General features: G+C 68.0%; 201 protein-coding genes and 1 pseudogene. 90 read left to right on the top strand and 112 right to left on the bottom strand.

The window, feature by feature from the left end:
- The coding region (locus ACYVKL_RS25595; RefSeq protein WP_460773044.1) for an HNH endonuclease signature motif containing protein at window positions 1-1,031 on the top strand (1,031 nt) is incomplete at its 5' end.
- A gap of 340 nt (window positions 1,032-1,371) precedes the next feature.
- Here the strand turns inward: ACYVKL_RS25595 and hflX are convergent.
- Both hflX and ACYVKL_RS25585 read right to left on the bottom strand, forming a co-directional pair.
- Window positions 1,372-2,895, bottom strand: a complete 1,524-nt coding sequence (gene hflX / locus ACYVKL_RS25590; RefSeq protein WP_379174057.1) for a GTPase HflX — start codon at window positions 2,893-2,895, stop codon at window positions 1,372-1,374.
- An 82-nt stretch (window positions 2,896-2,977) separates the two neighbouring features.
- A complete protein-coding gene (locus tag ACYVKL_RS25585) occupies window positions 2,978-3,352 on the bottom strand; it encodes a MerR family transcriptional regulator (RefSeq protein ID WP_379174058.1) in 375 nt (124 codons plus the stop codon).
- 60 nt (window positions 3,353-3,412) lie between these two features.
- On the opposite strand from ACYVKL_RS25585, the gene ACYVKL_RS25580 reads away from it, so the two are divergent.
- Window positions 3,413-4,645, top strand: coding sequence for an alkene reductase (locus ACYVKL_RS25580; protein ID WP_379174059.1), 1,233 nt, complete (start codon window positions 3,413-3,415; stop codon window positions 4,643-4,645).
- 9 nt (window positions 4,646-4,654) lie between these two features.
- Here the strand turns inward: ACYVKL_RS25580 and dapF are convergent, their stop codons facing one another.
- From dapF to ACYVKL_RS25560, 4 genes are read right to left on the bottom strand one after another with little or no spacing between them, the layout of a single operon-like run.
- Complete coding sequence (dapF, locus tag ACYVKL_RS25575; RefSeq protein WP_379174061.1) at window positions 4,655-5,575, bottom strand: diaminopimelate epimerase; 921 nt, start codon at window positions 5,573-5,575, stop codon at window positions 4,655-4,657.
- A gap of 2 nt (window positions 5,576-5,577) precedes the next feature.
- Window positions 5,578-6,402, bottom strand: coding sequence for a TrmH family RNA methyltransferase (locus ACYVKL_RS25570; RefSeq protein WP_379174062.1), 825 nt, complete (start codon window positions 6,400-6,402; stop codon window positions 5,578-5,580).
- A complete protein-coding gene (gene miaA, locus ACYVKL_RS25565; protein WP_379174063.1) occupies window positions 6,399-7,361 on the bottom strand; it encodes a tRNA (adenosine(37)-N6)-dimethylallyltransferase MiaA in 963 nt (320 codons plus the stop codon). Before miaA ends, ACYVKL_RS25570 begins: the two co-directional genes overlap by 4 nt.
- Window positions 7,358-8,170 carry a class III extradiol ring-cleavage dioxygenase family protein gene (locus tag ACYVKL_RS25560; RefSeq protein ID WP_379174064.1) on the bottom strand — a complete coding sequence of 271 codons (813 nt, stop codon included), beginning with the start codon at window positions 8,168-8,170 and terminating at the stop codon, window positions 7,358-7,360. Before ACYVKL_RS25560 ends, miaA begins: the two co-directional genes overlap by 4 nt.
- A gap of 174 nt (window positions 8,171-8,344) precedes the next feature.
- Here ACYVKL_RS25560 and ACYVKL_RS25555 point away from each other — a divergent pair, with 174 nt between their 5' ends.
- Window positions 8,345-9,781 (top strand): DUF349 domain-containing protein, encoded by a 1,437-nt coding sequence (locus tag ACYVKL_RS25555; RefSeq protein WP_379174065.1) that lies wholly within the window; start codon window positions 8,345-8,347, stop codon window positions 9,779-9,781.
- A gap of 152 nt (window positions 9,782-9,933) precedes the next feature.
- On the opposite strand, the gene ACYVKL_RS25550 is transcribed toward ACYVKL_RS25555, so the two are convergent.
- Both ACYVKL_RS25550 and miaB read right to left on the bottom strand, forming a co-directional pair.
- On the bottom strand, window positions 9,934-10,515 hold the full coding sequence (locus tag ACYVKL_RS25550; RefSeq protein WP_379174146.1) for an Rv2732c family membrane protein: 582 nt from the start codon (window positions 10,513-10,515) through the stop codon (window positions 9,934-9,936).
- 351 nt (window positions 10,516-10,866) lie between these two features.
- Window positions 10,867-12,393, bottom strand: coding sequence for a tRNA (N6-isopentenyl adenosine(37)-C2)-methylthiotransferase MiaB (miaB, locus tag ACYVKL_RS25545; protein WP_379174067.1), 1,527 nt, complete (start codon window positions 12,391-12,393; stop codon window positions 10,867-10,869).
- 278 nt (window positions 12,394-12,671) lie between these two features.
- On the opposite strand from miaB, the gene ACYVKL_RS25540 reads away from it, so the two are divergent.
- The 6 genes from ACYVKL_RS25540 (at window position 12,672) to ACYVKL_RS25515 (ending at window position 16,873) form a co-directional block, all read left to right on the top strand.
- Window positions 12,672-13,400, top strand: coding sequence for an amino acid ABC transporter ATP-binding protein (locus tag ACYVKL_RS25540; protein ID WP_379174148.1), 729 nt, complete (start codon window positions 12,672-12,674; stop codon window positions 13,398-13,400).
- A 22-nt stretch (window positions 13,401-13,422) separates the two neighbouring features.
- Window positions 13,423-14,262 (top strand): glutamate ABC transporter substrate-binding protein, encoded by an 840-nt coding sequence (locus tag ACYVKL_RS25535; protein ID WP_357194582.1) that lies wholly within the window; start codon window positions 13,423-13,425, stop codon window positions 14,260-14,262.
- Between the two features lie 91 nt (window positions 14,263-14,353).
- A complete protein-coding gene (locus ACYVKL_RS25530) occupies window positions 14,354-15,034 on the top strand; it encodes an amino acid ABC transporter permease (protein ID WP_379174068.1) in 681 nt (226 codons plus the stop codon).
- Entirely contained in the window at window positions 15,031-15,942 is a 912-nt protein-coding gene (locus tag ACYVKL_RS25525; RefSeq protein WP_379174069.1) for an amino acid ABC transporter permease, read from the top strand. The genes ACYVKL_RS25530 and ACYVKL_RS25525 overlap by 4 nt, the downstream gene beginning before the upstream one ends.
- A 59-nt stretch (window positions 15,943-16,001) precedes the next feature.
- On the top strand, window positions 16,002-16,280 hold the full coding sequence (locus tag ACYVKL_RS25520) for a hypothetical protein (protein WP_379174070.1): 279 nt from the start codon (window positions 16,002-16,004) through the stop codon (window positions 16,278-16,280).
- Window positions 16,281-16,315: 35 nt separating this feature from the next.
- Window positions 16,316-16,873: a DUF1990 family protein gene (locus ACYVKL_RS25515; RefSeq protein WP_379174071.1), complete on the top strand. Its 558-nt coding sequence runs from the start codon at window positions 16,316-16,318 to the stop codon at window positions 16,871-16,873.
- Window positions 16,874-16,882: 9 nt separating this feature from the next.
- On the opposite strand, the gene ACYVKL_RS25510 is transcribed toward ACYVKL_RS25515, so the two are convergent.
- The 7 genes and pseudogenes from ACYVKL_RS25510 to ACYVKL_RS25480 all read right to left on the bottom strand — a co-directional run bounded on the left by ACYVKL_RS25510 (window position 16,883) and on the right by ACYVKL_RS25480 (window position 23,150).
- Entirely contained in the window at window positions 16,883-17,542 is a 660-nt protein-coding gene (locus tag ACYVKL_RS25510; RefSeq protein WP_379174072.1) for a hypothetical protein, read from the bottom strand.
- A 12-nt stretch (window positions 17,543-17,554) separates the two neighbouring features.
- Window positions 17,555-17,869, bottom strand: coding sequence for a hypothetical protein (locus tag ACYVKL_RS25505; RefSeq protein WP_379174149.1), 315 nt, complete (start codon window positions 17,867-17,869; stop codon window positions 17,555-17,557).
- Between the two features lie 303 nt (window positions 17,870-18,172).
- Window positions 18,173-18,709: pseudogene (gene recX / locus ACYVKL_RS25500) on the bottom strand (recombination regulator RecX); the annotation flags it as partial.
- A gap of 1,304 nt (window positions 18,710-20,013) precedes the next feature.
- Complete coding sequence (recA, locus tag ACYVKL_RS25495) at window positions 20,014-21,048, bottom strand: recombinase RecA (protein WP_379174074.1); 1,035 nt, start codon at window positions 21,046-21,048, stop codon at window positions 20,014-20,016.
- Window positions 21,049-21,220: 172 nt separating this feature from the next.
- Window positions 21,221-21,673, bottom strand: coding sequence for a nuclear transport factor 2 family protein (locus tag ACYVKL_RS25490; protein WP_379174075.1), 453 nt, complete (start codon window positions 21,671-21,673; stop codon window positions 21,221-21,223).
- 33 nt (window positions 21,674-21,706) lie between these two features.
- The gene (locus ACYVKL_RS25485) at window positions 21,707-22,624 is read right to left on the bottom strand and encodes a pyridoxamine 5'-phosphate oxidase family protein (protein ID WP_379174076.1); all 918 of its coding nucleotides are present in this window, start codon (window positions 22,622-22,624) and stop codon (window positions 21,707-21,709) included.
- A 73-nt stretch (window positions 22,625-22,697) separates the two neighbouring features.
- The gene (locus tag ACYVKL_RS25480) at window positions 22,698-23,150 is read right to left on the bottom strand and encodes a VOC family protein (RefSeq protein WP_379174077.1); all 453 of its coding nucleotides are present in this window, start codon (window positions 23,148-23,150) and stop codon (window positions 22,698-22,700) included.
- A 178-nt stretch (window positions 23,151-23,328) separates the two neighbouring features.
- On the opposite strand from ACYVKL_RS25480, the gene ACYVKL_RS25475 reads away from it, so the two are divergent.
- A complete protein-coding gene (locus tag ACYVKL_RS25475; protein ID WP_379174079.1) occupies window positions 23,329-23,859 on the top strand; it encodes a CGNR zinc finger domain-containing protein in 531 nt (176 codons plus the stop codon).
- A 51-nt stretch (window positions 23,860-23,910) separates the two neighbouring features.
- Here ACYVKL_RS25475 and ACYVKL_RS25470 read toward each other — a convergent pair whose 3' ends face one another.
- The 14 genes from ACYVKL_RS25470 to pgsA form a co-directional block, all read right to left on the bottom strand.
- Window positions 23,911-24,102 carry a DUF3046 domain-containing protein gene (locus tag ACYVKL_RS25470; RefSeq protein ID WP_213556724.1) on the bottom strand — a complete coding sequence of 64 codons (192 nt, stop codon included), beginning with the start codon at window positions 24,100-24,102 and terminating at the stop codon, window positions 23,911-23,913.
- A gap of 182 nt (window positions 24,103-24,284) precedes the next feature.
- Entirely contained in the window at window positions 24,285-25,433 is a 1,149-nt protein-coding gene (locus ACYVKL_RS25465) for a glycosyltransferase (RefSeq protein ID WP_379174080.1), read from the bottom strand.
- A 356-nt stretch (window positions 25,434-25,789) separates the two neighbouring features.
- Window positions 25,790-26,503 carry a PIG-L deacetylase family protein gene (locus tag ACYVKL_RS25460; protein ID WP_379174081.1) on the bottom strand — a complete coding sequence of 238 codons (714 nt, stop codon included), beginning with the start codon at window positions 26,501-26,503 and terminating at the stop codon, window positions 25,790-25,792.
- A gap of 100 nt (window positions 26,504-26,603) precedes the next feature.
- Entirely contained in the window at window positions 26,604-27,755 is a 1,152-nt protein-coding gene (locus ACYVKL_RS25455; protein ID WP_379174082.1) for an ROK family protein, read from the bottom strand.
- Between the two features lie 25 nt (window positions 27,756-27,780).
- Window positions 27,781-29,205: a sugar ABC transporter permease gene (locus ACYVKL_RS25450; RefSeq protein WP_379174083.1), complete on the bottom strand. Its 1,425-nt coding sequence runs from the start codon at window positions 29,203-29,205 to the stop codon at window positions 27,781-27,783.
- 36 nt (window positions 29,206-29,241) lie between these two features.
- The gene (locus ACYVKL_RS25445) at window positions 29,242-30,015 is read right to left on the bottom strand and encodes an ATP-binding cassette domain-containing protein (protein WP_213556729.1); all 774 of its coding nucleotides are present in this window, start codon (window positions 30,013-30,015) and stop codon (window positions 29,242-29,244) included.
- 10 nt (window positions 30,016-30,025) lie between these two features.
- Entirely contained in the window at window positions 30,026-31,180 is a 1,155-nt protein-coding gene (locus tag ACYVKL_RS25440; RefSeq protein ID WP_379174085.1) for a sugar ABC transporter substrate-binding protein, read from the bottom strand.
- 139 nt (window positions 31,181-31,319) lie between these two features.
- On the bottom strand, window positions 31,320-32,264 hold the full coding sequence (locus ACYVKL_RS25435; RefSeq protein WP_379174086.1) for an NADP-dependent oxidoreductase: 945 nt from the start codon (window positions 32,262-32,264) through the stop codon (window positions 31,320-31,322).
- Between the two features lie 70 nt (window positions 32,265-32,334).
- The gene (locus ACYVKL_RS25430) at window positions 32,335-32,511 is read right to left on the bottom strand and encodes a hypothetical protein (RefSeq protein WP_213556731.1); all 177 of its coding nucleotides are present in this window, start codon (window positions 32,509-32,511) and stop codon (window positions 32,335-32,337) included.
- Between the two features lie 308 nt (window positions 32,512-32,819).
- The gene (pspM, locus tag ACYVKL_RS25425) at window positions 32,820-33,626 is read right to left on the bottom strand and encodes a phage shock envelope stress response protein PspM (protein WP_379174087.1); all 807 of its coding nucleotides are present in this window, start codon (window positions 33,624-33,626) and stop codon (window positions 32,820-32,822) included.
- Between the two features lie 471 nt (window positions 33,627-34,097).
- On the bottom strand, window positions 34,098-34,922 hold the full coding sequence (gene pspA / locus ACYVKL_RS25420) for a phage shock protein PspA (protein ID WP_213556732.1): 825 nt from the start codon (window positions 34,920-34,922) through the stop codon (window positions 34,098-34,100).
- A gap of 188 nt (window positions 34,923-35,110) precedes the next feature.
- A complete protein-coding gene (locus tag ACYVKL_RS25415; RefSeq protein ID WP_213556733.1) occupies window positions 35,111-35,476 on the bottom strand; it encodes a helix-turn-helix domain-containing protein in 366 nt (121 codons plus the stop codon).
- 81 nt (window positions 35,477-35,557) lie between these two features.
- The gene (locus ACYVKL_RS25410) at window positions 35,558-36,052 is read right to left on the bottom strand and encodes a CinA family protein (protein WP_379174150.1); all 495 of its coding nucleotides are present in this window, start codon (window positions 36,050-36,052) and stop codon (window positions 35,558-35,560) included.
- Window positions 36,053-36,104: 52 nt separating this feature from the next.
- Window positions 36,105-36,719 (bottom strand): CDP-diacylglycerol--glycerol-3-phosphate 3-phosphatidyltransferase, encoded by a 615-nt coding sequence (gene pgsA / locus ACYVKL_RS25405; protein ID WP_379174151.1) that lies wholly within the window; start codon window positions 36,717-36,719, stop codon window positions 36,105-36,107.
- Window positions 36,720-36,932: 213 nt separating this feature from the next.
- Here pgsA and ACYVKL_RS25400 point away from each other — a divergent pair, with 213 nt between their 5' ends.
- Window positions 36,933-37,475 (top strand): amino-acid N-acetyltransferase, encoded by a 543-nt coding sequence (locus ACYVKL_RS25400; protein WP_213556734.1) that lies wholly within the window; start codon window positions 36,933-36,935, stop codon window positions 37,473-37,475.
- 60 nt (window positions 37,476-37,535) lie between these two features.
- Complete coding sequence (locus ACYVKL_RS25395; RefSeq protein ID WP_379174088.1) at window positions 37,536-37,820, top strand: YciI family protein; 285 nt, start codon at window positions 37,536-37,538, stop codon at window positions 37,818-37,820.
- Here ACYVKL_RS25395 and ACYVKL_RS25390 read toward each other — a convergent pair.
- The 3 genes from ACYVKL_RS25390 to ACYVKL_RS25380 all read right to left on the bottom strand — a co-directional run bounded on the left by ACYVKL_RS25390 (window position 37,780) and on the right by ACYVKL_RS25380 (window position 41,426).
- Window positions 37,780-39,084 carry a glycosyltransferase 87 family protein gene (locus ACYVKL_RS25390; RefSeq protein WP_379174089.1) on the bottom strand — a complete coding sequence of 435 codons (1,305 nt, stop codon included), beginning with the start codon at window positions 39,082-39,084 and terminating at the stop codon, window positions 37,780-37,782. The two genes, ACYVKL_RS25395 and ACYVKL_RS25390, sit on opposite strands and share 41 nt — an antisense overlap.
- A gap of 540 nt (window positions 39,085-39,624) precedes the next feature.
- A complete protein-coding gene (locus ACYVKL_RS25385) occupies window positions 39,625-40,392 on the bottom strand; it encodes a pyrimidine reductase family protein (protein ID WP_379174091.1) in 768 nt (255 codons plus the stop codon).
- Complete coding sequence (locus tag ACYVKL_RS25380) at window positions 40,389-41,426, bottom strand: asparagine synthase-related protein (RefSeq protein ID WP_379174092.1); 1,038 nt, start codon at window positions 41,424-41,426, stop codon at window positions 40,389-40,391. The genes ACYVKL_RS25385 and ACYVKL_RS25380 overlap by 4 nt, the downstream gene beginning before the upstream one ends.
- Window positions 41,427-41,686: 260 nt before the next feature.
- Here ACYVKL_RS25380 and ACYVKL_RS25375 point away from each other — a divergent pair, with 260 nt between their 5' ends.
- Window positions 41,687-42,193 carry a hypothetical protein gene (locus ACYVKL_RS25375; protein ID WP_379174093.1) on the top strand — a complete coding sequence of 169 codons (507 nt, stop codon included), beginning with the start codon at window positions 41,687-41,689 and terminating at the stop codon, window positions 42,191-42,193.
- A gap of 36 nt (window positions 42,194-42,229) precedes the next feature.
- Here ACYVKL_RS25375 and ACYVKL_RS25370 read toward each other — a convergent pair whose 3' ends face one another.
- On the bottom strand, window positions 42,230-42,985 hold the full coding sequence (locus tag ACYVKL_RS25370) for an IclR family transcriptional regulator (RefSeq protein ID WP_379174094.1): 756 nt from the start codon (window positions 42,983-42,985) through the stop codon (window positions 42,230-42,232).
- A 286-nt stretch (window positions 42,986-43,271) separates the two neighbouring features.
- On the opposite strand from ACYVKL_RS25370, the gene ACYVKL_RS25365 reads away from it, so the two are divergent.
- From ACYVKL_RS25365 to ACYVKL_RS25320, 10 genes are all read left to right on the top strand, one after another.
- On the top strand, window positions 43,272-44,309 hold the full coding sequence (locus ACYVKL_RS25365) for an NrtA/SsuA/CpmA family ABC transporter substrate-binding protein (RefSeq protein ID WP_379174095.1): 1,038 nt from the start codon (window positions 43,272-43,274) through the stop codon (window positions 44,307-44,309).
- A gap of 1 nt (window position 44,310) precedes the next feature.
- The gene (locus ACYVKL_RS25360) at window positions 44,311-45,174 is read left to right on the top strand and encodes an ABC transporter permease (protein WP_379174096.1); all 864 of its coding nucleotides are present in this window, start codon (window positions 44,311-44,313) and stop codon (window positions 45,172-45,174) included.
- Window positions 45,171-45,923 carry an ABC transporter ATP-binding protein gene (locus ACYVKL_RS25355; protein WP_379174097.1) on the top strand — a complete coding sequence of 251 codons (753 nt, stop codon included), beginning with the start codon at window positions 45,171-45,173 and terminating at the stop codon, window positions 45,921-45,923. Before ACYVKL_RS25360 ends, ACYVKL_RS25355 begins: the two co-directional genes overlap by 4 nt.
- Window positions 45,920-46,945: an ABC transporter substrate-binding protein gene (locus ACYVKL_RS25350; RefSeq protein ID WP_379174099.1), complete on the top strand. Its 1,026-nt coding sequence runs from the start codon at window positions 45,920-45,922 to the stop codon at window positions 46,943-46,945. The genes ACYVKL_RS25355 and ACYVKL_RS25350 overlap by 4 nt, the downstream gene beginning before the upstream one ends.
- Window positions 46,942-48,036 carry an LLM class flavin-dependent oxidoreductase gene (locus ACYVKL_RS25345; protein ID WP_379174101.1) on the top strand — a complete coding sequence of 365 codons (1,095 nt, stop codon included), beginning with the start codon at window positions 46,942-46,944 and terminating at the stop codon, window positions 48,034-48,036. Before ACYVKL_RS25350 ends, ACYVKL_RS25345 begins: the two co-directional genes overlap by 4 nt.
- Window positions 48,033-49,202, top strand: a complete 1,170-nt coding sequence (locus ACYVKL_RS25340) for an LLM class flavin-dependent oxidoreductase (RefSeq protein ID WP_379174102.1) — start codon at window positions 48,033-48,035, stop codon at window positions 49,200-49,202. The genes ACYVKL_RS25345 and ACYVKL_RS25340 overlap by 4 nt, the downstream gene beginning before the upstream one ends.
- A gap of 39 nt (window positions 49,203-49,241) precedes the next feature.
- Window positions 49,242-49,949 carry a class II aldolase/adducin family protein gene (locus ACYVKL_RS25335; protein ID WP_379174103.1) on the top strand — a complete coding sequence of 236 codons (708 nt, stop codon included), beginning with the start codon at window positions 49,242-49,244 and terminating at the stop codon, window positions 49,947-49,949.
- A 29-nt stretch (window positions 49,950-49,978) separates the two neighbouring features.
- Entirely contained in the window at window positions 49,979-50,926 is a 948-nt protein-coding gene (locus tag ACYVKL_RS25330) for an ABC transporter substrate-binding protein (protein ID WP_379174104.1), read from the top strand.
- A 241-nt stretch (window positions 50,927-51,167) separates the two neighbouring features.
- Window positions 51,168-51,629, top strand: a complete 462-nt coding sequence (locus tag ACYVKL_RS25325) for a nuclear transport factor 2 family protein (protein WP_379174105.1) — start codon at window positions 51,168-51,170, stop codon at window positions 51,627-51,629.
- A 71-nt stretch (window positions 51,630-51,700) separates the two neighbouring features.
- On the top strand, window positions 51,701-51,937 hold the full coding sequence (locus ACYVKL_RS25320; RefSeq protein ID WP_379174107.1) for a hypothetical protein: 237 nt from the start codon (window positions 51,701-51,703) through the stop codon (window positions 51,935-51,937).
- A 148-nt stretch (window positions 51,938-52,085) separates the two neighbouring features.
- Here the strand turns inward: ACYVKL_RS25320 and ACYVKL_RS25315 are convergent, their stop codons facing one another.
- Both ACYVKL_RS25315 and ACYVKL_RS25310 read right to left on the bottom strand, forming a co-directional pair.
- Entirely contained in the window at window positions 52,086-52,871 is a 786-nt protein-coding gene (locus ACYVKL_RS25315) for a CPBP family intramembrane glutamic endopeptidase (RefSeq protein WP_379174109.1), read from the bottom strand.
- A gap of 159 nt (window positions 52,872-53,030) precedes the next feature.
- Window positions 53,031-53,663, bottom strand: coding sequence for a CGNR zinc finger domain-containing protein (locus tag ACYVKL_RS25310; RefSeq protein WP_379174110.1), 633 nt, complete (start codon window positions 53,661-53,663; stop codon window positions 53,031-53,033).
- 84 nt (window positions 53,664-53,747) lie between these two features.
- On the opposite strand from ACYVKL_RS25310, the gene ACYVKL_RS25305 reads away from it, so the two are divergent.
- The 3 genes from ACYVKL_RS25305 (at window position 53,748) to ACYVKL_RS25295 (ending at window position 55,334) form a co-directional block, all read left to right on the top strand.
- Window positions 53,748-54,083: a VOC family protein gene (locus ACYVKL_RS25305; protein ID WP_379174111.1), complete on the top strand. Its 336-nt coding sequence runs from the start codon at window positions 53,748-53,750 to the stop codon at window positions 54,081-54,083.
- A gap of 54 nt (window positions 54,084-54,137) precedes the next feature.
- On the top strand, window positions 54,138-54,557 hold the full coding sequence (locus ACYVKL_RS25300; RefSeq protein WP_379174112.1) for an SRPBCC family protein: 420 nt from the start codon (window positions 54,138-54,140) through the stop codon (window positions 54,555-54,557).
- A 93-nt stretch (window positions 54,558-54,650) separates the two neighbouring features.
- Entirely contained in the window at window positions 54,651-55,334 is a 684-nt protein-coding gene (locus ACYVKL_RS25295) for an alpha/beta fold hydrolase (protein WP_379174113.1), read from the top strand.
- A gap of 153 nt (window positions 55,335-55,487) precedes the next feature.
- Here ACYVKL_RS25295 and ACYVKL_RS25290 read toward each other — a convergent pair whose 3' ends face one another.
- A complete protein-coding gene (locus ACYVKL_RS25290) occupies window positions 55,488-56,321 on the bottom strand; it encodes a DMT family transporter (protein WP_379174115.1) in 834 nt (277 codons plus the stop codon).
- 179 nt (window positions 56,322-56,500) lie between these two features.
- Here ACYVKL_RS25290 and ACYVKL_RS25285 point away from each other — a divergent pair, with 179 nt between their 5' ends.
- Window positions 56,501-57,421: a LysR family transcriptional regulator gene (locus tag ACYVKL_RS25285; protein ID WP_379174116.1), complete on the top strand. Its 921-nt coding sequence runs from the start codon at window positions 56,501-56,503 to the stop codon at window positions 57,419-57,421.
- A gap of 370 nt (window positions 57,422-57,791) precedes the next feature.
- Here ACYVKL_RS25285 and ACYVKL_RS25280 read toward each other — a convergent pair whose 3' ends face one another.
- From ACYVKL_RS25280 to ACYVKL_RS25265, 4 genes are all read right to left on the bottom strand, one after another.
- Window positions 57,792-58,016, bottom strand: a complete 225-nt coding sequence (locus ACYVKL_RS25280; RefSeq protein ID WP_379174117.1) for a hypothetical protein — start codon at window positions 58,014-58,016, stop codon at window positions 57,792-57,794.
- Between the two features lie 606 nt (window positions 58,017-58,622).
- Window positions 58,623-59,216, bottom strand: coding sequence for a hypothetical protein (locus ACYVKL_RS25275; RefSeq protein WP_379174118.1), 594 nt, complete (start codon window positions 59,214-59,216; stop codon window positions 58,623-58,625).
- A 35-nt stretch (window positions 59,217-59,251) separates the two neighbouring features.
- Window positions 59,252-60,010, bottom strand: a complete 759-nt coding sequence (locus ACYVKL_RS25270) for a class I SAM-dependent methyltransferase (RefSeq protein ID WP_379174119.1) — start codon at window positions 60,008-60,010, stop codon at window positions 59,252-59,254.
- 203 nt (window positions 60,011-60,213) lie between these two features.
- Complete coding sequence (locus tag ACYVKL_RS25265) at window positions 60,214-60,744, bottom strand: hypothetical protein (RefSeq protein WP_379174120.1); 531 nt, start codon at window positions 60,742-60,744, stop codon at window positions 60,214-60,216.
- A 481-nt stretch (window positions 60,745-61,225) separates the two neighbouring features.
- Between ACYVKL_RS25265 and ACYVKL_RS25260 the strand changes: the two genes are divergently transcribed.
- Complete coding sequence (locus tag ACYVKL_RS25260) at window positions 61,226-62,116, top strand: DUF5995 family protein (protein WP_379174121.1); 891 nt, start codon at window positions 61,226-61,228, stop codon at window positions 62,114-62,116.
- A 24-nt stretch (window positions 62,117-62,140) separates the two neighbouring features.
- On the opposite strand, the gene ACYVKL_RS25255 is transcribed toward ACYVKL_RS25260, so the two are convergent.
- Window positions 62,141-63,736, bottom strand: coding sequence for a GMC family oxidoreductase (locus tag ACYVKL_RS25255; RefSeq protein ID WP_379174123.1), 1,596 nt, complete (start codon window positions 63,734-63,736; stop codon window positions 62,141-62,143).
- Window positions 63,737-63,991: 255 nt separating this feature from the next.
- Between ACYVKL_RS25255 and ACYVKL_RS25250 the strand changes: the two genes are divergently transcribed.
- The 5 genes from ACYVKL_RS25250 to ACYVKL_RS25230 all read left to right on the top strand — a co-directional run bounded on the left by ACYVKL_RS25250 (window position 63,992) and on the right by ACYVKL_RS25230 (window position 69,979).
- Window positions 63,992-65,050, top strand: coding sequence for a fatty acid desaturase family protein (locus tag ACYVKL_RS25250; RefSeq protein ID WP_379174124.1), 1,059 nt, complete (start codon window positions 63,992-63,994; stop codon window positions 65,048-65,050).
- A 10-nt stretch (window positions 65,051-65,060) separates the two neighbouring features.
- Window positions 65,061-67,760, top strand: a complete 2,700-nt coding sequence (locus ACYVKL_RS25245; protein ID WP_379174125.1) for a helix-turn-helix transcriptional regulator — start codon at window positions 65,061-65,063, stop codon at window positions 67,758-67,760.
- A 101-nt stretch (window positions 67,761-67,861) separates the two neighbouring features.
- A complete protein-coding gene (locus tag ACYVKL_RS25240; protein WP_357194457.1) occupies window positions 67,862-68,080 on the top strand; it encodes a hypothetical protein in 219 nt (72 codons plus the stop codon).
- A 75-nt stretch (window positions 68,081-68,155) separates the two neighbouring features.
- Window positions 68,156-68,794 carry an LppP/LprE family lipoprotein gene (locus ACYVKL_RS25235; protein WP_379174126.1) on the top strand — a complete coding sequence of 213 codons (639 nt, stop codon included), beginning with the start codon at window positions 68,156-68,158 and terminating at the stop codon, window positions 68,792-68,794.
- A 438-nt stretch (window positions 68,795-69,232) separates the two neighbouring features.
- The gene (locus ACYVKL_RS25230) at window positions 69,233-69,979 is read left to right on the top strand and encodes an AraC family transcriptional regulator ligand-binding domain-containing protein (RefSeq protein WP_379174127.1); all 747 of its coding nucleotides are present in this window, start codon (window positions 69,233-69,235) and stop codon (window positions 69,977-69,979) included.
- A 336-nt stretch (window positions 69,980-70,315) separates the two neighbouring features.
- Here ACYVKL_RS25230 and ACYVKL_RS25225 read toward each other — a convergent pair whose 3' ends face one another.
- Entirely contained in the window at window positions 70,316-70,801 is a 486-nt protein-coding gene (locus ACYVKL_RS25225; RefSeq protein ID WP_379174128.1) for an FKBP-type peptidyl-prolyl cis-trans isomerase, read from the bottom strand.
- Window positions 70,802-70,922: 121 nt separating this feature from the next.
- Here ACYVKL_RS25225 and ACYVKL_RS25220 point away from each other — a divergent pair, with 121 nt between their 5' ends.
- Complete coding sequence (locus ACYVKL_RS25220; protein WP_379174129.1) at window positions 70,923-71,936, top strand: TIGR03617 family F420-dependent LLM class oxidoreductase; 1,014 nt, start codon at window positions 70,923-70,925, stop codon at window positions 71,934-71,936.
- Between the two features lie 15 nt (window positions 71,937-71,951).
- Here the strand turns inward: ACYVKL_RS25220 and ACYVKL_RS25215 are convergent, their stop codons facing one another.
- Together ACYVKL_RS25215 and ACYVKL_RS25210 are read right to left on the bottom strand one after the other, a co-directional pair.
- Entirely contained in the window at window positions 71,952-72,515 is a 564-nt protein-coding gene (locus ACYVKL_RS25215) for a PadR family transcriptional regulator (RefSeq protein WP_379174130.1), read from the bottom strand.
- A gap of 94 nt (window positions 72,516-72,609) precedes the next feature.
- Window positions 72,610-73,035, bottom strand: coding sequence for a hypothetical protein (locus ACYVKL_RS25210; protein WP_379174131.1), 426 nt, complete (start codon window positions 73,033-73,035; stop codon window positions 72,610-72,612).
- A 249-nt stretch (window positions 73,036-73,284) separates the two neighbouring features.
- Between ACYVKL_RS25210 and ACYVKL_RS25205 the strand changes: the two genes are divergently transcribed.
- The 9 genes from ACYVKL_RS25205 to ACYVKL_RS25165 are packed head-to-tail and all read left to right on the top strand — an operon-like array spanning window position 73,285 to window position 82,054.
- A complete protein-coding gene (locus ACYVKL_RS25205) occupies window positions 73,285-74,322 on the top strand; it encodes a polyprenyl synthetase family protein (RefSeq protein ID WP_379174132.1) in 1,038 nt (345 codons plus the stop codon).
- Window positions 74,322-75,413, top strand: coding sequence for a mevalonate kinase (mvk, locus tag ACYVKL_RS25200; RefSeq protein WP_379174134.1), 1,092 nt, complete (start codon window positions 74,322-74,324; stop codon window positions 75,411-75,413). Before ACYVKL_RS25205 ends, mvk begins: the two co-directional genes overlap by 1 nt.
- A complete protein-coding gene (gene mvaD / locus ACYVKL_RS25195) occupies window positions 75,410-76,435 on the top strand; it encodes a diphosphomevalonate decarboxylase (RefSeq protein ID WP_379174135.1) in 1,026 nt (341 codons plus the stop codon). The genes mvk and mvaD overlap by 4 nt, the downstream gene beginning before the upstream one ends.
- Window positions 76,432-77,562, top strand: a complete 1,131-nt coding sequence (locus tag ACYVKL_RS25190; protein ID WP_379174136.1) for a phosphomevalonate kinase — start codon at window positions 76,432-76,434, stop codon at window positions 77,560-77,562. The genes mvaD and ACYVKL_RS25190 overlap by 4 nt, the downstream gene beginning before the upstream one ends.
- Entirely contained in the window at window positions 77,559-78,632 is a 1,074-nt protein-coding gene (locus ACYVKL_RS25185) for a hydroxymethylglutaryl-CoA reductase (RefSeq protein ID WP_379174137.1), read from the top strand. Before ACYVKL_RS25190 ends, ACYVKL_RS25185 begins: the two co-directional genes overlap by 4 nt.
- Window positions 78,632-79,831, top strand: a complete 1,200-nt coding sequence (locus tag ACYVKL_RS25180) for a hydroxymethylglutaryl-CoA synthase (protein ID WP_379174138.1) — start codon at window positions 78,632-78,634, stop codon at window positions 79,829-79,831. The genes ACYVKL_RS25185 and ACYVKL_RS25180 overlap by 1 nt, the downstream gene beginning before the upstream one ends.
- Window positions 79,831-80,442, top strand: coding sequence for an isopentenyl-diphosphate Delta-isomerase (gene idi / locus ACYVKL_RS25175; protein ID WP_379174139.1), 612 nt, complete (start codon window positions 79,831-79,833; stop codon window positions 80,440-80,442). The genes ACYVKL_RS25180 and idi overlap by 1 nt, the downstream gene beginning before the upstream one ends.
- 14 nt (window positions 80,443-80,456) lie before the next feature.
- Window positions 80,457-81,407 (top strand): terpene synthase family protein, encoded by a 951-nt coding sequence (locus ACYVKL_RS25170; protein WP_379174140.1) that lies wholly within the window; start codon window positions 80,457-80,459, stop codon window positions 81,405-81,407.
- An 8-nt stretch (window positions 81,408-81,415) separates the two neighbouring features.
- Window positions 81,416-82,054, top strand: a complete 639-nt coding sequence (locus ACYVKL_RS25165) for an SMI1/KNR4 family protein (RefSeq protein WP_379174141.1) — start codon at window positions 81,416-81,418, stop codon at window positions 82,052-82,054.
- Between the two features lie 29 nt (window positions 82,055-82,083).
- On the opposite strand, the gene ACYVKL_RS25160 is transcribed toward ACYVKL_RS25165, so the two are convergent.
- On the bottom strand, window positions 82,084-83,304 hold the full coding sequence (locus ACYVKL_RS25160) for an acyl-CoA dehydrogenase family protein (protein ID WP_213556757.1): 1,221 nt from the start codon (window positions 83,302-83,304) through the stop codon (window positions 82,084-82,086).
- A gap of 135 nt (window positions 83,305-83,439) precedes the next feature.
- Here ACYVKL_RS25160 and ACYVKL_RS25155 point away from each other — a divergent pair, with 135 nt between their 5' ends.
- Complete coding sequence (locus tag ACYVKL_RS25155) at window positions 83,440-83,826, top strand: hypothetical protein (RefSeq protein WP_379174142.1); 387 nt, start codon at window positions 83,440-83,442, stop codon at window positions 83,824-83,826.
- Here the strand turns inward: ACYVKL_RS25155 and ACYVKL_RS25150 are convergent.
- The gene (locus ACYVKL_RS25150; protein WP_379174143.1) at window positions 83,823-85,235 is read right to left on the bottom strand and encodes a DUF1254 domain-containing protein; all 1,413 of its coding nucleotides are present in this window, start codon (window positions 85,233-85,235) and stop codon (window positions 83,823-83,825) included. The two genes, ACYVKL_RS25155 and ACYVKL_RS25150, sit on opposite strands and share 4 nt — an antisense overlap.
- A 322-nt stretch (window positions 85,236-85,557) precedes the next feature.
- Here ACYVKL_RS25150 and ACYVKL_RS25145 point away from each other — a divergent pair, with 322 nt between their 5' ends.
- Together ACYVKL_RS25145 and ACYVKL_RS25140 are read left to right on the top strand one after the other, a co-directional pair.
- The gene (locus ACYVKL_RS25145) at window positions 85,558-85,953 is read left to right on the top strand and encodes a hypothetical protein (protein ID WP_379174144.1); all 396 of its coding nucleotides are present in this window, start codon (window positions 85,558-85,560) and stop codon (window positions 85,951-85,953) included.
- A 444-nt stretch (window positions 85,954-86,397) separates the two neighbouring features.
- The gene (locus ACYVKL_RS25140; protein WP_379174145.1) at window positions 86,398-86,913 is read left to right on the top strand and encodes a hypothetical protein; all 516 of its coding nucleotides are present in this window, start codon (window positions 86,398-86,400) and stop codon (window positions 86,911-86,913) included.
- Window positions 86,914-87,035: 122 nt separating this feature from the next.
- Here ACYVKL_RS25140 and ACYVKL_RS25135 read toward each other — a convergent pair whose 3' ends face one another.
- The 8 genes from ACYVKL_RS25135 to ACYVKL_RS25100 form a co-directional block, all read right to left on the bottom strand.
- The gene (locus ACYVKL_RS25135) at window positions 87,036-87,410 is read right to left on the bottom strand and encodes a GFA family protein (protein ID WP_460773000.1); all 375 of its coding nucleotides are present in this window, start codon (window positions 87,408-87,410) and stop codon (window positions 87,036-87,038) included.
- A gap of 231 nt (window positions 87,411-87,641) precedes the next feature.
- A complete protein-coding gene (locus ACYVKL_RS25130) occupies window positions 87,642-89,099 on the bottom strand; it encodes a flavin-containing monooxygenase (protein WP_460772997.1) in 1,458 nt (485 codons plus the stop codon).
- On the bottom strand, window positions 89,096-90,718 hold the full coding sequence (locus tag ACYVKL_RS25125) for a GMC family oxidoreductase (RefSeq protein ID WP_379173646.1): 1,623 nt from the start codon (window positions 90,716-90,718) through the stop codon (window positions 89,096-89,098). Before ACYVKL_RS25125 ends, ACYVKL_RS25130 begins: the two co-directional genes overlap by 4 nt.
- 3 nt (window positions 90,719-90,721) lie before the next feature.
- On the bottom strand, window positions 90,722-91,363 hold the full coding sequence (locus ACYVKL_RS25120) for a TetR/AcrR family transcriptional regulator (RefSeq protein ID WP_379173649.1): 642 nt from the start codon (window positions 91,361-91,363) through the stop codon (window positions 90,722-90,724).
- Between the two features lie 512 nt (window positions 91,364-91,875).
- Window positions 91,876-92,553 carry a hypothetical protein gene (locus tag ACYVKL_RS25115; RefSeq protein ID WP_379173651.1) on the bottom strand — a complete coding sequence of 226 codons (678 nt, stop codon included), beginning with the start codon at window positions 92,551-92,553 and terminating at the stop codon, window positions 91,876-91,878.
- A gap of 30 nt (window positions 92,554-92,583) precedes the next feature.
- Window positions 92,584-93,030 carry a hypothetical protein gene (locus tag ACYVKL_RS25110; protein ID WP_379173653.1) on the bottom strand — a complete coding sequence of 149 codons (447 nt, stop codon included), beginning with the start codon at window positions 93,028-93,030 and terminating at the stop codon, window positions 92,584-92,586.
- A gap of 218 nt (window positions 93,031-93,248) precedes the next feature.
- Entirely contained in the window at window positions 93,249-93,533 is a 285-nt protein-coding gene (locus ACYVKL_RS25105) for a putative quinol monooxygenase (RefSeq protein WP_379173655.1), read from the bottom strand.
- Between the two features lie 101 nt (window positions 93,534-93,634).
- Window positions 93,635-94,615 (bottom strand): zinc-binding dehydrogenase, encoded by a 981-nt coding sequence (locus ACYVKL_RS25100; protein WP_379173657.1) that lies wholly within the window; start codon window positions 94,613-94,615, stop codon window positions 93,635-93,637.
- Between the two features lie 343 nt (window positions 94,616-94,958).
- On the opposite strand from ACYVKL_RS25100, the gene ACYVKL_RS25095 reads away from it, so the two are divergent.
- A complete protein-coding gene (locus ACYVKL_RS25095; protein WP_379173659.1) occupies window positions 94,959-97,715 on the top strand; it encodes an ATP-binding protein in 2,757 nt (918 codons plus the stop codon).
- Between the two features lie 7 nt (window positions 97,716-97,722).
- Here the strand turns inward: ACYVKL_RS25095 and ACYVKL_RS25090 are convergent, their stop codons facing one another.
- Complete coding sequence (locus tag ACYVKL_RS25090; protein WP_379173661.1) at window positions 97,723-97,848, bottom strand: hypothetical protein; 126 nt, start codon at window positions 97,846-97,848, stop codon at window positions 97,723-97,725.
- A 324-nt stretch (window positions 97,849-98,172) separates the two neighbouring features.
- Here ACYVKL_RS25090 and ACYVKL_RS25085 point away from each other — a divergent pair, with 324 nt between their 5' ends.
- The 3 genes from ACYVKL_RS25085 to ACYVKL_RS25075 all read left to right on the top strand — a co-directional run bounded on the left by ACYVKL_RS25085 (window position 98,173) and on the right by ACYVKL_RS25075 (window position 104,433).
- Window positions 98,173-100,830, top strand: coding sequence for an AAA family ATPase (locus tag ACYVKL_RS25085; RefSeq protein ID WP_379173663.1), 2,658 nt, complete (start codon window positions 98,173-98,175; stop codon window positions 100,828-100,830).
- 8 nt (window positions 100,831-100,838) lie between these two features.
- A complete protein-coding gene (locus ACYVKL_RS25080; RefSeq protein WP_379173666.1) occupies window positions 100,839-103,619 on the top strand; it encodes a helix-turn-helix transcriptional regulator in 2,781 nt (926 codons plus the stop codon).
- A gap of 559 nt (window positions 103,620-104,178) precedes the next feature.
- Complete coding sequence (locus tag ACYVKL_RS25075) at window positions 104,179-104,433, top strand: hexameric tyrosine-coordinated heme protein (protein ID WP_379173668.1); 255 nt, start codon at window positions 104,179-104,181, stop codon at window positions 104,431-104,433.
- Window positions 104,434-104,547: 114 nt separating this feature from the next.
- On the opposite strand, the gene ACYVKL_RS25070 is transcribed toward ACYVKL_RS25075, so the two are convergent.
- The 3 genes from ACYVKL_RS25070 to ACYVKL_RS25060 form a co-directional block, all read right to left on the bottom strand.
- Window positions 104,548-104,892, bottom strand: coding sequence for a DUF1622 domain-containing protein (locus ACYVKL_RS25070; RefSeq protein WP_379173670.1), 345 nt, complete (start codon window positions 104,890-104,892; stop codon window positions 104,548-104,550).
- A gap of 27 nt (window positions 104,893-104,919) precedes the next feature.
- Window positions 104,920-105,111, bottom strand: a complete 192-nt coding sequence (locus ACYVKL_RS25065; protein WP_379173672.1) for a hypothetical protein — start codon at window positions 105,109-105,111, stop codon at window positions 104,920-104,922.
- A gap of 298 nt (window positions 105,112-105,409) precedes the next feature.
- Window positions 105,410-106,252 carry a LysR family transcriptional regulator gene (locus tag ACYVKL_RS25060; protein ID WP_379173674.1) on the bottom strand — a complete coding sequence of 281 codons (843 nt, stop codon included), beginning with the start codon at window positions 106,250-106,252 and terminating at the stop codon, window positions 105,410-105,412.
- Window positions 106,253-106,354: 102 nt separating this feature from the next.
- Between ACYVKL_RS25060 and ACYVKL_RS25055 the strand changes: the two genes are divergently transcribed.
- Entirely contained in the window at window positions 106,355-107,080 is a 726-nt protein-coding gene (locus ACYVKL_RS25055; RefSeq protein WP_379173676.1) for an SDR family NAD(P)-dependent oxidoreductase, read from the top strand.
- Between the two features lie 28 nt (window positions 107,081-107,108).
- Window positions 107,109-108,032, top strand: coding sequence for an NADP-dependent oxidoreductase (locus ACYVKL_RS25050; protein WP_379173678.1), 924 nt, complete (start codon window positions 107,109-107,111; stop codon window positions 108,030-108,032).
- Window positions 108,033-108,286: 254 nt separating this feature from the next.
- On the opposite strand, the gene ACYVKL_RS25045 is transcribed toward ACYVKL_RS25050, so the two are convergent.
- The 3 genes from ACYVKL_RS25045 to ACYVKL_RS25035 all read right to left on the bottom strand — a co-directional run bounded on the left by ACYVKL_RS25045 (window position 108,287) and on the right by ACYVKL_RS25035 (window position 111,375).
- Window positions 108,287-110,149: a glycoside hydrolase family 5 protein gene (locus ACYVKL_RS25045; protein ID WP_379173680.1), complete on the bottom strand. Its 1,863-nt coding sequence runs from the start codon at window positions 110,147-110,149 to the stop codon at window positions 108,287-108,289.
- Between the two features lie 229 nt (window positions 110,150-110,378).
- Window positions 110,379-110,681 carry a hypothetical protein gene (locus tag ACYVKL_RS25040; RefSeq protein ID WP_379173682.1) on the bottom strand — a complete coding sequence of 101 codons (303 nt, stop codon included), beginning with the start codon at window positions 110,679-110,681 and terminating at the stop codon, window positions 110,379-110,381.
- 166 nt (window positions 110,682-110,847) lie between these two features.
- On the bottom strand, window positions 110,848-111,375 hold the full coding sequence (locus ACYVKL_RS25035) for an AAA family ATPase (RefSeq protein ID WP_379173684.1): 528 nt from the start codon (window positions 111,373-111,375) through the stop codon (window positions 110,848-110,850).
- Window positions 111,376-111,724: 349 nt separating this feature from the next.
- On the opposite strand from ACYVKL_RS25035, the gene ACYVKL_RS25030 reads away from it, so the two are divergent.
- Together ACYVKL_RS25030 and ligA are read left to right on the top strand one after the other, a co-directional pair.
- The gene (locus ACYVKL_RS25030; RefSeq protein WP_379173687.1) at window positions 111,725-112,237 is read left to right on the top strand and encodes a hypothetical protein; all 513 of its coding nucleotides are present in this window, start codon (window positions 111,725-111,727) and stop codon (window positions 112,235-112,237) included.
- A gap of 426 nt (window positions 112,238-112,663) precedes the next feature.
- The gene (ligA, locus tag ACYVKL_RS25025) at window positions 112,664-114,655 is read left to right on the top strand and encodes an NAD-dependent DNA ligase LigA (RefSeq protein WP_379173690.1); all 1,992 of its coding nucleotides are present in this window, start codon (window positions 112,664-112,666) and stop codon (window positions 114,653-114,655) included.
- Between the two features lie 879 nt (window positions 114,656-115,534).
- On the opposite strand, the gene ACYVKL_RS25020 is transcribed toward ligA, so the two are convergent.
- Together ACYVKL_RS25020 and ACYVKL_RS25015 are read right to left on the bottom strand one after the other, a co-directional pair.
- Window positions 115,535-115,756 carry a hypothetical protein gene (locus ACYVKL_RS25020; RefSeq protein ID WP_379173692.1) on the bottom strand — a complete coding sequence of 74 codons (222 nt, stop codon included), beginning with the start codon at window positions 115,754-115,756 and terminating at the stop codon, window positions 115,535-115,537.
- A gap of 220 nt (window positions 115,757-115,976) precedes the next feature.
- The gene (locus ACYVKL_RS25015) at window positions 115,977-116,552 is read right to left on the bottom strand and encodes a MarR family winged helix-turn-helix transcriptional regulator (protein WP_379173694.1); all 576 of its coding nucleotides are present in this window, start codon (window positions 116,550-116,552) and stop codon (window positions 115,977-115,979) included.
- A 17-nt stretch (window positions 116,553-116,569) separates the two neighbouring features.
- Here ACYVKL_RS25015 and ACYVKL_RS25010 point away from each other — a divergent pair, with 17 nt between their 5' ends.
- The 3 genes from ACYVKL_RS25010 to ACYVKL_RS25000 all read left to right on the top strand — a co-directional run bounded on the left by ACYVKL_RS25010 (window position 116,570) and on the right by ACYVKL_RS25000 (window position 118,158).
- A complete protein-coding gene (locus ACYVKL_RS25010; RefSeq protein WP_379173696.1) occupies window positions 116,570-116,977 on the top strand; it encodes a VOC family protein in 408 nt (135 codons plus the stop codon).
- On the top strand, window positions 116,974-117,546 hold the full coding sequence (locus ACYVKL_RS25005) for a YdeI/OmpD-associated family protein (protein ID WP_379173698.1): 573 nt from the start codon (window positions 116,974-116,976) through the stop codon (window positions 117,544-117,546). Before ACYVKL_RS25010 ends, ACYVKL_RS25005 begins: the two co-directional genes overlap by 4 nt.
- A gap of 153 nt (window positions 117,547-117,699) precedes the next feature.
- A complete protein-coding gene (locus ACYVKL_RS25000) occupies window positions 117,700-118,158 on the top strand; it encodes a hypothetical protein (protein WP_379173700.1) in 459 nt (152 codons plus the stop codon).
- A gap of 24 nt (window positions 118,159-118,182) precedes the next feature.
- Here ACYVKL_RS25000 and ACYVKL_RS24995 read toward each other — a convergent pair whose 3' ends face one another.
- The 7 genes from ACYVKL_RS24995 to ACYVKL_RS24965 form a co-directional block, all read right to left on the bottom strand.
- Complete coding sequence (locus ACYVKL_RS24995) at window positions 118,183-120,378, bottom strand: molybdopterin-dependent oxidoreductase (RefSeq protein WP_379173863.1); 2,196 nt, start codon at window positions 120,376-120,378, stop codon at window positions 118,183-118,185.
- Between the two features lie 43 nt (window positions 120,379-120,421).
- On the bottom strand, window positions 120,422-121,486 hold the full coding sequence (locus tag ACYVKL_RS24990) for a zinc-binding dehydrogenase (protein ID WP_379173702.1): 1,065 nt from the start codon (window positions 121,484-121,486) through the stop codon (window positions 120,422-120,424).
- A gap of 50 nt (window positions 121,487-121,536) precedes the next feature.
- Window positions 121,537-122,346, bottom strand: coding sequence for a TetR family transcriptional regulator (locus ACYVKL_RS24985; RefSeq protein ID WP_379173704.1), 810 nt, complete (start codon window positions 122,344-122,346; stop codon window positions 121,537-121,539).
- Window positions 122,347-122,566: 220 nt separating this feature from the next.
- On the bottom strand, window positions 122,567-123,397 hold the full coding sequence (locus tag ACYVKL_RS24980; protein ID WP_379173707.1) for an oxidoreductase: 831 nt from the start codon (window positions 123,395-123,397) through the stop codon (window positions 122,567-122,569).
- Window positions 123,398-123,846: 449 nt separating this feature from the next.
- Window positions 123,847-124,206: an immunity 51 family protein gene (locus ACYVKL_RS24975; RefSeq protein ID WP_379173709.1), complete on the bottom strand. Its 360-nt coding sequence runs from the start codon at window positions 124,204-124,206 to the stop codon at window positions 123,847-123,849.
- 43 nt (window positions 124,207-124,249) lie between these two features.
- A complete protein-coding gene (locus ACYVKL_RS24970; RefSeq protein WP_379173711.1) occupies window positions 124,250-124,447 on the bottom strand; it encodes a hypothetical protein in 198 nt (65 codons plus the stop codon).
- Between the two features lie 15 nt (window positions 124,448-124,462).
- On the bottom strand, window positions 124,463-124,921 hold the full coding sequence (locus ACYVKL_RS24965; RefSeq protein ID WP_379173713.1) for a hypothetical protein: 459 nt from the start codon (window positions 124,919-124,921) through the stop codon (window positions 124,463-124,465).
- A 357-nt stretch (window positions 124,922-125,278) separates the two neighbouring features.
- Here ACYVKL_RS24965 and ACYVKL_RS24960 point away from each other — a divergent pair, with 357 nt between their 5' ends.
- Both ACYVKL_RS24960 and ACYVKL_RS24955 read left to right on the top strand, forming a co-directional pair.
- Window positions 125,279-126,160, top strand: coding sequence for a helix-turn-helix domain-containing protein (locus tag ACYVKL_RS24960; protein WP_379173716.1), 882 nt, complete (start codon window positions 125,279-125,281; stop codon window positions 126,158-126,160).
- Window positions 126,157-126,369, top strand: a complete 213-nt coding sequence (locus ACYVKL_RS24955; RefSeq protein WP_379173718.1) for a DUF397 domain-containing protein — start codon at window positions 126,157-126,159, stop codon at window positions 126,367-126,369. Before ACYVKL_RS24960 ends, ACYVKL_RS24955 begins: the two co-directional genes overlap by 4 nt.
- A gap of 67 nt (window positions 126,370-126,436) precedes the next feature.
- Here ACYVKL_RS24955 and ACYVKL_RS24950 read toward each other — a convergent pair whose 3' ends face one another.
- The 3 genes from ACYVKL_RS24950 to ACYVKL_RS24940 all read right to left on the bottom strand — a co-directional run bounded on the left by ACYVKL_RS24950 (window position 126,437) and on the right by ACYVKL_RS24940 (window position 130,710).
- On the bottom strand, window positions 126,437-129,031 hold the full coding sequence (locus tag ACYVKL_RS24950; RefSeq protein ID WP_379173720.1) for a DNA translocase FtsK: 2,595 nt from the start codon (window positions 129,029-129,031) through the stop codon (window positions 126,437-126,439).
- A 127-nt stretch (window positions 129,032-129,158) separates the two neighbouring features.
- Window positions 129,159-130,004, bottom strand: a complete 846-nt coding sequence (locus ACYVKL_RS24945; protein WP_379173722.1) for an AfsR/SARP family transcriptional regulator — start codon at window positions 130,002-130,004, stop codon at window positions 129,159-129,161.
- 88 nt (window positions 130,005-130,092) lie between these two features.
- A complete protein-coding gene (locus ACYVKL_RS24940) occupies window positions 130,093-130,710 on the bottom strand; it encodes a TIGR03085 family metal-binding protein (RefSeq protein WP_379173724.1) in 618 nt (205 codons plus the stop codon).
- Window positions 130,711-130,956: 246 nt separating this feature from the next.
- Between ACYVKL_RS24940 and ACYVKL_RS24935 the strand changes: the two genes are divergently transcribed.
- Window positions 130,957-131,346: a DUF4189 domain-containing protein gene (locus tag ACYVKL_RS24935; protein WP_379173727.1), complete on the top strand. Its 390-nt coding sequence runs from the start codon at window positions 130,957-130,959 to the stop codon at window positions 131,344-131,346.
- Between the two features lie 19 nt (window positions 131,347-131,365).
- Window positions 131,366-131,929 carry a WKL family lipoprotein gene (locus ACYVKL_RS24930; protein WP_379173729.1) on the top strand — a complete coding sequence of 188 codons (564 nt, stop codon included), beginning with the start codon at window positions 131,366-131,368 and terminating at the stop codon, window positions 131,927-131,929.
- 278 nt (window positions 131,930-132,207) lie between these two features.
- Here ACYVKL_RS24930 and ACYVKL_RS24925 read toward each other — a convergent pair whose 3' ends face one another.
- Both ACYVKL_RS24925 and dapA read right to left on the bottom strand, forming a co-directional pair.
- A complete protein-coding gene (locus ACYVKL_RS24925; protein ID WP_379173730.1) occupies window positions 132,208-134,265 on the bottom strand; it encodes a ribonuclease J in 2,058 nt (685 codons plus the stop codon).
- The gene (gene dapA / locus ACYVKL_RS24920; RefSeq protein ID WP_379173732.1) at window positions 134,262-135,170 is read right to left on the bottom strand and encodes a 4-hydroxy-tetrahydrodipicolinate synthase; all 909 of its coding nucleotides are present in this window, start codon (window positions 135,168-135,170) and stop codon (window positions 134,262-134,264) included. Before dapA ends, ACYVKL_RS24925 begins: the two co-directional genes overlap by 4 nt.
- A 146-nt stretch (window positions 135,171-135,316) precedes the next feature.
- On the opposite strand from dapA, the gene ACYVKL_RS24915 reads away from it, so the two are divergent.
- Window positions 135,317-135,766 (top strand): hypothetical protein, encoded by a 450-nt coding sequence (locus ACYVKL_RS24915; RefSeq protein ID WP_379173734.1) that lies wholly within the window; start codon window positions 135,317-135,319, stop codon window positions 135,764-135,766.
- A gap of 24 nt (window positions 135,767-135,790) precedes the next feature.
- Here ACYVKL_RS24915 and ACYVKL_RS24910 read toward each other — a convergent pair whose 3' ends face one another.
- The 3 genes from ACYVKL_RS24910 to wrbA are packed head-to-tail and all read right to left on the bottom strand — an operon-like array spanning window position 135,791 to window position 138,435.
- Entirely contained in the window at window positions 135,791-136,411 is a 621-nt protein-coding gene (locus ACYVKL_RS24910; protein ID WP_379173736.1) for a DUF3558 family protein, read from the bottom strand.
- Entirely contained in the window at window positions 136,412-137,806 is a 1,395-nt protein-coding gene (locus ACYVKL_RS24905; RefSeq protein WP_379173738.1) for an MFS transporter, read from the bottom strand.
- 5 nt (window positions 137,807-137,811) lie between these two features.
- Window positions 137,812-138,435: an NAD(P)H:quinone oxidoreductase gene (wrbA, locus tag ACYVKL_RS24900; RefSeq protein WP_379173740.1), complete on the bottom strand. Its 624-nt coding sequence runs from the start codon at window positions 138,433-138,435 to the stop codon at window positions 137,812-137,814.
- A gap of 72 nt (window positions 138,436-138,507) precedes the next feature.
- On the opposite strand from wrbA, the gene ACYVKL_RS24895 reads away from it, so the two are divergent.
- Window positions 138,508-138,945 (top strand): MarR family winged helix-turn-helix transcriptional regulator, encoded by a 438-nt coding sequence (locus ACYVKL_RS24895; RefSeq protein WP_379173743.1) that lies wholly within the window; start codon window positions 138,508-138,510, stop codon window positions 138,943-138,945.
- A 61-nt stretch (window positions 138,946-139,006) separates the two neighbouring features.
- Here the strand turns inward: ACYVKL_RS24895 and ACYVKL_RS24890 are convergent, their stop codons facing one another.
- The 5 genes from ACYVKL_RS24890 to ACYVKL_RS24870 form a co-directional block, all read right to left on the bottom strand.
- Entirely contained in the window at window positions 139,007-140,053 is a 1,047-nt protein-coding gene (locus ACYVKL_RS24890) for a hypothetical protein (protein ID WP_379173745.1), read from the bottom strand.
- The gene (locus ACYVKL_RS24885) at window positions 140,040-141,326 is read right to left on the bottom strand and encodes a sensor histidine kinase (protein ID WP_379173747.1); all 1,287 of its coding nucleotides are present in this window, start codon (window positions 141,324-141,326) and stop codon (window positions 140,040-140,042) included. Before ACYVKL_RS24885 ends, ACYVKL_RS24890 begins: the two co-directional genes overlap by 14 nt.
- Entirely contained in the window at window positions 141,323-142,015 is a 693-nt protein-coding gene (locus tag ACYVKL_RS24880) for a response regulator transcription factor (RefSeq protein ID WP_246598741.1), read from the bottom strand. The genes ACYVKL_RS24885 and ACYVKL_RS24880 overlap by 4 nt, the downstream gene beginning before the upstream one ends.
- Before the next feature lie 114 nt (window positions 142,016-142,129).
- On the bottom strand, window positions 142,130-142,582 hold the full coding sequence (locus ACYVKL_RS24875) for a flavodoxin family protein (RefSeq protein WP_379173749.1): 453 nt from the start codon (window positions 142,580-142,582) through the stop codon (window positions 142,130-142,132).
- Between the two features lie 44 nt (window positions 142,583-142,626).
- The gene (locus tag ACYVKL_RS24870) at window positions 142,627-143,115 is read right to left on the bottom strand and encodes a VOC family protein (protein ID WP_379173751.1); all 489 of its coding nucleotides are present in this window, start codon (window positions 143,113-143,115) and stop codon (window positions 142,627-142,629) included.
- Window positions 143,116-143,185: 70 nt separating this feature from the next.
- On the opposite strand from ACYVKL_RS24870, the gene ACYVKL_RS24865 reads away from it, so the two are divergent.
- Genes ACYVKL_RS24865 through ACYVKL_RS24855 form a run of 3 tightly spaced genes read left to right on the top strand, consistent with a single transcriptional unit; the run spans window position 143,186 to window position 145,168 of the window.
- Entirely contained in the window at window positions 143,186-143,839 is a 654-nt protein-coding gene (locus tag ACYVKL_RS24865; protein WP_379173753.1) for a TetR/AcrR family transcriptional regulator, read from the top strand.
- Window positions 143,840-143,865: 26 nt separating this feature from the next.
- Complete coding sequence (locus tag ACYVKL_RS24860) at window positions 143,866-144,147, top strand: hypothetical protein (RefSeq protein WP_379173755.1); 282 nt, start codon at window positions 143,866-143,868, stop codon at window positions 144,145-144,147.
- Window positions 144,148-144,163: 16 nt separating this feature from the next.
- Window positions 144,164-145,168 (top strand): PHP domain-containing protein, encoded by a 1,005-nt coding sequence (locus ACYVKL_RS24855; RefSeq protein ID WP_379173758.1) that lies wholly within the window; start codon window positions 144,164-144,166, stop codon window positions 145,166-145,168.
- Window positions 145,169-145,228: 60 nt separating this feature from the next.
- On the opposite strand, the gene ACYVKL_RS24850 is transcribed toward ACYVKL_RS24855, so the two are convergent.
- Window positions 145,229-146,647 carry a DHA2 family efflux MFS transporter permease subunit gene (locus ACYVKL_RS24850; protein ID WP_379173760.1) on the bottom strand — a complete coding sequence of 473 codons (1,419 nt, stop codon included), beginning with the start codon at window positions 146,645-146,647 and terminating at the stop codon, window positions 145,229-145,231.
- 86 nt (window positions 146,648-146,733) lie between these two features.
- On the opposite strand from ACYVKL_RS24850, the gene ACYVKL_RS24845 reads away from it, so the two are divergent.
- The 6 genes from ACYVKL_RS24845 (at window position 146,734) to puuE (ending at window position 152,058) form a co-directional block, all read left to right on the top strand.
- Window positions 146,734-147,177 carry a MarR family winged helix-turn-helix transcriptional regulator gene (locus ACYVKL_RS24845; RefSeq protein ID WP_379173762.1) on the top strand — a complete coding sequence of 148 codons (444 nt, stop codon included), beginning with the start codon at window positions 146,734-146,736 and terminating at the stop codon, window positions 147,175-147,177.
- A 42-nt stretch (window positions 147,178-147,219) separates the two neighbouring features.
- Window positions 147,220-147,954 carry a GntR family transcriptional regulator gene (locus ACYVKL_RS24840; protein WP_213556816.1) on the top strand — a complete coding sequence of 245 codons (735 nt, stop codon included), beginning with the start codon at window positions 147,220-147,222 and terminating at the stop codon, window positions 147,952-147,954.
- A gap of 207 nt (window positions 147,955-148,161) precedes the next feature.
- Window positions 148,162-148,908 (top strand): aspartate/glutamate racemase family protein, encoded by a 747-nt coding sequence (locus ACYVKL_RS24835; protein WP_379173764.1) that lies wholly within the window; start codon window positions 148,162-148,164, stop codon window positions 148,906-148,908.
- Complete coding sequence (locus ACYVKL_RS24830) at window positions 148,905-150,119, top strand: DUF6986 family protein (RefSeq protein WP_379173766.1); 1,215 nt, start codon at window positions 148,905-148,907, stop codon at window positions 150,117-150,119. The genes ACYVKL_RS24835 and ACYVKL_RS24830 overlap by 4 nt, the downstream gene beginning before the upstream one ends.
- Window positions 150,116-151,144, top strand: a complete 1,029-nt coding sequence (alc, locus tag ACYVKL_RS24825) for an allantoicase (RefSeq protein WP_379173768.1) — start codon at window positions 150,116-150,118, stop codon at window positions 151,142-151,144. The genes ACYVKL_RS24830 and alc overlap by 4 nt, the downstream gene beginning before the upstream one ends.
- Window positions 151,141-152,058 carry an allantoinase PuuE gene (puuE, locus tag ACYVKL_RS24820; protein ID WP_213556819.1) on the top strand — a complete coding sequence of 306 codons (918 nt, stop codon included), beginning with the start codon at window positions 151,141-151,143 and terminating at the stop codon, window positions 152,056-152,058. Before alc ends, puuE begins: the two co-directional genes overlap by 4 nt.
- 74 nt (window positions 152,059-152,132) lie before the next feature.
- Here puuE and ACYVKL_RS24815 read toward each other — a convergent pair whose 3' ends face one another.
- The 3 genes from ACYVKL_RS24815 to dapB are packed head-to-tail and all read right to left on the bottom strand — an operon-like array spanning window position 152,133 to window position 154,082.
- Window positions 152,133-152,780, bottom strand: a complete 648-nt coding sequence (locus ACYVKL_RS24815; protein ID WP_379173770.1) for an SRPBCC family protein — start codon at window positions 152,778-152,780, stop codon at window positions 152,133-152,135.
- 55 nt (window positions 152,781-152,835) lie between these two features.
- Window positions 152,836-153,330, bottom strand: a complete 495-nt coding sequence (locus ACYVKL_RS24810) for a hypothetical protein (RefSeq protein ID WP_379173772.1) — start codon at window positions 153,328-153,330, stop codon at window positions 152,836-152,838.
- Window positions 153,327-154,082: a 4-hydroxy-tetrahydrodipicolinate reductase gene (gene dapB / locus ACYVKL_RS24805; RefSeq protein WP_379173775.1), complete on the bottom strand. Its 756-nt coding sequence runs from the start codon at window positions 154,080-154,082 to the stop codon at window positions 153,327-153,329. The genes ACYVKL_RS24810 and dapB overlap by 4 nt, the downstream gene beginning before the upstream one ends.
- A gap of 158 nt (window positions 154,083-154,240) precedes the next feature.
- On the opposite strand from dapB, the gene ACYVKL_RS24800 reads away from it, so the two are divergent.
- Window positions 154,241-155,809 (top strand): esterase-like activity of phytase family protein, encoded by a 1,569-nt coding sequence (locus ACYVKL_RS24800; protein ID WP_379173777.1) that lies wholly within the window; start codon window positions 154,241-154,243, stop codon window positions 155,807-155,809.
- A gap of 30 nt (window positions 155,810-155,839) precedes the next feature.
- On the opposite strand, the gene ACYVKL_RS24795 is transcribed toward ACYVKL_RS24800, so the two are convergent.
- Both ACYVKL_RS24795 and ACYVKL_RS24790 read right to left on the bottom strand, forming a co-directional pair.
- Entirely contained in the window at window positions 155,840-156,988 is a 1,149-nt protein-coding gene (locus ACYVKL_RS24795; RefSeq protein ID WP_379173779.1) for a serine hydrolase domain-containing protein, read from the bottom strand.
- 180 nt (window positions 156,989-157,168) lie between these two features.
- Window positions 157,169-158,284 carry an alcohol dehydrogenase catalytic domain-containing protein gene (locus tag ACYVKL_RS24790; protein WP_379173782.1) on the bottom strand — a complete coding sequence of 372 codons (1,116 nt, stop codon included), beginning with the start codon at window positions 158,282-158,284 and terminating at the stop codon, window positions 157,169-157,171.
- 75 nt (window positions 158,285-158,359) lie between these two features.
- Between ACYVKL_RS24790 and ACYVKL_RS24785 the strand changes: the two genes are divergently transcribed.
- The gene (locus ACYVKL_RS24785) at window positions 158,360-159,013 is read left to right on the top strand and encodes a class I SAM-dependent methyltransferase (RefSeq protein ID WP_379173784.1); all 654 of its coding nucleotides are present in this window, start codon (window positions 158,360-158,362) and stop codon (window positions 159,011-159,013) included.
- A gap of 3 nt (window positions 159,014-159,016) precedes the next feature.
- Here the strand turns inward: ACYVKL_RS24785 and ACYVKL_RS24780 are convergent, their stop codons facing one another.
- The 3 genes from ACYVKL_RS24780 to ACYVKL_RS24770 all read right to left on the bottom strand — a co-directional run bounded on the left by ACYVKL_RS24780 (window position 159,017) and on the right by ACYVKL_RS24770 (window position 162,745).
- A complete protein-coding gene (locus tag ACYVKL_RS24780; protein WP_379173786.1) occupies window positions 159,017-159,793 on the bottom strand; it encodes a hypothetical protein in 777 nt (258 codons plus the stop codon).
- Window positions 159,794-159,877: 84 nt separating this feature from the next.
- The gene (locus ACYVKL_RS24775; protein WP_379173788.1) at window positions 159,878-161,287 is read right to left on the bottom strand and encodes a pentapeptide repeat-containing protein; all 1,410 of its coding nucleotides are present in this window, start codon (window positions 161,285-161,287) and stop codon (window positions 159,878-159,880) included.
- Between the two features lie 213 nt (window positions 161,288-161,500).
- Window positions 161,501-162,745 (bottom strand): MFS transporter, encoded by a 1,245-nt coding sequence (locus ACYVKL_RS24770; RefSeq protein ID WP_379173790.1) that lies wholly within the window; start codon window positions 162,743-162,745, stop codon window positions 161,501-161,503.
- 92 nt (window positions 162,746-162,837) lie between these two features.
- Here ACYVKL_RS24770 and ACYVKL_RS24765 point away from each other — a divergent pair, with 92 nt between their 5' ends.
- Window positions 162,838-163,185, top strand: coding sequence for an ArsR/SmtB family transcription factor (locus ACYVKL_RS24765; RefSeq protein ID WP_379173792.1), 348 nt, complete (start codon window positions 162,838-162,840; stop codon window positions 163,183-163,185).
- Window positions 163,186-163,531: 346 nt separating this feature from the next.
- On the opposite strand, the gene ACYVKL_RS24760 is transcribed toward ACYVKL_RS24765, so the two are convergent.
- The 5 genes from ACYVKL_RS24760 to ACYVKL_RS24740 form a co-directional block, all read right to left on the bottom strand.
- Entirely contained in the window at window positions 163,532-165,706 is a 2,175-nt protein-coding gene (locus ACYVKL_RS24760) for a serine/threonine protein kinase (protein ID WP_379173794.1), read from the bottom strand.
- 84 nt (window positions 165,707-165,790) lie between these two features.
- Window positions 165,791-167,080, bottom strand: coding sequence for a M16 family metallopeptidase (locus ACYVKL_RS24755; RefSeq protein WP_379173864.1), 1,290 nt, complete (start codon window positions 167,078-167,080; stop codon window positions 165,791-165,793).
- A 157-nt stretch (window positions 167,081-167,237) separates the two neighbouring features.
- Window positions 167,238-169,499 carry a polyribonucleotide nucleotidyltransferase gene (locus ACYVKL_RS24750; protein WP_213556829.1) on the bottom strand — a complete coding sequence of 754 codons (2,262 nt, stop codon included), beginning with the start codon at window positions 169,497-169,499 and terminating at the stop codon, window positions 167,238-167,240.
- A gap of 446 nt (window positions 169,500-169,945) precedes the next feature.
- On the bottom strand, window positions 169,946-170,215 hold the full coding sequence (gene rpsO, locus ACYVKL_RS24745; protein WP_213556830.1) for a 30S ribosomal protein S15: 270 nt from the start codon (window positions 170,213-170,215) through the stop codon (window positions 169,946-169,948).
- Between the two features lie 176 nt (window positions 170,216-170,391).
- A complete protein-coding gene (locus tag ACYVKL_RS24740) occupies window positions 170,392-171,351 on the bottom strand; it encodes a bifunctional riboflavin kinase/FAD synthetase (RefSeq protein ID WP_379173797.1) in 960 nt (319 codons plus the stop codon).
- Window positions 171,352-171,525: 174 nt separating this feature from the next.
- Here ACYVKL_RS24740 and ACYVKL_RS24735 point away from each other — a divergent pair, with 174 nt between their 5' ends.
- Window positions 171,526-172,299, top strand: a complete 774-nt coding sequence (locus ACYVKL_RS24735) for a metal-dependent transcriptional regulator (protein WP_379173799.1) — start codon at window positions 171,526-171,528, stop codon at window positions 172,297-172,299.
- A 102-nt stretch (window positions 172,300-172,401) separates the two neighbouring features.
- A complete protein-coding gene (locus ACYVKL_RS24730; RefSeq protein WP_379173801.1) occupies window positions 172,402-172,665 on the top strand; it encodes a hypothetical protein in 264 nt (87 codons plus the stop codon).
- A 33-nt stretch (window positions 172,666-172,698) separates the two neighbouring features.
- Here ACYVKL_RS24730 and ACYVKL_RS24725 read toward each other — a convergent pair whose 3' ends face one another.
- From ACYVKL_RS24725 to ACYVKL_RS24695, 7 genes are all read right to left on the bottom strand, one after another.
- The gene (locus ACYVKL_RS24725; protein WP_379173803.1) at window positions 172,699-172,998 is read right to left on the bottom strand and encodes a protealysin inhibitor emfourin; all 300 of its coding nucleotides are present in this window, start codon (window positions 172,996-172,998) and stop codon (window positions 172,699-172,701) included.
- A gap of 25 nt (window positions 172,999-173,023) precedes the next feature.
- Window positions 173,024-174,070, bottom strand: coding sequence for a M4 family metallopeptidase (locus ACYVKL_RS24720; protein WP_379173805.1), 1,047 nt, complete (start codon window positions 174,068-174,070; stop codon window positions 173,024-173,026).
- Between the two features lie 20 nt (window positions 174,071-174,090).
- A complete protein-coding gene (locus ACYVKL_RS24715) occupies window positions 174,091-175,029 on the bottom strand; it encodes a trypsin-like serine peptidase (protein WP_379173807.1) in 939 nt (312 codons plus the stop codon).
- Between the two features lie 117 nt (window positions 175,030-175,146).
- On the bottom strand, window positions 175,147-175,608 hold the full coding sequence (locus tag ACYVKL_RS24710) for a phage tail protein (protein WP_379173809.1): 462 nt from the start codon (window positions 175,606-175,608) through the stop codon (window positions 175,147-175,149).
- Between the two features lie 99 nt (window positions 175,609-175,707).
- Window positions 175,708-176,613 carry an alpha/beta fold hydrolase gene (locus ACYVKL_RS24705; protein WP_379173810.1) on the bottom strand — a complete coding sequence of 302 codons (906 nt, stop codon included), beginning with the start codon at window positions 176,611-176,613 and terminating at the stop codon, window positions 175,708-175,710.
- Between the two features lie 101 nt (window positions 176,614-176,714).
- Window positions 176,715-177,449 (bottom strand): SDR family oxidoreductase, encoded by a 735-nt coding sequence (locus tag ACYVKL_RS24700; RefSeq protein WP_379173812.1) that lies wholly within the window; start codon window positions 177,447-177,449, stop codon window positions 176,715-176,717.
- A gap of 387 nt (window positions 177,450-177,836) precedes the next feature.
- A complete protein-coding gene (locus tag ACYVKL_RS24695; RefSeq protein ID WP_460772956.1) occupies window positions 177,837-178,109 on the bottom strand; it encodes a hypothetical protein in 273 nt (90 codons plus the stop codon).
- A gap of 200 nt (window positions 178,110-178,309) precedes the next feature.
- Between ACYVKL_RS24695 and ACYVKL_RS24690 the strand changes: the two genes are divergently transcribed.
- The 3 genes from ACYVKL_RS24690 to ACYVKL_RS24680 all read left to right on the top strand — a co-directional run bounded on the left by ACYVKL_RS24690 (window position 178,310) and on the right by ACYVKL_RS24680 (window position 180,958).
- Window positions 178,310-179,194, top strand: coding sequence for an aminoglycoside phosphotransferase family protein (locus tag ACYVKL_RS24690; protein ID WP_379173817.1), 885 nt, complete (start codon window positions 178,310-178,312; stop codon window positions 179,192-179,194).
- Window positions 179,195-179,402: 208 nt separating this feature from the next.
- A complete protein-coding gene (locus ACYVKL_RS24685) occupies window positions 179,403-179,810 on the top strand; it encodes a YciI family protein (protein WP_379173819.1) in 408 nt (135 codons plus the stop codon).
- A complete protein-coding gene (locus ACYVKL_RS24680; protein ID WP_379173822.1) occupies window positions 179,807-180,958 on the top strand; it encodes an RNA polymerase sigma factor in 1,152 nt (383 codons plus the stop codon). The genes ACYVKL_RS24685 and ACYVKL_RS24680 overlap by 4 nt, the downstream gene beginning before the upstream one ends.
- A gap of 10 nt (window positions 180,959-180,968) precedes the next feature.
- On the opposite strand, the gene ACYVKL_RS24675 is transcribed toward ACYVKL_RS24680, so the two are convergent.
- A complete protein-coding gene (locus tag ACYVKL_RS24675; protein WP_379173824.1) occupies window positions 180,969-181,568 on the bottom strand; it encodes a TetR/AcrR family transcriptional regulator in 600 nt (199 codons plus the stop codon).
- 49 nt (window positions 181,569-181,617) lie between these two features.
- On the opposite strand from ACYVKL_RS24675, the gene ACYVKL_RS24670 reads away from it, so the two are divergent.
- Window positions 181,618-182,367: a nuclear transport factor 2 family protein gene (locus ACYVKL_RS24670; protein WP_379173827.1), complete on the top strand. Its 750-nt coding sequence runs from the start codon at window positions 181,618-181,620 to the stop codon at window positions 182,365-182,367.
- A 125-nt stretch (window positions 182,368-182,492) separates the two neighbouring features.
- Here the strand turns inward: ACYVKL_RS24670 and ACYVKL_RS24665 are convergent, their stop codons facing one another.
- A complete protein-coding gene (locus ACYVKL_RS24665) occupies window positions 182,493-183,101 on the bottom strand; it encodes a TetR/AcrR family transcriptional regulator (RefSeq protein WP_379173830.1) in 609 nt (202 codons plus the stop codon).
- 63 nt (window positions 183,102-183,164) lie between these two features.
- Between ACYVKL_RS24665 and ACYVKL_RS24660 the strand changes: the two genes are divergently transcribed.
- The 5 genes from ACYVKL_RS24660 (at window position 183,165) to ACYVKL_RS24640 (ending at window position 187,839) form a co-directional block, all read left to right on the top strand.
- Window positions 183,165-184,241, top strand: a complete 1,077-nt coding sequence (locus tag ACYVKL_RS24660) for a saccharopine dehydrogenase NADP-binding domain-containing protein (protein ID WP_379173832.1) — start codon at window positions 183,165-183,167, stop codon at window positions 184,239-184,241.
- A complete protein-coding gene (locus ACYVKL_RS24655; RefSeq protein WP_379173834.1) occupies window positions 184,238-185,146 on the top strand; it encodes an alpha/beta hydrolase in 909 nt (302 codons plus the stop codon). Before ACYVKL_RS24660 ends, ACYVKL_RS24655 begins: the two co-directional genes overlap by 4 nt.
- Before the next feature lie 251 nt (window positions 185,147-185,397).
- The gene (locus ACYVKL_RS24650; RefSeq protein ID WP_379173837.1) at window positions 185,398-186,084 is read left to right on the top strand and encodes a hypothetical protein; all 687 of its coding nucleotides are present in this window, start codon (window positions 185,398-185,400) and stop codon (window positions 186,082-186,084) included.
- A gap of 227 nt (window positions 186,085-186,311) precedes the next feature.
- A complete protein-coding gene (locus ACYVKL_RS24645; RefSeq protein ID WP_379173839.1) occupies window positions 186,312-187,373 on the top strand; it encodes an alpha/beta hydrolase in 1,062 nt (353 codons plus the stop codon).
- A gap of 16 nt (window positions 187,374-187,389) precedes the next feature.
- Window positions 187,390-187,839, top strand: coding sequence for an FAD-binding oxidoreductase (locus ACYVKL_RS24640; protein ID WP_379173841.1), 450 nt, complete (start codon window positions 187,390-187,392; stop codon window positions 187,837-187,839).
- A gap of 207 nt (window positions 187,840-188,046) precedes the next feature.
- Here ACYVKL_RS24640 and ACYVKL_RS24635 read toward each other — a convergent pair whose 3' ends face one another.
- The 3 genes from ACYVKL_RS24635 to ACYVKL_RS24625 all read right to left on the bottom strand — a co-directional run bounded on the left by ACYVKL_RS24635 (window position 188,047) and on the right by ACYVKL_RS24625 (window position 189,640).
- Window positions 188,047-188,763, bottom strand: a complete 717-nt coding sequence (locus tag ACYVKL_RS24635; protein ID WP_379173843.1) for a cation efflux transmembrane domain-containing protein — start codon at window positions 188,761-188,763, stop codon at window positions 188,047-188,049.
- Window positions 188,763-189,092 carry an ArsR/SmtB family transcription factor gene (locus tag ACYVKL_RS24630; protein WP_379173846.1) on the bottom strand — a complete coding sequence of 110 codons (330 nt, stop codon included), beginning with the start codon at window positions 189,090-189,092 and terminating at the stop codon, window positions 188,763-188,765. The genes ACYVKL_RS24635 and ACYVKL_RS24630 overlap by 1 nt, the downstream gene beginning before the upstream one ends.
- A gap of 137 nt (window positions 189,093-189,229) precedes the next feature.
- Entirely contained in the window at window positions 189,230-189,640 is a 411-nt protein-coding gene (locus ACYVKL_RS24625) for a hypothetical protein (protein ID WP_379173849.1), read from the bottom strand.
- Between the two features lie 153 nt (window positions 189,641-189,793).
- Between ACYVKL_RS24625 and ACYVKL_RS24620 the strand changes: the two genes are divergently transcribed.
- On the top strand, window positions 189,794-190,213 hold the full coding sequence (locus tag ACYVKL_RS24620) for a TetR family transcriptional regulator C-terminal domain-containing protein (RefSeq protein ID WP_379173851.1): 420 nt from the start codon (window positions 189,794-189,796) through the stop codon (window positions 190,211-190,213).
- 262 nt (window positions 190,214-190,475) lie between these two features.
- Window positions 190,476-190,883, top strand: coding sequence for an SgcJ/EcaC family oxidoreductase (locus ACYVKL_RS24615; RefSeq protein WP_213556860.1), 408 nt, complete (start codon window positions 190,476-190,478; stop codon window positions 190,881-190,883).
- Window positions 190,884-190,943: 60 nt separating this feature from the next.
- Here ACYVKL_RS24615 and ACYVKL_RS24610 read toward each other — a convergent pair whose 3' ends face one another.
- Both ACYVKL_RS24610 and ACYVKL_RS24605 read right to left on the bottom strand, forming a co-directional pair.
- Window positions 190,944-191,954: a M48 family metalloprotease gene (locus tag ACYVKL_RS24610; protein WP_379173853.1), complete on the bottom strand. Its 1,011-nt coding sequence runs from the start codon at window positions 191,952-191,954 to the stop codon at window positions 190,944-190,946.
- A gap of 349 nt (window positions 191,955-192,303) precedes the next feature.
- Window positions 192,304-192,915, bottom strand: coding sequence for a TenA family protein (locus ACYVKL_RS24605; protein ID WP_379173856.1), 612 nt, complete (start codon window positions 192,913-192,915; stop codon window positions 192,304-192,306).
- A 369-nt stretch (window positions 192,916-193,284) separates the two neighbouring features.
- Between ACYVKL_RS24605 and ACYVKL_RS24600 the strand changes: the two genes are divergently transcribed.
- Entirely contained in the window at window positions 193,285-194,001 is a 717-nt protein-coding gene (locus ACYVKL_RS24600) for an LppP/LprE family lipoprotein (protein WP_379173858.1), read from the top strand.
- A gap of 137 nt (window positions 194,002-194,138) precedes the next feature.
- Here the strand turns inward: ACYVKL_RS24600 and ACYVKL_RS24595 are convergent, their stop codons facing one another.
- Complete coding sequence (locus ACYVKL_RS24595; RefSeq protein WP_379173860.1) at window positions 194,139-194,474, bottom strand: hypothetical protein; 336 nt, start codon at window positions 194,472-194,474, stop codon at window positions 194,139-194,141.
- Window positions 194,475-194,676: 202 nt separating this feature from the next.
- Here ACYVKL_RS24595 and ACYVKL_RS24590 point away from each other — a divergent pair, with 202 nt between their 5' ends.
- Window positions 194,677-196,083, top strand: a complete 1,407-nt coding sequence (locus ACYVKL_RS24590) for a selenium-binding protein SBP56-related protein (RefSeq protein ID WP_379173862.1) — start codon at window positions 194,677-194,679, stop codon at window positions 196,081-196,083.
- Window positions 196,084-196,260: the final 177 nt, after the last annotated feature.

The raw sequence follows: 196,260 nt of genomic DNA, 5'->3' as shown, positions 1-196,260 counted from the left end.
GCAAGGTCGACCCGGAGTTGCGGGAGCTCGCCGAATTCCAGCTGGCCAGCTTCGCCGCCCAATCCAGCCCGGACGATCTCCCGAAGGTCGGGGACCGGTTGCTGGGTTACCTCGACCCCGACGGACGGTTGACCGACGACGGTGACCGGCAGCGGCGGCGTGGGATCACGCTGAGCAAGCAGGGTGTGGACGGCATGTCGACCATGACCGCGGAGCTGACGCCTGCCGCGCGGGCGTTGTTCGATCCGATCTTCGCCAGCCTGGCCCAGCCGGGCATGTGCAACCCTGATGACGCGGAAAGCCCCTGGACGACTGATGGTCTCGATGAGGAAGCGCTCGCCGGTTTGGAGCGTGCTGCCCGTCGCGACACCCGCACCGCAGCCCAGCGCAACCACGACGCCATGGTGGCATTCCTGCGCCCGGAAATGGGTCCCACCCACGTGGGCCAGCACCGGGGCCTGCCCGTGTCCACCATCATCACCATGTCGCTGGCCGAGGTCGAAGCCGCTGCCGGTGTGGCCACCACCGCCTCCGGCGGGACGGTGCCGTTGGAGCAGGCGTTGCAGCTGGCACAGAAGTCCAAGCCGTTCCTGGCGATCTTCGACCACGCCGGACGCCCCCTGCACCTGGGCCGCACCAAGCGCCTCGCCAACTCCGCCCAGCGGATGGCGTTGATCGCCACCGAACGCGGCTGCACCCGACCCGGCTGCAGCGCACCTGCCACTCTCACTCAGGTGCATCATGTGACCGAGTGGGCCAAGGGCGGGACCACCGACATCGAAAACCTGACCCTGGCCTGCGACGCCTGCCACGCGCTCATCCACGATGGGCCCGGCGGCTGGAAAACCGTTGCCATGCCGCAGGATTCAGAACACGCTGGCCGCACCGGGTGGATCGCGCCACGCCACATCGATCCGACCGGTAAGCCCCAAGTCAACGACCGCCACCACGCGGGCGAGTTGATGGCCGCATCCCTGGCACGACTGCGTGATCGCACACGCCCACCGGTCAAATGGTGGTCACGCCCCTAATACGAGCCCGAGCCTCACCCAAGGTGGGGCCCTTCGGGCTGCGTGCGTCACGAATGCTCGTGCCACAAGCGCGTCCGCAAAACTACACAGAGTGTGGTCGCCTCGCCTGCCCTACCGCACTTGGGCTGACGCCAAGTCGAGAGCCGAATCCCGCCGATCCCGGCCCACGGACTGCACGGATCACCTACAGAAACCGCAAACCCCATCCCTTCGTTTTCCCCGGGATGCTGCGCGGCCGAACCGTGAGTGGGGCTGGTAGGTGAGGGGGCCTCGCAAGCTCGGCCACCCTCTCCCTTCTCCAGGCGTCTTTTATCTTTAGTCTTCTTTTTCTTTGGTTTTCCTACGCAGCGCCGAAGTCCGACTCGGCAGCCTCGTCCTGGCCACCACCCGCGTGAGCGTAGTCAGCCAACTGCCCCGCAAGGCTGTTCGGGACACGAGCACGAACCCGAGTTCCGGTTTCCACATGCTCGGTACTGAGGATCTTGCCGTCCGCATGAATACGAGCCAGCAAATCGCCCCGCGTGTACGGCAGCAGCACACTGACCTCGACATCCAGTCCGCCCAAAATCTGGCCGAGCCGGTCACGAAGCTGATCGAGCCCCTCACCAGTACGAGCCGAGACGAAGGCAGCATCAGGCATCCAGCCACGCAGCTGCGTAACCTCCAGCGGATCCAGCGCGTCAATCTTGTTGACCACCAGGAACTCCGGCGGAGGCGGCGTCTTGGTGTCCTTCAGAACATCCGCGATGACCTCACGGACCGCCTTGATCTGCTGATCCGGCAACGGATCGGCACCGTCGACAACATGCAGGAGCAGGTCCGCTCCCGTCACCTCTTCAAGAGTGGAACGGAAAGCCTCGACCAACTGCGTAGGCAGATGGCGGACGAAGCCGACGGTGTCGGTGAACACGACCTCACGCCCGTCCTCCAGCGCCGCCCGGCGGGTGGTCGGATCCAGGGTGGCGAACAGCGCGTCCTGCACCAGGATTCCGGCGTCGGTCAACGCGTTCATCAGCGAGGACTTGCCCGCATTGGTGTAGCCGACGATCGCGACCTGCGGGATGCCGCTGGACGTACGCTTGGCACGCTTGGTATCGCGGGCGGTCTTCATCTCGCGAATCTCGCGGCGCAGCTTGGCCATTCGCTCGCGAATCCGGCGACGATCGGTCTCGATCTTGGTCTCACCGGGACCACGCAGACCCACACCGCCGTTGCTGCCGGCGCGGCCACCGGCCTGCCGGGACATGGACTCACCCCAGCCGCGCAGTCGCGGCAGCATGTATTCCATCTGGGCCAGCGAGACCTGCGCCTTACCCTCACGTGAGGTGGCGTGCTGGGCGAAGATGTCCAGAATCAGCGCGGTGCGGTCGATGACCTTCACCTTGACGATCTTCTCCAGCGCGGTCAGCTGCGCGGGCGAGAGCTCACCGTCACAGACGACGGTGTCGGCGCCGTGCTCGAGCACCATGCCGCGTAGCTCGTCGGCCTTGCCCGAGCCGATGTAGGTGGACTTGTCCGGCTTGTCGCGGCGCTGGATCAGCGCGTCGAGCACCTCCGAACCCGCGGTCTCGGCGAGCGCGGCCAGCTCGGCCATGCTCGCGTCGGCCTGGGCGGCCGTACCCTCGGTCCAGACACCGACCAGAACGACGCGCTCCAGTCGCAGCTGCCGGTACTCGACCTCGGTGACGTCCTCGAGTTCGGTGGACAGACCCGCGACGCGACGCAGCGCGGCGCGCTCCTCGAGCTGCTGCTCACCGACGGTCGGCGCGGCCGACCAGCCATTGCGGCCGGTCTCGGGCGCGTCGTTGATCTCCTCGTCGAGGTCCTCGGCGGGAGTGAACTCATACGTTTCTGGCTTACTCATACACCTCCATAGTCCCACGTCCCAACGAACGGCCGCACTCGGTTATTTCGAGGCGACCACCACGCACCACCCGCGGCATCGCTCACGACCTGGCGACGAACCGCTCCCCTGCGCGCACGATCACATCGTCGAGCACCTCGCGGGATCGCAGCAGGTCCGCGATCGTGCGGTCGATGCGGTCGCGTTCGGCGCGCAACTCGTCCACCAACTCGGGGGTGGCGCGCTCGTTCGCGCCGCCGTCGACGTCGCGCATGCACGGGAGGATCTCGAAGATCTTCTTGCTGTTGAGCCCGGCAGCGAAGAGCTCCTGGATATGGATGACCCGATCCACGGCGAGCTCCGGATAGTCACGCTGGCCGCCCGGGGTGCGCGTGGCCACCAGCAGGCCCTGCTCCTCGTAGTAGCGCAGCGACCGATCGCTCACGCCGGTGCGTTTTGCCAGCTCACCGATTCGCATGCGGTACTCCGGAATCCGAGGCTTGCACCTCACATTGATGTCAGGTTTTACCTTACCGGCATGACGAACGCAGACCTCTTCACCACCGGCCGCGTCGGCGCACTCGAACTCCCCAACCGCCTCGTGATGGCGCCGATGACCCGCAATCGCGCCGCCGCCGACGGGACCCCGACCGATCTCATGGCCGCCTACTACACCCAGCGAGCAAGCGCCGGACTGATCATCGCCGAAGCCGCCACCCCCAATCAGGTCGGACTGACCTACCCGAATATCCCGGCCATCCACACCGATTCGCACATCGCGGGCTGGCGGCGGGTCACCGACTCGGTGCGGGCCGCGGGCGGGCGCATGGTCCTGCAACTCCAGCACGGCGGACGGGTCGGGCACCCGGACAACAGCGGCCTGACCCCCGTCGCGCCTTCGCCGATCGCGCTGCCGGACACCGTTCACACACCCACCGGGCACCAGGAGGCCGTCACTCCGCGCGAGCTCACCGTCGACGAAATCCGGGACACCGTAGCCTATTTCGCCACCGCCGCCCGCAATGCCGTCGCGGCAGGATTCGACGGCGTCGAAATCCACAGCGCCAACGGGTATCTGCTGCACCAGTTCCTGTCCGACAACACCAACCAGCGCGGCGACGGCTACGGCGGATCGATCGCGAATCGGATCCGGTTCACCCTCGAGGTCGTGGACGCGGTGATCGCGGCCATCGGCGCCGAGCGGGTCGGGGTGCGAATCGCGCCCGGGGTCAACGTCAACGGCATCGCCGAGAGCGACACCGACGAGCTGTACCCGGCGCTGGTAGCGGCCCTCGCGCAACGGCAGCCCGCGTATCTGCACGTGGTGTTCGCCGACCCGGACAGCGCCCTCTTCCAACAGATCCGCAGCCTGTGGCCGACCACACTGATCGCGAACCCGAACCTCGGCTGGGGCGTCCCGCTCCCCGCCGACGGCGGCGCCGCCGCGGCGCGGGGACTGCTCGCGGCGGGCGCGGACCTGGTGTCACTGGGCCGGTCGTTCCTGGCCAACCCGGATCTGGTGCAGCGTCTGCGGACCGGCGCGCCCCTCAATACCGTCCGCGACGCACACCTGATGTACGTCGGCGGCGAGGAGGGCTACACCGACTACCCCGTGCTCGCAGACAGCACCGCTCCCGCAGGACACGTCGCCCTCGCAGAAGGCATCGCCTTGACCGGCAACACCCGACCCGCCGAGCACAGCGTCCGCACCGACGACATCGCTCACTCAGCGGTCGGCGCGAAGCCGATGCTCAGCGCCGGCGCGGCGTGAGCGATCCGCTCAGGCGTCCTGCCACCACTTGGCCGCGATGCGGCCCGTCGCGACCAGTTCCGACGGGCCGCGCAGCCACGCCGCACCGTTCTCGATGCCGACCGTCACCACGCCGCCCGGAATGTGAACCTTCACATGCCCCACATCCGAGGCCAGGTCGAAGCCGTCACGCGCCAGGGCGGCGGCCGCCGCGGCGACGGTTCCCGTTCCACAGGATCGGGTTTCGCCGACTCCGCGCTCGTACACGCGCATGTTCACACCCTTCTCACCGTCGGAGCCGACGGCCAGCGGGGTGAGGATCTCGACGTTCACACCGTGCGGGAACAGGGTGTGGTCGAAACCGGGTGCGGTCTCGAGGTCGAGGCCGGCCAGCAGGGCCGGGGTCAGCTCCGGGTCGACGCAGGCCAGGTGCGGGTTGCCGACGTCGATGCCGAGACCGGTGAACTCACGTCCGCTCAGCGTCGCCGTCGAAGCGCCCAGGTTCTTCACACGGCCCATGGCCACGGTCACTTCGCCGTGCACGGGGTCGGCGTGATGCACCACCACGGGACGCGCGCCCGCGCGGGACCCGACCACGAATTCGTTGCGCGACTCCAGTCCGGTCGCGACCAGGTAGTGCGCGAACACCCGGACCCCGTTGCCGCACATCTCGGCGATGGACCCGTCCGCGTTGCGGTAGTCCATGAACCAGTCTTCGGCGCCGACGCCCTCCGGCAGACCGGCCAGCACGCCGGTCTCGATCAGCGCGCCAGCGCGCGCGACGCGCAGCACCCCGTCCGCGCCGAGCCCGCGCTGCCGGTCGCACAGGGCGGCGATCCGGGATTCGGTGAGCTCCAGCCAGGCGTCCGGGTCCGGCAGCACCACGAAGTCGTTCTGGGTGCCGTGGCCCTTGCTGAATTCGATATCAGCGGCGCTGTTCTCGCTCGTCATGGCTATAACGGTAGCGCCCGGCGCTGCCGGGAGATTTCGTAGAGGGCCACCGCGGCCGCGGACGGCGCGCCGAGGGTGCCATCGGTGGGGATACAGACCAGTTCGTCGCACACCTGCCGCCACGCCGGAGCCAGGGATTCGCTCTCGTCGCCGAGCACCAGAACGGTGCCGCCATCCAACTTCGCGTCATCGAGGGCGAGGCCGCCGCGATCGTCGCTGCCGACGATGCGGGTCGCGACACCGCGGGCCCGCTGCCGGTCCCGGAACGCCGCCACCTGGGCCGGCCCGGAGGTCCGCAGCACGGGAACAGCGAACAGCGCACCGTCGGAGGCGCGCACGCTCTGCGGGTCGAAATGGTCGACGCCCGAACCGGTCACGATCACCCCGCCCGCCCCGAACGCCGCGGCCGAACGGATCAGCGCGCCCAGCCGGATCGCCGAGGAGGGCCGGTCGATCACCACCACGGTCGCCGGATCCGTCGCCGTGCCGGGTGCGAAATCCTCCAGCTCGGGCCGGCGCGTCACCGCGACCGCCACCAGTTCCGGCACCGGCTCGCTCGGTTCGGCCAGTTCGGCCATCACCTCCGGCACCAGGCCGACGCTGGGCACGCCGCTGGAATCGAGCAGCTGCCGCGCCCACGGCGACGGTTCGGGGTCACCCAGCCGGTAGACCAGAGTCTCCAGCGGCCAACGGCATTCGAGGGCGCGGCTGATGGGCCGCGCACCCTGCACCAGGAATCGAGAATCCCGGGTGCGTGCGGCGCGGGTGGTCAGATATGCCTGCCACACCCCGACCGCGGCGGTGCGTGTGTTCGCGCGACGCGTCACAGTGGTTCCTGTTCGTCCCTCATCGGTGAGGAGTCAAGGAGGGCCAGCGCGGTCGCCGCCAAGGCGGGATCCGCGCCGTCCACCCATCGCACCCGCTGATCTCGGCGGAACCACGACCGCTGTCTCCGGACATAACGCCGGGTGCCGATGAAGGTGCGCTCCTGAGCTTCGTTCAGGTCGTATTCGTTGTCCAGGAAATCGAGGACTTGCGCGTAACCGATGGCGCGGCGGGCGGTTTGGCCGTGGCGCAGGCCGTGCGGGAGCAGACCCTCGACTTCCTCGACCAGACCCGAGTCGAACATCTTCGCGGTGCGCAGTTCGATGCGGGCATCCAGTTCGGCGGTGTCGCGATCGACGCCGATAATGACTGTCCCCCAACGGGGTTCACCGATCTGCGGGGCCGAGGCGGCGAACGGTTTGCCGGTGAGTTCCACCACCTCCAGCGCGCGCACCATGCGACGGCCGTCGGTCGGGAGGATGGTGCTCGCGGCCACCGGGTCGGCCTGCTTCAACGCCTCGTGCACGGCGACGGTGCCGCGATCGGCGAGCACCGTCTCCCATTTGGCGCGGATCTCCGGATCGGTCGCCGGGAAGTCCCAATCGTCCAGCAGCGCTTGGACGTACATCATCGAGCCGCCGACGATGACCGGGGTGCGGTCGCGCGCCATGATCGCCTCCACGTCGGCGCGGGCGGCGGCCTGATACGACGCGACGGTGGCGGTCTCGGTGATGTCGAGCACGTCGAGCTGGTGGTGCGGGATGCCGCGACGTTCGGCGACCGGCAGTTTCGCGGTGCCGATATCCATGCCGCGGTAGAGCTGCATGGCATCGATATTGACGATCTCGCCGTTCAGGCGCTGGGCCAGGTCCAGGGCCAGATCGGATTTGCCGGTGGCGGTGGGTCCGACGACCGCAATGGGGCGGATCGCGGCGCTCGGCGGAGTGTCGGTGCCGGTCACGGGGTGGCCCCGTTTCCGGCGCCGAGGGCACGCGGCCGCCACACGCTAACGTGGTAGGCGACGCCGAACGGGGCTGCGGCGTAGCGGGTTTCGACTTCTGGGTCGGCGGCGTCGGCGGCGAACAGGCCGGCCAGCGCCTGGAATGCGGGGCGGCCTTCCACCTCGACCTCGGCGCACAGTGCGGTGTCCAGGGCTGCGAGGGCCTGGCGGTCACCCGCGCTCAGGGCGCGATCGATGGTCTCCTGCACGCCTTCTGCGCGCTCGTCCAGGTACCGCGGGGCTTTCAGCGACATCGTCGCCGCGCCGTCGGCCACCACCAGAACACCGACCGGTTCGTTCACCGCGTCGAGTTCGGCTCGGAGCTCCCTACCGAAGGCCAGGCTCTCGTCCGCGCCGGCGTCGGCGGGGATCAGGCGGCATTCGGCGATCGCGTCCGGCGCGGCCTGCTCGCGCAGCCAGCCCGCGATCAGCGCGGGCAACGGCAGCATCGGGTCCGCGACAAGTCCTGCGGCGACACGCTCGGCCACCGCCCCCGCCAAACCAACCTGGCGGTCCACGCCGTATCCCCGGAATGTGCCCACCGCATCCGCACCGATCACGCCACCGGAATCCGCCGCGCCCGAACCCGCCCCCGATTCCGCCACGCCGAGCACGACCCACCGCGACGCGCGGGCGGCCAGTTCCCCGGCCGCCGCCAAGACCGCGGCTCGCAGTTCCGCGACAGCCCCCTCGACGGCCGCCCCGGCCGCGCCCTGGAGTTCGGGTACCAGCACGGGCGGCGAGGGGACCAGTGACGCAACACAGAACACGCCGTCAACCGTAGCGCTACCGCACCTCACCAGCCCCACCCCGGCCGATCGCCGCGCCGCCGAAGCGGGCTCAAAGACAGCATTTCGCATCTCAGCCTGGTTGAATGGGATGAGCTAGACCGATGAGCTAGGGCGTAACCAGGCAGCCGTGACGCGCGGCAGGGACGAGGAGCTATGACCGACAACAACGGAAACGAGAAGGCTACCCACCCGGAGTCGACCCCGACGCCCCAGCCCGGCGCCGCCGTGCCTGCCCCGAGCGTGAGCGCCACGCCTTCACCGGCGGCTACCGCCGCACCCCGCCCGGGCGGCCCGCGCCGCAAACCCGAATCTCCCAAACCGCACGCCATGCCCGGCCCGGCCGTCGCGCATCCGCACCCCGTCGTGGTGCCCAGCGTCAGCGACCCCAGCCAGTGGGGACGGGTCGACGAGGACGGCACCGCCTGGGTGAAGTCCGCCGACGGCGAGCGGGTGATCGGCTCCTGGCAGGCCGGTGACGCCGCCGAGGGCCTGGCCCACTTCGGCCGCCGCTACGACGATCTGGCCACCGAAGTGGCGCTGCTGGAGGCCCGACTGGCCGCCGGCACCGACGCCCGCAAGACCAAGACCGCCGCCACCGCGCTTGCCGAAACGTTGCCGACGGCCGCGGTGATCGGCGATCTGGACGGTCTGACCGCTCGGCTGCAAGCCATCATCGAACACTCCGACGAGGCGGCCGCGCACGCCAAGGAGGAGAAGGACCGCACCCGGCACGAGCAAACCGAGCGCAAAGAAGCCCTGGCCGCCGAGGCCGAGCAGATCGCCAACGAATCCACCCAGTGGAAGGTCGCCGGTGATCGGTTGCGCGAGATCCTCGACGAGTGGAAGACCATTCGCGGCGTGGACCGCAAGGTCGACGACGCGCTGTGGCGTCGCTTCTCCAAGGCCCGGGAGGCGTTCAACCGCCGCCGCGGCGCCCACTTCGCCGACCTGGATCGGGAGCGGGCCGCCGCCAAGGGCCGCAAGGAAGAGCTCTGCGTCCGCGCCGAGGAACTGTCCGGCTCGACCGACTGGTCCGGCACCGCGGCCGTCTTCCGCGACCTGCTGACCGAATGGAAGGCCGCCGGCCGCGCCCCCCGCGAGGCCGACGAGCAGCTGTGGCGCCGCTTCAAGGCCGCTCAGGACGTCTTCTTCGCCGCCCGCAACTCCGCGGCCAGCGAACGCGACCACGAGTTCGAGCAGAACGCTTCCCTCAAGGAAGAACTGCTGAAGGCCTACGAGCACATCAACCCCGACACCGGACTCGACGCCGCCCGCAACGGACTGCGCGAACTCCAGGAAAAGTGGGACGCCATCGGCAAGGTGCCCCGCGAGCGCATGCACGACCTGGAATCGCGCCTGCGCGCCATCGAGAAGAAGGTCCGCGAGGCCGTCGACGCCCAGTGGCGCCGCACCGACCCCGAGGCCATGGCCCGCGCCGCCCAGTTCCGCGAGCGCGTCGCCCAATTCGAGGAACAGGCCGCCAAGGCCCAGGCCGCGGGCAAGACCCGCGACGCGGAGAAGGCCCTGGAACAGGCCAAGCAGTGGCGCGAATGGGCCGAGGCCGCCGAAGGCGCGGTCAGCCAGCGCTGACGGACGATCGCCTGGGTTGCCTTGCAGCCCAGGCGATCCCGTGTGCCGGCCATCTCGGTCCAGCCCCATGCTATGAAAACAGCCCGGCGGCAACCTGATTCGGTTGCAGCCGGGCTGTTCGGTCTTTGCGGCGTTGCGCCGGAGAGGTCAGCTCATTCTTCGCCGAAGAGGCGGCGGCGCTGCTGTTCCTCGGCCTTGGCCTCGGCCAGGCGGCGCTGTTCCTCGGCGGCCAGCTGCACCGAGGTGCGGGCCCACACCACGCGGACCCAGTGGAAGGTCAGCACGATGATGGCGAGGGTGGCGACGATCAGGCCGACGCCCGGACCCGCGCCGTGGTAGTTGCCCAGGCCGGGGGTTTGGCGATGCCAGATGGACAGGACGCCGAAGACACTGCCGACCGCGGAACCGGCGACGGCGATCCAGGCGAGCAGCCAGCGGCGGGTGATGAGCGCCAGCACCGAGAAGCCGATGCCGAAGACCACGACGAACCAGACGAACACCCGCGACGGCAGGCCGATGTGGTCGGCCTGGGCGACGGTGTCGTACAGCAGCACGTCGAAGCCGCGGGTCTTGCCCGCGTGCGGCAGCACCAGCGAGGCCAGCAGCACGAACACCGAGCCCGCCACGACCATGGCGCGCATGCCCGGGTCGATCTCACCGGCGATCTTGCGTTCGACGGCTTCGAGGTCCGCGCGGAACTGCTCGAAGTCCTGACTGTGCTCGGCCGACTTCATGCTCTCCTCGTTCGCGTCGGGCGCCTGCTGCGACGCCGTATCCGATTGTGCTGCTTCGTCTTCCGACTGCTCCGGCCGGTCACGAGGCTCGTCGGAGCCAGTGGGCTGCTGCTCGGTCATACCGCTGCGATCCTCGCTCATGCCGTGGTTGTCGCGTTCCCGCACAGCGCTCGCGCGCGCAGTCGCGGATTGGTCGGCGGCGTGCCGGGCGGAGTCCCCGTGACGACGAATCCGCTGCACGTCCCCAAGCGATCCTGCCCTATGACGCTGCGTAGTTGTCAGTGGCCCCACGATTGAGCGCGCACCGCTGTCATCCCTGCCGGGGTGGCAGCGGCACCCGCTACCCGCCCGTCAGTCGCCGCACGCGGAGCCGCAGCCTGCGGCGGCGGTTTCCACCATGATCGGCGCGCCGATGCTGGGCAGGCCCAGGCCGACGCCGATCGGCGCGGTCTTGGGCGTGATGCCCTGCTCGTGGGCGTCGCCGGCCCGGGTGCGGCGATGGGTCAGGATCTCCCCGTCGGCGATCAGGTAGTGCGGAGCCGCGCCGGTGACATCGATGGTGACGATGTCGCCGGGCCGGATCTCGCTGCCCGCGGCCGGGTTCATGGTCGGGCGGAAGTGGACCAGGCGGCCGTCGCGGGCGCGGCCGGACATGCGGGCGGTCTTGTCGTTCTTCTTGCCCGCGCCATCGGCGACCAGCAGTTCGACCGTCGAACCGATCAGCGCCTGATTGCCTTCCAGGGAAATCTGTTCCTGCAGCTCGATCAGCCGGTCGTAGCGTTCCTGCACGACCTCCTTGGGCAGCTGATCGGGCATGGTCGCGGCGGGGGTGCCGGGGCGGATCGAGTACTGGAAGGTGAACGCGCTGGTGAACCGCGCCTGCCGCACCACGTCCAGGGTGGCCTGGAAGTCCTCCTCGGTCTCGCCGGGGAAGCCGACGATGATGTCGGTGGTGATGGCGGCGTGCGGCATGGCCGCGCGCACCTTCTCGATGATGCCGAGGAACTTGGCGCTGCGGTAGGAGCGGCGCATCACCTTGAGCACCCGATCCGAGCCGGACTGCAACGGCATGTGCAGCTGCGGGCAGACATTCGGCGTCGCGGCCATGGCCTCGATCACGTCGTCGGTGAATTCGGCCGGGTGCGGGGAGGTGAAGCGGACCCGCTCCAGGCCCTCGATATTGCCGGTGGCGCGCAGCAGTTTCGCGAAAGCGCCACGGTCGCGCGGCTCTTCGGGGTCGGCGAAGGAGACGCCGTAGGAGTTCACGTTCTGCCCCAGCAGCGTGACTTCGAGTACGCCCTGCTCGACCAGCGCCTGCACCTCGGCGAGCACGTCACCCGGACGCCGGTCGACCTCCTTGCCGCGCAGCGCCGGCACGATGCAGAACGTGCAGGTGTTGTTGCAGCCCACCGAGATCGACACCCACCCCGCGTACGCGGACTCGCGCTTGGCGGGCAGCGTCGACGGGAACGCCTCGAGCGATTCGATGATCTCGACCTGAGCCTGCTCGTTGTGGCGGGCCCGCTCCAGCAGCACCGGCAGCGAGCCGATGTTGTGGGTGCCGAACACCACATCCACCCAGGGCGCCTTCTTGACCACGGTGTCGCGGTCCTTCTGCGCCAGGCAGCCGCCGACCGCGATCTGCATGCCCTCGCGTTCGGCCTTGATCGGCGCGAGGTGGCCGAGGGTGCCGTACAGCTTGTTGTCGGCGTTCTCACGCACCGCGCAGGTATTGAATACGACCAGGTCAGCGGTATCGCCGGCCACGGCCTTGACGTAGCCGGCGTCCTCGAGCAGACCCGAGAGTCGCTCGGAGTCGTGCACGTTCATCTGGCAGCCGTAGGTGCGGACCTCGTAGGTCCGGGCCGGGGAATTCACTCAACCAGGGTAATAGCTGCTCGGCGGAGGCCCTAAACCCGTCCATGCCGCGCGACCCCGGACCCCGCGGCGGCCCCGGCGAATGGTCGTGGAATTGTCGCCGGATCAACGGCTGACCGGGCGCAGTGGTCTCGGCGGCATCAATCGCTGGTTACGCGGGGGTGTCGAGTCCCGGCTCAATGCGGGCCGGACCGGCAAAGACGAGCATTTCGGGCGCAAGGTGGTTAGGGTCACTGGTCATGACCGACGTGGCCGATTCCACCAGCACTCCCGCGCCGATGATCTCGATGCGGAATGTGGACAAGCACTTCGGCGCGCTGCACGTCTTGCGTGACATCAATCTCGAAGTGCCCAAGGGGCAGGTCGTGATCGTGGTGGGACCCTCGGGCTCCGGCAAGTCGACATTGTGCCGAACCATCAACCGGCTGGAGACCATCGACTCCGGTGAGATCGCCGTCGACGGTGTGCAGCTCCCCGAGGAAGGCAAGGCCCTCGCGAAGCTGCGCGCCGACGTGGGCATGGTGTTCCAGCAGTTCAACCTGTTCGCGCACAAGACGATTCTCGACAACGTGATGCTCGCGCCGGTGAAGGTGCGGCGCCTCGACAAGGCCAAGGCGCGCGCCCGGGCCCTCGAACTGCTCGACCGGGTCGGTATCGGCAATCAGGCCGACAAGTACCCGGCGCAGCTCTCCGGCGGACAGCAGCAGCGCGTGGCCATCGCCCGCGCGCTGGCCATGGATCCCAAGGTCATGCTGTTCGACGAGCCCACCTCCGCACTGGACCCGGAGATGGTGTCCGAGGTGCTCGACGTCATGGTGCAGCTGGCCAAGGACGGCATGACCATGCTGGTCGTCACGCACGAGATGGGCTTCGCGCGCCGCGCGGGCAATCGGGTGCTGTTCATGGCCGACGGGCAGATCGTCGAGGACACCGAACCCGAATCCTTCTTCACCGCACCGAAATCGGATCGAGCCAGGGATTTCCTGGGCAAGATCCTCTCCCACTGAAACTGAGAGAACAGGACGTTCGATGAGGATCAACCCCGCGCTCAGGATTGCCGCCGGTGTGGCTGCCCTGGCCCTGGCTGTCACCGCCTGTGGCGGCAGCAGCAACAAGACCGCCAGTCAGCACGCGGCCGACGGCAAACTCACCATCGGCATCAAGTACGACCAGCCGGGCCTGGGCCTGCACAACAAGGACGGCAGCTTCAGCGGGTTCGACGTCGACGTCGCCACCTACGTGGCCGACAAGCTGGGGGTGAAGGCGGAGAACATCACCTTCAAGGAGTCGCCGTCGGCGCAGCGCGAAACGCTGATCGAGAACGGGCAGGTCGACTTCATCGTCGCCACCTATTCGATCACCGACAAGCGCAAGGAGAAGGTCGATTTCGCGGGCCCCTACTTCCAGACCGGGCAGTCGCTGCTGGTGCGGTCGGACAACACCGACATCACCGGGCCGGAATCGCTGAACGGCAACAAGAAGCTGTGCTCGGTGAAGGGCTCCACGCCGGCGCAGAACATCAAGGACAAGTACGTCAGCGCCCATGAGGTGCAGCTGATCACGTACGACACCTACTCGCTGTGTGTCGAGGCGCTCAAGTCCGGCGCGGTCGACGCGGTCACCACCGACGACATCATCCTGCGCGGTTACGCGGCACAGTCGCCGGGCGCGCTGAAGGTGGTCGGCAATACCTTCACCGTCGAGAAGTACGGCATCGGCGTCAAGAAGGGCGACACCGAGTCGCGCGGCAAGATCAACGACGCCATCGACGCCATGATCACCTCCGGCGCATGGAAGGCGGCGCTGGAGAAGGAATTCGGCGCCACCGGCTTCCAGGTGCCGGAGCCGCCGAAGGTCGACCGGTACTGATCCACGGACTCGTGCCGGGTGATTCCACGCAGTATCTCGTCGTGAAATCACCTGGCACGCTTCGTTTTCCGATCGGAGGAATGGGGCAGTCGTGTTCGACTTGATCTCCAGCTATCACACCAAACTGCTCGACGCGTTCTGGGTGACCATCAAACTGACGGCGTATTCGGGGTTCTGGGCGCTGATTCTCGGCACCATCGTCGCCGCCATGCGGGTGTCGCCGATTCCGATCGCCCGCTGGATCGGCACGTTGTACGTCAACATCATTCGGAACACGCCGCTCACGCTGATCATCGTGTTCTGCTCGCTCGGCCTGTACTCCACGCTCGGACTGCGGCTCGCCTCGGAGGGGCCGAACAGTATCTCCGAGAACAACTTCCGCTTCGCGATCCTCGGATTGAGTTTCTACACCGCGGCTTTCGTGTGCGAGTCGCTGCGGTCGGGCATCAACACCGTGCCGTTCGGGCAGTCGGAGGCGGGGCGATCGCTCGGGTTCACCTTCGGGCAGAACCTGCGGATGGTGGTGCTGCCGCAGGCGTTTCGCGCGGTGATCGCGCCGCTGGGCAGTGTGCTCATCGCGTTGACCAAGAATTCGACCATCGCCTCGGCCATCGGTGTCGGTGAGGCCGCGCTGCTCATGGCGGAGATGAACGAGAACGAGGCGGCGGTGCTGAACATCGGCGCCATCTTCGCGCTCGGGTTCGTGATTCTGACCCTGCCGACCGGCCTGTTCTTCGGCTGGCTGGCCAAACGATTCGAGGTGGCGCGATGACCACGGCGTCCGTGCTCTACGACGCGCCCGGACCCCGGGCGCGGCTGCGGTACCGGATCTACTCGGTGTTCGCGGTGGCGGTCGCGGCCGCGGCGCTGTGGTTCGTGTACCGCGGACTCTCCGACAAGGGGCAGTTCACCGCCGCCAAATGGAAGCCGTTCACCGAGAGCCAGGTGTGGAGCACCTACCTGCTGCCGGGTCTGCGCGGCACGCTCGAGGCGGCGGCGCTGTCCATCGTGCTGGCGCTGGCGCTGGGCATGCTGTTCGGCATCCTGCGCATGTCGGACCATCGGGCGGTCCGCTGGTTCGCCGGTGTGGTGGTGGAGATCTCGCGGGCCATTCCCGTGCTGATCCTGATGATCTTCCTCTACAACCTGTTCGCCAAGCAGAACGTCTTCCCCTCCGATCAGCTGGCGCTGGCGGCCGCGGTGACGGCGCTGACCGTCTACAACGGGTCCGTCATCGCCGAGATCGTGCGCTCGGGCATCCGCGCGCTGCCCAAGGGGCAGAGCGAGGCCGCGGTCGCGCTGGGCATGCGCAAGACGCAGGTCATGGTGTCGATCCTGCTGCCGCAGGCAGTCACCGCCATGCTGCCGGCGCTGATCTCGCAGATGGTGGTGGCGCTCAAGGATTCCGCGCTGGCCTACCAGATCACCTATCTGGAAATCGTGCGCTCGGGCGCGCAACTCGGTGCGGCCGAACAGAATCCGATCCCGTCGCTGATCGTGGTCGCCATCATCATGATCATCATCAACTACACCCTGACCGTGGTCGCGACCCGCGTCGAGAAGTGGCTGCGCACCCGCAAACACGGCTCGCGAGCCGTAGTCCCCGCCGCCACCATCACCGCTCCCCCCGGCATGGACGCCCTCGTCTCCGACGTTTCCCTGCAGAAACCGCAGAACTGACCCGCGCGGCTTGCCCGACCGCCGGACAAGCCGCGCCCCCAGCTCGCATACTGAATTTCATGACCGAAGACGTCAGCGCTCGAAGAGAATTCGTCTTCGGGCTCCTCCTGGCCACCATCGCAACCGGACTCTTCGCAGGCCTCACCGCCCTCGCCGCAGTCCTCGGCTCCGTCCTGGCCTCCGACGGCCTAGCCCGCATCCTCGCAGCCCGCCACACCAAACCCGCCACCCCCGAATCCTCCCCACCCCCACCCGCTCCCCGGGCCCATCGCCACACCAACCACCGCCACGCCCGCCGCGCCCTCTCCACTCGCCGACCCGGCGGTGTCCTGCACTGACGCGAGAACCGTCGCCCCGCCGCTATGGTGGATCGATGGAACCAGACCGACCGGACGGTCACTCCCGGGGCGCAGCGGAGTTCACCTACTTCCCCATCGGCGCGACCGCACCCGCCGACCCCACCTGGACCGCCACGGCGCCCGGATTCCGGCAGTTCGAAGGCACGACGGTCATCGGCCACGGCGCAGATCATTGGGAACGCGCGAGCGAAGAACTCCTCCGCTGGGGTGTGAAGCAGCGCAGCGGCTTCCGAGTCACGCCCCTCGACACCCCCGACACCCGCGCAACGACCGGCGCGAACTTCCGCATCACAGCCGGCCGGGCTCCCTTCGCGATCCACGAACCCGTCCGAGTCGTAGCGGTCGTCGACACCCCCACCCGCCGCGGCTTCGCCTACGGCACCCTCCCCGGCCACCCCGTCTCCGGCGAAGAAGCCTTCATCCTCCACCTCACCCCCGACGGCACCATCCACCTGACCCTGCGCTCCCTCACCCGCCCCGCACCCCAGGCCCCTTGGCGCGCCGCCTTCCCGATCCTCCTACTCGCCCAACGCTATTTCCGCCGCCGATACCTGCGGGCGCTGTCAACCTGACCGAGCAGCTCAGGCGCTGGAACTAGCGGCAACAAGGTCGTAGGCGTTGGCGAACGCGGCGGACCAGGTGGGGTCGGAGAATTCGCGTTCGAAGGCGTGGAACAGTCTGGCCTGCAGGGATTCCCGGGTAATCCACTGACGGATTGCCGGGTCGAGGCGGGTCGAGAATTGGGCGCCTTCGATGAAAGTGGCCAAATGGCGGTCTGCCGACCGACCGGTGGTTTCGTCCCAGATCGCCAAGAATCGGGTCGGGGACAAAGCTGCGGCCGTCAGGGAACGAAGGAAAGACGCAGCGTCGTGGAAGGCACCTGTGCGGGGTGGGAATTCGGACAGCAGGACGCGCCACGTCTGGTTCAGGAATCTGTCGACGGCGTTCTGTTCGGCGGGCGACCAGGATCGCCAATTCAGGTTGGCGAGCTTGCCGAGGATGATGTCCGGGTCGAGTTCCTCGGTTGTGACGAGGCGTTCGAAGAGCAACGGAAGCAGCGCTTTCGCGTCGTCAGCGGTGCCGATGGTGTTGCCCAGTTTGAGGCTCAACCAGAAGAGGTCGGCATCGCCGACTCGCACCGGCGGGCCGCAATGTGGGCATCGCTCCAAAACGAGCCGCCTGGGATAGCGGGCGAACGCCTGCTCCAGGTCTTGCAGGGCGGCCGCGATGCCGTCGGTCATCGGCCGATTCTGTCAGTCGATGCCCCGGGCGGCATTCGATAATTCCGCCTTCACGACCGCGTAGGCCGTTGACGCGCTGAAGCCGCGGCGGGCCAGGAGACCGACGAGACGTTGGGTGGCCTTGGCGTGGTCCAGGTTTCGCGGGAGGGTGCGGAGTTTGGATCGGACCAGTTCGGTGGCTCGGGTGTGCTCGTCATCGACCTCGGCGGTGGGCGGAGAGGTGAGCTGCGAGCGGCGGGGCTGCGACGACGCCGCGCCTACCGGTGTTTCGTCGGCGCGATCGGGGGGGCCGGCAACGAAGTTCGCGGCGTTCAACTCCGTGGTCACGACGTTGTAGGCGATCGCGGAGGGGTAGCCGCGGCGCGCCAGCAGGCCGACCAGGCGGCGGGTGGTTGCCTCGCGGTCGAGATTCGGGGACAGGGTGCGGAGCTTGGCGCGGACCAATTCGGTTGCGCGGGCGTGGTCGTCCTCGGGTGAGGGGGCGTCAGCGGGGTCGGCGGGATCCTCGGTGGACGAGGGGGCGGGGTCGCGACGTTGGGTGGGCTTGGTTCGGTGGATCGGGAAAGGGGTGGTGGGGGTGTCGGATTCGTCGTCATGGTCGATTGGCTGGTTGGCGGCGTGGGCGGACAGGTCCGCGGAGTAGGTGGCCAATTCGGCGGTGACTACGGAATAGGCGGTGCCGGGGGTGTAGCCCTTGCGGGCCAGCAGGCCGACCAGGCGGCGGATGACCTTGTCGCGGTCGAGGTCCAGGGCGAGGGTGGGGAGTTTGCGGCGGACCAGGTCTGCGGCTCGGGAGAGTTCGGCTTCGGGGGTCACCTGTTCGAGGGCCGGTTCGGCGTGCTCGGGGGCGATTCCCTTGCGCTGCAGCTCCTGAGCGAGGACCTTCTTGCCCTTGCCGGAGTAGGTGTGGCGCGAGTGCACCCACTGCTGGGCGAAAGCCGCGTCATCGATCAGACCGACCTCGGTCAGCCGATCGAGCACCCGCTTCGCCACCTCGGCGGTGAAACCCTTGTCCGCCAGTCGGTCAGCCAGCTCGAACCGGCTCCGAGCCCGATCGGTCAGCAGTCGCAGACACACATCCCTCGCCTGCGCTTCGGTACCGCCACCCGCCGGAGCACCCGATCCAGCCGATTCCGCACCGGCCCCGTTCCGCCGCTGTCCACGCCGCCCACGTCGACCCTCACGATCCTCGGAGTCGACCCCGTCGCTCCCGGCCCGTTCCGCATACGCCCCACGGCGATGGCCACCCCGCCGCCCGTGCGAACCTTCCCGACCCGAAGTCTCGTTGTCATCGGGATACGGACCCACCGCAACCGAACTCGCGCCATCACCGGAATATGTCTCCCCCGCAACCGAGTTCCCGCCACCCCAACGCCCCCGGCGACGGGTACTGCCCTCGACACCATCCTCATCCTCGAGACCACTCGGCTCCAGCTCCACCGCGGCCGCAGCCTTCGCACGGCTCCCCCGCCGGCCACGCCGATCCGAATCCGCGGCAGCCTGGGCCGCATTTGCCGCGGCAACTGCCGTGGCCTCGGCCAACGCCGCCCGCGCCGCCGCCAGCTTGTCCACAGGAGTTTTCGAGGCCGAAGTCGACTCTCCCGCGCCGACAGCGGTTCCTATTGTCGAGTGCTCATCGCCTCGGTGAAGAATCTGACCGCTGTCTGCCTCCGAACCCACAGGGGCCGTGGTCGTCTCGTAGGCGGAGCCCGGCGTAGTTACCCCGGTCGACGCAATCGGCTCGAGGCTGTTCGATACCGGCCGGTCGGGCTCGGAGTGGTCGGACGTTCGGAAAGTGCCCGGTGACGGGATCCTGCCGGGCGCAGTGGGCGCTTCCTCTCGCCACTGCCCCGGTGAGCGGCCTCGCCCGGCGGGCGAACGGCGATGGGGGCGGGATGGATTCGTGGGCTCCGCCTCGTCGGCGAGAGGCTCTGGAGTCCGTGCGAACGGATCGTCGCTGTACGCGCGGGTCGAGGAGCGACGGCCGCGGTTCGGGGGCTCCGGGTTCGCATCCGAGGACTTGGGACTGCCGGCCGAGGATTCGCGGTCACGGGCCGAGGCCTCGTGGTTTGTGCCCTCACAGTCGCGGTCTGTGGCCTCGCCGTCCATGCCCTCGCGGGCTGCGGCCTCGCGCGCCGACGGGTGCGCAGTGGCTGGGTCGGGTGCGTCTGTGGTGCGCCACGCAGAGGCGCCCTCGGCCGGATTGGGTTCGGCGGCAGGGCGGTAGGTGTCGGCGTGGGCGGCGGGGCCGTAGTTCCAGCCGGCGGTGGAGGTGTAGGGGTCGGCTGAGTCTCGGCCGAAGAGGTCGTGGCTCGGCTCGGACCCTCCGGACCTACCGGATCGGGATCCGCGGCGCGCGGATTTGGCGTCGCGGGACTCCAGTTGGCGGCGGAGGCGTTCTACCGCGTCCAGTTGGGGGGTGGGCCCCGGCGGGGTGCGCCGGGGCCCTTCGGAATCCCGCGAGGTCATGGTCAGAAGTCGGCGGCGGTTTCTTCGACGGTGACGTCAGCGCCGATGCCGAGCTTCTCCTTGATCTTCTTCTCGATCTCGTCGCGGACGTCGGTGTTCTCGAGCAGGAACTTGCGGGCGTTCTCCTTGCCCTGGCCCAGCTGGTCGCCCTCGTAGGTGTACCAGGAGCCGGACTTGCGGATGAAGCCCTGATCGACACCCATGTCGATGATCGAGCCCTCCTTGGAGATGCCGACACCGTAGAGAATGTCGAACTCGGCCTGCTTGAACGGCGGCGAGACCTTGTTCTTGACGACCTTCACGCGGGTGCGGTTACCGACCGCGTCCGAGCCGTCCTTCAACGTCTCGATGCGGCGGACGTCCAGGCGGACCGAGGCGTAGAACTTCAGCGCCTTACCACCGGTGGTGGTCTCCGGCGAGCCGAACATGACGCCGATCTTCTCGCGCAGCTGGTTGATGAAGATGGCGGTGGTGCCCGAGTTGTTCAGGGCGCCGGTCATCTTGCGCAGCGCCTGGCTCATCAGGCGGGCCTGCAGACCGACGTGGCTGTCACCCATCTCGCCCTCGATCTCGGCGCGCGGCACCAGAGCGGCCACGGAGTCGATGACGATGATGTCGATGGCACCGGAACGCACCAGCATGTCGGCGATCTCGAGTGCCTGCTCACCGGTGTCGGGCTGGGAGACCAGCAGGGCGTCGGTGTCGACACCCAGTTTGCGGGCGTAGTCCGGATCCAGCGCGTGCTCGGCGTCGATGAACGCCGCGACACCGCCGTTGGCCTGCGCGTTGGCGACGGCGTGCAGCGCGACCGTGGTCTTACCCGAGGACTCCGGGCCGTAGACCTCGACGATGCGGCCGCGCGGCAGCCCGCCGATGCCGAGCGCGACGTCCAGCGCGATGGACCCGGTGGGGATCACCGCGATCGGCTGACGCGCCTCCTCTCCCAAGCGCATGACCGCGCCCTTGCCGAAGCCCTTCTCGATCTGCGCCAACGCCAGGTCGAGGGCCTTTTCACGATCGAAAGCCGGAGGTGCCATCGTCTGTCCCCTTCTCAACGGGTGAGTCTCATGCTGTGGTTGGCGCCCACGTTAGAGGGAGGCACCGACAACTTCCGACGACGAGCTTAGACGAACAGGTGTTCGACGCAAGCGACGCGCTGAGCGACACGCGAAACACCCGATGGCAACCCCTCCGCAACCCCCGCCCCGGTCAGCGTAGAGGAAGGCCCGCGGTGTCCTCCTCCGCGCCGCGCGGGCCGAAGATGCGGCGTTCGGACTCGGGGATCGGGACGTCGTTGATGCTGGCCTCGCGGCGGGACATGCGGCCGTCGGGGGCGAATTCCCAGAGCTCGTTGCCGTAGCTGCGGTGCCACTGGCCGGCGTCGTCGTGCCATTCGTACTGGAAGCGGACGGCGATGCGGTCCTCGGTGAAGGTCCACAGGTCCTTGCGCAGGGCGTAGCCGTTCTCGGTGGACCATTTGCGCTTCAGGAAGTCGACGATCTCGGCGTGGCCGGTGAGGAATTCGTCGCGGTTGCGCCAGACGGAATCCTCGGTGTACGCCTGCGCTACCTTTTCGGGATCGCGTGTGTTCCAGGCGTTTTCGGCGGCGCGGACCTTGAGCTTCGCGGATTCGAGGTCGAAGGGCGGCAGTGGAGGACGCATGGGGAGGGCCTTTCAGGGGTAGGGATCGCCGGGTCAGGGGTTGACCGGCGACAGTTCGGGGTCGGTCCAGCGCAGGGGTGTGGCGCCCGAGATCTCGACGACCTCGGTGATGGTGAAATCGACGGCGCATTGCGCGCCCGTGGTGAAAACGGCTTCGTCCCAGGCGATCTCGGCGGTGCCGGTGAGTTGCAGGGTAGTGCCGGTTCGCCAGTCGGGCACCAGTAGTCCGCAGCGCGGGTCGGCGGCGATATTGCCGAGGGTCATGAACATGGAGTTGCCTCGGTAGTCGGGCCAGCGCAGGTGGGTCGGGGAAAGCACTTGCAGGAAGCCGGGATTGCCGCCGCGGTGGGAGGCGTCGGCATGGCCGTCGACGTCGGCGGAGGCGACGAAGAAGGCGTCGGCGCGTGAGATGAGCTGCCGCTGAGCCGCATCCAGTTCGGTGGCGCGGCGCACCGCCGGCGTCGCACCGGCAACCCATTCCTCGACGCCGCGGCGGGAGATGTACTTCGGGCAGTTCGAATACACCTGTTCGGTATCGATGCGCAGTCCGGTCGCGGTGGGCGCGATCACCCCGTTCACCCGCATCCGGCGACGTGTTTGCGGCTGCAGCGCGATCATCCCGACATGCCGTGTGTCCCGCAGCGATTCGGCCAGCGGATCACCCGTGACCGGAACCGCGTCCACCTCGATGGCACGGGCATCGGTGGCGTGGACGAATCCCGGCGGACCGGCCAGCTGGCCCGCCCACATGCGCCCGGCGTCGTCGGCCGCGGCCAGCACGACCATCGGCTGCTCGGCCAGGAATTGCGCGGCGGCGTCCGGGATGTCGGGCCGGATCATCCGGCCGACCCGCTGCGCGATATCGGCCTGCCCCATCCGCCGCTGCACCGCTAGTTCGCCGGGGTGGTAGCCGACCCCGTCCGGCAACTCCCGGATCTGTGTGTCGTTCATGTGCTCTCCCCTCGGGCCGCCACCTAGCCGCCCTGCCGCCGCTGATCCCGCTGCGGGACTCCGATATTCCTGGTCAGAAGAAGCCGCAGGTGGGCGCGGCTCCCGAAGGCGCGGGCGCGCGCTCGGCACCGGACGGTGCGTACACCTCGAGGCGGATGCCGTCGGGGTCGATGAAGAAGATGCCGCCCGAGGCCGCGCCTTCGCCGTGGGCGACCACACCGTCGTGTGCGAACGCGACATCGAGGTCCTTCAGCGCGGTCTCCACCGCGCGCACCTGCTCGATGGTGTCCACCTGGAACGAGAGGTGGTGCAGGCCGGGCGTTTTCGCCGAGAACTCGCCGTCACTCTGCTGCCACAGCGTGACCTGCAGCTGCCCGTCACGCCCGAGGAAGGCGAAACGCTGCGCGCCTTCGCCGCCGGCGCCGAGCTGTTCGAAGCCGAGGGCGCGCCGATAGAAGGACACCGAGCGGTCGAGGTCGGTGACATTGAGGCCGATGTGCCCGGGGGCGAGGACAGGTGCGGTCATGGTGAACCCCTTCGGAATGGTCTAACCCTTATTGTTTGTTTGACAGGTTAGAACGTAACCCCGGCCGCCGACCACCGTCAACCCCTATAGTTGGTTTTGATGGTTATGACTGGTCGGAAGGGTCGATCAGAAAGGTGTGGGTGATCCGATGACGGCAGGGAGCCGGTTATCCTCGAGCGTGCCCGAACCACGTCCCCACCTCGGTGAACCGCTCGCTCTGGACCTGCTCAACACGCGCTGGATCGCGGCGTCGGGCCGGCAGGATCTGCTCACCGATGTGGCCGGGGCACGGCGGTGGCTGGCCGACAACGACCTCGATCTGCCCGCCGACGCGGCCACGCTGCGCGCGCTGGTGACCGCCCGCGAGGCGATCCTGCGCGCGGTGAAGGGCGAGACCGCCGACGATCTCAATGCCATCCTCGAGCACGGCCGCATCCGCCGCGCCCTCACCCCCGACGGCCCGGCCACGCTCCCCGAGGTCGGCGACCCGGCCTGGCTACCCGGCTGGCTCGCCGCCGACAACCTGCTACAGCTGCTGGCGAGCTCCCCCGACCGGATCAAGAAATGCGCGCATCCCCAGTGCATCCTGTGGTTCCTGGACACCTCGAAGAACGGCACTCGCCGCTGGCACTCGATGGCGGCCTGCGGCAACCGCGCCAAGGCGACGCGGCATTACGCGAAGAAGACGCAGGCCGAGCACTCGGAGTAGCTGCGGCTCAGCGCGATTCGCCGATCACGGCGTCGCGCGCCCGCGCCACGATCACCAGCGTGATTTCGGCACATCGAATTCCGCGCACAGCGCCCGCCACACGTCACGGGGATCCACCCCGGCCTCGATGGCCTGCGCGCCGGTCCGCCCCATGGACGGCAGCACGTGGTCGGTCAGCAGCGCGTCCGCCCGCGCCGTCCCGAACTCGGTATGCATCAACTCCTGAAACTCCGTCAGCCGCACGGCCGCGAGCCTACGCCACCGCGCTGAACCCGCCGAACGGCCGGTCAGCGCTGCCGTTTCCGGGCAAATCCCCGGAATGCGCCACACCGCCCATGCCGCGAAGACACGACGGATTCAGCCGACTCGCCGCGACAGATAGCGACGGGGTCAGTCGACTGTCGGCCCGACAGATAGCGCCGGGGTCAGCCGACCGCGGCGTGACAGATGGCGACGGGGTCGACCGTGACCGTCGCACCGGCGGCGGCCGTGGCGGCGGCCGCGGTGTAGGTGGGGTCGTCGAGGATGCGCTTGACGGCGTCCCGCAGGGCTTCCGGGGTCAGTGGCCGCACGAAGATCGAACTGCCTTGGCGGGCGGCGCGATTGGCGAGTTCCCACTGGTCGCCGCCGCCGGGGACGGTGACGATCGGGACTCCGGCCAGCAGGGTCTTGGCGAGCAGGCCGTGCCCGCCGCCGCCGATCACGACCGAGGCGTGGCGCAGCAGTTCGTCCTGGCGGCCCAAACCGGCTGTGGCCCAGGCGGGCAGGTCGGCGGGCGGGGTGTCGAGGGTGGAGATGGCGACGCGCACGCCCGCGCCTTGGAAGGCTTCCAGCGCAGCTTCGGCCAAACCGACCTGGCCGGTCTGCGCGGTGGAGGGGGCAACCATGACCAGCGGCTCGTCACCGGGCGGCAGGTCGAGGATGCGATCGGTGGGCTCCCACAGCAGCGGCCCGACCAGGTGGGCGTTGTCCGGCCAGTCCGGTCGCGGCACCTCGAGGGCGGGCAGGGTCGCGACCAGCCGGGCGGTGGGCCCCGGATCCTGCGCCGGCAGGCCGATGCTCTCGCGCGCCTGCTCACGCTGGAGTTCCCCGCGCCGCACGGCCCGCGAACTCAACCCGCGCAGCACCGAATCCCGGGCGCGCCCGCGCAGACCCTCGCCGACCGCGAGCCCGCTGCCGATGGGCGGCAGCCCCTTCGACTGCAGGTACAGCGGGTGCGGCGACAGCTCCACCCACGGCAACCCCAGCCGCTCGGCGGCCATCCCGCCGCCCGCGGTCAGCACATCCGACACCACGAGTTCGGGCAGCATGGCGCTCAGATCCGGCAGGATCTCCGTCGAAATGTGCGCGGCCCGTTGATGAATCCGGGCCCCGGCGTCGTTGTCGTCGTCCTCGGCCCGGGGCGCGAGGCCCTTGAGCCGCCGCACCCCGATCCCGGCGTCCCGCGCGGCATCGAACCACCGCGGGCTGGTGAACAACACCGGCTCGTCCCCGGCCGCCAGCAATCGCGTACACAACGCAATCGCCGGAAACGCATGCCCCGGATCAGGCCCGGCCACCACCGCTACTCGCACGCAGCCAGCGTCCCACACCCACCCGACACATCCGGAACCTCACCCGACTTCCGAGTTCGCGTCGCCCGAGAACCGGCGACGCCCTACTCCCGGCCTACTGCCACGAATCCGCCACCAGCGTCCGACCGGCACAGCAACAGCAGTATCGGCACGCCAGCCCTGCGCCTCCTGCCACCCAGGACCTCACCGCGCTCATCGCATCCCTCACCACGAACCTGACCGCCGCCGACCTCGCCCTCGAGGCAGAAGGCCCTCACCAGCCCGAACCGCCCGCGGACAGACTCCCGCCGCCGGACCTGCGGACGATCCTCGGGGAACGGCGCGGTAGCCGGGCGGCGGGTCGCTGAGACGTCTTCTCAGCCCGCGAAGTGGTAGAGCTCGAAGCTCAGGGCGCGGGCGGCGGAGAAGCCCTCCTTGGGGCCGGTGGTCATCTCGATGACGGCGCGAGCTTGAGCTTCGACAGGCTCGGGGCTCAGGACCTCCAGGTAGCGGCGGTGAGCGGTGAGCGATTCCACGGCCGCGTCGACGGTGTCGGTGACGTCGAGGCCGTGGCTGCCGTCCGCGACGCCGTAGACGGCGGCCCAGCGGGCGGACCAGGCGGGTAGCTCGGCGATGTCGGGGTGGATCCATTCGTTGCCGGCGTCGGAGACTGCGTCGAGGGCGGCGCGGCCGACGGCGCGGTGGTCGGCGGAGTTGACGTAGCCGCGGGCCCAGGTGTCGCCGAAGTTGAACAGCACCACCATTTCCGGGCGGTGGCGGCGGATGGCGGCGGCCAGGTCGCGGCGCAGGGCGAGGGATTCCTCGATGCGGCCGTCGGGGTAGCCGAGGAAATCGACCGTACCGACGCCGACGATCTTGGCCGAGGCCCGTTCCTCGTCCTCGCGCAGCGGCCCGGCCTCGGCGGGCGCCAGGCCCGCGATCCCGGCCTCACCGCTGCTGACCAGGACGTAGCGGATGTCCTTGCCCTGCCCGGTCCACCGTGCGACCGCGGCGGCGGCCCCGTACTCGATGTCGTCGGGATGCGCCGCGATGACGATCCCGCGCTGCCAGTCCTCGGGAAGCTGCTCCATGCCTGTATTCAACTCCGGGCGCACCCGAACGCGCCAGCATGCCACGAACTTCGCACCCCGAACCATTCATCTCGCCCGCGCCTGACACCCCGGACCACGGTCACAACATGCCGAGCACGCTCTCGAACGCCGCCTCCGCGGCGCCCAGCAACTTGAGATCCGGCCCCAGCCGCGACTTCTCGATCCGCACGCCGCCGAACGCGCGACTCACCATGCTGCGACGGTGCACCTGCTCGCGCACCCGCGCGATCCCCGGCTCCGGCAATGCGGTGAACAGGTCGCCGAGCACCACCAGTTCGGGTCCGAGGATGTTCACGACGTTCACCAGCCCGAGGGTCAGCCAGTCCAGGTATTCACCGAGCCTGGTCTCCCAATCCTCCTGCAGCGCACGCAATTCGGCGACGATCGCGCCGCGCGGCCCGTGCTCGGGCATGCCCAGGGCCCGGCACAGCGCCGCCTCCCCCACCTCGGTTTCCCAGCAGCCTTCGTTGCCGCAGTAGCACATTCGGCCGCCCGGCTTGACCGTCATGTGGCCGATCTCGCCGAGATACCCCGCCGACCCGCGCAGCGACGCGTCCTTGGCGATGAGCCCGCCCCCGACCCCGACGTCCGCGGAGACGAATACCGCGTCGGCCGCAGTCCGGCCCGCACCTCTGACATGCTCTGCGAGAGCACCGAATTCGGCGTCGTTGCCGACCCGCACCGGCAGATCCAGGACCGCCCGCAGCCGCTGCCCCAGCGCCACCTCGCCCCAGCGCAGGTTTCCGGCATTGTGCACGAGCCCATCGACGCGCCGCACCACGCCGGGCACGCACACGCCCACCGCCACCGGCCGCAGTCCCAGATCCTCGGCCAGTACCGCCGACGATTCCGCGACGTGGGTGATCACCTCGTCCGGTTCCCGTTGCCGCCCACGCAGATTCCAGCTGTTGCGGCTCAGGATCTGCCCGCCGAATCCGACCAGCGCGATGCCCACGTGCTCGACCTGCACATCGACCGCCAGCACCACCGCCGCCTCCGGTTGCGGCAACACCAACAGCGACGGCCGGCCCGCGCCGCGCGCGGCCCGCGGCACCTTCTCCTCCACCACGCCGTCCTCGGCGAGCCCGTCGACGAGCATCTTGATGGTGGATCGATTGAGCCCGAGTTCGGCTGCGAGGGCCGCGCGCGTGGCGGGGCCTCCGGTGTGTAGCAGCCGCAGGAGGGTCGACCGGTTGAACCGGCGCACCTCGTCCGGACGGGCGACGGTCATGGACTCGGTAATACCATTGCGCGGCTCACCGGCCGGACATCGCCACGCGGCGTCTCGACAGCGCGTCCACGGTCGCGGCCAGCAGCAGCACCAGCCCGGTCACGATGGACACCACCGCCGCGGGCTGCCGCAGCAGGCCCAGGCCGTTCGAGACCACCGCCAGCACCGCGCCGCCGATCACCGCGTCGGCGACCCGCCCGCGCCCGCCGAACAGCGAGGTGCCGCCGATCACGGCCGCGCCGACCGCGAACAGCAGCGTATTGAGCCCGCCCGCCTGCGGATCCACCGAACCGACCTTCGAGGAGTAGACGATCGCCCCGATCGCCGCGCAGGCGGAGCTGATGACGAAAACGCTGGCCCGCAACTGGGTCACGTTGATGCCCGCGCGCCGCGCCGCCTCCACATTGCCGCCGACCGCGTAGATGTGGCGCCCGTAGGTGGTGCGAGTCAGCACGTAGGTTCCGGCGACCAGCAGCACCAGCACGATCGGAACCACATACGGCACACCGGAAATGACGATGAACGTGCTCGGTGAACGGTTCACGGTGAGCAGCGCGGTCACCACGATCGCAAACCCGGACAGCGCCGAAACCTTCAGTGCCACCAGCGGTGTGGGCGCGGTGACCAGTCCCCGTCGCCGGCGCAGGAAGTGCCCGCCCAGCGTGACGGCGGCGTACCCGCCCGCCGCGACCACGCACAGCAGCCAGCTCCCCACCGTGGACAGGTTCCCGTTCGCCACCGCGTCGAGCACGTGCGAGGAGCTGATCCCCAGCACCCCGCCCTCCCCGATGAGCTGCAGGATCACGCCTTGCCAGGCCAGGAACAGCGCCAACGTCACCACGAACGACGGCATCCCGATCTTCGCGATCAGGAACCCGGTGATGGACCCGATGGCCGCGCCCACGCACACCGCGAGCAGCATCTCCACCCACGGATTCGCGGGCAGGCCCAGCACCGTCAACAGGATCCCGAGCAGGGAGAACGCCACCCCGGGCCAGATCCGCAGCAGTCCCGCGAGGATCGCCGCCAGCGCCAGCATGGCGTTGAACACGAAGAACACCGTGGATCCCATGCCGGTCAGCAGGTTCCCGTTGTCCACGTAGTGCATGGCCAGCACCGCGCCCGCCACCCCGGACGCCGTGCCCGCCGACAGATCGATCTCCCCGATCAACAGCACGAACACGATCCCGATGGCGATGATGGTCTGCCCCGCGCCCTGCGCCAGCAGGTTGGCGATGTTGTTGAGCGAGAAGAACACATCCGACAGCAGCGAGAAGAAGACGACCAAAGCGATCAGGCCGAGAATCGCGGGCAGCGAACCGATCTCGCCGCCCCGCAGCCGGGCCGCATAGTCGCGCAGGGCTTCCCGGGTCGACAGTGTCGTGGTGTCGATCCCGAAGTCGGTGACGGCCGTCTCCGCGACGGACTCCGATTCCGAAACATTGGTCATATCAGTGGATTCCTCGCTCACCGGCCACCACCTTGCTCACAGCGCCACGGCTTCGGGCCGCGCCAAACCGAGATCACCCGAGCGTCCCGCGGTGATCAACTCCACCACCTGACCGGTCGTGACCTCCGCGGTCCGCACCTGCGCGGCCATCCGCCCCAGGTACAGCACCGCGATCCGGTCCGCGACCTCGAACACGTCGGCCAGATTGTGGCTGATCAGCACCACGCCCAGCCCCTGTTCGGCCAGCCGCCGCACCAGATCCAGCACCTGCCGCGTCTGCGCCACGCCGAGCGCGGCGGTCGGTTCGTCGAGCAGCACCAGATTGCTGTTCCACAAAACGGCTTTCGCGATCGCCACCGTCTGGCGTTGCCCGCCGGACAGGGCCGCGACCGGGGTGCGCACCGATTTCACGGTGCGCACCCCCAACGAGGCCAGGGTGCGCCGCGCCGCCTCCTCCATGCTCGCCTCGTCCAGCAGCCACGGCTTGCCGCGCTCGCGTCCGAGGAACATGTTGGCCACGATGTCGAGATTGTCGGCCAGGGCCAGGTCCTGGTAGACGACCTCGATGCCGAGCGCCGCCGCGTCCTTGGCGCCACGCAGGTGTACGGGTTCGCCACGGAATCGCACTTCGCCCGAATCGGCGGCGTGGATTCCGGCGACACATTTCACCAGCGTGGATTTGCCCGCGCCATTGTCGCCGACGAGTGCGGTGACCTCTCCCGCCGGCACGGTGAGGTCCACGTCGTGCAGCACGTGCACCGGCCCGAAACTCTTGTTCAGGCCGGTGATTCGGAGCAGCGGCTCACTCATGTCCGAACCTTCAGGCGATGCCGAGGGCGGCGCAGGCGGACTTCACGTCACCGGAGCAGACGTCGGAGGCTTTCACGAAGCCCGAGTCCACCACCTGCTTGACCTCGGCCTTGGTGATCGACTGCGGTTGCAGCAGCACCGATTTCACGTCCCGCTTGCCCTTGGGATCCTGACTCACGCCCACCGCCAGCGCGTCCGCGGCGGCCTTGTCGCCCTTGGCCAGGGCCACGGCCAGTTTCGCCGCGTTCTCGGCCTCGTCCTTGATGGGCTTGAACACGGTCATGAACTGGTCCCCGCGCAGCACCGCCTTGAGCCCGTCGACGGTGGCGTCCTGGCCGGTCACCGGCACCTTGCCGTTGAGGCCGTTCTTCTTCAGCACCGTGATCACCGCGCCGGCCAGGCCGTCGTTGGCGGCGACCACGCCGTCGACCTTGCCGCTGTTGCCGGTGAGGATCTGCTCGAAGGTGGTGCCGCCCTTCTGGTTATTCCAGTCGTCGATGGGCTGGCTGCGCACGAGTTTCAGCGCGCCCGAATCGTAGAGCGGCTGCAAGGCCTTCTGCTGGCCCTGATGGAAGAGGGTGGCGTTGTTGTCGGTCGGCGCGCCCTCGATCTCGACGACCTGCGCGCCGGGCTTGTCCTTCAACGCGGTGGCCAGGCCCTGACCTTGCAGCTCACCGACCTTCACATTGTCGAAGGACACGTAGTAGTCGGAGGATCCGCCCAGGTTGAGGCGGTCGTAATCGATGGTGGGGATGCCCGCCTTGTTGGCCTTTGCCGCGACCGCGCTGCCGACCTCACCGTTGATGGCGGCGATGATCAGCACTTTGACGCCCTTGGCGATCATGCCGTCGGCGAGGGTGGTGAACTTCTGGACGTCACCCTGCGCGTTCTGCACGTCGGCGTCGAATCCGGCCTCGTTCAAGGCTTTTCGCAGCAGGGGTTTATCGAAGGATTCCCAGCGGGCCGAGGTCGCGGTCTCGGGGAGGATGACCCCGACCGTGCCGTTGGCGCCGCCGCCGGACGGCGCGGCCGACGAGGACGTCGTGGTGCTGGAATTGGATCCGCAGGCGGTGAGGGTGAGCAGGCCGGTCAGGGCCAGCGCCGCGGCGGCGTAACCCCGTCGGCGTCCGGACTTGTTCGGCGGGAGTGCGCTTTTCGTCCTCATCAGGGTGACCCTCTTTTCAATGACACTGCACGCGGCGGTCACTGGGTTGCGACCGTACGCAACGGCATATGTTGTGGGCAACAACATATGCCGTGCGCGTCACTCGGAGGGGACGATTCGCCAAAGTCGGCGGGGTCGATCAGGGCAGCAGAATGACCTTTCCACCGGCGTGGCCGTCCATCACGAAGGTATGCGCCGCAGCCGCTTCCGCCAACGGGAACGTCTTCGCGATGGCCAGATCCAGCTTGCCCTCCGACAGCAGCGGCAGCAGCTCCCGCCACGCATTGCCGCGGATCTCGGTGCCCGGATCCGCGCCGGGACCCATCCCGAGCACCTTGAAACCGTCGGAGGCGGCCCGGCCGAAGGCCACGATGCTCGCGAATCGGTCGCGATCGCCGACCAGTTCGAGCGAGACGTCCACCGCCTCGTCCGTGCCCACGGTGTCGATGGCGGCGTCGATTCCCTTGGGGGCCAACGCCTTGACGCGATCGGCGAGACCGGGACCGTATTCGACCGGTTCCACGCCGTAGGAGCGCAACCGCTCATGGCCGCGCGGCGAGGCCGTGCCGATCACCCGCGCGCCCCGCGCCACCGCCAACTGCGCGGCCAGCGCGCCCACGCTGCCCGCCGCGCCGTGGATGAGGACGGTGTCGCCGGGACCGACGCCGGTGGCGGCGAGCAGATGTACCGCAGTGCCGCCAACACTAAGGATGCCGGCGGCCTGCTTCCAATCCACCTCGGCCGGCTTGGGCACGACGCGCGCGGCGTTCGCGGTGACCGCGGTGGCGTAACCGCCGCTCACCGGCGCGAGCACCTCGTCCCCGATCGAGATCGGCCCGGCCGGTCCCACCGCGTCCGGGCCGACGGCGGTGACCACGCCGGCGGCCTCCAGGCCCAGCCGGAGCGGCAGTTTGCTCGGATCGGTGCCGAACGCACCGCTGTAGAACTTGTAGTCGAACGGATTCACCCCGGCGGCGCGAACCGCGAAGGTGACCTCGCCGGGCCCCGGTTCGGGCACCTCGACATCGATGAGCGACAAAACTTCCGGTCCACCGTAAGCGGTGGCAACGACAGCAGTAGCCATACGGCGATCATACGGAGAACGGACCGTCCGCCCGGGCTACCCCGGGCGAACGGTCCGTTCGGCTCGATCGTCAGTACTTGCCCAGCGGCGACTTGTCCTTGGACCCCGACACCGCCTTGTACAGCAGGTACAGGCCGAAGATCACCGCGCTCACCATCAGGATGGGGAACAGGCTCTTGATCAGCCAGCCGAGAATCATGAACGCGATCCATACGAGGACGACGACGCCGAGAATCTTCCAGAACATTCCTTGCCTCCCTAGTCTCCGAACCGCCGTCCGCGCGATCCGACACCATCCATACTGCGTCGGCAGGCTGAGAAAATCACCAGGTCAGCGCCAAAATCCGGGACAGTTCAGGGTTCACCCCGAGGTGGCCGAACCGTCGGCGAGTGTTGGGCAGGGGCGAGTGCCCGGCAGTCGGTCCGGGCGGAACAGCTGGTCCGGAGCGCGGGAGCGCCCTACGTGCGGTGGTCGCGCGGCGAGCATCGGTTTCTCGGCGGACCCTGGTTCGGGGTCCGTGGGGAACGCGGGTGGAGGCGCTGATCGGCACGGTCTCAGGGACGTGTGCGGAAACGCTGGTCGGCGAGTTCGGTGAGCGCCTGGGCCCAGCCGTCGAGGCGATCGGCGGCATCGCGCAGGCCGACCATGGCCCAGCCGAGGTCGTCGGCCACCGCGGCGCTCTCCGGCACCGCCAGCACGCGGGCCGCCGCGGCCACCATGCCCTCGTATTCGATGACGCCGCCGTCCAATCGGACCGATACGGCCCGGACATGCTCGCCCAGGGGTGAATTCACGCCCAGCGCACCGGAGGCCCGCTCCATGGCGACCACGTCCTGCGCCAGCGCGTGCAGCGCGGCCGCACCCGAGGCGGCCGTCTCGAGGGTGTCGTCGAGATCGTCGGCGGGCAGTCGGCCCGAACGCGCGATCTGCGCGTGCAATCCGTGCAGCGCCCGCTCCGCTCGAACCAGGCGGGCGATCGAAGCCCGTGCGGCCGACCGGATCGGCGGCAGCTTGCGCGGGACGAACGTCGCCTGCGGCAAGGGTTCCCGCCGCATATCCAGGTACCGGCGCGCGGTCACCGCGGTCCCGGTGACCAGCGCGACCGCGCCGCCACCGACCACCACCACCGCCCACGCCGGTGCCGAGATCAACACCAGTCCAACGGTTCCCGCCGTGGTCAACCCGGAAGCCGTCCCCAATCGGAAGCTCCGCCGCCGGGCCCGCCGCCGCTTCCGCAGCTCCCGCTCCCGCGGATCGGCCCACTTGCGCACGGCCACCAATGCCTGCTCCCCCACACCCCGCAAGGTGTCCGGCAGCCGCTGCGCCAACTCCTCGGGCTCGAACCCGGTGGGCGCCAACACCTCCCGCACCGCCTCGGTGGCCCGCTCCCGCCGCGCCCGCTTCTTCGCCCGGCGCCCACGACCGGCCCGAGGATCCTCAGCGAATCCTGGTGGCGCACTGAAATCTGCGCGACCACGCGCCGGATCAGGGGCGAACACGGGCTGTGCCGGGCCGCGAGGGTTCATGGTGTGCGGCGCCGGGCCCGAGAGGGCCACGTAAGTCTGTGCGCGATGACCAGTGGCCGCGTGATAGTCAGCGGCGCGATCCGGCGCTGGGACAGCAGCCGAGGGCGGCATGGAAGCCGTTTCGGGAATTACGGTTTCGGGTTGCGCGGGCGGCTGAGGGGTTGCCGACGGGCCGAAGGGTGAGGGGAAGCCCGGGGTGGGGTCCGGGGTTTTCGTCCGGGTTCGGCGCAGGAAACGCGCAGGGGAGGTCGCGGGACTCTGTTCGGCCCGCGATCTCCCCATCGTGTACTACTTTCCGCGCAGCAGTTACTGCTGGGCGGCCTGGCCCTTGTTGAAGGGCTGGGCGGCCGGCTGGGCGGGCTGGCCCTGCGGAATCTGCTGCTGCGCACCGCCGGAGGGCAGCGCGTCGCCGCGCATGGAGGCGCGGATCTGCTCGAGGCGGCTGTGTCCGGCCATCTGGATCGAGGCCTGCTGGACCTCCAGCATGCGGCCCTGCACCGAGTTGTTGGCCAGCTCGGCCGAACCCAGGGCGTTGGCGTAGCGGCGCTCGATCTTCTCGCGCACCGCGTCCAGGCTCGGGGTGGTGCCGGGAGCCGAGAGGGTGGAGTCCATCTGCTGCAGCGAGGCCGAGACCTGCTCCTGCATCTTGGCCTGCTCCAGCTGGGACAGCAGCTTGGTGCGCTCGGCGACCTTCTGCTGCAGCAGCATCGCGTTCTGCTCGACGGCCTTCTTGGCCTGGGCGGCGGCCTGCAGCGACTGGTCGTGCAGCACCTTCAGGTCCTCGACCGACTGCTCGGCCGTCACCAGCTGCGCGGCGAAAGCCTCGGCGGCATTGGTGTACTGGATCGTCTTCTCGGTGTCGCCCGAGGCGTTGGCCTGGTCGGCGAGCATAACCGCCTGGCGCGCATTGGCATTGAGCTTCTCGACCTCGTCCAGCTGACGATTGAGCTTCATCTCCAGCTGGCGCTGGTTGCCGATCACCGACGCGGCCTGCTGTGACAGGGCCTGATGCTGGCGCTGGGCTTCCTCGATGGCCTGCTGGATCTGGACCTTCGGATCCGCATGCTCTTCGATCTTCGAGTCGAAGAGGGCCATCAGGTACTTCCAGGCCTTCACGAACGGATTAGCCATCGATTGATCCCGCCTCCATATGACGTGCCGCGCCCCGTAGCGCGACAGTAGTGCGCGACCGTCGCGCACCCCTGTTGTCCCATATCTCCACTGTGCAACGGCCGTTTCGGAGACTTCGGCAACAGCACGACGCCTCCGGAACGAAAGCCTACAGAGAATTTATCCCTTTCGGCCCCTCAGTACAGCGATCACTTGGCGGCCACCAGCACCAGACGGTCCGACTTCGGGGCCGGAATCACGATGCGGGGGCCGAAAGTTCCATCCGCGGCCATCGCCACGTCACCGTCGCCACCCCGCACGGGCACCTTGGCGGCGGCCTTGTCGGCGTCGGCCATGGTCGAGCTCACGTCGAAGAGCACCTGTGCCAGCGGCACGTCCAGGGCCTGGCAGATGGCGGCGAGCAGCTCGCTCGACGCCTCCTTGCGACCCCGTTCCACCTCGGACAGGTACCCCAGGCTGACTCGCGCGGAGGTGGAGACCTCGCGCAAGGTCCGGCTCTGGGCGACCCGAGCGCGCCGCAGGCTTTCCCCGATGGCTTCTCGCAGCAGCGTCATCTCGTTCTCCTCACACTCGTCTCGCCGGACCCAGCGTTTGACTGGACAACGTCCGGCGTCGGCCGCGCGTTCCCGGTCTCGTCACTCGTCCCGGACCATGCGGACGAGTTCGGTGACCGCGGCGCGAACCGCGCCCACCCTGATCGTCCACCGGTCTCCCGGCAACTTCAACCGAAGCACCTCGGTGGACTCCGGACCCGCTATGCCTAGAAATACCGTGCCGACCGGTCGGCCGTCCTGTGGTTCGGGTCCGGCGACTCCGGTGAGTCCGATTCCCCAGTCCGCCCCGCAGCGCTCACGCGCACCGACGGCCAGCTGTTCGGCGGTGCTCGCGGCGACCGGACCATCCACTGCCAGCGTGTCGGCATTCACACCGGCCAGCGACCCTTTGAGGTCGGTGGCGTAGACGATCAGTCCACCCCGTAACACCGCGCTGGCGCCCGGAATTCCCGCGATGGCGGCGCTGAGCAGTCCGGCGGTCAGCGATTCCGCGGTGGCCACCGTCTGCCCGGCGGCGGTCAGGGCCGCGACCAGGTCGGCGGCGGGCACTGAGGTGACGAGCGGGTCGGGCGGAATGGGCGCTGCGGTCGCTACTCGCGACAGCAGGGCCTCGATGTCGGGCCGAACCTCACGCGGCACGACTGCCGCCCGGTGACCCGAACCAGAGCCGGGCCGCCTGCACGACGTAGTCGAGGCCCGTCACCACGGTCAGCAGCACGGCCAGATACATCAAGTCCATTCCGGCCGCGGCGAATCCGCCCGACAGCGGCAGCAACAGCACGCCGATGGCGACCGACTGGACCAGCGTCTTGAGCTTGCCGCCCCGGCCCGCGGGAATCACCCCGCGCCGGACCACGGCCAGGCGCAGCAGCGTGACGCCCAGTTCGCGGGCCACGATCACCAGGGTGATCCACCACGGCAGGTCGTGCAGCATGGACAGGCCGATGAGCGCTGCCCCGATCAGAGCCTTGTCCGCGATCGGATCGGCCAGCTTGCCGAAGTCGGTGACCAGACCGTATTTGCGGGCCAGTTGCCCGTCGATGCGGTCGGTGATGGCGGCGATGCCGAAGGCCGCCGCCGCGATCCAGCGCCACTTGGTGTCGTGCCCGCTGCCGGCGAACAGCGCGAGCAGGAACAGCGGCACGATCAGAATGCGCAGAACGGTGAGCACATTGGCGATGTTCAGCAGCGGCACCGGCTCGGTCTCGGCCAAGGCTTCCGGGCGCGCAGACACCGTCGGCATCGCCTCCGGGCGCGGAGTGTGCCCGAAGCCCGGGCTCACCGCGGGGCCGGCGTCGGCCCAGCGCCCCTCGATCTCGTCACGCTGCACCGTCACCAGCGCCCCCACCGGCCGCGGGACCGGCCATGGTTTCCGGACCATGCCGGGATACGGGGAAGCTGGATGTGCGACACACCGACAAGCCTATCGGTACGCGGGCCGACTACTGTGCACCCCATGACAACACGGGCACCAGACAGCGGTTCGATCGGCGGGCAGGCGGCGGGAACGCCGGTCGTCCGCCGAGCGCGAACCTCTGACGTGCCCGAGATCAAACGCCTCATCGACATCTACGCCGGCCGCATTCTGCTCGAGAAGAACCTGGTGACGCTGTACGAGGCGGTGCAGGAATTCTGGGTGGCCGAACTCGGCGGGCAGATCGTGGGCTGCGGCGCGCTGCACGTGCTGTGGGCCGACCTGGGTGAGGTGCGCACGGTCGCGGTGCACCCCGACATCAAGGGGACCGGCGCCGGGCGGCTGATCGTGGAGCAGCTGATCACCGTGGCGCGCGAACTCGAGTTGCGGCGGGTCTTCGTGCTCACCTTCGAGGTGGAGTTCTTCGCCCGGCACGGGTTCGCCGAGATCGAGGGCACGCCGGTGACCGCGGAGGTGTACGCCGAGATGTGCCGGTCCTACGACACCGGTGTCGCCGAATTCCTGGATCTCTCCTACGTCAAGCCGAACACCCTCGGGAATACCCGAATGCTGTTGACGCTCTGATACTTCGGTATCCATCACTACGTCGCACATCCGAATCTTCGATCAGGAGCGCTCGAGCCCATGGCCGTCTTCGCCGTCCACTACGTCTACTCCGAGGCCACCGTCCCGGCCCGCGACATCCACCGCCCCGAGCACCGGGCCTGGCTCAATGCCCTGGTCGATCAGGGCATCGTGCTCACCAGCGGCCCGTACGCGGACGGGTCGGGTGCGCTGATCCTGGTGTCGGCCGAGGACCTGGACGCGGTCACGAAGCTGTTCGAGGACGACCCGTTCAATCGGGAAGGGCTGTTGACGGACAAGCGGATCACCGAATGGTTGCCGACCATGGGCGCCTTCGTTCCCTGAGCCATCGACTGCGCCCGATCACGACGCAGCTCGTCACGATCATGAGCAGCGGATAGCACCCCGCGTAGGTCGGCACGGTGAGGTACGCCCACCACACCGTGCGGTCCGCGCGGGGCAGCATGAACAGGCCGATGCCGATCGGGTGCGGGGAGCCTTCCATGGGCGGGCGGTCCGAGAAGGTCCACCACCAGCTGAATCCGATCAGCGCCACCGCCGCGAGAGCCGTCCAGGCCCAGCGGGTGGGGTTCGTGCGCGTGTAGTGCCAGGCCAGGATCGCCAAGGGCATGAACCAGACCCAGTGATGCCCCCAGGAGAACGGTGACACGCAGGCCGCGGTCATACCCGTCACCGTGACGGCCAGTAGCTCCCGGTGTGCTCGGTGCGCCAGCGCCGCCGCGAGCAGTCCGAGCACGGCGACCAGCGCGACGATCGGCAGCCACATCCAGGCGGGCGGCTGGAAGACGGTCATGCCGAACGTGTCCACGGTGTATCGCCGTACGTCGAAGAATCGGAGCAGCTGCGCCAGCAAGCCGTTCACGGACTGGTTGGCCGGTGAATCGACCGCTCCGACCCGTTCGGGCGTGGTGATCTGTTTGCTCCAGTACGACCACGCGTCCGCCGGTCGCGCCGCGAAGCCGATCGCCACGGTGGCCGCGAAGGCGCCGGCCGCGACGCCCAGGGCCCGCCATTGCCGGGTGCAGGCGAGGTAGACGAGGAAGAACACCGGCGTGAGCTTAATTCCGGCGGCGACGCCGACACCCACACCGCGCAGCGGCGCCGTGGGCGCGCGGGTGAGGTCCCAGACGATCAGCAGGGCCAGGAAGATGTTGATCTGCCCGAGCCAGATCGTCGTGCGCACCGGTTCCAGTACCGTGCACACGAGCGCGAGAGGGAGCGCGAACATCCAGGTGCGCACGGTGTTTCGATATCCCAGGGCGAGCAGGCAGCGCCCGGCGAGCGCGATCAGCGCCGCCAGGGTCACGGTCCACCACAGCGCTTTGGCAGTGACCGTGGAGAACACGGTGAGCGGGACGAAGGCCAGCGCCGCGAACGGGGTGTAGGTGAAATCCATGCCGAAGACGACCGGTCCGTCGTAGAGGCTGCTCCCGTCGCGGATGACCGCGCCGCCCGCCCGGTAGACATCCAGGTCGACGCCATTGTTGAACAGGCCGTAGTAGGGATTGCCGAGCGGCAGTGCGTAGACGTGCCATACCAGCGCTGCGACCGCGAGCAGTGTGCCGATGACCAGCATCCGGTCGGTCACTTCGGGCTCCGCACACCGGCATCTTTCTCCGGCAATAAACTCTTTAGCCCGCGTAACCATCGGTCCACGATAACCACCAGCCCGGGAACGACAGCGAAATAACGCTGCGACACACCGGATTTCGAATCAACGCGGGCCCGTTCAACCGACCGAGCCCCGGACCGGTCTGCGTCGGTACGGGGCCCGCTCGGGGGTAATCGCCCATGATGATCGCTCAGCATGTTTGACAAAACAGGACAGTACCGGCCGCGACACGCCCCGAAACCGCCATGTGAGCCGTGACACACGCCCTGGTCAGTGGCCCCACACGGAGGTGTGAGCTTGCAAAGCGAGCCCTCGCCCGGCGAGGATCGCGTAACTCTACCCGAAACATGTTGTACTGCCAGCGATCTCGTGATCGGAAATCCACGCGAAGAACACCGCAGTCAAGGCGCGCAGGCAGTTTCCTGAAAATCGAGGGGTCGACCGAACGGCCCACGTTTCAGGGTCGCCTCCAAACCCGTTGAAGCCAGTGAGAACCCGATCGCTGCGCCGTCCGGGCTATGACTTTCGCGCCCAGCGGGCGAGTTGGAAGCCGTCGGTATCGAAGATGATGTGCTCGCAGCTCATGGTCAGCTGGACCGGGCGGTCGGTGTGGGTGATGCGGCGGGCGTCCCCGCCGACCACGACCGGTGCGGTGGTGACGCAGAGTTCGTCGAGCGCGTCATCCGCCGCCAGTTGACCGGCGAGGCTGGGGCCGCCCTCACACAGGATGCGGCGCATGCCCAGGCCGGTGAGGGTGTCGATGATGGCGGCGGTCTCGACACGATCAGGGCCGAGCTCGACGACCTGGGCGCCGGCGGCGGCGAGGTCGCGTTTGGCCGCGGCCGGAGCGGTCGTGGTCGTCAGGATGATCGGCGGGACGAGGGTATCGGTGAGCAGCCGCGACTTCGGATCGATGTCGGCGCGGCCGCTGACCACGGCGAGCGGCGGAATCGGCTGCAGGCCTTGCTCTTTGCGGCGCTCCCGACCGGATTCGGGGATGCGGATCCCGATGTAGTCCTCCACCCGGATGGTGGACGCCCCGACCAGCACGACGTCGGCGAGACTGCGCAGCAGCTTCAGGACGCGCTGGTCCAGCGGGCTGGTCAGCCCACGCGAGGAACCGCCGGTGCTGATCGCGCCATCCAGGGAGACAACGAAATTCGCGCGCACGGATGGCTCGGTGGCGGCCGGGTACGCGTACAGGGCGGCGAGGTCGTCGTCGGTGAGGTCACCGGCGCTGACGATGGCGGGTATTCCGGTCGCCGAGCTTGCGGCTGTCGTCATGGGGTGCCTTTCTGCTCTCGATCCGCGGTGAGTAGAGCCAGGAAGAGCCGGGTCGCGACCGACTCGAACGGTTCGGTCATCGGGTCGCCGTAGACCGTGGCGCCCGGCATGGCCGCGGCGCGCCGCCGGGCGGCGGTGGCCAGCGCGCCCATGATGCCCGCCGAGCGCTGGATCGCGGACTTCTTCGCCCAGGCGAGTTCGCGCTCCGGTTCGGGCAGCAGCGCCTCGCAGGCGAGCCGGAGGCACACCTTGTCGGCCGGACGGCCATCGTGGTCGCCGAAAAGCGCTGTCGGGCCGAAGGTCTCGGCGACTTCCCACAGGCGCACGGTCTGGAACACGTGCACGAAACGGTCGGCGTATGTCCCGATGATCCGCGGATAGAAGTCCGGCACCAGGCGGTCGTGGACGAAGTTGCCGGCCGATTCCTTGCGGATGGTCCGGTCGAGTTCCTCGACGGCCTCGGGCGAGTCGATCGGGTGCCGCAGTGCCTTGCCGCCCGCGACGATCGCATCGGCTCCGCTGCCGGTGAGGATCGGTCCGACCGCGTCGATGCGGTCCAGCGCGGGCAGGGCCGCGAGCAGCGGGACCGCGTAGGTGACCTCCCACAGTTCGGGCACCCCGAGCAGGTCGATCGCGCGCCGGGCCAGGTCGACGATCGCGGGCTCGTCGAGCTCGATCATCTCGTGGGTGAGACCCAGCGCCCGCGCCGCCGCGACGGCGTTGTCCTGGTCCGTACCGCCCTCGGAGACAATGGTTATCGCGTGCGGGCGGGCACCCGCCGCGACGGCCGCCGCCGCGACCAGGATCGAGTCGACGCCACCCGAGAGCAGCACCACCGGATCGGCGCCGGAAGCGCTCAGTACGGCTTCGATCCGATCCTGGACCTCGCGTCCGATCAACGCGGCCGCCACGGCCGGATCGGTCACCTGCCGCAACCCGGGGTCGGGCGTGGCGATATCGCGCAGGTCGGCGACGAACTGCATGGTCTCGCCCGTCTGGTCAGCGAGAACACGCTCGTTCCGAGCAGCCGTCATGGGTTCGACACTCCTTGGATGAACGGGCCTTCGTGCCTGGTGACAGGGGCCATCCGGCATCCGCGTAGACACTACAACACCGGGCTTTTCGGAAACTTTGCCCGCGATGGAGCAAATCGGGCACGCCGAAGCCGCACCGGCCTCGAATAGGAACGGTGGCGGTCCGTGTCCGCGATCCGGGCCGCCACTGTTCCGGATTCGCTCGTGCGCAGTGCGATTCATCCCCGTCCGTGATCTCCCGTGAAAGGACCGAACGCGTCATGTCCGCCCGTACCGTCCTCGTGATCGTGGCCACCATCCTGCTGGCCATGTTCGCGATCACCCCCGCCGACGCCGAACCCCTACGCGGGGGCCGGTATCGAATCTTCCTCGAGTCGCAACCGGCGCTGACGCTGCGCCCGGCGGTCGCGCCCGAGACGGGCGTACGCTCGATCGCCGACAACGGCGCCGACCTCAATCAATGGGAGCCGGTGCTGATCACCTACCGTCCCGCCGGGCCGGTGTTCCAGCTGCTGAACTCGTCGACCCGGTTGTGCCTGCACCCGGTCCAGCTCGACCCGCTGACCTACTCCGTCGGCCAGAACCTGTGCGGCGTCGCCGAGACCGGACTCTGGTATGTGAGCGAAACCGGCGGCAATCACCGCGTCAGCCTGGCGTCGGACCCCAGCCTGACCCTCTACGGCGACACCGCTTCCGCCGTGCCCGTGGCGCTGCTCGGCCGGGTCGGCGACGAACCCCGCGCGCGCTGGGTCTTCCGGCGACTCTGACCCGCTCCCCCACGGCCGGCTGCCGTCCGGATGCCGCTATGCGTCGGCCGCCACCTCGAACCGGGCGGCGATGTCGGCGGCGGTGACCTTGGCGAGTTCGACCAGGAACGGGACCCGTTCGGGGATCATGAGAGTGGCAGGGCCGCGCAGGCCGAGAGCGAAGCGGCAGCGGCCGGCCCGGTCGAGGATGGGCAGGCCGATGGTGCGGAAGCCGGGGTCGAGTTCCTCGTCGTTGTAGGCGTAGCCGCGCTCGCGGGTGCGGGTGAGTTCGCGGCGCAGTTCCTCCGGGCCGGAGACCGAGCGCGGGGTGCCCTCGTCGTAGGGCAGCGCGCGCAGTTCCTCGTCGGTGGTGTCGGACCAGGCCAGCAGGGCTTTGCCGAGGGCGCTGGCGTGCAGGGGAAGTCGCACGCCCTGCAGCCGGTGGCCGTCGGAGTCGCGCCAGCGGCTGGTGCCCAGCAGTACGGCGTGGATGCTGTGCCGGATGGCGACCGAGGCATTGGCCCCGGTGGTGCCGGCCAGCTGTTCCAGACAGGGTTCGGCGAGGTAGATGCGGTGCTGCCGGTAGGCGATCTGCCCGTATTCGGCGAGGGCGCCGCCCATGCGGTAGCGGCTGGATTCCTCGTTCTTCTCCAGGAATCCGCCGTCCACGAGCGCCTTCAGCAGGCGGTGAGTGGTGCTCACGGCCAGACCCTGTTGCCGCGCGATCTCCGAGACGCCGCGTTCGTCGCCGCCCCGGAAGCATTCGAGCACCGACAGGGCACGGGCGACGGTCTGCACTCCGGAGGCTTCCACGGCAGCGACGGTAACACAGCCGGACGGCGCGAAATCGCCGCGCTTTCCACTATTCGGAAAGGCTGCGCGCGAACGGATTCGCCTCACGACGAGTGAAACTCTGTCGATGAGCAGTCATTTCAGCAGATGCCGGGAATCGTCCGGGCCATAACGGCTTCGACCCATCACTGTCAAGCCTTCCGATCCTCGGAAAGCATTACCTCGCCACGCCAAGGCGGCATCCCTACTGTCCCAGGGCATCGATCGACATCGCGATCGGTTCCCGAGTTGGAAGAGGTGCCCCACGATGTTTCGCACGCGCCGGCCGAACCGTTGGCGTCTCGCCTTCGCACTGGCCCCCGTCATCGCTCTCGTCGCCGCGTGCGGGTCCGGCGCCACCACCGACGCGGCGAAACCGGAACTCGTCCTGAAGGTCGTCGATCCGGGCAATTCCGGGCCGCTCGCGGTCGGCAAACGCGACGGCACCTTCGACAAGGCGCTCGCTCCGCTGGGCGCGCGCATCGAATGGGTCACCACCACACCGGGTTTCAGCTCCATGCTGAAGCTGTTCAACACCAAGGAGCTCGACGTCTCCGGCGCGGCGTTCAGCCCGGTGGTGGGTGCGCTGTCCAAGGACGTGCCGGTCCGGATCGTGGCGGTGCAGGATCCGGCGGGCAAGGATCAGAGCGGGATCCTGGCCGGCAAGGACTCCGGCATCCGCTCGGTCGCGGATCTGGTGGGCAAGCGGGTCGCGGTGAATCCGGCCGCCAAGGGCGAGTACATCCTGCTCAAGGCTCTCGCACAGGCGGGCGTCCCGGCCGACAAGGTGACGCGGGTTCCCTTGCAGCAGAAGGACGCCGCCTCCGCCTTCGCCACCGGCAAGGTGGACGCCTGGGCCTCGTTCCTGGTCCCGTACCAGGAGGCCAAGGCCAATGGCGGCGTGGAGATCGCCACCGAGCAGAGCATCGATTCCAAGGACAACACGGTGGTGGTGTTCCGCACCGAGATCCTCGACAAGCACGCTGATGTCGCGGCCAAGTACCTGGAAGTGCTGCAGGGCCTGACCGATCGGCAGCGCGCGACTCCGGCCGAGTTCGAGAACGTTTTCGAGAAGACCGGCCCGCGCGCGCTCAGCGGCCAGCGGCTCACCGACGCCCTGCGCGTGGACGCGGAGGCGACCCAGCCGCGCTTGCCCAGGGAGTCCGACGCCGCCGACCTCGCCGACGTGGTGAACCTGTTCGCGGGCAACGGCGTCATCGCCCGCAAGATCACCGCCGCGGACATCTTCTACGACCTGAAGTCCAAGCTGACCCCCGAGCAGCTGGCCGCGTTGAAGGAGCGCTGACATGGCCGTCCTCGTCGCCGCCACCGCGGCAGCGGACTCCCCCGCCGCGGACGCGCTCAGCGCGCTCGCCCCGCCCCGCACCAGAATCGAGAAGCGCAGGCCCACCTGGATTTCCGTGCCGCTGCGGTTCCTGCTGCCCACGGTGATCTTCGCGGCCTGGTGGATCGGCTCGGCGACGGGGGCGCTCTCGCCGCAAGTGCTGGCCGGGCCGCCCAAGGTGTGGTCGGCGTTCACCGAACTGCTGGGCAGCGGGCAGCTGGCCGACTTCGCGGCGGCCTCCTTCACCCGCGCCGCCCTCGGGGTGGCACTGGGCGTGGGCGGCGGACTGCTGCTGGGCCTGGCGGCCGGATTGTCGAGTCTCGGTGAGGAACTGGTGGATTCGACCATGCAGATCGTGCGGGCGGTGCCGTTCCTGGCGCTGGTGCCGCTGTTCATCGCCTGGTTCGGCATCGACGAGCTGTACAAGGTGCTGCTCATCGCGGTGGCCACCATCGCGCCCATGTACGCCTACACCTATCTGGGCGTGCGCAATGTGGACCGCAAGGTGGTCGAGGCGGCGCGCGGGTTCGGACTGAGAGGGCCGCGGCTGGTGCTCGAGGTGATCCTGCCGTCCGCGCTGCCCGGCATTCTGATGGCGCTGCGAGTGTGCCTGTCCATCAGCATCACCGGCCTGATCGCCGCCGAGCAGGTGGGCACCACCGAGGGCGTCGGCTACCTGGTGACCCTGGCCCAGGAGTACAACCGCACCGACTACATGGTGTTGTGCGTGGTGCTGTACGCGGTGCTGGGCCTGGTCTTCGACGGGCTGGTGCGGATCGCCGAGCGGTTCGGCATGCCGTGGCGGCGACAGGTGGCGATCCGATGACCGCCGTCGAGTCGCGCAACCGGAGCCCCGTCGCCGTCTCGATCACCGGGCTGCACAAGACATTCGGGGACAAGACTGTGCTGGACGGCATCGACCTGACCATCCGGCGCGGCGAGTTCGTGGTGCTGCTCGGGCCCAGCGGTACCGGCAAGACCACGCTGCTGCGTCTGCTCACCGGTCTGGAACTGCCCGACGCGGGGCAGGTGCTGGTGCCCGCCGCCCGCACCACCGTCTATCAGGAACCCCGGCTCATCCCCTCCAAGCGCGTGCTGCCGAATGTGATTGTCGGCCAGCGTCGTTCGCGCGAGACGCGGGCGGCCGGGTTGCGGGCGCTGGCCGAGGTGCAGCTGGACGGAAAGGCCCGGCAGTGGCCGGCCACCCTGTCCGGCGGTGAGGCCCAGCGAGCGGCGCTGGCCCGCGCGCTGGTGCGTGAACCCGAATTGCTGCTGCTCGACGAGCCGTTCGCCGCCCTGGACGCGCTGACCCGGCTGCAGATGCAGGACCTGGTCGGCGATCTGGTGGCGCGGCACCGGCCCGCGGTGCTCATGGTCACCCACGACGTCGACGAGGCGGTGCGGCTGGCCGATCGCGTACTCGTGCTGGACCGCGGGCGCTTCGCCGTCGACACCGAGATCGAACTGCCGCATCCGCGCGACCGCACCGACCCGGCGGCCCTGCGCTATCAGGCGGCCTTCCTCGCCCAGCTGGGCGTCGGCCGCACCACCGAAAACCCCAGGAGCACACCATGACCGACACCCTCTGGTACACCCGCTGCCCGGTCCCCACCGCCAGCGGCCTGGCACACAGCCTCGGCTGGCTGGGCGAGGCGGCCGCGAGCGGCGGCCTGAAGTTCGGGGTATTGCAGGACGCCGGACCGGAGCTGGCGGGCTTCCACTTCTCCCATGAGCTGTCGGGGCTGATCCGCGAGGGCGGCAACGTGCCCGCGCTGGCGGCCCGCGCGCAGGGTTCGCCGACCCGGCTGATCGGATTGACCTGGATCGACGAGTCGCAGGCGATTCTGGTGGGCCCGCAGTCGCAGGTGACCTCGGCCGCGGAGCTGGCGGGCCTGCGGGTCGGGATTCCGGCGTGGGCCGCGGATCAGGCGCGCAGTTTCCCGCGGGCGATGGCGCTGCACGGGTTCGCGAACGCGCTGCGAACGGCCGGGCTCACCCTCGCCGACGTGCGGGTGGTGGAGATCGGAGTGGAGCGGGATCCTCAGGTGCGCACCGAGATTCAGGAGCGGCGGCGCAGTGTGACCTGGGGTGTCGACGAATTGCTCGCCGGAACCGTGGACGCCGTCTACGTCAAGGGCGCGCGGGCGCAGGAAGTGGCAGCCGAACACGGGCTGCGGGTGGCGATCGATCTCGACGCGCTCGGGTCCAAGCGGCTGCGCGTGAACAATGGCACGCCGCGACCGATCACGGTGCACCAGGAACTCCTCGACACCCGGCCCGATGTGGTGGTCGGCTTCCTGGCGCAGAGTCTGCGCGCCGCGGATTGGGCGGCGGGCGACCTGGACGGTGTGCGCACCGTCCTGCAGCGCGAAACGCTGTCCGGCCCCGAGGGTGTCGTGGCCGCCTACGGCGAGGAGTTCCACCGCGGCCTGCACCCGTCGCTGTCGGAGGAGCGGGTCGAACTGCTGGGCGTGCAGCAGCGGTTCCTCTACACCCACGGCTTCCTGGCCGCCGATTTCGATCTCGAATCCTGGGTCGCGCCCGAGCCGTTGGAGCAGGCCCGCGCCCTGGTCGCCGCCGGGACGGTGGCGGCATGACCGAATACCTGTGGCGACTGCCCAGCCGCGGCGACGGCCGCCGGGCGAACCCGGAGCTGCGGCGGCGCGGCGGATTCGGCGGTCCCGCGCCGGCGACCCCGGCCACCGATGTGCGACCGGGCCGGTTCGGGCCGTTCGACGACCTGCACCAGATCATCGACGCGTCCGAGTTGAACGGCCTGGACGGGGTGCTCGCGCCGTACGATCCGCTGGGCGAGGAGTCCTGGGTCGTGGCCGGTGGCGCGTTGCGCGCGACCAGGCATGCGCGGGTGATCGTCGAATTCCATCCCGCTTTCGGCACTCCCGTGTACGCGGCCAAGGTGTCGGCCACGTTGCAACGACTTTCGGCGGGGCGGCTGGCCTGGCGGCTGGTGGTGGACACCGACCCGGCCGATGAGCGGGCGCGCGGGGATCGGGTCGGCGGCGACGACCGGTACGCGCGGGCCGCGGAGTTCCTCACCGTCGCCAAGGGTGTGTGGAACGCGGAACCCGTTGCGGGCGCCGGGTTCCGGGGCACCGGGTTCGACTACGCGGGCGAGTTCTACGACGTGATCGACGGCGGATTCCGCGGCATCCTGTCCGGGCTCCCGCTCCCCGAGGTACATCTGACCGGGAATTCCGCAGCGGCGCTCGAACTTTCGGCGCGGCACGCGGATGTCCACGTCTTCACCGAGACACCCGACGGATTCGCCGACGGCCTGGCCGAGTTGCGCCGTCGCGCCGCGGGCCACGGCCGTCTCGTGCGCGCCGGGCTGGAGCTGCCCGTCATCGCCCGCGAAACCGAGGCGGAGGCGTGGGCGCGTGTCGAAAGGCAGTGGCGCGAATTGCGTCCCGGCAACGCGGACGCGTCCGCGCGGAGCTTGGGTGACGGTCGCTGGGCCGGATTCGGTGAACTCGGCTACCCACAGGACATCGGCCTGGTCGGCAGCTACGAGCAGGTCGCGGCCCGGCTCCGGGAGTACGCCGCGGCCGGTGTGGACAGCTTCGTGCTGTCCGGTCATCCGCACATCGAAGAGGTGCATCGCGCCGGTGAGCACCTGCTGCATCTCGCCGACCCGGCCGGACGCGTCCTGAAGGAGGCCATCGCATGACCATCGACATCTATTGGCGCATCGGCATGGAGGGCGATCACGCGTCCCTGCGCACGCCGCGCCGCTACAACCGCGGGCACGCCGGCGGATACGGGCCGGGCAATATCGCGCCCGCGATCCGGGGTGGCGAACTCGACGGCTACGGCTACATCGACCATGTCGCCGCGGTGGCCCGCGCCTCGGAGTCGGCCGGATTCCTCGGCGGTCTGCTGCCGTCGTTCCCGGTCACCGAGGACCCGTGGGCGGTGGCGGCCGCCCTGGCGCGAGAGACCACCACCTACCGGTTCATGGTCGCCTTCCAGCCCGGCTTCCTGCATCCGGTGCAGGCCGCCCGCATGTCGGCGAGCCTGCAGCGCGCGACCGGCGGGCGACTGGTCTACAACATCATCAGCGGTGGCGGCGGCCCGGCCCAATTGTGGTGGGGCGACAAGGTTTCGCACGACGACCGGTATGCGCGCACCAGCGAGTTCCTGGACGTGCTGCGCGGCGTATGGGACGGCGAGCCGTTCACCCACGACGGTCGCTTCTTCCGCGGCGAGCAGGCGGCGCTACCGCCGGGACTGGCCGGACAGCCGTTCCCGGAGGTCTACTTCTCCGGGTCGTCGGGCGCGGCGGTCCAGGCCGCCGGACGGCACGCCGACTACTACCTGTCCTGGCTGGAACCCTTCGCCGACCTGCGGGCCAAATTCGACGGGGTACGGGCGCACGCCGAGAAGATCGGCCGCACACCGAAATTCGCGGTCCGCATCGACATCGTCGCCCGGCACACCGAAGAGGCGGCCTGGGCGGAGATCGAGAAGGGCTGGGCCTTCGTGGACCGCGACGCCGCCAACCGGGCCGCCCAGGGCGATTCGGTCGGCGCGGCCCGGATCCAGGGCTGGGTGCCCGAAACCATCACCGGCTACCGGGATCTGGAGGTGCAGCCCAATGTGTGGTGCGGGTTCAGCCTGATTCGCGGTGGTCCCGCCTTCGGACTGGTCGGCAGCTACGAACAGGTCGCCGAACGCCTCGACCAGCTGGTCGGGCTGGGCGTCGACGCCTTCGTTCTCGCGGGCAATCCGCATCTCGAGGAGGCGTACCGGGTCGGCGAGGAGGTGCTGCCGCTGCTCGGCCGCTCCCGCCTGACCACGCCCGACTCCGTCTCCGCCCTGTCGCTCGCGCACTGAGCCGGAACTCCCATCCATCACCAAGCCTCTGGAGAAGCCATGACCACCACCGAGACCCGGCTCACCGACACCGTCGCCGATTTCGCCGCGACCGCCGCCCGCGACGCCGCGAAGGCGTTCCGGGTGCTGCGCGAGACCGGCACCGTGACCGGCAACGGCACCGTCAACTTCGTCGAGCGGGTGCCGGGCGAGGACATCGCCGTCGCCCTGAACGAGCCCGGCCCGTGGGCCGACGATCACACCGTGGCGCCGGTCGTCGCGACCTTCGACGGAGAAGTGTTGTCCGGCACCGGATCCGCTGGCTTCGTCACCGGCTACGCCAAGGTGTTCCGTGCGCATCCGGAGATCACCTCCGTGGTGCACGTGCATTCGCCGTGGCTGGGCGGGTGGGCGCAGACCCACCGCACCTTCCCCATCCGGTACGCGGCGGTGCAGCGGTTGACCCTGTCTCGTGAGATCCCGCCGCACATCGACCGCAGCATCGGCGCGGGCGATTTCATCCTCGACCGACTGTCCGCCGACCCGGACCTGATCGCCATCTTCGAGGCCAATGGCGGCGCGAACGTCATCGGCCGCGGCGGACTGCTGGAACTGGCCAAGCTCGTCGTCCTGCTCGAGGAGGGCGCGCAGTACCAGGCCATCGCCGAAACCCTGGGCGGCTCCGCCGAATTCGATCCGTCCAACCTGGCGGTGCAGTGGGGCCGCACCGGTCTGGCCGACGAGGCCCGCCGCCGCGGCCTGCTCTGAATCCCGTTCATCCACCGAAGGAGCTCTCCATGCCCATTCGTATCGGCTACTTCCCGCACAACAATTCGCTGTTCGTGCTGCGGCACCGCGGCATCGTCGAACGCGCCCTGCCCGACGTGGAGTGGGTCGACCTGCGCGCCCTGCCCGCGGCCGCACCGGTCGACGTGAAAACCGCGCTGCCGTCGCTGCATTCGGACTGGCTGTTCACCGAGGGCGGCTACGACATCATCGGCACCGGGTTCACACCGCCGGTCACCGCGCTGGCCAACGACCGCGACATCGTCTACCTGGGCATCTCCGGGCCGCGCATCGAGAACGGCCGCCTGGTCGCCAAGGCCGGCAGCGGCATCGACACCGTGGCGGATCTGAAGGGCAAGCGGGTCGGCATCGCGCACGGATCCTGGCAGACCACGCTGCTGCTGTTCGCCCTGGACCGGGCGGGCCTGGGCTGGGCCGATATCGAACCGGTCGACACCGACGTGAACGGCGGGACCGCACTGATCGACGGCGACCTCGACGCGTGGGTGGGCGCGTACCCCGGGCTGGCCGCGATCGAGGCCGTCGCCGAGCTGCACACGCTGGTCGACACCGAATCCGTGTTCAGCCATCCGTCGCTGTGGTTCACCCGCCGCGACTTCGCCGAGAACAACCGCGAGGCACTGGAGACCATCCTCGCCGCCCTCCAGGAATCCGATGCCTGGATCATCGAGAACCCGCGCGCGGCGGCCCAGTATTTCGTCGACGACATCGTCGCCCGCGGTGGCACCGCCGACCTCGACGCGTGGGAATCCGCCCTGCGCGGCCGCCCCTTCGGCGTGCACCCGGTCTCGGACGCCTTCCTCGACGAGCAGCAGCGCGCCGCCGATCTGCTGGCAGCCAATGGACTTGCGCCCAAGAGCATTCCGGTGCGGGACGCCGTGCTGCCGTGGATCGGCGACTTCGTCGCCTCCACCCGATCGGCGCCTGTCGCGGGGTGACGTGCGGCCGCGGAAGCCGCCCGCCCGGCTTCCGCGGCGGGGACGCCCTCCGCGGGGAAGTCGTGCACCGCGTCCAGGCGTCGATCCGGGCCTTCAGTTCGTCGGACAGGTTGTCACCCGCGCGACCAGCGGCAAGAAAATACGTTTCGCGGTCCTATGCGCGGGGCGGGCGGTCCCAGCGTGGTTGATCTCGTCCGTTTTCCGCCAGAGTGACAGGTGTGCACGTCTGTACCGTCGAGTCATGACTACCGACAGCAAGGCCATCGTCCAGGCGGCGTGGCGTGCGTTCGCCAGCCACGAGGCTGAGCAGATCGCAGCGTTCTTCGCCGCCGATGCCGAATGGCTTGCTCCGGCGGGCAACGCGACCGCGGTCGCGCTCGACGGTCCGAGTCACATGATCGGCAGGCAGGCCATCACACACTTTCTGGCACACGAGTTCTCGCGGTTGTTCGTCAGTGATGTCGCCGTGGACTTCCACGGCTTCTATGCCGATGGGGATCGGGTGATCGTGGAGGAGACGATGAGCGCCACGCTGGCGAACGGGAACAGGTACCGCAACGACTACTGCTTCGTCTTCGAGTTGCGGGGCGGCCTCATCCACAGGGTTCGGGAATATATGGACACCGCGCGTGGACATCGTGACATCTTCGATGGGGACGCCGCCGACAGCGTCATCGAGACCGGGGTCGCGTCGATCCGGTGAGAGGGCGTATGTCAGTCCCCTCCCGCTCCACCGTCAACCTGGCGATCGTGAGCCTGACGACCATACTCGTTGTGGCAGTTACGATTCCGATGCTCGCGACCCTGGCTTTCGCGGGCATCGGCCACCCCGAATGCGCGACCGTTCCGGAAGATGTGGGCCCCTGCGGATATTGGGCCCGAGTGGCGTATTACGGGCCGTTCATCATGCTGTGGGGAACGGTTGTCCTCGCAGTCCCGGGAGTAGCGGTGTGGCTGGTGGCCGTCGTCGTACTCGGTCTCTTCGCAGGGCTACGCCCTCGCCGCGAGTAGTACATCCAACACGGGACCAGATCCTGATCGGCGGTCCGGCTACTCGTCCGGATGAGGGCGACGCACCGCTGGAGGAAGTCCTCCAGCGGGTGCTGTGACCGGTCGATGCAGCCACGCGATATGCGCCGGCCACGCCTGCGGGAGAGGGTCAATGCGTCAACGCGTCGATTGCCCGCGGAGTCCGAGATGTGCTGTTCCACATCAGACCGGCGGTGAGCGCGGCCGTGAGGACGCCGGTGGTGATCACGCTGATCGGCCGGTCCAGCCCCGGGGTATAGGCGGCGGTGGCATTGAACGAGACGTGCATCAGGATCGCCGCACTCACTCCATGCCCTGTGCGATCGTGCAGCCACACGATCAGCACCCGAATGGCGACCGCACCGAGGAACCATCCGGCGATCCAACCCACCGGATGTCCCGCCTCGAACAACGGAATCACATGCCAGACCGCCCAATAGACGCCCAGACCGAGCGCGGCCGGCAACATGCCGAAGCGCTGCCGTAACGGCTCGATCGCATATCCGGTCCAGCCCAGCTCCTCGCAGGTCGCTGCGATCAGGAAAACCAGCACCAGCCCCGGTGCGGCGGCCGGGGACAGCGGCAGCCGCCATCCGGCCTGCCCCGTCCAGCACACGGCCGCCGCGGACCCCACCGCCAGCGCCACCGGCAGCAACACAGCAAGCACGTACCAGCGCAGCGCGGCGGCGGGACGGTCCACGGCCCGCCGCAGCAGCCCCGGCACCGCCGCAGCACCGGAATACCGCCAGGTCAGTGCCGCGGCGACGGCAACGGGAATCATGAACATGGCCGCGCTCGCGGGTAGTCGCATTGCGCCCAGCCGTATTTCGCCGGTGACTGCGCCCAACACGAAGAACGGGATCGAGGACAGCGCAACCGAAGTCAGGAACAGTAGCGGTCTGCGCTCATCGATCACGCCCCGACCATACTGCGACAGCGGTCGATATCCATGCGCTGGTGCAGGACTCGCACGACATCGACGATGTGCTCGGCGGCGAGCTGACCAGACCTGTGCGACGCCACTCCACGCCTGCCCCGGATGGCAGCGTGAGATCGCCAGGCCGACGGCGCGGACCTATCGATTGGTGGACTGGCCCGCGGTCGAGGGCGTGGTGGACTTGCGGTGGTGTGAGGCACGGGCTTTGGCGCGGTTGCCGCAGATATCCATGGAGCACCAGGTCCGGCGGCGATTGCGTGAGTGGTCGTAGTAGGCCCATCGGCAGCTCGGCTCCCGGCAGGCCTTCAGTCGCGTCCACGTACCTTCGGCCACAGCCTCGGCCACGATGGCGAGAAGCCTGGCCAGCGCCGCCTCGACCGGCGTCGGGGCGCAGGCGACCAGCCGGGGCGGGGAAACAGTCACGTCGAGCATCAACGGGAAGTCTCGGGTGAGTTCGGCGAATTCGGCACGAGCGGCGGGGTTGAGGCCGTCTGGGCGTGGGCTCGAGACCGGCTCGGTGTTGTTCTCTGCGATCAGCGCGCGTAGTCCCTCGCGGATCCGTTCGGCGCGGTCGCGCTGCTCGGCGTTCACCACCGTCTCGACTGGTGTCAGGCCGTTGGCGTGCAACCACTTCGCCAGCTGTGGCGGGGTTGCGATCTCGTCGCTGTCGCGGCGGCGGGTGTTGATGAACTGCTCGATCGTGCGCAGCGGCATCGGCGCCGTCCCGGTTGCGAGGTCCGGCACAAGATCGGCAGTCCGCTCATTCTTCACCTCTCGCACCCTACCCGGCTAGTCGCCATGGTAGGTTACCTAACTGACGTAACCGGTACGTCAGTTAGATGAGAGGGCTCGTTGGTGAGCGTCAGCATTGGCAACATCTGTATCGATACGAACGACCTGGCAGGCAGCACCGCCTTCTGGCAGGCGGTCACGGGGTACCAAGTCGCGTCCTCGGACGAAGGCACCACCTATCTGGAGGACTCGGACAAGACCGGCGCCGGCCTGTCCCTGCAGGTCGTGCCCGAAGGCCGGGAGGGCAAGAATCGGCTGCATCTGGACCTGTTCGCCGATGACCTGGCGGGCGAGGTCGACCGGATTCGGGCCCTCGGCGCGACCGAAGTGGGGCGCTTCGACGGGTGGGTCGTGCTGGCTGACCCCGAGGGCAACCAGTTCTGCGTCGTCGCCGCATAGACGCGCCCATCAACTTCACGATCCCCGTATCTCCACACCAGAGAAGAGACAGATATGGCCTCCGTGCAGAAAGAGATCATCATCGATGCCGACCCCGCGACAGTGTGGGCGATCATCAGCGACTTCACCGACGGGCCCGTCCGGATGGCGCCTGGCTTCGTCACCGACTGCCAGGTCGAGGAACCGGACATCAGGGTTGTCACATTCGCCAACGGGACCGTGTTGCGCGAGCGGCTCATCGCGCTCGACGATGAGCAGCGTCGTCTCGTCTTCTCGATCATCGGCGACACCATGCAGCCGACACACGACAACGCGTCGATGCAAGTCCTCCCGCACGAGGACGGCCGCAGCCGGTTCGTCTGGATCCACGACGTGCAACCCGATGAGCTCACCATTCAGATGGGCGCCGGGATGGACCAAGGCATGAGCATCTTCAAGCAGACCGTGGAATCCGCCAGCGCGCACCTCGGCTAGGTCAGTCGCGTCACCGCTGGTCGCGGTCCTTCCCCGGGGACTGCGGCCAGCACATCAGCAACAACGCACCGACAGCCCAATACAGGAGCAACCATGACCGCCTCGCAGACAACGCCGATACTGTTCCTCAGCGGCGCAGGACTTCCAGCTTGGATCTGGGACGATGTTCGAAATTCGCTGCAAGTCGAATCGGTCGTCGCAACCTACCCGCGTCGCGCGGACGCCACTCTGCGGGACTACGCCGACGCAGTTCTGGAGCAGGCACCCGGCCACGTATTCACCGTCGTGGCCCACTCGATCGGCGGGGTCGTGGCCAGTGAGATCGCGGCCATCGCGCCGGAGCGGCTCGACGGCATCCTCGGCGTCGCGGCGTCGATGCCCGGCATCGGGAAGTCGTTCCTCGGTGCCATGCCAATGCCGCAGAAGCTCGTCATGGGTCTGATCATGCGGTTCGCGGGAACCAGGCCTCCCGAGAACGCGATCCGCTCCGGGGTGTGCGCGGGACTCGGCGAGGCCGACACCTCGCGCATCGTCTCGCAGTTCGAGCCGGAATCGCAACACCTCTATCGGGACGGCGTGTCCGCGCGAACGTTTCCGGCGCGACGCGGGTATGTCGTGACCTCGTCGGACCGGGTTATCCCCGCGGCGGATCAACGCAGGCACGCCACCGAGCTCGGCGCGGAGTTCCGCAGCGAACTGTCGACGGGTCACCTGCCGATGCTGCAGGACCCGGTATCGCTGGCACGTATCGTTGGTGAGTTCAAGACCGAGCGTTGAACCGCCGCGGTTCAGCCAGTGCACGGTGGCCGTGATCGATTTCGGGATCTCACCGGTGACCGGCGGTGTGGCAATGGCCAGGGCCAGTAGCTCGCGCTGCATCGAGCGGCGGGTTGTGCCGCTGAACCCGGTCCCGCTTCCCCGCAATCGGATTCATTTCAGGGCAGGCCGGGAGCGTGTCACGACAATGCCAGCGACGACTGCGATCCCGCCGATAACAGCATTCCAGCGGACAGTTTCCGACAGCAGCACTGCACCCAGGATGGTGGACCAGATCGGGACGACGTAGGTGATCGTCGAGGCGATCGTCGCCCCGGCGGAGGCGATCACCTGCATGTTGAGCACAAACGCGTAGCCCGTGCCGAACACGCCCAGAACGATCAGACCGACAGCGCCAGGCCACTCCGGCACGGTCGGGACACGACCGGACAGCAGGGCAATCAGGGTCAATTCCAGTGTGGCGGCGAGCAACTGGGTCAGCGACAGGACCGCTGGCGAACTCCCCGGCTTGGTGAGGAACATGTGGGTGTAGGCGAATCCAGCGCCGTAGCAGAGGGTGGCACCCAGACAGAGGGCAATACCGCCCACCGTGTCGGCATCCATGCCCCGCCAGACTCCGAGCAGGCAAGCCACGCCTGCAAACCCGATCAGGACTCCTTCGACCCGACGTCGGGTCAGTGGCTCGCCGGGGACCAGCAGGATGGTGAAGCCCATCGTCATGATCGGGGTCGTCGCGTTGATCAGGCCGGCCAGCACCGAGCCGATGTGTTGCTCCGCCAGCGCGAACAGGGTAAAAGGAATCGCGTTGACCAGCAGGGCAACCACAGCAGCATGGCCCCATATCGACCGCGTGCGCGGTAGCGCCTCCCGACGCACCGCACACACGACGATCAGCGCGAGCGCGCCGAAGGCACACCGCCACAACGCGACCCACACCGAGGCGACACCCGCATCGACAGCGATGCTTGATGAGAGCGAAGCTGGCACCCCAAATCCCCGACAGCACAACGAACTTCGGCACCCAACTGGCCCTCGTTCGCGCTCCAGCTTCGACCAGGGTCATCGGAAGGGCCCCTTTCACACGAGTCGTTCGATCGCGTTTCAGTCTGCCGGTGAGCTATACATGAGTCCAATGACATGAACTGGTCACATCATGAGGAAGATTCATGGACATCTCACTCACACACCTCAAGACCCTGGTTGCGGTCGTGGACGCCGGCGGATTCGGCACGGCCGCAGCCGAACTCGGCGTCAGCCAGTCCGCCGTATCACACACGATCGCAGCGCTCGAGCGCCTCAGCGGACAGCCTGTGGTGACGCGAGAGTTCCCCATCACCCCCACCGCCCTGGGTCAGTGCATTCTCGAGCACGCCCGGGTCGCGGTGGCGGCCGCCTCAGCCGCCCAGGACGTGCTGCGAGGCCGGACCGGCGTCCCCTTCGGTTCGATCACACTCGCGGCGCCGCCGACCGCTTGTCACGCCCTGCTTCCCGATCTCCTCAACGCCTGGGAGGTCGAACTGCCCCGAGTGAGAGTTGTTGTGCTGGAAGGCGAAGAGGCCGAAGTGGCTGGATGGCTCGGTGATGCGACCGCGGATGCGGCGGTGCTCGTCGACCCGTCCGAAGCACCGACGCGAGCGGTACTGCTGGCGCGAGACACCTTCTGCGCGGCCATGAGAAGGGACCATCCGCTGGCCGCCGAGGCCGTCGTCGACATCGCCGACCTCACCGACGATCCGCTGCTGCTGTCGATGGGCGGCTGCGAGCCGCACATTCGGGAGTTGCACCGCCGTGCCCGTTCCGAATTCCGACCCACGCATCGGGTGCGCCAGCTGAGCACCTTGTTCTCCATGGTCAGGGCAGGAATCGGCGTGACCGTGGTACCCGAGTCCGCTGCGGGTATGGAAGGTGACGACCTGGTCTTGGTTCCGATCAAACACAATCTCGAACGGTCCCTGTACCTTTGCGGCCCCTCCGATCGGCCATGGCATCCGGCTGTCGCTCACATGGTGGACACAGCACGTTCTCGAACCAGGTCAGCGCAGCAGCCACCATCGTCTCGACACCACTCGTCAAGGTCGGTTCCATAGCGGGCGTGAACTCAGGTGAATGGTTTGCCGGTAGCCGATCCAAAGACACGGTGGAATCGATTCCGCCCCAGAACCGATAGACGGTGGGCCGCGGCCGTCGCATCGAATATCCCGGCGTCCTTGCTGGCGGCAACCGGAGGCCGGGCGATGATGCTGTCTGCACGGGAATGCTCGGCGAACGCAGCGATGGCCTCGACCTGTACGACTCGTTCAACAGCACAACGAACCAGCTCACGCGTCGGCCAAGAAATAGCCACAGCCACAACCATTTTCGTGATGCCCGGGGACTATGCCGGGGCATCACCGCGTTAGCGCCGGTACGGTTTGCCCCCGCCTGCGCCCGCCTCTCGGTAGCCCGGAACCCCAGGTTTCAGCCACGTGGGCGAGGTGGGGCTGCGGTAGTCATCGGCACTGTGCCCGTAGGTTCTGCGAGCCGGTGCCGGCCACCGGCCGAGGGTGCCACCGCGGCCGGGTGCTCGACGGTGGGTGTGTCCAGCAGAACGTGCAGGCGGGCGATGAAGACGTCGATGCTGCCGTAGCGCGCGAGGATCTGCGCGAGCAGTTCGTGCGCGGGCGATCCCATCAGATCGGTCATTTCACCCCATTAAGGTTCACCGACCGGTCGGGCCGGTTCTGACCGGCATTCTGCACGACAATCTCGATCACTTGGCTAATTTCTAGATGTCGGTGACTTTCCGTGCCTGGACACTCTCGATTCGTGCCATCAGAGCGGCATTCGGGCCGCTCCAGCCCAGGATCTCGATACGGTGCTTTGCGGGTGAGCCGATCGTGGAGCGCGGCGTGGATCCGGCGGGTTATCACGCCGCATTCTCACTTCGGATCATCCGACCGGGGTCAACCGTGGACGACTCCGGAATCGATGCCCGCTTCACCACCTCCCGAGCGGCGCATCGTGCTCGGCAGCCGGGTGGATCGGCCCGCAGACTCTTCCTATCCACCCGGCCCGAGCAGCAATTTGGACCGTCACAGCAGAAATCGTCGCTCGAAGAGGAAGTGCTCGCGTGCAGATATTCATCAGCGGTCGGGTCAGCCGCCGCGGCGGTGAGGCTCATGTCGTCATCGGTGCACCGCGCCCGGTCGCCGGGTGCGCCCGCGGTGACAAGGTCTGCCACGCAGGTGGTCTCCGTACCGAGTTCGAAAGTCACCACGCGGCGCTCAGCTGATTGTCGAAATCCCCGGTTCAGAACTTGCCGATGTGGTGTTCGATTCGGTGCCCGAGCCGGCTGGCGAATTCGATGATGAAGTCCTCGGTGAGGGGCGGCCAACTCCAGAAGTCGAAGGCGAGACTGCCAAGAGCGAAGTCGTCTGCCCACTGCCAGACGGTGATAGGGCTCGGTGTGGTGCAAGAGGGGCAGATTGCCGCGCCGGTGCCTGTTTGTTTCCAAGCGTTGATGGCGTCCGAGAATGGCTGCCATACAGCGGGATCGGCTTCCCATTCCTCCGGGTAGTCGATGATCACGGTGGTGTCCTGGCAGTGTGGGCATACCGCGGAGGCCGGTTCGATGTAACCCCGTCCGGAGTAGTGGTCGTGGCGTCCGACGATGACGGCTACGGGGCCGGGAATCCAGTCGGCGGCCCAATTCTCGGTGATCTGCGGCCAGTCCGCGCCCGGCACATAGCCTTCGTCGACCTGACTGCTGTACATCGCGTCGCGCGAAGTCTGCCGAAGCAGCCATCGCCGCGACACCATCCAGTCCACCATGTGTGCGGCCAACGTGCTCGCCTCGGCCGAGGTCACATCGAGGTCGACGATTCGTTCGAAATAGTCACCCACACCCGAATCCTGCCACCGCAGACCGACGTACGAGGTCAGTCGAGGCGAGTGGCGGTCACCGCCCACACGGGCAGGTGCACCCGGTTGTTCTGCAGCAACGGCCCGATGATCTGGAGTTGCTCGATCATCGGCTGCATCCGATCAGCCCATCCAGGGTCGTCGCTCATCTCCTTGGTCATGTGAGCGAACGTCTCCGGGCTGAAGTTGGCCTCGTAGGTGGTGGTTCCCAGGTGGTCGATGCGCCACCCGCCCGCGGAAAGCACTCGCTCGAAATTCTCCGCCGGCAAACCTTCGAGCTGAAGGCCGTTGACGTTGTGGCGGCCGAATTCGAACATGAACAGGGACGCCCCCGGTTTGGTGGCCCGATGCAGGGCCTGCGCGTACCGGGTCTGGACTTCTTCGTCATCGAGGAACACATGGTAGAAGGCGCTGTCGATGACCGTGTCGAACCGATCCTCGAAGCCCTCGAGTGTGGTGGCATCGGCCACCTGGAAGTCCACCTGCACCCCGGCGCGCTCGGCGTTGCGTTCGGCCCGCTCGATCGCCGACGGGGACGAGTCGATACCGGTTACCCAGTAGCCCTTGGATGCGTAGTAGATCGCGTGATGTCCCGGGCCGGTCCCGGGGTCGAGCACCTCGCCCCGCACGGCACCGTGGGCCACCAACTGCTGCACTACCGGCTGTGGGCCGCCGATGTCCCAGGGGATCAATGAGGCAGCGTCCTGTTCCGATGACGCGTCGCGATACAGCGCTTCGAAGTCCGGTTGAACACTGTGGTTCGGTTCCCTGCTCAAGACGCCTCCTCTGATTGCGGACGGGCAACACTTGAAGGGCCGTGCCAAACGCTGAGACCGAGCTTATTCCGCGTGCTTCCGCACCCTGCCGGAACCCTAGGATCGGGGGGTGGCTGTCGCGCGACTCGGATCCATCACCCTCGACTGTGCAGAACCGGAGCCCTTGGGGAACTGATCTCGCGAGCGGCGGGCGTGTCGAGCGATCAGCGCCGCGGGGCCGGATCGTCCGGGTCGGAGGCGCTGGGCGCCGGGTGTTCCGCGGTGGATTCGTCGGTGCCGGGGCGGATGCGGCGGGGTTTGGCGATGGGCCGGATGCCGGTGGCCGGGGCGTTGTCACCGGCTCGGCGGCGGCGGGCCGCGTCGAAATCGATGACGCTGCCGTCGCCGCGGCTCGCGGCGTCGCCGGCGGCCGGGTGGGGTGCGCGGCCGGGGTCGACGGGCAGCCAGCCGGTCTCACCCTGCAGTTCGGCCCGGGTGACCGGCCGGGTCGGCGCGGGATCGTAGATGGAGCCGCCGGGCGGATTCCAGGGCATCGGCGGCGGTCCGGGGGCCGTCTCGGTGGTGCGGCGCGGCCGGCGCGGCAGTCTGGTGAGTTTCGAGTCTTCGGCGTCGGGGGTGGCGGTCTCGCCGGCCCGCATGGCTTCCAGCTTCGCGCGCAGCCGTTCGACCGCATCGGACCTGTTCGAGCCGGGTCCCGGCAGGGATCCTCGCCCCGGACCTTCCTGGTCCGACATCGGACTATTCACCGACGAGTGCCATGACACCCGCCGGAGCTCCGTGCTGAGTTCTATACCGCATACTTCCGACGCTCACGTCCGCATTCTCCCATTCGTGACGAATCAACGATAACCGGGCGGATCGTGCCTTCGAGGCTACAGGTCGTCGAACCAATCGACGACACGATGCCAGCCGCTGGGATGCGCCCACCTCGTATGGTCGGCGATGCCTTCGCCGCGGGAGACGAAACCATCACGCTCCGATTGAACTTTCTCGAGGATCAAGAACGTCGAAGGCTTCCGCACCCCAGCCGTCCGGCCCCATGTGCAACAAGGGAATTCGGCGGTCACGGGAGGGTTGGACAGTGAACCCGGTTCGCATATGACGACCATCACAGCGCGATGGAATATGCCCGTCACCAGGGAGATTCGCCGACGCGGCGCACCGAGCGAACGGCAGGTCCCCCACCTATCGGGCAAAGCTTGCTAAAACTCCATCGTGCTCAATGCATTTGCGCGTTCCGCTGCCGCACTGTCCGTCGCCGCTGCCTCGGTCGTCACGCCGGTGGCTGCGCTGGCCATCCCGGCAGTATCGCCCGATTGCGCACCGGTCCTTTCGGCTGCCGAGGTCGACGAGATTGCGCGGCTGTCCGATATGAGTGCCCTCGCCGGGGACGATGAGCTGGCGAGGCTGGATGACGCGGTCGCGCGTGAGCACGGCATCACGGAGATCTTCGAGCGGCACGCCGATCGGCGCGGCACCTTTGCGAGTGGTCTCGATACCGTGGAAGCGGCCGCTGTCATGCCGTTGCAGCACGATTCGCGAGCGTTCGCGGACCCTCGTTATGCGCATCGGATCAGCTTCGATCTGCTGCGCAGGTTTCTCGACAATGTGCATGCCGAGTTCAGCGGCGGCACTCCGGAAGCGCACTGGCGCAACTACTTTGCGCTGGCGGCTGATTGTTCGGCCTCGCCTGCTCGCGTAGCGCTCGCTGGATACAACGCGCACCTGGTGGTGGATCTGCCCCGGGCTGTCGCGGAGGCGGGGTCCACGCCGGCCGATGCCGGGGACTACTTCACGATCGTCGCCAGTATCGCGACTACCGGCGATGCCATCACCGAGCGAACCGACCGGATCTACAGCGCGAAGATGGGTCCGCTGTGGCGGTTCTATTTCGTCGGTGAGGGTCTCGACAGTGTGCTCGGCAAGGGTGTGGCGACCAAGCCGATGCTGGTGATCGCGGACGTGGGCGCGAATACCACCATCTTCGCCAATGGCTTGGCGCTCGAGAATCCGGCGCTGGCACCGGCGGTGGAGGCCGAGATCGAGCTGGAACGCAAGACCGCGGAGGCCGTGTTCGACGAGCTGGCTCGCCTCGACGGTATCTGATCACGGCGCATCGGCCAGGCCCGCTCAGCTCAGGATGATCGAGGCGGCGTGTTCGCCGATCATCATGGTGGCTGCGTTGGTGTTGCCGCCGACGATGCTGGGCATGATCGAGGCGTCGGCCACTCGCAGGCCCTCGATGCCGCGGACTCGCAGGTGTGGGTCGACGACCGCGCGGTCGTCGACACCCATGCGGCAGGTGCCGACGGGGTGGTAGACGGTGGTGGCGCGGTTGGGGACTTCAGCAGCCAGGTCGGCGCGACTCGGGTATTGGGGGCCCGGGGAGATTTCGGTGTCGACGGCGGAGGTGATCGACTTGGCGGCCATGACTTCTCGGGTGAGTTCCATACCGTGGACCAAGGTGTCGATGTCCTGCTGTTCGGCGAGGTAGTTGGGGTCGATGGCGGGAGCCGCGGTGGGGTCGGCGGAGGTGAGCCGCAGAGTGCCCCGGCTCTGGGGGTAGATCATCGTCACCATGATGGTGAGGGACTGTCGAGGATCGGGGATGTGGCGGGTGGGGGCGTCCTGGTTGGGGCCGGGGTAGCTCCAGGGCAGGACGTGGAGCTGGAGGTCGGGGATGCCTGTCGTGTAGGGGGTGCGCAGGAAGGCGACGGCTTCGAAGACGCTGCGGGCCAGCCAGGTGCTGTTGTTGCGCAACGATTCCCGGAGGAAGGCTCGGGCGAAGTAGCCGGGTGAGGAGCGGCGCAGGGCGGTCGGCATGGCGAAGGACATCGGGACGAACAGGTGGTCGTGGAGGTTGTCGCCGACGGGGAGATCGGCGGTCACGTCGATGTCGAAGGCACGCAGGTGGTCGGCGGGGCCGATGCCGGAGAGCATGAGCAGGTGCGGGGAGCCGAAAGCGCCCGCGCTGACGATCACTTCGCGGTCGGCGCGCAATACCTCGGTCCGGTTCCCGCTGCGGTATTCGACGCCGACGGCCCGGCCGTTCTCGATCAGGATGCGCAGCACTTGGGTGTTCGCCAGCACGGTCAGGGTTTTCGGGCGGTCGTCGAGGTATCCGACCGAGGTGCTGTAGCGCAATCCGTTGTTGTTGCTCTGTTGGAGGATGGAGACGCCGTCCTGCTCGGCTCCGTTGTAGTCGGGGTTGTGGGCCACTCCGGTGGTCTCGGTCAGGGCCTGCATGAACGATTCGGAGGCGGGTGTCAGGTCGCGGGCGCGGATCACCTTGATCGGGCCGGAGTCGCCGCGGAATTGGTTGGCGCCGTCCTCGAAGGACTCGAATTTCTTGAAGCTGGGCAGCACGTCCTCGTAGGACCAGCCGGTATTGCCCGCCCCTGCCCAGTCATCGAAGTTGCGGCGGTTGCCGCGCACGAAGACCATGCCGTTGACCGAGCTCGATCCGCCGACCACCTTGCCGTGGGTCTGCGGGACGGTGCGGCCGAGGGCGTGCTTCTGTTCGACGGTGTAGTGACCCCAGTCGATCAGCTTCTTGAGCTGCGGCACGCTGTGCATCGGGCCGATCATGCCGGGCTTGCGCACCAGCCGGCTGCGGTCGGTACGGCCCGCCTCGAACAGGGTGACGGTGGCGCCGGTGTCGGCGAGCCGGCGCGCGATGATGGCTCCGGCGCTGCCGGACCCGATGACGATGTAGTCCGACGCCATGATCAGCCCTTCTACCCGCACAAGTCCCGTCGCCGGTCAGCGACGAATCTGGACTGTGTTGCGAAAGTACTCGAAACCGACCGCACAGGAACCCGTTTCGTTCATCTGATAGTGACCCTCGCGCGTCAGGCTGGTGTCGGGTGCCCGGAGCCGTTGCCGGTACTGTGCCCGAATTCGGAATCCCATGCCGCGGCGGGCACTCACGCGTGATCGCCGCGCACCTCGACAGCAGGATGTGCAAAACCCTTGGTCATCGTGACGGCACGACCCCAACCGGCGGTGCGGGAACAGACCCCGCCCCCGGTGACGCCCGAATTCGTGCGCCCGCGTGGCAGCGATTACGCGGCCCTGATGCGGCGGGTGCGGCAGGCGGGACTGCTGGAACGGCGGCTGCCGTACTACGCGTGGAAGACCGCCGCCACCGCAGCGGTTTTCGCGGCCGCCTGGGCGGCGTTGTGGGCGATCGGCGACTCCTGGTGGATGCTGGGCCCCGCGGTCGTGCTGGCCGCGGTCTTCGCGCAGTTGGCGTTCCTCGGCCATGACGCCGGGCACAAACAGATCTTCCGGACCCGCCGGGCCAACCACTGGTACGGGCTGGTCGTCGGCAATCTCGCCACCGGGGTGAGCATCGGCTGGTGGACCAGCAACCACAACCGTCATCACGCGCACCCCAATACCGAGGGCGACGACCCGGATGTCAGCGGCATCCTGGCTCATTCCGGGGCGCGCGCCGCCACCGAAAAGGGTTGGCGGCGTTTCATCTTCCGCTATCAGGCGTGGCTGTTCTTCCCGCTGCTGCTGCTCGAGGCGGGCAGCCTGCACTTCTCGAGCGTGCGCGCGGTGCTGACCTGGCCGATCCCGCACCGGGTCCGGGAGGGCGCGTTCCTGGCCGCCCACGCCGTCGGCTATCTGGCCGGGGTCTTCCTACTGTTGGAGCCCGTGAAAGCGCTCGTGTTCATCGCTGTCCAGCAGGGCCTGTTCGGTTTCTACATGGGCTGCACGTTCGCCCCGAACCACAAGGGCATGGAGGTCTTCCCCGAGGGCGACAACACCGACTTCCTCCGCCGTCAGGTCCTGTCCTCTCGCAATGTCCGCGGCAGCATGCTGACCGATCTGGCCCTGGGCGGCCTCAACTATCAGGTGGAACACCACCTGTTCCCGTCCATGCCGCGACCGGCCCTGCGCGCGGCGCAGCCGATGGTTCGCACCTTCTGCGCCGAACTCGGCGTCCCCTACGCCGAAACCTCCTTGATCACCTCCTATTCCGAAGCCCTGCGTCACCTGAACGCCGTCGGCCGCCAGGCGGCCATATAGGTTGGAGTGCATGCTGTATGGCCGCGCGCTCGAGGAAGGGCAGATCAGCGATCTGCTGAGCCGGGCCGCGGGCGGGCGCAGCGCCGCAGTCGAAATCGTCGGCGAGGCCGGTGGCGGCAAGACGGCGCTGCTGGATCGGGCGGTGGAACTGGCCGGGGAGTCCTGGCGGGTGTTGCGGTGCGCCGGGGTGGAGGGCGATTCGGAGCTGCCGTTCTCGGGGTTGCAGGAATTGCTGATCGCGGCGGGCGCGAATGCCGGTGTGCTGCCGGTGGATTCGCTGCCGCCGGCGCAGGCCGACGCGTTGCGCGCGGTGATCGGGCTGCCGGTGGCGGCGACGGTCGATCCATTCCTGGTCGGTTTGGCGACCCTGTCGCTGCTGGCGGACCTGGCCGACGGCGGGCCGGTGCTGTGCGCGGTCGATGACGTGCAGTGGCTGGATTCCGCTTCGGCGCAAGCGCTTCGGTTCGCCGCGCGACGGATCGGGGCCGAGGGAATCGTGCTCCTGTTCGCCAGCCGGGGTGAGGCGGCGCTACCGGGGATCCACGAACTTCACCTGACGCCATTGGATGACGACGCCTGCGCGCGGCTGCTCGCCGCGCACTGGCCGGGGTTGCGGCGGGACATGCGGGAGCGAATTCTGCGGGAGGCGGCGGGAAATCCGCTGGCGCTGCTGGAGTTTCCGCGCATGGACCTGGACGCGCTGCCGGTGGGGCCGCTGCCGCTACCGTCGCGGCTGTCGAGCGGGTACCAGCAGCAGATCGCGGAACGCTCGCCCGCGGCACGCACCGCACTGCTGACGGCCGCCGCGGAGACGGCCGGGGATCTGCGGCTGGTGCTGCAGGCGCTCGATGCGCTCGGCGTCGATCCGGCGGGTATCGCGGAAGCCGAAGCGGCCGGACTGATCGACGTGACGGCGCAGGCGATTCGGTTCCGCCATCCCCTGGTGCGGGCGGCGGCCTATCACGGTGCCGCCTTCGGTGAACGGCAGCCGGTCCATGCCGCGCTCGCCGCCGCCTCCGACGACGACCCCGATCGCCGGGCGTGGCATCTGGGGGCGGCGACGGTGGGCCCCGACGAGGCGATCGCGGCCCTGCTGGAGGCGGCGGCCGTGCGAGCGGTGGATCGGGCCGGGTATTCGGCGGCCTCGGCCGCCGCGGAGCGGGCCGCCGCGCTGACCCCCGATATCGAGATCCGTAGTCGCCGAATGCTGTTGGCCATCGAGTGGGCCGCCGCCGCGGGCAATTTCCGGCGCGCCTACGAACTGGGTCGGCCCGCCCAGCAGCTGCCGCTCGACGCCGAGGGGCGGGCACGGCTGGGGTGGGTGAAGGCGCTGATCGAATTCGAGCAGGGGAATCCGCGCACCGCCCGGGACCTGTTGTTCGCGGCCGCCGAGGAGGTCGCCGCCGTCGAACCCGGCAGGGCCGGGCCATTGTTCATCGACGCGGCACGAGCGTCCTGGATCCTGGGCGAACCCGCGTCCGCGCATCATGCGCGCGACCGGCTGGCCACGCTGCGACTACCGGCCGAGCAGCGCGACGCGCTGGTCCGGGCGGTCGCGGGTGCGCTACAGCTGCATTCGGGTGAACTGGCGGCCGGGGTGGCCGCGATCCGAGCCACCGTCGCCGCGGGCCACCACACCGAGGATCCCGCGCTGACGCTGGCCGCCACCGGGCAGGCGATGCTGATCGGCGATCTCGAGGACGCCCGCACGCTGGCACAGCGGATTTCGGATAACGCCCAGTGCCAGGGCATGGTCGGCAGGTTCGCCACCGGCGCCATCTACACCGGTGCGGCCGAGCTGATGCTGGGCCGGCTGTGGGAGGCCGAGGAGATCGTCACGCACGCGCTGCGGGTGGCCCGCGATATCGGGCAGGTCGGCCAGATCGCCTTCGGCGAAGGCTATCTCGCGCTCATCGCCGGGATGCGCGGCGACGAGCAGCGGTGCCGGGATCTGCTCGACGATCCACGCCGGCCGCACCCGCACGACAACTTCATCGACCACGTGCACCGCGAATGGGCCAGGGGGCTGCTCGATCTCGGGCACGGGCGGTACGAACCGGCCCTGGACCGCCTCGACACCTTGCACCGCATCCCCAACCGGCTGCGCGGCCATTGGCTGCACCTGCTGCGGGACCTGGTGGAGGCCGCGGTGCGCGCGCGGCAGCCCGAGCGGGCCGCGCCGGCGATGGCGGAGATCGAACGGTGGTCCGCGGCCCTGGGTTCGCCGTTCGCGGAGGCGATCGCGCTGCGCAGTCACGGGCTGCTGTACTCGCACGGCGACGGGTACGCTCGCGCGCTGAAACTGCAAGCGGCCGAAGGACTCTGGTACGACCACGCCCGCACCGCACTGCTCTACGGCGAGTGGCTGCGCCGCGAACGCAGCATCGGCGAGGCCCGCACCCAGCTGCGCGTCGCGGTCGACACCTTCGACCGGCTCGGCGCGCTGCCGTGGGCGGCCCACGCCCGCAACGAATTACGCGCCGCCGGGGATGCCGCGCAGCGGCCGCCGACGCCCCCGGCGGCGGAGGCCGCCGCGTTGACGCCGCAGGAGCTGCAGGTGGCCCGGCTCGCGGCGGCCGGGGCGACGAACAAGGAGATCGCGGCCAAGCTGTTCATCAGCCCGAAAACCGTCAGCCACCACCTGTACCGGGCGTTTCCGAAGCTCGGTGTCACCAACCGCGTCGAACTCGCCCGCCTCGGCCCGCTCTGACCGGCGCGGACGCCCTAGGCAAGAAATAGGGCATTCGTCCGATGGACCTCACCGACCCCGATTCCTACTGTCGAGGGGTACGTCGGCGAAAGGGTAGCAACATGATTCGAAAGTCTCTGGTGGTCCTCGCGGCGGGCGTGCTGATCGGCGCACCCGCCACCGCGACGGCCCAGGCCGCGCAGCCCGAAGCTGTCGCAGGAGTGCAGGACGTGGCGATCAGCACGGGTTCCGCGGGCGCGGACGTGGTGATCAACGGTCTGATCGCGGCCATCTTCGGCCCGAACGATCCGCACAGCTGCAAGTTCCCGTACTGCTTCTGAGCGCTGTCGCGAAACAGGATCGACCGAGGAACCCCGGGCCCCGCGGCCCGGGGTTCGCTTCTGAAAGGACTTCCCGTGAAACGAATCATCGGCATCGCCGCAGCCGCCGCCGTGAGTCTGGCGGTGGCCGGCTGCCAGGACGGAGCGACGACGACCCCCGGCGGGGAGCACCTGCCCGCCACGACGGTGAGCGCGGCGGAATCCGCGCCGGCCACGGCCCCGGCGCAGTCGCCGGAGAATTCGCAAGGCAATTCGCGCCCTCCGGCGGACACCGCTCCCGCCACCGCTGCCAACGGCCAGTGTGTCAGCCTCACCTCGCCGGTGGTCACGAAGGCGCTCGCCACCCTCGGCGGCGGCGTGGGCGGGGACGGCTTCTATGCCGAGAGCGGCACCGACGCAGCCGTCGGCTCGTGCCCGACCCTGCTGTGGGTCCGCGCTGGGACTCCGCACGGCACCGCCAGTTCGCCCTGGCACATCATGCTGTTCAACCACGACGGCTACCTGGGCACCGCTACCAAGCGCTCCACTTCCTACACGAGCGTGGTCGGATCCACCGGCCGCACGGTGCAGGTGCAGTACCGCTGGCTGGCCGGGAACGACGCCAACTGCTGCCCGTCGGGCGGTCCGGCCGTCGTCACCCTCACCCTCGGATCCGACGGGCAGACCGTCACTCCCGACCGCGACTTCCCCGCGCAGGCAATCGCACCCAAGTGAGCCCGCGCTGATCAGCGTGCGACGGCCCGCAGCCGCAGGCCTTCCGGTTGCAGGGCTCCGTATGCGGCGAGGCGGACGTCGCTGCCGGGCACCTCGGCGAGGGTCCAGCGGATGACAGGGGGGATGGTGTGGAATCCGCGGTGCGCGAGGGCTATTCGGAACGCGGGCAACCCGGCCGGCGGTGACCTGCTGACAGCCCTGATGGAGTCCGACCTGTCCGGCGCCGGGCCCGCCGCACGTCAGTGACTCGTCGATCAACGGCACACGGTGGCGCAAACAGCGGCGGCTTGGCGCGATCGGTGCTGGTCGCGCCGCCCGCGGTTCACCAAGCTGTATACGGGATCCGGGCGCACCGGCCGCGCCGCGGGTGTACCCGGAGACCGCACTCTTCGCAGCGGGCTACATGCGCAACCAACCAGAGACGACAGTGGGGCTCCGGTGATCGATCACAGGCCGGCACGGCCGCCGTACCGTATGCGCCCGATCTCCTCCACGGCATTGCTGGTGGATTTCGCGCTGGCCCGCGGGCTGTCGATCGCGTCCGTCCTGCGCCACACCGGCATCCGCGACTCACAGCTCACCCACGCCGGCGCCGAGGTCACCTTCGAGCAACAGGTGGCGGTGATGCGCAATATCGTGCACGGCATCGGCGACGAGGCCGGTTTCGGGCTGATGGCCGGACTCACCTGTCGTGCACCGCAGCTGGGCGCGGTCGAACGCGCGGTCATGAGCCAGCCCACCGTCCGGCAGGCGTTCGAGACCGCGATCCGATTCGCGGAGCGGTCCTGCTCGCTGGCGCGCCACACCATCGAACGGCGCGGCGACGAGATCGAGCTGGTGCGTGACGATTCCATGCTGCCCGCCGAAATCCGGCGTTTCGCCCTCGAACACGACATCGGGGCGCTGGTCACCATGCAGCGCGACGCGGTGCAGATGCGGCAGCCGATCAAGCGCGCCGAGACGACGGTGGGCGCCGACCCGGTCTACGAGGGCATCGCGGTGGTGCTGGGGGTGCGCGACCTCGCCTTCGATGCCCGACGCACCGTGCTGGTCCTGGATCCGGCCCTGCTGGATCTGCCCATGCCGCAGGCGAATCCGAAGTTCAAGGGACTCCACGCGGTCCGCGACGACAACCGCCCCAGCTCCGCTTCGATGGTCGGCCCCGACGACGCTGATCGGGGATGACCGTCAGGACCGCACCGCCGGCAGGCCGCCGTCCGACACGCGGCGTTCGGCGATCGACTCCTAGCGCCGAACGGCCCGGCCGCCACTCGGCGGGGCCGCCCGAGTAGCGAGCCGACGGCCCACAGGTGGGTCAGGTCGCGGGCGGTTTCCCCGTTGTCCTCTTCCACCATCGACAGCCGGTGGTTGGTGCTGATGTCGCTGATGAACGGCCCGACGGTGGCCAGCCCCTCGCCGATGGTCGCCGAGGTGGAGAACAGGTAGTCGCACAGCCCGCCCGCGCCGAGGGTGAACCGGCAGCCCACCCGCGCGGGGCGCACCGGACTTCAGCGGGACCGATCAGTGATCGTGGTCGTCGTCCCCGTGCGGGTGGCCGTGGGCCAGCTCGTCCTCGGTGGCGTCGCGGACGTCGACTACCTTGACCGCGAAGTTCAGGCGCTGACCGGCCAGCGGGTGGTTGGCGTCGATGATGACCTCGTCGCCGTCGACCTGCTGGACGACCACGATCTGGGATTCGCCGTCCGGGGCCTCGGCGTGGAACTCCATGCCCGGCTCGAGCTCGTCGACGCCTTCGAACATGTCCCGCGGCACACTGCTGACCAGCTCGGCCAGGTAGTCGCCGTAGCCGTCCTCGGGCTCGACCACGACGGTCAGCTCGTCGCCGGTGCTCTTGCCCTCCAGCGCCTGCTCCAGGCCCGGGACGATGTTGTCCGCGCCGTGCAGGTAGACGAGCGGCTCGTCGCCGACGGAGGTGTCCAGCACCTCGCCGTCGTCGGCCGTCAAGGTGTATTCGATGGAGACGACCTTGTCAGCGGCGATCGACATGGGTGACCCTTTCGCAGAGGAATGCGGACCGCGCAAATGTAACCCGGGGCGTCCGGTTCGCTACGGTCGGCGTCGACACCGCAGCCATGAAACTACGCGCGACATGCGAGGAAGACGGTCGATGAGAGTCTTTGCAGCCCTGGACCCACGTCTACCCCTGTCCCAGGTCCCCGCGGTGGCCCGCCGGATGGAGGCCCTGGGGTTCGACGGGATCCACATTCCCGAGACCATCCACGACTCCTTCGCGGTGGCGCTGCTGGCCGCCGAACACACCACCCGGATCACCCTGCGCACCGCCATCACGCTGGCCTTCGTGCGCTCGCCCACCGTGGTGGCCTACGGGGCGTGGGACCTGGCCGCCTTCTCCGGCGGACGCTTCGAACTAGGTCTGGGCACGCAGATCAAACAGAACATCGAAGGCCGCTACGGGATGCCGTGGACCGAACCGGTGTCGCGGATGGGCGAATACGTCGAGGCGGTGCGGGAGCTGTTCGCGGCCTTCGCCTCCGGTGGGCCGGTCCGCTACGAGGGCGAGCACTATCGGCTCACACGCATGCAGCCGTACTTCAATCCCGGGCCCACGGCCACCGCGCCGCCGGTGCTGCTGGGCGCGGTCAACCCCGGAATGTGCACGCTGGCAGGGCGTCTCGCGGACGGCGTGATCACGCACTCCACCAATTCCGATCCGGGTTATCTGCGTGAGGTGGTCCGGCCCGCGCTGGAGAAAGGTGCGGCCGCGGCCGGGCGGACCACGCCGGGGATCATCGCCTCGGCTCCGGTCGCGCTGGGTGCGACGGCCGAGGGGGTGGCTCGCGAGCGCGAGCGGATGCGCCGGTTGCTCGCCTTCCTCTACGCCACCCCGTCCTACAAGTCGACGCTGGTCCGGCTCGGTCTGCCCGAATTGTTCGACCGGCTGCGGGATCTGGTGCAGGCGAACCAGTGGGACCGGCTGTCCGCGGTGATGACCGACGACGTTCTCGACGCCCTGCTCATCTGCGCCGACTACGCCGCGCTGCCGGATCTGCTGCGGGAGCGTTACGCCGGTCTGGCCGAGGGCGTCGTGCTGTCCGCGCCCGCCGACGACGGTGCGGACGACCGCCTGCGCCTCGCGATCGAGGATCTGCGGTCGAACTGACCGGGTGCGAAAACCTTACGCGTGGGCCGCGATTCGCCGGTCGATGACCGAGAGCGCGAACTCGGCCCAGCGAATGTTCTCCTGCTCGAGCGAGATTCCGCGCAGCAGGGTCAGATACGGCCCGACCCGGTCGACTTCGGCCAGGTACGCCTGCTCGCTGCGACCGTCGAGCATGCGGGTGCGCAGGCGTTCGTAGCGGGCCAGCCGGGCGCGCGACCAGTCGAGTTTCGCGGCGACGGCGGTCCGCACACCGGGTGCGTCCTCGGGTTCCATGGCCTGGACCTTCACCATCATCTCGTCGCGGATGGCGGTGGGTTTGGCGGGCTCGCCGATGAATTGGCGTAGCGCCGCCCGCCCGGCGGGGGTGATGGAGTGCAGGCGTTTGGTGGGGCGGCGCTCCTGCTCGACGACGCGGGTCTCGATGAGGCCGTCGGCGGCCATGCGCTCGAGTTCCTTGTAGAGCTGCTGCGGGGTGGCGACCCAGAAGTTCGCCACGGGGGCGTCGAAACCTTTGGCCAGGTCGTAGCCGGACGCCTCACCTTCCAGCAGCGCGGCCAGGACCGCGTTTCGTAGCGCCATGCGGCCAGCCTATCCGGTCAACTAATTGACTGTGTGCGGCCGATGACGGGCCTGTGGGCGGGGCCGTGCGCCCCACCCACAGGTCCGCGGCGCCCTACTTGGCCGAGAGGCTGCTCAGCAGGCCGGCGAGGGGGTTGCTCGCCGACGAGCCGGTGCCGGGGACGGGGACCGGGGTGCAGTCCACGACGTCCACCGTGATGGTCTTGGTGGAGATCACTTCCTGGGTCGCCTTGAGGGTGTGCGAGCCAGTGGTGGTGGGGGTCCAGGTGAAGACGGCCTGGCTGTTGGAGACCTTGGAGTTGCCGACCGAGGTGTCGTTGTCGCTCAGGGAGACATCGAACAGGAACGAGGTCGCGGTGACGGCGACGGTGACGGTGGTGGCCTTGTTGAGGCAGACCTTGGCGTCGCTGACGGTGATGCCGTTGACCAGGGCGCTCGCATTGGGGGCGGTCAGCGCGGCGACGGCGGCCGCGGCGCCGATCGCGGTCGCGCCGATGCCTGCCCGGCGGGAATTCTTCATGTTTGTGTGTGCTCCTCACATGTCGCTCACTTCTCCGTGAGCGATGAGAAACGATAGTGCTTCACTGCTGGTGGCGGGGTGCTTTCCCCACATCTCGATCACCGCCGCGAACCTGTCACACCGAAATATGCGCGCGAAGCATATTCCTCATGCGCGACGGTGCGTAGCGACCCGTCAATCACGCCCCTACTTTGAAATCCATCTCGTTCAACCCGCTCGAGCTCGTCAGGCCCCGGCAGGAGTTCGCAGATGGACACCATGGCTCCCCGTCAGACCGATTCCGACCGTCGCGCAGCCGAATTGCTGGCCCACACCCAGCACACCTGTGATCCGGTGCTGCGCGAGGCGGTCGGCTGGCTCCCCGAGCCGCTGCACGCCATGATCGGCTACCACTTCGGCTGGTGGGACCGCGACGGGCGGCCGGGCGCCTTCCGAGCCGGAAAGTCCTTGCGCGCGGCCCTGACTCTCTGTTCCGCACAGGCCTGCGGCGCGCAGGACGCCGCCGCCGCGCTGCCCGGGGCCGCCGCGGTGGAGCTGATCCACAACTTCACCCTCATCCACGACGACATCATGGATGGCGACGACACCCGCCGCGGCCGCACCGCCCTGTGGCGCATCTGGGGCGCCACCGACGCCCTGCTGGCCGGAGACGCCTTGCACGCCCTGGCCGTTCGCCTGCTGGCCCGCGCCCCCTCCCCCGATCCGACGGCCATGGTGGCCGAACTGTCCGACACCGTCATCGAGCTCTGCCGCGGACAGCAGCACGACTGCGCCTTCGAGCACCGCACCGACGTCACCGTCGGCGAATACCTCGGCATGGTGGCCGGGAAGACGGGTGCGCTGCTGGGCAGCGCGTGCGCGATCGGGGCCATGAGCGCCGGCGCGGACGCGCGGACGGTGGCCGGATTCCACGCCTTCGGACGCGATCTCGGCGTGGCCTTCCAGCTCGTCGACGATGTGCTCGGCATCTGGGGCGACCCCGAGGTCACCGGGAAACCCGCGGGCAACGACCTGGCCCGCCGCAAGCGCAGCCTGCCGGTCATCGCGGCCATCGAGGCGGGCGGCCCCGACGCGGCCGAACTCACCCGCTGCTACGACTCCGACGAGCCGCTCGATTCGGGCGCGGTCGCACGCCTGACGACGATGGTGGAGAACGGCGGCGGCCGCAGCGCCGCGGTGGCGCAGGCCGAGCACTATCTGGCACAGGCGATCAACGCGATACCGGCGGAACAGGTTTCCGATGATCTGCGCGCGCTGGCCCACGTCGCCACCCATCGGGACCTCTGATGACGGCCGTGTCTCCGCGCCGCGACGTCGGGCACGGCAGCGCCCACGCGAAAGTCATCCTGATCGGTGAACACACCGTGGTGCACGGCAGTCCGGCCATCGCACTGCCGATTCCGGCCCTGACCGTGCACGCGCGAGCCATGCTTGCGCCAGATTCCGCCGCTACCCAGGATTCCCCTGCCGTGCCGGATTTCACTGCCGCCCAGGATTTCACTGCGACGCGGGGTCCCGCTGCGGCCCAGAATCCCCGTACCGCCGAGGGTTCCACTGCTGTGCCGGATTTCCCTGCCGCGCCGCTGCTTCCGGGCGGCGGGGCAGGTGTCATCCGCGTCGGCGGCCCCGGCTTCCGCCCCAGGACCGGTCCGGAGTTCGCTGTCGACGCGGCCCTACGGCACTGGAATGTCACCGACACGCCGATCGCCGTGCACACCGAGAGCCGCATACCCGTCGCTCGTGGTCTGGGTTCGAGCGCGGCCAGCACCGCGGCGGCCGTCCGTGCCACCGCCGCTCTGCTCGGACGGTCCCTCGAGGACGCCGACCTGGCCGCCTTCGTCCAGGTGGGCGAACAGCATTCGCACGGGCGGGCCAGTGGCGTCGACGCGGCGGCCGCGGTCTCCCACGGCCCCATCCGATTCCGGGCCGGGGTCCCCACGCCGATCCCGATCACCGGGCGCGCACTGCTGCTGGTTGCCGACACCGGGGTGAGCGCCGGTACCCGGCGGGCGGTCGGCATCGCCACCGCGCGGCTGACCGGACAGCGGGGGCTGGAGATGCTGCGATCGGCCGAAGGGCTCACCGAGGACGCGGCCACCCAACTGGCGCATGGCGATTGGCCCGGGGTGGGGCGCTCGCTGACCCGGTTCCACGAACTGCTCGTCGATCTCGGCGTCAGCAGCGACGTCCTCGATCGGGCGGTCGGCGCGGCGCTGGACGCGGGTGCGCTCGGGGCGAAGCTGACCGGCGGCGGCCTGGGCGGGTGCCTGCTCGCGCTGGCCGATCACCCCGCTGCCGCGGCTCGCATCAGCGAGCGGCTCTACGACAGCGGCGTGCACCAGGTGTGGACACTTCCGATCGAAGGCGAGCCGAAATGAGCACTGACGCAACGACCCTCGACATCGAGACCGGCGCGACGGCGGTCGCCCACCCGAACATGGCGCTGATCAAGTACTGGGGCAAACGTGATCGTGACCTGATCCTGCCGGTCACGGGCAGCCTGTCGATGACCCTCGATATCTTCCCCACCACCACTCACGTCCGGGTCGGCGAGCAGGAGGCCGACACCATCGCCCTGGACGGGCGGCCCGCCGACGAGGTCACCACCCGGCGTGTGACCGGGTTCCTGCGGCTGGTGCGCGACATCACCGGCCGGCACGAGGCCGCGGCCGTCGACTCGGTGAACTCGGTGCCCACCGGCGCCGGATTGGCCTCCTCCGCCAGCGGATTCGCCGCCCTGGCCGCGGCCGCGTGCGCCGCCTACGACCACAGCCTCACACCGCGGGAGCTGTCGCGGCTCGCGCGGCGCGGCTCGGGTTCGGCGTGCCGGTCGGTGTTCGGCGACTTCGTCGTCTGGCATCCGGGCGGTTCCCGGCCGCCGCGCGACGATCTCGGGTCGTATGCGGAGCCGGTGCCCGCCGGCGATTTCGATCCGGCCATGGTGATCGCCATCGTCGACCGCGGCGGAAAGGCGGTGTCGAGCCGGAAAGCCATGCAGCACACCGTGGAGACCTCGCCGTTCTACCTGCCGTGGGCGGCCGGCATCGCCGCCGATCTGGAGCGGATGCGCGCGGCCATCGGGCGCGGCGATCTGCAGGAGGTCGGCCGGATCGCCGAACACAATGCGCTGAGCATGCACGCGACCATGCTCGCGGCCCGCCCGGCGGTGCGATACCTGCAGGCGGGCACCCTGCGGGTGCTGGATGCCGTCGCCGCCCTGCGTACCGGCGGCATCGACGCGTACGCCACCATCGACGCCGGTCCCAATGTGGCCGTCCTGTGCGACCCGCGCGACGAGATCCGGGTCGCCCGAGCGGTGTCGGAGCTGCCGGATGTCTCGGCCACCCACATCGCGCACCGCGGTCCCGGGACCACGGTGACGCCGGGCGCCGCCGCATGATCGAATGCCGAGCGCCCGGCAAGCTGTACCTCGCCGGTGAATACGCGGTGCTCAGCCCGGGGCGGCCCGCCCTGATCATGGCGGTCGACCGCTTCGCCCGCGTCCGGGTGACCGACGCCGCGACGACCACGGTGCACACGGATCTCTGTGCCGGGCACGAGCATTCGATCGCCCACGACGGCGATCGGGTACGGCTGCGCCATCACGATCGCCCCGCGGATCAGCTCGCCCCGGTCGCCGCGGCCATCGCGATCGTGGAACGCCTGGTCCGAGAACGGAATCTGCCCCTGCGCCCCGGCCGCGTCGAGATCACCACCGACCTGCACGGGTCCGGCGGCCGGAAGCTCGGGCTCGGCTCCAGCGCGGCGGTCACCGTCGCGGTCATCGACGCCCTCGCCCGCCACCACGAGCTGCGACTGCCGCCCGCGCATCGCTATCGGCTGGCCATGCTGGCCTCGATGACAGCCGACCCGCACTGCTCCGGCGGTGATCTCGCGGCCGCCACCTTCGGCGGCATCGTGCGCTATCAGCGGCCGGACCCCCGGGCCCTGCACATGCCGCCCGGCTGGACCGTCGACGACGCCCTGCACCGGCCCTGGTCGGGGCTGTCGATCACACCCGTCGAGATTCCGCCCGGCCTGCGGATAGAGGTCGGCTGGACGGGCAGTCCGGCGCGCAGCTCGGAGCGGGTCGCGGTGCTGTATTCCCGTGGCGGGACCGAGGATCCGCGCTACGGCCGGTTCCTGGCGCGCAGTGATGCCGCCGTCGACCGCATCACCGTTGCCCTGACCGACGGCGACATCGCCGCGGTCGCCGCCGAAATACGCCTCGTGGCAGCGTCTCTCGCGACGCTGGACCGTGAGATGGGGCTCGGGATCATGACTCCGGCCCTGTCGGAGCTGTGCCGGATCGCCGAGGCCGCCGGGGCCGCGGCCAAACCGTCGGGCGCGGGCGGCGGTGATTGCGGCATCGCGGTGCTCGACGCGGCCGACCTCGACGCCGCCCGCGTCATCACCACCGGTTGGCGGCGCGCGGGCATCGATCCGCTGTCCCTAGCTCTGGTCCCGTCCACCGCGCTCGCCGCGTCGACCGCCGTGTGCGCCACACAGAAAGGCACTCCCGCATGACAATTCCCGCGCTCGACCGCCTCGATTCCGCCGCGGTGCCCACCCGGTGGATCGGCCCGCTGCGGATCACCGGCAATGCGGTGGCCGGTGAGATCCATGCGCCGCTGGCGACCTATGAATCGCCCCTGTGGCCCTCGGTGCAGCGCGGCGCGCGAGTGTCCATGCTGTCCGGCGACGGCATCGTCACCACCGTCACCGGGGAATGCATGACCCGGTCGATCCTGCTGGACGCGCCCGACGGTCCGGCCGCGGCGGCCGCGGCGGATCAGATCATCGCCGAGCTACCGCGGCTGCGCGCCGTCGCGGCCTCGTGCAGCCGTTTCTGCGAGCTCACCGACATCACCCCGCAGATCGTGGGGCACCTTCTCTACCTTCGTCTTTCCTTCCGCACCGGCGACGCGTCCGGCCACAATATGACGACGCTGGCCGCCGATCGCCTGCTCGATCACCTGCTGGCGAAGATGCCCGACCTGCGCTACGGCTCGATCTCGGCGAACCTGTGCACCGACAAGAAGCCCAGCGCGGTCAACGGGCTGCTCGGGCGCGGCAAGTACGTCATCACCGAGCTGCTCATCCCCCGCGATATCGTGCGCACGCGGCTGCACACCACCGCCGCCGCGGTCACCGAGCTCAATATCCGCAAGAACCTGATCGGCACCACGCTGGCGGGCGGAATCCGTTCGGCCAACGCCCATTACGCCAATATGCTGCTCGGCTTCTATCTCGCGACCGGTCAGGATGCCGCCAACATCATCGAGGGCTCGCAGGGCATCACCCACACCGAGGACCGCGACGGCGACCTGTACTTCTCCTGCACGCTGCCCAACGTGATCGTCGGCAGCGTCGGCAACGGCAAGGACCTGCCCTTCGTCGAGGACACCCTAGCCGCGCTGGGTTGCCGCGAGGAACGCGAGCCCGGCGCGAACGCCCGCCGTCTGGCCGCCATCGCGGGCGCGGTCGTGCTGTGCGGCGAATTGTCGCTGATGGCAGCGCAAACCAATCCGGGCGAGCTGATGGCGGCGCACCTGCGCATGGAGCGAAAGTCCACCACCAACGGATCGGAGCAGTGATGACCCCGGCGATCGGCATTCACGACCTGGCGGTGGCCACCTCCCGCCACATGCTCACGCACGCCGTGCTGGCCGACCGGCTGGGCACCGACCCGGCCAAGTATCAGCGTGGACTCGGGCAGGACGCCATGAGCATTCCCGGCGACGACGAGGACGTGGTCACCATGGCCGCCGCGGCGGCCGCGCCCATCGTGGAACGGCACGGCGCGAGCCGGATCCGGAACGTCTTCTTCGCCACCGAGACCGGCGTCGACGAATCCAAGTGCGCCGGACTGTATCTGCACAGTCTGATCGGCCTGCCGTCGCAGGCGCGGGTGGTCGAGTTCAAGCAGGCCTGTTACGGCGGCACCGCCGCACTGCAATTGGCGTGCGCCGCCGTCGCCCGCGACCCGAGCCGGCAGGCCCTGGTGATCGCCGCCGATATCGCCCGCTACGACCTCGACAGCGCCGCCGAACCGACGCAGGGCGCGGGCGCGGTGGCCATGCTGGTGTCGGCGGATCCCGCTGTCGCCGTGATCGATCCGGTGTCGGGGCTGTTCTCCTCCGACATCATGGACTTCTGGCGGCCCACCTATCGCAGCACCGCCGTCGTCGACGGCCGCTACTCGGTGTCGGCCTATCTCGATGCCATCGAGCACGCCTTCGACGATTTCCGCCGGCTCGGCGGCGTGGACCTGCGCGAGTTCGAAAGGTTCTGCTACCACCAGCCGTTCACCAAGATGGCGTTCAAGGCGCACCGCCACCTGCTCGAACATGCCGGGCTGCCGGTGACCGACGAGGCCGTCGACGCGGCGCTCGCCGACACCACCGACTACAACCGGGCCATCGGCAACAGCTACACGGCGTCGGTGTACATGGCGCTGGCCTCGGTCCTGGACAGTGCGAGCGATCTGACCGGCCGCCGGATCGCGCTGGCCAGCTATGGATCCGGGTGCGTGGCCGAATTCCTGTCGCTGACCGCTGTCGACGGCTACCGGGAGCAGCTGCGCTCCGAGGCCAACCGGGCCACGATTGGCAATCGAAACCCGTTGAGTTACAGCGAGTATCGGGCCTTGCACACCGATCGCACGACCGCGCACGACGGCAGCCGGGCCAGTACCGGCGACAGCGGCGGGACGTATCGGCTGTCGGGGTTCGAGGAGCACAAGCGGATCTATCACGCCCGGCAGCCCGCCTTCTCGGCCAAGGCCGGCCACTGATGCGGGGCACGGAGCCGCGTGAACAGGTCGTGCTCCTCGACGAGGACGGCCACCGGATCGGCACTGCCGACAAGGCGACCGTGCACACCCGCGACACTCCCCTGCATCTGGCCTTCTCCTGCTATGTCTTCGACAGCGACAACCGGCTTCTGCTGTCCCGCCGGGCGCTCAGCAAGCCCACCTGGCCGGGGATCTGGACCAACAGCTGCTGTGGTCATCCGGGACCGGACGAGGACCTCACCGACGCGGTCGCCCGGCGACTGGATCGGGAGCTGGGGCTGACGGCGACGGCCATCGATCTCATCCTGCCGACCTTCCGCTATCGCGCCGTCATGCCCGACGGGACAGTCGAATTCGAGATGTGCCCGGTGTACCGGGTCCGGGCCGACCCGCCCGCGCACCCATCCCCCGACGAGGTCGACGAACTTCGCTGGCTCGACTGGGCGTTCTTCCTCGAGTGTTCGCTCGCGCCGAATTCGGGCCTGTCCCCGTGGTGCCTGCAACAGCTCGACCAGCTCCGCGCTCTCGACCACGACGTCAGCCGTTGGCCCGTCGCCGATGCCGCGGAGCTGCCGCCCGCCGCCCGCGCACCGCACCTCTCGGCACCGTAAGGAGGACATCGACCATGGCAGCGATCCACTTCGCGAACTACCGGATTCCGTTCCCGCCCGGGCCGTTCCACACCGGCTTCGAGGAATCCGGTGGCGCCGCGGTGCGCTGGATGCGCGATCACGGCCTCGGCTCCGATCGTGTCGAGGCGCATCTGGCGACGACCCGGCCACAGTTGCTGGCCGCCTTCGCTTTTCCCGACATCGCGCAGAGCGAACTGGATCTGATCACGCAGTGGCTGGCGTGGGCGTTCCTGCTCGACGACGAGCTCGACGACCAGGATGCCGCGCCCGGCCACTGCGGGCGCACCATCGAAGGCCTCATCGGCACGCTGCACGGCTCCCCCGCACGGACGCCGATGGAGCGCGCGGTGGCGGACTTGGCGGGTCGCACCTTCCAGGCCGCCTCACCCGGCCAGCAGCGCCAGCTGCTCGGGGACACCGAGGCGTGGCTGTGGACCTACTTCACCGAGGCGGTCGATCGCGTGGCCGGGCGGATGCTGCCGTGGACCGAATTCCGGGTGCATCGACGGGATTCCGTCGCCATGTTCGCGCTGCTGGATCTGCACGATCTGGTCAACCACATCGAGTTGTCGGACACCGCCCGCAATCTGCGCTCGTATCAGGCGCTGCGGGCCGCGGTCGCCGAGCATTCCGGGGTCGTCAACGACATCTGCTCGTATGAGAAGGAGCAGGCCAGCGGCTACACCCACAACACGGTGTGCGTGCTGCAAGCCGAACGGGAGTTGAGCGTGGACGCCGCGAAGGCGTCCGCCGAGGCGCTGCTCGCGGAGATCGCGGCGTCGGTGTTGCACGCCAGCGCCGACATCGCCGAGGACATCGGCATCGGCGAGCTGTCCGAGACCGACCGGGAAGCACTCGGGACCTGTGTCGACGGCTACCGGACCATTGCTCGCGCGGACTTCGACTTCCACACCAGAGTTCCTCGCTACCAGGCGATCTCGTAGGAGAGGAGATGGGGTTGCCCGAGCAGTCACAGATCGACGCGGGGTACGCCTTCACCAAGGTGCTCGCCTGGATGGAGACGGCCTCGCTGGGTATCCGCGCGCATTTCCGGCCGCCCGTCTCGGTGGACGCGCTCACGCATTATCGGGAGGTCTTCGGGCAACCGTTGCCGGATTCGCTGGTCGCCGCGCTCTCCGTGGCGGACGGCAATGACGATGAAGGCGACTTCTTCCTGCACAATCTGCTGGGCGTCGAGGGGATCATCGCGATTCAGACGGTGCAGGAGCAGACGGCGGAATCCTTCCGGCGCGCGGGCCTCGACTGCGACCGCTGGGTGCGCTGCCCGGAACCCGGTGTGGTGTCACGGAAGTTCTGGAAGCCCGGCTGGGTGCCGTTCACCGCCGACGACGGCGACAGCGGTTTCGCGGTGGACATGAGTCCCGGGCCGTTCGGGACCTCGGGCCAGGTGATCACCTACGGACCCGACCCCGCCGTGCGCATGGTGATCGCGCCCTCGCTGACCGATTTCTTCGAATTGATCAGCGCGCGCCTCGAACTCGGGTCGGTGCTGGTGGATCCGTGCACCGGCGCGGTGTCGCTGTGCACGCCCGCGGGCAGTTCCAACCTCGTCGAATCGCTGATGAGGTGAGCCGCGCGGGCGTGCGACAGGGGTGAGAACTAGGCGCCCAGAATGCCCTTGGCGATGTGGGTGACCTGGATTTCGTTGCTGCCCGCGTAGATCATCAGCGACTTGGCGTCGCGGGCGAGCTGCTCGACCTTGTACTCGGCCATATAGCCGTTGCCGCCGAAGAGCTGCACGGCCTCCATGGCGACCTCGGTGGCCGCGCGCGAGGAGTACAGCTTCATCGCCGACGCCTCGGCCAGGGACACCTTCTCGCCGGCCGCGGTGCGCTCGATGGCGTTGAACACCATGTTCTGCACGTTGATTCGGGCGATCTCCATCTCGGCCAGCTTGAGCTGGATGAGCTGGAACTGGGCGATCTCCTTGCCCCACAGCTTGCGCGACTTCGCGTAATCGACGCTGAGCCGGTGGCATTCGTTGATGATGCCCAGCGCCAGCGACGCGATGCCGATGCGCTCGGCGGCGAAGGACTCCTTGGCGCTGTCCTTGCCGTCGCCCTTGGCCGGGGTCTCGGTCTCGCCGAGCAGCCGGTCCGGGGTGATGCGGACGTTGTTGAAGAACATCTCGCCGGTGGGCGAGGAGTTCATGCCCATCTTCTTGAACGGCTTGGACTGGGTGAAGCCCTCCATGCCCTTGTCGAGCACGAAGGTCAGCACCTTGCGGTCACGCTTGTCGACGCCGTCGCCCTCGTCGAGCTTGGCGTAAACGACGGTGACATCGGCGTAGGGGCCGTTGGTGATGAAGGTCTTCTGGCCGTTGAGGATGTAGTCCTCGCCGTCGCGGCGCACGTAGGACTTCATGCCGCCGAACGCGTCGGAGCCCGAGTCAGGTTCGGTGATGGCCCACGCGCCGACCTTCTCGAAGGTCACCAGCTCCGGCAGCCACCGCTTCTTCTGCGCGAGGGTGCCGCGGCTGCGGATGGTGCCGACGGTCAGTCCGAGGCTCACGCCCATCGAAGCGACCAGGCCCAGGCTGATGCCGGCCAGCTCGCTGTTGAGGATCACGCCCATGCTGCCCGACCCGCTGAACCCGCCGCCCGCCTTACCGGTGGTCCCGGCCTCCTCGCGCGCGAACGCCTTCTCCAGCCCCTCCTTCGCCAGCTCGTCCAGCCCGAAGGTGGCGTACAGCTTGCGAATGATGTCGAAGGGCGGCAGCGCACCGCTTTCCAGCTGCTCGACGTTGGGCTTGATCTCCTTGTCGATGAAGCCGCGCAGCGCGTCGCGGAACATCAGGTCTTCGTCGGACCACTGGTACATGTAGGGGACTCCCGAGGGCTCGCGGAACGGTTATGCCAAATATAGAACACGTTCTAATTGGCCGGTCCGCCCGATCACCGATACGCCCCGCCTCTCCTGAGCAAAGCGAAGGATCCCGTCGGTACGCTCGTGAGAATGGGCGGGGAATTCCTATTGCTGATCGCCACCATCGGCCCGTTGGCCCTCTTGGGGTGGGCCGCCGTCCGGGCCAAACACCGCGGGCTCGGGGGCTCGTTCGTCGGGCCGTTCCAGGAGATGTTCGATCCCGGTGCGGCGCGAGCACAGATCGTCATCGAGCAGATCGCGGAACTGCCGGACCCTTCCGACTCCGGCGAACCGGACGACGACGATCTACCGAACACAGTGGTGCACAAGGGCGTTCGACTCCACATCGACCCGGACAAGGCCCGGCGCCGCCGCGGTGACGGGACCGCCAGGCGAGCCGCCGCCGAGTGGCTCAGCCCACTCGGCGACGACTTCCTGCACGGTGTCCACCAGGTGCCGGAGGAGCCGAGCGACTAGCCCCTGGTCACCTTCGGCGGGGTCCAGCTGCCGTCGGAGATGGCCTGTTCGGGCCAGTAGGTGCGCAGGATCATCTCGAAATCACCGGGCGGCGTGGGGAGCCAGTTGGCCTCCCGGTCCGCTCCCGGCGAGGTCTGCTGGAGGTAGAGGGTGATGCCGCCGTCCGGATTGCGGACGAGGCTCGGCAGCATCGGCGAATTGATCAGGTAGCGGTTGATCGGATTCTCCACCAGCAGGATCTCCGGCAGCTTGTACATGGTCACCGACCAGAACGCCTTCACCGGCGGGAGTTGCCCGGCGGGGAAGGTGAGTGTGTAGTTGCTGCCGCCGTTGAGTTTCGCGCCTGTGGTGTCGTTGGTGAGCGGGAAGTACATGGCCTCCGCGCCGGGAAGACCCAGGATGCCCATGACGGCTCCGGCGAAGCGGTAGAGATAGTTCCCTTTCAGTTGTTCGGCGGACCCGAACAGCTGACCGGAATTCACCTTGCCGGTCTCCAGTTGCTCCTTCTGGAAAGTCTGAAGCTCCGCCCAGGCGTCGGACATGCCGTCCTGGAAGGCCTTACGGTTGTCGGAACTCAGTTTCGCGGGATCGAAATCGCCGTCGGGCCCGATCCCGATCTTCGCGAACCGCTCGCGCAGGTCCTTCTCACTCGGCATGGTGGGCGCATACTTCATCGTGAAGTTGAGGACCTTGAAGAAGTCGAGCGAGGTCTTCTCCGCGTCCGGGGACAGCGGCGTCATGAAATCGACCGCGGGCGCGGGCGCTGGGGCCGCCTTGTTCTCGAACGCTGACAGCGGCTTCACCTGGTATTCGGACTGGATCTTCTTGACGTTGTCCAGATCCGCGGGGTCGAACAACTGGGTGCGGAACAGCACCATCGAGAAGTCGGTCAGGGAATTGATGACCTTGTCCACGCCGGCGGGCTTGTCACCCTTCCAACTCGGTCCGGCCAGCAGATAGGTGCCACCGCTGTTGCCGGTGGTCCGGCTCCCGACCAGGTCGTCGACATAGGTGTAGGTGTCGATGAACTCGGCGGAGTAGTACCGCTTCTCCTCGATCGGCGGCACCGTGATCACCAGCGGCTCGGTCCGCAGGTCCGCGTCCAGGAACGAGTACGGCGTATCCGAGTTCGGGGTCTGGACGGTGGTGTCCGCCGGCGTGAAAACCCGGGCGATGCTGTGCAGTTCGTTCCAGCCGCCCAGGTACTGGGGGCTGTTCTTGTCCACCACATACGAATTCTGGATGCGGTACATGTCCACCATCGGAAAGCCGTACACGTATGCTTCCTTGGCAATCTTGCGGACCTCGTCCGGACCCGGTGCGCTGTCGCCGGTTTTGGTCCCGCACCCCGCGGCCACCGCTGTGACGGCCGCGGCGAGGCAAACGACTGAGACCTTCCAGAACCTCATTTGCTCTCCCACTTGTCATGGCTTCCGATTCGCCTGACGAAATTCCGACATTTCAGAAGGTATCGGCCGGGAGGACAGCCAAGTCGAATATCCCATGTGGGCGTGGCGTCTCACCTCCACCATGTGCCACTCGGCATTCGGCAGTTGCGGACGTTCCGCCGGCCTCGGATCGGTGCGCTGGTTGGTCTTTCGTTGCACGGCGCGGGAACCTTTCGCCGGGAGGTCTGCGGCCAGGCGTTTGCGGATCTTGTCGGCCGGGTGCGGCAGTATCGTCCTCGCTCCGAGTCGATGGGTTCTCGGACGTTGATAGAAGGGCGGGGATATGACAGTCCACCGGTTCACCGAGTACGCATACCGCGCGGCTCTCGTCGGTGCGATTCAGTTGGGTCTTACCGCTGGGCCTGCTGTCGTCACCGGGCACGCTGACGTCGATCAGCTCACCACCTGGTGCGACCTTTACCTCGGGCAGAGCAAAGATGAAGTCATGGCCGCCATGGGAACTCCGAACGGTCATCGGGCCGAATCGCTCATCGCCACGGTGAAGTGGATGCACGACGGGGCGACGACCGCCGAATGGGATCCCGACGGGGCGATCCTCTTCGCGGCCTTCGACAAGGACAACACCACGATCAAGTTGCTGTCCTACGACGCGGCGACCGGGGCAGAGGGATCCGTGCCGCCGGCCGGACTCGGCTGCGATCCGTGGCGCGCATCCTGACAACACCGAACGACCGCGCCTGAGGGTCACGCGGGGGGCGTGATGGGGGTGGGCAGCGAGCGCCGTTGTACTGGGTTGACCCTCGAATCGGGTTGCGGGTGAGTGGCTTCGACGTTCTGGCAGGTTGGCTCACGCGGCAGGGCATGGCGTTGTAGTTGCAGGCCCACTCGAAACGGGAGCGCAGGTCCGCCAGCGCTTGTCATGGAGTGCAGCGAAGAAGAAATCGCGGCGGCTCAGGAGGAAGTAGCCAAGGATATGGGCCGGTGACCGGCGAGCCGACCGGTCGTCGGCATGAGGGTACGTTCGGCCGGTCTCGGATCGGCACGGCTGCCTGATCTTCCATCGTCCGTGCCGGCCGGTTCTGTCAGCGGGGGTTGAGGGCATGGCGGTGAACCGCTGTCGGCGGCGGGTATGCCGGAGGCCACCGTCGTAGGCTGACCAACCGTGGACTACCTCGGCTCGATTCGAAATCCCGTGCACGACGGTCTATTCCTGGTGCTGTGTGATTCACGGGCACGCTACGGCGGCTGGGACGTTCACGGCGCGGAACTGGCCTGCGAGGGCAGTGCCTCACTGACACTCGACGGATCACGCGCATACGTCGAAGAAGCACACGGTGGCGGCCAGTACGAGGTCCATCGCGGTGCGGACGGAACCCTGTGGATCTCGCTACCTGCCGAACCCGGTGTCCGCCCGATCCCCGCCGATGCGCTCGAACACGAGCCACGCATCCGAACAACCCCGGTGGGGCTCATCGATCTACCGAGCGGAACGCTGGTGCTGGCCCTCGCTTATCCCCCACTCAACATGACTACCGACGGCGACCATGCGGGCATCACCCACGAGGAAGGCGAACGTCTCGATGTCGTATTCGGATCCGGCGTCGTAGCGATCACGCGTGAGCACACCGCTACCGGACAGGTGCTGGCCTTGCGCGCGGCACCCGAACCCAACGCCTAGACGTCGGTCACCACGCAGCCGCAGTCTCCGAACACACCCGAAATGAATTCTGCCCATTGCCCTTCGAGACCAATCCTGTCAGCGCGGTATGCGGCAGTAGCGTGCGTTCAGAGAGCTCGAAGTCATTCCAGCGGGGGAAGCCACGGGACTGTGTTGTGGGCAAAGCTCTGCTTGACCGGTACCAGGCCGGCGTGATCGTCCAACGCCATCATCGTGACCCCAACCAGTCCAGCCTCGTCTCCCTTGGATGCCACGCTCGACCCGCACAACGGGCAGAACCCTCGGCAGATCTGCGGGAAGGTCTCGAACCAGGTCGGCTCCCCACCCGGCCCGGTCCATTCGAATCCTTCTTCCGGAAACGACACCCAGGACATGACTGGCGCACCCGAAAGCCGCTGGCAGTGTGCACACGAGCACAAATGCGGGAAGTCCGGGTCGCCGGTCGCGGAAAACCGGATATTGCCGCAGAGACAGCCGCCATTCAGGGTCTGTGACACGACGCGAATCGTAGCCAATCACACCGACAATCAGTCCACTGCCGACTGCGGTATACGCCCTCAACTCGGCAGAAGCGGATATTCTCGAGCCGGATTCTCACACTCACGCTGATGGGAGCCAGAAGCGCGGAGGAAGGTCGGGCCGGCCGGGCGAGCGGGGCTCATACGAGTTGTCCGGCAACAGAATCCGAGAACTGGGATGAGGGACGGTCGGGGCACTCGAGGACGTGCTCACGCTCGCGTCACGATGTAGTCCGTTGGGTTGAAGCGTGCGGTCATACGGCGGAGGCGACGCGCCGACCAGGGCCAGGAAAAGCCGTTGCGGCCGTTCTCGTCGAAGTAGTAGCTGCGGCATCCGCCCGAGTTGTAGACCGTGCTCTGTAACGCGGCCTGGACGTCGTCGTTGAACTGCCGCATCACGTGTGCCCGGACTTCCAGCGATACCGCGCCGCTGCGCCGCAGATGAGCCAGTGCCTGAACTACCTGCTGCAACTGGGACTCGACGATCAGGAACCCCGACGCGACGGCCGACACGTTGGGCCCGAAAAGGATGTAGAGGTTCGGAAAGCCGGGCACCGTGGTGCCGAGGTAAGCCTGTGGGCTGCCGTCCCAGTGCTCGGACAGACTGCGTCCGTCGCTGCCCCTGACCTTGCCCGCGATCGGCATGTCGAGGATCTTGAATCCGGTCGCCATGATCACGACATCGACCTCGGTCTTGGAGTTGTCTTCGCCGATAAGGGTATTCCCGCGAACGGCTGTCAGGCCCGTCGAGACAACCGAGACGTTCGGGCGCGCGAGCGCCGGGTAGTAGTCACTCGACATCAACAGCCGTTTGCAGCCGACCGACCACTCGGGTGTGAGGGCGGCACGCAACGCTGGGTCATCGATGGCCGCGCGGATGTTCTGGCGTCCTATCCACTTGAAGGCCGCCTGCCCCCAGCGATGGTTGAACGCGATATTGGTGAGTTCGAGAATCAGTTCCTCACGCCGACGGTTGAATTCGTGAACCCACCCCAGACGATGCACACCCAGGCGTCGCACGACCCGGGACGGCGCGGGCTCCATCTTGGGCACCACCCACTGCGGAGTCCGTTGCAGGACATGGAGTTCGGCCACCTGCTCGGCAATGCTCGGCACCACCTGGATCGCCGAGGCGCCGGTTCCGACGATCGCCACCCGCCGTCCGGTCAGATCGACGTCATGATCCCAGCGCGACGTGTGGAACACCGGCCCCGGGAAGGAGTCGAGGCCGTCGATGTCGGGCAGGCTCGGCTCATGCCACGGGCCGGCGGCGGCGACGAGCGAACGGGCACGAATCTCGCCGCCGCTGGTGTCCAACACCCAGCACCGCTGCGGCCCGTCCCAGCTCGCCTCGAACACCTCGACCCCGAGACGCAGATGCTCGCTGACGCGGAAGCGATCGGCGGTCTCACGCAGATAGGACAGAATCTCCGGCTGCGGCGCGAACTTTCGACTCCAGTCATCGTGGGGCGCAAAGGAATACGAGTAGGCGATCGAGGGGATGTCGACCGCACACCCCGGATAGGTGTTGTCCCGCCACACGCCACCGACACTGTCGGCCTTCTCCAGCACCACGAAGTCGGTGATCCCCGCCTCGCGCAGCTTGATCGCGGTGCCGAGACCGGAGATGCCGGCGCCGATCACGGCAACCTCGAACAGGGTGGTCATGCGTCCTCCAGGACCAGTTGGGCGGCGCGCTCGCCGATCATCATCGACGGCGCGTTGGTGTTGCCGCCGGGAATGGACGGCATCACCGATGCGTCGGCGACGCGCAGCCGCTCGATGCCGCGCACCTTCAATTCGGGGTCGACCACGGCTCGCTCATCCACGCCCATACGACACGTGCCGGTTGGGTGATAGACGCTCGAAATCCGACGGCGGGCGTCCTCTCGGACGGCCGCAGGCGTGGTGCCGGCGCGGCCGGGCGCCACTTCGGCGCGGACGTAGGAAGCGGCCCCCGGGTGTGCCATCGCCGCTCGGACGATCTCCAGTCCCGACATCAGCACGTCGAGATCCACGGATGCGCTCAGGTAGCGAGGGTCGATCACGGGCGCGACATGCGGATCGCGCGAGGCCAACCGAACCGTGCCCGAGCTCTCCGGATAGAGCAGCACCAGATAGACCGTGAAGCAGGCGCCGTCGATGTCGGGGTGAACTCCCGGGATCGTGGCGTCGGCGCCGCGGCGACCGAGCGGAGTCGCGAACAACTGCAGATCGGGAACGGCGTCGGCGAACTCCGACCTGATGTGAGCAATGCCCTCCATGTACGAGCCGGCCAGGAAGGTCGAGTTCGCCCGAATGCGCTCCCTGGCCATCGCGGCAACGAACTTCGCCGGACCGAGGACCGGACCTTCGGTCACGTTGTAGACCACGGGGACAACGGCGTGATCTTGCAAGCCCTCCCCCACCGGCAGATCACCGAGTACCGAGATCCCGTGTTCGGCCAGGTGTGCGGCCGGTCCGATTCCGGAGAGCATGAGCAGTTGAGCGGTGCGGAACGAACCGGCGGTCACGATGACTTCCTGGTGCGCGACAAGACGTTCCGTGCCTCGCTTGGTAGCGATTTCGACGCCGACGGCGGAGCCTTTGTCGATCAGGATCCGCGTGACCTGCGCACCCGTCCGCACACGCAGGTTCGGCGGCGCATCGCGCAGGTACGCCTCCGCCGAGCTCTGACGACGCCCGCCGGCCGCGTTCCATTGGGCGACCGAGACGCCCTCCTGTTCGGCCGCGTTGTAGTCGGCGTTGTGGGCGACTCCCGCAGTCGTGGCGAGTGTGTCGAGGAAGGCTTCGGTCACCTCGGCGAGATCGCGCGCACGGGTGACACCGATCGGGCCCGAGCCGCCGCGGTAGTCGTTCGCGCCGTCCTCGAACGCTTCCATGCGCTTGAAAATCGGCAGCACGTCCGCGTGACTCCAGCCGACGCAACCGGCCGCCGCCCAGTCGTCGTAGTTCTTGTGGTGCCCGCGGGACCAGATCATCCCGTTGACAGCGCTGCCGCCACCCAGTCCGCGCCCGTGCATCTGCGATACCCGGCGTCCGGCGGCATACGGCTGCGGGCTGGTGCGCGGCTGCCAGGTGACACTGCGCTGCAGCGCGCCGACCCCGTGCATTGCCCCGACCATGCCCGGAACCCGGACGAGCTGGGAGTCGTTGCGGCCGCCGGCTTCCAGCAGCAGGACCTCGGCGCCCGCATCAGCGATCCGACGTGCCACGGCCGCTCCGGCGCTGCCGCCGCCGACCACGATGTAATCCGCGGATGTTTCGTGCGGGAATTCTCGAGCCATGGGTTACTTCTCCTTGTCGGATCGCTCGATGGCGACGGAGGGGTAGTTACGGCGAAGCGCGACAAGGGCATTGCTCAGCTCGATCGCAGCCTGCAAACGAGCGTCCTCCAGCTCCGGTCGCGGCAGGATTTCTCGGAGGACGGCCTCTCCGTCGAACATGTGCACCAGCGACGTGCCCATCAACCGAAGCAATGCGGGATCGACTCCCGCACCCGATGAGGGCACCACCGCGAGCTCGTCGACGGCAGCGTAGAGCCGGGTCGCCACCGGAGTGAGCTGCTCGCGCAACTCGGCGTCGGTGCGAGCGGCGATCAGCAATTCGAACCAGACCGCGTTGATTTGCGATCGCGACTGGCTTCGCGTCAACGCGAGCATCTCCCCGACGGGCGCGTCACCGAGGGCGCGAAAGCCCGCAAGGTGTCGGCGACCGACCTCTTCGGCGACTTCGACGACCAGCGCGAGTCGCGAGTCGAAGTGGCGGAACAGCCCGCCCTTGGATACCCCTGCCCGGGTACAGATCTCACCGAGGGAAGCACGGTGGTAGCCGATCTCGGCGATTGTCTCGATCGTCGCGTCCACCAACGCTGCCTTCGTGGATGCCGTGCGCTCCGCCTGGGTGCGGCGCACATGCTGCTTCTCGGTCACACAGCAGATTGCAACCAATCGGTCTCTAAATGTCAATAGGCCGAGAGCTATTGGGGAACATAAACATTCGATCGAAACCGCTCATGACGTCACCGGGCGGCGACCATCTCAGTGACCGGGACTCACCCTTGCCAGAACGATTCTCGATCGCTGTCCCGACGAGCGGTCGCGGAGTGACTCGATCCCAGGCCACCTCGGAGACTCTGCGGCGTTGGACAAGTGCGACACCGATTGCCACAGCAGGTATTCACCCGACTTCGAGCAACAATCCGACTCGATCACTGGTCGCGCTTGTCCGTCGACTGCGAGATGGACCTGTTTCTCGGCTTCATCAGTGGCAACGGTCAGGGCGGCTGCGTACTGCCTGCCGGTCTCGTGCCGACCGGACCGCCTTGGCCGGTTCGGTCAGCGCGACATGCGGCATTACCGGATATCTCGGGCCGCAGCGCGTTCCGCAACACTCGTTCGCACACCCAGCGGCAGTCGCGGAACCTCCTGGACCCCAGACGATTTCACTCGTTCTTGGGAAGTCGTGGTTCTGTATCGGGTGAAAGCCGTTCGCTGCCGGGAGGATCGATCGGTTCCGGGCGAGTTCCGAACAGGTAGTCGCGGAAGGCTCGCAGGTACTCGTCGAGATCCCGTTGATCGGCGAACCTGATTTCGGTCGGGTCGAACCACTCGTCCGGTGTCGGGTGCCACGCGACCATGAAGTCGAGCGCTTCGCGCACCATAACCCCATAGGCCGAATCCGTGGCACAGACCTTGCGCAACACCGTTGCGCTAGAGCGCATTCCGCGACCGTATTCGGTGTGGTGCATGTTCACCAGCGGCCATAGCAGGCTACCGATATGCGGGATTTCGTCCCACCACGTAGCCTTCGTGCACAGGATCTCACTAGCTCGCCTGGAGCGTGATTGCGTGACAGGCGTCGGGTAATCGCAGGGCGCGCCTCTTCGGTCGATGCTGCGGGTCGGTCCGGTTTCAAGGTTCACGGGTGGATACCACACGCCGCGCCACACCGAGACCCCGAGATAGCGACGACTCACCGGGAGTGGTTCGGCCAGTGAGATGTCGACGGTAATTCGGCTCACGGGCGGCAACGGTCGGTCGCGGACCAGATCCGCCACCATCGACAAGCAATGATGAACACCGCGTTCTCCCCTGGCCGGAGTAAGCATCTCGTCGGTCATATCGCCGAGTGCCTTGCCGGTCGCTCCGGATCAGCCCGCGGAACCCGACGGCGCGGGTACGGTGTCGGGCCCGGTCTCGGCGTGCAGGTATTCGACGCCCACCGGGAAGGTGCTCTCCAGGGTGCCGGGATCCTCGACCCGCTTGTGGTGCCAGCCGTCTTTGTCCATGGTCGACTCGATGTGGTAACCGCCCGGCTTGGTGTAGCTCGAGCAGTCGGTTTTCACCCGCTCGGTCAGACCGCGGCCGATGCGGCTGCGGGTCTCGTGGACACCACCGCCGATCGAGCAAGTCACCCGCGCGGTCACGAAATACACTTCGTCAGTGCTGTTGTGGCAGTAGAAGTCGTCCCCGCAGGTAAGCCCCGGGGCCACCTCCCTGATGTTCCAAGCGCCGGCCTGCGGGGCGAGCACCCCCAGTCCGGCCGAGATCAGAGCAGCGACACTCAGGCCGACCGTCATCCGTTGCGTCACGCGCATGTCAACTCTCCATCATCAGCCTGACCAGACACCCACTGGCAGCGCACAATTCACGAAGGCGGCCCCGAGTTACCGCGGACCACCCGCTCAGCCCGGCGGCCAACTCGAAGGTAGCGATCAAGGAATCAGCTGTCTATCGGTTATTTGTCCTAATCATGTTGTAGGGCAATCCGGAACGCAGGAAAGGGTCCGTCGCGGCTGACCAGAGGTTCGGGCGGTCAGCCCTCGAAGATGCGCTCCACCGGCGGCCCGGTCAGCAAGTCCGCCCCGGCCTCGAATGCCGCGAGCAGATGCGGGCTGGTCAGGTGGGCCTCGAACGCCGCACGCGATTCCCAGCTCTCCACCACCACCCACTCCCCCGGCCGAGTCGGATGCTGATACGGCTGATAGCTCACGCACCCCGGCTCCGCGAGCGTCGGTTCGATCAGAGCCAGCGCCTGCGCCCGCACCAGGTCTTCCTTGCCCGCGCGGGCCTGCAATGTGGATACAGCGGTAAGAGTCACCCGCCACACAACCACACAGGTGGGCCAGCAATTCCCGTCCGGAAGGGGTTTCCAGACGCTGTGGCCGGCCTCCATGGCGGGGAAGTCATTGCGGCAAGTCTTCAGCCGAGGTGCGCAGAGCGGCCAGGCCCCGAACCTGGGGTGAGATCAAGTGCCAGTGCGTGTTTCAAGCCCTGACTCAACGTCAGAACAGCGCTGCCGACGATGCGGCGGTCACGTAACTCGGCCAATATCGACGGAGTCGCTGCCCAATCTTTGAGGCGGCCGATCTCCGGATGCAGTCGACCGGTGGCGACCAGTGCTACCAGCGTCGTGAGGTCAGGGCCGAACGGAGGCGTGAGATCCGTGCGGTCGAAGTACCGGATCTTGGTGTTGTCGGGGCGGGTGAAGAGATCGAGTGGGACCGGTTCGTGACTGGCGTTTCTCAACCAGATGAGTGTCCCGTTCGGCGCAAGGTGCGCCAACACCGCCGGTACTGATGTGCCGCCGGCGGAATCGAGAACGAGATCGAAAGTCCCGGCGGCTGAAGAAGCATCGGCTATAACCATGTCGGCGCCCAGCTCGATGAACCTGCGGCCCTGCTCCGGAGTTGCCGAGACCACCGTGACTTCCGCTCCCGCTCCTGCTGCCAGTTCGATGAAGTAATTGGCGGCACGACCGGACGCGCCCGTGATCAGCACACGTCGGCTGATGAGGCGACCAGCGATGCGCAACAGGCGAATGGCGGTGATGCCATCGATGGGTAGAGCGGCAGCGACCGAGTAGGCGATGTAGTCGGGAAGCACAGCGAGATCGGCCGTGTTCACGGCGGCATACCGTGCCCATCCGCCGCTGGGAAGGTGCGCCACAATTCGCTGTCCGGGCCGTGGCCCTGTTCCATCGGCCGCTCCCACTATCACTTGTCCCGCGATGTCCTCACCTGGGATGTCCGGGACTGGCTTCTGCAGCGCGTAGATCTCGCTGCGGTTGACCGAGTACGCGGCCACCCCGACCAGAGCCTGGTTCGGCTCAGGGTTCGGTAGCTCTCGATCGGTGAACACGACCAATGGGTCGCGCCCATCATTCCTGGTGAACGCCTGCATGGTGGGTTCCTGCCTCTAAAACCTTGTTCGGCAAGCTATTTCAAACATGTGTCAACTAACTCGCGCCACCGGCAGCGATCTTCGTCTGCTTTCGCCGAGGAGTGCGATACCGGGAATGGTGTCGCCAACGCGGACTTTGTGGCATCGGTCAATCGACTGTTCGTGGTGGGTCGACGACTGTCCGAACCTCATGCCGGCGTATCGCCGGCAGAGTGGGTGTGCTCGGGCCACATCCATCGGAGCCGTCCGGGCGGAAGCGGCCGTAGGATCTCATGGGCGAGAGTATGCGCGCCTACTTCCCGATGCTTGGCGGGAACGGCGAATATTGGTGAGGGGAAAGTCAGTGCTGGTCGGGCGGGATGCGGAATTGGCAACTCTGCAGGCGTTGCTCGATGGGGTGCGGACGCGGGGTGCGGCGAGGGTACTCGTCGGTGAGCCGGGTATCGGCAAAACGGCCTTGCTGGCAGCGGCGGTCGCTATGGCCGAGGCCCGAGAGATGCTGGTGTTGTCCGCACGTGGTGTGGAGACCGAACAACATCTGGCTTTCGCCGCCCTGTACGACCTGTTGCGTCCTGTGATCGGCCGCATCGGTGCCCTCGGGCCCGGGCATCAAGATGCGTTACTCACCGCGTTCGGACGATCCCGATCGCCCGAGCCGCCCGAGCATTTCTTCGTCGCCTTGGCCGCGTTGGAGCTGATTTGCGAGGTCGCTGCGGAACGGCCTGTGCTGCTGGTGGTCGACGACTTGCAATGGCTCGATGAGGCGAGCCGCCGCGCGGTGGAGTTCGTGGCACGGCGGCTCGCTTCCGAACCCGCCATTGTGCTGGCCACGACTCGCCCCACCGCGACCGTGGAGTCGACCGCGATCGACCCTACGATCGAACGACAGGTTCTCGGGGAACTGAACGCCGGTGACTCGCTGACGCTGTTGCGGAGTGAAACGCCGGACCTGCCGTCCGCCGTCGAACACCGGGTGCTGGTAGCGGCGCGGGGCAATCCGTTGGCACTGATCGAGTTGCCCGCGGTGCTGCGGGGAACCGACGGGGTGGACATGGTCGGTCCTCAGGGCGAATTGGTGCCGATGTCCGCGCGGCTCGAACGTGCATTCACCGCACGGTTGGTAGGGTTCGACCAGGAACCTCGGCTGCTGTTGTTGCTTGCCGCGATCAATGACGGCGAGAATCTTTCCGAAGTGATGGAGGCGGCCACGATAATGGTCGGCCACCCGCTTTCATCGGTTGATATCGACAAAGTGCTGGGCTTGGACATGCTCGGGATCGACGGGCCCGCAATGCGTTTCCGGCATCCGCTGATGCGTTCGGCCGTCGTGCAGTCAGCGGGCAACTATTGGCGCCGCGCCGCGCACCTCGCATTGGCGCAGGCACTGGCCGATGATCCGGACCGCAGGATCTGGCACCTTGCCTCGGCGGCGGCCGGACCCGACGAAGACGTGGCCGGCGCCCTCGATGCGGCCGCCGCACGGGCTCTTGAACGGGGCGCCCCGGCGACGGCGGCGACCTGGTTGGAGAAGGCTGCCGAACTCTCAACCGGAGACGGGCCGCGGGCACGCAGACTGCTGCGAGCCGGGGAGGTCGCCTTCGAACTCGGTCTTCCCGACACCGTCGGCAAGGTGCTCGACCATGTCAGCAAACTCACTCTCGATCCCGCCGAACAAGCCCGTCTGACGGTGCTCGAGAGTGCCTTCGACGATGGTCTGCCCGGCGATGTCGACGGCATGCGCCGACTGGTCCGCGCTGCCGCTCATGCGCGCGACGGCGGCGACACCGAACTTGCCGCAAATCTGTTGTCCGGCACGGTATTGAGGTTCTATTGGGCCGAACTCGGAACGGATGTCAGGGCGGCGGTAATGGCCATCGCCGATCATCTTCCGCAGCAACCGCAAGACCCGCGCCGGCTCGCGATCGACGCGATCGCCGACGGAATGCGGCGGCACAGACACGTGATCGATGCGCTGGCTTGGTGGAGCGAGCACGGCAATCCGGACCCGCCGGTGTCCGCCATGCTGGCCCGGGTGGCGTTCGTCTGCGGCGAGTTCGATCGTTCCCTGTATTTCGTCACGCCCGCAGTCGACGGCCTGCGCCGACAGGGACGGCTCGCGCTGTTGTGTCAGGTGCTGATCCTGCGCACTTTCGCCGGAATGTATGTCGGTCGCTGGGATTTGACGGAGGCTGCGGCCGACGAGGCGTATCGGCTCGCGGCGGAGACCCGCCAGACGATCTGGCGAGCGTGTGCGGTACTCGGGAAGGCCAATCTCGCCGCGCTGCGCGGTCTCACCGCCGACTCCGAGGCGCTGCTGGCGGAGGCTGAACGGGCGGCGGTTCTCTCGGGCAATGAAAGCCTGCTCAACGGCGTGCAATTGTCCAAGGGGCTGTCCCGGCTCGGCTGCGCAGATCCCGAAGGTGCGTACCAGCAGTTGCGGCGCATGATGGATCCGAGCGCCCCTGCCCACCATCCGCTGCAGAGTCATTGGGCCGTCGACTATCTCGCCGAGGCAGCGGCCGATGCCGACCGAATCGACGATGCCCGCATGGTCCTGGCACGGATGGAGCCGATGCTGGCATACACCCAATCTCTCGGAGTACATCGTGCGGCCCGTTTCGCGTACGCCGTGCTGGCCGACATCGACGAGGCAGAACAGCGGTTCGAGCACGCCTATGAGCTCGCGGCGGCTGCCAGCCCCTGGTACTGCGCCCGCCTCGACTTGGCTTACGGAACTTGGTTGCGCCGCCACCGCCGGGTCGCGGAGTCCCGCACCCGGCTGCAGTCTGCGCACAGCGTTTTCAACAGTCTCGGTGCCTCGGCGTGGTCGGTCCGCGCCGCCCGCGAATTGCGGGCGGCCGGAATCAAGAACGACCAGACCGCGACGAGCACTACGGTGCTTTCCCCGCAGGAATGGCAGATCGCCCGTCTTGCCGCGAGCGGATTATCCAACCGCGACATTGCCGCGCAGCTCTATCTGTCACATCGCACTGTCGGATCTCACCTCTACCGCATCTACCCGAAACTCGGGATCACCTCCCGCGCTCAGCTCGTCGCCGTTCTGCCCCTTGATGATTCGGCGAACAGCATGCCGTCGTAGGTGCGTGTCAGCGGACGACAAGAACGGTCTTGCCCGGGCGGCGCGGTGAGCGTCCGCCTTCGAAGGCTCGGCAGCCCTGTGCCAAGGGGAAGGTTTGCGCAACCACGGATCGCAGTGTGCCACTGTCGATCATGGCGGCGAGGTGCGCCAACTGATCGGCACGGTCACGTACTCCGCCGCAGCGCCATCACGATCGAAGGCGATCAGGCCGTATACCTGATCGCCGTTTCGGTGACTCCCGGACCAGTCTGCACGACGGTGCCCGACACCTCGTGCGATGGAATTACCGGCGTCCGGTCCGTGCCGTCGCGGCGCGTCCACGACCGGTCAACCGGCTCAACCGCCGCGATCCAGTCGATAGTGCCGTCGAACTGATCGGCTGTCCGGGAATGTCTCTCAGCGAATTTGAGTACTTCGACTGAAGAGCGTCGCACCACGAATCCACTAGCGTCGAGCCGTGCTGATCGGACGAGGCCCCGAGATCGAGATGCTCATCTGGCTGGTGCGGACCGATCCGGTCCGGGGCGGGGTACTGCTGCTGTCCGGCGACCCCGGAATCGGAAAAACGGCGTTGCTGCGCGCTGCGGAGAGCACCGCAGTGGCAGGTCGCCGACGGGTACTGTCGATCGTCGGTGTCGAGGCCGAGGCAATGTTCCCGTTCGCCGGCTTGCACCAGCTGCTTCGGCCGGTGCTGAATGCCAGTGCCCGACTATCGGAGACGCAGCGAGATGCGCTGCTGGGAGCATTCGGCCTGGCGACGCAGTCGCGGCCCGATCCGTTTCTCATCGCGCTGGCGGCGTTGGAGTTGATCACCGTCATAGCCGACGAGGAACCGGTGGTGATACTCGCCGACGACGTGCAGTGGCTGGACCCCGAATCTCACGAAACGCTGACGTTCATCGCCCGCCGGATCACCCCTGATCTTCCGATCGTGATCATCGCAGCCGCGCGTATCGGCCACACCGGCCCGCTCATCGACGCGGACTTCCCGAACCTGGTCGTGAAGAGTGTCGACGATGACGCCGCGGAGCAGATTCTGCGCGCACACGCCCCCCATCTCACCGATACCGAACGCCGCCGAGTGCATCGCGAAGCCCTCGGGAATCCGCTGGCATTGCGGGAGTTGCCTGCCGTGGTGCGCCGCTCGCCGGGACAGCGGTCGCCGAGTCTGACCGATCGCCTCGAGCGGGCCTTCGCCGGCCGGATAGTCGAACTGCCGCCGCCGACCCGTGACGCGGTGCTCATCGCGACCATCGACCCGGTCGGCAAACTGACCGAAATTCTCGCTGCCACCTCGGTGCTTCGGGGTGCCGCAGTGTCGGCCGATGTCCTCGAACCTGCGGAATCGGCGGGATTGTTGTGTGTCACCGAAGGCCGAGCCGAGTTTCGGCACCCTCTGATTCGATCGGGAATCCTCCAGTCGGAGAGCATGATTCGCCGCCAGGCCGCTCACGGCGCCCTGGCCGAAGTGCTGACGTCGCAGCCGTATCGGCAGACCTGGCATCAGGCTCAGTCGATCATCGGGCCGGACGACGCGGTCGCCGACCGGCTGGAGGCCAACGCGACGATTGCGTTGGCACGCGGGGCGGTGATGGCGGCGATCAACGATCTGGAGCGTTCAGCGCAACTGAGCAGCAGCTCCGGAAGTCGCGGGCACCGGCTATTGCTGGCCGCCGAACATGCCTTCGATCTGGGGCGCGCAGATATCGTCACGGATCTGCTCGCGGCAGCAACTCGAACCGAGTTGTCCGAACACGACACCGCACGGCTGGAGTGGCTTCGCGAGATCTTCAACGACGGCGTTCCCGGCGATGCCGTCCGGGTGTTCGAACTGTGCGATGTGGCATTGCGGTCAGCGGCGGGTCACGATGCGGATCTCGCGCTGAACCTGCTGCTCGGCGCGTCACTGCGATGCTGGTGGGCCGACACCGGCCCGGCTGCGCGCACGCGAGTGATCACTGTGACCCGCGGTTTGACCGCGTGCGAGGACGATCCTCGTTATCTCGCGATCCTCGCAGTGGCCGAACCGGTGCTCTGTGCCCGGACCGTCATCGACTCGCTGGGAAAGTTCGATCCGGCGGGCATCGCGGACGGTGACGCGCTACGACTGCTCACCATGGCCGCGCACGCCGTCGGTGACGAACCCACAGCCGCGGATTTCCTTGCAGGAGCCGAGGAGATCCTGCGTCACCAGGGGCGTCTCGGCCTGCTGTCGCAGGTGTTGAGCATGGCGGTGATGGTGAATTTGACGCTGGGGAATCTGGACCGTGCATCCGCCGCTGCCGAAGAAGGAATCCGGCTGGCCGTCGAGACCGGCCAGCCGATCTGGCGCACCGGTACCACCGCCTGCGAGTCCGTTCACCAAGCCTTGCGCGGCCATGCCGAGCAGGCCCTGGAATTGGCGGCCGAAGCCGAATTGGCCGCCAGCCGAGGACAACTCAACGATCTGCTGTCGTGCGTACAACTCGCCCGCGGAATCGCCTGGCTCAGCGCCGGACGCGACCGCGACGCCTATCTGGCCTTGCGCAGGGCCTTCGATCCCGCCGATGCGAGCTACCACCAGCGAGAACGATTCGGGGCTTTGATGTTTCTCGCCGACGCGGCGGTGCGGGCCGGGCACCGCACGGACGCTACACAGATCCTGACGCGCCTCGAACCCGTCGCACGCACCACACCGACCCCGATTCTCGGCGTGCATCTGCGCTACGCCCGGGCGGTGCTGGCCGAGGACGACGATGCCGAGGACCTCTACTTACTCGCACTGTGCCAAGACCTGTCCCGCTGGCCATTGGCCAAAGCCAAGACCGAGCTGGCCTACGGGTCATGGCTGCGTCGCATGGGACGAGCCGACCATGCCAGGACTCTGCTGCGCAGGAGCCAAGAAGACCTGGACCGCATCGGCGCTCTCGCGTGGGCGGACGACGCCAGGGCAGAGTCTCGGGCAAACGGTGACGAGGCAGTCTGGGCCACACCGGATTCGGTCGACGTGCGCCAGCGGCGACAAAACGTGGCCGACTTGGTTGCGAAGGGACTGACCGAGTCGGACATCGCCCAAGTGCTGTGTGTGGCCCCCGCGACGGTCGATCTCTATCGCAGATATTCAACGGGGAGCTGAGATAACACGTGAACGGGTATCACCTGTACGGCCGCGACGAGCAATTGGCCTGCCTCCGAAAGACAATCGAACGACTGCCTGCCTCCGGTGGCGCGCTGACCCTGATCGGGGAACCGGGGATCGGTAAGACCGCGCTGCTACGAGCCGCGGTTCATGAGGCGCACGCCGCAGGTCTGCGGGTACTCGAGGCAACAGGTGTCGAGGTGGAGGCCGGGCTGCCCTACGCGGGGCTGCACCAACTGCTGCGTCCGGTGCTACCCGCCGCCGAAGAACTCCCCGCACCGCAACGTTCGGCTTTGCTCACGGCCTTGGGAGTCGCCGACGGGCCGTCACCGGAGATCTTCATGGTCGGGCTTGCGACACTGAATCTGCTGACCGACAGCACCATCGGCACCTCTACGTTGGTGACCGCAGATGATGTGCAATGGCTCGACAACCCGACGCGGCAGGTTCTGGCCTTTGTCGCGCGGCGGATAAACCGAGATCCCGTCGCCCTGATCGCCACCCTGCGCAAGGGATACCCGGATCCATTCACCGGCGCGCATACCACCGAGCTGGAGGTGCCCAGACTCGACAATTACGCTGCGCGACAAGTGCTTTCCCACAGCGCCTCCGGTCTCACCAAACCGGATCAGGCACACATTCTCCGGGAGGCGATGGGAAACCCACTCGCATTGGTCGAACTCCCTATTGCCTGGAAGACGCGCGACACACACAGCGCGGAGTCCACTCCCGCTTTCCTCCCGCTGACAGCCCGGCTGGAGCACGCGTTCGCCGGACGGGTCGCCGAGTTGCCGGAGCCGAGCCGAGACGCGATCCTGATCGCCGCGATCGACCACTCGGACACCTTGCCCGAGATTCTGGCGGCGGGCACCATATTGTCCGGCCGCAAGATGACGATCGACGCCCTCGACGCCGCAGTCGCGGCACGGCTGGTGCGGGTCGACGGCATGCACGTGCGTCTTCACCATCCGCTCGTGCGATCGGCAGTCTTGCAGTCGGAGACGCTGGCCCGCCGACTCGCCGCCAACGCCGCAATGGCCGAAGTACTGGTGGACGAGCCGTATCGCCGCACGTGGCATCGCGCGCAGTCCACTATCGGAACCGACGACATGGTTGCGGACGAACTCGAGGCCACCCATACCATCGCCATAAGGCGAGGCGGGGTCATCGCAGCGATCTGGGCGTTGGAACGTGCCGCGCAGCTGTCCACCGACTCGGCCGTACGCGGCAGGCGACTGCTGCTCGCCTGCGAGCACGCCTTCGGCCTCGGCCAAACAGAACTGGTCGACCGTCTGCTGCAGGCCGCCGCGCGCACCAAGTTGTCGAGACTGGACCACGCGAGAATGGAGTGGATCCGGGAGATCTTCTCCGACGGAGTGCCCGGCGACGCCGCCCGCGTCGAGCAACTGTGCGACATCGCCGAGCAATCGGCCGACTCCGACGACATCGATCTGGCGCTGAACCTGCTCCTCGGTGCGGCTCTGCGCTGCTGGTGGGCTGACACCGGATCACGCGCGCGGGCCAACGTGGTCGCAGTGGCCGAAGGATTGGCCGGTGTACAGGACGACCCGCGCTGGGGCGCGGTGCTCGCCGTGGCCGAGCCGGTGCTGAGCGCAGGCGCAGTCCACGATTGGCTCGCGCTGATGACGCCCGTCGTCCACACCGACGCCAACGCGCTACGACTACTGGGTATGGCCGCACATGCGATCGGAGATCCGATTCGCTCCATCGATCTGCTCAGCCGGGCCGAAACAGTACTTCGAGCCGAAGGCCGCCTCGGATTACTGTCACACACGCTGACGATGCAAGCCGTTGACCTCCTATTGACCGGAGATTGGAACCGCGCTGCCGAGGTGATAGAAGAGGCTCGGCAGGTGGCCGAGGAGACCAACCAGCCGATCTGGACCCGCGGCTCATTGATCTCCGACGCCATCCTCTGCGGATTCCGCGGTGACGTCGAACGGACACTGACACTGACTGCCGAAGTGGAAGCATCGGCCAGCCGGGACAAACTCAACAACTTGCTGTCGTTCATACAGCTGGCCCGAGGGATGGCGTGGATCAGTACCGGGCAATACGGGTTGGCCTACGAGGTGTTGCTCCGGTTGTTCAACCCCGAGGACCCCGGTTATCACCAGCGTGAAGGTTTCGACGGCGTCATGTTCTTCGCCGAGGCCGCAGCCCATACCGACCACCACACCGAAGCACGGGAAGTGATCGCCCGCTTGGAGAAGACCGCACTCATCACACCCGCGCCTCTGCTGCACACGCAACTTCTCTATGCACGGCCGGTCCTTGCGCAGGATGATCGTGCCGAAGAACTCTATCTATCGGGGCTCGGTCAGGATCTGACTCGGTGGCCGCTCGTTCGAGCCAAACTCGAGCTCGCATACGGCAGCTGGCTACGCCGTCAGCGCCGGGTCGCCGAGTCACGAACACCGCTGCGATCCGCGCACACCACACTCGCCCTGATCGGCGCGGCCAACTGGGCCGACCAAGCTCGCGGCGAGCTACGCGCGACCGGCGAACGCGCCACCGTGGTCGGACCGTCGCCACTGGACATGCTCTCACCCCAGGAACTGCAGATAGCCAAGCTGGCTGCCGAGGGACTGTCCAACCGCGAGATCGGTGAACGCCTATACCTTTCACCACGCACGATCGGCTCGCATCTGTACCGCATCTTCCCCAAGCTCGATATCACTTCCCGCGGCCAACTCGCGGCCTGCCTGGATTCACCCACCCGAATCCGGACTGCGGCACCCGACCGAGTTCAACCGCTCAGCTGATCCTCCCCGCCGGCAGGATCCGGCTACCTTCTGTCCGAGCGGCCCTCTGCCCGTTGATTTTCCGCAGGTCCGTGCCGGCCGTTCGAGGCCATGCGGCGACCGGTGCAGTCATCGCATGGGTCTCAGATGCAGTCGATCGACTGAAGAGGCGGAGGGAACGGAGCAGCGACGATTTCGGTATCGGGATCGACATCGTTCAGCCCCGGAAACCCGATCAGAAAAGGCACCGATGACCACTTCGAAACTCCCCGTCGTCTCCATCTACAGCAAGATCATCGCCGAGTCGCCGGTGAAGCCGATTCTGATCGGGCATGGGCGATGTCGGAGATCTTGACCGGTTTGCCGGTGGCCTCAACCCGTCCGTAGGCGCCCGTACTGTGGCGTATCGAGAACGGCAGGGTCACCGAAATCCGCACTTTGCAAAACCAATTCGGTTTGCTCACTCAGGTCGGCTACCTGCCGGCCGACGTGTACGCCGCGTGAAACGCACCACCGGGTGGTGGTCATATCCACCACTCCGCCCGTTGCATTCAGCCCCCTCACCATAGAAGGAGTCCTCATGACCGCCCTGCCCGCATCCGAACTCGTCCTGGTCCCCGGTGGCACCCTCATCACCGCGACCCCCGAGGAAGGCCGAGCCCTGGCCCTGGCCCTGGCGCGCCACACCATCCATAACATCCAGCCCGACCTGGACAAGCTCAAAGAGGGCCGCCCGATCTATTCGGTCAATCCCGACAGCCTCATCGCCGCCGGACACGTGGTCGCCGTCGAGTTCCAGACCATCGCCGCCGCCAACAACTACTGGCGTGACTGAAATCCCACCGGCGCGCCGAGAGGCCCTTCCGGCACTTCGGCGATGACAAAGGCCCGGCTCCAGATCCTTCGATCTGGAGCCGGGCCTTTTCGTGAATGCCTCTGAGCCGGAGGGCTATTCGCCGCTATCGCCCGCAGAGGTTCGCACGCTGTCGAGTTCCCGGTCGAGGGAAAAGCTCAACACTGTGCGGATACCGACGATCGCGGCGAGCACCGCAACACTCCCGAGAGTGGGCGTCGCGGCGACCGTGCGGATGATATCCGCGCCGACCAGCATTTCGAGCCCGAGCAGAATCGTCGAGCCCAGCCGCACCCGCAACCAGCGGTACGTCCCCGGGACCTTGGCATAGAGCCGGGGCATCGCCGCGAGCAACGTGGCCGCGGTCCCGGCAACGATCACTCCTACACCGAGCGCATCGATCGATCGGCCCGCGCCTTCGACGACAACGGCGAAATTCATCGCATCTCCTCTCCGTACCAGCGGTATTCACCACGTGGGGACGTAGCCGCCGTCGATGCGAAAGTCGGCGCCTGTGATTTTTCCGCGGTCACGCGCCAGCATCAGCGCGGCCTGCGCGATCTCCTCCGGTGTGCGCCAGTCCTCGTCGGTAATCACGTCACCGGCAGCCAGGGCCGCGTAGACACGGCACGCAACATCAATTACGGATTCGGTGTTCATGGGTGCAACGCTGCCGAATCAGTCACCCGCATCGCTTCGGTCGATCGACTGCGTCCATCGGGGATCAGGCCGCCATGCTCAGGTAGCGATTCGGGTTCGCGCGCCGGTATCTACCCAGGTGATGATGCTGTCCCGGGTGCGGGCTGGGTGGTGTTCAGGCGGCCCGAAAGGTGCACTGATGATTTCACCGCCGGCCATCCGATGCGTCGTGATCCAGCCCAAACCGCGCACATCAGAGGCACTCAACGAGGTGTTGTGATGACCGCCTGAGGCCGTAGAAATTTGTGGATCGTGTCGGCTAGAGGCGCGTCGCCGTACGGACGAGGTCGGCGATGGGTTTGGATCTGCTGTGTGGTGGCCAGGCTATGACGGTTGTGACGGGCGGTGCGTCGGGGACCGGCACGATGGCGTGATCGTCGCGGAGTTGGGCTCGGAGCGACTCGGGCATGACCGCGCAGGCTCGTCCGAGCCTGATCAGCTGGGTCAGCTGGGTGTGGTCGCGAACCTGTGGGCCGGGGCCGTCCGGATAGCTTCCGTCTGGGCGAGGCCAGCGTGGTAGGGGCAGGTCGGTCAGGGCGTTGACCTCGGCCATCGAGATGTGGGGTCGGTTGGAGAGGGGGTGCCCAGCGGGCAGGACCACGACCTGCTGTTCGGTGTGCAGGTCCTCGGTGTCGAATCCGGCGGTCGAGTCGTAGGGCCGGTGGAGCAGGGCGACGTCGGCACTTCCGTTGCGTAGCAGGCGTTCCGGTTCGCCGGGCCCGCCCAGCACCACCTCGACTGCGACAGCGCCGGGTTCGGCGGCGTAGGCGTCGAGCAGCTTCGACAACAGTTCGCTCGACGCTCCCGCTTTCGCGGCCAGCACGAGACCGGGCCGGTCGGCGGCGGCGCGGCGGGTACGGCGCTCGGCGGCTTCGACCGCTTCGAGGGCGAGCCGGGCCTCGCGCAGCAGCACCGACCCGGCCTCGGTCAATGTGATCGCGCGCGAACCGCGGTGCAGCAGAACGACTCCGAGTCGGCGTTCCAACTGCTGGATCGCCCGCGACAGCGGTGGTTGCGCCATCGTGAGCCGTTGTGCCGCCCGCCCGAAGTGCAGCTCCTCGGCGACGGCGACGAAGTATCGCAACTCCCGTGTCTCCACCATGTCATCGTATCCGCCGCTCACCACGACCGATACCCGTGCGGTATCGCCGCCCACCCGATCGGTGTTGGAAGCCCCACCCGCGTCCGCCGCATGATCGACGGCATGAGTGAACCGACGATCGCGCTGGTGACCGGCGCAAACAAAGGAATCGGATACGAGATCGCGGCGGGCTTGGGCGCGCTCGGCTGGCGAATCGGTGTGGGTGCGAGGGACGAACAACGCCGTGAGACCGCGGTGGAGAAGCTGCGGGCGGCCGGGATCGATGCGTTCGGCGTGCCGCTGGACGTGACCGACGACGAAAGTGTTGCCGCGGCGGCCGAATTGATCGCCGACCATGCCGGTGGGCTCGATGTTCTGGTCAACAATGCCGCGATCACCGGCGGTTCGCCGCAGATACCGACCACGTTGGCATCCGCGACCGTGCGAGCTGTCGTGGAAACCAACGTGATCGGGGTCATCCGGGTCACCAACGCGATGCTGCCGATGCTGCGCGCCTCGGCCTCACCGCGAATCGTCAACATGTCCAGCAGCGTGGGCTCGCTCGCCCTGCAAACCACACCCGACATCGACATGGGCCCGGTTCCCACCGCGTACTTGGCGTCGAAGACGTTCCTCAACGCCGTCACCATCCAATACGTCAAGGAACTGAGCGGCACCAACATCCTGATCAACTCCGGCTGCCCGGGTTTCACCGCCACCGACCTCAACGGCTTCCGAGGCGTCCGCACACCACAACAGGGGGCAGCGATCGCGATCCACCTCGCGACCCTGCCCGACGACGGACCGACCGGCGGATTCTTCGACGACGCCGGAACTGTGCCGTGGTGACGGGCGCACCGAAAGGAGAAGCAGGACTATGACAAAGGCAGTCAGGTACGACGAATTCGGCGGAATCGACGTCCTGCGGATCAACGAGGTCGACCGCCCGGTGCCGGCGGCCGGGCAGGTCCTCGTGCAGGTGAAAGCAGCAGCCATCAACCCCGGTGAGGCGGCATTACGCACCGGCGCGATGACGGACATCTTTCCCTCGACCTTTCCGTCCGGGCAGGGCAGCGATCTCGCCGGAGTCGTCGCCGAGATCGGTGCCGGAGTCGACCGATTCTCGCCCGGCGACGAGGTGATCGGATTCTCCGAGAAGCGAGCCGCTCACGCCGAGCTGGCCCTCGTCGACGTCGACAACCTCACCCCCAAACCGAGCAACGTCCCATGGGAAGTGGCGGGCAGCCTATACATTGCCGGCGTTACCGCCTGGGGGGCAGTGCATTCCGTACAGCTGGAGAAGGGCGAGAGCGTCGTCATCTCCGCGGCAGCCGGAGGAGTCGGCTCGTTCGCCGTTCAGCTCGCGCGCCGTGCCGGAGCCACGGTCATCGGCCTGGCGAGCGAGGGCAATCACGAGTGGCTGCGAAGCCACGGCGTGATCCCCGTCGCCTACGGTGACGGCGTCATGGACCGGATCAAGGCCGCCGCACCGGGCGGCGTCCACGCCTTCATCGACACCTACGGCGGCGGGTACGTCGAACTGGCGCTCGCTCTCGGCGTCGCCATCGAACGGATCGACACCACCATCGATTTCGCAGCAGCCGCGAAGTATGGGGTCAAGACCGAACCCGGGCCCAACGGCAGGGCGGGCGCCGAGGTCCTCGCCGAACTGGCCGCCCTGATCGCCGCCGGACACCTCGGAGTCCCGATCGCGAACGTCTACCCGTTGACACAGGTTCGCCAGGCCTACACCGAACTCGAACGCAGACACACCCACGGGAAAATCGTGCTGAGGCCTTAGCCGGCACCACGCACATCTGATATTCGGAATGGGCGCATGCCAGCCCTCCACCATCGTGAGCGCGGACAACCGGGATTGCCACGCGTAGGTGCATTTCAGAACCTCGCATCCGCCGCGTTCCAGTTCGGTTCCCGGCCGTCTCAGGAGTAGGGCGAGACGACCGGGAACGCGATCAACCCAGCGGGAGACTGTTTCCAAGAGAAAGGGTCAGGCCCGCACCGCGAGCTTCAGCCCGGGTGCTGTGCAGCCGCAGCTCAGGGGAGGGTGCGGCAGTAGAGCGCCTGCGGCCGGTTGCCGCGGTTGTTGTTGCCGGAGAATGCGATTCCGGCGACGTACTCGTTGGCGTTGCACTGGCCCTTGTAGTAGCTGTTGGCCCAGTCGCCGCCCTCGCCGGAGGCGGGGCGGTTGTCGCCCTTGTCGAACCAGAGGGTGCGGCCGGCGCCTGCCAGCGGGACTAGGCCGGGGGCGCAGAGGATTCCTGACATGGCGTCGCCGCGGAGGCTGTAGCCGATCATGAATTGGCCTTCGGTGCACTGGTATTTGGTGAAGCCGCCCGCCCAGTCGGTGCTGACCTTTTCGGAGCTGACCTTCACCGCACTGGTGCCCGGCTGCCACAGATCGCCCAAGGTAGCGTCACCGCAGAGTCCGCCCTGGCCGCGGTCGGAGACACCGAACAGGCGCTGGCCGTCGGGGCACACCATCTTGTGCGCGCCGCCATCCCAGTCCGCAGCGGCGCGGATCGAACGGTTGTCGTCCTCGTGGATGCCCTGGAGCATGGACCAGGTGCGGGACGGGGTCACCTTGCCGGTGAAGCCGTTCGCGGCCATCAGGCGACTGAAATGCGTGCCGCGCCAATCGTCGGCATCGGTGATTTTGCGCAGCCCACCCGTGGTGTCATAGCGCAGCAGACCCCAGGAGTTGCCCTTGTCGTTCTCCTGGTAACCCATGATCGGCCAGTAAGCGAAGTCGAGGTCGCGGTCGATGAGGTAGTCGACCATGTTCGCGAACCAGGTCTTGTCCAGGTCCCCGGCATCGGTTTTGCCGACACCGAATTCGCTGACCCAGACCGGGGCGGTGAAGTGCTTGTCTGCGGTGGTGGCGACGTAGCCGGCGCGGTCGTCCATCGACTTGAACAGATCGGTGCGCGACATGTCGCGGAAGCGCGGGTCGTGGGTCTCACCGCCGCTGATGCCGGTGCCGCCGGTGTGGTTCGGGCCGATGTAGCCGTAGAAGTGGACGGCGTACACGACCTTGTGGGACTTCACCAGGGTGGTGGACAGCCGCTTGATCGGCTCGAGCATCGGGCGCTCGTGCCAGGTCAGGTCGGTGGGGACGCCCATCCAGTTGACGCCCTCGACCATGATCAGCAGATCCGGATTGCCCTTGGTGAGGATGGCGTCGCCCGCTTCCTGCGCGGCGTCGGCCCAGTCATGGCTGTCGCCCTGGCCCCAGTTCGGGTTGTCCCAGGTGTCGCGGCGCACCTCGTTGCGCAGGTCCGCGCCGATGACACCGGGATCGTTGCGGTACCGGGCGGTCATGAAAACCCAGTCGCTGATCCACTTGTCCCAGGACTGACCCGAGTTCCAGCGTTCGTTGCCGTCCACGCCACAGCACCAGCGGGTGGTCGTGGTGTGGTTGTTGAGGATGACGCCGAGTCCGGCCGAGGTGAGGGCGGCGACGGCCCGGTCGTACACCTCGATCGGGCGCAGTCCGTTGAGTTCCGGATTGGCGGTCAGGCCCTGCACCGGTCGGGTGTCGGAGATCATCTCGTTCGAGAAGGGCAGGCGAATGCTGTTGAGCCCCAGCGCCTTGAAGTCGCCGACCAGCTTGGCCATCTGCACCCGGTCGAGACCCAGCGGGGCCCGGTGCCCGTTCTCCTCGGCGAAGTTGTTGGCGGTGACCTCGTCGTCGCCACTGCCGTTCCACGTGCCGCTGGAGCCGTGCCAGTTACCGGACTTCAGCTTCACCCGATTGCCGCCGGCGTCGACGATGTATCGCCCGCTGGTGCTCAACGGACCCTTCAAACCACCGGGATCAGCCGTGGCGGGAGCGGTGCTGTGCATGAACGGAACCACCAACGTTCCGAGCAGCAGCAGCACCGTGGCTAGCTTCCTCATACCGAATCCTCATCCTCGCGAGACCAATCCGATCGGTCGGCGCCGAGGAGGACCCGTGACCCGGGTCACTCCCGGCGGGCCGGTCGAGGAGAAACAGTAGATTCGGACACCCGATTTCTTAAACAACAAATATCCGGTGTTTGATCAGCCCTTCTTGTTAATCACTCCCACCTGCGGATGAATACAACCGCGGGAGTGCAGGACTGCTAGGTCGAGCGCCGGATGCACTTCAACGGCTGCTACCGGGGGCGCAGATGAAGGGTCCGGCTCGAAGCAGGTCACAGACCACCAATTTGTGGATGTTCCAGTACATGTCACTCGAGCCCTGGCTGACCGAGAACCCCACATCGCCGCCGAGCGCGCGTTCGAACGATCCGGTTTCGGCCACAACAGGCGCGACAGGTCCCGCGACGGGTCCTTCGGCAGCCGGCTGCAGGACCAGGGGCGAGGCGCCGGCGGTTCCGGCAGCAGCGGCGGTGATCAGACATCCGGCCGCAGCAGCGAGAATACGTTGTCTGGCAGCAGCTTTCATGGACGCTCCTCATGTTTCGTGATGTCGATGCCACCCTACGCATGTCTGAAGCATCAGAGTTTCAAGTTTCTGCCCCTACTTCTGTGGTCGGCGTTCCAGGCTGTGCACTGCCGCCACGCCGGACCGACCGGAGTTGCTGCGGCACTATCGAGTTTCGCGATCTGGGTTACCGGATCATGGCGCCGATTGTTTCGACTCGATCCGCCAGAGGGACGTTCAACTCGATCACCGGAATGTCGGCGAGGAGGTGCAGCGGGTCGGTGTAGGCCAACTCCAGGAGTATCTCGTTGACCGTGTGGCGCAGACCGAGCATCTCCGCCGGGGGCAGAAGTCGCTCGGTTTCGGGGGTTATGGGCACCAGGACCAGGAGATCCAGCGTGGACAAGGCATTTCGGACTGCGGCGGGAGTGGTGGCGGAATCGATGTCGAGGCCGGTCGCTGACAGGTAGGCCAGGAAGTCCAACGGGGTTCGGTCGAAGACGGATCCGTCCGGCTCGGTGGTCAGCAGTTGGATCGAGCGGGCCAGCTGGGCTCGGTAGTCGGCGCGCGAGGGCGGGTATTCGAAGTCGTAGCCGTCTTCCTCGAGGAGGACGTACGGTTCCTCGATCGGCGTGAGTTCGTCGAAGCGGGAACACAGTTCGTGAACCAGCGTTGTCTTGCCGGTTCCGTGTGGTCCGGATACCCCGATCCGCATTCGACTCCTTCGATTCGATGTTGTTGTACGACCAGCCCTGTGGTTCAGGTGGCCACGGGGTGATCCGTGGTACGGCACCCGCCACGCCCGGCGCTGACGACCCGTGGGCGCATGTGCTGGAGTGGTCCGCCGTCGCGATCGATGCACGTCTGGCCCTGACTTATGGTGCGGCCGCCTGACCATAACCGACCGCGGCCGCCGGATCTCCGCACCCGCAGACCACTACGACAGGCTTCAAACGCCCGGAATGCAACATCTGGGCAGGCGCGCTCAACGCAGCTCGCCGGGGCCTGAGGACACGGCCATCTGCGTAGATCAAAATGGCCGATTCCCTGGCTAGGCTTCCGAAATGAACTGCTGGATCGTCGAGGGAAGCGCGGTCGACACACAGGATGTGACGCACCTGATCGTGGACCTGCACAACACAGGCGAGTGGACCCTGCGGTGCACAGGAAGACCCGCCAAGCCTGAAACAGCGCTCGCCGGTCGGGCGCGGTGCCTACGTTGTTCGCTCAAAGCCGCAGACGCGTTCCGCCTGGGCCACCAGCCATTACACGTTGTCCAAGAATGGATGCGAGTCGACCACACCGCGCTTCCCCGACCACTGTCGATCCAGCGTCATGCACCCGAACGCCGGACACATCCAGCGACCCCTGCCGAGTCGGCCAGCCGCGACCTGATATTGGATCTGACAGACCCGGACATGCACTATGTCATCACCGACGCGCTCGCGAGATGGGCTGCGCATCAACGCCGGAAGGCCCGGGCCGAGCCGGACACGACCCTGACAGCAACCCGAAACCGCTGGGCCGACCTCGCAGACACGGTCCGTGTCCGCGCCGACGTGGTGGGCAGCGACTGAGCTTTCGACTTCATAGTCAGGTTTCACCGCAAACCACTAACCCATGACCCTGCACACCTACCCCACCGACCACCCGCACACCGTCCTTGCCTCCCAGCCGGACTCGATCCCCTTCATCGCCAAATCCTTTGCCGGACATCGACATCCAAAAGAACGGGTCGAACCAACCACTGACCCGACCAGCGCGTACCGGCGAGCAATGAGCACAGCAAGCCGCGGCGACCCGTTGCTCCCCGCCATAACGTCCGTCCGACACGCGCAGGCCTTATTGGATGCTGACCGGCACATGCACGCCTTTCCTGGATGGGCCCACGCGCGCCAATCCGGAAAAGGCGTGCATGTGACCTGGTCACAGGGTCGACCAGCATGCACCTTCCTAGGTTGACCTAACGAGAGTGTCGGCCGGTATCGGTACCGTCCAGTGTTGTGGAACCTGGGGCACGAATCCAAGAACTCGCCGAACGCATCACCGCGCTGCGCACGGCCTACTACGAGGGCGCGCCGCTGGTCGCCGACGCCGACTACGACGCCGTCGAGGACGAGCTGCGCGGCCTGATACAGGCCCATCCCGGGCTCACCCCGGATCCGAACCCGCTCGACCAGGTCGGCGCGCCGGGCGTGCTGCACGCCCCGGTCCGGCATGCACGCCCGATGCTGTCGCTGGAGAAGGCCACCACCGGCGAGCAGGTCGCCGCGTTCTTCGCGCGTTTCCCCGGCCAATCGGTGGTCGTGATGCCCAAACTCGACGGACTGTCGCTGTCGCTGGTCTACGAGAACGGCCGCCTGGCCCGCGCGGTCACCCGCGGTGACGGCGCCACCGGCGACGATGTCACCCCGCTCGTGCGCGCCCTCGTCGACGGCGTCCCCGACCGCGTCGAACTGTCGGGCAGGGTGGAAGTACGCGGCGAGGCCGTCATGCTGCGCTCCACCTTCGCGGCCTACAACACCACCCACCCCGACAAGCCGCTGATCAACCCGCGCAACGCCGCCGCGGGCACACTGCGGGCGAAGGATCCGGCCACCGTGGCCGAGCGGCGGCTGCAGTTTTTCGGCTTCGACCTCGACACCCCCGCTGAGGACACCGCGGTGGATCTGGAGGACGGGCTGCAAGCGCTGGGCTTCACCGGCGCGGCCATGCAGCACTGCGCCGACGTCGTAGAGGCGCAGGCCGCTATCAGCGAGATAGAACGCGGCCGCGCCGATCTCGACTACGACATCGACGGCGCGGTGCTGCGCCTGGCCGACCGGGACGCCTACGCCGCGGCCGGCACCCGCTCCAACTCCCCGCGCGGCGCGCTGGCGTTCAAATTCGCCGCCGAGGAGAAGACCACCCTGCTGCGCGAGGTCATCTGGGACGTCGGCAAGACCGGCAAGATCGTGCCCGTCGCCTGGCTCGAGCCGGTCTTCGTCGGCGGCACCACCGTCACCAAAGCCACCCTGGCCAACCAGGAAGTCATCCGCGCCCGCGACATCAAGATCGGCGACACCGTGCTGGTGCGCCGCGCGGGCGACGTCATCCCGTTCGTCGCGGGCGTGCTCGACGCGGCCGCGCGCACCGGCGCCGAACTCGACATCGTCGCCCCCACCACCTGCCCCTCATGCGGGCAACCGGTGACCGAGCAGGGCAACAGCCGAGAGTTGTTCTGCACCAACATCTCCTGTCCCGCGCAGACGGTGCGGCGGCTCATCCACTGGGCCTCACGTGCCGCCGCCGACATCGACGCCATCGGGCAGAAATGGATCGAACGTCTCGCCGAGGCGGGCCTGCTGGAGAACCCGTCGGACTTCTACACCCTCACCAAGGAGCAACTGCTCGAATTCGATGGCGTCGGTGAGGTTTCCGCCACCCGCATGATCGAATCCATCGACCACAGCCGCCCCGTCGGCCTGCGCCGCGCCCTCATCGGCCTGGCGATCCCCATGGCCTCCGACGGCACCGCCGCCCGCCTGGCCCGCGCCGGATTCGCCTCGCTGGAAGAGGTGGCCGGCGCCGGCGAAGACCGGCTGGTCGAGGTCGAAGACATCGGACCGAAGGTCGCCGCCTCCTTGGACACGCACCTCGCCCGCCTGCGTCCAGAACTCGAGCGGCTGCGCGAACACGGCGTCTCCCTCGACGTGCGCGAGGAGGACCTGCCCCCTGTCGTCGCCGCGGGCGCTCCACTGGCCGGCAAGACCGTGGTGATCACCGGCGCGATCAGCGACCCGCGCTCCGGGGAGAAGATCGCCCGCCCGACCTTCCAGCGCATGTGCGAAAAGGCTGGGGCCACAGCCGCTTCCTCGGTCTCGGCCAACACCGACATGCTCATCACCGGTGCGGGTGTCGGCGACAGCAAACTCACCAAGGCCGCGAACCTCGGCGTGGAGGTGGTCGATCAGGCCGACATCTGGAAACTGCTGATCGACGCCAACGTCTCCTAGGCCCTTGGTTCGCCCGCCTGAGCGGACACCTCGGGCATCCCCTCTCGTACTGCCGGAGCCGATATGCCGCCCACCCCACAGTCGTTGTCCGAGAGCGACATCGAGCACGTCGCCGCGGAACTGGAACGTGGTCGCCACCCCACCGTCTGGTTCACCAGTAGTGCGGTCGGGGTGGAAGTAAATCGATCCGGAAAGGTAGTCGGGCTGGCCGAACCTGGAGACCCCGACTTCATACAGGTGAAACCAGCAGGCACCCGCGACACGCTCGCCTTCTCCCCGGCCGAACTCTCGCTGACCCGCCCCCCGCGCCGACGTGCCTCGCGCCGGAGGCCCACCTTGCCATCTCGATCACGTACGCCACCGCCGGACCAGCCGCGACTGTGGTAGCGGCTACATGCAGCGATCCGGGTGGCACGCATGGGGGGACGGTGGATCAGCGTTGTCGGATGGCTCCGGAGGACTTACCTGAATCAGCGGGCTCGTCCGCATGATGACGTGTCAATCCTACGAACCCGAGGACGACCACGTGGGAGCCGCGGCCTCGCCGGCTATAGCCGCTCAGCGCGGCTATCGGAGTTGTACCTCCCCTGTCGATTCTCCCGCCTCGGTCACCGCCAGCAGCAACAGAGGAGCCGAACTCGACTACGGGCCCCGTGGCCCGCAGCACCACGAAGGCATCCAGCTTCGGCCGGTATGACCTGGAGCCACATGAAAACCCTGCCCGCCTCAGCCACCGCCGGCATGCTGCGGCGGGTGTCTGCTGTGGCTTGCGACCCAAGGATCCCGTGGCCTGCTGCGGCCTGGTGGCGCAGCTGTGCAATCGGAACCTCGTTCAGCGCCCATCGGGCAACCGGGCGATTCCGCGACTCGCCATACCTTTCAGTGGGAGGTCAGCTCCTTGTAGTTCAGGAACTCCTCGAAGGAGATTTGCCCCTCCGCCCAGATACGGTCTTCGTTGATGCGGCGCCCAACGATGTCCCGCACTTCCGGGTCCTGGGCCATACCCCATACGAGCGCGTCATCGAAGGTGATGAAACCGTCCTGATCTGCATCGATCTCGTCGAACTCCCGCCGGGTGGCAATGAACTGCTGCTGGTCCATATCCGTCTCCTATGCCGGTTGGGTACCGCCGAACAGCTACGCCTTCGTTCGTCATCGATCCAGCGCATAAGCGTACGCGGACGTCTGGATTGACGGCAGTACCGGAACGCATTCGTAACTCGGCATGAGCGCGCATTGCCTGCGGCCATGAGGCGCTCTACTCGTTGACCTTTCGGCACCTCTCCCTTCTGATGCCTGTGGGTCGATTTGCCGCGTGGTGCTAACACCTATTGCTTGTCGTGGCGACGTTGTTGACCGGACAGTCGCCCTCGCTACGGCCACATGCCGCGAAGTCGCAGAGGCGGCACAGCCACGGCTGTGGACGGCCGCTGGTCTGGGACGTGCGTTGCTCGGCTCTGGCGAGGGTCACTGTGGTCAGCATTGTGTCCAGGGCTGATGCGAGATTGTCGATCTCATCCGCGGACAGCGCGGACAGTGCGCTCGTCAGGGACATCTCGCGCGTTTGGAGTATCTGCGCGGCCATTTCCCGGCCACGACGGGTGAGGGCAACCGAGACAGCGCGGCCGTCCTGCGCTCCCCCGCGCTCGACTAGGCCTTCGTTGACGAGGCGGTCTACGAGGCGGACGGTGCCCGAATGAGTGAGGCCGAGAACGGAACTCAGTTGCGTCACCGATGCGCCGTCGAGGAATTGGTGCATCGCGGCGAGCGCAGCGGGGGCCGACGGGCCGAGTGCCGCGACCGCTTCGACGGACGTGTTCATCCGGTCGGCGACGACGAGGCTCAAGGCGCCCAGGACGTTGGCGGTGTGCTGAAGGCTTGACTGGGTTTCCGTCACGGATCTAGTTTATATGCATGAGTCATACATATTCCACGGGGATGCGTGCAGAGTCGACGGCGGCGCTGTCGATGGTCAATATCGACAGTGCCGATCCGGCCAGGCAGGCTCGCTTTTACGCTGCCGCGCTCGGCTGGGAGGTCACCTACAGCGACGACAACTACGGGATGGTCGAAGGTGACGGCGTCAAGATCGGGTTCGGCAAGATCGAGGGATTTCGGCCCGCTCAGTGGCCTGACGAGGCAGGCGCCAAGCGCTTCCACCTCGACTTGCAGGTCGACGACCTCGACGATGCGACCAAGAGTCTGTGCGCGATCGGAGCCACTCAACCCGACTTTCAGCCCGGTGAGGGGCGCTGGCGGGTGCTGCTCGATCCCGATGGCCAGCCGTTCTGTCTGAGCCCCCGTCCTGCGGCTACGTCGTGACCGAACTCGCGGAGCTGCTTGTCCACGACGCCGAGGCGTGGCACGCCTGGTTGGACCGCCACCATGGCGACCACCCCGGGGTCTGGCTGGTACTGCACAAGAAGGGCGGCCAGACAACGGCCCTGACCTACGCGCAAGCGCTCGACGAGGCGCTGTGCTTCGGTTGGATCGACGGGCAGATCGCGCGACGTGACGACGGCAGCTATCGCCAGCGCTTCACTCCGCGGCGGTCGAAAAGCCCGTGGTCCGCAAGGAACGTGGAGCACGTCACCCGCCTCATCCAGGCCGGGCGGATGCGATCAGCCGGCCTGGCCGAGGTCGAACGCGCCAAGGCTGACGGGCGGTGGGACGTCGCCTACCAAGGGCAACGGACCGCATCGATCCCCGACGACCTGCAACGCGAACTCGACCGCGACCCCGCGGCCGCCGCTGCGTTCGCCGAACTCGACGCTCGCAACCGCTACTCGATCATCTGGCGCATCAACGAAGCCAAGCGCCCGGAGACACGCCAACGTCGGATTGCCACTTATCTAGCCATGCTCCGTCATGGAGAACGCCTACACCCGTGAACCAGCGGTCGACCGGTACGGCAAATCTCTGAGCCACAGGACCTTTCGATCAACAACGCATGGCGTGGATGGCCTTCAGTGAGGCAACCGGGGGGGCTTGTAAACGCAATTGTGGAGAGCCCGTGGAGATTTCCTGCGGATGCCGTGCGACCGATGGAGGTGTTCGTCGTCGGGTGCCAGCATGATCGCATGCTTGCGACGAATATCCCCGATGACCAGGTTTATGCGATGCCGCGGCGGTGGTCTGCCTGGCTGATTCTGCTATTTCCAGTCATCGGCGCGATAGTGGCGGTGTTGACCTACCGCCGGATGGTGGACATAACTCTCGACTGCGTTCACCTCATCGATGGAGGAGCCGGTTTCGCACTCATGTTCTGGGGTGTCGAGGGGCTGCTGAGCATGTCGTTCGTGGGTCTGCTGACAGGACTGATCGCGGTCGTCGCCAACCGCCTGCTGCGCACCTCGGCGACTCGCCACCGAATCAGTGGAATCGTTCCGGCGGTGATAACGGGCGTGGGTATCGTTCTGCTGGCCATCATATGTGTGCGTTTGCTGAACGGGGCCACGCCGCCGGCCGACTATTGCAGCAAATTCGATTTTGCGCCTCGCTGAACCGATTTCAAGTGGGCGTGGAATTCAACGAAGCGACGTGCCCGGAGACACCGTGACGGGGATGCCGTTGACCGCCGCGTTCCCGCTCGGCACATCCACGAATCCCGGCGGCGACAGGATGTTGCTGTTCACTCCGGGATGTGCGGAGGCGACGGCCGTGCGCGCGCCGGGCCGGTCGTGACCCCAGCCGTGGGGCAGGCACACCACGCCGGGACGGATACCGGAGTCCAATTCGACTGGCACGGTGAGCGAACCGGACTCCGAGGTCACGGTGGCGGGCTCGCCCTCGACGAGCCCGAGGCGGGTGGCGTCGTCGGGGTGAACCTGCAGGGTGCACCGATTGGACCCCGTCATCAGGGCCGGCACGTTGTGCATCCACGAGTTGTTGGACCGCAATTGCCTACGGTTCACCAGCACCAGGTCGGCGGCCGGGCGGTCCAGCCGGGCGAGCAGACGGGGCAGGTCGGCGGTGATGTGCGGGGGTGCCAGCACGATCTTGCCGTCCGGAACGGTCAGCACCTCGGCGAGCCGAGGCACGTTGGCTCCCAAGTCGATTCCGTGCGGGTTCGCCAGCAGCACGTCCAGCGACAGCCCGCCCGCCACCTCGCCGTATCGGTCACCGAACGGTCCGGTGCGCAAAGTGAGGTCCAGCAGACGCTGCGGCCCGCCGGCGCTGAATCGTCCTTCCTGTTCGTACCGTGCGCGCAGCGCGGCGCCGTCGAATCCCTTGACGGACGCCATCACGTCGAACAAGGCGTTGTCGAACACGCTGACGTCGACCTCGTCGGCGGCCTGGCCTTGGCAGGCGCACGCCAGACGGATCAGGATCTCCCATTCCTCGGGCCGTCCGTCCTCGGGCGGGAAGACGGCGGGCGAGTAGTTCGCGCCGCTGCCCACCGCGAAATTCCAGACCAGGTCGTCATGGTGGGGCTGTTCGAGCGCGGACAGCCCGGGCAGGATGACGTGCGCGTGCCGGGTCGTTTCGTTCATCCAGTTGTCGACGCTGATCATGCAGTCCAGTGCCGGCAGGGCCTGGTCGAGAAGCTCGCCGCCGGGTGCGGACAGCACGGGATTTCCGGCCACCGTGAACAGCGCCCGGATCTGGCCGGCACCAGGGGTGGCGACTTCCTCCGCCAGGCAGGACACCGGTGCGTGACCCAAGATCTCGGGAGCGCCCCGCACCCGCGTTTTCCATCTCCCGAAATTCGGGGCGCCCTGCTCGAGACCGGGCATCGAAAGTTCGGTGAACGACCATGCCGAGGGCTTCGGGAACAGCAGGCCACCCTCGACGTCCATATGCCCGGTGATGATGTTGACGACGTCCACCAGCCAGGACGCGAGAGTGCCGAATTCCTGGTTACAGGTGCCGATCCGGCCGTACACCACCGCACGCTCGGTCGCGGCCAGCTCGCGGGCCAGGGTGCGAATCCGGTCGGCCGCGATGCCGGTGACCGCCTCGACCCGCTCCGGGGTCCAATCAGCCAGCAGATCCCGCAGCTCGTCGAGCCCGTTGACGAAACCTGCTGCGGCACCGAGACGTACCAGGTTCTCGGCGAAGATCACCTGGCATACAGCGGCAAGGAATGCCGCGTCGGTTCCGGGGGTGATGGCGAGCCACTCGTCGGCCTTGGCCGCGGTCGCGGTGCGCCGCGGGTCGATCACCACCACCTTCCCGCCGCGCTTGCGGATCGCGGTGATTTCGCCCATGACATCCGGGCAGCTGAGCAACGATCCCTTCGAGACCGCGGGGTTGGCGCCCATCACGACGAGCATGTCGGTGCGCGGGATGTCCGGGACCGGGATCTTCCACATGCCGCCGTACATCAGGTGCGAACTGACGTTCTTGGGCCACTGGTCGATGGTTCCCGAGCTGTAAACCATTGGGATGCCGGACATTCCGATGAGCATTCCGGCATAGCGGCTGAGGCTGAAGCTGTGCGCCAGCGGATTGCCCAGATAGGCGGTGACGGCCTCGATGCCATGCTCGGCGATCACCGGGTTCAGCAGCTCCGAACAACGCCGGAACGCCTCCGGCCAACTCGCCTCCCGCCAATCCTCCCCCTCCCGGATCATCGGCACCCGGAGTCGATCGGGGTCGTGGTGCATCGCACCGAGTGTCGTGCCCTTGGCGCAGATATGGCCCCGGCTCCACGCGTCGAGCCGGTCCGGTTTGATCAGCACCACCTGATCACGCTCGACGAAAATGTCGAGCCCGCACATGGCTTCGCAGAGCGGACACGTGCGGTGGTGGACGCGAAGATCATCAGCCACGGTCGATCACCACGACCTGGCGACCCATGGTCTGGCGCTGTTCCTGCGCCTCCAGCGCGGCCGGGATCTCGTCCCAGGTCAGTTGCCTGCCGACCGCCGTCGAAATCTTGCCGGTGCGCAGCAATTCGAGCAGCTGGACGTGCGCGCGCTGACCCTCGGACCGGGCCGGCCAGTTGAAGCCGAGGGTGCGGCGTACGGCGGTGGGATCGTTGACGTAGACCAGGCACACACCGCACAGATCGAAGTTGCCGTAGGCCATGGCGCGCGGGGTGATGTATCCCTTGTCCTCCAACTGGATGTCCTCGGTCCATCCGGCGATGAGGTGCCGGCCGTTGAGGCCCATACATTTGAAGGTCTGCAGGGTGGTGTCACCGCCGACGGCGTCGAAGGCGACGTTGACGCCCTGGCCGTAAGTGAGGTCGACCACCTGCTCCACCCAGTCCGGGTCGCGATAGTTGACCACGTGATCGGCGCCGAGCTTTCGGCAGTACTCCAGCTTCTCCTCGCTGCCGGCCGTCGCGATGACGCGGGCGCCCAGCGCCTTACCGATAATCAGTGCGCCCGAACCGGTTCCACCGGCCGCGGCATGCACCAGCAGCGTCTCACCAGCCTGCAGCCGGGCGCGCTCGTGGAGCGCGAACCAGCCCAAGTGCAGCGGGTAGTGCATGGCCGCGCCGTCGACATCACTGAGCCAATCGGGCAGTTCCAGCGCCGTGGCACCTTCCACCAGTGCGTACTCGGCATAGCCGCCGTGCGCGAACTGCGGGATGCCCACGATGCGACGCCCGATCAGATGCTCGTAGCCGAGACCGGCGCTCTCCACCACGCCCACGGTCTCCATCCCGGGAACGAACGGCGGTTGCAGCGGCATGGTCGCGTACCGGCCGCGGATGACGTCGATGTCGTTGAAGTTGAGGCAGAACGCGTGCACCCGCACCCGGATCTGGCCGGGTCCCGGAGCCGGGACGGCGACGTTCTGCTCGGCGAGAACGGACGCCGGCGCGCCGAGCGCGGTCGCCACCCAGGCTCGTGCGGAAAGGGAATTCTGGTCGGTCATGGGGCTCCTCTGCCGATCTCACCGAGATCAACGGAACCTAACGCTGATACCTAAAGGTGTAAAGAGGGGATGAGACGGCGATACAGATACGCGCGTAAACCATCTTCGCTGCGACAACGCGACCCGTCGTCGACCATGAGGGAGACCACGAAACGCATTACGGTCTCGGCGATCTCGTCGAGTTCATCCGCGACCTGGGGTTCCCACTTCAGCAGTGGCAGCAGGGCCACGCGCGACACCTCGACCGCCTGGGCCGCCAGGATCTCACCCGGACGGATCAGCGCCAGCAGCGAGGCCGCGGGATCGCGTCGATACTCCATGACCACCGTGACCACCGATTCGACGACGAACTCCGCCCCGGAGTTGGTCCCGGCCTCCGCAACGGACATCAGTTGCCCTGAAATACGCTGCGCCGCAGCCGAAGACACCGCGAATAGCAGGTCCTCGCGGGAGCCGAAGTATGAGTAGACGGTCGGGCGGCTCAACCCCGCGCGCGCGGCGACCTCGCTGACGGTGGTCTTCTCCCAGCCCACGTCGATGAGGCATTCGACGGCGGCATCGACGATGCGCTCCGCCGTCGAGGAACCGCCGGAGTGCACATGCCGAGCCAGTGCCCGCTCAACAGCCGGACCAGCACTCTTCGCCGCGCTGTGCACACGCGGCACGACCAGGGAGAACTCCAACCCGAGGCCGCAGAGCCGAATCAACCGCAGTACGTCATCGAGTTTCACCGATGAGTTGCCGTTCTCCCACCGGGCAATGGCCGGTTGCACCGTGCCCGCACGGGCGGCGAGCTCGGCCTGGGTGAGTCCGGCGCGACGCCGCGCGTCTCGGATCAGAGCACCTCCAGTGGACTGCATTCACGAACCATATACCAGTTTTGATATGCATGGATCGTGAGTCCTCGGCCGGGGTCTGCGGTCACGTCCTCGCGGACGGGTCAGCCAAGACGGTTCGGCGGGCCGTGGCGGCGGGACACCAGGGGCCTTGGCCCCGTTGATCTTCCGAGGTTCGGAGTTGACCGATTCGGTCAGGACGGTATCCAGCCGATCGGGTGCGGCTGCTGTCGTCGGTGAGCTGTCAGTTGCGGATTCCGGTGACGCGCTTGATGATCGCGTCGAAGGCGCGGTCGGGGAGTAGCCATTTCGCGAAGAGCAGCGGGCGGGCGCCGAACCCGACCCGGTAGCGGGTCTTGGGGCGGCGGGAGGTGACGGCCTTGGCGATCGCGTCGGCGATGACCTGGGGCGGGGAGTTGCGGCGCGCGTTGGCTTCCGAGCTCAGCAAGGTGGCCACGGCCCGAGCTTGGGTGGCGTAAGGCGTGTCGCCGGAGACTTTGCGCAGGTGATCGGCGGCGATGCCGCCCCATTCGGTGGCGATGCCGCCGGGCTCGATCACCACGACATTCACGCCGAAGGGCTGTGCTTCCAGGCGCAGGCAGTCACTGAGTGCTTCGAGGGCGAATTTGGTGCCGTGGTACCAGCCCCCGAGCGGGGTGTAGATCTTGCCGCCCATGGAGGTGATGTTCACGATCGTGCCCGAGCGCTGCTCGCGCATATGCGGCAGCACCAACTGGACCAGCCGCGCCGCACCGAAAACATTGACCTCGAACTGGTAGCGGGCCTCGTCAAGGGGCACGTCCTCGATCGCGCCGAAGGAGCCGTAACCGGCGTTGTTGACCAGCACGTCGATGCGGCCGGTCTCGCCGATGATCCGCGCGATGCCCACGCTCATCGACGCGTCGTCGGTAACGTCCATGGCCAGCGGGCGGATGCCGCCGTCGGTGAGCTTCTCCAGACGGTCGATGCGGCGGGCCGCGCCGTAGACGGTGTAGCCGAGGTCGGCCAGTTTGCGGGCAGTGGCCTCGCCGATGCCGGAAGAGGCTCCGGTGACGAGGGCTGTTTTGGTAGTCATATCGCCTCCCGAAGATGAAAATGAACTGCCGTTCATGTTTCTATGGTGAACCCCGTGGTCATCGAGTACCTGACCCGGGTCGCCGATGAACAGGTCTTGTGCCGAGAGCCTTGCCGCTTCGCGGCTGGAGGCTTCAGCGACGGGTTATTCGAGAGCCGCATATCCGACAGGGCAGGCCGCAGAGCTCCCGGTACAGCCACAGCTGACGGTCGACTGGAGTCTCACCTGTCACGTGCGAGGGCATTGACCCTGACCCCCTCGAGATACCGGCGAGCGCTCTCCGCACGTTGACACGGCGGGTCGCAGGTGGAGTGGATCTTGCGGATGCCCCGGGCGCGTTCCCTGGTGATGGGGCAGATCGAACCGTTATGGCAGTCGTCGTTGGCCCAGGACGCCTTGGGGTCCAACCAAGACGGTTCGGCGGGCCGTGGCGGTGAGGCTGTGGTTGGTCAGTCGAACCATTCGGGGTCGCCGGAGGCAATGAGAGCGGACAGGACTGCTGGGTCTTGAAGTGCCTGCTGGAGCAGCTTTCCGAGTTGGCGGAGGGCCTCGGGGTCTTCGCCATAGGCGACGAAGGTTCCGGCCTCGGGGTCGTAGTTGAAGCGGTCGGCCAGGTCGGGGGCCTGGGTTGCGACCGCTGAACGCGCTACGCCTGCCCAGCCGTAACCGCCTCCGTCGTAGCCGAACTCGGCGAACGCGGCCTCGGCGGTGGCGGGCATGTTGCTGTCGGACAGCATCAGGCAGTAGTGGCCGGGCTTGTGGTCGTATTCGAAGAAGACCAGTGGGGCGTAGGTTTCGCGATCAGTCACGTGCGGACCTTATCGAGACACCCCGACAGCGGTGTGGGGCGGATCAGATGGGGTGCGCCGACAGCCGGGCCGCCGCGAGTCTCGAGGCTGCCGCTACGCGCTTCTCGCCTTCGAGGCGGGCCCGGATTGCCGCGACCGAGTGGGGGTTCGGCGGGTGCGGGTCTGGGACGTAGTGGCGGGCGCAGAGGTAGACAGCGAGGGCGATGAAGGCGAAGGCGGCGGTGGCGATTTCGGTGACCATGACTTCCCCTCGGGATCAGGCCGGGTAGGCGTGGAGGGCGACGCGGATTGCGCGGAGGACGGTGGTGACGGGCTGGAGGGTCTCCCACTGGGGGTATCGGAACCAGCGCGGGCCGAGGCAGTGGGGAGTGTGCGGCGCGGGCAGGATGAGTTCCCCTTCAGCGGGCAGGAATTCGCAGCGAGCGCGGCGGCGGAAGTCGGTGACGGGGAACGTGAGGTCGAGGTGGGTGGGGGCAGCCAGCAGGGTCAGGACGCCGGTGCCGGGGTGCTCGTCGAGGATGGGGGTGACTTTCTCGAGCCAGAACAGCTCGTCGTCGACGTGGGCGGCCAGGGCGGCGGGGATGCGGATCGCGGTGATATCGCTGGTGGACAGCGTGATTCGGTTACCCGCGAGCCGACACGGCAGGCCGTAGAGTTCCCGGTACAGCCACAGCTGGCGGTCGAGCGGACTCTCGCCGGTCAGGGTTGCGGGCATCGGCTCGGACCTTCCTCGAGATACCGGCGGGCGGTCTCCGCCCGGGGGCACGGCGGGTCGCAAGTGGCATGGATCGCCAGAATCCCCTGGGCGCGTCGATGAGTGATCGGACAGATGCGGGCGTCTCGGCAGCCGTCGTTGACCCAGGACGTCGTGTGCTTCGACCTTTGATCTCGCTGGATCGCCATGCATCAAGTGGAGCGCCGCGACAAGAATGTGGGAAGTGAAAAGCGGGAATTCGGATTTTCCCTCTGTTTCACCAGGTTTCGGTCCTCGAACCGTGAGATGATTTTCCCGCTCCGGGAATCGCCATCGCCGCGGAGCGGGAAACATGATGCCCCGAGAACGGGAAATTCCATGTCCGACAGTGAAGGCACCCTCACCCGCCGCCAGCTCGGCAGATACCTGAAGTCCGCCCGCGAAGAAGCCGGGTTCACGCTGGAGCAGGCGGGCAGACAGATGGACTGGAGCAAGAGCAAGCTCCAGCGGCACGAGGCCGGAGAGGTCGCGAAGATCCGCCGACCTGATCTGGATCTCCTGATTCGGCTGTACCAGATAGACGATCGCCAAGCCGCGCACCTGCATGGTCTGGCCGAAACGGCCGCCGGGAAGTCTTGGTGGCACGAGTTCAGTCGCGTTCTGCCGGAAGACTTCCGCATCTACGTGGATATGGAATCCGCCGCCGCGATGCTGACGACCTACCAGCCCGACCTGATCCCCGGCCTTGTTCAGACCCGCCCGTATGCGCGCGTGCTGGCCTACACCGCCAACCCGGAGGACGGAGAAGCCGCTCTCGCAGGGCGATTGGAGTTGAAGACGCGTCGTCAGCGCATCCTCACTCACAACCTCAAGAAGCCCCAGCTGAACATGGTGCTCGGAGAAACTGTGTTGCGGCGGGTGATCGGCGGGCCGAAGATAATGGCAGACCAACTCAAACGCCTCGCCGAGGCAAGTACGTTGCCGAACGTCACTCTCCGCATCCTTCCGTTCTCCGCCGGGATGCCGACCGGCGATCAGACCGGGCCGTTCGTGATCATCGACTTCGGACCAGACGGACGCGGCCAGCCTCTCGCGCCGACCACCATCTACAGCGAGGGCTACTCGAGCGACATGTACTCGGAGAAGCGCGATGTCGTGGAGCGCTACATCGAGGCGTACAGAGTCCTCCAGCGGGCTGCGCTGGATGAGTCGAGCAGCAGAGATCTGGTGCGCGAGATAGCAAGGGAGTACAGCGCGTGAACAACGAACTCGACGGAGCACGGTGGTTCAAGAGCAGCAGAAGTGGCGGCAGCAAGGAGTGCGTCGAGGCCGCGTTCCTCGCCGGGGGCGGGGTCGGTGTGCGCGATTCCAAGAATCCCGGCGGGCCCGCGCATGTGTTCAGCGCCGGGCAGTGGGATGCGTTTGTCGGGGCGGTTGCGGCGGGGAGGTTCGACCTGCCGCGAGGTTGAGCGGTCGGCAGTCCGCTGGATTACGAACGGGCCCGGCCATTTCGGCCGGGCCCGTTGGTCGTGGGGCTCAGAACTCTTCGGAGTCCGCATCGGAGGCGGGGGGTTCGTCGCCGCCGCCTCGGATGGTCCAGAGGAGGCCGTCGAGTTCGTCGGGTTTGATGAGGACGTCTCGGGCCTTGGAGCCTTCGGAGGGGCCTACCACTCCCCTGGTTTCCATCAGGTCCATGAGGCGACCGGCCTTGGCGAAGCCGACTCGGAGTTTGCGTTGGAGCATGGAGGTGGAGCCGAACTGGGAGGTGACGACCAGTTCGATGGCTTGGAGGAGGAGGTCGAGGTCGTCGCCGATGTCGGGGTCGACGTCCTTCTTCTCGCCGGCCTTGGCGGCGGTGACGCCCTCCTGGTAGTCGGGTTCGGCTTGGGTCTTGGCGAAATCGACTACCGCGGCGATTTCCTCGTCGGCGATGAATGCGCCCTGGAGACGGGTCGGTTTGTTCGCGCCCATGGGCAGGAAGAGGCCGTCGCCCATGCCGATGAGCTTTTCCGCGCCGGGCTGGTCGAGGATGACTCGGGAGTCGGTCAACGACGAGGTCGCGAAGGCCAGGCGGGACGGGACGTTGGTCTTGATCAGACCGGTCACCACGTCCACCGAGGGCCGCTGGGTGGCCAGCACCAGGTGAATGCCTGCGGCGCGGGCCTTCTGGGTGATGCGGACGATCGCGTCCTCGACATCGCGGGGGGCGGTCATCATGAGGTCGGCGAGCTCGTCGACGATCGCCAGGATGTACGGGTAAGGGCGGTAGACCCTTTCGCTGCCCAGCGGCGCGGTGATCTGGCCGGACTTCACCTTGCGGTTGAAGTCGTCGACATGGCGGACCTTGTTGGCCTGCATGTCCTGATAGCGCTGCTCCATCTCCTCCACCAGCCAGGCCAGCGCCGCCGCGGCCTTCTTGGGCTGGGTGATGATGGGGGTGATCAGATGCGGAATGCCCTCGTACGGCGTCAGTTCCACCATCTTGGGGTCGATGAGGATCATCCGAACCTCTTCGGGGGTAGCGCGGCACAGCAGCGAGACCAGCATCGAGTTGACGAAACTGGACTTACCGGAACCGGTGGAACCGGCCACCAGCAAGTGCGGCATCTTGGCCAGATTCGCGGCCACGAACTCGCCCTCGATGTTCTTGCCCAGACCGATCACCAGCGGGTGGTGATCGTTGCGGGTGCTCGACGCCTTCAAAACATCGGCCAGGCGCACCAATTCGCGGTCCGCGTTCGGGACCTCGATACCGACCGCTGACTTGCCCGGAATCGGGGCCAGCAGGCGCACGTTCTCGGTCGCCACCGCGTAGGCGATATTGCGAGCCAGCGCGGTGATCTTCTCGACCTTCACGCCGGGGCCCAGCTCCACCTCGTAGCGGGTGACCGTCGGGCCGCGCACGAAACCGGTGACCGCGGCATCGATCTTGAACTGGACCAGCACCTCGGTGATGGCCTCGATCATGGATTCGTTTGCCGCGCTGCGCTTCTTCGGCGGATCGCCGTCGGTGAGCAGGTTCAGCGACGGCAGCGTGTAGTCGCCGTCCACCTCGCGGTCGGTGACGAACTCCAGCTGCTGCGGCTCCGGGGGCGGCGGGGTCTGATCGATGACCTTCGGAGCGGGCTTGCGCGGCTTGGGCTTCGGTTTCTCCTCCTCCTGCTGGACGATCTCCTTGGCGTCCTGCAGCGGGGGCTCGCCGATGATCTCGGTCAGCGCGTCCGACCCGCCGAACTCGTCCGGCGGGTAGTTCTCCGACGGGGTGCGGCCGCGGCGCTTGCGCACCTCGGGGGCGTGCAGCGGGAAACCGTCCGCGTCGTAGTTGGAGGGGTCGTAGGGGTCGTCGGAGTAGCGGTCGTATTCGTCGCCGCCCGCGCCGGTGCCGAAGATCTCCCGCAGCCGCTCGGGCACGTCGCGGACCTGGGTGCCGGTCAGCAGCAGCAGGCCGAAACCGATGGCCAGCATGAGCAATGGGACCGCGAGGAAGGCGCTCAAACCCTCACTGAGCGGGCCGCCCACCACGTAGCCGACAAATCCGGCGCCGTGGGCGCGTCCGTGCGCGTCGGAGGGGGAACCGGCGGCCAGATGCCACAAACCCAGTATCGGCAGCCCCGCCAGCAGACCGCCCAGCACCAGTCGCGGCCGGATCTCCGGCTGCGGCTCGGTGCGCATGAGGATCACCGCGATGGCCACCAGCACGAACGGCAATGCCGCCGAAGCCGATCCGGCCACCGCCCGCACCGCGGCATCGACCCAGCGCCCGACCGGGCCGCCCGCCGACAGCCACACCGCCGCCACGATCAGGAAGGCGAAAGCCACCAACCCCAGCGCGATCCCGTCCCGCCGATGGCCGTGCTCGATATCCCCCGCCCGGCTGGCCGCCCGCGTCGTCGCGCCCAGGCCCCGCGCCATCATGTTCCAGCCGCTGGTCACACCCCGCCGCACCACCGCCAGCGGGGCGGTATTGGATGCGCGCCGGGGGGCGGGCCGCCGGGCCGGAGCCTTGCGCGCCGCCGCCGGCCGCCCCTTCGCCGGGGTGCGCGGGCTACGGGCGCGGGCCCGCGCAGGAGCCTGCTGCCGCGTGGCCCCCGCTCGTGAACGTGGGGTTCCGGTGCGGGCCTTACCTGCCATGCGTCCCAGGCTAGCCGCAACAGCACCACCCGGACCATCCGCAACACCCGGCCCAACCGAATCAGAAACTGTGGCGCTCACAACCAAAAACCCGCGCCGACGCCGCGATCGAGGCGATTCACGCGGGTCAGCGGGCCGCGCGCAGGAGCGGTGAGAAGCGGTTCGGACCGTGGAGTCCGCCTTCACGAGCCGCGCAGGAACACGTGCATGGCGTCGGAACGGTCGCGTGCGGCGGCAGTTCGCCGGCGAGGATGCGCCGATGGAGTTCCGCCAGGGCCGGACCCGGTTCGAGGCCCTGCTCGGTGACCAGCAGCCTTCGGATGCGCTGGTATTCGCCGAGCGCCTCGGTGCGGTGGCCCGCCCGGTAGAGGGCGGTCATCAGAAGGCCGCGCAGGCGCTCGCTGTGCGGGTCGCCGGTGATCAGGGCCGCCAGATCGGCGATGGCGAGGGAGAATTCGCCGCGCTCCACGGTCAGTTCGAGCAGGTCTTCCTCCAGCAGCCGGCGGATCCGCCGCAACCGGGTGCGTTCGGCCGTGGCCCACGGTCCGGGCACGCCCGTGAACGGATCACCGCGCCACACGCCCAGGGCCGCGCGCAGCGCGGTGTCGGCGGTATCCAGGCGGCCTGCGGCGCGGGCCGCCGCGACCTGCGCGCGCAACCGATCGACGCGGTCGATGTCCAATTCCAGTGTGCCGCCGAGGCGATAGCCACCGGGCTCCGAGCAGAGCGCGATCGTGGATTGCTCGGCCCAGCGTTTGCGCAGGGCCCAGGCGTAATTGCGGAGCGCGCCCACCGCCGACGCGGGCCGGGCGGCGCCCCACACCCCGTCCACCAGCTCCTCGACCGAGACCGTGCGCCCGCGCGCACAAGCCAGCATGGCCAGCGCCGCTTGCTGTTTGGCCGGCAGCGGGGGCACCGGTACGCCGCCGTCGGTCAGCTCGACCGGTCCGAGAACCGCCAGTCGCCAAGACATCGCACCACCTCATCGCACACCGATCCCTGCCGGGCACGGAAGCTACCGCCGGGCGCGTGACCGTTTCATGACCGGCGTCCGGGGCGGGTCAGACGCTGCGGTCGAGGGCGTGCACCAATTCCACGTCCGCCGGCGCGCCGGTGGCCTCCAAGCGGACGGTGTTGCGGCCGAACGCGTGCAACAGCAGCTCCGACGGCGGACCGGCCAGCACCACGGTGCGGTCACCGGCCTGACGCGCCACCGTGCGGCGGCCGTCGGGCGTGGCGAGGGCGATGGTGATCGGCGACTTGCGGTAGGCCATGCGCGCCAGGCCGGTCAGGATCTTCCAGAGCCGGTCCTCGTCGGCGGCGGACAGGGTGCGTGGCTCCCAGCCGGGCGCGGCGCGGCGGACGTCCTCGTGGTGGACGAACATCTCGGTGGTGTTCATCAGCGCGTCGACCGGGCGCAGGTAGAACGGCGGGCCGGAGCGCACCTTGTCGAGCAGATCGTCGAAGGGCCGCTGGGTGACCTTGCGCTGCACGCTGTCGAGGTAGGGCGCGAACGGCTTGAGCAGGATGCCGGGGGCGGCGTCGGGGCGGCGTTCGCGAACGACCAAGTGCGCGGCCAGGTCCCGGGCCGTCCATTCGCCGCACAGGGTGGGCGCGTCGGGTCCGGCCGCGGCCATCGCCTCGACGAGGGCCTGGCGCTCGCGTTGAGCCAAAGTCATGAGGGCGACCTTAGTCCGGGTTGTCCGAGTCCGCACGGGCGCGTTAAGGAAACCACCGGGTCTATTGCAAGGCCCGCCGCTGATCATGGTCCCGGCTCCGGTTGTGACACTGCAGCCGGATGCGGCACCCAGCTCGATGCCGCCGCACAAACCACAGATCCGGGTTGGCGTCAACGTTTCCGTATCGGTAACTTGATCCCTCGGTCCATAGGGTCGTGGACCCGAAAGCACAAGAAGGGCAACACCTTGAAGAAGATCGTCAGCGGCGCAGCCGTGATGGTCGCGGCCGCCGGTTCCCTGCTCGCTGGGACCGCTGCTCCGGCCAATGCCTACCAGGACTACAACTACGGCGCCATCGCGCTGTCGGTGTCCACCGGTCGTGTCGGCTACTCCTACGACTATTCCGACAGCCCCTCGGCGCAGAACGCCGCCATGAGCTCGTGCACCTACAACGACTGCAAGATCGTGGCACGCTTCGCCAACGGTTGCGGCGCGATCGCCTACTCCTCGCGGGACGGCTTTTACACCTTCGGTGCCGCGTCCTCGCGGATCGCCGCGAAGAACCAGGCGCTGAACCGGAACTCCGGCGACGCCACCATCATTCACTGGAACTGCACCACCGGTTACCAGCTCTGAAATCACGGGGAGAATTTCGTTGAAGCACAATATCTTTCGCGCGACCGCCGCGCTGATGCTGGCCACCTCGGCCTTCGGCCTGGTGGCCTGCAGCAAGTCCGATGACACCAGCAAGGCCGCCGCGACCACCAGCTCTGCGGCCGCCCCTGCGGGCAAGTTCGACGGCAGCACCGACGGCGACGCCAAGCTCACCGGCGCGGCGCCGGCCCCCACCACCGTGGCGGACCTGCCCAAGCCCTCGGTCGCCGACCTGAACGACAAGGTCACCAAGGCGTTCGACCCGGCCATCGACTCCAAGACCAAGACCGACTGGATCGAGAACGCCGGCCTGGACCCGCAGCTCGCCCAGAAGCTGGTCGACGCCGCCAAGGCCAACAACGTCAAGATCAAGATCACCAACGTGGGCGACCCGTCCGGCGGCAAGCTCAAGGCCGACGCCGACGTCACCATCGACGGCAAGCCGGTCCAGAACGCGGCCGTCACCTTCGTCGCCGACGGCACCGAATGGAAGATCGACCACAACTACGCGTGCTCGATCGTCAAGGCCGCCAAGCTCGATTCCGCAGCCTGCCAAGATAAGTAGAAACTCTTGTAGTTCCCGCCCCAGGCGGAGTGCCGCCTCCGGCGGGGGTTTCGCCTGCGGCGGGCCGACCCGCCCGCGGCGGGGGCTCGCCTGTGACAGGGCAGCGCGCCCTGCGGCGGGGCTTCGCCTGCGGCGGGGCCGTCCTGCCTACGGCGGGGCGACCTGCCTGCGGCCGGGCCTCGCCTGAGGCGAGGCAACTCGCCTGCAACGCAATAGAAATCGCCCCGACAGTTCGACTGTCAGGGCGATTTCTATTGTGTTGCCTAGGTTTTCGCCGCCTAGACGCCGATGACCGTGGGGACGATCATGGGGCGGCGGCGGTACTTCTCGGCCACCCAGCGGCCGACGACGCGGCGGACGGACTGGGCGATGCGGTGGGTGTCGGTGACGCCCTCGACGGCCAGGCGGTGCAGTTCGTTCTCGACGAGTTCCTGGGCGCCGGAGAGGGCCTCGGGGTCGTCGGAGAAGCCGCGGCCGCTGACCTCGGGGGTGCTGACGGCCTTGCCGGTGGTGGTGTCGATCGCGACGTTGATGGTCACGAAGCCGCCCTCACCCAGGACCAGGCGGTCGGAGAGGGTGGACTCGCCGACGTCGCCGACCGAGAGGCCGTCGACGTAGACCTGGCCGACCGGGACGCGGCCCGAGATCGAGGCGATGCCGTCGACCAGGTCGACCACGACGCCGTTCTCCGCCAGGATGACCCGCTCCTCGGGCACGCCGGTCGCCACCGCGAGCGCGCCGTTGGCGCGCAGGTGCCGCCACTCGCCGTGCACGGGCATGGCGTTGGTGGGACGCACCGCGTTGTAGAGGTAGAGCAGCTCGCCCGCCGAAGCGTGGCCCGAGACATGGACTTTCGCGTTCTGCTGGGTGACGACCGTCGCGCCGAGCCGGGACAGGCCGTTCACCACGGTGAAGACCGCGTTCTCGTTGCCCGGGATCAGCGAGGAGGCCAGCACCACCAGATCGTCGGAGCGGATGTTGATCTGACGGTGGTCGCCGCGCGCCATCCGGGACAGCGCCGAGAGCGGCTCGCCCTGCGAACCGGTGGAGATCAGCACCAGCTTGTGCGTCGGCAGGTTGGCGGCCTGATCCAGATCCACCACCAGGTTGTCCGGAATGTCCAGGTAGCCGAGATCCTGCGCGATCTGCATATTGCGGACCATGGACCGGCCCACGAAGCAGACCCGGCGGTCGTAGCGCTGCGCCACGTCCACCACCTGCTGGATGCGGTGCACGTGCGAGGCGAAGGAAGCCACGATGACGCGGCCCTTGGCCTTGCCGATCACATTGTCGAGCACCGGGCCGATCTCGCGCTCGGGCGTCACGAAGCCCGGCACCTCGGCATTGGTGGAGTCGACCAGGAACAGGTCCACGCCCTCGTCGCCCAGGCGGGAGAACCCGGCCAGGTCGGTGAGGCGGCCGTCGAGCGGCAGCTGGTCCAGCTTGATGTCACCGGTGTGCAGCGCGATGCCCGCGGGCGTGCGGATGGCCACCGCGATCGCGTCCGGGATGGAGTGGTTGACCGCGAAGTACTCGCACTCGAACGCGCCGTGCTGGGTGCGCTCGCCCTCGGTGACCTCGATCAGGTTGGGCTGCAGGCGATGTTCGCGGCACTTGGCCGCCACCAGGGCGAGGGTGAACTTCGCGCCGAGCACCGGAATGTCGCGGCGCAGGCGCAGCAGGAACGGCAACGCGCCGATGTGATCCTCGTGCCCGTGGGTGAGGATGACCGCGACGATATCGTCCATGCGGTTCTCGATCGGACCGAAGTCGGGCAGGATCAGGTCGACGCCGGGCTGCTGGTCCTCGGGGAACAGCACACCGCAGTCGACGATCAGCAGCTTGCCGTCGTACTCGAAAACGGTCATGTTGCGGCCGATTTCGCCGATGCCGCCGAGCGCGAACACCCGCAGACCGCCCTTGGGGGCCTTGGGCGGGGCGCTCATGGCGTGCGGATCGCGCGGGGCCGGGGCCTGATCGCGACCGCCCTGACGGGACCGGCCACCGCCGCCACCGCGACGGTTGCGGTCACCGCGCGAACGCGAATCGTCCTGCCGCGAGCGCGGGGCCTCCTCGCCGGACTTGGACTGCGCGGCCTTGGCCCGCTCACCCGAACGGCCGCGGGCGGTACGCTCCCGGACCGGTTCCGCGGCAGCGGTTTCCGCGCGCGCGGGCGCGGCCTTCGCCGGTTCCGGCTGGGCGGCAGCCGAACTCACGGCCTTCGCCGGTTCCGGCTGTGCGGCAGCTGGTGCGGGCTGGGCGGGTGCTTCCGGGGCGGGTGCGGGGGCACCGGCGGCCCGGCTGGCGGTGCGACGCGGACGACGGGGGGCGGTCACGCAATCACCCCCGCCGCGCGCAGGTCCACGGCGAGCTCATCGAGCTGGTCGCCGGTCGGCATGAGTTGTGGCAAGCGTGGTTCTCCGGTCTCGACTCCGAGCAGGCGCAGCGCGCCCTTGGTCATGGCCACGCCGCCGAGGCGGGACATCGCCCGGTTCAGCGGGGCCATGCTGACATTGATCTCGCGGGCGCGCTGCACGTCGCCCGCCTGGTAGGCGTCGATCAGGGCGCGCAGGCGATCCGGCACGAGATGACCGATGACACTGATGAATCCGGTCGCGCCGACCGAGAGCCACGGCAGGTTGAGCACGTCGTCACCGGAGTAGAAGGCCAGCCCGGTCTCGGCGATCAGCTCGGCGCCGGCGCCCAGGTCGCCCTTGGCGTCCTTGACCGCGACGATGTTCGGGTGCTCGGCCAGCCGGCGAATGGTGTCGGTCGCGATGGCGACCACCGAGCGCGGCGGAATGTCGTAGAGGGTGACCGGCAGATCGGTCGAATCCGCGATGGCGGTGAAGTGCGCCAGCAAGCCCTCCTGGCTCGGACGCGAGTAGTACGGGGTGACGACCAGCAAACCGTGGGCGCCCGCGCGCTGCGCGTTGCGGGCGAGTTCGATGCTGTGCGCGGTGTCGTAGGTGCCGGCGCCCGCGATGACGGTGGCACGGTCCCCGACGGCGTCCACGACGGCGCGCAGCAGGTCGAACTTCTCGGACTCGGTGGTGGTGGGCGACTCGCCGGTGGTTCCGGAGATGGCGAGCAGATCGACGCCGCCGTCGATCAGGCGGGCGGCCAGCGCTACACCGGCATCGACGTCGAGCTTACCTTCGGCGGTAAAGGGGGTCACCATCGCGACACCTACTGTGCCGGACGCGCGCAGCTCGGTTCGCGTCGATTCACCGTTCGTCATAGTCAGAAGGCTACAGCGTCGCTGGAACGGGATTTGCATCGTTATACCCGAACCGCACCCGACAAGTTGGCGATTCGACTCGAGCGCCCGTTTCTGGCGTCAGAAGTTTCCTTGAACGACGCCATGAATGACGTCACACTGGTGTCATGGATCTGAACAAGTACACCGCCCAGCTACGCGAGAATCTCATCGCCGCCGCGGCCCTCGGCGACGAGAAGACCCAGGCCACCGCGGCCGCCCTGGCCGCCGCCACCGAGAACTCCGCCCGCCTGGTGCTGCTGGCCGCACTGTCGGAGCTGGCGGCCGAGGTGAGCGCCACCGTCCCCGACCGCACGGTCCACGTCTCCGTCGACGGCACCGACGCCCACGTGGATGTGCGCAAGACCGCAGCCACCGACGAGCACCCCACTTTCGAGGAGGTCACCGGCGACATCAGCCGCGTCACCCTGCGCCTGGTCGAGCAGCTCAAGTCGCGCGCCGAGGAGGCTGCCGCGCAGAGCGGACAGTCCCTCAACTCGTGGCTGTCGACCACCGTGCAGTCCGCGCTGCGCGACCAGATGAAGCGGGGCGGACCCGGCCGCTGCGACACCCCCTGATCGGCGACCGGGCCCGGCCGGGGCTTACGGCAGGTAGCCCGCAAGCGCCGCGCCGAACTGCCGCACGTCCGCGCACGAGTCGAAGTCGTCGGTCTGGACCTTCAACGTCTTGACCACGAAGACGATCGCGCCCGAGGACGTGAACGTGGTCAGGTAGCAGCCCGTCTTGTGGTTGTCCTGAGCCGCGCGGTACTGGAGAGCTGCCCTGCCGCCCAGTGTCGCGTCACTGAACTGCACATACTTGCCGCTCTGCTTCAGCTCCGCCGCCGTGTCGCTGTTCGAGACGACGGTCAATTCGCTTGTCTGCCCGGCGGATTTCCACCGGCAACTCTGGGCGTCGAGCTGCTGCTTGGAAGCGGTGCTCAAGCCCGCCGCGGAGATCGCGGAATCCGGTAGCGAGCAAGGATTCCAGCGGGCCGAGCCGGTATCCGAGGGGATCGGGGACGGCGCGGTGGTCTCGGGCGCGGCCTTGCCGGTCGCCTCCACCGTGGTTGCCGGAGCTGCCGCGGTCGCGTTCACCGTGGGAACGACGCTGCTCGGGGACGACTGGTCGCCGCCGGCCGTGCCGTTGCTGCATCCGGCGAGCAACAGCACCGCGCTGACGGCCGACAGCAGCGCGCCGATCGCGGAGTTTCTGACAGACATTCAGGAATTCCTTTCCCATTCAGTTGATTTCATGACAGTCGAGGCAACTACGGCGATCATCGCCGCAATTCCCGCCGCCGCCAGGAAGACACGGTCGTAGGCCGCGTTCGCGCCGGCGACGGTCGCGAAGATCGCCAAACCGATCGACCCGCCGACCTGATTGGCGGTGCCCGCCAGACCGCCGACGATTCCCGCGTCACCGTCCGGCGCGTCGGCGGTCGCCACGGCCATCAGCGTCGGGAACGTCAGGCCGATGCCGATCGCGATGAGCAGGGTGGGGCCGAGCACGCCCAGGAGATAACCACTGTCGGCGCCCGCTCGGGACAGCCACGCGAATCCCGCCAGCAGACCAGCGCTTCCGGCCAGCAGCTGTGGACGGGCCCCGGTTCGCGGGAGCAGGGCGGCGGACACTCGCGCCATCACCATGAACGTCACCGCCGCGGGCGTCTGCCCGAGCCCGGTGCGTAATGCGCTGTAGCCCAGCACATTCTGGAGGAACAGCGAGGTGAAGTACCACATGGCGATGCCGATCCCACCGAACAACAGCAGGAGACCGTCACCGACCGCGACCTGCCGAATCCGGAACAGTCGCAGCGGCACCAGCGGCCGGATGGCGAAACGCGCCTCCACGATGACGAATACGGCGAGGAGCAGCAGACCCGCAGCGACCGGTCCGGCGACCTGCCCGGACGTCCAGGCACGATCGGCGCTCCGCATCACACCGAAGATCAGGGCCGCGAGCCCCGCGGTCCCCGTGACCGCACCGATCAGGTCGAGCGATTCCCGTCGGCGCACCGGCGCCCCGGACAGCGAGCCCAGCGCCACGGCGATCAACACCGCACCGATCGGCACATTGATCAGAAAGACCCAGCGCCACGACAACCCCGTGGTGATGGCCCCGCCCGCGATCGCACCCGCCATGCCGCCGACCCCACCGGCGGCGGACCACGCCCCGAATGCCTTTGCCCGCGCATGCGTCTCGGTGAATCCGGTGTTGATCACCGCCAATGTCGCCGGCGCCAGCAGCGCGGCCCCGATCCCCTGCGCGATCCGCGCCGCCACCAGGACACCCGCCGTCCCGGCCAACCCGCCGACCAGACTCGCCGCCGAGAACACCGCCAGCCCACCGATCAGCATCCGCCGCTGCCCGAACAGATCAGCGGCCCGCCCACCCAGCAGCATGAACCCCGCGAAGGTGAGCAGATACCCGTTGACCACCCAGGCCAGACCCGTCGCGGTGAAGCCGAGATCCCGCTGCACCGACGGCAGCGCCACATTCACGATCGACGAGTCCAGGATGACCATGAACTGGCAGGCGCACACCAGCGCCAGCACCAGTCGTCCACGCTCGGAATGCGTTCTGTACCCGGCAGTCTCGGTACTCGTGTCGGCCATGGCGTTCATTCCCGGCCGACCAGGACGCCGGCGTTGAGCCGAGCGGCGATCCGGGCCAACCGCGACCCCTGATAGGCGGCCGCCTCCAGCGCCGCCTCGTCCGGCCCGCCGCCATCCGGGCCGGTGACGTATGAAGTGCCGTAAGGATTTCCGCCGGCCGCGGACACTGCCGGATCGGTGAATCCGGGCGGCACGATGAGCGCGCCCCAGTGGTAGAAGACATTGGCCAGGGACAGGATCGTCGCCTCGCTGCCGCCGTGCCGGTTGAAGGCCGAGGTGAAGGCGGTGACCGGCTTGTCGGCCAGGCTGCCGTCGCGCCACAGTCCGCCGGTCTGGTCGATGAACTGCTTGAGCTGGGCGGCCGGTGCGCCGAACCGGGTCGGCGTGCCGAACGCGAGCGCGTCGGCCCAGGCCAGATCCTCGAGCGACGCCTCCGGGATCGCCGCCGTCGCGTCACTGTGCTTGCGCCACAGCGGGTTCTGATCGATCGCGCTGCCGGGCGCGAGTTCGGCGACGCGGCGCAGTCGCACCTCGGCTCCGCTCGCGGCGGCTCCCGCCGCGACGGCTTGCGCGAGCGCGTGCACGGTTCCTGTCGCGCTGTAGTAGATGACGGCGACCTTCACGAGCATGGCGACTCCCCGATTGCTAGAATTAGTTATCCGCATAATGTTATGCGCGTAACTACTCTGTCAAGGAGAGCCGTGGACTTCGAGCAAGCCGATGCGATCAACCAGGCCATTCGGCTCTTGAGCCTGCGCCATCGGGCAAGGGCCGCAGCGCTGTTGGCTCCGCTCGGGCTGCACACCGGGCAGGAGGCGCTGCTGCTCGAGCTCGATCGGAGCGGGCCGATGATTCAGGCGCAGCTGAGTGGGGCGCTGGGGTGTGAGCCGCCCAGCGTCACGCTGATGACACGCAAACTCGAAGCCTCCGGGCATATTCGGCGCAGCCCCGCACCGACCGACAAGCGGGCCAGCGTCGTGGAACTCACCGACAGTGGAAGGGCGTTGGCCGAGCAGGTCAAGCAGTTGTGGCGAGAACTGGCAGAGGAGACCGTGGCCGGACTGCCGCAGCGGACCGTGGCCGAACTCCCTGGCCTGCTGACGACACTGACCGGGAATGTCGACAACCGGCGGCGCTGACCGGGACGCCACCCGCGGCCGAAGCGTCGGTCGATCCGGTGCGCCACCCGCCGCCGATGCGCTAGTCGGTCATGAGGGTGACGTGGCCGTCCTGATCGATCTCGGTGCGGCGGTCCTGAGTGGGCGCGGTGGAGAGCACGGTGGCCAGCACCGGGCGACCCAGCGGCAGCACCCGGACCGTGATGCGGCCGGCGTTGGTGGCGTCCAATTCCTTTGTGGCCGCATCGATCACGCGCTGCCGGACCCACTCGGGGACACCGGCGAAACCGCCGTCGTCGAGCAGGATCACTTCCACGCCCCGGCCCCGCGCACCGCGCGCGGCGCCGCTGAGCTCGTCGGTGACCAATTGCGGTGCGCGCAGGCCGTCGCGGAGTTCGGCCTCCAGCAGTCGGCATTCCTCGCGTTCGGCCGCGGTGAGTTTCGCGCCGTCGGCGATGCGTTCCAGGATCGGGCGCGCGACACGGTCCAGGCGGGCCAGCTGCCGGGTGCGTTCACAGTCGGCGGCGGCCATGGTGGCCTCGGCGGTGGCCCGCATCAGCGCGTCCTCGCGCAGCACGCGCAGCGAGCGCTGCATGGGACGCATGACAGCGGTGAACACCGAAATCGCGGTGATGGTGCCGACCGGAACCATGGAACCGATCAGGGTGCCCGGGTCCAGGTGCGAGCTGCCCAGTCCGAGCGCGACCAGCACCGCCGCCACCGCGATGACACCGGCCCACGCGGTGCGAATCCGCCCGCGCAGCATCAGGACTCCGAGCACGTACGAGGATGCGAAGGCCGACCACACCGACTCGTGGGGCAGATCGCGGACCGGGGTCAGGACGGTCAGCGCGGTGGCGATCGGGGGCGCGGCCGCGCCATACAAAGCGACCGGGATCGGCAGCGGGTCGACCGGGATCGCGGTGACCAGCGCGCCCGCGCTGAGCATCAGCGCGAGAGCGGCCGCGGCCGCCCACAGCGGGGCCTGCCCGAAATTGCGTGCCATGTACAGCGCGATGACCGCTTCCAGGATGAGCAGGAACCACCACGCGGTGCTGCCGCGCAACCCGAGCAGATCACGCAACCCGTAGCGCGGATCGAGGTCGGCGGCGCCGTCAACGTGAGCCATCGCCACCCCAGACCAGAGTCACCGTGGTGCCCTCACCGGGCTGCGACTCCACGAAGGCCGAGCCGCCGGCCAGCTGGCGCATGCGGCCCAGGATGCTCATCGAGATGCCGAGCCGATCGGCGGAGACCGCGGCCAGATCGAATCCGGCTCCGTCGTCGCTGAATACGATGCGGATGCTGCCCGCGGAGACGGTGGCGGTCACGGCGCGCCGCACCTCGCGACCCGCGACCGAGGCGTGGCGCAGGCTGTTGCGCACGGCCTCCGACAACGCGGCGGCGATGGTGCTGGCCGAGTGCACCGGCATGCGCAGATCGTCGAAGCCGTGCCAGGTGTGGGTGTCGAAGCGGATGCTCGGATTGATCTCCTGCACGGTGGACCGCAGGAAAAGCAGCGCCGAGCGTGCGTCGAGCAGGTCCGGATCGCGTTCCGCGCCACGGTATTCGTCGAGCTGTTCGAGGGTGCGTTCGGACTGCCGCCGCACCACATCGGATTCGGCGCCGGCGCGCGACGCTTCGAGCAGCGTGGACAGCACGGCGTCATGGATGAGCGCGGCGAAGCGGGCGCGTTCCCGGTCGCGGGCCAGCGCGGCCGCCTGGGCGGCCGCCCGGCTGCTGGCGATCGCGGATTCCCGGTCGACGCGGGCCGCGGCACCGGTGGCGGCGGTGCCGCACCACAGGAACAGCGCGGCCAATCCCGCTGAGCGCAGGAAGTTCTCGATGATGTGCTGCGGGGTCACCTCGGCGACCGTGTACACCGTCGCGACCGCGGCCGAGGCGGAAGCGGCGAGGAGGTAGACCAGGGTGACCCGGCCCGACCACGCCAGCACGCCGGCACTGACCGCCAGCGCGGTCAACCGGTACGGCCAGATATTGGTGGCGTCGACGGTGTGCATGTCGAAACCGAGTGGGATGGTGGCCAGCGCGCCGAGGAAACTCACCGCGGCACAACCACACACGAACTTGATGGCCTTGGTGCCCGACACCGCCGCCACCACGGCGATGATCGGGTACCAGCCGAAGACCAGCGCCACCGCGGCCACCGACCACCACACCGACGCGTAGCTGCCCTGTTCGGCGACCTCCGGCAGTTCGCCGACGCCGATGATCGCGCCCGCGATACCGATGGAGATGCCCAATCGCCGCATGATGCGGTCGTAGGCGGCGGTCGCCGGATCCTCGGTCGCCTTGAGGCGGCCGCGCAGCCGCCCGGCGAACGCGCCGAGGGAGGGCAGCGTCCGGGTGGCGGCGGCCGAATCGAGGGCGCTCGCGGTCATGCCCTCGGCCCCGCCGCGGGCGGCGACTCCAGCCGGCGCTCGGGGACCGGCAGCCAGCCGTCCTCGACGGCCCGCTTGTAGAGGTCGGTCTTGGTCGGGGCCGGGCGTCCGGCGTCGGCGTACTTCTGCCGGATGCGACCCAGATAGTCGTTGACGGTCTGCTCCGACAGTCCGGTCATGCGGGCCACCCGCGACGCCTTCTCCCCCGAGGCATACAGCTGCAGCACCTGCTGCTGGCGCGGACTCAACCCGACGTCCTGCAATTGCGGGTCGCCGTCGATGGCGGCGGCCCAGTCGGTGGTCACCACCTGTTCGCCGTGCGCGGCCCGGCGCACCGCGGCGACCACGGTCGGCACGTCCTCGGATTTGCGCACCACACCCAGCACGCCCGCGCGCGCGGCCGAGCGCACCAGGAACGTGTTGTCCGCCCCGGTGAACACCAGGACTTCGATCCCCCGCTCCCGCAGCGCCCGCACATTGTCCTCGGGCGAGGACCCGTCGGCGAGCCGCAGATCCAGCACCACCAAATCCAGTTCCGGCCCGGCGGCCAGCAGTTCCGCGACGGTTCCCGCGGTGATCACCAACTCCAGATCGGCCTGCGGCGCCAGCATGGCCGACAACCCCAGCACCACCGATTCATGATCTTCGACCAGCCCGATACGGCGTGTTCCCGACTCTTGCGCCTCCACGGCGGCCGTCACCTCTTCCCACACTCGATGCACGTTCCCGGAGAACGCCCTCACGAGTATGACGGGACCGGCCCCGAATGTGTCAGACACCAGAATTCGGGGGCACCTCGGACTTCAGCCCATGAGCTGGGCCGCGACGGTCGCCCCCAACTCCCAGCACCGCTCGATATCGGCCTTCTCCGGCTTGCCCAACAAGATCACCGGCGCGGCCGCTTTCTCCCAGCCCAGCCCGGTGGTCGCGCTCTCGACGCTGCGCTCCGCGCCCTCGGTGCCCTGGTTCCCGTGGATATACAGCCCATACGGCCGGCCCTTGGTCGAGTCCAGGCACGGGTAGTAGAAGGTGTCGAAGGCGTGCTTCAACGCGCCGCTCATATAGCCGAGATTGGCCGGGGTTCCGAGCAGATACCCGTCGGCGGCGAGCACATCGCTCGCGGTCACGCCGAGGGCCGGGCGGCGGATGACCTCGACGCCCTCGATCTCCGGGTCGGTCGCTCCCGCCACCACCGCCTCGAACATCTCCTGCATGAACGGTGACGGGGTGTGGTGGATGATCAGCAGGGTGGGCACGGGTCGAGCCTACGACCCGTGCCCGCGATACTGCTCGACCGAGGCTAGTGGATCTCGCTGCGTTGCAGGGCTTCCGCGCGTTCCTTGGCCTCCGCGGTCTCGCGCGGGTTGTCGATCGTGAGCGGGTCGTCGCTCATTTCCGTATGGGATTCCATGCTGTAGAAGCGGACTTCGATGCCGTCGGGGTCGTGGAGTTCGGGGAGGATCCAGCCGAGGCTGGCGCGGTGGACACCGGCGTGGGTTTCGCCGAGGCCGGTCAGGTGGGCGGCCAAGGCTTCGAGAGCCTCGCGGTCGGGGACGCCGATCGAGAAGAAGTCGAATCCGGCTGCGGCGGAGGCCATTTCGGGATGGAGACGGAGGCCGAGCATGGGTCCGCCGGCGGCGTGGTGCAGGACGACACCCCTCAGGACGCCCTGCTCCTGGAATTCGGCGCCGACCGTGTAGCCGAGGCGGGTGCGATACCAATCGATGGATCGTGCCAGGTCGGACACGGGGACTTTGAGGTGATGCACCCCGGCGAGCGTAGGGATCATCGCTGCTATCCTTTGCAGTATCGATGTAGTTGTGCAGCATCACTGTAGTGATGCAGTAAGGATGCAGCGAATGAGTTCCGGTGTCAAGAAGTCGTCGCCGCTGTGGGATGCGCGCAAGGCCGAGACCGAGCGGAAGATTCTCGACGCGGCCCGGCGGCTGTTCATCGCCGACGGCTACGCGGCGACCTCGCTGGCCGCGGTCGCCGAGGCAGCCGAGGTGGGGTCGCGCACGGTCTACCTGCGCTTCGGGTCCAAGGCCGAACTGCTCAAACGTGCCATCGACGTGGCGATCGTGGGTGACACCGAGGACATCGATCTGGCCCACCGCGACTGGCACATGCTGGCCGGCACCGCCCCCACGCTGCACGAACGCGTCACCGCCTACGCCGGTGGCGCGCGGCAGCTCATGGAACGCGCCGCGCCCCTGATCGCGGCGGCCGTCGCCGCCGAGGCCAGCGAACCGCTCATCGCCGCGGCGGCCGAGGCCGGACGGGCCGCCACCCAGCAGCACATCGCCGACATCTGGCAGCGCTTTCACACCGACGGCCTGCTGCACCCCGAGGCCGACCTGGACTGGATCATCGCCACCGTCGGCCCGCTGGGTCAGGCCGACACCTACAACCTCATGGTCCGCACCCTCGGCCTGAATCCCGCCGGGTACGAGCAGTGGCTGTACGGCACCTGGATGCGGCTGGCCACCACACCCTCTACGCTTCCTCGCTGAGGACGGCTCTACCGACGAGGACAGCAATGCGGCCCACACGGCGTGCCCTGAAGATCGCTCACACCATCGGGATCGTCGTCGGCCTGACACTGCTGCTGATCGGGGTGATCCGGTTGTTCCTGCCGCTGGAATGCGCCGGTCACCGGATGGAGGCCGGTCAGGTGTGTCATGACACCAACAAGGGCCGCGCGGTGGTCCGGACCTTCGACGAGCAACGCTCGCTGCGCAATTCGACCGATGGGTTCCTGATCGTCGGCGGCGCGGTGGTCGCCGCGGGGTCGGCGCTGCTGCTGCGGCGGACCGCCTGAGCGCACACTGGTAGCCATGGATCCTGTCGTCGCGCTGCGCATGATCGCGTTCTTCAAGGACCGGGCCCGCGAGGATTCGCGGCGGGTGATGGCCTACCGCAATGCCGCCGACATCGTCGAGGCCCTCGACGACGAGCAGCGCGAGCGGCTGGGGCGGACCGGCGATTGGCAGTCGCTGGCGGGGGTGGGGCCGAAGACTGCGGCGGTGATCGCGCAGGCGTGGGCCGGGCGCGAGCCCGACACGCTGGTCCAATTGCGGACCGCGGCCAAGGATCTCGGTGGCGGAGAGCTACGGGCCGCGCTCAAGGGTGACCTGCACGTGCATTCGAACTGGTCCGACGGGTCGGCGTCGATCGTGGAGATGATGGCCACCGCGCAGGCGCTCGGGCACGAATACTGTGCGCTGACCGATCATTCGCCGCGGCTGACCGTCGCCAACGGCCTGTCCCCCGACCGGCTGCGGCAGCAGCTCGACGTCATCGACGAGGTGCGGGAACGCTTCTCCCCCATGGTCATCCTGACCGGCATCGAGGTCGACATCCTCGACGACGGCAGCCTGGATCAGGAGCCCGAGCTGCTCGACCGCCTCGACATCGTGGTCGCCAGCGTCCATTCCAAGTTGAAGATGGACGCCGCCGCAATGACCCGGCGCATGGTGCGCGCGGTGTCCGGCGGCCGTGCCACCGTCCTGGGCCACTGCACCGGCCGCCTGGTGGAGGGCAACCGCGGCACCCGCCCGGAATCGAATTTCGATGCCGCACAGGTCTTCTCCGCCTGCCGCGACCACGGCGTGGCCGTCGAGATCAACTCCCGCCCCGAACGCCGCGACCCGCCGACCCGCCTGCTGCGGCAGGCCCTCGACCTGGGCTGCCACTTCTCCATCGACACCGATGCCCACGCTCCGGGCCAACTCGACTTCCTCGGGTACGGAGCCCAGCGGGCCCTGGACAACGGCGTCCCCGCCGACCGTGTCATCAACACCTGGCCGGTCGACAAGCTGCTGGCGTGGGCGGCGGCGTAGCCGTCTCACGGCACTGCCGCCGAACGGGAACCCGTTAGGCGGCAGCACCTTTCACTATTGTCACGACCGGCGCTGGTGACTGCGGAGCACCGTCGACGCCGCCGACGCGGCCACCGACAGCGCCGCCAGTCCCGCGAAGGCGAGCTGGTAGCCGGAGACCGGCGTCCAGCCGGATGCCGTTGCGCGGGAAAGAATCACGGCCACCAGAGCCACACCGACCGCACCGCCGACCCGCTGCATGATGTTCACCAGCGCCGTGGCGTCGGGCAGCTGTTCGCGCCGGACCGCCGCGTAGGCCGCCGACACCAGCGGCATCGCACCCACCGCGGTCGCCAATCCCGCCGCGAACAGCAGCGATTGGACGAGGAACCCGTTGGCGTCGACCGGCAGGAAGGCCAGCGGCAGTACGGTGGCGGCCACGGCGAGGTTGCCGAGCACGGCGACGCTGCCGCCGCCGAAGCGGTCGGTCAGCTTGCCGCCCAGGGGCAGCATGATGACCCCACCCAGTCCGAAGCCGAGCAGGTTCACGCCGGTGCGGACCAGTCCGGTGCCGTGCAGTTCCTGGAAGTACAACGGCAACAACACCATCACGCCGAACATGGCCCCGCCGGCGAAGAATCCGGCGGTGGTGGCAGCACTGAAGGCGCGGTTGCCGAACAACCGGACATCCAGTAGCGGCAGCGTGCTTCGCAGCGCGCGCACCAGGAACCCGGTCAGCCCGGTCAGGCCGAGCAGCACCGGCAGCGATACCGACAGCGAGGTCACCGACCCGGTGACGCCGATCTCCGACAGTCCGTAGACCACCGCCGACACGCCGCCGCCCGCGAGCACCAGCCCGAGCACGTCCAGCGGCTGCGTGGCCGTCCCGCCGCCGCGCGGCAGGTAGCGCAGGCCGAGCGCCAGCCCGACCAGTCCGAACGGAATGTTGATGAGGAACAACCACTCCCAGCTCCAGTGCGCGAGCATGAGTCCGCCGATGGTCGGGCCGACGGCGGGCGCGCCCACGACGGCGATGCCGACCACGCCCATGACCCGTCCCATGCGCTGCGGCCCGGCCGCCTGCCCGAGAATGGTCTGCCCGGCCGGGATCATCAGTCCGGCGGCGAGTCCTTGCAGGATGCGCAGGCCGATCAGCCACCCCGCGTCGGGGGCGAAGGCGCATGCGGTCGAGGTGATGGTGAAGGCGATCAGCGCCCCCAGCCACAGGCGGGTGACGCCGACCCGCCGGGCCAGCCACCCGCACACGGTGAGCGAAACCCCCAGGGCCAGTAGGTATCCGCTGGCGACCCATTGAATCGTGGCCAGCGACGCGCCGAGGTCCGCGCCGATGGTGTGCAGCCCGATATTGACCAGCGAGGTGTCCAGCATCCCCATGATTGCCCCGAACACGACGACGCCGGCGGTGCGCCAGACGTGCGCGGGGATCTTGTCGGTGTCGGCTGTCTCGAATGTCCTGGTGTCCGAACGCGTTTGCGTCATCGGACCCCTCCTTCAATTGTTGATGAGCAACTCAATTGCAGAGAGTATCAATGATTGAGGCACTCAACAATGGGTAGGATCAGCTAGTGACCGATGAACCCCTCCCCGCCGAGGTCCACCTCGCCGGCCTGCTGCGCCACCCGACCTATGCCCTCGGCAAGCTGCACAAGGGCATGCACGCACAGCTCGGGACACCGCTGCGGGAGCACTGGGTGCTCACCTACCTCGCCGAGCGCGCCGACATCTCGCAGCAGGAGATGGCCAACGTCCTCGAGATCGACCGCAGCGAGGTGGTGCGACTGATCGACACCCTGGAGAAGGCCGGACTGGTCACCCGGACCCGCGATCCCGAGGACCGCCGGAAATACCGTTTGGCTATCACCGCCGCCGGCGAACGGCGGCGCGCGGAGACCGACGCGAAGATCATCGCGGCCACCGATGTGCTGCTCGCCCGCCTGACCCCGGAGGAACGGGAGACCATGCACCGGCTGTCGCTCAAAGCACTGGGCTACGACGCCGACGAGATCTGACCCACACCGGGGGGCTTGCGGTGACGGTCTAGGGTTGGGTTCGTGCCATCTCGCCCCCGTTTACCCCGTTTGCCCCAGCTCGAGCCCCCGCTGGATGTCCGTCGCGGCTATTCCCAGCAGGAGATCCTCGCCGAGCTGCGCCGCCTGATCCTGGAGGGCAACCTGCCTCCGGGCACCGGGCTGCCCCTGGGCGAGCTGGCCAAATCGTTCGAGGTGAGCGCGATTCCGGTCCGTGAGTCGCTGCAGACCCTGATCGGTGAGGGCCTGGTCGAGCATCGCCCCAATTTCGGCTACCAGGTGACCCTGCTGACCTCCGCCGAGCTGCGCGAGCTCTACGTGGTGCGCGAGCGGCTGGAGTCGGCGGCGCTGGCCGCGGCCGTGCACAACGCCACCGAGGCCGACCACCAACTGGCCCGCGAGATCCACGCGCGCCTCGAGCAGGCCGTGCTCACCGAGAACGCGGTCGCCTATCACCGCGAGACCCGCAATTTCCATCTGGCCCTGGTCCGCCCGTCGGGCATGCCGCGGGTGGTCCACATGCTGGAGTACGCCTGGAACATCACCGAGCCGGTGCAGCCCATGGTGCATGTGACGACGATGGACCGGGTGGTTTTGCACGCCGATCATTCCAAGCAGTTGCAGGCCTTCCTGGCCAGGGATGCTGAAGCGTTGCTGGCGGCGACCGAGGGGCATCATGCACGATTGAACGGTGTGCTCGCGAATCTTCCGACGGACACCGGCCTGTTCGCCGAACCAGCAGGTGGAGAAGATATATAGGCCCTGAACCAGGGGTTACGGAACATATATCGTTCAGGCAATAGTCGGGCAATGCCTGTTGGATAGCCTTCGCACACTCGTCCCAACCAACGGGACACCACGACACGATGGGATGTGCGAAATGCCCGAAACCGTTGCGTCGACGGCCGGGAGTTCGCTCGGCGCGATCGCCGCGGTGATCCCGACCTTCGAGGACCGGTGAGAACCGTGCGCATTCGAGTCATCAATCCGAACACCACCGCGGCCATGACCGCGCTCATCGAGGCCAGCGCCAAGCTGGTGGCAGCGCCGGGAACCCTGGTCGAGGGCGTGAATCCGACCATGGGCCCGGCCTCGATCGAGAGCCACTACGACGAGGCGCTGGCCGTGCCCGGCCTGCTCGCCGAGATCGCGCGCGGCGAGGCCGAGGGCGTGGACGGCTACGTCATCGCCTGTTTCGGGGACCCCGGCCTGGACGCCGCGCGCGAGCTGGCGCGCGGCCCGGTGATCGGCATCGCCGAGGCGGCCATGCAGTACGCCAGCCATCTGGGCCGCAAGTTCAGCGTGGTCACCACGCTGGGCCGCACCGCGGGCCGGGCCTGGGATCTGGCCGAACGCTATGGGATGGAACGGTTCTGCGCGAACGTGCACGCCTGTGAGATCCCGGTGCTCGAACTCGAGGACCCCAAGGCCCGCAAGGTCATCGCCGACGCCTGCCGCGAGGCGGTGGCCGCCGACGGCTCCGATGCCATCGTGCTCGGCTGCGCGGGCATGGCGGATCTGTGCGAGTACCTGAGCGACGAGGTGGGGGTGCCGGTGATCGACGGCGTCGCCGCCGCCACCCTGACCGTGCAGTCGCTGGTCACCATGAAGCTGCGTAAGTCCGGCCGCGGGGAATTCGCGGCCCCACTGCCCAAACGGTATGTGGGATTGCTCGCCGATTTCGGCATCGAGGAGAAGGAGGCCCGTGCGTGAGGGTGCCACCGGAGACATTGGGCGGGATCGAATCCCGTTTGCGGGACGTGGATTCGGAGCTGGCGCGCCGCTACCCGGGTGATCGCCCGGGACAGCCGGTGCACACCGCGTACGCCTCGGGCGCGGACGCCTCGATCGACCTGCCGAACCAATGGGGCGCGGCCGCACTGGAACTCGCCGCCGAGCAGCGCGAGCTGCTGGCCGAGCTGGCGGGCGAGGACGTCGTCGATCGGGTCTTCGCGGCGCTGAGCGAGCGCCCCATCCAGGACCTGCGCTTCGACTTCGAGGACGGTTACGGCACCCGCGGCGACGAGATCGAGGACCGTGACGCCCTGCACGCCGGTGCGGTGCTCAAAGCCCTTGCCCCCGAGGTGAGTTCGCGTGGCATCCGGATGAAGGGCCTGACCTCCCTGGAATGGGCGCGCGCCGTGCGCACCCTGGAGAAGGTGCTCGAAGGTGCGGGCGGGGTGCCCGAGGGTTTCGTGTTCACCGTCCCCAAGATCCGCCACATCGAGCAGGCCGACATCACCGTCGACCTGTGCGAGGCCGTCGAGACCGCGCACGGGCTGGCCGCCGGCTCGCTGAAGTTCGAGCTGCAGATCGAGAGCCCGCAGGCCATCATCGCCGCCGACGGCACCTCCCCGGTCGCCCAGCTGATCCAGCGCTCGGCCGGACGCTGCACCGGATTGCACTACGGCACTTACGATTACAGCGCCGCCTGCGGGATCGCGCCGAAGTTCCAGTCGCTGGAGCACCCGGTCGCCGACCACGCCAAGGCCGTCATGCAGGCCGCCGCGGCCACCACCGGCGTGTGGGTGTGCGACGGCTCCACCCAGGTGCTGCCGCTGGGCACCGACGCCGAGGTGCGCGCGGCGGTGGCCCGGCACTTCCGCCTGGTCACCCGGTCGCTCGAACGCGGCTACTACCAGGGCTGGGACATGGGCGCGGGTCACCTGGTGACCCGCTGGCTGGCCACCTTCGCGTTCTTCCGCGATGCCCTGGGCGTCGCCGCCCCGCGCATCGGCCGCTACCTGGATCGCCAGGGCGGTGCGGTGATGGACGAACCGGCCACCGCGCAGGCCCTGGCGACGGTGGTGCTGCGCGGCTTGGAGTGCGGCGCTTTCGATCCCGCCGAAGTGATCGCGATCGCGCCCAAAGCCACCGTCGAGGTATTGCATCAATTGCGAGAAAGGAAGATTCCGGCGCTATGAGCGACGACTTCACGCTGCTTCCCGATCTGGCCGTGCGCACCCTGGGTGGCGCGGTGCTGTGGGCCGATGACGAGTCCTTCGCCGAGCGGGAGAACCTGATCCGGCCCGAGGCGGCCACCTACTCCCCCGCCACCTTCGGCCACAAGGGCCAGGTCTACGACGGCTGGGAGACGCTGCGGCAGCGCGGCGAGGACGGCGGCCACCCGGACATCGACGCCTGCCACACCGCGATCATCCGCTTGGGCGTGCCCGGCGTGATCAAGGGCGTGGTGGTGGACACCGCGTGGTTCAAGGGCAACTACCCGCCCGAGGTGTCGGTGGAAGCCATTGCGGTGCAAGGCCATCCGTCGGTCGACGAGCTGGTCGCCGCCGACGGCTGGACCACCCTCGTGGACCGCGCCAAGGTCGACGGCGATTCGGAGAACCCGTTCACCGTGGACTCCGCGCGCCGCTTCACCCATGTGCGCCTGCGCATGTACCCCGACGGCGGCATCGCCCGCCTGCGCGTGCACGGCGTCGCCAAGCCGGATCCGGCCTGGCTGGAGGCGGGCCCGTTCGACCTGGCCGCGATCGAGAACGGCGGCCTCATCGCCGACTGCTCGAACCGCTTCTACTCGCACCCGCAGAACGTGCTCATGCCGGGCCGCGCCCGCAGCATGGGCGACGGCTGGGAGACCGCGCGCCGCCGCGACAAGAACACCAACGACTGGGTGCTGGTGCAGCTGGCCGAAGAGGGCGTCATCACCGCCGCGGAGATCGACACCTCGTACTTCCTGTTCAACAGCCCGGGCGCGGGCTCGCTGACCGGCATCCGCGCCGACGGCAGCGAGGTGGAACTGCTGGGCCGCACCCGTTTGCAGCCCGACACCCGCCACCGCTTCCTGATCGACGCCGCCGACGCCGTGGTCCAGGTCCGTCTGGACGCGTTCCCCGACGGCGGCCTGGCGCGGCTGCGGCTCTTCGGCACGCTCACCGGCGAAGCCCGCGCGCGACTGCGCGCCGAGCTGGAAAATGGACAGGCATGAGCGCTTTGGACCCGAATTACCCGCGGGACATGGTCGGTTACGGCCCCAACCCGCCGCACCCGCAGTGGCCGGGCAATGCGAATATCGCCGTCAATTTCGTCCTCAACTACGAGGAGGGCGGCGAGAACAATGTGCTCGACGGCGACGAGGCGTCGGAGACCTTCCTGTCGGACATCGTTCCGGCGGCGGCGTTCCCGGACCGGCACATGTCGATGGAGACCATCTACGAGTACGGCTCGCGGGCCGGACTGTGGCGGGTGCTGCGCCTGTTCGAGGGGCGCGGCATTCCGCTGACGATCTTCGGGGTGGCGCGGGCGCTGGAACGCAACCCGGAGGCCGTGGCCGCGTTCAAGCGGCTCGGCTACGACATCTGCTCGCACGGCCTGCGCTGGATCTCCTACCAGTCCGTGGACGCCGAGACCGAGCGCGCGCATCTCGAGGAAGCGGTGCGCATCATCACCAAGCTCTTCGGTGAGGCGCCCAAGGGCTGGTACACCGGCCGGGACTCGCCGAGCACCCGCGAACTGGTGGTGGAGCACGGCGGATTCGTCTACGACTCCGACTCCTACGCCGACGATCTGCCCTACTGGGTGAAGGTCGGCGACCGCGACCACCTGGTGCTGCCGTACACCTTGGAGACCAATGACATGCGGTTCTCCTCCCCCGCCGGCTTCGCCAACGGCGAGGAGTTCTTCAGCTATCTGAAGGACGCTTTCGACGTGCTCTACGCCGAAGGCGAGGCGGGCGCGCCGAAGATGCTCTCGGTCGGGCTGCACTGCCGGATCGCGGGCAAGCCGGCGCGGGCGAAGGCGCTGGAGCGGTTCCTGGATTACGTGCAGTCGCACGACAAGGTGTGGCTGGCGCGGCGCATCGACATCGCCGAGCACTGGCGCAGCGTGCACCCCGCACCCTGAGCCCGCGGTGACGTGAAAGCGGCCCGGAACCACCAGGTTCCGGGCCGCTCGTGCGTGCGGGAGACGAATTCGTCTCAGAGCGTGCCGTTTTCGATGTCGGCCTTGACCGCTTCCTGGGAGGCCAGGTGCGCGGCGACGCCGTTGTCGGCGGTGAAGGCGATGAGCGCCTGGTCGGCGACGAACTTCAGGTGCTCGTTGACCGTGGTGGTGCCGTCACCGTTGTCGGTGAAGGTGACCACCTGGTGGGTCGTGACGTTGGGGATGTCCCAGGTGTCGGAGGTGTAGTAGTTCTCGTCCGGGTGCAGGCGCTGCCGGGCCTGGGTGTGGCCGGGGAAGGTGATCGGCCCCATCGGAATGTCTTCCAGCGCGGTGAAATCGGTGACCTGCACGCCGTCCTCGTCGCAGGTGCGGTGGACGATGATGTCCTTGAGGAAGGAGTGGCGGCCCAGGCCGCTGCGGAAGTCGCTGTACACCGACCACACCTTGTCCAGCGGGGCGTCGATGGTGATCGGCAGATCCACCTCGGTCACCGCCCGGCCGTCGTCGGGGTTGCTCTGCTCGGCCTCGTAGATCGACCAGCTGACCTGCCACTCCAGTTTGTAGTCGTTGTCCGACTCGATACAGGACGGCGCGGAATCGGCCCGTGCCACCGCCGATGCCGCCGTCGGCGTCCCCATTGCCGCGCAGGCGATGGCCAGCGCGTAACCCACCGTGAACCTCACCCGCCGGACTTTACTCCGGTCGCAACCTACCGGCAGGTATCCGGCGAAACGGTGGCTATCGGGAGCCGCCGCGCTCGGCGCGCTCCAAATCGACTGCGCGCTTCATCATTTCGCGCGCACGGGTGCGATCCCCGGCATAGTCGTAGGCGCGGGCCGCCCGGTAGCTGGTGCGCCAATTCTCCGGGTCCGCCTCGAATTCGGCCTTCACCTGCTCGAAAAGCTCATCGGCGGCGGCCTTCTCGATGCGGCCGGACGGGCGGCGCGGCAGGTCGGAGACATCCAGCTCGCCGCCCTCGTCGTGCATGCGCCGGGCCAGATGCTGGTGGGCGAAGGCGGCGCGCACACTGGTCGCCACGATCCACACCCCGAGCAACGGCAGGATGAGCACGCCGGCGCCCAGTCCGACGGCCGCGGGCTTGCCGGAGCCGATCAGACTGAACGCGATCCGCCCCAGCAGCACGAAATAGAACCCGAGAACCAGCACCAGGGCGGTGATGAAACCGACCCGTTTGAAGACCTCGCGGCTGTTGTTCGTTTCGGCCGCGCTCACAGGTCGAGCAGCGGGTCGATGCCCACGGTCAGACCGGGCCGCAGCGGCGTCTTGCGCACGCCCAGCAGCACACCCGGCACGAAGGAGGTGCGGTCGAGCGAGTCGTGGCGGATGGTGAGCGTCTCGCCCTGGGTGCCGAAGAGCACCTCCTGGTGCGCGACCAGCCCGGCCAGGCGCACCGAGTGCACCCGCACGCCGTCCACGTCCGCGCCGCGCGCACCCTCCAGCTCCTGGCTGGTGGCGTCGGGGCTGCGGCCGACTCCGGCCTTCTCACGAGCCGCGGCGATGAGCGCGGCGGTGCGGAAGGCGGTGCCCGACGGCGCGTCGGCCTTGTTCGGGTGGTGCAGTTCGATGACCTCGACGGAGTCGAAGAAGCGCGCGGCCTGCTCGGCGAACCGCATGCTCAGCACGGCGCCGATGGCGAAGTTGGGGGCGATCAGCACGCCGACCCCGGGGTTGGCGGCCAGCCAGCCCTTGACTTCCTCGAGCCGGGCGGCGTCGAAGCCTGTGGTGCCGACGACAGCGTGAATCCCGTTCTCCACCAGCCACTTCAGGTTCGGCATCACCACGTCGGGGTGGGTGAAGTCGACCACGACCTGGGTGCCGGCGGCGGTGAACGCGTCGAGGGCGTCACCCTTGTCGACCTGCGCCACCAACTCCAGATCCGCGGCCGCCTCGACGCCCGCGCAGATGCTCTGCCCGACCTTGCCGCGCGCCCCGAGCACACCCACCCGGATCCGGTTCGTGGTCACCTGGTCTCCTTACCTACACCCACTCTGGACTGCGTCGAGCCTATCGGGTCGGTGAATCACCGGACCCACAGGCCGGTGGCCACGTGGTTCACGAGCTGGGCGTGGAGTGTTCAGACAGCCGTCAATCACCGGTTCGATCGGGCAGATAGGACTCCAGGGTGAGAATTCGTCCCGCGACCCGTCGCGCAGTCGTCGCCGCTGCCGTCTGCGCCGCCGCCGTCACCGCCGCCTGCTCCTCCGGATCCGACTCCGCCGACTTCACCGCCACGGCCGGCCGGCCGCTGGTGATCCCGCTGGACCAGCTGCTGGCCAAGACCGGTGGCCGGGCCGCGGTCGCGGTCGCCGACCCGCAGCACGGCACGCTGAGCCGCCGCCTCGACGGCGCGCTGGTGTACACCCCGGCGGCCGGGTACACCGGTTCGGACTCCATCACCGTCACCACCACCGACGCGGTCCAGCTGTTCACCACCGACATTCCGCCGATCGGCGAGTTCGGCGGGGTGCCGGTGCAGGCCAGCGCCTACGGTTCGGCGTTCACCCCGGTGCCGGGCTCCACCGACGAGTTCTACGGGCTGACCGACCGCGGCCCGAACGTGGACGGCAAGGCCAAGAACGAGAAGATCGCGCCCGTCCCCGATTTCACGCCGCAGATCGCCAAGCTCAAGCTGGTCGGCAACAAGGCCGTGGTGGAATCGACCATCCTGCTGAAGAATCCGGCCGGGCAGCCGTTCAACGGCCTGGTCGACAGCTCCGCGAGCACCGGCGAGACCATGAAGGACCTGACCGGCAAGGTGCTGCCGCCCACCGATCACGGCATCGACAGCGAGGGCCTGGTCGCCCTGGCCGACGGCACCTTCTGGGTCTCGGACGAATACGGCCCGTTCATGGTGCATTTCGACGCCAAGGGTGTGGAGCTGGAGCGGCTCGCGCCGGGCCGCGGCCTGCCCAAGGAGCTGGCGTTCCGCACCCCCAACCAGGGCATGGAAGGCCTGACCGTCACCCCCGACGGCAGCACCCTGGTCGGCGTGATCCAGAGCGCGCTGAACTCGCCGGGCGTCACCAATGCCCGTGAGACCCCGGTGACCCGCATCGTGACCGTGGACCTGAAGACCAAGGCGGTCAAGGAATTCGCGCTCCCGCTCGAAGCGCCCAAGGAGAAGCTGGCCGACTCCGAGATCACCGCGCTGTCCAACACCACCTTCCTGGTGGACGAGCGGGACGGCAACAAGGCTCCCAAGGCCAACAAGAAGCTGTGGACCGTCGACATCTCCGGCGCCACCGACATCGGCCCGGACGCGAAAATCGCGGGCGCGCAGTACGACCCGGAGAAGGGCCTGCTGATCGAGGGCAAGCCGCTGGAGGTCTACGTCGGCACGGTTCCCACCGCCGACGCCATCGCCGCGCTGAAGAAGGCGGGCATCACCGCGGTCGCCAAGAACAGCAACCTCGACCTGGGCGGGCTGCTCGACAGCCTCAACGCCGACGGAAAGTTCTTCGGCCACGACAAGATCGAGGGCGTGGCCACCAACGACCACGGCAAGACGCTCTACATCTCCAACGACAGCGACTTCGGCATCGAGGGACTCACCGGCGATCAGCCGCCGTTCGGGCTCAAGGCCAAGATCCTTCCCAACGGCGTGCAGGACACCGGGGAGATCCTGGCGGTCGACACCACGAAGCTGCCAGCCAAGACCGAAACCAAGACGGTCACCCTGACCGTCAAGTAGCGCAACCCGATTCGACGCGGTCCACGGCGCTCACAGCGCGCTGTAGACCGCGTCGACCAGGTTGTAGGCGCGGCGGTCGCCGGAGAGCCAGTCCCGGCGCAGGTTCGGGGTGAAGGCGATCGCGACTCGGTGGGTGAGGTCGCCCAGACCGATCGCACCGCCCGCGCCGGGATGGCCGAAGGCGGTCGCCGCCGCGGACGCGGGCAGGATCATGTTCTCCGACGGCAGCACGTAGCCGAGGCCGTAGGCGCTCTCCAGCAGCAGCACCCGGTCGCGGCCTCGCACCTGCTCACCGACTGCTCGGGCGAGCACGTCCGGCGGCAGGAACTCCCCCGCCACCAGATCGTTGTAGAAGCGCGCGAGTCCGCGCGCGGAGGTGACCAGGCCGACGGCGGGCCAGCCGGCGGCCAGCACCTCCGGATCATTGTGCGAGAACCGAGGATTGGTGGAGGCGCGCAGCACCAGTGACTCGGGGTCCCGGTAGGCCAGCGCCATCGCGGCCACCGTCGCGGCGTCGATCGGGTCGGGGTCGGTCCACTGCTGCTGCGCGGCGGGCGGGAAGCCGACGCGCGCGGGGGCCACGCCCGCGGGCGGCGCTCCGATCCACAGCTGTTCGCCGAAGTTCCGGCGCACGTACTCGCCGCCGGTCGCACCCGTGTGGCGGCGTACGAATTCACCGAGCAGCCATCCGAAAGTCAGTGCGTGATACCCGTGTTCGGTGCCCGGTTCCCAGACCGGACGCTGTTCGGCCAGCGCGGCCACCAGTGCGGTCGGGTCCGCGGCCTCGACGGCGGAGACGGCGCGGTCGAAGGCCGGTAGGCCGGCGCGGTGGGTCAGCAGATCCGCGAGCGTGGTCGAATCCTTGCCCGCGGCACCGTATTCCGGCCACCAGCTGGTCACCGGGTCGTCCCAGCCCACACCGTGTTCGTGCGCCACCCGCAGCGCCGCGGTGGCGGTGACCGCCTTCGTGCACGAGAACGTGACCACTGCGGTGTCCCGTAGCCAGGGCCGGTTGGTCCGAGCGTCCGCGACCCCGCCCCACAGGTCGACAACGGGACGGCCGTCGACGAATACCGCCACGGCCGCCCCCGCGTTCTGCCCGTCGGCGAAGCTCGCTTCGAACACATCCCGTACCGCCCGGAAGGCCGGGTCGACCTGGCCGTCCACGAATCCGTTCACGGACGAATTAGAACACGTTCTAGTTTAGGAGGGAACCTGAATCAGGTCCTGCGAGACAAGCCAGCCCGGGTGCGCACCGGTATGCACCATGCCGGTCTGCACGAGAACGGTCACCCCGACCTTCGGCTGACCCCGACCGATGCTCGCCGCGGGCATTGCCGCCCGCGGCGAGCCATCCGGTCAGTCGAAGACGATCACCTGGCGCAGGGCATGGCCGGCAGCCAATTCGTCCATGGCCCCGTTGATTTCGTCGAGCCGGATGCGAGAGGAGACGAGGCGTTCCACGGGGAGCTTGCCCTCGCGCCACATGCGGACGAATTCGGGGATGTCGCGGGCGGGGACCGCGGAGCCGAGGTAGCTGCCGATGATGGTGCGGCCCTGGGCGACCAGGCCCAGCGGGGAGATGCTGGCGCGGGCGTCGGGGGCGGGCAGGCCGACGGTGACGGTGACACCGCCGGGAGCGGTGGCGGCCACCGCGGTTTCGAAGGCGCGGATGTTGCCGGCGGCCTCGACGACGGCCTCGGCCTGGATGTTGCCTTCGGCGATCTCCTGGGGCGTGTAGGCGGCGGTCGCGCCGAGTTCGAGTGCGGTCTTCAGCTTTTCGGGGACGGTGTCCACGGCGATGACCTCGTTACCGTGTTCGGCGCGCAGGGCGGCGGCCACCAGAACCGCGGCCATGCCGACGCCACCGAGACCGACCACCATGATGCGATCGGCCGGACCGGGCTTGGCCGAATTCAGCAGTGCGCCACCGCCGGTGAGCACGGCGCAGCCCAGCACCGCGGCGACGTCCGGCGGGACGTCGTCGTCCACGGGAACCACCGAGCGGCGATCGACCACGGCGTGCGTGGCGAAGGCCGAGACACCCAGGTGGTGATGGACTTCGGCGCCCCCGCGCAGCAATCGCCTGCCGCCGGCGAGCAGTTCGCCGGCGTTGTTGGCCAGACTGCCCGCCTCGCAGGGAGTACGCCCCTCGGTGGCGCAGCCGGCGCACTGGCCACAGCGGGGCAGGAAGGTCATGACGACGCGCTGACCGACCCGCAGATCGGAGTCGCCGGGACCGACGGCCTCGATGCGACCGGCGGCCTCGTGACCCAGCAACATGGGGACGGGGCGGACGCGGTTGCCGTCCACCACCGACAGGTCGGAATGGCACAGGCCCGCGGCCTCGATCCGGACCAGGAGCTCACCGGGCCCGGGTTCGCCCAGGTCCAGCTCACTGATGGTGATCGGCTTCGAGTCGGCGAAGGGCGTCGGCGCCCCGATCTGTTCCAGGACGGCACCACGAATCCTCATGCGCCCGACGCTACTCCATCACACCTTCCCAGACAGTCCGGAATCTGATTCCATGGAGGCCGGACAGGAGCACCTATGACCACTTCGCCGACCACCGGCAACCGCGCCTTCAACCATGTGGTGACGCAGTTCTGGGGGAATGTCGCCCGCGCCTACGACACCGCGGCCCTGCAGCATCTCGTCTACCGCCCGCCGCAGGATCAGATGGTCGCCGAGTTGCGCGCCGCCGGGTCCCGGCGGATCGCCGACATCGGCTGCGGCACCGGCATTCTCACCACCCGGATCCAGCGCCAACTGCGGCCCGACGCCGTCTACGGCGTGGATGCCTCGGCGGGCATGCTGGAGCAGGCGCGCACTCGCTCCTCCGAGGTGCGGTGGCGGCATTCCGCCGCCGAGCACCTCCCCTTCACCGACGGCGAACTGGACGCCGTGGTCACCACCAGCGCGTTCCACTTCTTCGACCATCCGGTGGCGCTGCGCGAATTCCATCGGGTGCTCGCGCCCGGCGGCCTGGTGGCCATCGCGACGATGCATCCCTCCGGTCCGGCGTCGCGCCCGATCCAGCAGCTGACCCGGAGCCCGCGTTTCCCCGCGCACGCGCCGTCACCGCGCGAGACCCGGAAGCTGCTGACCGACGCCGGTTTCGAGGTCGTCGATCAGCGCAAGGTCGCACGGCCGCTGCCGTCCTGGTTGATTCCGGACGTGATCACCGTCGGCAAGCGCCGCTGATCCTCACGTCCCCGGGTTGTCGCCGCCGCGGAAACAGACGGTGAGCTCGAGCTTGCGCCAGATCACCCAGACCGCGCCGCGGCCGTCCCGGGGACAGGACGCGCCGGAGGTGGCGGGCGCCAGCACGGCGGTAGCCTGGACGACATGCTCGCCGCGCGTCGCGCAGTCGACCTTCGAGGGGGCGTCCATGGCGGTGGTGTCATAACAGACCCCGGCGCGCCAGTCGAAGGTCAGGCACAGGTGATAGCGGGCCTTGCCGGACTTGTCCTTCGGGGCGGAGTCGAGGGTGTACAGCGGGTCGGTGCACGGGTCCGGGCCGATCTGCAGCACCCGGTAGTTCGCGTCCACCGCAGCGCAATCCGACGGTTCGGGGCTGCCCGCCTTCCAGGTCGGCGCGCCCGCGGCGTCGCGGGCCCGTTCGATGGGGACTTCGACGCAATCGCCCGGCTTCAGCGACGCCATCGGGTCGGGGGCAGGCGGTTTGGCCGAGGTGGTCGGCTGCCCGGCCGGCACGAGTTCGGGTGGTGCGCCGATGGCCGTGCCCGCGATGGTCTCCCGGGACATGGGCGCGAGAGTGGCGGTCGCGGTGGCGAAGACGAGGACCCAGCCCAGGGCCGCGAACGCCACCGCACCCGCCCGCCGGGGCCGCCCGGTGTGCGCAGCCGCGTTCGAATCCCTTGCCGGATTCGGCGCTTTGCCGGCCCGGATCGCGAGGGCCGCGGCAAGGCCGAGCAGCAACACCGCTACCGCGAGAACCCAACCGACGCCGTGGCCCGCCACCGCCCAACCCCCTCGACTCAACCCGTTTGCAAGCTATCCCACGGGTGAGCATCGGGCAAAACGGGCGAAAAGCCCGCGAGCGGGTCAGGAGGCGAGTTCGGAGGCGGATTCGGCCGGCACGGGCGGCCACGGGGTCGGGCTGATGTGCGACGGTTTGGCGGTCGGGCTGTCGTCCCAGTCGAAGTGCACGCCGACCCAGGCCTTGGGCCGGTCGAAGCTGATGTCGCGGGCGTCGAAGGCGGCGCGGCGGAAGGAGATGTCGCCGAAGAAGTCGCCGCCGGCGAACACCACCTTGCGACCCGCGAACACCGCGTCGGCGAAGGACACCGTGCCGTGGTACTCGGTGCGGGCGAAGGACACCTCCTGGGTGCGCCCGTTCCGCCAGCGGATCGGCGCGCCCAGGCGGGCGCAGTCGAAGGAGCTGGAGTCGGTGCAGAAGCGGGCATCGGCGAAGGTGACTCGCGCACCGGTGAATTCGGCGCCGGTGAAGGTGACCCGCTCGCCGTCGAACACGCCGCGCTCGAAGGAGGTCGACTCGGCGGCGAAGACGGCGTCGGCGAAGCTGGTCCGCTCCCCCGCGAAGGTGGTGCGGTCGAACGCCGTTCGCGCACCGCGGAATTCGGCGCCCTCGAAGCTGCCGCCGCCACCGAAGGTGGCCTCGGAGAAGGTGACGCCGGTCGTCGCGCGGTCGGCGCGGCCCACCTCGGTGTGCGCGAACGAGGCGTGGTCGAAGACGGCGGCGCTGCGGAAGATGGCCCCGCGGAAGGTGACCCGCTTGCCCAGGAACCGCGCCTTCTCGAAGGTGACGATGCGGCCGCTGAGGAACATGGCGTTGGTGAAACGGGTGTTGCGGCCCGCGAACACGGTGTAGCGGAAGTCGGCGTTCTCGAACACCGCGTCGGTGAAGTCGAAATCACAGTCGCACCATCGGGTTTCGGCCGAGGGCCGCAGGTGTTCGGCGATCACGCGCACGATGGTGTCGCGGACCTGCCGGTCGTTCTGGCGATAGGTGTACACCCGTTCCACGGCGGTGCCGTTGTCCTCGATGCGCTGCGACTTGGAGACGAGGTGACTGGCGCCCTCCTCCGGCGCGTAGGGCAGCCGCAGGTAGCCGCACAGCACGTCCACGCACTGCTGCCGCCGCCAGCGGGCGGAGAACTCGTCGGCCACCCCGGCCATGGCGTAGACCCCGGCGATGCGCACCGCCACGTCGGGGTCGCCGAGCTGGCGGGCGGCGGCCCCGAACACCTCGGCGAAGCGCCCGCGCTCGGCGTCCCGCTGTTTCCGATACGCCACCACCAGGGCGACCGCGCCACCGATACCGGCCGCCACCGCCAGCGAAATCCGGCTCAGGTCCAGCTGATTCGGCGTCTCGGCCTTCGCGCCGAGGAAATGCCACAGCCCCCACCAGGTGATACCGGCGATGGCGAGCCCGCCCGCCACGGCGCCCAGCACCGACACCATCAGACCCGACCGCTGTACCGTTCGGCTCACCACCCCACCGAACCTCCACCGCCGCATAGCCGAAGAATAGCGATCCGGGTCCGGTCACGCATCGGATGCGGCAATTCCACCCCGACTTCGCGCACCCGAAAATTCGGACACCGCAATCCGTTTCGCCCCGAACGCCGCATCCCCCGGCGACATGCGGTCACCGGGGGATGCGATTCGGACTGTTCAGGAAGCGTGACGGTCGCGACGGGCAGTTCAGTCGACCGCGGCGGCGACCTCGGCCGCTTCGGCCTTGGCGGCCTCGGCATTGCGGCGCAAGCCCATCCCGGCAGCGCCCAGGCAGGCCAGCGCGACCACCACGACGAACCACGGGAAGACCGTGCTCAGCCCCCATGTGGTGGCCGCCCAGCCCGCCACCACCGTCGGCACCGCCATGGCCGAGTAGGCCAGCAGGTAGTAGGCCGACATGGTCTCGCCCCGCTTGTGTTGCGGCACAACGTTGGACAGGTGCCGCAGCGATCCGCCGAAGCCCAGCCCGAAGGCGCCGCCCAGCGCGAGTCCGGCCAGCAGTACCAGCACCCAGTTGTGGGTGTTCAAGGCCGGGATGGTGAGCAGCAGCGCGATCGCCATCCCGATGTCGCCGGCGATGGCCGCGCGGCGCGCCGGGATACCGCCCGCGACGGCTTGGGCGAGTGCGCCCGCGGTCGCCGTGGAGGCCACCACCGCGCCGCCGAACACGAGATTGTGGATGCCGGTCTCGGCCGAGGCCAGCGACGGGTACAGCGACAGCAGCACGCCCAGCACCGACCAGGCCGCCATCACGCCCAGCGCCGAGAACCAGAAATCACCGCGGATCTCCTGCGGCACCGCCGGTTTGGCGATGGTGATGCGCTGCTTCCGACGCGCCGTGTGCGGTTCCCGCAGCGCCAGCACGCCCGCCGCGATCAGTAGGCACACCAGCGTGATCACCACGTACGGGGTCCGCAGCGGATGCGGGGCGTACTGGGCCAGCACCGCGGACCCCAGAATCGCCACGGCCATACCGACATTGAAGGCCACCCCGGACAGCTGGCCCGACCGCGCGCCGGCCTGTGGCCGTAGATCCAGCAGCGCCGCCGCCCCGGCCACCACGATCGCGCCGACGGCGGCCCCGTGCAGCGCTCGCGCCAGCAGCAGCATGGCCACATTGTCGGCGAACAGGAAGACCACCAGGCCCACGATCATGGTGGCGAACGCACCGAGCAGGACCGGCTTGCGGCCGACCACATCCGAGATCCGGCCCGACACCAGGACCGCGCCCAGCGCGGCCACCGCGTAGACGGCGAAGACGAACGTGGTGGTGAGCGGCGAGAAGTGCCAGCTCTTCTGATACAGCCCGTAGAGCGGTGCGGGCGCCCCCGAGACACCGAGCGCTACACCGCTGGCCGCGAGAACGAGCGCGTAGGCCCAGCTCTGACTGCCCTGTTCGGTTCGTGTCGCCACCGCTGTCGCCGATGCCATCGCGGCCCCCATCAGGTAAGTTTGATTCTTGTCGAACTCAACCGTAGCCGAGGTTCGACAACGATCAAACCAGTTATCGAGTGAGGTAGGTCATGACCGACGCCGACGCGCTGCCCGCCGTGGCCCCGCTGCCCGCGGTGCTCGGCGCGCTACAGGACCCCGTGCGACTGGAAATCGTCCGCCGCCTGGCCGACGCGGGTGTCCCCATCCGATGCAGCCTCACCTACGACGGCGTCAGCAAGTCCACCGCCGCCCACCACTTCAAGATCCTGCGCGAGGCGGGCGTCACCGAACGCGTGACCATCGAGGGCAACACCCACCTGCGCCTCCGCGCGGCCGACCTCGACGCGGCCCTCCCCGGCCTGCTCCCGGCCGTCCTCGCCGCCGCCAACCGCGAACTCACCGACATCCGTGAGGACAACAGCAGCAACACCGACTGATCCAGCGAACCGTGTTGCCGCGAATGAGGACCGGTGGCCGCGAACTTCTCGCCTGTCTGTCACCGTCTCGCCGCCGCGCACGACGCGCGGGAAGATCTGTCCCGACGACCGGACGAACCTGGACTCCGCTGGATCAAGCCGCCGTGCAATCTGCGACGATCCGGACCGGGTGAGCGGTAGCGACTTCCACCGGTCGACTACATCGGCGAAGACGGCTGCGACAACCGATGACCCCACCGGCGGGCCGCAGGCGGGTTCGAACGAGCGGTAGGGTCCGCCGGCGCGCTGCCGACACCCCCGGATCGGTCACCCGCCGACCGGGTGGGATCAGGACTGGGTGAGCGGATCAGGACTGGGTGAGCGGCAAGGACTTCCACCAGTCGACGACACCTGACGGGGTGGCCGGGACGCCGCGGGTGTACATGAGGAACTTGTCGCGCTTGTGGTCATCGAAGAACGAGGTGGCGAAGACCGTGGACGGCACGTCGACGGAGGCGTCGAAGCGGTGGTTCACGTACTGCTTCGCCCCGCAGTACTCCTTGAAGGTCAGATCCTCCAGAGCGCTGCCGATCGGCCGAATCCGGCGCGCAGCCGAGCGCGCCACTGCGGCCGAATCGTAGGCGAACACGATGTACTCGCGGACGTCGTGATCGGCGGAGTACTGGCAGTCCCACGCGGCGGCCCAACCCTCGAAAGCGAAGGGCGGCAGGAAATCCTTGGTGTCGTGATCGACCACCCGGCAACTGGCCGAGTTGAAGCCGGAACCCAGTTCGGGCGAGCGCGGTACCAGACCCGGGAAAGCCGCACTGATCTCCGCGATTTCGGGTGCGGCCGCCTTCGGCTTGGCGCCGCGGCCGGAGGGGCTCATCAGGAAGACCACCACACCCAGCGCGGCCGCCAGGCACAGGCTCATCACCAGCAGCGTGCGCAGCCCGCCCATTCGGCGGCCGCTGCCCGGCGGCGTCATGCGGGATGGCGGAGACAGGTGGCGGTCGGTGCGCGATCCGAACAGCGCGGGAATGTCGGTCAGCCGGCCGGAACGCACCGCCGTCGACTGCGGAATCCGCCGCGCCCCCGTTGTTTCCGACGGCGGGGTCCGACGTGCCCCACCCTCGGGCTGGACCGCTCGCCGTGCCCCCGTGACCTCTGAAGGATGCACTCGCCGCGACCCGGTGATCTCCGAGGGGTGGGCTCGCCGCGCGCCGGTCGTCTCCGACGGGTTCATTCGCCGCGACCCGGTGACCTCCGACGGATGCACACGCCGAGCGCCGGTGGTCTCCGACGGATGTCTTCGCCGTGCCGATGCTTCCGGCTGCTGGCCGCGCCGCGCCGACCCCTCGGGCTGCTGCCCCGGCCAGGCCGTCGGCGCGTCCGGCTGTTGCCCTTGTCTTGTCGCGGGCGGTTCGGACTGCTGTCTCGGCCAGGCGGCAGGCGTGTTCGACTGCTGCCCTTGTCTTGTCGCCGGCCCATCGGACTGCTGTCTCGGCCACGCCGCCGGCGTGTTCGACTGCTGTCCGCGCCGCGCCGATGGGTCCGATTGCTGCCACCGGCCGGCCGGTGAATCCGATTGCGCCGCTCGCGAACCCGGCGCGTTCCTGGTTCCCCGGCGGGCGACCGACGGCGGGATGGCCCGTCGCGTGGACGTGTCCGTGGTGCGCAGGCGCGGCGGCGCGTGGGCGCTCTCGGCCGCGGCCCCGCTTGCAAGGGCGCGTTGCGCGGCCGCCGCGAAGTCCGAACAGGTCGGGTACCGGTCGTCCGGGTTCTTGGCCAGGGCGCGGGCCAGGACCGGATCCAGGGTCGCGGGCAGCTCCGGTCGCAGACTGGCGATCGGGGGCGGGTTGTCGTAGAGGTGGGCTTTGACGATCGCGCCGAGGTCGGCGGCGCGGAACAGCGGCACGCCGGTCAGCAGGCGGAACAGGGTGCAGGCCAAGGAGTATTGGTCGGCGCGGTGGTCCACCGGATGATTCTGGAGCTGCTCCGGGGAGGCGTAGGCGAGGGTGGCCATGACCGAGCCGGAACCGGTCAGGCGGCCGGTGTCCTCCTGCAGTCGCGCGATCCCGAAGTCGGTGAGCAGGACGCCCGCTTGTTGTTCGCGGGTCTCGCGCGCCAGCATGATGTTGGCGGGCTTGACATCTCGATGCAGCACGCCGACCCGGTGCGCGTAGTCGAGGGCGTCGGCGGTGGCCGCGACGATCTCGACGGCCCGCTCGGCGGTCATGTCGGTGACCGATTCGGCTTCGATGCCGTCGACGTACTGCATGGCGATCCAGAGTCGCCCGTCCTCGACACCGCGGTCGTAGACGGTGACCACGCCGGGGTGATTCAACCGGGCCGCGAGGTCGGCCTCGCGTTCGAATCGCGCGTGAGTCTCGCTGTCGCCGTGGTACTCCGCGTTCAACAGCTTCAGTGCGATCCAACGCGGCAGGCGGGGATGGCGTGCGAGGTAGACCGCACCCATCCCGCCGCGTCCGAGCTCACGTTCGATGACATACCCGGCGAAGTTCTCACCTGGTTCGACCACGACCCCTCCCATTCCGGCGAGGTGATCATAGCCACAAACGGGCATACCTCACCGGCCGCACGGGACTACTGCCGAGTAAGTCTGTCAGCCGACCAGATTCCGGACCGCCGCCGGCAGCTCACGGGTGCGCCGATACGGCCCCGCCACCGCCGCACCGAAGGGCCGCGCGAGCAGCGACGCCGCGATCCGCGACACCTCCTCGGTGGTGACTTCGTCTATGCGAGCGAGGGTTTCGGACACGCTGCGGTGATTGCCGTAGCTGAGCTCCGAACGTCCGATGCGGTTCATCCGCGACCCGGAGTCCTCGAGCCCCAGCACCAGCCCGCCGCGCAGCGACCCCTTGGCGCGGGCGCACTCGGCGTCGGTGATGCCGTTGGCGGCCACCTCCTGCAGCACGCCGTGCGCCAAATCGGCCACCCGGCCCAGGTTCTCGGGCTGGCAGCCCAGGTACACCGAGAACGCGCCGGTGTCGGCGAAGGTGTCGACGCTGGAGTACACCGAGTACGCCAGGCCACGCTCCTCCCGGATGCGCTGGAACAGCCGCGAACTCAAGCCGCCGCCGAGCACGGTGTTGAGCACCGACAGCGGCCAGCGCTTCTCACCCTCGTGGCGGCCAAAAGCTCGGGTGCCGAACACCAGGTGCGCCTGCTCGCTGTCGCGGTGCATGCGCAGCAGTTCCGGATTGGCGCGCGGCCGGTACTTGCCCTCCCGCCGGGGCGCGGGCTCCAGTCCGGTCTCGAGGCGATGCTCGAAGGCGCGGTACACCAGTTCGACGGTGTGCTCGTGCTCGATATTGCCGGCCACCGCCACCACCATGCGGTCGGGCCGGTAGCGGCGCTGATGGAACGAACGCAGCTGGCCGGCCTGCATGGCCTCGATGGACTCGACGCTGCCGATCACCGGGCGGCCGATCGGATGGTCGCCGAACAGCGCGCTCAGGAAGGCGTCCCCGACCATGTCCTCGGGATCGTCGTCGCGCATGGAGATCTCCTCCAGCACCACCTGACGTTCCACCGACACGTCCTCGGCCCGGCACAACCCGTTGAGCACCACATCGGCGACCAGGTCCACCGCCAGCGGCAGATCCTCGTCGATGACGTGGGCGTAGTAGCAGGTCTGTTCCTTGGCGGTGAACGCGTTGAGCTCGCCGCCGACCGCGTCCATGGCCTCGGCGATGGCCAGGGCCGACCGCGTGGGCGTGGCCTTGAACAGCAGATGCTCGAGGAAGTGCGCGGCGCCCGCCACCGTGGGTCCCTCGTCGCGCGAGCCGACGCCGACCCACACGCCGATCGAGGCCGATCGCACTCCCGGCACATGCTCGGTGACCACTCGCAGGCCACCGGGCAGCACCGTCCGGCGTACGCCGATATCCATTGCCGCAGACTCGTTCCGGTCGAGCGCCAGCGCAGAACCCCCCTGCTCCAGGCTCCGGAGCAAGGGGGCGTTGTTCTTCGCGGCAGGCGCGGAGTCCTTCGCGGTGCGCGCGGAACCCGCGCGCACCGCGGACTGCTTCTTCGTCACAGAGAAATGATTACTCTGCGTTCGCGTCGACCGCAGCAGAGGAGGCGGAGTTGTCCGAATCCTCGTCGATCGGCACCAGCGAGATCTTGCCGCGGTTGTCGATGTCGGCGATCTCGACGCGGATCTTGTCACCCACGTTGACCACGTCCTCGACCTTGGCGACGCGCTTGCCGTTGCCCAGCTTCGAGATGTGGACCAGACCGTCGCGGCCCGGGAGCAGCGACACGAACGCGCCGAAGGCGGTGGTCTTGACGACCGTGCCCAGGAAGCGCTCGCCGACCTTCGGCAGCTGCGGGTTGGCGATGGCGTTGATCGCGTCGATCGCGGCCTGCGCCGACGGGCCGTCGGTCGCACCGACGAACACGGTGCCGTCATCCTCGATGGAGATGTTGGCGCCGGTGTCCTCGGTGATCTGGTTGATCACCTTGCCCTTGGGTCCGATCACCTCGCCGATCTTGTCGACCGGGATCTTGATGGCGGTGACGCGCGGAGCGTAGGGGCTCATCTCGTCCGGGGTGGCGATGGCCTCGGCCATCACGTCCAGGATGGTGTCGCGGGCGTCCTTGGCCTGGTTCAGCGCGCCCGCCAGCACCTGCGACGGGATGCCGTCGAGCTTGGTGTCCAGCTGCAGGGCGGTGACGAACTCGCGGGTACCGGCGACCTTGAAGTCCATGTCGCCGAAGGCATCCTCGGCGCCCAGGATGTCGGTGAGGGCCACGTAGCGGACCTCGTCCTCACCCTTGTCGTTCTTCACGGTGTCCGACACCAGGCCCATGGCGATACCGGCGACGGGGGCCTTCAGCGGCACACCGGCGTTCAGCAGCGACAGGGTCGAGGCGCAGACCGAGCCCATCGAGGTGGAACCGTTGGAGCTCAACGCTTCCGACACCTGACGGATGGCGTACGGGAACTCTTCCTGCGACGGCAGCACCGGCATCAGGGCGCGCTCGGCGAGGGCGCCGTGGCCGATCTCGCGACGCTTGGGCGAGCCCACGCGACCGGTCTCGCCGGTGGAGAACGGCGGGAAGTTGTAGTGGTGCATGTAGCGCTTGGAGGTCTCCGGGCCGAGCGAGTCGACCTGCTGCGCCATCTTCACCATGTCCAGGGTGGTGACACCCAGGATCTGGGTCTCGCCACGCTCGAACAGCGCCGAACCGTGGGCGCGGGGCACCACGGCGACCTCGGCGGACAGCGCGCGGATGTCGGCCAGACCGCGGCCGTCGATGCGGAAGCTGTCGGTCAGGATGCGCTGGCGGACCAGCTTCTTGGTGACCGAGCGGAAGGCCGCGCCGATCTCCTTCTCACGGCCGACGAAGTCGTCGGCGAGCGCGGAGAGCACCTCGAGCTTGATCTCGTCGATCTTCTCTTCGCGCTCGGCCTTGCCGGCGATGGACAGCGCGTTGTTCAGCGGAACCTTCGCGGTGCCCTCGACGGCGGTGTAGGCGTCGTCCTGGTAGGGCAGGAAGACCGGGAACTCGCCGGTCGGCTTGGCGGCCAGCGCGGCCAGGTCCGACTGCGCCTTGCACAGGCGGGCGATGAACGGCTTGGCGGCCTCGAGGCCCTCGGCGACCACGATCTCGGTCGGAGCCGAAGCGCCGTCGGCGATCAGGGCGAGCACGTTGTCGGTGGCCTCGGCCTCGACCATCATGATCGCGACGTCACCCTCGACCACGCGGCCGGCGACGACCATGTCGAACACGGCGTTCTCGAGCTGCTCGACGGTCGGGAAGGCGACCCACTGGCCCTCGATCAGGGCGACGCGCACGCCGCCGACCGGGCCGGAGAACGGCAGGCCCGCGATCTGGGTGGACGCCGAGGCGGCGTTGATCGCGACCACGTCGTACAGATCCTTGGGATCCAGCGACATGACGGTCACGACGACCTGGATCTCGTTGCGCAGGCCGTCGACGAAGGACGGACGCAGCGGCCGGTCGATCAGGCGGCAGGTCAGGATGGCGTCGGTGGAGGGGCGGCCCTCACGACGGAAGAACGAGCCGGGAATGCGGCCCGCGGCGTACATGCGCTCTTCGACATCCACCGTCAGCGGGAAGAAGTCGAACTGGTCCTTGGGCTGCTTGGAGGCCGTGGTGGCCGACAGCAACATGGTCTCGTCGTCGAGGTAGGCGACCACGGAACCGGCGGCCTGCTTGGCCAGGCGGCCGGTCTCGAAACGGATGGTGCGAGTACCGAAGGCGCCGTTGTCGATCAGGGCGACGGACTCGAAAACGCCGGGCTCGACCTCGGCGGCGGAACTGGTCTGGGTGTCAGACATCTTTGTTATCTCAACCTCTCGTCTTCGCCGGATTCGGCACGCGTCTCTCACGTGCCCTCCGGCTCGCAGCCGTACCCGGCATGGGCGCGCGGCAGCCCTCGTGGCTATCGCACGCACACCCGGCCGGCATCCCCTTGGATGCGGCGACGCGGAGGCGGTCATCGATCGAAGCCCTCCGGGCGCGCATGGTTCATCTCATACTTCGCGCCCCGAAAAGCCACTACCGAAGACCGACGCCACGCGACGGGTGCATACGGCTCGTGTTGGCGTATACCCGGCCGTGTCCCCCCTCGTGGGGAACCTCCGGCCACATATACGAAAGGCCAACGAGAAGGATTCTATGCCTCCCCGTTGGCCGGTTCGTCAACTACCTCTGCGAACAGAGGTCATGTCCCTCGGCTGGCCGAGAGAGTATCCCTCGGCGGGCCGAGAGAGTGCCACTGAAATCAGCGACGCAGGCCGAGACGCTCGATCAGCGAACGGTAGCGGTTGATGTCCTTGTCCTGCAGGTACTTCGACAGCCGCTTGCGACGACCGATCAGCGCCATCAGGCCGTGGCGGGTGTGGTGGTCGTGCTTGTGCTTCTTGAGGTGCTCGGTGATGTCGGCGATCCGCTTCGACAGCAGCGCGATCTGCGCCTCCGGGGAACCGGTGTCCTTCTCGTGGACGCCGTACTCGGCGAGGATGGCCGACTTCTGCTCAGTGGTGAGAGCCACAGATACTCCTTGTTTCAGACCGCGCTCGAGGGTTGCCCAACTCTCGGGGCTCTCAGGGGCAAGCCCCTGAAACCCCTGACGAGAACCTGGGGTGGGCGCCACCGCGGACCGCAGCAAACCCGACTGGCCAGCCTACCGGAACGATCCGCTGTCGCGGAAATCGGCCCTGGGGAGCCCTATTCCTCGGTCTCGCCGGCGAGCACCTTGCGGGCCTGGTCGCAGTCGCGGCGGATGGCCTCGACCAGTTCCTCGATGGACTCGAACTTGCGCATGCCGCGCAGCTGGTCGACGAAGTCGACGGCCACGTGCTTGCCGTAGAGGTCCGCGTCGAAGTCGAGGATGTGCGGCTCGACGGTGCGGTTGCGGCCGTCGAAGGTCGGGTTGGTGCCGACCGAGATGGCCGTCATGTGGCGTTCCCCGGCCAGCGGGTCGCCGGGCTCGAGGACGGTGAACCAGCCCGCGTACACCCCGTCGGCGGGGATGGCGGCGTGCATGGTCGGGGCCACGTTGGCGGTGGGGAAGCCCAGGCCCTTGCCGCGGCCGTCGCCGTGCACGACGACACCTTCGACGCGGTGCGGGCGGCCCAGCGCCTCGGCGGCGGCGCTGACGTTGCCCTCGGTCAGGCAGCCGCGAATGTAGGTGGAGGAGAAGGTGACCGCGTGCTCGCCGAGCAGCTGCACCCCGTCGACCTCGAAGCCGTAGCGGCGGCCCAGCTCACGCATGGTGTCGAGGGTGCCGGCGGCCTGCTTGCCGAAGGTGAAGTTGTCGCCCACCACGACCTCGGACACCTGCAGGCGGTTCACCAGCAGTTCCTCGACGTACTCCTCGGGGGTGAGCTTCATGAAGTCGCGGGTGAACGGCATCACCACGAACACGTCGATGCCGAGTTCCTCGACCAGTTCCGCGCGCCGGTCCAGGGTGGACAGCTGCGGCGGATGCGTACCCGGGCGCACCACGTCCACCGGGTGCGGGTCGAAGGTCATCAGGACCGACGGAACGCCGCGCACCGCAGCGGATTTCACCGCACGGCTGATGAGCTGGGCGTGACCGCGGTGCACGCCGTCGAATACCCCGATGGTGAGGACACACCGGCCCCAGTCCGCGGGCATCTCGTCGAGGCTTCGCCATCTCTGCACACCGGAAGCCTACTTAAAGCGCGTCTCGGACAATATTCGGCGGTGTGTCTGCAGCCTGCCCGAAGCATGCCTGTCACCGTGTGTTCACCGGTCCGGGCCGCTGCGCCACCGGCGTCTCTATCAGCGAGCGCGCCGATGTGTGAAACCGCGCGCGGTGTGCCTAAGCTCGAGTACGTGCCCGGAAAACGAGACATCGCCACCCGCCGCGAGCTGGCCGATCCGTCCGCACCTTCCGAACTTCACGGGACCACCACCCTCGCGGCGAGCGGTGCGTCCAGCGTCGCGCCGGTGCTGTCGTCGGTCGCCCAGGACTATCTGAAAGTGATCTGGACCGCGCAGGAGTGGTCGCAGGAGAAGGTGTCGACAAAACTGCTGGCCGAGAAGATCGGCGTCTCGGCGTCGACGGTGTCGGAAGCGGTGCGCAAGCTGGCCGATCAAGGCCTGGTCGAGCATGCCCGCTACGGGGCCATCACCCTCACCGAGGACGGGCGCCGGGCCGCCATCGCCATGGTGCGGCGGCACCGGCTCATCGAGACCTTCCTGGTCAACGAGCTCGGGTACGGGTGGGACGAGGTGCACGACGAGGCCGAGGTGCTCGAGCACGCGGTGTCGGAGACGTTGATGGAACGCATCGACGCCAAGCTCGGGCATCCGGACCGGGATCCGCACGGCGATCCGATTCCGTCGGTGGACGGCGCGGTGCCCACTCCCCCGGCGCGGCAGCTGAGTGATTTCGGGGCGGGCGAATCCGGGCGGGTGGCACGGATTTCCGATTCGGATCCGGCGATGCTGCGCTACTTCGATTCGCTGGGCATCGCTTTGGACACCCCGATCGCGGTGGTGGAGCGGCGTGACTTCGCGGGCACCATCGCGGTGCGTGTGGAGGAGCGGACCATCGATCTGGGCAGCATCGCCGCCGAGGCGATCTGGCTCAGCGAAGTCCACTAGCGTCCGACGCCCGAAAAGTATTCCGGCCTATACGGATTCACGACGCAAGACCCATGATCAGTGGTCTCCCGGCGCTGCCGCCGCTGTCATAGCTTGACGCGCATGAAACGTTCGCTCGCCATTACCGCGGTCGCCGCGGCCATCGCTCTGGGTACGGCGGGCACGGCTGCTGCCGCACCGCTGCCGGTCGAGAACACCACCGCGGTCGCCACGCCGGTCGCCACGCCCGATACCGGATCGGCGGCCCTCACCGGTTCCAGTGAAGTGGCCGGGATGATCCTGCTGCTGCCGAGCTTCGTGGCGACCCTGGTGGTCTGCCAGCTGTATTCGCTGTCGGGCCAGACGCCGGGGCTGTGCATCTGGTGATTCCCGCACCGAGGGTGCGGCCGGGCACGGCGCTCAGGCGGGCGCGGCCGGAGTCGCCCGGGAGGTGAGGGTCGCGAGCAGCGGGGAGACCTCGGCGGGCACCGACGGCTGACTCCACCGATGCGTCCGGGTCCGGGTTCCGTCGGTGACGGTGAGCTCGTAGCTGAACCCGTCGGGAACACCGGTCCCGGCCGATCCGGCGGGGTCGCCGGTGAGCAGCCCCGCCGCGATCCTGGCATCCTCGGGCGGCAGGTCGGCGGCATCGACCTCGGCGGTCATGTCGAGACCGGCGAACCCACCCGACCGTCGATAGGCGATGCGTATCGGCGACATAGGAACGAGCGTAGTCCCGATGCGATCACTGCACCGGAACCTTCACCGCGTCCCACCCGGCCCGCACCGCGTCCGCCTCGGGGCTCGTGGCGCCGTAGCGGGTGCGCGCGTTCTTCAGCGTCAGCGCCGCGAAGCCGGCGAAGGTGCTGTTGGGCTTGAGACGCGGGTCGTTGAGGGTTTCGTACCAGATCGTGCCCGGCGCCAGCCATGCCGATCCGCCGATCGTGATGGCGGTGACGGCGAAGGCGCGGTTGGGGATTCCGGAGTTGGTGTGGACGCCCCCGTTGTCCGATGTGGTCTGCACGAAGTGGGTCATGTCCGCCGGCTGATTGTCGTGTTTGTTGGCGGTGCCCGGCGCCGTCATCGACCGCAGTGCGGGTTTGAGCAGCGGCCCCACGATGTCGGCGCCGATCAGCCAGTCCGCCTGGGCTGCGGTCTGGCCGAGGTGGTACTGCTTGACCAGCGACCCGAACACGTCGGAGATCGATTCGTTCAGCGCGCCCGACTCGCCCGAGTAGACCAGATTCGCGGTGTGCTGGGTAACGCCGTGGGTCAGCTCGTGGCCGATCACATCCATTCCCCGAGTGGTGTCGGTCAGGATCCGGCCGTCACCGTCGCCGAAGAACATGTGCCCCTGACCGTCCCAGAACGCATTGTCGAACGCGGTGCCGTAGTGCACCAGCGCGGCGATCGGCATGCCCTGGTCGTCGATCGAATCTCGTTGGAACACATCCCAATACAGCGAGTAGGTGGCGCCGAAGCCGTCATACGCCGCGTTGACGGAGGCGTCCGCCGTCGGCGGGTCGCCCTCGTGCCGGACCAGCGTGCCCGGAGTCGGGCTCTGCGAGTGCTGTTGGTCGTAGATGAAGCGGCGCGGCGTGCCGCCGGCGGCGGCCAGCGCGAGCCGGACGGGCGCGACGAGCCGGGCGGCGGTCTCGGCACGGGCCTGCCGGAAGGAGCTGTCCACGTTCAAGGCCTGCAAGAGGGCCAGCCGTTGCTCGTGTGTCGCGTCCCGAGCCAGCGAGACCAGCAGGTCGGGCGGCAGGATGCAGGCGAGCGAATGTCTCTTCATGATGTATCCCCCTTTGGTGCTCAGGCCCGGACGAGGCTGCGGTGCGCCGGATCGGAGATCCAGTCGAGCAAACCTTTGACGTCCTGGGTGAAGTACGGACCGTACTCCACCGTGTCGCCGTCGTTAATGTGAAAACTCTGGAGCCCGTTCGCGTATTGGCGCGCCGAGCCGTTGAAATCGGTGATCCACGGTCCGCCGCTGCTGCCGTGCTCCATGTTGTCATTGCTCAGCCCAATGGTGCCGGGCGTCGAACTGGTTTGCACCATGCCCAGGGCCTCGTCCATCTTGTTGCCGTCGAACGGGGGGCTGGGTGTCGCGGGATAGCCGACCGCGTCCCAGAGCCGGCCCGCGGTGGCGGCGTTCCACAACAGGCCCAGCCAACCCACCCGATTACCCGGGGCGCTGTCGAACCAGACCATTCCGTAGTCGAAGGCGCGGTCCCCGCGCTGCGTCCACGCCGTCCAGGCCGCGACCGAGTTGTAGTCGAAGCGGAAGGCCGGGTCGGTGTTGGCGCGACTGGGATAGGACGGGAAGAACGCCAGATTGGTGGACCAGTTGCCATTGCCGAAGACGCAGTGGCCGGCGGTGAGCAGGACGTTCGGCGCGATGAACGCCGCTGATCCAGCGAAGTTGCCGCCGTTCTGGGTGAAGAACAGCTTGCCGCAGGTGGTGTACGGGTAGGCGAGGGGGTTCAGCACCGGGTCGGCGTCACCATTGCCCGAATCTCGTTGTGCGCGTGCGGTTCCGTTGTGACCCGCCGGAGTGTGTCCGGCTTTTCCGGATGGCTTCGGTTGGATCGTCTGCCGAGCCTGCGCGGCCGCGGGCTCCTGCGGCAGCGGAACCGGGATGGCGGCGGCTCGTCGTTCAGGTGTCCAGTAGTCTTCGCCGGCTTCGATGCCGGCCGTGTCGGCCGGGCCGGATCCGACCACGTAGTTATCGTTTTCGCGTGATGTACTCATTCCCTCACCCCCGAGGTTGGTAGTGGATGGGCCGATGTGGCCCATCTAAAGGGTGAGCCGGTCCGAACCGGAGGGCATGAGTACTCGGCTACTCGAATCGCCGCGCCGACCTGTACGTCAGTACTGGCCTTTGATGACGAAGTAGGAACCCCGGATGGTGCCGGCCAGTTTCGACTTCTGCCGCGCGAATTTGAACGAGCCGAGTTCTTCGGGGACTTCCATGCCGTCCGAGAGTTTGAATCCGACGGCTCGTTTTCCGGCGTCGTCGAGGGTGTACATGACGTTGATCGACAGGCCGTCCTGGTAGAACACGTAGGCCATTCGAATGCCCTCGACCTCGAATTCGGTAGCTTCGAGCGGGGTCGCGGCGATGACGATCTGACGCTCGTCGGCGAGGATCTTGCTGACCCAGGCGACGGTCTTCTTCGCTTTGCTCGCGGGTTCGACCGTGAACACATGGTCGTACTTGTTCTTGAAGTAGCGGGCTTCGTTCGCCCTCAAGCCCGCCAGTGCGGGTGCGACCGGAGACGACTCCAGGCCTTCGGTCGAGACGTCGGTGAAGTCCACTGCATACGACATGTCGAACTCCTGAACGTGTCTGTCCGCTGAAGATCGGACGCGGCTCTCGAATTCGTGCGCAATCCTAACTTCGTGGCGTGGTGGGGGCGGGCACCTCCATCACGCGAGTCGGTGGCCGCCCTTCTCGACCTCGTGCACGAGTCCGGCGATCTCATCGGCGAAGGCGGAGAACAACTCCGGGGGCAGGCTGTGTCCGAGTCCCGGGTAGGTGACCAGGCGGGCGTCAGGGATCGCCGCGGCGGTGGCGCGGCCGCCGCTGACGTCGATCATCGGATCGTCGAGCCCGTGCAGGACCAGGGTGGGCACGCGCAGGGTCCGCAGCCGGGCCGTGCGGTCGGTTTCGGAGGCCAGCACCGCCAGGAAGTGACGCATCATGGCGGCCTGGTCCACGCCGCGGTCGTAGGCGCGGCCCGCGCGGTCGGCCGCGGCGGCCTCGTCGAAGGGGAAGCCGGGTGAGCCGACCGCCCGTACGTTGCGGACCTGCCAGGCGATGTAGCTGTCGCGATCGTCGGGCCAGGCGCCGCCGGCGAGCACGCCCGGCTTCGGGTGTCCCACAGTCGGATCGCCCGTGGTGGAAGACATGGAGGTCAGCGACAGCACCCGCCGCGGGTATTCGAGGGCGATGGTCTGCGCGATCATGCCGCCCATGGACAGGCCGACCAGGTGCACGCCGTCGAGTCCGAGCGCGTCGAGCAGGCCGACGGTGTCGGCGGCCATGTCGGACAGGTTGTAGGATGCCGACGACGTGTCTCCGGCCATGGCCGCGGCGACATCGGGTGCGGGTGCGTCGGACATGCGCGTGGAGCGTCCGGCGTCGCGACTGTCGAACCGGATCACCTGCAGGCCGCGTTCGACGAGCGCGGCGCAGAATTCCTCGGGCCAGTGGATCATCTGCGCGGCGCCGCCCATGATCAGCAGCACCGGCGGGTCGGCCGGGTCGCCGAATCGCTCGTAGGCGATGTCGATGCGCGCCGGGCCCACCCGCCGCGCTGTCTGCTCACTCATGATTCCCCTTCCGTTTTACCGCTACGACCAGCGATTATGGATCGCCGACGGGGGCTTGCGGCAAGTACCCGTGCGCGGTATACGTTGAAGTGGGGAAGAGATCAGGCGAGCCGGTGACCGCCGTCCACGTGCAGCACCGTGCCGGTGACGAAGGCGCTCTTGAGCAGCGAAACCACCGCCACCGCAATGTCTTCCGGTGTCCCCAGCCGTCGGGCGGGCAGTTTCTCGGCCATGGCCTGCAACCGCTGTTCCTTGTCGTCCCACGGCATCCGATCCCAGATCCCGGTCGTCACCCAGCCCGGCGACACGGCGTTCACCCGGATCGGAGCCAACTCGACGGCGAGAGCGCGCGCGAGCCCTTCCAGCGCCGCGTTGACCGACGCCACCATGGCCCCGCCCGCCGCCGGTCGATACGCGGCGATGCCGGAAACGAAGGTGAGCGAGCCGTTCCCGGTGAGCCGCGCATGCTTGGCCAGCAGCATCGACCCGATCAGCTTGGTTTCGATGAACCCGCGCCCGTGCTCGAAATCGAAGGTCGCGATCGGCCCGTACGTGCCCGCCACATCCGCGGCCGTGCTGATCACATGATCCACGGTCCCCACGGTCTCGAACACCCGCGAAACCTGTTCCTCGTCACTGACATCCGCCTGCACCGCACTGACCTTCCCCTCCCCCAGCTCGCGCACCGCGTCGGCCAGCCGCTCCGCCGACCGCCCGACGATCACCACCTCGTACCCGTCCGCCAGCAGCGCATCGGCGATGGCGAACCCCATCCCCGAGCCACCACCGACCACCACTGCGCGTCCGGCCTGCTGTCCAATTCCGTTCTGTGTCATGCCATTCAGCCAACCGTCGCCACGCACCGTGGTCCACGACGCGCGACCGAACGCGTATGAGGCTCGTCCTAACACCCGAGGTCCGGGCTAACGTCGGTGCCGAAGGGAAAGGCCCGAGGGGGACTCGATGACAGACGAATCGCTGGCGACACAGGTGCGCAGCGTTTGGGCCAGGTCCCGCAAGACCCGCGAACGGATCGCGGCGGGGCTCGCCATTCCCGGTGCCCTGCTGTGGATGATGCAGGCGCTCGGTGCGTGGATCAAATCCCAGGAAGACAAGTGGCAGAACACCGGTACCTGTCCGCAGGCGATTCGACGATCACCCGGCCAATCTCGTCTTCGCCACCCCTCTCGTCATCTTCCCCGTTGCCACCATCGCATGCCTGATCAGCAGTGGATGTCGCGAAAACTGATCCGCGGAGCGACAGCGATCCCGACCTCCCCCGCCTTGGGCCCGAACCGCTCCGCCGAGAACCGCCGAAACGCCTCCACCGACTCCCACACCTCGGCCACCCGAATCCCGTTCTCGGTAGCGATAACCCACCCGAACAGCCCGCCTTCCGGCATCGGCCCACCCGCCGCCGCCCCCAACAGCTCCATCACCCGGTCGTACTGCTCAACCGTCACACCATCGAATTCGAGCACAACCCCGACAGCCACAGCGCCCCCCTCCCTCAAAGGATGACAAAACATCTATCTGCTCCCCGAGCGTAGAATCCCCCACCCGCCCACCTCCATGTAACGCCAGACACGCCCCAGACACGCCGAGCCGACACGCACAAGATCAACATCCCCCCCTCCGCGAATCCCATTGGCCCAGACCAATTCCGGCGCCCACTCGAATGATCGGGAGACTGTCGATGCAAGAATTCAGATTCGAGCAGAGCCTGGTGCGCGCACTGCTGCAAGATCAGCATCCGGACCTGGCGGATCTAGAGCTCCGAGATGTCGAGGGCGGCTGGGACAATCAGCTGTGGCGACTCGGTCGAGAGCTGGCCGTGCGCTTGCCACGCACCGAGGGTGGCCCCGACCTGCTGCGTGTGGAGCAGCAGTGGCTTCCTTTGCTGGCAAACCGGTTACCGCTGCCGACGCCCGTCCCGGTGCGTCTCGGCGAACCGTCGAGCCTGTTCGCGCACCCTTGGTCGGTCGCGCGGTGGGTGGAGGGTGAGCCTGCCGATCGCGCACCGATCACCTCCGTCGATTCGGCCACCATTCTCGCCGAGTTCCTCAGGGCACTTCATGTCCCAGCACCCGCCGACGCTCCGGCCAACCCGACGCGCGGCATCCCCTTGGCCGTCTTGCAGGCTGCCGTCGACAGCGAGTTCGAGGTACTCGCCGATCATCCGAGAGTCGATGCCGCACGGGAGCTCTGGGCGAAGGCAGTCGCGGCACCTACCTGGCAGGGCGCCCCGCTGTGGCTGCACGGCGACTTGCATCCGGCGAACGCGGTCGTCCGGCACGGGATCCTCTCCGGGATCCTCGACTTCGGCGACATGTGCGCAGGCGACCCCGCCACCGACCTCTCCGCCGCCTGGATCCTCCTCCCCACCGACACCGCACCCCTCTTCTTCGACGCCTACGCCGGCGCCGACGAAGCCACCATCACCCGAGCCCGAGGCTGGGCCATCCTCCGCGCCCTGAGCCTGATCAGCATCGGCCGCAACGGCAGACTCGGCCTCCCCGGCGGCAAACCCAGCTGGGAACCAGCAGGTTACGCCGCACTCGACCGAGTCCTGTCGAACTGACCGAAACTCGATCGACGCCGCCGATGACCACTCTCCCCTTTGCGGGTCAAGATCAACTTGGTTGGGACCGGACACGGGTCGGGATTTCGGGTGGAAGTTTCTGTCGGCGGGGATGTCGAGAATCGGTGGGTGGCTCCGTCCCAGGGGTGTGAGGGGCTGAATTCAGGGAACGCGGCCAGAATGGCCACAACGAACCAAGGAGCTTGTCATGGCTAAGTATCTGCTGCTCAAGCACTATCGGGGTGCACCGGCGTCGGTCAACGACGTGCCGATGGATCAGTGGACGCCGGAGGAGGTGACGGCGCATATCCAGTACATGCGGGATTTCGCGTCGCGCCTGGCGGAGACCGGGGAGTTCGTCAGTGAGCAGGCGCTGGCCCCGCAGGGGACGTGGGTGCGGTCGGACGGGGAGGGTCGGCCGCCGGTCACCGATGGGCCGTTCGCGGAGACCAAGGATCTGATCGCCGGGTGGATGATCATCGATGTCGACACCTATGAGCGGGCGCTCGAGCTGGCCGGTGAGTTGTCGGCGGCCCCGGGCGCTGGCAGGAAGCCGATTCACGAGTGGCTGGAGCTGCGGCCGTTCTACGGTGCGCCGCCCACGGTGACCGAGTGAACGAGGCGCTGCTGCGGGAGTTGGTGCCGGAGGTGATCGGGGTGCTCGTCCGCCGCGGCGCGGAGTTCGCCGCGGCGGAGGATGCCGTGCAGGAGGCGCTGATTCGGGCGTTGGAGACGTGGCCGGATGATCCGCCCCGGGACGCCAAGGGGTGGTTGATCGCGGCCGGGTGGCGGAAGTTTCTCGATGCGACGCGGGCCGAAACATCGCGGCGGGGAAGGGAACTCGCCGTCGAGATCGAGCCCGCGACGGGGCCGGTGCCCGCCACGGACGACTCGTTGTGGCTGTATTTCCTGTGCGCGCATCCCACGCTGTCGCCCGGGTCCGCGGTCGCCTTGACCTTGCGCGCTGTTGGGGGCCTCACCACTCGGCAGATCGCGGCGGCCTATCTCGTACCGGAAGCGACTATGGCGCAACGGATCAGCCGCGCCAAGAAGCGGATCACCGGTGTGCCGCTCAACCAGCCCGGCGACCTCGACACGGTGCTGCGAGTGCTCTATCTGGTGTTCAACGAGGGTTACAGCGGAGACGTGGATCTGGCGGCCGAGGCCATCCGCCTCACCCGCCAACTCGCCGCCTCGACCGAGGAACCAGAGGCCGCAGGTCTGCTCGCGTTGATGCTGCTGCACCATGCGCGCCGCGCGTCTCGTACAGGGCCGGACGGTCGCCTGATTCCGCTTGCGGAGCAGGACCGATCACGTTGGGACACAGTCCTTATCGCCGAGGGCGTAGAGATCCTGCAGTCGGCGCTGGCTCGCGACCGGCTCGGCGAATACCAGGCCCAGGCGGCGATCGCCGCCCTGCACGCCGACGCCCCGAGTACCGCCGAGACCGACTGGGTGCAGATCGTGGAGTGGTACGACGAACTGCTCCTGCTGACCGACAGCCCCGTGGTGCGACTGAATCGTGCTGTGGCAGTGGGAGAAGCCGATGGGCCGCGAGCGGGACTGGCCGCGTTGACCGACCTGGATCCGGACCTCCCCCGCCTCGCCGCGGCTCGCGCCTACCTTCACGAACGCGCGGGTGACCTCGATCAGGCCGCCGCCCTGTACGCGGAGGCCGCCCGCGTGGCCACGAATGTGCCCGAGCGCGACCATCTCACGCGCGAGGCGGCGCGGGTACGGCAGCTGCTCCGACCGGCCCACTGACCCGGTCCGGTCAGCGATCGACCGGGATGCGGAGTTCGGGGATGAGTTGGGTTGTGACAGTGGAGACATGGCGCACGAAGGCGTCGCGGTCCGCACCGAGGCTGCCTTCGGTCCATTCCACGAACAACGAGATCAGCGCGCCGAACAAGGCGGAGAAGCGCATTCGCAGCTGAGGGTCGTCGACCGATCCGGTGACGAGGTCGCCCAAGGCGGCGGTGGTGAGCACGGGAATGGTGTCGCGGACATGGCGGCGGAGCCGGGCGTCGGCGACAGGTTCGATCAGCAGGATCCGGCAGACCCGCGGATCGGCTTCCATCAGCCGGGCGGCCGCGTCGTAGACCGCGGGCAGATCGCGCGCCGCCACGGCGGGCCCGATCGCTTCCTCGAGTTGGGCAAGCGTCGCCGCGTAGACCGCGTACAGCAGTTCGTCGATGTCGCCGAAGCTCTCGTAGAAGAACTTCTGACTCAGTCCGGCCTCCCGGCACACCGCTCGCATCCCCAGTGCGGCAACGCCTTCCGTCCCGATGATCGTGACGCCCGCGTCGACGAGCCGGGCGCGGCGTTCGGCCACCCGGTCGTCGGTGCTGCGTCCGCCGTAGCTCCTTGACACACCGCGACCCTATCAGGAAGCATCTGCTTCAGAAAGCAGCTGCTTCCCGATGGAGGTTCCGGTGTTCACCGACCAGCAGTTTCAGCAAGCCCTCGCCCAATCCTGCCTGGCCCGACCGATCCCCCTGCTGCTGAGCAATCGCGCGACCCCGGTCGAAGTCCTCGACGAGGCGGCCCTGACCAAGATGACCACCGCCTGGTTCGACGAATACGAGCAGAAGATCGCCTTCTATGCCGAGCACGGCCTCGACATCGCCTGGACCCTGGATTGGGCCAAAAAGTATTGGTGGAGTTGGCAAGCCCGCGACATGAGCTTCAACCACGAGCTCTACACCCCCGACCTGCGCTACAAGGACGTCACCACCCTCGGCGCGACGATCGTCGGCCTGGACGAGTTCGTGGCCTACAACTTCGCCTTCTTCGACGCCATCCCCGACTGGCGCTACGACCCCATCCCCGGCCAGTCCTACGTCGACATCACTCCGGCCGGCGAAGTCCGAATAGTGGTCCGCTACTACGGAAGCGGCCACCTCGTCGGCCCCCTGAAACTCCACCCCTACGACGCCGACGCCGTCTCGATTCCCGGCAACGGCGCTTTCGTCCAATGCACCGCCGTCGACCGCTACCACTTCAACACCGACCACCTCATGTACGAGGGTGAAACCCTCTACGACCTGGTCGACGCGGTTCAAACCGCCGGATTGCTGCCGGGCCCGTCAACCAACTCCTTCAAGTGGCTGATGCGCGGCGCAGCCTTTGCAACCCGCGTGGCAACAACATTCGGCCGTACCGCGCACTGAGGAAGTCGGGGGCGACCTCGTCACAACGGATGCCCCGAGCGGTGGCCGCCCCGCCTCACACCACAATGACCGATGCGCTCCGGATGACTTGCCGACGAGGCCCGAATGTTCTGCAGTGCAGTGGATTACGCGTCGCGAACGCCTGCGCCGAGCAAGTGCAGGGCGGAGTCGACGGTGGCGGCGACGAGGGTGTCGTCGAGTGGGCCGGTGGCGGGCAGCATTACGTGGAGGAGCAGTGGGCCGGTGAGGATGTCGGAGACGAGGGTGGGGTGGGTGACCGGGGGTATTTCGCCGCGGTCGACGGCACGTTGGAACATTGCCTCGGTGGACCGGCGGCGAGGAGCCATGAAGCCCTCGTGGAACAGTGCGCTCCATTCGGGGTCACTGCCGAGATCGCCCAGTAGGCCGGCGATACCCGCTGCGACGACCGGGTTTTGGAAGAACTCGACCTGCCGTCGCTGTAGTTCGGTCAGGTCGTCGCGCAGGTTGCCGGTGTCGGGCGCCGGGTCGGTTCCGAAGTGGGCGGCGAGGGCGCTGGCGATCAGTGCGACGCGGCCCGGGTAGCGGCGGTACAGGGCGGTGCGGGTGGTGCCGGCCAGGGCGGCGACCCGGTCGATGGTGACCGCGCCGTAGCCGTCTGCCAGCAATAACTGCTCGACGGCGGCGGTGATGGCGGTGTCCAGAGCCGCATTACGGGGGCGGCCCATCCCGGCGGGCTTTCGCTTCTCAGACATACGCTACGGATTGTAGCGGATTACCCCTTGTCGGACATACGCTACAGAGCGTAGCGTATGTCCATGGTTGAAATCTGGATCCTCGGCGCGACCGGCCGCGCCGGACGAAGCATCAGTGCCGGGTTATGTACGAGCGGACATCAGATCGTGCTGGTCGGCCGCAATGCTCAACGGTTGAGCGAGGCCGCCGCGGCGATCGAGGCGCTGGGTGGACCGACACCGCGAACCCTGGTCACCGACGACCCGGTCGCACAGATCGCCGCGGACAGACCGGATGTCGTGGTCAACACGGTCGGCCCATTCGGTACGACGACGGTCCCGACCGCGCAGGCCTGCGTGGCCGCGGGCAGCCACTACGTGGATCTGGCCAACGAATTCGAGCCTGTGCGTTCACTGTTGGAGCTGGATACGGTGGCGCGGGCCGCGGGTTCGACGCTGGTCACCGGTGCCGGATTCGGTGTCCTGGCCACCGAGGCACTGGTCTACGAGTTGTGCGCGGGCCGTCCGGCACCGGCCCGGGTGCGGGTGGCGGCGATGCCCGTCGTGGACGGCCTCGGACCGGCGGTGCTGGCCAGCGTGGTCGACGCGGCAGCGACCGGCGGCCTGGTCTACCGGAACGGTCGGCTCGTGCGAACCCGACTGGGCGCTCACCTACAACACACTCCACTGCCCGACGGTACGACGCGTGACACGGTGGCGGTTCCGACCGGCGAGCTGGAAGCCGCGCTCCGCGCCTCCGGCGCCGGCGAGGTGATTGCGACCTCCAGCGAGTTGCCCACCGGCCGTACGGCTCGGGCCGCGTTGCCGATCGTGGGCGCGATGCTGCGGGTGGATGCGTTGCGCCGCACCGTGATTCGAGCTGTGGATCGCTGGCAGCTGACGCCACCGAGCACGCCGGGCGACGCCTCGTGGGCGTATGCGTGCGCGGAATGGGAGGGCGGCGAAACCCGTCAGGCCTGGTTGCGGACCAGCGAGGGCTACCAGTTCACCAGCCGTGTCGCCGCCACGGTCGCAACCCGGCTGGCCGCCGGCGAAGCGCGCCCCGGCGCGTTCACCCCCGCCGCATTGTTCGGCGCCGACCTGGCCCAGGCGGCCGGCGGCACCATCACCGTCGATACTGCCGTGAAGGACCCGCGATGACCGACTTCACCCGAGAGCACGTGCGTATCCCCGCGGGTGCGGACACCGAGCTGGACTGCTGGCTCTACCTCCCGTCGTCACCGGCGCCACACCCGACGGTGGTGATGGCCCACGGCATCGGCGGCATCAAAGCCGCCGGGTTGGCCCCGTTCGCGGAGTTCTTCGCCGACAACGGCTTTGCCGCCCTCGTCTTCGACTACCGGCACTGGGGTCGATCAGGCGGCAGCCCGCGCGAACTCCTCTCCATCCGCCGCCAGCGAGAGGACTACCGCACCGCACTGGCCTGGGCGCGACGCCACGATTCGCTCGACAACGATCGCCTGTTCATCTGGGGCACGTCCTTCGCCGGCATGCACATCCTCGATATCGCCGCCTCCGATCCGGCGCTGGCCGGAGCCATCGCCCAATGCCCCCTGGTCGACGGCCCGGCCGGGATGGGAAACGTGCCCGCACCGCGCGCGCTGCGCCTGACCGCCACCGCGGTGGCCGACGCGCTCGGTGGCGTCGCCGGCAAGCCGCCGAAGTATCTGCCGCTCAGCGTCGGACCCGACAGCGTCGGCGTGATCGCCACCGACGACGCACTGACCGGACTGCACCGACTCGCCCCGGATGACGGCGAGCCCTGGCCCAACCGAATCACCGCACGATCACTACTCGACATCGCGGTCCACCGTCCCGTCCGATCAGCCGGCCGGATCCGATGCCCGCTACTGATGGTCGTAGCCGAAACCGACACCATGGCCCCCACCGGACCTGCCACCCAGGCCGCCGCACGCGCCCCTCTCGGCGAGCTCTACCGCAGCCGCGGCGGGCACTACGACGTCTACGCAGGCGGTCTCGACCACACCGACGTGCTCCGCGTCGAACTCGAATTCCTCACCAGACACGCCGTCAGCCGCACCTGAGGGCTGGGCAGCTCAGCCGCGCGGGTCATGACGGGGTCGCTGGATCGCGCACAGAATGGGAACGTTGTTGGATTCGAGTCGAAGGACGTTGTGTGGTCAGCTCCGCCGGTTTGACGCGATCCGAGAGGATCATTCCTGGTCGTGTGCTGGTCATGCTGACCGCGGTCGTAGTGGTTCTCGCTGCCGCCCTCGTTCTCGCTCCCGCCCGCCTGGCCGACAGCGGTTCGGCCGGGTTCTCCGATCAGCACACGTTGCGCCGAGCTTTGCGCGATGGCTTTGTCGCGTACTGGAATTCCGGGGATGGGAGTCGGCCGGCCGGGCTGAGCAGCGTCATCGACTACTGGTTCCGCTATCACATGGCCAAGGGTGTGTTCGGGGCGCTGCTGTTCGTCGCGCTCATCGCTGTGGCCACGCTGCTCTGGAAGGCGTATTTGCATGGCGGTGAACTCGGCGTAGCTCAGCGGTCCGGATTGGTGGCGGCCGGCGCGCTGGTCAGTGTTTTCGCGCTGGCGGCGTTGTTGGTGGTGATCGCGAATATTCAAGGGGCAGTGGCGCCGTTCTCGTCGCTGCTGCCCATGCTGCCGTCCAGTGCGGACGACCCACAGCTCGGTGCCGCGTTCGAGCAGATCCGGCAGCAGCTCTCCGGGGCCACAGGTACCACGCCACCCGTGGACGACATGGTCGGCGATTTCGCCCGATACCACCTCACCGTGGCGATCATCGCCGCGGTTCTGGCAATCACCGCTGCCGGCCTCGGCGCGGTGTCATGGAAACGGTTCGCGCGGTCCGCCGACACCAGGGCACGACGTGTCCTGTGCGCGTCCGGCATCGTCGCCACCTTCCTGGCGGCGGCATCGATCGTCCTGCTGGCGGCGAACAGTTCGGCGGCACTTCACTCGACCACCTCGTTGTCGGCCTTCTTCAATGGCAGCTGGTGACGTCCTGCGAATCTCTTGGGCGGCATAGGAAAAGGAACGCTGAGCACCGCTGGCGCCGCAGCCGAGGACGTGTCGCACGCTCAGGCCTGGGCGGCAGCGTCCATGGCCGAACGTATCGACCCTGGCCAGGTTCGAGTGTTTCTCCGGATGTCTCGTGTTGACATCACCTAGAACTGTTTATACCTTAAACATCGTTGTTTACGGCATACACAGTTTGAGGAGTCATCATGCGGATCCCTGGCTCGAAACAGGCTCAGCGACTGCGCATCACCACCGAGAACGGCGTCGACGAAGCCGGCTTCGTGCGTATCGGCGGGATCGAGCAGTGGGTCTCGATCCGTGGTGAGGACCGCAGCAATCCGGTGCTGCTCGAAATCCACGGCGGCCCGGGTGCTTCCAATCTCATCTACACCGGGCGCACCCGCGAATGGGAGCGTCACTTCACTGTCGTGCGCTGGGACATGCGCGGCGCGGGAAAGACTTTCGGCCGGACCGGGCCGACAGGGCAGGGCGAGATGAGTCTGCGGCGACTGGAATCGGACACCCTCGAGGTCACCGCGCACGTGCGCTCTCGGCTCGGTGTCGACCGGGTCGTTCTGATGGGCTGTTCGTTCGGCTCGTTCATCGCGCTGCGCGTCGCCCGCGGCAACCCGGAGTTGTTCTCCGCCTATGTCGGCACCGATCAGAACATCAGCGACGGCGGCCGCGACCACACCGCCTACCGCGGCCTGCTGCGGCGCCTGGACGAATCCGGCAAGAACAAGGACCTCGCCGCTGTCACCGCCATGGGCGCAGACCGCTCGGCGTGGACCAGGGAGCAGTGGTCGCAATACAACAAGTACACCGTCGGCTCGGACCCCCTCACCTTCGACACCGTCAAGAAGGTCGTCATGGGCTCGCTGCTGACCTCACCGCTGCACTCCCTCGGCGAAGTTCGCACCTACATGAAGGCCATGGGCTTCTCCGAATGCCTTGCCCCGCAATCGGTCACGATTGACGAATGGGCCGAGGGCACCGACTTCTCGATCCCGTTCTTCCTCTTCCAAGGCGAACACGACGTCATCACCCCGGCACAATCGGCCAAGCGGTTCTTCGACGACGTCACCGCCCCGATCAAGGAATTCGCCCTCATCGAGAACGCCGGCCACTTCGCGGCCTTCCGCCGGCCGACCGCTTCCTCGAACTCCTGCTCACCCACGTCCGTCCCGCCCTCGACCTCGAGCCGAGCAACACCCGAAAGCGATAGATCGACCCGCCGGCGATCAGTGGACAACTCCGCACGACAATGACGAACGAGGATTGAGAATGTCTTTCGAGAACTTGCGCACCGCGGTCCGCGGCGGTGTGATGCTGCCCGGCGATGCCGATTTCGATCGAGCGGCGCAGCCATGGAACACCACGGTCGCGCAGTCCGTGGCCGCCGTTGTCGAGGTCGCCGACGCGCTGGATGTGGCGGCGGTGCTCGAGTACGCCCGGCAGACGGGTCGCGCAGTGGTTACCCAGCCGACCGGGCACGGCGCGACCGGCGATATCGACGACGCGATCCTGGTCCGCACTACCCGCTTCAACAGCATCGACATCGACGCCGAGCAGCGCGTGGCGCGGGTCGGCAGCGGCGTGAAGTGGGGACAGGTGCAGGCCGCCGCGGCCGCGCACGGGCTCACCGGGCTGGCCGGAAGCAACCCGGTCGTGGGTGTGACCGGATATACCCTCGGCGGCGGGTTCGGCTGGTTCGCAAGTCGGCACCATCAGTGACCGGTTCGAGGAGATCATCGGCGCGCTCGGGCCGAGCATCACCGGCGCCAAGCCCTACACGTTCCTCGCTCCCGGTGAGTCCGCCGCCGCGGCCTTCGATACGAGCACCCTGGCGCGGTTGCGGGAAATCAAGCGAAACCGCGATCCGCACAACGTCATTCGCGTCAACTTCCCGGTTCTCGGCTGACCCTGTCGTATTCGTGCGAGTCAGTCGTCGCAGCAGGAGCAGTCGTCTTCGGCTGCCGGGGAATTCGAGCTCAGGGCCATCGGCGAGGGGCAGCAGGCGTCGCCGCGCCACGCGTTGACGCCTTCCTTGGCCGCGATGGCCGCGATCACCAGGGCAGCGATGGGGTCGGCCCAGGACCAGCCGAACAGACTGTTGAGAATCAGGCCTACCAGCAGCACCGCCGACAAGTAGGTGCACAGCAAGGTCTGCTTGGAATCGGCCACCGCCGAAGCGGATCCGAGCTCACGGCCGGCGCGGCGCTGCGCCCAGGACAGCACCGGCATCACCGCCAGACTCACCGCCGCCAGGGTGATGCCGATGGGCGAATGCCGGGCCTCCCCCACCCCGAGCAGTCCGCGGACCGCGTCCACGGAGACGTAGGCGGCCAGCGCGAAGAAGGAGAATGCGATGATCCGCAGCGCGGTTTTCTCCCGCTTCTCATGGTCGGATCCGGCGAACTGCCAGGCGACCGCGGCGGCGGAGGACACCTCGATCACCGAGTCCAGACCGAACCCGATCAACGCGGTCGAGGATGCGCGCGTGCCTTCGGACAGCGCGATGATCGCCTCGATGACGTTGTAGGAGATGGTGGCCGCGACGAACCATCGAATCCGCCGCGCCAGCAACGCCCGCCGCTGCGGTGACGGGCCCACCGTCACCGCGGTGGGCAATGACGGCATACCGAGCGATTGCGACATCAGCAGCACTCCTCGGTCGCGGAGTCCGGGCAACACGCGGGGTCGACGGCCAGCACCAGCCCGGCCAGGTCCTCGAGCGCCCGCCCGATCCGCGCATCGGCCAGCTCGTACCGCGAGCGCCGCCCCTCCGGCACCGCCACCACCAGGCCGCAACCCCGCAGGCACGCAAGGTGATTGGACAGAATCTGCCGGGAGACCCCGATCTGCTCGGCGAGGTCGGAGGGGTAGCTCGGCGCCCGGCGCAGGCTCAAGAGAATTTGCGTCCGGGTCGGATCCGACAGCGCGTGCCCGAATCGGGCCAGCGCGTCACGATGCAGCAGGGTGTCCACGTACCAACGGTACATCGAAATCTGTATTCAGAAAATAGTGAATCGTTGGAGCTCGCCCCTCGTGCGTTGTTGCCGCCTGCCGCACCGACCGGACAGGTCGGCGCGGTAGCTCCAAAGGACAACGGGGCGATGCGATCTCAGGCGGCGTGTAGGGCGACGGTGACCTTGCGGATCATCTCGGCGACGACGGGGCCGGGCTGTCCGGTGCGGCTCGTCGCGGCGGCGGCCTCGAGGGCGACCAGGATGGTGGAGCGGAAGTTGTCCGCCTCGGCCGGGTTCTGCTGATCGAGCAAGGTGACCGCTGCGGTGAGGGCGGGCAGCACCTGGTCGGCGAGTTCGGCGACCGTCTTGCCGGTCAGGTGGATGTCGCGGGACTTCGCGTTGAGCACGTGCCCGACCTGCCCGGTCGCCGAACCCAGCGCGAGAGAGCCGGCGGTGGCGGCCTTGTGCGGCTTGTCGGAGGCGGCGACGAGCAGGGAGATCGCGCCGTATGCGGCGGAGCGGATGGTGGCCTTGTCCTGGTCGGTCAGGGCGAGGGTGGCGGACATGATGTGCTCCTTCGAGAACTGTTGTGGCAGTGACCCGGATCCGGTTGGCGGTCCGGGGCTGTTTTGTTCGATGGGAGTACTTTGTCCGCGGCGGCTGACAGCGACCTGACGGCGGACTGACACGGCCACTGACACCGTGGGCTGGCTGGAGAGTTGCCCACGGGGGCGAGCCCGCGCCGGCCGACGGAACCAGTCAGCAGCGTCGAACCGCCGATCAGGACGGCCGCCGACCGGAGATGTCAGTCTGGTTTCGGTACAGCTTCTGAGGACTGCAGCGACCCCCACGAATTCCGGCTGCTCGCCGAACCGCCGGCAGACCCCGGCATACGTCAGCGCATCCAAGCCCTCGTCAGCGAGCAGAACACCAAGCTCGCAACCGCATTGGGCGACGGGATCGCCGATGGGTCCGTCCGGCCCTCACTCAACGCCACCCAAGCGGCGACTGCCCTGTGGGCAATGATGAACGGCCTACTTGCCCAACACATTGCCGCCACCAACAATCCGACAAGCGATACCGATGGCCTCGTCGCAACCGCACTCGACATTCTCCGATACGGCATCGAACAATCCTGACCCGCGACGACCACACCTTCGACCCTCACTGGAGGCAGTTCCGACAGGTGCCTCATAAGCGAAAATCCAGTTAGTGCAAACAATTACATACCGCCTCGAACACTGCATAGCTTCGAGGTGAATGCGGTCGCCCCGGCCTGACGCGCTGCGCAGGCAGCCCGCCGAGCGGGCGGCGTGTGCTCAGGCGGAGGGGTTCTGGATGGGCGCGCTGTCGATCTTGGTCATTTGACCTCGAGCGGGGTCGAGGTTCGAAGATGGCTGCATGACAACCACGGAGCTCGATCAGACCGAAGACATCGCCGCCATCCACGCCGTCGTGGCCGCGGTCGCCAAGGCTCAGCGCGCCGAAGACGCGGATGCCTTCCTCGCCCTGTTCCACCCCGACGCCATCTGGACCACCGGCGGCGGCAAATTCCTCAACGGGCTGGACGAGATCTCCGAGTTCACCCGCGCCGTGCTGCCCGGCGCGACCAAGGACGGCTACGCCACCTACGAGCCCTTCTTCATTCGGTTCATCCGGCCCGACGTGGCTGCCGTCAAGGTCCGCCAGCAGTACTTCAACCACGCCGGCGAACTCCAAGCCCAGGGCTCACCCCTCTACGGCATGACCAAGGAGGACGGCCGCTGGCTGCTCACCTTCTGCCAGAACACCCCCGTCGCCGACCACTGACGCACGTTGACCGGCTGCCCGCGGGTCTCCCGCAGCGTGATGGTGGCGGCGGACTCCGGGCTAGGTGGGGGAATGCCAGGGCCGTGCGCGGTGACTAATCACCATGCGGCGGACGAAAGCGCCCGGGTGGGTGGCGGTGAAGTGTTCGCCGTATTTCCTGCCTGCGGTCTTTAGGTGGTCGTGCAGGGCGAGACCGTAGCCGAGGTCGACGGCCACCTGGTCGGCCAGGAATTCTTCCCGCCAGTTCACCCACATTTTCGGGAAGGGTTGCAGGAGACAGACTATGGCCAGCGCCTCGGCTCGATGCGGGCCGATGGTCGGAAGCAGGGCGCCGAACAGGGCGAAGAAGGACGCGGTGTAGACGATCAGCACCAGGATCGCCACAACGATTTCCGGCGATCTCAGATAGGACCGCGGGGTCGATCTTCGATAGGGCAGCACGGTGATGAGTTCTCTGGCCGGCGCGCCGAAGACGGTGGCAACCGGTGCGGTGCACAGGCATTCGAGCATCCTGACGGTCCAGCCGGCCCAGCCGGCGATCAGCTGATGACCGAATTCATGTGCGATCACTGCCCGTAGCTCGAGCGGGGGTAGTTCGTTCACAGCCGAAATCGTCACTGAGACAAGACGGCGTGGGTGCGCCATACCCGCTGCCCGAGGGCGGCGGGTTCGCAGCACCATTCGCAGCCAGTCCTGACCCCGGGCGACCCGCTCCACGTCAGGCATCCCCACCCCTGCCACACCACCGAGTCGGCCCGCGGCCTCCATGACGGCCCAGGAGGCTGCCCACAGCTGGAAGGAGGGCTCGACCCGTTCGGGTGGGTAGGGCGCGATATCGGGAAATTTCATGGCAAGTCGTCGGATCGTCAACTCGTCCGGCCTGATCAGTGCGTCGAGCAGCGCGTAACTGCTGATCAGACACCAGACCACTATCACGCTGATCGTCGCCCAGCGCCCGGCCCAGGCGCTCAGACTCCGGAGCATCACCACGGTCGCGACCGCCCAGGGCACGGCCAGCAGCAGGCGCAGCAGCGGCAGTAGTCGGGCTTCGATGCGGGCACGGCCAGTCAACCGGTACCTGGTTGCGCCCGAAGGTGATTCGAGAGACATGGCGGGTCAGCCCTTCGTGCGGGCGAGGCTGTGTTCTCCTGCGCGGTCGCTTCACGATACAAACGCGGCGACAGGGTCGCGTAGCCCCAACTTCGAAGGGCGGAAGCGGTTTCCCAATCGATGCGGTGGTCGAACACCCAATTCAGATGTCCGACAACTCGATGTACGGGTGGCGATACTTCCGGAACTGCCGCGCCCGCGCTGACCGAACCGGCCAGCGGCGGATCAGCGCGTCTTCCAGTGATGGAGAGACGTGGGTGTGACCCCATGAAGCTCTCTCAGCCGGGAAGTCGACGGACAACCTACCGGTTCATCCGCGGATGACCGGCACATCCCAGAACGCGAGTTCGTGGCGCATGCCGGTCAGGAACAGCTCCTCCGCGTTGTCGCCGCCGGCTTCGTCGAGCATCTGGGCGCAGCGGGCGGTGAGGGCCGCGAAGCCGGGGTCGGCGTAGGTGTCGATCCAGCGCTGGTAGCGCGGGTCGGCGGGAGGGTTCTGCGCGAGGATCGCGCCGAGTGTCGAATAGCCCCACATGCAGGGGTAGAGGGCGGCCAGGCCGTCGGCGTAGTTCGCGGCCGAATCCAGCAGGAACGCAGTGTATTTCGTGCACGGCTCGCCTTTGGTGGCGTCGTCGAGGTCGGCGCCGAACTCCGCGGCCAGACTGCGGTGCAGCGAGATTTCGTCGTGGAAAGTGGCGTGCGCGAGGTCGACCAGGTCGCCGAGGTGGGCGGCGGGCGCTTGCCACGCGAGGCGGGAGAAGACCCGGACGTAGTCGAGCAGGAACAGGTAGTCCTGTTCCAGCCAGGAGCGGAACACCGGCTCGGCGAGGTCGCCTTTCGCGATCCCCGCCACGGTCGGATGCGCAAGTTGCTCCTCGACCAGCGGGCGGCCGAGCTGCTCCAGACGTGCTGCAAGACTCATACGAGAAGTCTCTCTTACACACCTGATCGCTTTGGCGGCGACGTTGCGCCGGGTCCGCCGCGCTGACCTGATCGTCGCGCCGAAACGACTCGGCCTGTTCGCACGGATCCCGGGCCTCATCCGACCCATCGTCGACCGGATCGGATTCCCGGGCAGCACCATCCCCGACGCAATCGCCCAGGCATCACCCACCAGGTGGAACCGACCCCGCCGCAGACCGGCGGTGTGGGCGAATTACGTTCGCGCCCCTGATTTTTGGGGCACACCGCCGCGAACGCTCCGATAACGACTGCCTGATTGAACCCGATGACCAGTATGTCCTTCCATTTGGATGGAAGTCGGGGATGAGGTGTCGATGCGAGGAGAAATATGAAGGCCAGACCAGTGCTGTTCGCCGTGTTCGCCACCGCCCTGGTGGCGGCCGCGAGCGGATGCTCCGGCAGCTCGTCGACCCAGACGGGAACGGTGAGCACGACAGTCGCCGCATCGCCGGGGACGACCGCGCCGGCGCAGGGCGACCAGTCGGCTCCGCCGCCAGTTCAGACCCCCAACCTCCAGGGCGGCGATCCCGCTGCGGGCGAAGCCAATTCGCCGCAGGCCGCACCCGCCACCGGTGCCGCGCCCGACACACCGCAGGCCACGATCGTGCCGGTGACCACGAATCCGGCACCCAACGGCAGCGGCCACGGAATGTGCTTCGACCTCAATTCCGGGCTCGCCAATTCGGCGATCAAGAGCCTCGCCCCGTCCTCGACCGGCGCGTGGGGCAATCCATACGCGAGCGAAGACCCGATTTCGGCGGGCTGCGAGGGCGTACTGTCGTGGATGACGGTGGAATCGGGCAATATTCACCCGTACACCCATGTCCTGTTCTTCACCAACGGCACCTACCTCGGTACCGCGACCTCCAGCCCCTACGGCTACACCAAGGTCATCGGCAAGACCGCGAATACCGTCTCGGTGCAGTACAAGTGGGCGAAATCCAGTGACGCCCTGTGCTGCCCGAGTGGCGGCCCCAGCGTGGTGACCTTCACGCTCTCGGGCGGCAAGGTGGTGGCGAAGGGGGAGTTCCCGCCGAGCAACTGAGTGTCGGGCCGATGCTCGGGCGGGCCGACCCCGTCCCGATGGGTCGGCTGGCGTCAGGAACGGAATCATCCAGTGGCGGCGGCGCATTCCGCTCAACCCCATGGCCGCCCAGCAACAGCGCGAACGCGAACGCGGTGTCAGAACGTGGCGCGATCGAACGGGATCGGGAGCTCTTCCATTGCCCCGGCGGCACGTAGTCGGATGTTCGCTTCGAGGATCGTCTCGATGGCCGGGGATTGCGTGCCGTCACCGGTGAGGTCGATGACCAGTCCATCGTGTGCGGTGTGGATGTAGGTTGCGGGCAGCGCTTCGGGCGCGAGGGCTGCCCGGCGAGCGGAGAGGAAGACCGCACGCCCGCAGCGGGGTGCACTGTTGGCCAGGTCGAACCGTAATAGACCGAGACGCCGGTTGCGAAGGGTGAACGCGGGGTGTTCTGCAATCTCGTAGCCTTGGCCACGGTCAGAGTGCGGCACACCTAGATGCCAGTGCGGGGCGCTACCGAGTCAGTCGTCGACCGCGGTTGCAGCACCAACCAGCTGGTGGATCTACGTCGAAAGGCCGAGACTGGTTAGTGCCTGTCCGCGCCATTGCGACCACACGGGTCGCCCCTCCTCGGATCCGCCAGATCGGGCGACGTGCGTGAGTCTCCGCCTATCGACACGAAGGAGGCTGGAAATGGATCACTCAGACTTGGACCCGACCTTCTATCGGAGCGCAGCGGAGGCGGCTGCCGCGCCACCGGAGCGGCTCGCCTACGTTGTTGCGTTCGACCGGGCGGCACAGCAGCCGGATGCGCTGTCGGTAGTCGATGTGGATCCGGGCTCGGCCACCTACGGCAGGGTGGTGGGCTGGACCGAGGTGCCCCACCTGGGCAACGAGCTGCACCATTTCGGCTGGAACGTCTGCAGCAGCGCGCTGAAGCACGAGGGCCACCACATCGACGGGCTGGCTCGGCGCTACCTGATCGTGCCGGGTCTGCGCTCGTCGCACCTGTACGTGTTCGACACCCAGCCCGACCCATGTCGGCCCACCCTTTCCAAGATCGTGGACAGCTCCGAGCTCGCGGCCAAGGCCGGCTACTCCCGCCCGCACACGCTGCACTGCGGGCCGGACGGTGTTTTCATGACCTGCCTCGGTGGGGCAGACGGATCGGACGGGCCTGGCGGGATCGCGCTGCTCGATCACGGCACGTTCGATGTGTTGCGGCAATGGGAGACCGAACGCGGGCCGCAATACCTCGCGTACGACGCCTGGTGGCATCTCAACCAGAACACCCTGATCAGCAGCGAGTGGGGCACTCCGTCCATGATCGAGGACGGGTTGCAGCCGGAGTTGCTGCTGGCCAACAAGTACGGCCACGCGATCCACTTCTGGGACCTCACCGCCGGTCGGCACCAGCAGCGGGTCGATCTCGGGGAACAGAACCAGATGGCACTCGAGCTGCGCCCTTCGCACGATCCGGACGCCACCTGGGGTTTCGTCGGCGTGGTGATCTCGACCGAGGATTTGTCGGCCTCCGTGTGGCGTTGGCACCACGACGGTGGTGTGTGGGCGGTCGACAAGGTGATCACCATCCCGGCCGAGCCGGCTGATCCCGACCTGCTGCCACCGGCACTGAAACCGTTCGGCGCGGTGCCGCCGCTGGTCACCGACATCGACCTGTCGGTTGATGACGCATACCTCTACGTCTCGTGCTGGGGCACCGGGGAGCTCAAGCAGTTCGACGTGCGCGATCCGGCCGGCCCGAAACAGACCGCGTCCGTCCGGCTCGGCGGGATCGTGGGCCGCGCCGCCCACCCGGCCGTGCCGAACCAGCCGCTCGCGGGTGGCCCCCAGATGGTCGAGATCAGCCGTAACGGTCAGCGGGTCTACCTCACCAATTCGCTCTACGGCACGTGGGACGACCAGTTCTACCCGGATGGGGTGGGCGCCTGGATGGCCGTGCTGCACACCGATCCCAACGGCGGAATGACCATCGACGAGTCGTTCTTCCCACACGACGAGGACTTTCGAGGTCTGCGGGTGCACCAGGTGCGCCTCCAGGGCGGTGACGCCTCCTCCGATTCCTATTGCTACCGCTAGCTAGACCGCCCCGCCGACGACTCAACCCGATGTGGGCACGGCTCACTCGCCGCAGAGGTTTCCAGCGCGGGCCGCTTCGAAGCTGGATGTAGCGAGCAAGAGTGCGCGCTCATGCCTGCGGGCTCAGGCGGTCATCGCAACACTTCTTCGAGTGCTTCTGATGGTGTGCGGAATCCG

Source organism: Nocardia tengchongensis (assembly GCF_054781395.1).
This window is presented reverse-complemented; position numbering and strand designations above follow the sequence as displayed.

Excerpts from the sequence above, each read along its gene's own strand:
- hflX (WP_379174057.1), bottom strand. The coding sequence starts at position 2,895 with ATGAGTAAGCCAGAAACGTATGAGTTCACTCCCGCCGAGGACCTCGAC.
- ACYVKL_RS25585 (WP_379174058.1), bottom strand. The coding sequence starts at position 3,352 with ATGCGAATCGGTGAGCTGGCAAAACGCACCGGCGTGAGCGATCGGTCG.
- ACYVKL_RS25580 (WP_379174059.1), top strand. The coding sequence starts at position 3,413 with ATGACGAACGCAGACCTCTTCACCACCGGCCGCGTCGGCGCACTCGAA.
- dapF (WP_379174061.1), bottom strand. The coding sequence starts at position 5,575 with ATGACGAGCGAGAACAGCGCCGCTGATATCGAATTCAGCAAGGGCCAC.
- ACYVKL_RS25555 (WP_379174065.1), top strand. The coding sequence starts at position 8,345 with ATGACCGACAACAACGGAAACGAGAAGGCTACCCACCCGGAGTCGACC.
- ACYVKL_RS25550 (WP_379174146.1), bottom strand. The coding sequence starts at position 10,515 with ATGAAGTCGGCCGAGCACAGTCAGGACTTCGAGCAGTTCCGCGCGGAC.
- ACYVKL_RS25540 (WP_379174148.1), top strand. The coding sequence starts at position 12,672 with ATGATCTCGATGCGGAATGTGGACAAGCACTTCGGCGCGCTGCACGTC.
- ACYVKL_RS25535 (WP_357194582.1), top strand. The coding sequence starts at position 13,423 with ATGAGGATCAACCCCGCGCTCAGGATTGCCGCCGGTGTGGCTGCCCTG.
- ACYVKL_RS25525 (WP_379174069.1), top strand. The coding sequence starts at position 15,031 with ATGACCACGGCGTCCGTGCTCTACGACGCGCCCGGACCCCGGGCGCGG.
- ACYVKL_RS25520 (WP_379174070.1), top strand. The coding sequence starts at position 16,002 with ATGACCGAAGACGTCAGCGCTCGAAGAGAATTCGTCTTCGGGCTCCTC.
- ACYVKL_RS25515 (WP_379174071.1), top strand. The coding sequence starts at position 16,316 with ATGGAACCAGACCGACCGGACGGTCACTCCCGGGGCGCAGCGGAGTTC.
- ACYVKL_RS25510 (WP_379174072.1), bottom strand. The coding sequence starts at position 17,542 with ATGACCGACGGCATCGCGGCCGCCCTGCAAGACCTGGAGCAGGCGTTC.
- recA (WP_379174074.1), bottom strand. The coding sequence starts at position 21,048 with ATGGCACCTCCGGCTTTCGATCGTGAAAAGGCCCTCGACCTGGCGTTG.
- ACYVKL_RS25490 (WP_379174075.1), bottom strand. The coding sequence starts at position 21,673 with ATGCGTCCTCCACTGCCGCCCTTCGACCTCGAATCCGCGAAGCTCAAG.
- ACYVKL_RS25485 (WP_379174076.1), bottom strand. The coding sequence starts at position 22,624 with ATGAACGACACACAGATCCGGGAGTTGCCGGACGGGGTCGGCTACCAC.
- ACYVKL_RS25480 (WP_379174077.1), bottom strand. The coding sequence starts at position 23,150 with ATGACCGCACCTGTCCTCGCCCCCGGGCACATCGGCCTCAATGTCACC.
- ACYVKL_RS25460 (WP_379174081.1), bottom strand. The coding sequence starts at position 26,503 with ATGGAGCAGCTTCCCGAGGACTGGCAGCGCGGGATCGTCATCGCGGCG.
- ACYVKL_RS25455 (WP_379174082.1), bottom strand. The coding sequence starts at position 27,755 with ATGACCGTCGCCCGTCCGGACGAGGTGCGCCGGTTCAACCGGTCGACC.
- ACYVKL_RS25450 (WP_379174083.1), bottom strand. The coding sequence starts at position 29,205 with ATGACCAATGTTTCGGAATCGGAGTCCGTCGCGGAGACGGCCGTCACC.
- ACYVKL_RS25445 (WP_213556729.1), bottom strand. The coding sequence starts at position 30,015 with ATGAGTGAGCCGCTGCTCCGAATCACCGGCCTGAACAAGAGTTTCGGG.
- ACYVKL_RS25440 (WP_379174085.1), bottom strand. The coding sequence starts at position 31,180 with ATGAGGACGAAAAGCGCACTCCCGCCGAACAAGTCCGGACGCCGACGG.
- ACYVKL_RS25435 (WP_379174086.1), bottom strand. The coding sequence starts at position 32,264 with ATGGCTACTGCTGTCGTTGCCACCGCTTACGGTGGACCGGAAGTTTTG.
- ACYVKL_RS25430 (WP_213556731.1), bottom strand. The coding sequence starts at position 32,511 with ATGTTCTGGAAGATTCTCGGCGTCGTCGTCCTCGTATGGATCGCGTTC.
- pspA (WP_213556732.1), bottom strand. The coding sequence starts at position 34,922 with ATGGCTAATCCGTTCGTGAAGGCCTGGAAGTACCTGATGGCCCTCTTC.
- ACYVKL_RS25415 (WP_213556733.1), bottom strand. The coding sequence starts at position 35,476 with ATGACGCTGCTGCGAGAAGCCATCGGGGAAAGCCTGCGGCGCGCTCGG.
- pgsA (WP_379174151.1), bottom strand. The coding sequence starts at position 36,719 with ATGCCGACGGTGTCTGCGCGCCCGGAAGCCTTGGCCGAGACCGAGCCG.
- ACYVKL_RS25400 (WP_213556734.1), top strand. The coding sequence starts at position 36,933 with ATGACAACACGGGCACCAGACAGCGGTTCGATCGGCGGGCAGGCGGCG.
- ACYVKL_RS25395 (WP_379174088.1), top strand. The coding sequence starts at position 37,536 with ATGGCCGTCTTCGCCGTCCACTACGTCTACTCCGAGGCCACCGTCCCG.
- ACYVKL_RS25385 (WP_379174091.1), bottom strand. The coding sequence starts at position 40,392 with ATGACGACAGCCGCAAGCTCGGCGACCGGAATACCCGCCATCGTCAGC.
- ACYVKL_RS25380 (WP_379174092.1), bottom strand. The coding sequence starts at position 41,426 with ATGACGGCTGCTCGGAACGAGCGTGTTCTCGCTGACCAGACGGGCGAG.
- ACYVKL_RS25375 (WP_379174093.1), top strand. The coding sequence starts at position 41,687 with ATGTCCGCCCGTACCGTCCTCGTGATCGTGGCCACCATCCTGCTGGCC.
- ACYVKL_RS25365 (WP_379174095.1), top strand. The coding sequence starts at position 43,272 with ATGTTTCGCACGCGCCGGCCGAACCGTTGGCGTCTCGCCTTCGCACTG.
- ACYVKL_RS25360 (WP_379174096.1), top strand. The coding sequence starts at position 44,311 with ATGGCCGTCCTCGTCGCCGCCACCGCGGCAGCGGACTCCCCCGCCGCG.
- ACYVKL_RS25355 (WP_379174097.1), top strand. The coding sequence starts at position 45,171 with ATGACCGCCGTCGAGTCGCGCAACCGGAGCCCCGTCGCCGTCTCGATC.
- ACYVKL_RS25350 (WP_379174099.1), top strand. The coding sequence starts at position 45,920 with ATGACCGACACCCTCTGGTACACCCGCTGCCCGGTCCCCACCGCCAGC.
- ACYVKL_RS25345 (WP_379174101.1), top strand. The coding sequence starts at position 46,942 with ATGACCGAATACCTGTGGCGACTGCCCAGCCGCGGCGACGGCCGCCGG.
- ACYVKL_RS25340 (WP_379174102.1), top strand. The coding sequence starts at position 48,033 with ATGACCATCGACATCTATTGGCGCATCGGCATGGAGGGCGATCACGCG.
- ACYVKL_RS25335 (WP_379174103.1), top strand. The coding sequence starts at position 49,242 with ATGACCACCACCGAGACCCGGCTCACCGACACCGTCGCCGATTTCGCC.
- ACYVKL_RS25330 (WP_379174104.1), top strand. The coding sequence starts at position 49,979 with ATGCCCATTCGTATCGGCTACTTCCCGCACAACAATTCGCTGTTCGTG.
- ACYVKL_RS25325 (WP_379174105.1), top strand. The coding sequence starts at position 51,168 with ATGACTACCGACAGCAAGGCCATCGTCCAGGCGGCGTGGCGTGCGTTC.
- ACYVKL_RS25300 (WP_379174112.1), top strand. The coding sequence starts at position 54,138 with ATGGCCTCCGTGCAGAAAGAGATCATCATCGATGCCGACCCCGCGACA.
- ACYVKL_RS25295 (WP_379174113.1), top strand. The coding sequence starts at position 54,651 with ATGACCGCCTCGCAGACAACGCCGATACTGTTCCTCAGCGGCGCAGGA.
- ACYVKL_RS25285 (WP_379174116.1), top strand. The coding sequence starts at position 56,501 with ATGGACATCTCACTCACACACCTCAAGACCCTGGTTGCGGTCGTGGAC.
- ACYVKL_RS25280 (WP_379174117.1), bottom strand. The coding sequence starts at position 58,016 with ATGACCGATCTGATGGGATCGCCCGCGCACGAACTGCTCGCGCAGATC.
- ACYVKL_RS25265 (WP_379174120.1), bottom strand. The coding sequence starts at position 60,744 with ATGTCGGACCAGGAAGGTCCGGGGCGAGGATCCCTGCCGGGACCCGGC.
- ACYVKL_RS25255 (WP_379174123.1), bottom strand. The coding sequence starts at position 63,736 with ATGGCGTCGGACTACATCGTCATCGGGTCCGGCAGCGCCGGAGCCATC.
- ACYVKL_RS25245 (WP_379174125.1), top strand. The coding sequence starts at position 65,061 with ATGCTGTATGGCCGCGCGCTCGAGGAAGGGCAGATCAGCGATCTGCTG.
- ACYVKL_RS25240 (WP_357194457.1), top strand. The coding sequence starts at position 67,862 with ATGATTCGAAAGTCTCTGGTGGTCCTCGCGGCGGGCGTGCTGATCGGC.
- ACYVKL_RS25225 (WP_379174128.1), bottom strand. The coding sequence starts at position 70,801 with ATGTCGATCGCCGCTGACAAGGTCGTCTCCATCGAATACACCTTGACG.
- ACYVKL_RS25220 (WP_379174129.1), top strand. The coding sequence starts at position 70,923 with ATGAGAGTCTTTGCAGCCCTGGACCCACGTCTACCCCTGTCCCAGGTC.
- ACYVKL_RS25215 (WP_379174130.1), bottom strand. The coding sequence starts at position 72,515 with ATGGCGCTACGAAACGCGGTCCTGGCCGCGCTGCTGGAAGGTGAGGCG.
- ACYVKL_RS25210 (WP_379174131.1), bottom strand. The coding sequence starts at position 73,035 with ATGAAGAATTCCCGCCGGGCAGGCATCGGCGCGACCGCGATCGGCGCC.
- ACYVKL_RS25205 (WP_379174132.1), top strand. The coding sequence starts at position 73,285 with ATGGACACCATGGCTCCCCGTCAGACCGATTCCGACCGTCGCGCAGCC.
- mvk (WP_379174134.1), top strand. The coding sequence starts at position 74,322 with ATGACGGCCGTGTCTCCGCGCCGCGACGTCGGGCACGGCAGCGCCCAC.
- mvaD (WP_379174135.1), top strand. The coding sequence starts at position 75,410 with ATGAGCACTGACGCAACGACCCTCGACATCGAGACCGGCGCGACGGCG.
- ACYVKL_RS25190 (WP_379174136.1), top strand. The coding sequence starts at position 76,432 with ATGATCGAATGCCGAGCGCCCGGCAAGCTGTACCTCGCCGGTGAATAC.
- ACYVKL_RS25185 (WP_379174137.1), top strand. The coding sequence starts at position 77,559 with ATGACAATTCCCGCGCTCGACCGCCTCGATTCCGCCGCGGTGCCCACC.
- ACYVKL_RS25180 (WP_379174138.1), top strand. The coding sequence starts at position 78,632 with ATGACCCCGGCGATCGGCATTCACGACCTGGCGGTGGCCACCTCCCGC.
- idi (WP_379174139.1), top strand. The coding sequence starts at position 79,831 with ATGCGGGGCACGGAGCCGCGTGAACAGGTCGTGCTCCTCGACGAGGAC.
- ACYVKL_RS25170 (WP_379174140.1), top strand. The coding sequence starts at position 80,457 with ATGGCAGCGATCCACTTCGCGAACTACCGGATTCCGTTCCCGCCCGGG.
- ACYVKL_RS25165 (WP_379174141.1), top strand. The coding sequence starts at position 81,416 with ATGGGGTTGCCCGAGCAGTCACAGATCGACGCGGGGTACGCCTTCACC.
- ACYVKL_RS25160 (WP_213556757.1), bottom strand. The coding sequence starts at position 83,304 with ATGTACCAGTGGTCCGACGAAGACCTGATGTTCCGCGACGCGCTGCGC.
- ACYVKL_RS25155 (WP_379174142.1), top strand. The coding sequence starts at position 83,440 with ATGGGCGGGGAATTCCTATTGCTGATCGCCACCATCGGCCCGTTGGCC.
- ACYVKL_RS25150 (WP_379174143.1), bottom strand. The coding sequence starts at position 85,235 with ATGAGGTTCTGGAAGGTCTCAGTCGTTTGCCTCGCCGCGGCCGTCACA.
- ACYVKL_RS25145 (WP_379174144.1), top strand. The coding sequence starts at position 85,558 with ATGACAGTCCACCGGTTCACCGAGTACGCATACCGCGCGGCTCTCGTC.
- ACYVKL_RS25130 (WP_460772997.1), bottom strand. The coding sequence starts at position 89,099 with ATGACCACCCTGTTCGAGGTTGCCGTGATCGGCGCCGGCATCTCCGGT.
- ACYVKL_RS25125 (WP_379173646.1), bottom strand. The coding sequence starts at position 90,718 with ATGGCTCGAGAATTCCCGCACGAAACATCCGCGGATTACATCGTGGTC.
- ACYVKL_RS25115 (WP_379173651.1), bottom strand. The coding sequence starts at position 92,553 with ATGACCGACGAGATGCTTACTCCGGCCAGGGGAGAACGCGGTGTTCAT.
- ACYVKL_RS25110 (WP_379173653.1), bottom strand. The coding sequence starts at position 93,030 with ATGCGCGTGACGCAACGGATGACGGTCGGCCTGAGTGTCGCTGCTCTG.
- ACYVKL_RS25100 (WP_379173657.1), bottom strand. The coding sequence starts at position 94,615 with ATGCAGGCGTTCACCAGGAATGATGGGCGCGACCCATTGGTCGTGTTC.
- ACYVKL_RS25090 (WP_379173661.1), bottom strand. The coding sequence starts at position 97,848 with ATGATCGACAGTGGCACACTGCGATCCGTGGTTGCGCAAACCTTCCCC.
- ACYVKL_RS25075 (WP_379173668.1), top strand. The coding sequence starts at position 104,179 with ATGACCGCCCTGCCCGCATCCGAACTCGTCCTGGTCCCCGGTGGCACC.
- ACYVKL_RS25070 (WP_379173670.1), bottom strand. The coding sequence starts at position 104,892 with ATGAATTTCGCCGTTGTCGTCGAAGGCGCGGGCCGATCGATCGATGCG.
- ACYVKL_RS25065 (WP_379173672.1), bottom strand. The coding sequence starts at position 105,111 with ATGAACACCGAATCCGTAATTGATGTTGCGTGCCGTGTCTACGCGGCC.
- ACYVKL_RS25060 (WP_379173674.1), bottom strand. The coding sequence starts at position 106,252 with ATGGTGGAGACACGGGAGTTGCGATACTTCGTCGCCGTCGCCGAGGAG.
- ACYVKL_RS25055 (WP_379173676.1), top strand. The coding sequence starts at position 106,355 with ATGAGTGAACCGACGATCGCGCTGGTGACCGGCGCAAACAAAGGAATC.
- ACYVKL_RS25050 (WP_379173678.1), top strand. The coding sequence starts at position 107,109 with ATGACAAAGGCAGTCAGGTACGACGAATTCGGCGGAATCGACGTCCTG.
- ACYVKL_RS25045 (WP_379173680.1), bottom strand. The coding sequence starts at position 110,149 with ATGAGGAAGCTAGCCACGGTGCTGCTGCTGCTCGGAACGTTGGTGGTT.
- ACYVKL_RS25040 (WP_379173682.1), bottom strand. The coding sequence starts at position 110,681 with ATGAAAGCTGCTGCCAGACAACGTATTCTCGCTGCTGCGGCCGGATGT.
- ACYVKL_RS25035 (WP_379173684.1), bottom strand. The coding sequence starts at position 111,375 with ATGCGGATCGGGGTATCCGGACCACACGGAACCGGCAAGACAACGCTG.
- ACYVKL_RS25030 (WP_379173687.1), top strand. The coding sequence starts at position 111,725 with ATGAACTGCTGGATCGTCGAGGGAAGCGCGGTCGACACACAGGATGTG.
- ACYVKL_RS25020 (WP_379173692.1), bottom strand. The coding sequence starts at position 115,756 with ATGGACCAGCAGCAGTTCATTGCCACCCGGCGGGAGTTCGACGAGATC.
- ACYVKL_RS25010 (WP_379173696.1), top strand. The coding sequence starts at position 116,570 with ATGAGTCATACATATTCCACGGGGATGCGTGCAGAGTCGACGGCGGCG.
- ACYVKL_RS25000 (WP_379173700.1), top strand. The coding sequence starts at position 117,700 with ATGGAGGTGTTCGTCGTCGGGTGCCAGCATGATCGCATGCTTGCGACG.
- ACYVKL_RS24995 (WP_379173863.1), bottom strand. The coding sequence starts at position 120,378 with ATGTGCGGGCTCGACATTTTCGTCGAGCGTGATCAGGTGGTGCTGATC.
- ACYVKL_RS24990 (WP_379173702.1), bottom strand. The coding sequence starts at position 121,486 with ATGACCGACCAGAATTCCCTTTCCGCACGAGCCTGGGTGGCGACCGCG.
- ACYVKL_RS24985 (WP_379173704.1), bottom strand. The coding sequence starts at position 122,346 with ATGCAGTCCACTGGAGGTGCTCTGATCCGAGACGCGCGGCGTCGCGCC.
- ACYVKL_RS24980 (WP_379173707.1), bottom strand. The coding sequence starts at position 123,397 with ATGACTACCAAAACAGCCCTCGTCACCGGAGCCTCTTCCGGCATCGGC.
- ACYVKL_RS24970 (WP_379173711.1), bottom strand. The coding sequence starts at position 124,447 with ATGGTCACCGAAATCGCCACCGCCGCCTTCGCCTTCATCGCCCTCGCT.
- ACYVKL_RS24965 (WP_379173713.1), bottom strand. The coding sequence starts at position 124,921 with ATGCCCGCAACCCTGACCGGCGAGAGTCCGCTCGACCGCCAGCTGTGG.
- ACYVKL_RS24960 (WP_379173716.1), top strand. The coding sequence starts at position 125,279 with ATGTCCGACAGTGAAGGCACCCTCACCCGCCGCCAGCTCGGCAGATAC.
- ACYVKL_RS24950 (WP_379173720.1), bottom strand. The coding sequence starts at position 129,031 with ATGGCAGGTAAGGCCCGCACCGGAACCCCACGTTCACGAGCGGGGGCC.
- ACYVKL_RS24945 (WP_379173722.1), bottom strand. The coding sequence starts at position 130,004 with ATGTCTTGGCGACTGGCGGTTCTCGGACCGGTCGAGCTGACCGACGGC.
- ACYVKL_RS24940 (WP_379173724.1), bottom strand. The coding sequence starts at position 130,710 with ATGACTTTGGCTCAACGCGAGCGCCAGGCCCTCGTCGAGGCGATGGCC.
- dapA (WP_379173732.1), bottom strand. The coding sequence starts at position 135,170 with ATGACGAACGGTGAATCGACGCGAACCGAGCTGCGCGCGTCCGGCACA.
- ACYVKL_RS24915 (WP_379173734.1), top strand. The coding sequence starts at position 135,317 with ATGGATCTGAACAAGTACACCGCCCAGCTACGCGAGAATCTCATCGCC.
- ACYVKL_RS24910 (WP_379173736.1), bottom strand. The coding sequence starts at position 136,411 with ATGTCTGTCAGAAACTCCGCGATCGGCGCGCTGCTGTCGGCCGTCAGC.
- ACYVKL_RS24905 (WP_379173738.1), bottom strand. The coding sequence starts at position 137,806 with ATGGCCGACACGAGTACCGAGACTGCCGGGTACAGAACGCATTCCGAG.
- wrbA (WP_379173740.1), bottom strand. The coding sequence starts at position 138,435 with ATGCTCGTGAAGGTCGCCGTCATCTACTACAGCGCGACAGGAACCGTG.
- ACYVKL_RS24890 (WP_379173745.1), bottom strand. The coding sequence starts at position 140,053 with ATGGCTCACGTTGACGGCGCCGCCGACCTCGATCCGCGCTACGGGTTG.
- ACYVKL_RS24885 (WP_379173747.1), bottom strand. The coding sequence starts at position 141,326 with ATGACCGCGAGCGCCCTCGATTCGGCCGCCGCCACCCGGACGCTGCCC.
- ACYVKL_RS24870 (WP_379173751.1), bottom strand. The coding sequence starts at position 143,115 with ATGATCCCTACGCTCGCCGGGGTGCATCACCTCAAAGTCCCCGTGTCC.
- ACYVKL_RS24865 (WP_379173753.1), top strand. The coding sequence starts at position 143,186 with ATGAGTTCCGGTGTCAAGAAGTCGTCGCCGCTGTGGGATGCGCGCAAG.
- ACYVKL_RS24860 (WP_379173755.1), top strand. The coding sequence starts at position 143,866 with ATGCGGCCCACACGGCGTGCCCTGAAGATCGCTCACACCATCGGGATC.
- ACYVKL_RS24855 (WP_379173758.1), top strand. The coding sequence starts at position 144,164 with ATGGATCCTGTCGTCGCGCTGCGCATGATCGCGTTCTTCAAGGACCGG.
- ACYVKL_RS24850 (WP_379173760.1), bottom strand. The coding sequence starts at position 146,647 with ATGACGCAAACGCGTTCGGACACCAGGACATTCGAGACAGCCGACACC.
- alc (WP_379173768.1), top strand. The coding sequence starts at position 150,116 with ATGAGCGACGACTTCACGCTGCTTCCCGATCTGGCCGTGCGCACCCTG.
- puuE (WP_213556819.1), top strand. The coding sequence starts at position 151,141 with ATGAGCGCTTTGGACCCGAATTACCCGCGGGACATGGTCGGTTACGGC.
- ACYVKL_RS24790 (WP_379173782.1), bottom strand. The coding sequence starts at position 158,284 with ATGAGGATTCGTGGTGCCGTCCTGGAACAGATCGGGGCGCCGACGCCC.
- ACYVKL_RS24785 (WP_379173784.1), top strand. The coding sequence starts at position 158,360 with ATGACCACTTCGCCGACCACCGGCAACCGCGCCTTCAACCATGTGGTG.
- ACYVKL_RS24770 (WP_379173790.1), bottom strand. The coding sequence starts at position 162,745 with ATGGCATCGGCGACAGCGGTGGCGACACGAACCGAACAGGGCAGTCAG.
- ACYVKL_RS24765 (WP_379173792.1), top strand. The coding sequence starts at position 162,838 with ATGACCGACGCCGACGCGCTGCCCGCCGTGGCCCCGCTGCCCGCGGTG.
- ACYVKL_RS24755 (WP_379173864.1), bottom strand. The coding sequence starts at position 167,080 with ATGGATATCGGCGTACGCCGGACGGTGCTGCCCGGTGGCCTGCGAGTG.
- ACYVKL_RS24750 (WP_213556829.1), bottom strand. The coding sequence starts at position 169,499 with ATGTCTGACACCCAGACCAGTTCCGCCGCCGAGGTCGAGCCCGGCGTT.
- ACYVKL_RS24730 (WP_379173801.1), top strand. The coding sequence starts at position 172,402 with ATGAAACGTTCGCTCGCCATTACCGCGGTCGCCGCGGCCATCGCTCTG.
- ACYVKL_RS24725 (WP_379173803.1), bottom strand. The coding sequence starts at position 172,998 with ATGTCGCCGATACGCATCGCCTATCGACGGTCGGGTGGGTTCGCCGGT.
- ACYVKL_RS24720 (WP_379173805.1), bottom strand. The coding sequence starts at position 174,070 with ATGAAGAGACATTCGCTCGCCTGCATCCTGCCGCCCGACCTGCTGGTC.
- ACYVKL_RS24715 (WP_379173807.1), bottom strand. The coding sequence starts at position 175,029 with ATGAGTACATCACGCGAAAACGATAACTACGTGGTCGGATCCGGCCCG.
- ACYVKL_RS24710 (WP_379173809.1), bottom strand. The coding sequence starts at position 175,608 with ATGTCGTATGCAGTGGACTTCACCGACGTCTCGACCGAAGGCCTGGAG.
- ACYVKL_RS24705 (WP_379173810.1), bottom strand. The coding sequence starts at position 176,613 with ATGAGTGAGCAGACAGCGCGGCGGGTGGGCCCGGCGCGCATCGACATC.
- ACYVKL_RS24700 (WP_379173812.1), bottom strand. The coding sequence starts at position 177,449 with ATGACACAGAACGGAATTGGACAGCAGGCCGGACGCGCAGTGGTGGTC.
- ACYVKL_RS24690 (WP_379173817.1), top strand. The coding sequence starts at position 178,310 with ATGCAAGAATTCAGATTCGAGCAGAGCCTGGTGCGCGCACTGCTGCAA.
- ACYVKL_RS24685 (WP_379173819.1), top strand. The coding sequence starts at position 179,403 with ATGGCTAAGTATCTGCTGCTCAAGCACTATCGGGGTGCACCGGCGTCG.
- ACYVKL_RS24670 (WP_379173827.1), top strand. The coding sequence starts at position 181,618 with ATGGAGGTTCCGGTGTTCACCGACCAGCAGTTTCAGCAAGCCCTCGCC.
- ACYVKL_RS24665 (WP_379173830.1), bottom strand. The coding sequence starts at position 183,101 with ATGTCTGAGAAGCGAAAGCCCGCCGGGATGGGCCGCCCCCGTAATGCG.
- ACYVKL_RS24660 (WP_379173832.1), top strand. The coding sequence starts at position 183,165 with ATGGTTGAAATCTGGATCCTCGGCGCGACCGGCCGCGCCGGACGAAGC.
- ACYVKL_RS24655 (WP_379173834.1), top strand. The coding sequence starts at position 184,238 with ATGACCGACTTCACCCGAGAGCACGTGCGTATCCCCGCGGGTGCGGAC.
- ACYVKL_RS24645 (WP_379173839.1), top strand. The coding sequence starts at position 186,312 with ATGCGGATCCCTGGCTCGAAACAGGCTCAGCGACTGCGCATCACCACC.
- ACYVKL_RS24640 (WP_379173841.1), top strand. The coding sequence starts at position 187,390 with ATGTCTTTCGAGAACTTGCGCACCGCGGTCCGCGGCGGTGTGATGCTG.
- ACYVKL_RS24635 (WP_379173843.1), bottom strand. The coding sequence starts at position 188,763 with ATGTCGCAATCGCTCGGTATGCCGTCATTGCCCACCGCGGTGACGGTG.
- ACYVKL_RS24625 (WP_379173849.1), bottom strand. The coding sequence starts at position 189,640 with ATGTCCGCCACCCTCGCCCTGACCGACCAGGACAAGGCCACCATCCGC.
- ACYVKL_RS24615 (WP_213556860.1), top strand. The coding sequence starts at position 190,476 with ATGACAACCACGGAGCTCGATCAGACCGAAGACATCGCCGCCATCCAC.
- ACYVKL_RS24605 (WP_379173856.1), bottom strand. The coding sequence starts at position 192,915 with ATGAGTCTTGCAGCACGTCTGGAGCAGCTCGGCCGCCCGCTGGTCGAG.
- ACYVKL_RS24600 (WP_379173858.1), top strand. The coding sequence starts at position 193,285 with ATGAAGGCCAGACCAGTGCTGTTCGCCGTGTTCGCCACCGCCCTGGTG.
- ACYVKL_RS24590 (WP_379173862.1), top strand. The coding sequence starts at position 194,677 with ATGGATCACTCAGACTTGGACCCGACCTTCTATCGGAGCGCAGCGGAG.